General features: G+C 36.7%; 218 protein-coding genes, 2 tRNA genes, 10 pseudogenes, 1 CRISPR repeat array and 1 riboswitch (2 of these 232 cut by a window edge). Of the genes and pseudogenes, 116 read left to right on the top strand and 114 right to left on the bottom strand.

Annotation, left to right across the window (positions count from 1 at the left end):
• The 4 genes and pseudogenes from nifN to nifK form a co-directional block, all read right to left on the bottom strand.
• Positions 1–813: the 5' portion of a nitrogenase iron-molybdenum cofactor biosynthesis protein NifN gene (gene nifN, locus WJM97_RS22185; protein WP_353930916.1), read on the bottom strand. It extends 516 nt beyond the left edge of the window; 813 of the gene's 1,329 nt are visible here — the first part of the coding sequence; the start codon lies at positions 811–813; the stop codon falls past the left edge of the window.
• A 143-nt stretch (positions 814–956) separates the two neighbouring features.
• A complete protein-coding gene (gene nifE, locus WJM97_RS22180; protein ID WP_353930915.1) occupies positions 957–2,327 on the bottom strand; it encodes a nitrogenase iron-molybdenum cofactor biosynthesis protein NifE in 1,371 nt (456 codons plus the stop codon).
• Positions 2,328–2,601: 274 nt separating this feature from the next.
• Positions 2,602–2,919 carry a Mo-dependent nitrogenase C-terminal domain-containing protein gene (locus tag WJM97_RS22175; RefSeq protein WP_353930914.1) on the bottom strand — a complete coding sequence of 106 codons (318 nt, stop codon included), beginning with the start codon at positions 2,917–2,919 and terminating at the stop codon, positions 2,602–2,604.
• Positions 2,920–3,093: 174 nt separating this feature from the next.
• Positions 3,094–4,167, bottom strand: a pseudogene (nifK, locus tag WJM97_RS22170) (nitrogenase molybdenum-iron protein subunit beta); the annotation flags it as partial.
• A 135-nt stretch (positions 4,168–4,302) separates the two neighbouring features.
• Between nifK and WJM97_RS22165 the strand changes: the two are divergent.
• Positions 4,303–5,694: a site-specific integrase gene (locus WJM97_RS22165; RefSeq protein WP_353930913.1), complete on the top strand. Its 1,392-nt coding sequence runs from the start codon at positions 4,303–4,305 to the stop codon at positions 5,692–5,694.
• Positions 5,695–5,965: 271 nt separating this feature from the next.
• Here WJM97_RS22165 and WJM97_RS22160 read toward each other — a convergent pair.
• Positions 5,966–6,445 (bottom strand): annotated as a pseudogene (locus WJM97_RS22160) (DUF3364 domain-containing protein); the annotation flags it as partial.
• 468 nt (positions 6,446–6,913) lie between these two features.
• Here WJM97_RS22160 and WJM97_RS22155 point away from each other — a divergent pair.
• From WJM97_RS22155 to WJM97_RS22140, 4 genes are all read left to right on the top strand, one after another.
• Positions 6,914–8,332 (top strand): site-specific integrase, encoded by a 1,419-nt coding sequence (locus WJM97_RS22155; RefSeq protein WP_353930912.1) that lies wholly within the window; start codon positions 6,914–6,916, stop codon positions 8,330–8,332.
• Positions 8,333–8,407: 75 nt separating this feature from the next.
• Complete coding sequence (locus WJM97_RS22150) at positions 8,408–9,331, top strand: hypothetical protein (protein ID WP_353930911.1); 924 nt, start codon at positions 8,408–8,410, stop codon at positions 9,329–9,331.
• Positions 9,332–9,416: 85 nt separating this feature from the next.
• On the top strand, positions 9,417–10,076 hold the full coding sequence (locus WJM97_RS22145) for a DCL family protein (protein ID WP_353930910.1): 660 nt from the start codon (positions 9,417–9,419) through the stop codon (positions 10,074–10,076).
• 118 nt (positions 10,077–10,194) lie between these two features.
• Positions 10,195–10,407: a hypothetical protein gene (locus WJM97_RS22140; protein WP_353933241.1), complete on the top strand. Its 213-nt coding sequence runs from the start codon at positions 10,195–10,197 to the stop codon at positions 10,405–10,407.
• On the opposite strand, the gene WJM97_RS22135 is transcribed toward WJM97_RS22140, so the two are convergent.
• Together WJM97_RS22135 and WJM97_RS22130 are read right to left on the bottom strand one after the other, a co-directional pair.
• A complete protein-coding gene (locus tag WJM97_RS22135; protein ID WP_353930909.1) occupies positions 10,400–10,741 on the bottom strand; it encodes a DUF5615 family PIN-like protein in 342 nt (113 codons plus the stop codon). The two genes, WJM97_RS22140 and WJM97_RS22135, sit on opposite strands and share 8 nt — an antisense overlap.
• Positions 10,738–10,962: a DUF433 domain-containing protein gene (locus tag WJM97_RS22130; RefSeq protein WP_353930908.1), complete on the bottom strand. Its 225-nt coding sequence runs from the start codon at positions 10,960–10,962 to the stop codon at positions 10,738–10,740. The genes WJM97_RS22135 and WJM97_RS22130 overlap by 4 nt, the downstream gene beginning before the upstream one ends.
• Before the next feature lie 344 nt (positions 10,963–11,306).
• On the opposite strand from WJM97_RS22130, the gene WJM97_RS22125 reads away from it, so the two are divergent.
• The 11 genes and pseudogenes from WJM97_RS22125 to WJM97_RS22075 all read left to right on the top strand — a co-directional run bounded on the left by WJM97_RS22125 (position 11,307) and on the right by WJM97_RS22075 (position 17,003).
• Complete coding sequence (locus WJM97_RS22125; protein WP_353930907.1) at positions 11,307–11,558, top strand: type II toxin-antitoxin system HicA family toxin; 252 nt, start codon at positions 11,307–11,309, stop codon at positions 11,556–11,558.
• The gene (locus tag WJM97_RS22120; RefSeq protein ID WP_353930906.1) at positions 11,548–11,802 is read left to right on the top strand and encodes a type II toxin-antitoxin system HicB family antitoxin; all 255 of its coding nucleotides are present in this window, start codon (positions 11,548–11,550) and stop codon (positions 11,800–11,802) included. Before WJM97_RS22125 ends, WJM97_RS22120 begins: the two co-directional genes overlap by 11 nt.
• A gap of 204 nt (positions 11,803–12,006) precedes the next feature.
• Positions 12,007–12,351: a UPF0175 family protein gene (locus WJM97_RS22115; RefSeq protein ID WP_353930905.1), complete on the top strand. Its 345-nt coding sequence runs from the start codon at positions 12,007–12,009 to the stop codon at positions 12,349–12,351.
• Positions 12,348–12,821, top strand: coding sequence for a DUF3368 domain-containing protein (locus WJM97_RS22110; protein WP_353930904.1), 474 nt, complete (start codon positions 12,348–12,350; stop codon positions 12,819–12,821). The genes WJM97_RS22115 and WJM97_RS22110 overlap by 4 nt, the downstream gene beginning before the upstream one ends.
• Positions 12,822–12,877: 56 nt before the next feature.
• A complete protein-coding gene (locus WJM97_RS22105) occupies positions 12,878–13,096 on the top strand; it encodes a hypothetical protein (RefSeq protein WP_353930903.1) in 219 nt (72 codons plus the stop codon).
• 10 nt (positions 13,097–13,106) lie between these two features.
• Positions 13,107–13,316 (top strand): annotated as a pseudogene (locus WJM97_RS22100) (site-specific integrase); the annotation flags it as partial.
• 72 nt (positions 13,317–13,388) lie between these two features.
• Complete coding sequence (locus WJM97_RS22095; protein WP_353930902.1) at positions 13,389–13,673, top strand: DUF433 domain-containing protein; 285 nt, start codon at positions 13,389–13,391, stop codon at positions 13,671–13,673.
• Positions 13,670–14,038, top strand: coding sequence for a DUF5615 family PIN-like protein (locus tag WJM97_RS22090; RefSeq protein ID WP_353930901.1), 369 nt, complete (start codon positions 13,670–13,672; stop codon positions 14,036–14,038). Before WJM97_RS22095 ends, WJM97_RS22090 begins: the two co-directional genes overlap by 4 nt.
• Positions 14,039–14,096: 58 nt before the next feature.
• On the top strand, positions 14,097–15,044 hold the full coding sequence (locus tag WJM97_RS22085; protein ID WP_353930900.1) for a DUF4238 domain-containing protein: 948 nt from the start codon (positions 14,097–14,099) through the stop codon (positions 15,042–15,044).
• Between the two features lie 74 nt (positions 15,045–15,118).
• Positions 15,119–16,237, top strand: a complete 1,119-nt coding sequence (locus tag WJM97_RS22080; RefSeq protein WP_353930899.1) for an AAA family ATPase — start codon at positions 15,119–15,121, stop codon at positions 16,235–16,237.
• Positions 16,230–17,003, top strand: coding sequence for a hypothetical protein (locus tag WJM97_RS22075; RefSeq protein WP_353930898.1), 774 nt, complete (start codon positions 16,230–16,232; stop codon positions 17,001–17,003). Before WJM97_RS22080 ends, WJM97_RS22075 begins: the two co-directional genes overlap by 8 nt.
• A gap of 91 nt (positions 17,004–17,094) precedes the next feature.
• Here the strand turns inward: WJM97_RS22075 and WJM97_RS22070 are convergent, their stop codons facing one another.
• From WJM97_RS22070 to WJM97_RS22060, 3 genes are all read right to left on the bottom strand, one after another.
• The gene (locus tag WJM97_RS22070) at positions 17,095–17,499 is read right to left on the bottom strand and encodes a type II toxin-antitoxin system VapC family toxin (protein WP_353930897.1); all 405 of its coding nucleotides are present in this window, start codon (positions 17,497–17,499) and stop codon (positions 17,095–17,097) included.
• Between the two features lie 5 nt (positions 17,500–17,504).
• The gene (locus WJM97_RS22065; protein WP_353930896.1) at positions 17,505–17,741 is read right to left on the bottom strand and encodes a type II toxin-antitoxin system Phd/YefM family antitoxin; all 237 of its coding nucleotides are present in this window, start codon (positions 17,739–17,741) and stop codon (positions 17,505–17,507) included.
• A 352-nt stretch (positions 17,742–18,093) separates the two neighbouring features.
• Positions 18,094–19,149: a hypothetical protein gene (locus WJM97_RS22060; protein WP_353930895.1), complete on the bottom strand. Its 1,056-nt coding sequence runs from the start codon at positions 19,147–19,149 to the stop codon at positions 18,094–18,096.
• A gap of 269 nt (positions 19,150–19,418) precedes the next feature.
• Between WJM97_RS22060 and WJM97_RS22055 the strand changes: the two are divergent.
• Together WJM97_RS22055 and WJM97_RS22050 are read left to right on the top strand one after the other, a co-directional pair.
• Positions 19,419–19,740: pseudogene (locus tag WJM97_RS22055) on the top strand (Uma2 family endonuclease); the annotation flags it as partial.
• Between the two features lie 38 nt (positions 19,741–19,778).
• Positions 19,779–21,059, top strand: a complete 1,281-nt coding sequence (locus WJM97_RS22050) for an ATP-binding protein (protein ID WP_353930894.1) — start codon at positions 19,779–19,781, stop codon at positions 21,057–21,059.
• A 321-nt stretch (positions 21,060–21,380) separates the two neighbouring features.
• Here WJM97_RS22050 and WJM97_RS22045 read toward each other — a convergent pair.
• Positions 21,381–21,848, bottom strand: a pseudogene (locus WJM97_RS22045) (nitrogenase component 1); the annotation flags it as partial.
• 147 nt (positions 21,849–21,995) lie between these two features.
• Here WJM97_RS22045 and WJM97_RS22040 point away from each other — a divergent pair.
• From WJM97_RS22040 to WJM97_RS22010, 7 genes are read left to right on the top strand one after another with little or no spacing between them, the layout of a single operon-like run.
• Positions 21,996–22,319, top strand: a complete 324-nt coding sequence (locus WJM97_RS22040; RefSeq protein WP_353930893.1) for a hypothetical protein — start codon at positions 21,996–21,998, stop codon at positions 22,317–22,319.
• 38 nt (positions 22,320–22,357) lie between these two features.
• A complete protein-coding gene (locus WJM97_RS22035) occupies positions 22,358–23,020 on the top strand; it encodes a hypothetical protein (RefSeq protein ID WP_353930892.1) in 663 nt (220 codons plus the stop codon).
• Between the two features lie 14 nt (positions 23,021–23,034).
• On the top strand, positions 23,035–25,644 hold the full coding sequence (locus WJM97_RS22030) for a hypothetical protein (protein WP_353930891.1): 2,610 nt from the start codon (positions 23,035–23,037) through the stop codon (positions 25,642–25,644).
• A 3-nt stretch (positions 25,645–25,647) separates the two neighbouring features.
• On the top strand, positions 25,648–26,667 hold the full coding sequence (locus tag WJM97_RS22025) for a hypothetical protein (protein ID WP_353930890.1): 1,020 nt from the start codon (positions 25,648–25,650) through the stop codon (positions 26,665–26,667).
• Positions 26,668–26,686: 19 nt separating this feature from the next.
• Positions 26,687–27,070 carry a hypothetical protein gene (locus WJM97_RS22020; RefSeq protein ID WP_353930889.1) on the top strand — a complete coding sequence of 128 codons (384 nt, stop codon included), beginning with the start codon at positions 26,687–26,689 and terminating at the stop codon, positions 27,068–27,070.
• Positions 27,071–27,073: 3 nt separating this feature from the next.
• Complete coding sequence (locus tag WJM97_RS22015) at positions 27,074–27,427, top strand: hypothetical protein (protein WP_353930888.1); 354 nt, start codon at positions 27,074–27,076, stop codon at positions 27,425–27,427.
• Between the two features lie 2 nt (positions 27,428–27,429).
• A complete protein-coding gene (locus WJM97_RS22010) occupies positions 27,430–27,840 on the top strand; it encodes a hypothetical protein (protein ID WP_353930887.1) in 411 nt (136 codons plus the stop codon).
• Between the two features lie 1,132 nt (positions 27,841–28,972).
• On the opposite strand, the gene WJM97_RS22005 is transcribed toward WJM97_RS22010, so the two are convergent.
• Complete coding sequence (locus tag WJM97_RS22005) at positions 28,973–29,254, bottom strand: hypothetical protein (protein WP_353930886.1); 282 nt, start codon at positions 29,252–29,254, stop codon at positions 28,973–28,975.
• Positions 29,255–29,658: 404 nt separating this feature from the next.
• Here WJM97_RS22005 and WJM97_RS22000 point away from each other — a divergent pair, with 404 nt between their 5' ends.
• Both WJM97_RS22000 and WJM97_RS21995 read left to right on the top strand, forming a co-directional pair.
• On the top strand, positions 29,659–30,378 hold the full coding sequence (locus tag WJM97_RS22000; RefSeq protein ID WP_353930885.1) for a hypothetical protein: 720 nt from the start codon (positions 29,659–29,661) through the stop codon (positions 30,376–30,378).
• 519 nt (positions 30,379–30,897) lie between these two features.
• Entirely contained in the window at positions 30,898–31,092 is a 195-nt protein-coding gene (locus WJM97_RS21995) for a hypothetical protein (RefSeq protein ID WP_353930884.1), read from the top strand.
• 810 nt (positions 31,093–31,902) lie between these two features.
• Here the strand turns inward: WJM97_RS21995 and WJM97_RS21990 are convergent.
• The 3 genes and pseudogenes from WJM97_RS21990 to nifH form a co-directional block, all read right to left on the bottom strand.
• Positions 31,903–33,303, bottom strand: coding sequence for a site-specific integrase (locus WJM97_RS21990; RefSeq protein ID WP_353930883.1), 1,401 nt, complete (start codon positions 33,301–33,303; stop codon positions 31,903–31,905).
• A gap of 125 nt (positions 33,304–33,428) precedes the next feature.
• Positions 33,429–34,325, bottom strand: a pseudogene (locus tag WJM97_RS21985) (nitrogenase component 1); the annotation flags it as partial.
• 134 nt (positions 34,326–34,459) lie between these two features.
• Positions 34,460–34,918: pseudogene (gene nifH / locus WJM97_RS21980) on the bottom strand (nitrogenase reductase); the annotation flags it as partial.
• Positions 34,919–35,028: 110 nt separating this feature from the next.
• On the opposite strand from nifH, the gene WJM97_RS21975 reads away from it, so the two are divergent.
• The gene (locus tag WJM97_RS21975; RefSeq protein ID WP_353930882.1) at positions 35,029–36,456 is read left to right on the top strand and encodes an integrase; all 1,428 of its coding nucleotides are present in this window, start codon (positions 35,029–35,031) and stop codon (positions 36,454–36,456) included.
• A gap of 150 nt (positions 36,457–36,606) precedes the next feature.
• On the opposite strand, the gene WJM97_RS21970 is transcribed toward WJM97_RS21975, so the two are convergent.
• From WJM97_RS21970 to nifB, 12 genes and pseudogenes are all read right to left on the bottom strand, one after another.
• A complete protein-coding gene (locus tag WJM97_RS21970) occupies positions 36,607–37,269 on the bottom strand; it encodes a class I SAM-dependent methyltransferase (RefSeq protein ID WP_353930881.1) in 663 nt (220 codons plus the stop codon).
• Between the two features lie 74 nt (positions 37,270–37,343).
• Entirely contained in the window at positions 37,344–37,571 is a 228-nt protein-coding gene (locus tag WJM97_RS21965) for a type II toxin-antitoxin system HicB family antitoxin (protein ID WP_353930880.1), read from the bottom strand.
• A 2-nt stretch (positions 37,572–37,573) separates the two neighbouring features.
• A complete protein-coding gene (locus WJM97_RS21960) occupies positions 37,574–37,789 on the bottom strand; it encodes a type II toxin-antitoxin system HicA family toxin (protein WP_353930879.1) in 216 nt (71 codons plus the stop codon).
• 40 nt (positions 37,790–37,829) lie between these two features.
• Entirely contained in the window at positions 37,830–38,027 is a 198-nt protein-coding gene (locus WJM97_RS21955) for a type II toxin-antitoxin system HicB family antitoxin (RefSeq protein ID WP_353930878.1), read from the bottom strand.
• Between the two features lie 50 nt (positions 38,028–38,077).
• Positions 38,078–38,377, bottom strand: a complete 300-nt coding sequence (locus tag WJM97_RS21950) for a hypothetical protein (RefSeq protein ID WP_353930877.1) — start codon at positions 38,375–38,377, stop codon at positions 38,078–38,080.
• Between the two features lie 113 nt (positions 38,378–38,490).
• Positions 38,491–38,964: a restriction endonuclease gene (locus tag WJM97_RS21945; RefSeq protein ID WP_353933240.1), complete on the bottom strand. Its 474-nt coding sequence runs from the start codon at positions 38,962–38,964 to the stop codon at positions 38,491–38,493.
• Between the two features lie 1,152 nt (positions 38,965–40,116).
• Positions 40,117–41,106 (bottom strand): annotated as a pseudogene (locus WJM97_RS21940) (site-specific DNA-methyltransferase); the annotation flags it as partial.
• Between the two features lie 409 nt (positions 41,107–41,515).
• Positions 41,516–41,950 (bottom strand): annotated as a pseudogene (locus tag WJM97_RS21935) (AAA family ATPase); the annotation flags it as partial.
• 225 nt (positions 41,951–42,175) lie between these two features.
• Positions 42,176–43,078, bottom strand: coding sequence for a Fe-S cluster assembly protein NifU (nifU, locus tag WJM97_RS21930; protein WP_353930876.1), 903 nt, complete (start codon positions 43,076–43,078; stop codon positions 42,176–42,178).
• 99 nt (positions 43,079–43,177) lie between these two features.
• Complete coding sequence (nifS, locus tag WJM97_RS21925; RefSeq protein ID WP_353933239.1) at positions 43,178–44,386, bottom strand: cysteine desulfurase NifS; 1,209 nt, start codon at positions 44,384–44,386, stop codon at positions 43,178–43,180.
• A 127-nt stretch (positions 44,387–44,513) separates the two neighbouring features.
• Positions 44,514–44,852: a 4Fe-4S binding protein gene (locus tag WJM97_RS21920; protein ID WP_353930875.1), complete on the bottom strand. Its 339-nt coding sequence runs from the start codon at positions 44,850–44,852 to the stop codon at positions 44,514–44,516.
• 121 nt (positions 44,853–44,973) lie between these two features.
• Positions 44,974–46,410: a nitrogenase cofactor biosynthesis protein NifB gene (gene nifB / locus WJM97_RS21915; protein WP_353930874.1), complete on the bottom strand. Its 1,437-nt coding sequence runs from the start codon at positions 46,408–46,410 to the stop codon at positions 44,974–44,976.
• Positions 46,411–47,454: 1,044 nt separating this feature from the next.
• Here nifB and WJM97_RS21910 point away from each other — a divergent pair.
• Positions 47,455–48,399, top strand: coding sequence for an NAD(P)-dependent alcohol dehydrogenase (locus WJM97_RS21910; RefSeq protein WP_353930873.1), 945 nt, complete (start codon positions 47,455–47,457; stop codon positions 48,397–48,399).
• Positions 48,400–48,572: 173 nt separating this feature from the next.
• On the opposite strand, the gene WJM97_RS21905 is transcribed toward WJM97_RS21910, so the two are convergent.
• A complete protein-coding gene (locus WJM97_RS21905; RefSeq protein ID WP_353930872.1) occupies positions 48,573–48,890 on the bottom strand; it encodes a hypothetical protein in 318 nt (105 codons plus the stop codon).
• Between the two features lie 70 nt (positions 48,891–48,960).
• Between WJM97_RS21905 and WJM97_RS21900 the strand changes: the two genes are divergently transcribed.
• The 3 genes from WJM97_RS21900 to WJM97_RS21890 all read left to right on the top strand — a co-directional run bounded on the left by WJM97_RS21900 (position 48,961) and on the right by WJM97_RS21890 (position 49,782).
• Positions 48,961–49,287, top strand: a complete 327-nt coding sequence (locus WJM97_RS21900; protein WP_353930871.1) for a DUF433 domain-containing protein — start codon at positions 48,961–48,963, stop codon at positions 49,285–49,287.
• Positions 49,271–49,606, top strand: a complete 336-nt coding sequence (locus WJM97_RS21895) for a DUF5615 family PIN-like protein (RefSeq protein WP_353930870.1) — start codon at positions 49,271–49,273, stop codon at positions 49,604–49,606. The genes WJM97_RS21900 and WJM97_RS21895 overlap by 17 nt, the downstream gene beginning before the upstream one ends.
• A gap of 116 nt (positions 49,607–49,722) precedes the next feature.
• Positions 49,723–49,782, top strand: coding sequence for a hypothetical protein (locus tag WJM97_RS21890; RefSeq protein WP_353933238.1), 60 nt, complete (start codon positions 49,723–49,725; stop codon positions 49,780–49,782).
• A 124-nt stretch (positions 49,783–49,906) separates the two neighbouring features.
• Here WJM97_RS21890 and WJM97_RS21885 read toward each other — a convergent pair whose 3' ends face one another.
• From WJM97_RS21885 to WJM97_RS21875, 3 genes are all read right to left on the bottom strand, one after another.
• A complete protein-coding gene (locus WJM97_RS21885) occupies positions 49,907–50,815 on the bottom strand; it encodes a reverse transcriptase family protein (RefSeq protein ID WP_353930869.1) in 909 nt (302 codons plus the stop codon).
• Positions 50,802–51,110, bottom strand: coding sequence for a helix-turn-helix transcriptional regulator (locus tag WJM97_RS21880; RefSeq protein ID WP_353930868.1), 309 nt, complete (start codon positions 51,108–51,110; stop codon positions 50,802–50,804). Before WJM97_RS21880 ends, WJM97_RS21885 begins: the two co-directional genes overlap by 14 nt.
• 63 nt (positions 51,111–51,173) lie before the next feature.
• Positions 51,174–51,332, bottom strand: a complete 159-nt coding sequence (locus WJM97_RS21875) for a hypothetical protein (RefSeq protein ID WP_353930867.1) — start codon at positions 51,330–51,332, stop codon at positions 51,174–51,176.
• A 1,059-nt stretch (positions 51,333–52,391) separates the two neighbouring features.
• Between WJM97_RS21875 and cysE the strand changes: the two genes are divergently transcribed.
• From cysE to WJM97_RS21820, 11 genes are all read left to right on the top strand, one after another.
• Positions 52,392–53,123 carry a serine O-acetyltransferase gene (gene cysE / locus WJM97_RS21870; protein WP_353930866.1) on the top strand — a complete coding sequence of 244 codons (732 nt, stop codon included), beginning with the start codon at positions 52,392–52,394 and terminating at the stop codon, positions 53,121–53,123.
• A 3-nt stretch (positions 53,124–53,126) separates the two neighbouring features.
• Entirely contained in the window at positions 53,127–53,360 is a 234-nt protein-coding gene (locus WJM97_RS21865; protein ID WP_353930865.1) for an Asr1405/Asl0597 family protein, read from the top strand.
• Between the two features lie 283 nt (positions 53,361–53,643).
• Positions 53,644–53,841, top strand: a complete 198-nt coding sequence (locus WJM97_RS21860) for a DUF2949 domain-containing protein (RefSeq protein WP_353930864.1) — start codon at positions 53,644–53,646, stop codon at positions 53,839–53,841.
• A 457-nt stretch (positions 53,842–54,298) separates the two neighbouring features.
• Positions 54,299–55,432, top strand: a complete 1,134-nt coding sequence (gene nifV / locus WJM97_RS21855; protein WP_353930863.1) for a homocitrate synthase — start codon at positions 54,299–54,301, stop codon at positions 55,430–55,432.
• Positions 55,419–55,709 (top strand): nitrogen fixation protein NifZ, encoded by a 291-nt coding sequence (locus WJM97_RS21850; RefSeq protein ID WP_353930862.1) that lies wholly within the window; start codon positions 55,419–55,421, stop codon positions 55,707–55,709. Before nifV ends, WJM97_RS21850 begins: the two co-directional genes overlap by 14 nt.
• Positions 55,684–55,887, top strand: coding sequence for a putative nitrogen fixation protein NifT (gene nifT, locus WJM97_RS21845; RefSeq protein WP_353930861.1), 204 nt, complete (start codon positions 55,684–55,686; stop codon positions 55,885–55,887). Before WJM97_RS21850 ends, nifT begins: the two co-directional genes overlap by 26 nt.
• A 111-nt stretch (positions 55,888–55,998) precedes the next feature.
• Positions 55,999–56,538, top strand: a complete 540-nt coding sequence (locus WJM97_RS21840; RefSeq protein ID WP_353930860.1) for a (2Fe-2S) ferredoxin domain-containing protein — start codon at positions 55,999–56,001, stop codon at positions 56,536–56,538.
• A 398-nt stretch (positions 56,539–56,936) separates the two neighbouring features.
• Positions 56,937–58,043 carry a hypothetical protein gene (locus WJM97_RS21835; protein ID WP_353930859.1) on the top strand — a complete coding sequence of 369 codons (1,107 nt, stop codon included), beginning with the start codon at positions 56,937–56,939 and terminating at the stop codon, positions 58,041–58,043.
• 64 nt (positions 58,044–58,107) lie between these two features.
• A complete protein-coding gene (locus WJM97_RS21830) occupies positions 58,108–58,761 on the top strand; it encodes a hypothetical protein (protein WP_353930858.1) in 654 nt (217 codons plus the stop codon).
• A 610-nt stretch (positions 58,762–59,371) separates the two neighbouring features.
• Positions 59,372–60,505: a hypothetical protein gene (locus WJM97_RS21825; protein ID WP_353930857.1), complete on the top strand. Its 1,134-nt coding sequence runs from the start codon at positions 59,372–59,374 to the stop codon at positions 60,503–60,505.
• Positions 60,506–60,806: 301 nt separating this feature from the next.
• The gene (locus WJM97_RS21820) at positions 60,807–61,550 is read left to right on the top strand and encodes a hypothetical protein (protein WP_353930856.1); all 744 of its coding nucleotides are present in this window, start codon (positions 60,807–60,809) and stop codon (positions 61,548–61,550) included.
• Positions 61,551–61,586: 36 nt separating this feature from the next.
• Here WJM97_RS21820 and cydB read toward each other — a convergent pair whose 3' ends face one another.
• From cydB to WJM97_RS21780, 8 genes are all read right to left on the bottom strand, one after another.
• Positions 61,587–62,600 (bottom strand): cytochrome d ubiquinol oxidase subunit II, encoded by a 1,014-nt coding sequence (gene cydB, locus WJM97_RS21815; RefSeq protein ID WP_353930855.1) that lies wholly within the window; start codon positions 62,598–62,600, stop codon positions 61,587–61,589.
• Positions 62,601–62,626: 26 nt separating this feature from the next.
• Positions 62,627–64,063: a cytochrome ubiquinol oxidase subunit I gene (locus tag WJM97_RS21810; protein ID WP_353930854.1), complete on the bottom strand. Its 1,437-nt coding sequence runs from the start codon at positions 64,061–64,063 to the stop codon at positions 62,627–62,629.
• 124 nt (positions 64,064–64,187) lie between these two features.
• Positions 64,188–65,009 (bottom strand): ABC transporter ATP-binding protein, encoded by an 822-nt coding sequence (locus tag WJM97_RS21805; RefSeq protein WP_353930853.1) that lies wholly within the window; start codon positions 65,007–65,009, stop codon positions 64,188–64,190.
• Positions 64,984–65,796, bottom strand: a complete 813-nt coding sequence (gene cbiQ / locus WJM97_RS21800; protein WP_353930852.1) for a cobalt ECF transporter T component CbiQ — start codon at positions 65,794–65,796, stop codon at positions 64,984–64,986. Before cbiQ ends, WJM97_RS21805 begins: the two co-directional genes overlap by 26 nt.
• Positions 65,793–66,089, bottom strand: coding sequence for an energy-coupling factor ABC transporter substrate-binding protein (locus WJM97_RS21795; protein WP_353930851.1), 297 nt, complete (start codon positions 66,087–66,089; stop codon positions 65,793–65,795). Before WJM97_RS21795 ends, cbiQ begins: the two co-directional genes overlap by 4 nt.
• Entirely contained in the window at positions 66,076–66,816 is a 741-nt protein-coding gene (locus WJM97_RS21790; protein ID WP_353933237.1) for an energy-coupling factor ABC transporter permease, read from the bottom strand. The genes WJM97_RS21795 and WJM97_RS21790 overlap by 14 nt, the downstream gene beginning before the upstream one ends.
• A 64-nt stretch (positions 66,817–66,880) precedes the next feature.
• Positions 66,881–67,021: riboswitch (cobalamin riboswitch) on the bottom strand.
• A gap of 64 nt (positions 67,022–67,085) precedes the next feature.
• Entirely contained in the window at positions 67,086–68,474 is a 1,389-nt protein-coding gene (locus WJM97_RS21785; protein WP_353933236.1) for a 1-acyl-sn-glycerol-3-phosphate acyltransferase, read from the bottom strand.
• 272 nt (positions 68,475–68,746) lie between these two features.
• Positions 68,747–70,018, bottom strand: a complete 1,272-nt coding sequence (locus tag WJM97_RS21780) for a VCBS repeat-containing protein (RefSeq protein WP_353930850.1) — start codon at positions 70,016–70,018, stop codon at positions 68,747–68,749.
• A 384-nt stretch (positions 70,019–70,402) separates the two neighbouring features.
• Between WJM97_RS21780 and WJM97_RS21775 the strand changes: the two genes are divergently transcribed.
• Together WJM97_RS21775 and WJM97_RS21770 are read left to right on the top strand one after the other, a co-directional pair.
• On the top strand, positions 70,403–71,710 hold the full coding sequence (locus WJM97_RS21775) for an aminopeptidase P N-terminal domain-containing protein (protein WP_353930849.1): 1,308 nt from the start codon (positions 70,403–70,405) through the stop codon (positions 71,708–71,710).
• 474 nt (positions 71,711–72,184) lie between these two features.
• Positions 72,185–73,405, top strand: coding sequence for a formylglycine-generating enzyme family protein (locus tag WJM97_RS21770; protein ID WP_353930848.1), 1,221 nt, complete (start codon positions 72,185–72,187; stop codon positions 73,403–73,405).
• Positions 73,406–73,425: 20 nt separating this feature from the next.
• On the opposite strand, the gene WJM97_RS21765 is transcribed toward WJM97_RS21770, so the two are convergent.
• The 4 genes from WJM97_RS21765 to WJM97_RS21750 form a co-directional block, all read right to left on the bottom strand.
• Positions 73,426–76,797, bottom strand: coding sequence for an AAA domain-containing protein (locus WJM97_RS21765; RefSeq protein WP_353930847.1), 3,372 nt, complete (start codon positions 76,795–76,797; stop codon positions 73,426–73,428).
• Between the two features lie 120 nt (positions 76,798–76,917).
• Positions 76,918–77,892 carry a caspase family protein gene (locus tag WJM97_RS21760; protein WP_353930846.1) on the bottom strand — a complete coding sequence of 325 codons (975 nt, stop codon included), beginning with the start codon at positions 77,890–77,892 and terminating at the stop codon, positions 76,918–76,920.
• Between the two features lie 48 nt (positions 77,893–77,940).
• On the bottom strand, positions 77,941–78,861 hold the full coding sequence (locus WJM97_RS21755) for a hypothetical protein (protein WP_353930845.1): 921 nt from the start codon (positions 78,859–78,861) through the stop codon (positions 77,941–77,943).
• A 234-nt stretch (positions 78,862–79,095) separates the two neighbouring features.
• Entirely contained in the window at positions 79,096–79,755 is a 660-nt protein-coding gene (locus tag WJM97_RS21750; RefSeq protein WP_353930844.1) for a nuclease-related domain-containing protein, read from the bottom strand.
• A 180-nt stretch (positions 79,756–79,935) separates the two neighbouring features.
• On the opposite strand from WJM97_RS21750, the gene WJM97_RS21745 reads away from it, so the two are divergent.
• Complete coding sequence (locus WJM97_RS21745; protein WP_353930843.1) at positions 79,936–80,847, top strand: GUN4 domain-containing protein; 912 nt, start codon at positions 79,936–79,938, stop codon at positions 80,845–80,847.
• A 547-nt stretch (positions 80,848–81,394) separates the two neighbouring features.
• Here the strand turns inward: WJM97_RS21745 and WJM97_RS21740 are convergent.
• The 3 genes from WJM97_RS21740 to dhaK all read right to left on the bottom strand — a co-directional run bounded on the left by WJM97_RS21740 (position 81,395) and on the right by dhaK (position 83,241).
• Positions 81,395–81,468, bottom strand: a tRNA-Val gene (locus WJM97_RS21740).
• A gap of 59 nt (positions 81,469–81,527) precedes the next feature.
• Entirely contained in the window at positions 81,528–82,166 is a 639-nt protein-coding gene (dhaL, locus tag WJM97_RS21735; RefSeq protein WP_353930842.1) for a dihydroxyacetone kinase subunit DhaL, read from the bottom strand.
• Position 82,167: 1 nt separating this feature from the next.
• A complete protein-coding gene (gene dhaK, locus WJM97_RS21730; protein ID WP_353930841.1) occupies positions 82,168–83,241 on the bottom strand; it encodes a dihydroxyacetone kinase subunit DhaK in 1,074 nt (357 codons plus the stop codon).
• Positions 83,242–83,585: 344 nt separating this feature from the next.
• Here dhaK and WJM97_RS21725 point away from each other — a divergent pair, with 344 nt between their 5' ends.
• A complete protein-coding gene (locus WJM97_RS21725) occupies positions 83,586–84,689 on the top strand; it encodes a DUF2235 domain-containing protein (RefSeq protein ID WP_353930840.1) in 1,104 nt (367 codons plus the stop codon).
• A gap of 6 nt (positions 84,690–84,695) precedes the next feature.
• On the opposite strand, the gene def is transcribed toward WJM97_RS21725, so the two are convergent.
• Complete coding sequence (gene def, locus WJM97_RS21720; RefSeq protein WP_353930839.1) at positions 84,696–85,229, bottom strand: peptide deformylase; 534 nt, start codon at positions 85,227–85,229, stop codon at positions 84,696–84,698.
• A gap of 101 nt (positions 85,230–85,330) precedes the next feature.
• Positions 85,331–86,383: direct repeats of the CRISPR family, unit length 36 nt; unit sequence GTTTCCATCCCCTTTCGGGGAAATAGGTTTGTAAAG.
• Positions 86,384–86,746: 363 nt separating this feature from the next.
• The gene (locus tag WJM97_RS21715) at positions 86,747–88,003 is read right to left on the bottom strand and encodes an HhoA/HhoB/HtrA family serine endopeptidase (RefSeq protein WP_353930838.1); all 1,257 of its coding nucleotides are present in this window, start codon (positions 88,001–88,003) and stop codon (positions 86,747–86,749) included.
• A 139-nt stretch (positions 88,004–88,142) separates the two neighbouring features.
• On the opposite strand from WJM97_RS21715, the gene dnaA reads away from it, so the two are divergent.
• The 4 genes from dnaA to dnaN all read left to right on the top strand — a co-directional run bounded on the left by dnaA (position 88,143) and on the right by dnaN (position 94,813).
• Positions 88,143–89,513 (top strand): chromosomal replication initiator protein DnaA, encoded by a 1,371-nt coding sequence (gene dnaA, locus WJM97_RS21710; protein WP_353933235.1) that lies wholly within the window; start codon positions 88,143–88,145, stop codon positions 89,511–89,513.
• A 17-nt stretch (positions 89,514–89,530) separates the two neighbouring features.
• Complete coding sequence (locus tag WJM97_RS21705; RefSeq protein ID WP_353930837.1) at positions 89,531–92,026, top strand: GUN4 domain-containing protein; 2,496 nt, start codon at positions 89,531–89,533, stop codon at positions 92,024–92,026.
• 567 nt (positions 92,027–92,593) lie between these two features.
• Positions 92,594–93,526, top strand: a complete 933-nt coding sequence (locus WJM97_RS21700; protein ID WP_353930836.1) for a hypothetical protein — start codon at positions 92,594–92,596, stop codon at positions 93,524–93,526.
• A 138-nt stretch (positions 93,527–93,664) separates the two neighbouring features.
• Complete coding sequence (dnaN, locus tag WJM97_RS21695) at positions 93,665–94,813, top strand: DNA polymerase III subunit beta (protein WP_353930835.1); 1,149 nt, start codon at positions 93,665–93,667, stop codon at positions 94,811–94,813.
• A 103-nt stretch (positions 94,814–94,916) separates the two neighbouring features.
• Here dnaN and WJM97_RS21690 read toward each other — a convergent pair whose 3' ends face one another.
• Positions 94,917–97,679, bottom strand: a complete 2,763-nt coding sequence (locus WJM97_RS21690) for a GAF domain-containing protein (RefSeq protein WP_353930834.1) — start codon at positions 97,677–97,679, stop codon at positions 94,917–94,919.
• A 511-nt stretch (positions 97,680–98,190) separates the two neighbouring features.
• On the bottom strand, positions 98,191–100,716 hold the full coding sequence (locus WJM97_RS21685) for a mannose-1-phosphate guanyltransferase (RefSeq protein WP_353930833.1): 2,526 nt from the start codon (positions 100,714–100,716) through the stop codon (positions 98,191–98,193).
• Between the two features lie 523 nt (positions 100,717–101,239).
• On the opposite strand from WJM97_RS21685, the gene WJM97_RS21680 reads away from it, so the two are divergent.
• Positions 101,240–101,428 (top strand): hypothetical protein, encoded by a 189-nt coding sequence (locus WJM97_RS21680; RefSeq protein WP_353930832.1) that lies wholly within the window; start codon positions 101,240–101,242, stop codon positions 101,426–101,428.
• 113 nt (positions 101,429–101,541) lie between these two features.
• Here WJM97_RS21680 and WJM97_RS21675 read toward each other — a convergent pair whose 3' ends face one another.
• Entirely contained in the window at positions 101,542–101,811 is a 270-nt protein-coding gene (locus WJM97_RS21675; RefSeq protein WP_353930831.1) for a YciI family protein, read from the bottom strand.
• A gap of 99 nt (positions 101,812–101,910) precedes the next feature.
• On the opposite strand from WJM97_RS21675, the gene WJM97_RS21670 reads away from it, so the two are divergent.
• Complete coding sequence (locus tag WJM97_RS21670) at positions 101,911–102,522, top strand: Uma2 family endonuclease (RefSeq protein ID WP_353930830.1); 612 nt, start codon at positions 101,911–101,913, stop codon at positions 102,520–102,522.
• Positions 102,523–102,614: 92 nt separating this feature from the next.
• On the opposite strand, the gene pheT is transcribed toward WJM97_RS21670, so the two are convergent.
• From pheT to WJM97_RS21570, 20 genes are all read right to left on the bottom strand, one after another.
• Positions 102,615–105,062 (bottom strand): phenylalanine--tRNA ligase subunit beta, encoded by a 2,448-nt coding sequence (gene pheT / locus WJM97_RS21665; protein WP_353930829.1) that lies wholly within the window; start codon positions 105,060–105,062, stop codon positions 102,615–102,617.
• Between the two features lie 93 nt (positions 105,063–105,155).
• Positions 105,156–105,599: a PIN domain-containing protein gene (locus WJM97_RS21660; protein WP_353930828.1), complete on the bottom strand. Its 444-nt coding sequence runs from the start codon at positions 105,597–105,599 to the stop codon at positions 105,156–105,158.
• Entirely contained in the window at positions 105,562–105,762 is a 201-nt protein-coding gene (locus WJM97_RS21655; RefSeq protein ID WP_353930827.1) for a type II toxin-antitoxin system VapB family antitoxin, read from the bottom strand. Before WJM97_RS21655 ends, WJM97_RS21660 begins: the two co-directional genes overlap by 38 nt.
• A 25-nt stretch (positions 105,763–105,787) precedes the next feature.
• Positions 105,788–106,363 (bottom strand): Uma2 family endonuclease, encoded by a 576-nt coding sequence (locus WJM97_RS21650; protein ID WP_353930826.1) that lies wholly within the window; start codon positions 106,361–106,363, stop codon positions 105,788–105,790.
• 166 nt (positions 106,364–106,529) lie between these two features.
• A complete protein-coding gene (locus WJM97_RS21645) occupies positions 106,530–107,537 on the bottom strand; it encodes an aspartate carbamoyltransferase catalytic subunit (protein WP_353930825.1) in 1,008 nt (335 codons plus the stop codon).
• Between the two features lie 309 nt (positions 107,538–107,846).
• Positions 107,847–108,794 (bottom strand): F0F1 ATP synthase subunit gamma, encoded by a 948-nt coding sequence (locus WJM97_RS21640; protein WP_353930824.1) that lies wholly within the window; start codon positions 108,792–108,794, stop codon positions 107,847–107,849.
• 135 nt (positions 108,795–108,929) lie between these two features.
• A complete protein-coding gene (gene atpA, locus WJM97_RS21635; RefSeq protein WP_353930823.1) occupies positions 108,930–110,450 on the bottom strand; it encodes a F0F1 ATP synthase subunit alpha in 1,521 nt (506 codons plus the stop codon).
• A gap of 125 nt (positions 110,451–110,575) precedes the next feature.
• The gene (atpH, locus tag WJM97_RS21630; RefSeq protein WP_353930822.1) at positions 110,576–111,130 is read right to left on the bottom strand and encodes an ATP synthase F1 subunit delta; all 555 of its coding nucleotides are present in this window, start codon (positions 111,128–111,130) and stop codon (positions 110,576–110,578) included.
• A 2-nt stretch (positions 111,131–111,132) separates the two neighbouring features.
• A complete protein-coding gene (locus WJM97_RS21625; protein ID WP_353930821.1) occupies positions 111,133–111,690 on the bottom strand; it encodes a F0F1 ATP synthase subunit B in 558 nt (185 codons plus the stop codon).
• A 147-nt stretch (positions 111,691–111,837) separates the two neighbouring features.
• Positions 111,838–112,329: a F0F1 ATP synthase subunit B' gene (locus WJM97_RS21620; protein WP_353930820.1), complete on the bottom strand. Its 492-nt coding sequence runs from the start codon at positions 112,327–112,329 to the stop codon at positions 111,838–111,840.
• 147 nt (positions 112,330–112,476) lie between these two features.
• Complete coding sequence (atpE, locus tag WJM97_RS21615; RefSeq protein WP_010994186.1) at positions 112,477–112,722, bottom strand: ATP synthase F0 subunit C; 246 nt, start codon at positions 112,720–112,722, stop codon at positions 112,477–112,479.
• A 168-nt stretch (positions 112,723–112,890) separates the two neighbouring features.
• Positions 112,891–113,646, bottom strand: a complete 756-nt coding sequence (gene atpB / locus WJM97_RS21610) for a F0F1 ATP synthase subunit A (RefSeq protein ID WP_353930819.1) — start codon at positions 113,644–113,646, stop codon at positions 112,891–112,893.
• Between the two features lie 55 nt (positions 113,647–113,701).
• Positions 113,702–114,163 carry an ATP synthase subunit I gene (locus WJM97_RS21605; protein WP_353930818.1) on the bottom strand — a complete coding sequence of 154 codons (462 nt, stop codon included), beginning with the start codon at positions 114,161–114,163 and terminating at the stop codon, positions 113,702–113,704.
• Between the two features lie 163 nt (positions 114,164–114,326).
• Complete coding sequence (locus tag WJM97_RS21600; RefSeq protein WP_353930817.1) at positions 114,327–115,514, bottom strand: class I SAM-dependent methyltransferase; 1,188 nt, start codon at positions 115,512–115,514, stop codon at positions 114,327–114,329.
• A gap of 227 nt (positions 115,515–115,741) precedes the next feature.
• Positions 115,742–117,820, bottom strand: coding sequence for a pentapeptide repeat-containing protein (locus WJM97_RS21595; protein WP_353930816.1), 2,079 nt, complete (start codon positions 117,818–117,820; stop codon positions 115,742–115,744).
• Between the two features lie 231 nt (positions 117,821–118,051).
• Positions 118,052–118,813: a cobalt-precorrin-6A reductase gene (locus tag WJM97_RS21590; protein ID WP_353930815.1), complete on the bottom strand. Its 762-nt coding sequence runs from the start codon at positions 118,811–118,813 to the stop codon at positions 118,052–118,054.
• Positions 118,814–118,895: 82 nt separating this feature from the next.
• Positions 118,896–119,318, bottom strand: coding sequence for a DUF1636 family protein (locus WJM97_RS21585; protein ID WP_353930814.1), 423 nt, complete (start codon positions 119,316–119,318; stop codon positions 118,896–118,898).
• Positions 119,319–119,382: 64 nt separating this feature from the next.
• Positions 119,383–119,877, bottom strand: coding sequence for a hypothetical protein (locus tag WJM97_RS21580; RefSeq protein WP_353930813.1), 495 nt, complete (start codon positions 119,875–119,877; stop codon positions 119,383–119,385).
• A 104-nt stretch (positions 119,878–119,981) separates the two neighbouring features.
• Positions 119,982–122,099, bottom strand: a complete 2,118-nt coding sequence (locus WJM97_RS21575; protein ID WP_353930812.1) for a pentapeptide repeat-containing protein — start codon at positions 122,097–122,099, stop codon at positions 119,982–119,984.
• A 52-nt stretch (positions 122,100–122,151) separates the two neighbouring features.
• Complete coding sequence (locus tag WJM97_RS21570) at positions 122,152–122,496, bottom strand: hypothetical protein (RefSeq protein WP_353930811.1); 345 nt, start codon at positions 122,494–122,496, stop codon at positions 122,152–122,154.
• Between the two features lie 411 nt (positions 122,497–122,907).
• On the opposite strand from WJM97_RS21570, the gene WJM97_RS21565 reads away from it, so the two are divergent.
• The gene (locus WJM97_RS21565) at positions 122,908–123,339 is read left to right on the top strand and encodes a hypothetical protein (protein ID WP_353930810.1); all 432 of its coding nucleotides are present in this window, start codon (positions 122,908–122,910) and stop codon (positions 123,337–123,339) included.
• A 78-nt stretch (positions 123,340–123,417) separates the two neighbouring features.
• Here WJM97_RS21565 and WJM97_RS21560 read toward each other — a convergent pair whose 3' ends face one another.
• The 3 genes from WJM97_RS21560 to WJM97_RS21550 all read right to left on the bottom strand — a co-directional run bounded on the left by WJM97_RS21560 (position 123,418) and on the right by WJM97_RS21550 (position 126,086).
• A complete protein-coding gene (locus tag WJM97_RS21560) occupies positions 123,418–123,789 on the bottom strand; it encodes a hypothetical protein (RefSeq protein WP_353930809.1) in 372 nt (123 codons plus the stop codon).
• A 97-nt stretch (positions 123,790–123,886) separates the two neighbouring features.
• On the bottom strand, positions 123,887–125,011 hold the full coding sequence (locus WJM97_RS21555) for a glycosyltransferase (protein WP_353930808.1): 1,125 nt from the start codon (positions 125,009–125,011) through the stop codon (positions 123,887–123,889).
• A gap of 88 nt (positions 125,012–125,099) precedes the next feature.
• The gene (locus WJM97_RS21550; RefSeq protein ID WP_353930807.1) at positions 125,100–126,086 is read right to left on the bottom strand and encodes a GDP-mannose 4,6-dehydratase; all 987 of its coding nucleotides are present in this window, start codon (positions 126,084–126,086) and stop codon (positions 125,100–125,102) included.
• A 617-nt stretch (positions 126,087–126,703) separates the two neighbouring features.
• On the opposite strand from WJM97_RS21550, the gene WJM97_RS21545 reads away from it, so the two are divergent.
• Both WJM97_RS21545 and WJM97_RS21540 read left to right on the top strand, forming a co-directional pair.
• Positions 126,704–127,417: a rubrerythrin family protein gene (locus tag WJM97_RS21545; RefSeq protein ID WP_353930806.1), complete on the top strand. Its 714-nt coding sequence runs from the start codon at positions 126,704–126,706 to the stop codon at positions 127,415–127,417.
• A 160-nt stretch (positions 127,418–127,577) separates the two neighbouring features.
• Positions 127,578–128,747 carry a homocysteine biosynthesis protein gene (locus tag WJM97_RS21540; RefSeq protein WP_353930805.1) on the top strand — a complete coding sequence of 390 codons (1,170 nt, stop codon included), beginning with the start codon at positions 127,578–127,580 and terminating at the stop codon, positions 128,745–128,747.
• 58 nt (positions 128,748–128,805) lie between these two features.
• Here WJM97_RS21540 and WJM97_RS21535 read toward each other — a convergent pair whose 3' ends face one another.
• The gene (locus tag WJM97_RS21535; RefSeq protein ID WP_353930804.1) at positions 128,806–129,816 is read right to left on the bottom strand and encodes a hypothetical protein; all 1,011 of its coding nucleotides are present in this window, start codon (positions 129,814–129,816) and stop codon (positions 128,806–128,808) included.
• A gap of 401 nt (positions 129,817–130,217) precedes the next feature.
• Between WJM97_RS21535 and WJM97_RS21530 the strand changes: the two genes are divergently transcribed.
• Positions 130,218–131,099 carry a tetratricopeptide repeat protein gene (locus tag WJM97_RS21530; protein ID WP_353930803.1) on the top strand — a complete coding sequence of 294 codons (882 nt, stop codon included), beginning with the start codon at positions 130,218–130,220 and terminating at the stop codon, positions 131,097–131,099.
• 61 nt (positions 131,100–131,160) lie between these two features.
• Here the strand turns inward: WJM97_RS21530 and WJM97_RS21525 are convergent, their stop codons facing one another.
• Entirely contained in the window at positions 131,161–131,784 is a 624-nt protein-coding gene (locus tag WJM97_RS21525; protein ID WP_353930802.1) for a TMEM165/GDT1 family protein, read from the bottom strand.
• 527 nt (positions 131,785–132,311) lie between these two features.
• On the opposite strand from WJM97_RS21525, the gene WJM97_RS21520 reads away from it, so the two are divergent.
• From WJM97_RS21520 to WJM97_RS21475, 10 genes are all read left to right on the top strand, one after another.
• Positions 132,312–132,611: a type II toxin-antitoxin system HigB family toxin gene (locus WJM97_RS21520; RefSeq protein ID WP_353930801.1), complete on the top strand. Its 300-nt coding sequence runs from the start codon at positions 132,312–132,314 to the stop codon at positions 132,609–132,611.
• A complete protein-coding gene (locus tag WJM97_RS21515) occupies positions 132,595–132,996 on the top strand; it encodes a helix-turn-helix domain-containing protein (protein ID WP_353930800.1) in 402 nt (133 codons plus the stop codon). The genes WJM97_RS21520 and WJM97_RS21515 overlap by 17 nt, the downstream gene beginning before the upstream one ends.
• 282 nt (positions 132,997–133,278) lie before the next feature.
• Positions 133,279–134,238: a hypothetical protein gene (locus tag WJM97_RS21510; protein ID WP_353930799.1), complete on the top strand. Its 960-nt coding sequence runs from the start codon at positions 133,279–133,281 to the stop codon at positions 134,236–134,238.
• A 32-nt stretch (positions 134,239–134,270) separates the two neighbouring features.
• Entirely contained in the window at positions 134,271–135,299 is a 1,029-nt protein-coding gene (locus WJM97_RS21505) for a vWA domain-containing protein (RefSeq protein ID WP_353930798.1), read from the top strand.
• A gap of 85 nt (positions 135,300–135,384) precedes the next feature.
• Positions 135,385–136,440, top strand: coding sequence for a TerY-C metal binding domain-containing protein (locus tag WJM97_RS21500; RefSeq protein ID WP_353930797.1), 1,056 nt, complete (start codon positions 135,385–135,387; stop codon positions 136,438–136,440).
• Between the two features lie 6 nt (positions 136,441–136,446).
• Positions 136,447–136,947, top strand: a complete 501-nt coding sequence (locus WJM97_RS21495; RefSeq protein WP_353930796.1) for a CAP domain-containing protein — start codon at positions 136,447–136,449, stop codon at positions 136,945–136,947.
• A 42-nt stretch (positions 136,948–136,989) separates the two neighbouring features.
• Positions 136,990–137,628: a VWA domain-containing protein gene (locus WJM97_RS21490; protein WP_353930795.1), complete on the top strand. Its 639-nt coding sequence runs from the start codon at positions 136,990–136,992 to the stop codon at positions 137,626–137,628.
• A gap of 128 nt (positions 137,629–137,756) precedes the next feature.
• A complete protein-coding gene (locus WJM97_RS21485) occupies positions 137,757–139,580 on the top strand; it encodes a PP2C family serine/threonine-protein phosphatase (RefSeq protein ID WP_353930794.1) in 1,824 nt (607 codons plus the stop codon).
• 2 nt (positions 139,581–139,582) lie between these two features.
• Positions 139,583–141,016, top strand: coding sequence for a kinase (locus WJM97_RS21480; RefSeq protein ID WP_353930793.1), 1,434 nt, complete (start codon positions 139,583–139,585; stop codon positions 141,014–141,016).
• A gap of 11 nt (positions 141,017–141,027) precedes the next feature.
• A complete protein-coding gene (locus WJM97_RS21475) occupies positions 141,028–142,503 on the top strand; it encodes a hypothetical protein (protein ID WP_353930792.1) in 1,476 nt (491 codons plus the stop codon).
• 144 nt (positions 142,504–142,647) lie between these two features.
• Here the strand turns inward: WJM97_RS21475 and miaA are convergent, their stop codons facing one another.
• Entirely contained in the window at positions 142,648–143,544 is an 897-nt protein-coding gene (gene miaA, locus WJM97_RS21470; RefSeq protein WP_353930791.1) for a tRNA (adenosine(37)-N6)-dimethylallyltransferase MiaA, read from the bottom strand.
• Positions 143,545–143,729: 185 nt separating this feature from the next.
• Between miaA and gyrB the strand changes: the two genes are divergently transcribed.
• Entirely contained in the window at positions 143,730–145,667 is a 1,938-nt protein-coding gene (gene gyrB / locus WJM97_RS21465) for a DNA topoisomerase (ATP-hydrolyzing) subunit B (RefSeq protein WP_353930790.1), read from the top strand.
• A gap of 1,243 nt (positions 145,668–146,910) precedes the next feature.
• Positions 146,911–148,083 carry an RNA polymerase sigma factor RpoD gene (gene rpoD / locus WJM97_RS21460; protein WP_353930789.1) on the top strand — a complete coding sequence of 391 codons (1,173 nt, stop codon included), beginning with the start codon at positions 146,911–146,913 and terminating at the stop codon, positions 148,081–148,083.
• A 145-nt stretch (positions 148,084–148,228) separates the two neighbouring features.
• Here rpoD and WJM97_RS21455 read toward each other — a convergent pair whose 3' ends face one another.
• Entirely contained in the window at positions 148,229–148,408 is a 180-nt protein-coding gene (locus WJM97_RS21455; protein ID WP_353930788.1) for a chlorophyll a/b-binding protein, read from the bottom strand.
• Between the two features lie 285 nt (positions 148,409–148,693).
• Positions 148,694–151,189: a DNA gyrase subunit A gene (gene gyrA / locus WJM97_RS21450; RefSeq protein WP_353930787.1), complete on the bottom strand. Its 2,496-nt coding sequence runs from the start codon at positions 151,187–151,189 to the stop codon at positions 148,694–148,696.
• A 297-nt stretch (positions 151,190–151,486) separates the two neighbouring features.
• On the opposite strand from gyrA, the gene WJM97_RS21445 reads away from it, so the two are divergent.
• Positions 151,487–151,891 carry a response regulator gene (locus WJM97_RS21445; protein WP_353930786.1) on the top strand — a complete coding sequence of 135 codons (405 nt, stop codon included), beginning with the start codon at positions 151,487–151,489 and terminating at the stop codon, positions 151,889–151,891.
• Between the two features lie 699 nt (positions 151,892–152,590).
• On the opposite strand, the gene WJM97_RS21440 is transcribed toward WJM97_RS21445, so the two are convergent.
• A complete protein-coding gene (locus WJM97_RS21440) occupies positions 152,591–153,478 on the bottom strand; it encodes a tetratricopeptide repeat protein (protein WP_353930785.1) in 888 nt (295 codons plus the stop codon).
• Between the two features lie 160 nt (positions 153,479–153,638).
• Here WJM97_RS21440 and WJM97_RS21435 point away from each other — a divergent pair, with 160 nt between their 5' ends.
• The 7 genes from WJM97_RS21435 to WJM97_RS21405 all read left to right on the top strand — a co-directional run bounded on the left by WJM97_RS21435 (position 153,639) and on the right by WJM97_RS21405 (position 160,241).
• Positions 153,639–154,229 carry a TetR/AcrR family transcriptional regulator gene (locus WJM97_RS21435; RefSeq protein WP_353930784.1) on the top strand — a complete coding sequence of 197 codons (591 nt, stop codon included), beginning with the start codon at positions 153,639–153,641 and terminating at the stop codon, positions 154,227–154,229.
• 213 nt (positions 154,230–154,442) lie between these two features.
• Positions 154,443–155,915: an efflux RND transporter periplasmic adaptor subunit gene (locus tag WJM97_RS21430; protein WP_353930783.1), complete on the top strand. Its 1,473-nt coding sequence runs from the start codon at positions 154,443–154,445 to the stop codon at positions 155,913–155,915.
• Positions 155,912–157,129, top strand: a complete 1,218-nt coding sequence (locus WJM97_RS21425; RefSeq protein WP_353930782.1) for an ABC transporter permease — start codon at positions 155,912–155,914, stop codon at positions 157,127–157,129. Before WJM97_RS21430 ends, WJM97_RS21425 begins: the two co-directional genes overlap by 4 nt.
• A gap of 263 nt (positions 157,130–157,392) precedes the next feature.
• Complete coding sequence (locus tag WJM97_RS21420) at positions 157,393–158,157, top strand: ABC transporter ATP-binding protein (protein ID WP_353930781.1); 765 nt, start codon at positions 157,393–157,395, stop codon at positions 158,155–158,157.
• Positions 158,158–158,387: 230 nt separating this feature from the next.
• Complete coding sequence (locus WJM97_RS21415; protein WP_353930780.1) at positions 158,388–159,107, top strand: hypothetical protein; 720 nt, start codon at positions 158,388–158,390, stop codon at positions 159,105–159,107.
• Positions 159,108–159,109: 2 nt separating this feature from the next.
• Positions 159,110–159,832 carry a hypothetical protein gene (locus tag WJM97_RS21410; protein WP_353930779.1) on the top strand — a complete coding sequence of 241 codons (723 nt, stop codon included), beginning with the start codon at positions 159,110–159,112 and terminating at the stop codon, positions 159,830–159,832.
• 4 nt (positions 159,833–159,836) lie between these two features.
• Complete coding sequence (locus WJM97_RS21405) at positions 159,837–160,241, top strand: hypothetical protein (RefSeq protein ID WP_353930778.1); 405 nt, start codon at positions 159,837–159,839, stop codon at positions 160,239–160,241.
• 33 nt (positions 160,242–160,274) lie between these two features.
• Here the strand turns inward: WJM97_RS21405 and WJM97_RS21400 are convergent, their stop codons facing one another.
• Both WJM97_RS21400 and queG read right to left on the bottom strand, forming a co-directional pair.
• Entirely contained in the window at positions 160,275–160,910 is a 636-nt protein-coding gene (locus tag WJM97_RS21400; RefSeq protein WP_353930777.1) for an HAD-IA family hydrolase, read from the bottom strand.
• Entirely contained in the window at positions 160,885–161,856 is a 972-nt protein-coding gene (gene queG, locus WJM97_RS21395; protein WP_353930776.1) for a tRNA epoxyqueuosine(34) reductase QueG, read from the bottom strand. The genes WJM97_RS21400 and queG overlap by 26 nt, the downstream gene beginning before the upstream one ends.
• A gap of 217 nt (positions 161,857–162,073) precedes the next feature.
• Between queG and WJM97_RS21390 the strand changes: the two genes are divergently transcribed.
• Positions 162,074–162,586 carry an orange carotenoid protein N-terminal domain-containing protein gene (locus WJM97_RS21390; RefSeq protein ID WP_353930775.1) on the top strand — a complete coding sequence of 171 codons (513 nt, stop codon included), beginning with the start codon at positions 162,074–162,076 and terminating at the stop codon, positions 162,584–162,586.
• Positions 162,587–162,768: 182 nt separating this feature from the next.
• Positions 162,769–163,194, top strand: coding sequence for a nuclear transport factor 2 family protein (locus WJM97_RS21385; protein ID WP_353930774.1), 426 nt, complete (start codon positions 162,769–162,771; stop codon positions 163,192–163,194).
• 5 nt (positions 163,195–163,199) lie between these two features.
• On the opposite strand, the gene WJM97_RS21380 is transcribed toward WJM97_RS21385, so the two are convergent.
• The 4 genes from WJM97_RS21380 to WJM97_RS21365 form a co-directional block, all read right to left on the bottom strand.
• The gene (locus WJM97_RS21380; protein ID WP_353930773.1) at positions 163,200–163,640 is read right to left on the bottom strand and encodes a hypothetical protein; all 441 of its coding nucleotides are present in this window, start codon (positions 163,638–163,640) and stop codon (positions 163,200–163,202) included.
• 168 nt (positions 163,641–163,808) lie between these two features.
• On the bottom strand, positions 163,809–164,258 hold the full coding sequence (locus WJM97_RS21375) for an anti-sigma regulatory factor (RefSeq protein WP_353930772.1): 450 nt from the start codon (positions 164,256–164,258) through the stop codon (positions 163,809–163,811).
• A 3-nt stretch (positions 164,259–164,261) separates the two neighbouring features.
• Positions 164,262–165,935, bottom strand: coding sequence for a SpoIIE family protein phosphatase (locus WJM97_RS21370; RefSeq protein ID WP_353930771.1), 1,674 nt, complete (start codon positions 165,933–165,935; stop codon positions 164,262–164,264).
• Positions 165,936–166,074: 139 nt separating this feature from the next.
• Positions 166,075–166,764, bottom strand: a complete 690-nt coding sequence (locus tag WJM97_RS21365; protein WP_353930770.1) for a response regulator transcription factor — start codon at positions 166,762–166,764, stop codon at positions 166,075–166,077.
• A 347-nt stretch (positions 166,765–167,111) separates the two neighbouring features.
• Here WJM97_RS21365 and WJM97_RS21360 point away from each other — a divergent pair, with 347 nt between their 5' ends.
• Both WJM97_RS21360 and ftsE read left to right on the top strand, forming a co-directional pair.
• A complete protein-coding gene (locus WJM97_RS21360) occupies positions 167,112–167,876 on the top strand; it encodes a WecB/TagA/CpsF family glycosyltransferase (RefSeq protein WP_353930769.1) in 765 nt (254 codons plus the stop codon).
• Between the two features lie 32 nt (positions 167,877–167,908).
• Positions 167,909–168,631, top strand: a complete 723-nt coding sequence (ftsE, locus tag WJM97_RS21355) for a cell division ATP-binding protein FtsE (RefSeq protein ID WP_353930768.1) — start codon at positions 167,909–167,911, stop codon at positions 168,629–168,631.
• A gap of 41 nt (positions 168,632–168,672) precedes the next feature.
• On the opposite strand, the gene WJM97_RS21350 is transcribed toward ftsE, so the two are convergent.
• From WJM97_RS21350 to WJM97_RS21340, 3 genes are all read right to left on the bottom strand, one after another.
• Complete coding sequence (locus tag WJM97_RS21350; protein WP_353930767.1) at positions 168,673–169,422, bottom strand: armadillo-type fold-containing protein; 750 nt, start codon at positions 169,420–169,422, stop codon at positions 168,673–168,675.
• Positions 169,423–169,560: 138 nt separating this feature from the next.
• Positions 169,561–170,148 carry a hypothetical protein gene (locus WJM97_RS21345; protein WP_353930766.1) on the bottom strand — a complete coding sequence of 196 codons (588 nt, stop codon included), beginning with the start codon at positions 170,146–170,148 and terminating at the stop codon, positions 169,561–169,563.
• 232 nt (positions 170,149–170,380) lie between these two features.
• Positions 170,381–170,914, bottom strand: coding sequence for a DUF4330 domain-containing protein (locus tag WJM97_RS21340; protein ID WP_353930765.1), 534 nt, complete (start codon positions 170,912–170,914; stop codon positions 170,381–170,383).
• A 297-nt stretch (positions 170,915–171,211) separates the two neighbouring features.
• Between WJM97_RS21340 and WJM97_RS21335 the strand changes: the two genes are divergently transcribed.
• Complete coding sequence (locus WJM97_RS21335; RefSeq protein WP_353930764.1) at positions 171,212–172,069, top strand: M48 family metalloprotease; 858 nt, start codon at positions 171,212–171,214, stop codon at positions 172,067–172,069.
• A gap of 62 nt (positions 172,070–172,131) precedes the next feature.
• On the opposite strand, the gene WJM97_RS21330 is transcribed toward WJM97_RS21335, so the two are convergent.
• Positions 172,132–172,893: a metallophosphoesterase family protein gene (locus tag WJM97_RS21330; RefSeq protein ID WP_353930763.1), complete on the bottom strand. Its 762-nt coding sequence runs from the start codon at positions 172,891–172,893 to the stop codon at positions 172,132–172,134.
• 173 nt (positions 172,894–173,066) lie between these two features.
• On the opposite strand from WJM97_RS21330, the gene WJM97_RS21325 reads away from it, so the two are divergent.
• From WJM97_RS21325 to WJM97_RS21315, 3 genes are all read left to right on the top strand, one after another.
• Positions 173,067–173,351: a DUF2470 domain-containing protein gene (locus WJM97_RS21325; RefSeq protein ID WP_353930762.1), complete on the top strand. Its 285-nt coding sequence runs from the start codon at positions 173,067–173,069 to the stop codon at positions 173,349–173,351.
• A gap of 153 nt (positions 173,352–173,504) precedes the next feature.
• A complete protein-coding gene (locus tag WJM97_RS21320; protein ID WP_353930761.1) occupies positions 173,505–173,822 on the top strand; it encodes a hypothetical protein in 318 nt (105 codons plus the stop codon).
• 89 nt (positions 173,823–173,911) lie between these two features.
• Positions 173,912–175,639: a succinate dehydrogenase/fumarate reductase flavoprotein subunit gene (locus WJM97_RS21315; RefSeq protein ID WP_353930760.1), complete on the top strand. Its 1,728-nt coding sequence runs from the start codon at positions 173,912–173,914 to the stop codon at positions 175,637–175,639.
• Positions 175,640–175,880: 241 nt separating this feature from the next.
• Here the strand turns inward: WJM97_RS21315 and WJM97_RS21310 are convergent, their stop codons facing one another.
• The 7 genes from WJM97_RS21310 to WJM97_RS21280 all read right to left on the bottom strand — a co-directional run bounded on the left by WJM97_RS21310 (position 175,881) and on the right by WJM97_RS21280 (position 180,460).
• On the bottom strand, positions 175,881–177,119 hold the full coding sequence (locus tag WJM97_RS21310; protein ID WP_353930759.1) for a transposase: 1,239 nt from the start codon (positions 177,117–177,119) through the stop codon (positions 175,881–175,883).
• Between the two features lie 305 nt (positions 177,120–177,424).
• Complete coding sequence (locus tag WJM97_RS21305) at positions 177,425–177,796, bottom strand: hypothetical protein (protein ID WP_353930758.1); 372 nt, start codon at positions 177,794–177,796, stop codon at positions 177,425–177,427.
• Entirely contained in the window at positions 177,789–178,790 is a 1,002-nt protein-coding gene (locus WJM97_RS21300) for an LLM class flavin-dependent oxidoreductase (protein WP_353930757.1), read from the bottom strand. The genes WJM97_RS21305 and WJM97_RS21300 overlap by 8 nt, the downstream gene beginning before the upstream one ends.
• A gap of 10 nt (positions 178,791–178,800) precedes the next feature.
• The gene (locus tag WJM97_RS21295; RefSeq protein WP_353930756.1) at positions 178,801–179,136 is read right to left on the bottom strand and encodes a hypothetical protein; all 336 of its coding nucleotides are present in this window, start codon (positions 179,134–179,136) and stop codon (positions 178,801–178,803) included.
• A 257-nt stretch (positions 179,137–179,393) separates the two neighbouring features.
• Positions 179,394–179,705: a hypothetical protein gene (locus WJM97_RS21290; protein WP_353930755.1), complete on the bottom strand. Its 312-nt coding sequence runs from the start codon at positions 179,703–179,705 to the stop codon at positions 179,394–179,396.
• Positions 179,706–179,707: 2 nt separating this feature from the next.
• On the bottom strand, positions 179,708–179,971 hold the full coding sequence (locus WJM97_RS21285) for a hypothetical protein (RefSeq protein ID WP_353930754.1): 264 nt from the start codon (positions 179,969–179,971) through the stop codon (positions 179,708–179,710).
• A gap of 60 nt (positions 179,972–180,031) precedes the next feature.
• Complete coding sequence (locus WJM97_RS21280; RefSeq protein ID WP_353930753.1) at positions 180,032–180,460, bottom strand: hypothetical protein; 429 nt, start codon at positions 180,458–180,460, stop codon at positions 180,032–180,034.
• 986 nt (positions 180,461–181,446) lie between these two features.
• Between WJM97_RS21280 and cysK the strand changes: the two genes are divergently transcribed.
• The 7 genes from cysK (at position 181,447) to WJM97_RS21245 (ending at position 187,271) form a co-directional block, all read left to right on the top strand.
• A complete protein-coding gene (cysK, locus tag WJM97_RS21275; protein ID WP_353930752.1) occupies positions 181,447–182,388 on the top strand; it encodes a cysteine synthase A in 942 nt (313 codons plus the stop codon).
• A 1,151-nt stretch (positions 182,389–183,539) separates the two neighbouring features.
• Positions 183,540–183,944, top strand: a complete 405-nt coding sequence (locus WJM97_RS21270; protein WP_353930751.1) for a DUF2267 domain-containing protein — start codon at positions 183,540–183,542, stop codon at positions 183,942–183,944.
• 140 nt (positions 183,945–184,084) lie between these two features.
• Positions 184,085–184,531, top strand: coding sequence for an urease accessory protein UreE (gene ureE / locus WJM97_RS21265; RefSeq protein ID WP_353930750.1), 447 nt, complete (start codon positions 184,085–184,087; stop codon positions 184,529–184,531).
• Entirely contained in the window at positions 184,506–185,195 is a 690-nt protein-coding gene (locus tag WJM97_RS21260; RefSeq protein WP_353930749.1) for an urease accessory protein UreF, read from the top strand. The genes ureE and WJM97_RS21260 overlap by 26 nt, the downstream gene beginning before the upstream one ends.
• 20 nt (positions 185,196–185,215) lie before the next feature.
• Positions 185,216–185,812, top strand: coding sequence for an urease accessory protein UreG (gene ureG, locus WJM97_RS21255; RefSeq protein ID WP_353930748.1), 597 nt, complete (start codon positions 185,216–185,218; stop codon positions 185,810–185,812).
• 9 nt (positions 185,813–185,821) lie between these two features.
• The gene (locus tag WJM97_RS21250) at positions 185,822–186,787 is read left to right on the top strand and encodes an acetamidase/formamidase family protein (RefSeq protein WP_353930747.1); all 966 of its coding nucleotides are present in this window, start codon (positions 185,822–185,824) and stop codon (positions 186,785–186,787) included.
• A gap of 13 nt (positions 186,788–186,800) precedes the next feature.
• Positions 186,801–187,271: a GNAT family N-acetyltransferase gene (locus WJM97_RS21245; protein ID WP_353930746.1), complete on the top strand. Its 471-nt coding sequence runs from the start codon at positions 186,801–186,803 to the stop codon at positions 187,269–187,271.
• On the opposite strand, the gene dnaG is transcribed toward WJM97_RS21245, so the two are convergent.
• Positions 187,268–189,175, bottom strand: a complete 1,908-nt coding sequence (gene dnaG, locus WJM97_RS21240) for a DNA primase (protein WP_353930745.1) — start codon at positions 189,173–189,175, stop codon at positions 187,268–187,270. The two genes, WJM97_RS21245 and dnaG, sit on opposite strands and share 4 nt — an antisense overlap.
• Positions 189,176–189,290: 115 nt before the next feature.
• Between dnaG and WJM97_RS21235 the strand changes: the two genes are divergently transcribed.
• Both WJM97_RS21235 and WJM97_RS21230 read left to right on the top strand, forming a co-directional pair.
• Complete coding sequence (locus tag WJM97_RS21235) at positions 189,291–190,643, top strand: N-acetylmuramoyl-L-alanine amidase (protein ID WP_353930744.1); 1,353 nt, start codon at positions 189,291–189,293, stop codon at positions 190,641–190,643.
• 1,192 nt (positions 190,644–191,835) lie between these two features.
• Positions 191,836–195,045: a DUF4114 domain-containing protein gene (locus tag WJM97_RS21230; RefSeq protein WP_353930743.1), complete on the top strand. Its 3,210-nt coding sequence runs from the start codon at positions 191,836–191,838 to the stop codon at positions 195,043–195,045.
• A 78-nt stretch (positions 195,046–195,123) separates the two neighbouring features.
• On the opposite strand, the gene asnS is transcribed toward WJM97_RS21230, so the two are convergent.
• Positions 195,124–196,515, bottom strand: coding sequence for an asparagine--tRNA ligase (gene asnS, locus WJM97_RS21225; protein WP_353930742.1), 1,392 nt, complete (start codon positions 196,513–196,515; stop codon positions 195,124–195,126).
• Between the two features lie 127 nt (positions 196,516–196,642).
• Complete coding sequence (locus WJM97_RS21220) at positions 196,643–196,987, bottom strand: hypothetical protein (RefSeq protein ID WP_353930741.1); 345 nt, start codon at positions 196,985–196,987, stop codon at positions 196,643–196,645.
• Between the two features lie 66 nt (positions 196,988–197,053).
• Here WJM97_RS21220 and WJM97_RS21215 point away from each other — a divergent pair, with 66 nt between their 5' ends.
• Positions 197,054–197,314: a DUF6439 family protein gene (locus WJM97_RS21215; protein ID WP_353930740.1), complete on the top strand. Its 261-nt coding sequence runs from the start codon at positions 197,054–197,056 to the stop codon at positions 197,312–197,314.
• Between the two features lie 53 nt (positions 197,315–197,367).
• On the opposite strand, the gene WJM97_RS21210 is transcribed toward WJM97_RS21215, so the two are convergent.
• On the bottom strand, positions 197,368–197,817 hold the full coding sequence (locus WJM97_RS21210; protein ID WP_353930739.1) for an anti-sigma regulatory factor: 450 nt from the start codon (positions 197,815–197,817) through the stop codon (positions 197,368–197,370).
• Positions 197,818–198,273: 456 nt separating this feature from the next.
• Positions 198,274–199,635 carry a 23S rRNA (uracil(1939)-C(5))-methyltransferase RlmD gene (gene rlmD, locus WJM97_RS21205; protein ID WP_353930738.1) on the bottom strand — a complete coding sequence of 454 codons (1,362 nt, stop codon included), beginning with the start codon at positions 199,633–199,635 and terminating at the stop codon, positions 198,274–198,276.
• Positions 199,636–199,961: 326 nt separating this feature from the next.
• On the opposite strand from rlmD, the gene apcD reads away from it, so the two are divergent.
• Together apcD and WJM97_RS21195 are read left to right on the top strand one after the other, a co-directional pair.
• The gene (apcD, locus tag WJM97_RS21200) at positions 199,962–200,447 is read left to right on the top strand and encodes an allophycocyanin subunit alpha-B (protein WP_353930737.1); all 486 of its coding nucleotides are present in this window, start codon (positions 199,962–199,964) and stop codon (positions 200,445–200,447) included.
• Positions 200,448–200,980: 533 nt separating this feature from the next.
• Positions 200,981–201,631 carry a hypothetical protein gene (locus WJM97_RS21195; RefSeq protein WP_353930736.1) on the top strand — a complete coding sequence of 217 codons (651 nt, stop codon included), beginning with the start codon at positions 200,981–200,983 and terminating at the stop codon, positions 201,629–201,631.
• Positions 201,632–201,829: 198 nt separating this feature from the next.
• Here the strand turns inward: WJM97_RS21195 and WJM97_RS21190 are convergent, their stop codons facing one another.
• The 4 genes from WJM97_RS21190 to WJM97_RS21175 form a co-directional block, all read right to left on the bottom strand.
• Positions 201,830–203,593 carry an ATP-binding protein gene (locus WJM97_RS21190; RefSeq protein WP_353930735.1) on the bottom strand — a complete coding sequence of 588 codons (1,764 nt, stop codon included), beginning with the start codon at positions 203,591–203,593 and terminating at the stop codon, positions 201,830–201,832.
• Between the two features lie 379 nt (positions 203,594–203,972).
• Positions 203,973–204,572: a hypothetical protein gene (locus WJM97_RS21185; RefSeq protein WP_353930734.1), complete on the bottom strand. Its 600-nt coding sequence runs from the start codon at positions 204,570–204,572 to the stop codon at positions 203,973–203,975.
• Positions 204,538–205,842 (bottom strand): glycoside hydrolase family 10 protein, encoded by a 1,305-nt coding sequence (locus WJM97_RS21180; protein ID WP_353930733.1) that lies wholly within the window; start codon positions 205,840–205,842, stop codon positions 204,538–204,540. The genes WJM97_RS21185 and WJM97_RS21180 overlap by 35 nt, the downstream gene beginning before the upstream one ends.
• A gap of 143 nt (positions 205,843–205,985) precedes the next feature.
• Positions 205,986–208,679 (bottom strand): CBS domain-containing protein, encoded by a 2,694-nt coding sequence (locus tag WJM97_RS21175; protein WP_353930732.1) that lies wholly within the window; start codon positions 208,677–208,679, stop codon positions 205,986–205,988.
• A gap of 248 nt (positions 208,680–208,927) precedes the next feature.
• On the opposite strand from WJM97_RS21175, the gene psbZ reads away from it, so the two are divergent.
• From psbZ to WJM97_RS21145, 6 genes are all read left to right on the top strand, one after another.
• Positions 208,928–209,116, top strand: a complete 189-nt coding sequence (gene psbZ / locus WJM97_RS21170) for a photosystem II reaction center protein PsbZ (RefSeq protein ID WP_353930731.1) — start codon at positions 208,928–208,930, stop codon at positions 209,114–209,116.
• A 183-nt stretch (positions 209,117–209,299) separates the two neighbouring features.
• Complete coding sequence (ribH, locus tag WJM97_RS21165; RefSeq protein WP_353930730.1) at positions 209,300–209,857, top strand: 6,7-dimethyl-8-ribityllumazine synthase; 558 nt, start codon at positions 209,300–209,302, stop codon at positions 209,855–209,857.
• 127 nt (positions 209,858–209,984) lie between these two features.
• Positions 209,985–210,056 (top strand) — tRNA-Gly (locus WJM97_RS21160).
• Between the two features lie 424 nt (positions 210,057–210,480).
• On the top strand, positions 210,481–210,888 hold the full coding sequence (locus WJM97_RS21155) for a hypothetical protein (protein ID WP_353930729.1): 408 nt from the start codon (positions 210,481–210,483) through the stop codon (positions 210,886–210,888).
• A 145-nt stretch (positions 210,889–211,033) separates the two neighbouring features.
• Positions 211,034–212,299 carry a glutamate-5-semialdehyde dehydrogenase gene (locus WJM97_RS21150; RefSeq protein WP_353930728.1) on the top strand — a complete coding sequence of 422 codons (1,266 nt, stop codon included), beginning with the start codon at positions 211,034–211,036 and terminating at the stop codon, positions 212,297–212,299.
• 97 nt (positions 212,300–212,396) lie between these two features.
• Positions 212,397–213,398 carry a hypothetical protein gene (locus tag WJM97_RS21145; protein WP_353930727.1) on the top strand — a complete coding sequence of 334 codons (1,002 nt, stop codon included), beginning with the start codon at positions 212,397–212,399 and terminating at the stop codon, positions 213,396–213,398.
• 92 nt (positions 213,399–213,490) lie between these two features.
• Here the strand turns inward: WJM97_RS21145 and WJM97_RS21140 are convergent, their stop codons facing one another.
• The 3 genes from WJM97_RS21140 to WJM97_RS21130 all read right to left on the bottom strand — a co-directional run bounded on the left by WJM97_RS21140 (position 213,491) and on the right by WJM97_RS21130 (position 217,032).
• Positions 213,491–214,570 (bottom strand): DUF3474 domain-containing protein, encoded by a 1,080-nt coding sequence (locus WJM97_RS21140; RefSeq protein WP_353930726.1) that lies wholly within the window; start codon positions 214,568–214,570, stop codon positions 213,491–213,493.
• Between the two features lie 124 nt (positions 214,571–214,694).
• Positions 214,695–215,753 (bottom strand): fatty acid desaturase, encoded by a 1,059-nt coding sequence (locus tag WJM97_RS21135; protein WP_353930725.1) that lies wholly within the window; start codon positions 215,751–215,753, stop codon positions 214,695–214,697.
• A 460-nt stretch (positions 215,754–216,213) separates the two neighbouring features.
• The gene (locus WJM97_RS21130) at positions 216,214–217,032 is read right to left on the bottom strand and encodes an acyl-CoA desaturase (protein ID WP_353930724.1); all 819 of its coding nucleotides are present in this window, start codon (positions 217,030–217,032) and stop codon (positions 216,214–216,216) included.
• Positions 217,033–217,118: 86 nt separating this feature from the next.
• Between WJM97_RS21130 and WJM97_RS21125 the strand changes: the two genes are divergently transcribed.
• Positions 217,119–218,348, top strand: coding sequence for a methionine gamma-lyase family protein (locus WJM97_RS21125; protein ID WP_353930723.1), 1,230 nt, complete (start codon positions 217,119–217,121; stop codon positions 218,346–218,348).
• Positions 218,349–218,401: 53 nt separating this feature from the next.
• On the opposite strand, the gene WJM97_RS21120 is transcribed toward WJM97_RS21125, so the two are convergent.
• Positions 218,402–218,779 (bottom strand): GxxExxY protein, encoded by a 378-nt coding sequence (locus WJM97_RS21120; protein WP_353930722.1) that lies wholly within the window; start codon positions 218,777–218,779, stop codon positions 218,402–218,404.
• Between the two features lie 81 nt (positions 218,780–218,860).
• Positions 218,861–220,060 carry a Coenzyme F420 hydrogenase/dehydrogenase, beta subunit C-terminal domain gene (locus WJM97_RS21115; protein WP_353930721.1) on the bottom strand — a complete coding sequence of 400 codons (1,200 nt, stop codon included), beginning with the start codon at positions 220,058–220,060 and terminating at the stop codon, positions 218,861–218,863.
• Between the two features lie 232 nt (positions 220,061–220,292).
• On the opposite strand from WJM97_RS21115, the gene tcmP reads away from it, so the two are divergent.
• From tcmP to WJM97_RS21095, 4 genes are all read left to right on the top strand, one after another.
• On the top strand, positions 220,293–221,591 hold the full coding sequence (gene tcmP / locus WJM97_RS21110) for a three-Cys-motif partner protein TcmP (RefSeq protein WP_353930720.1): 1,299 nt from the start codon (positions 220,293–220,295) through the stop codon (positions 221,589–221,591).
• Positions 221,592–221,628: 37 nt separating this feature from the next.
• Positions 221,629–222,573: a radical SAM protein gene (locus WJM97_RS21105; RefSeq protein WP_353930719.1), complete on the top strand. Its 945-nt coding sequence runs from the start codon at positions 221,629–221,631 to the stop codon at positions 222,571–222,573.
• A 237-nt stretch (positions 222,574–222,810) separates the two neighbouring features.
• Complete coding sequence (locus WJM97_RS21100; RefSeq protein ID WP_353930718.1) at positions 222,811–223,032, top strand: hypothetical protein; 222 nt, start codon at positions 222,811–222,813, stop codon at positions 223,030–223,032.
• Complete coding sequence (locus tag WJM97_RS21095) at positions 223,029–223,310, top strand: type II toxin-antitoxin system RelE/ParE family toxin (protein ID WP_353930717.1); 282 nt, start codon at positions 223,029–223,031, stop codon at positions 223,308–223,310. Before WJM97_RS21100 ends, WJM97_RS21095 begins: the two co-directional genes overlap by 4 nt.
• Positions 223,311–223,380: 70 nt before the next feature.
• Here the strand turns inward: WJM97_RS21095 and WJM97_RS21090 are convergent, their stop codons facing one another.
• Positions 223,381–224,364, bottom strand: a complete 984-nt coding sequence (locus tag WJM97_RS21090; protein ID WP_353930716.1) for a sucrase ferredoxin — start codon at positions 224,362–224,364, stop codon at positions 223,381–223,383.
• A 1,248-nt stretch (positions 224,365–225,612) separates the two neighbouring features.
• Between WJM97_RS21090 and WJM97_RS21085 the strand changes: the two are divergent.
• The 7 genes and pseudogenes from WJM97_RS21085 to WJM97_RS21055 all read left to right on the top strand — a co-directional run.
• Positions 225,613–225,723, top strand: a pseudogene (locus WJM97_RS21085) (IS630 family transposase); the annotation flags it as partial.
• A 233-nt stretch (positions 225,724–225,956) separates the two neighbouring features.
• Positions 225,957–226,301, top strand: coding sequence for a rubredoxin (locus WJM97_RS21080; RefSeq protein ID WP_353930715.1), 345 nt, complete (start codon positions 225,957–225,959; stop codon positions 226,299–226,301).
• Between the two features lie 126 nt (positions 226,302–226,427).
• The gene (locus WJM97_RS21075) at positions 226,428–227,450 is read left to right on the top strand and encodes a photosynthesis system II assembly factor Ycf48 (protein WP_353930714.1); all 1,023 of its coding nucleotides are present in this window, start codon (positions 226,428–226,430) and stop codon (positions 227,448–227,450) included.
• A 100-nt stretch (positions 227,451–227,550) separates the two neighbouring features.
• On the top strand, positions 227,551–227,799 hold the full coding sequence (gene psbE, locus WJM97_RS21070) for a cytochrome b559 subunit alpha (protein WP_353930713.1): 249 nt from the start codon (positions 227,551–227,553) through the stop codon (positions 227,797–227,799).
• A 9-nt stretch (positions 227,800–227,808) separates the two neighbouring features.
• On the top strand, positions 227,809–227,946 hold the full coding sequence (gene psbF / locus WJM97_RS21065) for a cytochrome b559 subunit beta (protein ID WP_013190556.1): 138 nt from the start codon (positions 227,809–227,811) through the stop codon (positions 227,944–227,946).
• Positions 227,947–227,955: 9 nt separating this feature from the next.
• On the top strand, positions 227,956–228,075 hold the full coding sequence (locus WJM97_RS21060) for a photosystem II reaction center protein L (RefSeq protein ID WP_353930712.1): 120 nt from the start codon (positions 227,956–227,958) through the stop codon (positions 228,073–228,075).
• A 55-nt stretch (positions 228,076–228,130) separates the two neighbouring features.
• Positions 228,131–228,250, top strand: a complete 120-nt coding sequence (locus WJM97_RS21055) for a photosystem II reaction center protein J (protein ID WP_353930711.1) — start codon at positions 228,131–228,133, stop codon at positions 228,248–228,250.
• A gap of 110 nt (positions 228,251–228,360) precedes the next feature.
• Here the strand turns inward: WJM97_RS21055 and WJM97_RS21050 are convergent, their stop codons facing one another.
• On the bottom strand, positions 228,361–229,290 hold the full coding sequence (locus WJM97_RS21050; protein WP_353930710.1) for an ATP-sensitive inward rectifier potassium channel 10: 930 nt from the start codon (positions 229,288–229,290) through the stop codon (positions 228,361–228,363).
• A gap of 86 nt (positions 229,291–229,376) precedes the next feature.
• Here WJM97_RS21050 and WJM97_RS21045 point away from each other — a divergent pair, with 86 nt between their 5' ends.
• Positions 229,377–230,558 (top strand): MFS transporter, encoded by a 1,182-nt coding sequence (locus WJM97_RS21045; protein ID WP_353930709.1) that lies wholly within the window; start codon positions 229,377–229,379, stop codon positions 230,556–230,558.
• Between the two features lie 51 nt (positions 230,559–230,609).
• Here the strand turns inward: WJM97_RS21045 and WJM97_RS21040 are convergent, their stop codons facing one another.
• Positions 230,610–230,686, bottom strand: partial view of a DUF2382 domain-containing protein gene (locus WJM97_RS21040; RefSeq protein ID WP_353930708.1) — the end only. It continues 394 nt past the right edge of the window; only the last 77 of its 471 coding nucleotides appear in the window; its start codon lies off the right edge, out of view; it ends in the stop codon at positions 230,610–230,612.

Genomic DNA, 230,686 nt, shown 5'->3' with positions numbered 1-230,686 from the left:
CTCATCTACAGCTTCTAAACCAGTTAAATCTCGAAAAACTTCATAATCTGTATTAAACTTTTCTTGGAGAATTTTGGCAGCACCGCGCATACTTTCACCTAATGCAATAGTAAACGCAGAACTACCTAAAGAACGCAGTTGTTTAACAGTTGTACCACTGGCAGTGATGGCACTATATTCATCTTCTAAATGACCATCTAAAGAAGCACCCAAGTTAGGAACAAAAATAGGTTCTAAACCAAAAGATGTCACCATCTCTTCTATTTCCTGAACATCTCCAGGAGTCAAAGCTGAACCTGCCAAAATTGTAATTTGTTCCGGTTTAATGCCTCCATTTTTAGGAACTTCCTTAACTATGCTTTCGACAGCAGCAGCAAAACCATCTTGCAATGCACCTTTAAAATCGGGAGTTGGTGCAAAAATAATGGCTAAATGGTCTAATTCTGGATGACGTTTTCTAATATCTTTTAAAAAACGTTCAATATCATCTCCTCTAGTTTCTGTTAAACCAGTGGAACATAAACCAATAATTTCCGGGTTTAATTTTTCTACTACAGTTAAAATAGCTTGTTCGACATTTTCTTCACCACCCAAAATGGTAGTAACTTCCGTCATTGCTGTAGTAGCTAAAGGAATTGCTTCCCGAAAATGTCGGACTAAAACAACTTTTGCAAAAGCAGTACAACCCTGTGAACCATGAAATAAAGGGATAGTTCCTTTTAATCCTAAAAAAGCCAAAGATGCACCTAAAGCTTGACTTTGTTTGAGAGGATTAACAGAAACAGATTTTTCCGGAAAAGTAACAAGTGCCATAATATAATCTCAATAATCTCAATCTTTTCAAAATGGTTTTTAGGTGTAGGGGCGAACGGCCGTTCGCCCGTACAGAAGTCAGGAGTCAGAATAAATATTCCCTATTCTCTTCTTACTGTCACCTGTCACCTATCACCTGTAACCTAAACTTCCCAAGGTGCAGGTTTACGAATTTGATCCCAAATGGGACTATACAAAGCCTCATACAATTCTCTGGCCATTTCTACCATTCCCATGTAACCTGCATAGGGATGATGACGTTCTTGGTTAATATCTAAAAAGGGAATTCTGGCTTTTAAAGCTGTGTACTGATTTCTACCACCAGCTATTAACATATCGGCGTTTGTATCCTTCACCAATTGGAGTAATTCTTTGGCATTACCTTTTTCTAACATAATGCCATCGTTGCCTAATAATTTTTTGATTTTGGCTTTATCTTCTTCTGTACTTTTGCGGGTACTGGTGGCAACAACTTCAATTCCTAAATCTTTAGCAGCGGAAATAATTGACCAACTTTTTACCCCACCAGTATAGAGTACAACCCTCTTACCTTTTAATCTTTCTCTATAGGGTGCAAGGGCAATATCTAAAGCGGCTGTTTCTTCAGCAATTAACTTTTCTGTTTTTGCTTGTAAGTCAGCATCACCTAATTTTGCAGCAACATTTCTCAGACAACGGTTAATATCATCAATGCCGTAAAATGACTCTTCTAAATAAGGAATATCATAACGTTCCTGCATTTTTCGCGCCATATTTAACAATGCTCGTGAGCAAATCATTACATTTAATTTAGCGCGGTGAGCATAGGTAACTTCTTGATAACGAGCATCACCAGTAATTTTAGATAAAACGCGAATACCTAACTTTTCAAATAAAGGTAAAACGCCCCACATTTCCCCAGCAATATTGTACTCACCAATCAAATTAATATCATAAGGTGTAGTATATTCTGGTTCAGCAGTACCAACTACATAATCTAGTAAAGCTTCACCACCAAAACGATTACCTAGATTTTTACTACCAATAAATCCGGGAGCAATGACAGGAACAACAGGAATACCAATTTTTTCTGCCGCTACTTTACAAACTGCTTCCATATCATCACCAATTAAAGCAGTGACACAGGTAGCATAGACAAAAACTGCGGTTGGTTTGTAACGTTTGTGAATTTCGATAATGCCTTTATAAAGCTTTTTCTCACCACCAAAAATCACATCATTTTCTGTTATATCAGTGGTAAAACCTGTTTTATAAAGCATCGGACCTGATGACAAACTGCCCCGACTTCCCCAAGAGTTACCAGCGCAAGCAATCGGTCCATGTACTAAATGAGCAGCATCGGTAATAGGAACTAAGGCAATCATCGCTCCATCAAAAGCACAACCCCCTTGAGCAGCTCCTGGTTGAGCTTGTTGTGTACAAGATTTATTTTTCTTTTCTCCTTGTTTTTTTTGATTATGTTCGCATCCTGATTCATTCAGAAGTTCGTTAATTTTGCTTTGGGTCATTTTCATATCTATGTCTCGCCTTGGTTGAATTTTATTAATTAAAATGTGAGCAAAACTCTATAGACTTACCGCAAAATTCCTCTTAATATCAGATTTACACAGATAAAGTTTCAGAAAAGATATCTATTTATCTGTAACTGATTTTTAATAACATCAATCCTTGATAATTGTCATTTTCTTAATTTAATACTAATATCTAATGACCAATAACCAATGATTAATGAGCAATGAGCAATGAACAATAACAGAAAAGTAATGGGTAATAAGTAATAACTAATATTTAGCAAATATATTGAGTCACATCTTCGCTACATTCATCAGCAAGATATGACAAAGCCCGAAATCGTAAAGCGACAAATTCATCATAGAGAGGATTGAGTTTGCACAATGCAGGAATATGAAATGTCCGACCAAATAAATTAATATCTTGCTCAAAAGGACAGCAACAGGGAATTAACTGACAGAGCAAATGTGCTAGACGATAATTTCTAACTTGAATTCCATCTAACAAGTGTCTCAGAGGTTTGAGGATACCAGGACTTTTATAGTTAGGTGGATGATAGTTAGGTTGAGTATGAGAATGGTGCATAGATGCCATAATACAAACCTGAGATAACTACAATTCAGAAAATATGGAGTGAGTAATCACTAGGAAATTATTGGAATTGGGAATTGGGAAATAATACCCAACCCCCATTCATTCCGCGCTTTTGTGCTAGTAGTCAGTTGTCAGTTTTGATGAAGTGATACTGACAACTGAACATTGACATTCTTAGCGAATTAAGTCGTAAGAAATATCGGTCTTACCAGCAACATTGGTGCTGCGGTCAATTTCTTCAAAGATTGTGTTAACAATCCAGTTCAACAAGTTGATTACACCTTTGTAACCGATGGTTGCATAACGGTGGTAGTGGTGACGATCCATGATAGGATAACCAATTCTAACTAAAGGTACACCACAATCACGCCATAGGTACTTACCGTAGGAGTTACCGATTAATAGGTCTACGGGTTCGGTGAACAACAAGGAACGTAAGTGCCATAAGTCCTTACCACCCCAGATTTTAGCGTCTTTACCAAATTCGCTAGAATCTAAGAGAGTTTGCAATTCTTTTTCAAAGTCTTTGTTGGTGTTGTGAACCAAGATGTGTACAGGTTCAGCACCTAATTCCAACATGAAGCTAACTACACTGTAAACTAAATCAGGATCACCGTAGATAGCGAAGCGCTTACCGTGTACCCAAGAGTGGGAGTCGGTCATTGCGTCAACTGCACGACCACGTTCGATTTCTAATTCTTCAGGAATTGCTTTACCGGTCAATTCGCTGACTTTCATTAAGAATTCGTCAGTTCCTTTGATACCCCAAGGACGAGCAACACTAACGTCTTGCTTCCATTCCTTAGCAATGTATTCGCAGGTTTTGGTCAAGGAGTAAGATTGCAGAGCAACGGTAGCTTTAGCGTTGATAGAATCTGCTGCATCTTCTAACTTAGTACCACCGGGATACATATTGAATTCACCATCGTTAGGTGAGTCAACGTAGTCGCTGGTGTCAGAAAGAACTGTGTAGTCAATACCCATCAAAGAAGCAATCCGCTTTAATTCGCGGGTGTTTTCTGAGTAGGTATCAAAACCAGGCATGAAGTTGATTTTGCCATTGCTGGAGGATTTCTTTTTACCTTCAGTTAAGGTAGAAAGAATCGCCTTCATCATGTTGTCGTAGCCGGTGATGTGAGAACCAACGAAGCTAGGAGTATGAGCGAAGGGAACTGGGAAATCTTGAGGAACAGAACCAGCATTCTTAGCATTACCGATGAATGAACCTAAGTCATCACCGAAAATATCAGTTATGCGTGGTCATTCATGGTATTGTAAATCCACCGAAATACTGTTGTGATTGCAATGACCTGGAAATAGTTTCTGGTAAACAGCGGTATTTTTGCTTCTAGAGTTTCATAATATTTAAGCAAAAAATAAGCAATGCTAAAAACTAAGCTACACAAGGGTTATCAAGCATCTACCGTCAAAACTGCCACTACAGACGGTACATACATCGGAACTATGAAACATTTAGAAAAGCAAGCTGTTAATACTGAAATTCAATTTGATATTGCACTCAAAGAAGTTAATGCAAGGTTAAAAGCAGCTAATTCACGAGTGGCTATAGTTCAAGTAGCTGGTAGTCTATATCTGCAAGCTACCCTACCTCTCAAACCTCATGATATTAATACTAAAGGAAAAAATACAAAACAATACAAAATATCATTAAATATACCTGCTAATTTTTATGGTTTAAAAACTGCGGAAGAAGAAGCAAATGAATTAGCAAAATTAATTGCTAGACAGCAATTTACGTGGACTTCTAAATATTTAGGTAATAAGCAAGAACAGGGTGAAAAAACTTTTGGCGAGTTATTAGATAATTATGAAAAAATATATTTTAGTTCACGACAGAGAAATATTAAATCTGAAGGAACTTTTTTTAAAAACTATTTAGGGGTACTGAATCAATTTGATAGAAATATGTTGGCAATTCCAGAAAATATTAAAAGACAATTTGATAATATTTCTAATGATACTCCTAGTTGGAAACATCGAACTTCTATAGCCTTAAATTTATTTTGTAAAGAGTTTAATATACCTTTAGTAATTAAATTTAAACGTCCTAAACCAAAGCCTCGCCAAGTTCCTGATGAATCTATGATAGAGGATGGTTTTTATCAATGGGAAAAATATGCTCATAAAAGACGAAATAAAAGACGAGAACAAGCAGATTACTGGATAGTATTTAGATGGTTTTATGGAATGTTAGCCACTTATGGTTGTCGTCCTAGAGAACTGTTTTTATATCCTGATTTTCAGCACTGGTTATCTGAAAATAAAACTTGGAAAGTCCATGAATTATGCAAAACTGGTGAGAGAGAAGCTTTACCATTATATGATTCATGGATAGAATTATTTGATTTAAAAAATCCCCAAGTTGTCAAGCTAGTTCAAGATTATATCAATGGACGTGATGATACAAAAGGTATGCACACATTAAGTGCTGCTTTATCGGACTGGTTTAACAAAGTTGATTTAGGTTTTTCACCTTATGATTTACGTCACGCTTGGGCAATTAGAGCGCATTTAATGGGAATACCAATTAAAGCAGCAGCAGATAATCTTGGACATTCTGTACAACAGCATACAGATACTTATCAAAGATGGTTTGGTTTAGAAAATCGGAAAAAAGCTATTAGTCACGCTGTGAAAAAACAAGATGAGTTACAAGAACTTAGGGAAGAAATAGTAAAATTAAAGGCAGAAAATCAAGAACTTAGAAACCTCTTAGATAAATATCAAATCATACAAACTTTACACAATAATTAATTCAATCCAAAAATTTCTGATATTATGATCACTGAAGTAATTAAATATTCAGTATTTTTTTATAAATTTAATCAATGAAGTTAATGTACTAAACAGCAACACAAGTATTTAAACTTATTAAGAATAAAATAAGCAAAATATCGAGATAGTATTTGAGATTTTTACAGTAAAAGATATATAAAAGTTGGCATTTTAAAAGCAAAATCTAATCAAATAAATTAGAAAAATAATTACAATAGATAGTTGGCAAGGAGTTGATTAAATTCCACTAATCATCACCGATAACTTCAGCCATACAAGTGGTGCAAACAGCAATCATTTTTGGCTTGTAAAGAGTGTAAGAGTTAGCCAAACCATCAATCATGTTTTGCAGACCACCAAACACAGCAGCGTCTTCTGTCATGGAAGAAGAAACACCGGAGAATGGTTCTTTGAAGTGACGGGTTAAGTGTGTACGGAAGTAAGCTACACAACCTTGAGAACCTTGAACGAAGGGAAGAGTGCCTTCAAAACCCACAGCAGCGAGCATAGCACCTAAAGGCTGACAACCTTTAGCGGGGTTAATGGTTAAAGCTTCACGAGCGAAGTTCTTTTCACGATATTCCCAAGTTTTGGTCCATTCTGCTACTCTTTCTACTTCTTGAGCAGAGTGACCATTTTCAAATTCTTTCTTGTTTTGGAATAATTGTTGGTATTCTGGCTGGTGGAATAGCTCAACGTGGTCCTTAATATTTTCTGGATTCTGAGGCATTCTAGTTCTCCAAGCTTGCTGTGTGTTTGTGTTTGGGGGACGGGTTTCCTTACTCCTGGATGGAAGTGGGGAATGTAGCTCAAAATTCAGAATGCAAAATCCAAAACTTAGAATCTTAGATTTTGAAATTTGAATTCCCTACTCCCCCCTGGGGCTTTCCCCCAGGCTATCCTTGAGCAAGGTTACCCGCGTCAGATGGTATTAGACTGCTGCTTTAGCTCTTAATGCTTTCTTTGCAGACTTGTTCCAGGGAGCGCCGATTAATCCCCAGGTTGGACTGTTTAGAGCCAAGTCCATGTCACGAGCGAAGATTGCGAATCCGTCGTAACCGTGGTAAGGACCAGAGTATTCTTTTTATGGTTTAATAGTTTTAAATAGCAAAATGTTTACTAAAAGCAATTTTAAAGTAGATATTGTTTGCTCATAACATATTTATTTTTAGTCTAAATATAGGCTAAACAGACAACTATGTATAACCAGGGTGAAGATAAATATCAGCAAGCTTTTGCGGATTTAGAGCCTATTTCATCTACCGATGGCAGTTTTCTTGGTTCAAGTCTGCAAGCACAACAACAAAGAGAATACATGAAAACAAAGGTACTACTAGAATTAGAGCAGGTAAATCTGCGTTTAAAGTCTGCAAAGACCAGGGTAACAATTCGAGAATCAAATGGATGTCTGCAATTACGGGCAACTTTACCTATTAAACCAGGAGATGAGGATATAAAAGGTACAGGAAGAAAACAATACAATATTACTTTAAATATTCCTGCTAATTTTGATGGGCTGAAAACTGCGGAAGAGGAGGCTTATGAGTTAGGAAAATTAATTGCTAGAAAAAGTTTCGTTTGGAATGATAAATATTTAGGAAATGAAGGAATTAAAAAGGATTTAAAAACTATTGGTGAATTATTAGAAAATTTTGAAGGTGAATATTTTAAAACCCATAAACGCACTACCAAAAGTGAACACACTTTCTTTTATTATTATTCCCGAATTAAGCGTTATACAAATGCTGGTGATTTGGCTAACGGGGAAAATTTTATTAATGCGATTAATCAAGTAGAGAAGGAATGGGCTAGATATAATGCTGTGCGGGCAATTTCTGTATTTTGTCAACTTTTCAAAATTGAAATTAATTTAACTAATTATGCTAAAGTTCCTGAAAGTAATTCTCGTAATGTTCCCACAGATAAGGACATAGTTGCTGGTTTCTATAAATTTCAAGAGTATGAAAATAATCGAGGTAAGCAAGTTAATCAAGATGTCAAAGATAGTTGGCAATTATGGCGTTGGACTTATGGAATGTTAGCGGTTTTTGGTTTACGTCCCCGTGAGCTTTTTGTTAATCCTCATATTGATTGGTGGTTAAGTGATGAGAATACAGATTTAACTTGGCAGGTTGATAAAGATTGTAAAACAGGTGAAAGGGAAGCATTACCTTTATATAAGGAATGGATTGATGAATTTGATTTAAGAAATCCGAAATATTTGGAAATGCTGGTGACAGCAATTAGTAAAAAAGACCAGAATAATTATGCAGAAATCACAGCTTTAATTCAAAGGGTTAGTTGGTGGTTTAGAAAAATTGGTTTAGATTTTAAACCCTATGATTTACGTCATGGTTGGGCAATTCGAGCGCATATTTTGGGAGTTCCTATTAAAGCAGCGGCGGATAATTTGGGTCATAGTGTGCAAATTCATACGAAAACTTATCAACGTTGGTTTTCTTTGGATATGCGGAAGTTGGCAATTAATCAGGCATTGAGTAAACGGAATGAGGTGGAGTTGATTAAGGATGAAAATACGGGGTTGAAAATGGAGAATGAAAGGTTGAAGATTGAAGTGGAGAAGTTGAGGATGGAGATGGTTTATAAACGGAGTTAATTTTGGTTAATCAAGAATATCATTTTTGTGTGATGTGGTATAATCACATTGTCAATGTATATATAAAAATATTCTATGATTACTGATATACCAGCACCAGATGATTTCTTCTGTTCTGGGTGGAGATTTCTTGATTACGGATGGTCACAAGCTATTGAGTTACTTATAGATATTCGGATTCAAGAAGATGAACTCCAGCCTGATTCAACCGACATACATGAATTCTGGGAATTAGGAAGACACAATCTTATAACTTCCTTAGCATTGGTTCAACAGGGCATTGAGTTGTTATTAAAAGGATGTATTGCAGAGGTTAGCCCCTATCTACTAATTACACAACCGCAACAATGGCCAGGTAAGTGTGATAAAAATGATACTTTTTTTTCTCAATTTCGCACTATAGACGCACAGGATTTAATCAAGGTATACGATACTGTAAGAGAAAATCGACTTTCGGAAAATTTTAAGGGAAGAGTTGACGAACTAAGAAAACACAGAAATATGACATTTCACGGCATTAACAAATCTACAATTGTGGAAGCATCTGAAGTATTAAGAGCAGTCTTTGAAGCGGTAGAAAATTTGAATTCCGGAAAAAGATGGTTAGAAGTTCACAAAAATTTTCTAGAAAATACACCTATCTCTCGGATTAATGACATTGATTACAGTGTAAAGTATCGGATGATGAAAGAAATGGAAATTATTGTACAGAATTTAAAACCAGAAGAGGTTGAAAAATATACAGGATTTCGTGTTAAAGAAAAATCTTATAAATGTCCTTGGTGTGGACGTGTAGCAAGGAAATATGGAGGAGAGCCTAAATTTGTACAGGAAAGAGTAGATAAGGATGGAATTACCAAGTCCCTTTATTGCTTCTGCTGTTGTGAAAATATAGAAACTATAAAAGCTGATTGTCAATCCCCCGATTGTGATAGCACTTTTCTTGATGAAGACGGCGTTTGTTTAATCTGTGATCATGAAAATGAACTAGATAATTAAATAATTTAGGTACATTGTTGCAAGACGCAATGTATTTGAATTATGCTACTTTATTTGTATATATAAATAAATGGAAGATTTCACCATGGCTAAACCTGTAACTATTGGAAATATAACTTTTTCTTCACACGAATCTGCAAAAAAATATATTCAAGCGATTGTATCTCATTATGATCAAGGAAGTAGACTAGAAAATAATGATTTTATATTTGTTTCAGATTTGCTACTCCTACATCCAGAAAGTGATCAAAAGATTGCTTCTGGTATCAAGGCTATATTCGTCGATCTGGATGCACAATATCATAAAAACAAATGTTTTTATATAGAAAGAATGGATGGAAGTATTACAGATTTTAGTTGGATTTCATGTATCAAAGGAAGAAATATAAGAAAAGAAATATTTGACGCATTTAGAAATGCTGTCACTGACCAAATTAAAGAGTTTAGGATTTCTATCCTCAAAAATGATGTGATCTGCCCATACAGTAATGAAAAATTGAATCACAAAAATAGTCATGTTGATCATGTTCAACCTCTTACATTTTATACTCTTGTTCTAAAGTTTCTTGAATCTGAGTCAATCAGTCTTGTTGATGTCAAAATATCTGAACCAGAAGATAATCAATTTACTGCTGTTTTAATAGACCTGGAATTTAAGAAAAAATGGCAGAATTATCATAAAGAAAATGCACAGCTTAGATTAATTAGCCAATCTGCTAATCTATCAGAAGCCAAGAAATTATAATTATTTATAGATATCGCTTCTGGAGTTTGTTTAATACAAAGTTTAAACTAAGAGCGATCGCACAATCATGAAACTTGTGGAAAAATAGAAATATGAAATTCTCTCTACCATGACAATTATGAACGCCATAGAACTATTTCCTACCCTGCGAAATCTAAATCGTGCCGACAAACTAAAAGTAATGCAGTTTCTAGTTTCCGAATTATCTAGGGATGAAGAACCATCATTAGAACATGGAGCAACCTATTCTATTTTATCACCGCTTAATTCCCATGCAGCCGCACATCAACTTGCCCAACTACTAAAAATGGAAAACCATAAAACTATTTGAATGCTTCGATTTGATCGGAATAAACATTAATTAGCTTGTGATCAATAACTAACATTTCAATCTCCGGCCAAACTCTAGCTAGAAATGAGTGAAATTCACGTTTTCGCATATTTCCAAAACGTAGATGCACTATTTTAGGTGGATAAGAATCAAGCATCAACCGATCCGAAAAATCTGCATCTTTAGTAACAATCACCAGTTCTTTTTCCTTTGCATACTCCCAGATTTGGCTATCACTCGGACTATTCCCTAACATAGAAACATGAATGATGGGTAAAGATGGAGTAAATTGGATTTTAGTGGGGAGATTTTCATCAAATAAAAACCCATTCATGCAATTTTTCTCACTTCGTAATGATTCGCCATCAATTTTGCCGCGAATTGGATGCAAGCATAAATATCTTCTCGTTCTAAAGATGGGTATTCTTCTAGAACTTCCTCGATAGAATCACCTGCACCTAAAAATTCTATAATTGTTTGTACAGAAATTCGAGTGTTAGTAATAACAGGTCTGCCGTTGCAAATATCTGGATGAATAGTTATTCGCTTTTCCATAACGGTTTTTCCTTTTTATAAACCTAGTGTTAAGTAGCTAAGAATAATATTATTTTACATGATTGTTAGTAAATTGTCACTATTTGCGAATAGAATTTAATTTTTTTGGATTAAGTTTAGTTAGTGAAAAATAGAAATTAACTTATATTAATAAAAATGAGAATAATGGGTTGAAAATGGAGAATGAAAGGTTGAAAATTGAGGTGGAGAAGTTGAGGATGGAAATGGTTTATAAACGGAATTAAGTTTGGTTGATCAAGAATATGATTTTTTTGATGTGTGGTATAATTAGGGAGTGAACAATGATCTCAACTACTTAGGCTAAAAAATGCTATGACCAGTCAATGGGTAAACTAAGTAAATTAATTAAATATCTTCTCTCTCGTCCTCCTGAAGCCAGATTTGAAGAAATTAGTTATGTTTTAGAAGCATTTGGATATCAGGAAATTAGAGCTAAGGGAAGTCACCATGCTTTTGAGAATGATCAAGGAGAAGTCATTATTATTCCCAAAAAAGGAGGCAAAAAAGTTAAGCGAACGTATATTGAAGAAACAATTAGATTATTAGATTTGGAAAACTGGAAAGATGAAAACTAATTCTCAACTTGAGCATCAATCTTTAGAATATTATCTATCCTTAAAATATCCCATGTCTATTTATCCAGAAGAGGACGGAGGATATACAGTAATTATTCCTGATTTACCTGGTTGCATAAGTCAGGGGGAAAGTTTAGAAGAAGCGATAGAAAATATTAATCAAGCGAGAGAGTTATGGATAGAAACTGTTTATTGTAGTGGTAAAAAACAAATTCCTTTACCTTCTAAACTGATTTCTATTTAATTTCTAAGAGGATGTTTTAAACGTTTTGAATATATAAATAAATCACTCTCTAAACCTCTCACCGCGTCGGGGAGAGGCTTTGAGTAAACGGAATGAAGTTGAGTTGATTAAAGATGAAAATACTGGCTTGGAAATAGAGAATGAAAGGTTGAAGATTGAGGTTGAGAAGTTGAGGATGGAAATGGTTTATAAACGGAGCTAAGTTTGGTTAATCAAGAATATGATTTTTTTGATGTGTGGTATAATTTAAAAGTTACAGTTAAGCAAGGAGTAGAAATTATGCAAATAATGATTGAAATTCCTGATCATCTGGCCAATCAATTACAACTACAACCGAGTCAAATTTCCCAAAAGGTGTTGGAGCTTATTGTAGCTGATAATTATCGTCAAGGTCTGATTGGAGCGGGAGAAGTTCACAAAATGTTGAATTTTTCTTCTCGATGGGAAACATATCAATTTCTCAAAGATCAAAAGGCTTACTTACCCTACACTGAAGAAGACTTAGAAGAAGATGTCCAAGCAATTCGTAATTTGTTAGGTAATAAATGATTATTGTTTCCGATACTTCTCCTATTAACTACCTCATTTTGATTGATCAAATTGATCTTTTACCTCAACTGTTTGAGCAAATTATCATTCCTCAAGCAGTTTATAATGAGTTATCTGATTCACTTGCTCCACTACCTGTTCAATCTTGGACTGTTGATACTCCTAGTTGGCTAAAAATTCAACCCGTTAGCCAACCTACTGATGAGATTAAAAATTTACTTGATCCTGGAGAATCTGAAGCTATTATTTTAGCTCAAGAATTGAATGCAGATTTACTTCTATTAGACGATATGAAAGCAAGACGTATTGCCAAAGAAAGAGGTTTAGTAATCACTGGTATTTTGGGAATTTTAGATCAAGCCACAAGTATGAAGCTGATTAATTTACCTAATGCTGTTCAAAGTCTTAAAAACACATCTTTTTGGGCATCTGATAGTTTATTTCAAAAGTTGTTAGATAAGCATTGTTAAAATATATTTAGTTAAATGACAACATAATCAATCAGGGGGGTGAAGTTATGGAAATCATGAAAATTACAACACATATTGGTAATGATGGTATTCTCAAAGTTGAACTTCCGGCTGAATTTGCTAATCAAGAATTAGAAATAGTGATTGTATTTCAACCTGTTATAGAAAAATCGGCACTGTCGAAGTTTGTAGGTATTTTGAGTGATTCTGAAGCTGGGGAATTACAACAAGTGATTAAAGATGAATTTGAGCAGGTAGACACAAATGAATGGTGAATAGGCTAAAAATTTGGGTCATAGTGTGCAGATTTATACGAAAACTTATCAACGTTGGTTTTCTTTGGATATGCGGAAGTTGGCAATAAATCAGGCTTTGAGTAAACGGAATGAGGTTGAGTTGATTAAGGATGAAAATACAGGGTTGAAAATGGAGAATGAACGGTTGAAGATTGAGGTGGAGAAGTTGAGGATGGAAGTGGTTTATAAACGGGGTTGATTTTGGTTAATTAAGAATATGATTTTTGTGTACTGTGGTATAATTAGACTGTCAACAATAATCAAAATCTTTATGCAAGCTACTGATATTGGGACACTTATTATTAAATCATCAGACACTTTAGGGGATCGTCCTCGCATTGCTGGTACTAGAGTTTCTGTGCAACGAATTACAGCTTGGTACAAAATGGGATTAAATGCGGAAGAAATCGCTGAACGCATGGGGAATGTAACTCTTGTTCAAGTTTATGCTGCATTAACTTATTATCATGCTAATCGAGAAGAAATTGAGGGTTATATTGCTGCTGAAAAAGCTGATTATCAACGGTTAGCAACAGAAATGGGGCAAGCAATATGAGTTCAATTAGATTATTCATTGATGAAGATTCAATGGATCAAAGATTTATTAAAGCCTTAAGAGCTAGGGGTGTAGATGTTATTACTGTTGCCGAGGTTGAAACTATCAGTTCTAGTGATAAGGAACAACTGATTTTAGCGACTGAACTGCAAAGAGTTTTTTACACCTTTAATGTTGGTGACTTTTGCCAGTTACATAGTATTTATATAGAAGAAAAACGAATTCATGCCGGAATTATAATTTCATCTCAAGATTACTCTATTGGTGAACAAATGCGAAGAGTCCTCAATTTGATGGCAAATAAGTCAGCAGAAAATATGGTAAATCAGTTGATATTTCTTAGTGCTTATGCTGATGAAATATAAAGACATTCATCAATCATTAAACTATTATCTCTCTTTAAAATATCCCAGGTCAATTTAAATGATAGTTAAGCAGCAACACTTCGTACCTCAGTGCTATTTAAAAAACTTTGCTAATGAAGAACACAGATTATTTGTGTGGGATAAGATAAAAAAGGTTTCTTATCCATCTCATGTGAAAAATATTGCCCAAGAGAGATATTTTAATGACTTTCCTGATTCATTGTTACCTGATGAATTGAGGGATAAAACAAAATCTCAAGTCATAGAAAATGACCTCTCTAAGGTAGAATCAAGATTTGGAGAATTTCTGGCACAGATCATAGATTGTCTTGAAGAAATAGAAAAAAAGAACTTATTTGATTCTCTTGGAGTTCTTGACAAAGAGGCAAAGAAAAATTTCTCTCCTTTCTTAACACTTCAGATAGTTAGAACAAATATGTTTAGGCAAAAAATTAAAGGATTATTTCAATCCGCATATAATCTTAAAACAAGACTTGATGAAGCACTATTAAGAAATAAAAATAATATTGAAGAAATAATTTTTCCTGATATAGAAAATTCAACAAATTCAATTGAATTAGATGATCTAATTAACGTAGGAATCGAAGACTATTCAATAATGCAGCACCTACTTCATATATCTAATGTTCTTGATCAAGGCTTAGATTCTGAAATATCAACAATTTTATCAGGTCATATATGGTTATTTGGTATTAACTCAACTTCTATTCCACTATGGACTTCAGATAATCCTATAGTAATTAAACAGCATCAGAATTTTGGAACTGGTTTGACTTCACACGGTGTCCAAATAGCTTATCCAATCAGTTCTAAACATATTTTAATTATGTTTGAATCCGACTGTTGGTATAAACTTAAAACTTATGATGGAATGAGTGCTTCTCTATCAGAAAACTATGTAAAAGAGTATAACAAACTACAAATGATTCAATGTTGTAGACAAGCTTACTCTAGTGAAAAAAATTTCGATCTTTTGCGAACCTGAATTTAAAGTTTTAGTGCAGATTAGATCGCACTTCCGATGATTCACAAGAATTATGAAAAAATAGAGATGAGAATATGCTAGAAAAACTAATACTTCATAATTTTAAAAGCCATAAATCAACAGAACTCAATTTCGATAATTCCCGATTACATGGAATCGTAGGAAAAAACAGTGCTGGTAAAACATCAATATTACAAGCATTGCATAGTCTAGGTATGCTTACTCATTTATCATCCACACAAGTCTTTAGAAATGAAAAGTCACCTGAATTTCTGACAACAATTGGTGAAAAAAGAATGTTCATCAAAGTCAGTGGTTATTTGCAAGATAATATTAGGAAAAAATGGGAGTTTTACTGCAACTATAAACAGGACGGTTATAGCCCTACAATTATATTAGATATAGATGGACATCAATATAATTGGGATCAAGATCCACGTTTTAGAGATATATCCAAGATTCCTCAATCTTTAAAAAATACTATCTATTTAAAATTAATAGCCTCCAATCTTGCCAAAGCAGCTTACAGTGAAGAAATTACACCGAAAATTGAATTTGATGGATCAGGATTAGCACCCACTTTAGATTCTCTCCGTGATGAAACTCCAGATAAATTTCAATTAATAGAAAAAAAGCTGAGTCGAATTGTCCCAAATGTACGCAAAGTAGGCATCAAGCGAGCAAAAGTTCCAGTCACTCGTGAACGCTTAATCGAAGTTGACGGTAAACCTATTTCCTATGAAGAAACTCAGGAAATGACAGGTCAAGAAGTTGTACTAGACATGAATACAGGTGAACGTATTCCAGCCCATGCAATTAGCGAAGGAACAATGTTAACTTTAGGATTATTAACTGTATTAATGAATCCTAATCAACCTAATTTAGTTTTATTAGATGATGTGGAACAGGGACTTCATCCTCAAGCACAACGCGAGTTAATGACAGTTTTTAAAGAAATCATTGCCGAAAATCCTAACCTGCAAATTATTTTTTCTACTCATTCCCCTTATATTATTGATGCACTTACTCCTTCTCAAGTCCATATATTAAATAACAGTAAATCAGGGTTCACAATGTCGAAACGTTTGGATGAACATCCTGATGTAGAATGGGCAAAAGAAACCTTGACAACAGGTGAATTTTGGGATGCTGAAGGTGAAGATTGGATAACAGAAGGAGAAGTCAGTGATTGAGTTTATTGTTATAGTTGAAAGTGGTGCAGATGCTAGAACTGCTACTCAATTAGCCGAGCGAGTTTTGCAGGAAAAATTCGATTGGTTAGATGATGATATTCTGCAACATTGTTTTGATTGGACTGGTTTAGAGTCAGGAACAGAATTTTCCTGTTGGAGAGACATTCACAAAATTATTGAAGATGCAAAAGAGAAATTAAAATATAAACCTTCCAGATTTTTAGGTCATGATAGTGATGGTGTACGTTTAAAAGCTGATGGAGCAAGAGCTATTAAAGTTCTGAATTTAGTCCGTTTTCTGCAAAGAATACGACATATTAAAGCTGTTATTTTTATCCGTGATTTAGATAATCAACCAGAACGTAAAGAAGGAATTGAACAAGCACGTTCAGAACATATTAATAAAACACCAAAATTAGAAATTATAATTGGTGCTGCTAATCCAAAACGTGAAGCATGGGTTTTAAATGGGTTTATTCCATCTAATCAACAAGAGGAACACATTCTCGAAGAAATCAAAAATAAATTGAGTTTTGATCCTTCCATAGAGTCACACAGATTACGTGCTACTTCTGAGAAAGAATCTGAACGAATGAGAAATGTAAAAGTAGTAGTTGAACAACTTACAGGAAATATGGAACGGGAAAAGCAGTGTTGGGAAGAGACAAATTTAAAACATCTACGAGAAAGAGGAGTTGATACGGGTTTGACAGATTATCTCTGTAAAATTGAGGAACGATTAGCTGCCATTATTGTGTCTGAGTAAACTGAGTAAAAGCTATTGTGAAATGATACAAGATATCAAAATCCTCAAATCTCCATAAATAAAATAGTAGGTTACTAATTTTTAATTGGTATTAACCTTTATTCCCAGCCCAAAGAATAGTAGTATCTTGATAATCTTTAAACATTGAATCCGCAGTCACAACCATCATACTTTCCATCTGTGCTTGTGCAATGATCATTCTATCAAAAGGATCTCGATGATGCAAAGGTAAAACCACCGTTCTGAGTGCATGAGAAGTTGTAATTTCCAAAGATTTAACCCCCAATTTGGTCATGCGGCTAGAAACGTAACTATCCAGTGGTTCTGGTAACGGTAACTTACCAATTGCCACTTTTATCCCCATTTCCCACACACTAGCAACAGAAAACCATAGTTCATTGCTTTCATCAGCTATATGTGAAATGACCTCTTCATTCAACCGCTCAGGTTCAGCAAACCACCATAAAAAACACTGTGTATCTAGTAGTAGTTTCACTCCTCCTATCCCTCAAACGCTGCCAAAATGTCCTCTGGTAAAGGAGCATTAAAGTCTTCTGGAATTACGAATTTTCCTCGATCTTGTCCTAAACTATCTCTGCGGTGAGACGAGACACTAAAGGGAACTAACTTTGCGACGGGAACACCCCGGTTAGAAATAATGATCTCTTCACCATGTTCTACACGAGATAATAGACGTGAGAGGTTGGTTTTAGCTTGATGGATATTTACACTTTCCACAGGTTTCTAGCTAAGTCTACAAACTAAGTTTACTTTGATTATTTGATTTTGGCAAGAATTACAGCACTTTCCGATGTCATAAGGTACAAGAACCCCACCCCCAACCCCCTCCCCGCAAGCGATGAGGGGGCTATGATGTACTTCATAATAAAGGAATATGCTGTAAAAAGAAAACTTATAAGCTATAAATCTACAGAACTCAATTTCGATAATTCCCGATTACATGGAATTGTAGGAAAAAACAGTGCTGGTAAAACAACAGTCTTACCAACATTGCATCATCTAAAGTGAAAACTATTATAGACCTGAGTGCGATCGCTACGCTGACCGAAGCCACAGCATCATCAATGAATTATCTACTATAATCGCAGACTTGAGGAGGTGCTTGACCTGATAAAAGTCCAGTCACTTGAAAAGGTTTTGCAGAACTGGTTGGATCAAATGATATCAAAGCAGCATCAATTACCTTATAATCTCCTGGTGCATTTAAACGCCATAATTTTGGAGTTTCTGAAACAGGAAAAGGTTGATCAAAACAGTAAGCATTAGTATCACCATGCAACAATAACACTGGTTTATCTAAATTTGCTGCCAATGTCTGCAATTGTTGACAAAATCCTTTATAAGCAGGATTATTGATACATCTGCTAAAAACATCTCCTGTACTACCATCAGGAGTAAATGGATCTAACTGAGTCGCTACAACGACAGCTGATGTATCATCATTTTTGGCCAGATCAAAAGCATAATCAAGCCACATTGCATTCTCTTTATCTCTTTGGTCTACCAGTTGATTAACTTTTTCAGGATCATCGAGAAGTATCTCTGACCGACCATTATCTGTACTCACAATATGTTGTGTGACAAACCGAATATCTTCATACCACCAAGTCTCATTTTCTGGTAAGGTACTTTGTTGTTCATATTGCCATTCAGCATTAACAGTTTTAGGCTTGTTGAATAATACCCGTCGAATAGCGTCCAGTCTTTCTAACTCTGATTGTGGCACATTCAGGCTCTCGCGATCGCAATCAGTCCAATCATTATCCCCTGGTGTATAGAATACCGGTTTAACTATTTCATCTTTCCAAAACTTCTGATTCTTCTCCAACCAAGCATCAGAACAAGCATCTTGTGGACGACCAAGATCACCAAGATGGAAGACAAAAGGTATATGATCATTTTCCCGAATTTTCGGTGCAATATCTTCTCTTAATACCTGTTCATCAGTCCTACCATCTGCCAATTTAACCATATAAGGTATGTCACCATAGGCTGCAAAAGTGACTGGTGCTTTAGAACTCAAAGTTTCAGCTTTTACCCCAGTTGTGAAAATGAAAAGAAATAATAGAAAACTCACAACTAACTGAAAAAGTTGAGGATGCTTAGAAGTCAATTTGTTTTTCATTGAAAAAATGTGTTCAAAATAACTGCCGTTAATATTCTACGATGTCTTCTCATCAATAATCTGGCTGCATATTAAATCTTTCTAAAGATATTGTACACACAATTTTTGTTGTTGCTGAATTCTTTGCAGATACACTTTAAGCATGATTGAGCAATCGAAATTTCTTAATCTTAATATGCTCTCATGTTTTGCTGTTATAAGAAAAGCTATTTTTTGATGATCATTATTGTCAGTTGCTATAATCAGAACAAACTTACAAAAATCCTGATATGATCACCATTCCCCAAAAACCACCGAAAATGAATGACCTTTGAGGAATATCTCCCATGGGAACTTGACCAAGATATTCGCTATGAATATATCAATGGTGAAGTTTTTGCCATGACAGGTGTTACAATTCCCCATAATGATATTGCTCTCAATCTTTACAGACCTTTATATTCTCATCTCTGTCCTAGAGATTGTCGAGTAAATGTATCAGATGTAAAAGTACAAGTTAGTCCTAACAGCGTCTACTTCTATCCTGATTTGATTGTTAGTTGTCACCATGATGATATCAATGCTCGTAAGTTTATTAAACATCCTAACTTGTGATTCAATTTCCAATTTGTAAATAAAGGCGAAAAATCATGAATTTGAAAACTGAGGATCTGGAAAATCCAGAAGGACAACAAGCAGCACTAAAAACTTCTCAAACAGAATTATTAGCATTGTTTAATGCGATTCAAGATGTAATTCTCGTTTTAAGTGCAGAGGGAAAATATTTAAAAATTGCCCCTAGTAGCGCTCCTTCATTATATAAACCTCCTGCGGAAATGTTGGGTAAAACCTTGCACGATGTTTTACCTAAAGATTTTGCTGATCGTATTATGGGTTGTATTCGAGAAACACTAAATACTAAGAAAACTGTCAAAATAGAGTATAGCTTACCAATTGCTGATCAAGAAGTTTGGTTTGAAGCTAGTATTGCCGCTATGGATGAAAATAGTGTGGTTGTAGTGGCTAGAGATATCAACAATCGCAAACAATTAGAAGAAAAATTACGTCAACAAGCACAAGATTTAGAACAGACTCTTCAAGAACTAAAACTCACCCAAACTCAGATGATTCATTCCGAAAAAATGTCAAGTTTGGGACAATTAGTAGCAGGAGTAGCCCACGAAATTAATAACCCTGTGAATTTTATTCATGGTAATATTGAACCTCTCCAGGATTATACTCAAGACTTATTAAGCCTGGTTGAATTATACCAAAAATATAACTTTGATCATCATCCAGAAATTCAGGAATTTATAGACAAAATTGATTTGGAGTATATCAAAGAAGATTTACCAAAAATGATTAATTCCATGATAGTTGGTACGCAACGTATCCGTAAAATTGTCTTATCTTTACGGAATTTTTCGCGGATGGATGAAGCAGAATCTAAAGTAGTAAATATTCACGAAGGCATTAACAGTACATTGATGATTTTAAAACATCGTCTTTTGGATATTCAAGTAATTAAAGACTATGAAAAATTACCATTATTAGAATGTTATGCTGGGGAAATTAATCAGGTATTTATGAATATATTAGTTAATGCTATTGATGCTATAGAACAACAGTTTTATCAAAATAAATTAGCAGAAATACCAGAAGAATATTCCGGTAAAATCAACATCAAAAGTAGAGTTATAGATTCTCAGTGGATAGAAATTAGCATCACAGATAATGGTATAGGGATGAGTGAGGAGATTAGAAAAAAAATAATGAACCCATTTTTTACAACTAAACCTGTAGGTAAAGGAACAGGCATAGGAATGTCTATAAGTTATCAAATTATCACTGAAAGACATGGTGGTAAATTACATTGTCAATCAACTATTGGTAAAGGTACAGAATTTATAATTCAAATCCCTATTCATTAATAAAAAACAAGAATATCATCATATCTCTACGTTTTATTTCCGTCACCACAGCTTCACCTCACTAAAGACTAAATTTAGTCTAAAAACTCAAGTTCAAAAAAGTTATCTCATATAACAAAATAACCAATATTAAAAATTAAGTATCGGCTCAAACCCAGATAAAATAAGATTTTTATTACTTGCAGTTATCAATAAACAATGTTATTATAGAACATGATTAATCTAAATATAAATTCAATTTAGGCTAAAAACTAAATTTCTAAAATTCTAATTTTCAAAACCCTTAAAATCGTGAATATTTCAACCTCAATTACTAGGTTCGGAGTAATCCCAAGAGTGCATTTGACGGAAAGGAAGACCCATTTTTTGGAATACATACTTCTCTTTCACACCAGAAGCAACTAAGTCTGGTTTCAATGCTTTGATGAATTCTTCAAATTCGTAAGCGGTAACGTCGTCATAAACGATAGTTCCGTTTTCGATGTAGTTAGTAGTACGTTTATAGTCATCATTATGAGCGAACTCATAACCAGTACCTACCATCTTCATACCCAAATCTTGGAAAGCAGGTACAACGTGACGGGGACGTAAACCACCAACCATCATTGCAACTGTCTTACCTTCCAAACGGGGACGATACTTAGCAGTAATCGCATCCATTGTGGGTTGGTATTTAGCAATTACTTTCTCAGCGTTTTCTTGAATTTTAGAATCAAACTTAGAAGCAATTTCGCGTAAAGATGCAGCAATCTTGGTAGGACCGAAGAAGTTATATTCCATCCAGGGAAGATAATTTTACGTATCCTGAAACCACTACCGGGCAAGCGTTTCATCTCTCTATCAATTTTTGGGATTATTTTTAGCTTAAAAATCATAAATATATTGCTTGTATTCTTCCACGAATATATAGTTGTATTAGTATATTTGTTTGTAATCATGGCTGAAAGAACCTTACAAGAAGTCCTCGGTAGTGGCGCGTCTCAGACCGCCTCTACGATAGGTCTAAGCAAGTCCGATCTGGGACTGACGGATGCAAACTGCACGGCCGACAAAGTAATCGCTGCGATTGTTATTAAAGCATTGGCAACTTTAGATAGAACATACTTCGACGCTGATTTAACTCAGACCGTTTTCGTGGAAAAAGGATTTGATCAATTTCTCCCCAGGGGAACAAATAATGATAATTATGTTGTGCGCCAAATCACAGTTAACTTGGCGAAACTAGATGCTGATGCAACTTTGAATCCTGAAGATTATTAATTTATTTAGGGGGGGAATCCCCCCATTTTTATACTCACATGACGCAATGCAAACGAATTGTTTGGGATTTAGGAACACATGAAATCCAGAATACAGCCAATTATTCATACCAAATAATTGACCCTTATCTAGAAGGGTGCAAAAGATATGATCTTTATGGATTATCTAGCTATTACTCCTTAAAATATAATTCAAGCACTAGAGAGTGTGAGCCTGGAACAAGTTACACCAGCACACGTTTTTTGGTAAACGGTTCTTATTACCAAAGAGCGAATATAAATAGAGGGTTTAATCCTAGAGCTATATTTCTTCCTCAAGGAAAAACCGGGAATACTTTTTGCGGCGAAACAACAAGTTATGGATGGCAGATTGTTGACTATAATTCTGATTGTAGCCAAGAGTTTCACTCTCCAATTACAGCATTTAATACAGATGGTCAAGCTTTTTTTTTAGATTTAATTTATTTAGATGTAATCTCAGGAAATCCACCGCCAATCAAATTAAAGATAATTGATGGCGGGATTGAATCATTACACTCAATTAATAACAAAAATTCTGTATATGTAGAAGATTATGAATGTCAGCCAGAATGCCCACCAAATACAATAGACTGCGGCGATTGCTGCCTAGATTGTAATATGGTTTTTAATTCCATCTCTGCAATGAGGCAGACATTATTATCAAGATTTAATATTAAATAAAATAGGAGAAATGAATGTCATCTTGTTCTGGAATTTCTAGCCAATTATCAGGATTGTCCTCTCAAATTTCGGGACTTGGGGGGAATTTTGCAACTAAAGCCGATATCGCAAATCTACAAGCACAAATTAATAGTTTAAAAAAAAATAATACAGATGAATATGCCAGGAGAATTGCTAAACAAGCCCTGGCACAAGCTTATCGAGCGGACGCTAATGCAGATGTAGCTAAAGGAATTGCCTATGGAGTGCAAGCCGATCTAGCAACATTAAAAGCCATTCTTGCCGGACTCGGTGCAGCAATCGCCGCAGCCCTAGCATTAGCCCCTTTGATTGCATACTTGCGGGCTTCTATCGCTGGTCTTGCCCAAGGCATTCAAGGTGCTTTGTCCGCAGCTGATGCAGCATTGTCTTTAGCTCAAAGTTTGCTTTACCTGAAAAATGTGGCCGCCGAACTCCAGCGAGGGGAATTAAGTTTAGAATCTGCCGTGGGATTAGCTCAAATGGCTGTCTCAGGTTTGAGGGGGCAGGTTAACAACATTCAACAACGTCCAGGAAAACCAGGTGCCAGGGGTCCTGCGGGACCACGGGGCAACAATGGAGTAAGAGGACTTATAGGAGGGCGTGGAAGCACAGGTCGGACTGGTAATACAGGTCGGACTGGTAATACAGGTCGGACTGGTAATACAGGTCGGACTGGTAATACAGGTCGGACTGGTAATACAGGTCGGACTGGTAATACAGGTCGGACTGGTAATACAGGTCGGACTGGTAATACAGGTCGGACTGGTTCTAATGGCAGAAATGGTAGAGATGGCAGGAACGCACCAAATTGGAATATTCCCTACAGACCTACAGGTCGGAATGGTTCTAATGGCAGAAATGGTAGAGATGGCAGAAATGGTAGAGATGGCAGGAACGCACCAAATTGGAATATTCCCTACAGACCTACTACACCATCTCCAACACAACCAGCACCGATTGTAGTTAGAGCGACTCCAGTAATTCAACCGATTAGGACTCAACCAGTGCAACCCGCAAAGCCCCAGATTGTAGTTCAACCGATTAGGACTCAACCAGTGCAACCCGCAAAGCCCCAGATTGTAGTTCAACCTGTTAGGAATCAGCCAGTAAAATCTCAGCCACAAGTAATAGTGCAACCTGTTAGGAATCAGCCAGTAAAATCTCAGCCACAAGTAATAGTTCAACCTGTTAGGAATCAGCCAGTAAAATCTCAGCCACCAGTAATAATGCAACCTGTTAGGAATCAGCCAGTAAAATCTCAGCCACCAGTAATAATGCAACCTCAACAAATTACCCAAATAGCTGAAAGGGTAAAAGTTCAAATTATCCCACAGATTCAACAGCGTACAGACGCGCCTATTGTTCCCTATACGTCCAATCCTCAATTAGTGAGGCAACAATCACAGCAGATTACCCAGCAAGTTAGACAGCAAGTGGTAGGAGATGTACAGCGCATTTACCCAAGACCAATTCAAAATATTCCTCAACTTTCCAACCAGGTCAGACAACAGCAGCAACAAATTATTCAAATTCAACAAAAGATAGGGACACCGCAAACACAAATTATCAATAAGACCACCAATCAAATTATTGATAAAACTCAAACACAAATTATCAATAAAACCACCAATCAAATTATTGATAAAACTCAAACACAAATTATTAATAAAACCACCAATCAAATTATTGATAAAACTCAAACACAAATTATCAATAAAACCACCAATCAAATTATTGATAAAACTCAAACACAAATTATCAATAAAACCACCAATCAAATTATTGATAAAACCCAAACTATCAACAAGACTCAAACACAAATTATTGATAAGACCCAAACCATCAATAATACAATTATTCAACCAACAAAAGAGACTAAAATAATTCAGCAAGTACCCATCGCTGGAAGAAATGGAATTGATGGAAACCCTGGTAGAAATGGAAAGGATGGAGAAGACGCAGACATGAGATTTATAACAATTCAAATTCCTACTTGTGATTGCGAAAATCAAGGCGGTGTATATGTTCCAGTCAAGGTGTTGGCAAGTGTGAAAGCTATTACCAATAAGGCAGGAAGTGACTCCAATGCCTCTACAATTATTAAGGAAGCGGAGGAATTATTTAATGTGAATGCTGCCATTTGTTTAGCTAAGAATAATAAGCCGGAAGCATACGCAGTAGTACCTGAGTGGTGGCAAGTTCGCAGCTTCCAAAAACCACAGTTAGTAGTGCAATTCGCAGAAGATTTAGGAGGTGGAAAAGTAGGCAAAAGTAGGTGGACGTTAACTATCCCTCATTACAACAAACCAAAAGAATATAAGTTGAGTTTGCCACGATACACCAAAGGTTCAACGGAAGCGATCAAGGTTCTGAATGACAACACAAAAATCATTGTTAACGCTTCTAATGAATCCGAATGTTTGAAGATAATAAATTCGTGTCTGGTTCATGTCCCAGAAAGTTTAAAAGTAGATACCAAACCTCCAAAAATCGGACAAAGACCAAAAACTTATTCAAATGTTACCGTCAAACCTGTTTACTGTCACTTTTTCAGTAAAGGTCAAAAAGACATGATTCCTGATTGGTCGAAGGAGCTTGATTAATTAATGGAAGCTGCAAAAATTTATGTCATTGATGGAAAGTTTGCAATTGAATTAAAGGCTTTTGCAAAGATAATCAATTATTCTCCTACCGCACTCTTAGATATAGTGCGGAGACTTTTATCTAAAAGAATTAGGATAGGGATTAAATGGAAAAAGAAATGGTATATTCTTCTGCCAGATATGCGTAGATTTTTACAGCTTTTAGACGGGAAGGAAGTACCGGATCAAATCATCACTACACCATCCAATCATGATATTGATCTTGAGAAAAACTGGGTGGAAGTTGTCAAAAGATACCCAGCACTTTTACCAAAAAGAGACAATGAGGAACTAGCACGCCCCAGGTACAACCTACCCCCAGTTTCTCCCAATCCAGCAACGGGGCAATTATTTATGGTTCAGTCTTCGACCTTAAACTCAAAGACTGACCTTTTGATAACCAATGTAAAAAACAATAACTACCGTGCTACAACTGCATACAGTTACGGTTATCAAATCAGTTACGACCCAAAACTTATGTCTACATTTGATCCAGGTACTGCTGGAAGCCTGAATTCCACTCAGTTACCCCAAGCCTTTTTTGAAGTTTGCCGCGCTCTTGATGCTGCCGAAAATTTAAGGAATGGAGCAAACCCGGGTGTGGCACCAAGGAACAATATCAGCACAACCGTTAGCTTCGATACAGGCACGATAGCAGTTGCTGCTACATTGCCTGTAGTGGTTTCGGTTGGTGGAGATGGATCAGCCACTATTAGTATTTCAGATTACCTGACTGGCTATTCCACCTTTGATGGTGGTGGTGGAGATTTGAAATCCACTCATCTGGCAGCGGCTCTTTACGAAATTTCTAATATTTTAGCTAATGCTGAAAAAGCGGTTACACCAGCTACTGATCAGCCCAATAATATTCAGATTGTGGTGGATAAAGAGGCTGGGAATGCTCAGGTAAATGCAAACATTCCATTTACCACATCAGCCGCTGCAAACGGTGATGTTGTCATTTCTGCTATTGATTACTTGTAATTTCAAGGAGGATTTTTGAATGGCTAAGGTTGGGCCTCCCGCAACGGTTCTGTTTGGAGAGAAAGAAGTTCAGACAACATCAGGGAAGAAAAAAAGAAAGCTTTTTGTACGGCTGCCTAGAAAGACTGCTGAGTTTTTTGGGCTACCAATAGAAAAGGATGCCTCTGTTGAAGTTACCCGGAAAGGAAAAAAATTTAAACTCCCAATTCGAGGTAGTAATAGCGTATCCATTAAGGTTCGCGCCGGTGGATCCGACGACAAACCGAAATATAAAAATATTCCCGTTCCTGCTGGGTCAAACATTGAAGAAATCAGGGAATTTATTCTCACCAAGATTACCAAGAATAAGCCTGACCGCTTTGCGACCCCAAATGGAATTACATGGGACGTGAATGAGAAATAGTTAATGTTTGAAACTAAACTAATTTTCAAGCAAGAGTACAGATTTGATTTAAGAAAAGTTAAGTCTGTACTCATTCCTTTAGTTTTCAATGATTCCACGCTGATTATTTCAGCTATCCCCAAGACTAAAGGGCAAGATAAATTTTCGACTTGCGGGAAGATTGAAGAACAATTAATTGAATTTCCAAACAAGTTAGTTGCCTCTGAGCATAAAATTAAGTTATTGAAAAATGTTCAATATAATTTTTCGGGGCAAGGACTATTCCAAATAGTTTTTTATCCCTATCAATCAATTGGGAAAATGGAATTTTCGATAACTAGAATCCTGGGAACAACCGCTAACGATATATTGGAGTAACAATGGATGTTGAACAATTTCTAAACATTTTCCTTCCAGTAGGCGGTGTTATAGCTGCCTATTTTAAAATAAATAATGACATTCAAGCCAAAATCGCTGACAAGAATTCAGAACAAGATAATTCTATTGAAGCTTTAGAAAAAAGGCTTGATCAACAAGCAACGGCACTTACATATGAAAGAAGACTGACTAATGAACAGCAAAAAAACATCTTAAAACGAGTCAAATATAAGCTTTTGTCCCAGGACGAAAAGATTGCAGATATGACCGATTACCTGAAGGTGTTTTCTGAACAGACTGGATCACCTCAATTCAGGAATCGAGATAGCAAATTAGACATTGAATTTACTCGTTCGTTAATGAATGACGATGAACCACTTGGCGGTGATTTAAATTCGGAGACTTTAAGCTAATAATGGAAACTAATCCTTATAGTTACGACGAATGCTTGGCAATACTTTACGCTTGTTCAGTCCTGGAATTACACATACAAATAATCCCAGATGACAAAACATCCAGGATTCTTGGGCAAGGGATATTACAGCGGATTTTAGAAATGAGTCACTATGACCGGATAGAGTTCATGAAAGAAGTCACTCAGTATCTGTAAGTTGTTTGAACTGAGAATAAGCCTCTTTCCATGCGGCTGAACCGCCCTTACTGCAACCCCAGAGACGCTCAATAATCTCTGTCTGGTTCAGTTCAGAGTTCAGAGAATTAATTAACCCTAAAGATTGTTCTTTGGTTAAATCGAACCGTGTGAACCGGGGGTATTATCGCTGAAAGCATTGGTATTGTGTTGGTTCAGCGGTTCAGATGACGGTTCAGATGGTTCAGGGAAATCAAAAATTAGAATCTTTGTAGTAACTGTATACAGTCGCCTGTAGACGGGGCGAGCAGGGAAGTATGCAAGAAAAATACAAAAATAAAAATAAAACTGTCACTTTAACCGTCACTTCCGTCACTTTCCTTATACAGCAAGGATTCTGAACCGTCACTCAAACCGTCACCAAGTCGTCACCGATCCGTCACTCCGTCACTTCTGCTTTTCATTCTTTGTGGCAAAATTTCTAATATAAAAAGTCACTTTTGCCCGTCACCTTGACACTTTCCTTACCAGGTAAGGATTCCAGCCCGTCACTAGGGTCGTCACTGGGTCGTCACTCCCGTCACTTTCTTAAAAAACGGATTCATCTCTAAAAAAATAATGTTTTGGAACTTCAACCTCCACAACCTCCACTTTCCTTTGTGTAGCAAGGATTCGAACCTCCACTTGAACCTCCACTGAACCTCTACTTGTGGATTGACACTCAATCCACTTAAAATGAAAGGACTGAGGTTAGCCGGTTTAAAGTACCTTTAACATCAGTCCTTATGCTCCTATTTATGTAAACTATCCGACGTTGATTTTCTTTTCTAGGGGTTTACCGCCTCTTGACCCGCGATTAACCCTTTCCATTAGAGATTGACGTTCTCACATGAAAACCTCTGGTTACTGTCCAGAGGTTTTTATGTTTTCAGGTATCAGTTTTTAGGCATCAGTTTCTAGATCAACATCAATTCTTCCTCTGAAATGCAGTCAATATGAGGCAGAGGTAGATGAGCATCCATGCCTAATCTTTCCCACCTTACATAATAATCCCATGAATCTCTATATACCATCCCCACGACTACACCATAGTCGCGGATAGTCAGTCCATATTTCCCGTCTAGTTCATCATCACAAATCCATTCATTGCAAACTCGTTGGTTAAACCAGAATTTTGGTTGAGGTATAGACGGATGCGTGAGAGACAACAGATGCTTTTGTGTGGGGATAGAGGACACACATGATATACCAAGCAGAACAGATAAAAATTTTCTCCTAGACAAGAGAAAACGTTGCCATAAATAGCTATGACTCGATAACATAATAAGACTCCTAATTGTCCGACTTAAATTAGGTGGAGTCGCACCAAAGAGGGAGGGTCACTGACTCTCTCTTTGGGGCGCATGACCCCAGCGGTTTTGTTGCAAAAGATTCACAATTCATTAAAAGCAACTCAGATAAAGCGACAGAAAACGAGCGACGCTACGACTTACCGTTATTTTGTCAACACTTCTGTTTTTTGCTCTGTATACACAGTCTAAGTCATTGTTTTTGTATTGTCAACACCTGTGTTTTGATGTTGTAGACATTTTCCCTCGACGCAGCTAATATGTAAACAGTAATGTTTACACTATAGTCAACAATGGCAAGTAAAGTAATTTCATTTAGATTAAGTGATTCCGAAATTGAAATACTAGAATCACTGAGATCGCCTAGTGACGAACAATCGTTAAATGTAACCGCTGCACGATTATTAAGGAATATACTGGGTACGTCTACACAAGAAAACAAGCCTGTAGACAGTATAGGTATCCAGGAAATAATCAAGAGAGAAATAAAAAACCTCTCTACTGAAGATACAAAAACTGAAGCTGTAGACAGCATAGTGATAAAAAGCCTGGTATCTCAGGAAGTGCAAAAAGCAATAACTGAGTTGATATGTCAGACAAAAGAGTCTACAGGATCTTTAATCACCACAGACACAGAAAAAGATATAGGCGATCGCCTAACCAAATTAGAGGAATCGCGGGACAAGATAGAAGGGTTCGAGGCTGATTTTAATGTGTGGGTAGACGACTTAAAGGATGTAAGTATGCTTTCCTCTCAAGTCAAACATTTGTCCTCAAGAGTAGAAAATGTCGAAAAAAGCCTGAATGATTGGGTTTTGCGCTTGTGCGAGATGATGAATTATTGGGACAGTAAGATGCAGCAAGTCGTGGATAAACTGCGCGCTCGATTGGTAAGGTATTACGGAGATATCAAAGAAGATACCCTGATAAAACTGAAAGTAGGTAAACAATCATCGCACTCCAAATCCATTGACGAATTTATTAAACAGCTAGAAAAGTACGGGGAAGAATAAAGTCATCCGATTAAACCGTCACAGATCCGTCTCTTGATCATCAACTATCTACTTCAAGCATGAAAGGCGATTACTTCCCTAGTGGTAATCGCCTTTTTAGTGTGAATTATAAAAAGTGGAGGCTGAAGTTCCAAAACATTATTTTTTTTAGAGATGAATCCGTTTTTTAAGAAAGTGACGGGAGTGACGACCCAGTGACGACCCTAGTGACGGGCTGGAATCCTTACCTGGCAAGGAAAGTGTCAAGGTGACGGGCAAAAGTGACTTTTTATATTAGAAATTTTGCCACAAAGAATGAAAAGCAGAAGTGACGGAGTGACGGATCGGTGACGACTTGGTGACGGTTTGAGTGACGGTTCAGAATCCTTGCTGTATAAGGAAAGTGACGGAAGTGACGGTTAAAGTGACAATTTTATTTTTATTTTTTGTATTTTGAGCCAGGACAATCGAATTTACTAGATCATTGATGAGTGATGATGAACCATTATCAGGTGATTTAAATTCGGAGACTTTAAGTTAATGGAAACTAATCCTTGTAGTTACGACGAATCCTTGGCAATACTTTATGCTTGTTCAGTCCTGGAATTACATATACAAATAATCCCAGATGATAAAACATCTAGGATTTTGGGTAAAGGGATATTACAGCGGATTTTAGAAATGAGTCACTATGACCGGATAGAGTTCATGAAAGAAGTCACTCAGTATCTGTAAGTTTCTTGAATTCCGAAACGGCATTTCGGTACGCGTCATTCTCTCCAGGCTTCGCCCCCCAAAGGATTCCAATGATTTGAGTTTGAGATAATTTCATTTCGTTTCGCAATCTTCCAATTTCCTCTATAACCTCATTTCGTGCCATCCCGAAACGCCCGAAATGAGATTTTTTATTCTCTGAAAGTGCTACTGTGTCGTCGTTTCGCTCATTTCGGAATAGGGGTAAATCCGTTTCGCCGAAATCAAAAATAGTTTCCCAACTGGGAACAGGCACAGGCGAAAACTCACCACGGTGAGGGGTCCACTCAATGGAGAAATTACTGCCTGTATGACACGGTTGGGATAGAGGAAGACATCTAAGGCACAAAAAATTGACGGGAAGACAGCTAGACAGTGTTGGGAAAAGATAGCTAATTCTGAAAATATTTTTGATGGGAAATTGGGTGTAACCGAAGACGAAAGTGTAACCGCCTTGATACACAAGGATTCCAGCGGTTACACTTCGGTTACACCTGGTTACGTTTCACCCAAAGTGTAACCGGAGAAAATTTAGAGTCGGTTACATTTTCCCAAAACGTAACCGAGTGTAACCAGAGTGTAACCGAGTGTAACCACCTGAAACCCTTACACAGCAAGGCGGTTACATTTGACCCTCCGGTTACACCTGTTTTTCCTGAAAATAAAAATTTAGAAATTAGTAGCAACAATCAACCAAATAGTACAGAAGCAGTACAACCCCTCAATATATTTGGGTATTAATTGAGGGTAAAAAATACGCTCAAAGATTCTACTCTCATCTTTTAAGGAAGCTCAATTGATAATTTCTGATATTTGTCTTCTAGCCAAAGCTGATTTTAGTAGTTCAATTTCAGCCTTCAACCTTGCGTTTTCTTCCTTCAGTGCCTCAATATCATCTTGCCGATTAACAGCTAAATTGATAACTTTTTTGCGGTTATCGAGGCTAAACCACCTCTGATAAATTTCTGTATGAATCTCAACCGAGTGACCCAAATTATCAGCAGCGGCTTTAATTGGTACACCCATAATATGCGCTCGAATTGCCCAAGCGTGGCGTAAATCGTAAGGGGTAAATGGAATGCTTACCCGTCTAAACCATGATGAACAATTAATCCTAATAGTGTTGATATCAGTGAAACTGGTTTTACCCTCAATCTGAATTTTCAGCAGTTCCAAAAACCCAGGATTCTTTAAATCAAACAACTCAACCCAGTCAGGATGTAGGGGTAATGCTTCTCTGTATCCCGTCTTTGTTTCCGGTGAAACCTTCCAAGTATTATCAGTATTATCAGGTGATAACCACCAATCAATATCAGGATTTACAAATACCTCGCGTGGACGCAAGCCATAGGTAGCAAGCATTCCATAGACCCACTGCCACAATTTCCAAGTTTCTAAAAATTGTTTTTTAATAGTTGACTTTCTGTTAATTGAATACAGATAAAAATTCTGGTAAATCTTAACCACATCCTCATCACTGGGAATATCCCTGATTCGAGGTTGTGGTTTTTTGACTTTGATATTATCCAGAGTAAATGCGGTTAAGTTTAGAGTTGACTTGAGAACATTTAAAGTTTTAATTGCGCTTTGTTTAGCGTGATCATTACGTAAATTACTCAGTTGTAAATCTATAGCATCTTGAGTAAGTAAAGTATCTACACCTACGTATCTTTTGAGGTAATCAATGTAATAGTGAAAAGTGTGCTTACTTTTCTCCGTTAACTTGTGAGTTTTAAAATATTCAGTTTCAAATAACTTGAGTGATTCCCCCACAGTGAGAATTGATTTTTTCTTAGCTAATTTACCTAAGTATTTTTCATTCCATTCAAATTGTTTCCTAGCGATTAACTTACCCAATTCGTGAGCTTCTTCTTCTGCTGTTTTTAAACCATCCAAATTAGCGGGAATATTCAGAGAAATTTTGTATTGCTTGTGTCCCGTTCCCTTCCGGTCAATATCACCCGGTTTGATTGGGAGTGAGGCATATAACTGGATAGTTCCGTTGGCTGCAATCAGTCCAACTTTGACCTTGCCGTCCTTGAGTCTGGATTTAACTTTTTCTAGCTCTGATTGAAATTTCTTCTCTAGATGTGATTGTGTTGCCTTCATCTGACGTTGAGTTCCTTGGTAACTTCCATCGGTAGATGCTGGTGGATTGTAGTCGTCAAAAATTCCCTGATCTGAGTTATTCATTAGTGGAATAATTTTGGAATAAATTTTTTACCATTTTCTGACCACTGCAAACATTGTTTAATTTGAGCAAAGTTATGACTGGACAGAATCACGGTATCAAGTCCAAATATCTCATATTTCAGTCAGGGAATACCATAAGCTTCTTCCATGTGACGGCTGATGTAGTTCATCGAGCGGTAACAGTGGATGAGGTTCATCTTCACATTGGGGGTCATCAACATTTCGTTGATAGTACCGTCACCAGACCACTGAGCAACTACACGTAAACCGATTTCTTCTAATAAGATCCGGCTGGCCCAAGCGTCACCACCGATGTTATAGTCACCGATAATTGCTACGTCGTAAGGAGTACCTTCAAACTTCAATGTACCGTCTTTCTTACCTTGATCTGCTTTGGGGAATACCCAGTCACGAATCATGTCGTTAGCGATGTGGTGTCCTAATGACTGAGACACACCACGGAAACCTTCGCAACGTACAGGAATAACAGGCTTACCGATTGTTTTGGATGTCTTTCTAGCTACTGCTTCGATGTCATCCCCAATTAGACCGATGGGACATTCAGATTGAATAGAAACCCCACGATTTAAGGGGAATAGTTCATCTAATTCTTCAATTAATTTGGTCAGTTTCTTGTCTCCACCAAACACGATGTCGCGTTCTTGGAAGTCAGAGGTGAAGTGCATAGTACCAAAGGTATCTACACCAGTAGTACCTAAGTAGTAGTTACGACGACCAGACCAAGACCAGTAACCGCAACCTACGGGACCGTGGCTGATGTGGATCATGTCCTTAATAGGACCCCAAACCACACCCTTAGAACCTGCATAAGCACAACCACGAGCGGTCATTACACCAGGTAAGGATTTGATGTTAGATTTAACACCACAATCAGATTTACCTTCTTCGTGTACATTTAAGTGTTTTGCACGCTTTTTAGCAGCTTTTTCGGGATAAGCTTTAAGAACGTCTTGAATGAGTTCTTTTCTTTCTTCAACAATCTTCTTGTCTGGAGGAGTCATGTCTGGCCTCTCTTAAATATTCTGGATATTTGGATGGATAGGGATGGGGAAATTAATCCCCAAGGGGAGGGAAGGGAAGGTAAAAAGGAAATTATGTAGAGTTTTCCTTTTTCCTGTTCCTTAATTACTGAATACTACTTAGCAGCAGCAGCCTTACCAATTACGTCAGCGTTCTTGGTATCATCGTCTAATAGACCGTATTCGATCAATAGAGCTTCTAATTCATCCATTTCCATTGGTGTAGGAATGGTGAGTTTTTTGTTTTCGATGATCTTCTTAGCTAATGCGCGGTACTCTTGACCTTGGTTGCTGTCAGGAGCGTACTCGTTAACGGTCATACGACGCAATTCCGCGTGTTGAACGATATTGTCACGAGGTACGAAGTGAATCATTTGGGTGTTAAGACGTTTAGCCAAGTTTTCGATTAACTCGTCTTCACGGTCAACTTTACGGCTGTTACAGATCAAACCACCTAAACGTACACCACCGGAGTGAGCGTATTTCAAAATACCACGAGCGATGTTGTTTGCAGCGTACATCGCCATCATTTCACCGGAGGTAACGATGTAGATTTCTTGTGCTTTACCTTCACGGAAAAGATTATTGATATGATCCTAATAGCCGTAAAATGTTCATTTTAGACTATGTTTGCAGTAATCATTGTCTGGAATAAACAGTTTTTTTATTAGGGTAAATCTAGGGTATGAACAGAACTCAGGAAGCATTTGCCGATTTTCACCAAACAGCTATTACAGATGGGGGATATTTAGGCAGAATGCAAGCAGTAAATGAACAGGAAAATCATCTCACGGCAAAATTAATCACAGAATTAAAAGCAATTAATGGTAGACTCAGAGCCGCTAATGTTTGTGTTTCTATCAGAAAATCCGGTAATTCTTTACAGTTGAGATGCACTTTACCTATTAAACCAGGGGATTTTGATAAAAACGGTAGCAGTACAAAACAATATGATATTTCTTTGGGGATTCCTTTTAATTTTGATGGTTTAAATACAGCAGAAGAAGAAGCAAATGAACTAGGAACATTGATTGCTAGAAAACAATTTCAATGGACAGATAAATATTTAGGCAAAAGTCATAATAAAATCAAAGCAAAAATCATTGGTGATTTAGTTGCAGAATTTGAACAAAACTATTTTCAAACTCGAAAACGAACTTTAAAAAGTGAAAATACTTTTAGTAGTTATTTCTATATTGCCCAAAAACATCTACCAAAAGATAAACCTGCGATAAATGCTAGTTTTATTGAAGCTGTCCAAACTTGTTCATCTTCTGATAGCGTTAAAAATGAATTAATTAAAGTCATTCGAGTTTTATGTAAATGTTCTGGTTTAGAAGTTCCGGAATTAAGTAACTTAAAAATTAAAACTACTGCAAAACGTAAGCGGGATATACCTACTGATACAGAAATAGAAACAGAATTTCTGAAGTTTGAAAATTACTCTATTAACCGTCCTAGTAAATTAACAAATAGGGAAGATAGAAACAATTGGAAATTGTGGAGATGGGTTTATGGAATGTTAGCAACCTATGGTTTAAGACCAATTGAAATTTTTGTAAAACCGGATTTAGATTGGTGGTTATCATCAGAAAATACCATGAATACATGGCGAGTTAATGAAGAATGTAAAACCGGAGCAAGGGACGCTTTACCATTATATCCCCGTTGGGTAGAAGAGTTCAATTTAAAAACTGATCTAGAAGCAATTGAATTATTAAAAGCCAAAATTAAAGATAAGATTACAAGTAGAGAAATTAATTCTGCACGACATGGAACAGATAGATGGTTTAGATTTGTGGGTGTGAATTTTCAACCCTATGATTTACGTCACGCTTGGGCAATTCGAGCGCATTTAATGGGAATTCCTATTAAAGCTGCGGCTGATAATTTGGGTCATTCTGTGAATATGCACACATCCATTTATCAAAAGTGGTTTAGTTTGGAAAATCGTAAGGTTGCAATTGAGGAAGCAATTAAGAAAAAATCGAAAGTGGAAGATTTACAAGATATGTTGATTAAGTTGGAAAAAGAAAATGAGCGGTTGAGAATTGAAAATGAAAGATTAAGATTACAGATGGGAAACCAAAATTGTGTAAACCTTAGTTATTAATTAGTAATTAAACTAACTTGCAGTTCCTAACATCAAATATGAGAAAAATCAAAACTCTAACTCTCTACTAGCTCCCGCTTATCTTGTTTCTTTTGTCAAGTTCATACTACACCAAATTAGATAGCTTACCCTGACGCTGTATGGTGCATTTTATTTTTTAAAAGTTACTCTAAATCTCCTCCCTGGTGGTGAGTCTTGCTGATCAAAATAATCCTCAAATTGTTGAAGAGATAAACCTACATCTACAAATTGCATCAGGTAATTTTTAGTTAATGGATAGGGGACTTTTTCTAGTTTTTCTTCTGGATTTCTACCCCGACAAATTATCAATAATATTCCTTCAGGAGCGAGAAAATTCGCTATTAAAGGCATAGATTGTGAACTTAATGATGTTGGTAATGATTGCAGTGTATAGGATTCTAAAATAAAATCAAAAGTTTGATTCCACTCAGCAAGAGGATGGAATAAATCAGCTACTAGATAATTAACTAAAGAATTAGGAAATCTATTTTTACACCATTTTATAGCTGAGGGAGAAATATCAAAAGCTGTGACTTGAAAACCACGTTTTGCTAATTCTTCTGCGTCATCTCCTAAACCACAACCAATTACTAATGCTGTTTTTTCTTGACCTTGAATCTGATGATCATCTAACCATTGTAGTAGGTTATGATTAGGTTGCATATTTGCCCAAGGAACAAGTTTTTCATCGTTATTAGCTTGGGAGTAAAGGATTTCAAACCACTCTTTTGGTTTTCCCGCTTCGATATATTGCTGGGCTAGATTTTGGACGGAGGTGCGATTTTCAGTCATGGATATTAGTCTTAAATATTGTGATTTACTCTATAGATAGATTAGTTTAGATGATGAAAAATGGGAAATAAAAACTACTGACCAATTATCATAGTAGAGCCTACCATTAAAGGTTGTGGTAATGTTCTTCCTTGTAATTGATATTCCTCAATCAAAAGTTCTAATACTTCTTCTCCATGCTTTAAGGCTTCGGCATAAGTGTCTCCGTGAGTATGGGCATAAGGACCGAACTCTGGAAAACTGACTACATATTTCTGATCTTCGTTTGACCATTGAATTAATATACTGTAATGGTGATTCATAATTATTCTTCCTTTTGATTTAAATTTTCTAAGTCTCTGAGGGCATTTCTTACATCACGTTCCTGATATCGATCTGCATCTGCTCCGTCTTTCCCTGATAATATCAAACTATAGGATAAACTGGCATGACTCCAAACTGTATGACTTCCTTTACCTGGTCTGTAAGTAAAGCCAGCTTTTAATAGTTTAGCTTTTAGTTCTCGAATCTTTTTAGGCACAAATAAAAAAACCCTGTATTTTATAAATGTGAAACTTATTTTATTTTAAACAAATTTCCCCATGTTCGAGTTTATCAGCAATTACTCGCAAAGCTAAAGCTTGCACATTAGAGATTACTTGTTGTTGAGTTGAACCATAAGCTAAAACACCAGGTATTTCTAAAATTTCTGCTATCCAACGTCCATCTTCTTCTTGTTCAATTTCAATAGTGAAGTGATTAGAAATTGAGTTTTTCATTATATTAACTCCACAGGATTCAACTTTTATTGTAATTGTTGAACAACTAATTAACCTTCAACAATTTTAGCATCTCTCAAACCACAACACCAAAAAAGCTCTTTTTCCTTTGCTGCTGTTAGCATATCAGATAATGTTTGGGCAGCTTCGTGAGCATCATAAGGAGACCAAACAATTGCTTCAGTAGATGCTAGTTGCTCTAGTAATAATTTTTCCTGTGATTGATAATCTGGAGATTCTAAATTACATCCTTCTTCTTTTGCTACGGCTAATAATAGAAAATGAATAAGACGCAATTTGTCTTCGTGAGATAGTTGACTAACTTGAGGTAGTAATTCATTTAATGGCATATTGTAAAATGGATAGGATAATATTAAGATAACATCGCTATCAAACTACAACACCAGAAAAGCGATCGCACCTCACAACCCACAACACCGAAAATGCGATCGCCTATAGCATTTTAATCTTCATTAAATTCAGCATCGAAATCAGTCAGCGATGCTTCTTCTTCTTCAATTTCATCAATTTCCTGATCTATCATTCCTAATTCTTTTTTAGCAAATACACGCCGCGCCCGCTTATCTAAAATTTTAATGATGTTGGTTTTATCTTCCTTAATTGCCTCAATATCTTCTTTTTGAATCAATACCATATAGTAACGAGAAACTTCCATCATTCTATAAGCATATTGAAAAGCATCTCTAGTAAATTCTCCAGTAGTTACAATCATCACTACATCAGCACCAGTTACAAAAGTCATCCCGACTTCTTTAGCTAATACTTCCACATCTACCCGTTTGGTATTTTTACATTGAATTTGCCAACGGTGATAAACAAAGCGATCTGAAGCTGCTAATACATCTACTTCACCTTGGCCTGTCTCATAATCTCGTTTACGCCATTTTGTAAACCGTAAGCTAGTTAAACGAATCATCCAAATTGCCAGCAATTCTAGGGCTTTACCCTTAATATGCTTATCAGGATGATCTAGGTCTTGGACAACATTATCAAAACTACGATTTAGTTCAGTTTGGGATATTTCTGTTATATCTGCAATAGATTCTACCAGTTTAGACAGCAATTCTTTCTGTGCTTTCTCAGTAAGTTTGACAAGATTGGGTTTAGCACCCCGTCCACCTGTAGTTTTCTCAGTTTCAATTAGCCCTGTATTTACCAAGGGTTGAATAATATCTTTAACAAATGATTTGGATGGAAATCTTACTTTATAAACGCTGATGGCATATTTAACAATATCATTCCATTTTGTTAATTCTGTAATGCTCATCTGAAGCATTGCCAACAAGAAATATTTTTGTTCTGAAGTGAGTGTGTACAGTTCATCAATATAATCCTTGTCAAGTTCCAAGATATCATATACTTGATCCCAGTTAATTTGATATTGTTTTTCAAATACTCCAGCTTCTTGTAGCCATTGCCGCATAGTGCTAACATATATGGCATTGGGAGATATAGAATAACCCATTTCCTGTAATTCATAACCAATTAAATCTAGTTTTGGTTGATCACCTCTGCTATTTATTGCTTCTATTGCTTTTAAAAGTGACATTCCTGTTAAGTTTGTCAGGATATGACGGGCAAAAATGATAGCTACTTCTTGGGGATCATTTTTATGTTCTAAAAGCTCATTACCAAGGGTAGATACTTGATACTGCCAATCATCATTTTCTGTAGATTCAACTAATTTATAAGCACGCAAAGAAAGAAATGTATTCATAGCCAATTTACTACGATTATCTTCTTTCTGTGAAGTATTTTGTGTTGAGTGCTGGGAATAATATTTTTTGGCAATAGCATTTTGTAAAGCTCGACGATCTGGTTGATAAGATATACATAGTTCTACCAAATCAGTTAATTTCATGGTTTTTGGTTCAAACTGATGCCCATAGGTAAACTTTAATTTCTGCTCTGTCATGTTATTATTATGTGATTGAAATAGGTCTAGTTGATAGGGTGTATTTTGATCAATTTTTTGGGAAACTTTATTAAATTCAGGAGCTAAATTTAAAGCTTTTGTTTTGAGTGCTTCTCTATCTCTCAGGGGATTAACAACTAATGGAGCATCATTTTCAAATCTAAATTTTGATGATTGAATGTAATTTTCATCTAATTCAAATGCTAACCAACGTCGCTCTAGTGTTTCCGCAACGCGCCCTGTAGTATTTGAGCCAGCAAATGGGTCTAAAACTAAATCACCTGGTTCTGTACAAAGTCCAATGACAAATTCAGGTAATGCTTGAGGAAAGCGAGCAGGATGAGGTTTAATTCCTTCTTCTTTACAGCGTCTTTGATAATAATCATTAGAGGCAGTATTAGAAGCAGAAATGACATTTACAGGTTGTCCCATATCATTTTCTAAAATCCAATTAAATTCAGCTAATATTGGTTTACCAATTAATGTAGATAGACCAAATTCAGAATCAGAAATAATATTTGGAGGAATTGCACCACCGCGATCATTTTTAAATTTAGTAGAAATATCATGGCCAGATGGACGCAGTTTTGCTTCATACCCATTTTTTAACAGGTTTTTCATTGCATCACTATAAGGGCGTAAAACTCGCTTATTACTTGCTTTTGGATGGGGATCTTTCGATAACCACCAAACAGTATTTACAGCATCTTTTACCCGTTCTCTACGCACTGTCACCCATTCAGCAGGGGTAGGAAGTTTTGCTGGGTTATACCAAAAAAGCTCTTGTGCAAGATAAAAACCCAGTCCTCCTTTTAACTTGGGTTTGCATAGTTCTATAACTAGCTCAAAATGATAGAGCGATCGCACTGGAACCCCTTTTTGCCAAGTACCACCAATATCTATTACTAATGATCCTTGAGGTTTCAGAATCCGGTAGAATTGACGAGCAAAGGTTTCAAACCATTCAATATATTCATGAGCATCTACGTTACCGTATTCTTTTTTACGCACTAGCGCAAATGGTGGAGATGTGCAAATTAAATCAATACTCTCATCAGGTAGTTCTGCCATCAGTTCTAGGCTATTTCCTAAGTAAGCAGCACCTAAATTAGTGGTATAGTATGGTTGAGTACCAATATTTATGGAATTATCAACGGTTGACAGGGTTGGCACGATGGTTTTGTCCTAGATTTTTTCTTATAGCAATTTAAGTTCAGATATACAGATTAACAAATTATATGTAAAATTTGAACATAAATACTTTTGTTAAAAATAAGAAGTAGTCAATTTAGAGAACATCTACTAATAAAATAGGGTAAATATGTAATGAACTTATTTAACCTATCAATCAATTATAAACCACCAATCAGTAACCCATTTATCAAAAACCAAGTATTCCCCTTGACACAAGGTAAAAAATAGGGTAAACAAAACAATAAAACCCCAACAAAAACCCCATTTACCCAACAATTCCCAGGGCAAAAATAGGGCATAAAAAAATCAAAATTTCCAACCAATTGCACCAACAAAAACCCTAAATAACCCCCCCTTAACCTTCACGGATAGGCATAGCAAAACCACCACATACAACGTCACCTAATACGTCGTAGGATACGAAATCTAAATCTGTGTAAGCACCGTTTTCTTCTAAGAAGTTAATAGCGGTGATAATACCACGACCAGCACAACCTACACCGGGTTCTGGACCACCAGATTCAACACACTTAACACCACGGAAACCAGTCAACATTACTTCATGGAGTTCGAGGTCTTCAACAGCACCTCTTTCAGCAGCCAAGTGTAATACTGTGGTTTGAGCCTTAGAGTGAAGCATCAAACGGGTAGAGTCAGCTTTAGGGTCACAACCTACGATCATGATGCGTTGACCCATTTCAGCCATAGCTGCAAGGGTGTTTTGAGAAGTGGTGGACTTACCGATACCGCCCTTGCCGTAGAATGCTATCTGTCTAATTTTTTCGTCGCTCATTGTTCTTTCCTAGTATTAGTTTGGTTTACTGGTCTTTTGTTTGTGGATTTCTCACGCCTTGTATCTACGGCAGTGAGCGTGTATAGAACGTCGCTATGGTGGCGAGCGCTCTACCAAACATAGAATTAATGTTGTGTACATAGTGTTTATGGAGTTGTAAAGAATTTTCTTTTGTCAGGTGTAGGGGTTTAGAATTGCTAAACCCTTACTATTAGAGTTTGTTTACTAAACTGCTTCAACAATGATGTCTTTGCTGATGCGATCGCGTAATCTTGATTCAATCGCAACTTTCAAAGTTGCAGTGCTGCTAGAACATGAACCGCAAGCACCTTTCAGAATTACTTTGATTTTATCGCCTTCAATATCATAAAGTTCCACATCTCCCCCATCGGCGATTAAAACGGGTCGGACTTCTTCATCTAATACCTTCTGAATTAGGGCGATTCTTTGGACATTAGTTAATGGCTTTTGTTGTCCTAATGTTGAATCTTTCGTGTTAGCTGGTACGCTATTTGTACTTGCGATTTCTTTCTCGTACTCTTGCTTAACTTCCTTTATTATATCATCAATCTTCGCTAAACAAGAACCGCATCCGCCACCAGCTTTTACATAATTTGTTACCTGTTCTGCACTGAAGAGATTATTATGTCTGACTGCTTTCTTTATCTTAGCATCAGTTATTCCAAAACAGCTACAGATTAGGACACCTTCATCATCGTCATCATGTGCCTCTAAAGGAATGCCTCTGTAATTATAGATCGCAGCTTCTAAAGCTTCCTGACCCATAACAGAACAGTGCATTTTCGCTTCAGGTAGACCACCTAAATAATCAGCAATTTCCTTATTTGTCACCTTCAAAGCTTCATCTAAAGTTAGACCTTTAACCATTTCAGTTAAAGCACTAGAAGAAGCGATCGCACTGGTGCAACCAAAGGTTTGAAAGCGAGCATCAAGAATTTTATCGGTTGCTTCTTCAACTTTCAAATGTAATCTTAAAGCATCACCACAAGAGATACTGCCTACGTCCCCAACAGAAACCTTAACACCAGGTTCATGATTATCTTCAATTGTACCTTGGTTTTTAGGATCGTAAAACAATTCTAATACTTTATCAGTGTAGTCCCACATAGTTGCTAATTGGTAATTGCTAATTGGCGATTGGTAACTGGTGATTGGTAATTGGTAATTGAAATCAGATATTTCCTATTACCCATTACCTATTACACATTACCTATTTACTAAAGTTTGCTCTTGCTGTTTTAACCAACCGGCATCATCATTTTTGAAGGGAGATAAAGCCCGGAGTTTTTCCACAATTTCTGGCATTACAGCTATTACTTGATCAACTTCTTCCTCAGTGGTGTAGCGACAAAGACTGAAGCGAATTGAACCATGTAAAGTAGTGTAAGGTAAACCCATTGCTCGTAAAACATGAGACGGTTCTAAAGAACCAGAAGTACAAGCAGAACCGGAAGAAGCACAAATACCATGCTTATTCAAAAGTAACAGAATTGCTTCACCTTCAATGTACTTGAAACCAATGTTAGAAGTATTAGGTAATCTATTCTTGACATCACCATTTACTTCACAGTCGGGAATCTTTTCAAGTAAGGCTTTTTCCAAGCGATCGCGCAACTTTATTTCTCTCTTAGTTGCCTCTTGCAAGTTTAACAGTTCCAGTTCCGCAGCCTTACCTAAAGCAATAATACCGGGAACATTTTCTGTACCTCCCCTGCGACCTCTTTCTTGGTGTCCACCTATTAAGAAAGGACGGAATCTCACACCACGTCTCACATACAAAGCACCAATACCTTTAGGAGCATGAATTTTATGACCAGATATTGTTAACATATCAATTGTACTGGTCTTCATATTCAAGGGTACTTTACCTACCGCTTGTACTGCATCAACGTGAAAGATTGCTCCATATTCTTTAACTCTAGCACCAATTTCTTCAATGGGAAAAATTGTGCCGGTCTCATTATTGGCATACATTACTGTTACTAAAGCAGTGTTGCCAGTCAGAGCAGCTTCTAACTCATTCAGATCAATTTGTCCCTTACTATTAACAGACAAATAAGTAACTTGATAACCTTGGGTTTCTAATAGTTTGCAGACATTTAAAACCGCTGGATGTTCTACTTGGGAAGTGATGATGTGACGTTTTTCTGGTTGAGCTAATAACGCAGCTTTAATAGCAGCATTATCACCTTCAGTTCCACAACTTGTAAAGATAATTTCCGACTCTTCTGCACCTAGTAAAGCTGCAACATTTTCCCTAGCTTTTTTCACATCTTTGGCAAGTTGACCGCCAAAAGTGTGCATACTAGAAGGATTAGCATAGTAGTCACTCAAGTAAGGTAACATAGCCTCGATCACTTGAGGATCTACTTTAGTAGTTGCATTATTATCTAGATAGATGCAATTCTTTAACATTGCGCTCATTAGTTATTAGTTATGATTTATTACTTATTGGATTTAGGTAATTGGTAATAGGTAATTGGTGATTGGTAAGAATAAACTCTTGCCTTTTTACTGTCACCTGTCACCTGTCACCTATTAACTAAGCCACTACTTGTTGTTTTTTCAATTGTTCAGATAACTTCTGGGAATAAGTGTTATACCAGCGTTCCCAATAATCTTGTTTATTGGTTAACTTCGCCATAACACGATTGTATGTAGCAAACCAATTTTCCCAGTAATCACTTAGTTGTTCTACACAACCATTAGCAGTAGGACAAACTGCTTTACATTGGGGTACTGTGTAAATACTATCAGCGCAGTTTGTACAACGTTCCGAGTCTATTATGTGTCTACCTTCAACTTCTTGAATTGCACCATTAGGACATACAGACACACAAAGGTTGCAGGAAATACATTGGCCAGTAATTGTGTAAGCCATGATTATTTCTCCTTTAGGGGTTTTGGGCTGTAGTAATGGGTGAAGAGAGATGCCAATTCGTAATTCGTAATTCGTAATTCGTAATTCGTAATTCGTAATTCGTAATTGGCATTAATATCTATTACTGATTAGCCTTTACATACTGCTCGTAAAACTCTAAAGCAACTTTTTCAATTACGTCATAAGCTTCAACAGTCTGTATGCCGGCTGCGTTTAATTTCTCTTTGGGACAGTTACCTATTTTAGAAACTAAAACCGCTTGGCAATCTGCAATTTCTTTCATTATATTGTCTGCGGTAGCTTCTTCACCGTATCCACCTTGACAATATTGATCAATTCGACGATGACCAACATAACGTACTTCATTTCCATCTACTTCGTAGACTTGAAATTCTTTAGCATGACCAAAGTGTTGGTTAACTAATCCACCACCTTTAGTAGCCACTGCCACGAGAATTTTTTGATTAGTAGTAGTTGGTTTGTCAGCCTGAACTTTTGCTTTTGCTAGTTTGATTTCTTCTCTGAATTTTTCAATTCCTTCGTGTACTTCTTGGCGAGTTTCTAGGTTATATTCTGGGGACATTTCCAAGAATTTATCTTTAGTAAATTCCTGGCTGCGGTCTTCTCCTAATAATCCTACCGCATCGGCTCGACACTGACGACAGTGACGCATCATTTTCATGTTACCAGCACAGTTATCTTGAACTTCTTTGAGTTCTTTTCCTGTTGGTCCACGTTGACCGGTTAACCCGAAATGTGTACCATGTTCTGGTGCAGAAATTAGCGGCATGATATTGTGCAGGAATGCACCTTTTTCACGAATTGCTTTGTTAACTTCCACTAAATGTTTATCATTAACTCCGGGAATCATCACAGAATTAACTTTACACAAAATATCAGCTTCTTTTAAAGCCTGTAATCCTTCCATCTGCTTTTCTAGCAGAATTTTAGCACCTTCTACACCTTTATAACGTTTGCGTTTATAGTGAACCCAAGAATAGATTTGCGCGCCTATTTCTGGATCAATGGTGTTAAGGGTGATGGTAACGTGATCTATATTTAATTGTTTGATACGGTCTATATATTCAGGTAGCATCAAACCATTTGTTGATAAGCAAAGCTTAATATCTGGGGCTTTATCTGCGATCAACTCAAAGGTACGAAATGTTTTTTCTGGATTTGCTAAAGGATCTCCAGGTCCAGCAATTCCCAAAACTGTCATTTGAGGAATTTTACCTGCTATCACCAATACTTTGTGTGCAGCTTCTTCTGGTGTGAGTAATTCGCTTACTACTCCAGGACGGCTTTCGTTAGCACAGTCATACTTGCGGTTACAATAGTTACATTGTATGTTGCAAGCTGGGGCAACAGCAACGTGCATCCTTGCATAATGGTGATGGGCTTCTTCGCTATAACAGGGGTGGTTAGCGATGCGTTCTTTGAGTTTTTCATCCATTTCTGGGACTGTGCTGCTGTCGCAACCACAACCACCAGATTTGGCGTTGATATTAGCTTCCTGTTCGGAGGAGGTGAGGAGTCCTGTAGCCGGTTGTGTCATTGATTTCGCAAGGGTTCGGTGGACTAAATAGCCACTGTGGGAGATGCCGTTGCTACTTCCAATGCCTATGAACTGAAAGTCGCGTCTGTTACTTATTCTGCCCCATGGCTTAATTTGGCTATTCTAGATTGAAAATTTTAGGGAATTTTTCTCCAAAATCTGCAAATCTAAGATCCCAAATTAATACAGTAGTGGGCGGATAATCGCTTCGGCTGGTGTGTATAAACTTTGGGTCTAGGGTAGACTTGGTTGGTACAGCCGCGACTTCCATTCACTTCAGGCATGGTGCTATCTCATCCCTCCACTCACTTTTTGCCTCTCTTTTGTTAAGGAGCGTTAAGTGATTGGCGATAAATGATTTATAGCAGCACTGTTTAAATAGGTTTTTGCTACCTTGAGGATAGAATTTATTGGATATATTACCTGTGTACTCAGATTTATTCATCCCAGTATTTATCAGGATTACAAAGATTAAATAATTTTTTTTCGGGTAGGGGTACAAGTATTTTTATGTGAGGGTACGAGTATTTATGAAGCGGGGTTGAGGATTTCTTTGTACTCATTCACAACCCAAGTCCTATCAAGGATTGGGAGAATTTCTGATGAATTTGCAGTTATATTTACAAGGTACTCAAATAACTATCTCATACTACTAAAAGTCTTTATTTTCAGTCAATTTGAGGCCAATTAATGGAGTGAGGTTAGCCGAACTGCTTCAGATAATTATTAAAAAGGTTTCTGTATATAACATAGCATTTTTTTTTTGTTAAAAATGCAGTTAATCTTCTTTTAACTTTTCGTCTTCCTAAATACCTGTGGATGATTCAGGCTTTAATAAAAGCATAACTCTTAATGCAGATAATTTGCAAGTAATATCATTTATTTTATGCAGGAAATAGGTAATTGGGTAGAGGTAAAGGAGGATAGGGAATGAGAAATAATATCAAATCCGTTGATAGAAAATAGGTAAAAATTAATCACCATGAACTTTTGGCGATCGCTACAATATATTTATGATAAACAGATATAAAAAGGATAAATGTAATGAAAGCTATTGTTATCCGTGGTTATGGTTCTCCTGAAGTCCTTAAATATGAAGAGGTGGCAAAACCGCCAATTAAACCAGATCAATTACTTGTCAAGGTTCATGCTAGTAGTGTTAACCCCATTGACTGGAAAACCCGCAAGGGAATGTTGAGTATTTTGACTGGAAACAAATTTCCTTTAATTCTCGGTTTTGATGTTGCTGGAGAGGTAGTGGAAGTTGGTTCACAGGTGACGGGCTTTCAAGTAGGAGATCCTATTTATGGTAGTACCAGCTTTCCTGGTGGCGCTTATGCGGAATTTGCTGCTATCCCCGAAAATTTAGCAGCTACCAAACCTATAAATATGAGTTACCAAGAAGCAGCCACCGTACCTTTAGCGGCGTTAACGTCTCTCCAAGCATTGCGAGACTTAGGAAATATCAAATCAGGTCAAAATGTCTTGATTAATGGTGCATCTGGCGGTGTGGGCATCTTTGCAGTACAGATTGCTAAGGCGTTAGGAGCTAATGTAACTGGTGTTTGCAGTACCAGAAATTTGGATTTGGTCAAGTCTTTAAATGCAGATTTAGTGATTGACTATACCCAAGAGGATTTTACCAAGGGTAATTTACAGTACGATATTATTTTTGATGCTGTTGCTAAAAAAACATTTGCTGATTGTAGAAAGGTCTTAAAGCCAAATGGGGTTTATATTTCAACATTGCCGATTCCCGAAGTAATTTTGCAGAGTGTGTTAACTGCGTTTCTTCCTGGTCAAAAGGCGAAAATTGTGTTAGAAAAACCCAATAGTAAAGATTTAATTTATTTAAAAGATTTAATAGAAACTGGGAAATTACGGACTGTGATTGATTGCATATATCCGTTACAAGAATTAACTGAAGCTCATCGTTATAGTGAGGGGGAAAGGACAGTGGGGAAAATTGCTATTGCAATTGTTAGTTAATTACAGAAATAAGTTTCGCGCAATCTCCGTCAGGAGATCCCGGAGGGTAGAGGCAAAGGAGCGAAGATGGTTGAGGAAATTATTTAATTCCTTACTTGTTGAAAAGTTTTATAATTTTTACAAACAACCTCTAAACAAATATCACCTTGTAAATGAAAATAAATTAGAGATTTTCAATTGGTGTTATCTACTTGATTTTGATTTACAAATGGATAGGATTTAGATAAATATTCCTGGATATTATTTTCAATTTCTTTGAGTTCAACTTCTCCTACCCAAAAACAAATATCCTCATCTTCTGTATTTAGAGGTTGAGAAAAAACCAGGTGAATAATGTGGTAAAATTCAATGGCTACATCATCCGCTTCAAGACCAAAAGTAAAATCAAGACGTAATCCCAGGTTTTGAGGATTTAAGGAAATACCAACTAAATCAGCACTTTTTAAATCATCGAGAAAATCTGATAACATAAAATCATTGTTTATAAACATCTTTACGGTTCAGGTTGAATAAATAATTTAATGTGATATAATATGAGGTGATTTATAAAAATCACAGATTATGACTACTTTATCTGTTAGCAAAGAACATATAGTTATTACTCCGGGAGTATGTGGAGGAAAACCACGTATTGCGGGACATCGGATCAAAGTTCAGGATATTATTATTTGGCATGACAGAATGGGAATGTCACCTGATGAGATTATTTATCAATATCCTAGTATTACTTTAGCAGATGTTTATGCAGCTTTGACTTATTACCATGATCACAGAGAAGAAATCAGACAGCAAATTGAAGAAGGGGAAAATTTTGCTAAACAATTGCAAGGGGATAAACCATCTTTAGTGGAAAAGATTTTAAAGGGTGAAAATGTCAAACAAGATTAAGTTTCACCTTGATGAAAATGTTGGTAATGCTATAGCGATCGGTTTGAGAATGAGAGGAATTGATGTTACAACTTCTCCAGAAAAAGGGTTAATTGGTACATTTGATGAACAACAATTAGCTTTTGCTGTTTCTCAACAACGAGTTATTTTTACCTTTGATGATGATTTTCTGAGTTTAGCTGCTACAGGAATTGAACATTGTGGTATTATCTATGCTCGCCAAAAACGTCAGTCAATTGGAAAAGTCATCAGTGATTTAGTTTTAGTATGGGAATGTTTAGAACCTGAATATATGTTCAATAATATTGAATTTTTGTAGTTCATTTTATCTTTTATACATAGAGAAACCGTTTGTATGGTTCTCCACCTAAAGTTATATGGTTACGCTGTGGAAATGCACCAACAAAAGAGGTTGAATCTCTACTGCGTTCTGGGGTGGAGGTAATTCAAACATTGCCTGATAATCCAAATCTGGATTGTTTAGAATTGTATTAATAAAAATTTGGGATTGGTGGTAAATGGTGGGTTACGGTGCAGAAAGATTATTTTCTTTTAATTCTGATTTACTCACGTATCTAACTTACCGTACAATTAATACAGCATATTTCATTCCATGTATTCAAGTTTTATCTGCCTGAATATCATTAGCATTCTTGATTTGCCTTTCGTTTGATCTCAATCCCTTCAACTGTTCCTGCAATTTATTACGCTTATGAATATCTGGCTCTGCACAAATTTCTTTCCTAATCTCATACATTTTTTTATGTTGTCGGTTAGGTAGCTTTAAAATACCTTTTTTAATAATGACCCCGGTTACTTCAGATGATTTTTTGCCTCTGTAGTCTTTTTCTTTTGTATCGTTACTGAGTAATCCGTAACCATGAAACTTCTTTTTAATTTGCCAAATTAGTTTATCGCTTACATGAGTTCCAGAGATTGTAACATCATCCACATAAACAGTGAGAGTGCAACCTGCTAGTTCAACAATCTCATTGATCTCTTCCCACATATCTATATGGGCAAAGTAAGACAAGAGCGGACTTAACGGACTTCCAGTGGGCAAATGCTCTTTGTAGCTTGAAAGTTTTGTTAAAATCCCAGCGACATCCGAAGAACATTTCATCCGTTTATGGAAAAACCAATAAATGCGTTTTGATGCTGTAGATGGAAAATACTTCTTGATGTCAAGACTTCTTACTTCAAGACTGTTTATGTGAGCCTTTGCATTACTAACATAAGAACATCCCTTCGCTGGTCCATGAATGTAGTTCGGGATTTCTATGCGCTTCAAAAGTTCTTCAATACATTTCTGAACCTGCTTTAGTTCAGGTTTTGGTTTTTCCACAAGACGAGGTTTATTTCTCTGTGGGTCAAAAAATTCTTTCTCTGTATATAAATCCTTAGACAGAGTAAGTTGTTTGAGATTGGTGAGTTTTAAGTTCAGGAGGTTTGCAAGCTTTTTCTTGGTTTGCAAATAATAGAAAGGTGATTGGTCTAATTTATACTTTGTTTTTTTACTCTTCGGCATAAGCATGACCAGACCTTTCAGCAATGAAATTGAGGATTGCAATAATTTTAGAAGATACAAACGTCCTCAATTTTTCTGTTTTCACATCTTTATTTAAGCTCTCGGAAAAGAACATAATCGATGAAACAGGTATATCAAAAAACTCCGAATAACGATTGAGTAAATCAAGCGTTGGAATCTTTTTCCCTGATTCAATCTCGGAAATATATGACTTAGATATTCCTAGTTTCCCCGCTAACTCCTTTTGTCGCAAATCATAAAATACCCTCATCAACCTTAAAGCCTCATTTAACATAATCAGTCTTCCTTAGCTGTAGGGTTTGCTCAAAAGTAGTATAGAAGAGTTAGCAGTCTAGTCCTAAAACCAATCGAATAGCCACTTCAGTAGTTTGAAAATGACTTGACCGATTTGAAACAACAGACGAAGCGTTTTAGGTTTACGGAGCCACTTCAGCCACCGCTTGCTTTTACGCTTTTTCAACTGCTCCTGCCGTTTGTCGGGAAGTTGATTGTTCATATTGAACCTCTTTACCTATGGGTTTGATTACACTTATGCGCTGAACGCGAATAAGCTTTGCCTTAAACAAACCCGGAGAACGGCAGTTTTAATCCTCCTTATACTTGGCGCAGCCGCTTTGCCTTGGCTGCGATTGTACACTGCTCCTTCAGTAGTCTTGCTTCATTGCTTATCTCAGTTGAGTTTACGCCCTTAAGTCGTTTACCGTTGAGTAGCTGACGAAGTATGTTCACTGACTGTTAGTGACAAAATACGGTAGAAGATTATAAATCTTCCTCAGATCGTAGTGAGCGATCCAGTGAGTGACAAATATCTCCTTTAACCCGACCAAAGTTACTATAACATAGTCTTGTAAAATAGTTTCGCCAACAGCGAACTTTTTTTTGAAATATTAGATACGGAGGATTTACAACCCTCACATCACGATAAAACATAGATCGAGTCTTATCTTATACTCAATATTCTAATTAAAAAATGTCTCCCGCCAGCTACAGACGTGCAGATATGCAATCAATTCCCCATACGCGAAAGTAAAAAATCCTGTTTTACCTTAGAGGATGTTTGAAAAGCCTCTCATTATGTATCAAATATTTTCTAATCCCCCGATATCCCCCTTCCCACCTACAAACAAAAAATCCTAAAACAAAATAAAGAAACCAAGATTTTAACTACCAAAACTCTAAACTAATAATAGTAATAGCAAATACACAAAGCCCATATTTACTGTCATCAACATGACTTTTCTGGGTCAATGAGTACAACTTAATATAGCTAAAAATATCTTGCCTAAACTGCTGCAAATATCCCAGGCAAACAGATTTATCTTGAGTACAAAAAAGCTGCGACCCTACCCCCAGAAATACCAATACCCCTGTGATAAAAATCTAGTACCCCTATCCTCATAAAAAATGTAAAGTTATATTAAATAGGATATTCAACCTTTGAGTGCAAACATAATAAATTCAATAAATCTAATCCATATGTGCATTTTCCTTTGCTTTTGAGTCATCTGGTATAAGCATAAAAATACAACTTGGCTCTTTAAACCAGACAGTAACGATGCAACAGTCTCTAGACAGTCTCAAAACCCAAACTGCAAATACAGACTCGCAGAAAAATATACTCTCTGGCGATTTATTTGAGCCATTAATGAGTGATTTTCGGATTATTTTTGAGCGTGATCCGGCCGCACGCAATTGGTTAGAAATAATCTTTTGTTATCCTGGCTTTCATGCTTTATGTTGCCACCGTTTTGCACATTGGTTACACATCCGCAAAGTGGGTTTTATTCCCCGTTTAATTTCTCATTTGGGAAGATTTTTTACAGGTATTGAAATTCACCCAGGGGCAAAAATTGGTAAAGGTGTATTTATTGATCACGGTATGGGAGTTGTCATTGGAGAAACTGCCATTGTCGGTGATTATACACTGATTTATCAAGGTGTAACTCTCGGTGGAACAGGGAAAGAAAGCGGTAAACGTCATCCTACTGTGGGAAATCATGTAGTTGTGGGTGCGGGTGCGAAAGTATTAGGAAATATTCAAATTAGCGATCGCGTGCGAATTGGTGCAGGTTCAATAGTTTTACGGGATGTTCCTCCAGATTCTACCGTAGTTGGTATTCCTGGACGGATTATTTCCCAAAAACAAAATAAACGTATTTCTCCTTTGGAACATGGCAAATTACCGGATGTAGAAGCAGGTATCATTCGTTCTTTGCTTTCGAGAATTGAAAAACTAGAACAACAACTGCAAACCATAAATAATCATCAGCAACATGAGGATCATTAAACTATGTTCTCAAATGAACAAATTTTAGATATTCCTCTCAGCGATAGATGGCAAGTTTATCACCGTTTGCAAGATTTAATGATTACTTGTTCCTGTCCTGCGGATGGTTCTTTACGAGTACAAGTAAATACTTTACAAGAAGCAATGCTTGTTCACAGTACAGTCATGCAATTTATAGCTTCCCGTTGTGAATTGCTGGCATGGTTAGAAGTTTGTTGGAGTCAAACTATTGAGTAAATGATAACAATTTGCAAATTATCAAATGTCTAATCAATACAATAACAGATGTAAATTCATGATCCAATCTGTATTTGTCCTCTGCAAAATCTAAGTTATTGTTTACTCACAAAAAACCTTGCAGACTGAAGGATTTTAACCTAAGCTTAGGTTTCACTCACTCTGCTAAATCTCAAATTCTCTGACATTTTCTCTGCCTATACAGAGTGAAATTACCTGTTAAATATAGGAATATTAGTTTTTCATTTAATCTGATCTACTGTCACATTTTCAAAGTCAAATTATGGTAAACCGTAGCAGCGATAATAAATTACTCCACTTTCTACACAATGAATTGGAACTTCCTCAAGCAGATATTGCTGTTGCCTTGCGACATCGTGAATTTGATCAAGGCCCCATACCAATGTTGCTTTGGCAGTATGGTTTCATTGATTTAGAGCAGTTAGAAAAGATTTTTGATTGGTTAGTAGAACACTCTTGAATTTTTAACCATTAGGTAAATACTATGATTGCTAGTTTAATTGCCGGATTAAGTATCCTATTACTTACAGGAATTACTAATAGCTATATTAGCTACTGGCTATTTGTTGAGACTCCTAATCAAAAGAAGAAAAAACATTCTTAAACGATACTAAATTTTAGTCTCCTATCATACAGATGTGGTGTGAGTTATTGATCAATAATTAAATATTATAAACATCCTCTAATAACTGGTGGCATTTTTAGCTGTTATCTAGAAAAGTTTAATATTTATTTAATCTCTATGAATTCTAGAAATTATAGCCTTAAAGGGTATTAGTAATTAGTAATAATTCATGGTTAAAAAGATTTGATCAATCAATAGATGATCAATTAATGCTTTTTAGATTCACAGTTAAAAAGCTAGATATTAACCGCTGAATACTTACAGTAAAAACTCTGCTAGAGGTATGTTTGAGATGAGCAAAATCATTATTAATGATACTACATTGCGGGATGGAGAACAGGCAGCAGGAGTTGCCTTTAACTTACAAGAAAAAGTGGCGATCGCTAAATTTCTTGATGCCATTGGTGTACCTGAATTAGAAGTAGGTATTCCTGCTATGGGGCAAGAAGAAATTAATGCCATTACAACCATTAACAATTTAGATTTAGATGCTAAATTACTAGGTTGGAATCGCGCTGTAATCTCTGATATAAAAGCCTCTATTGCTTGTGGATTAAAAAGAGTACATATTGCTATTCCCGTTTCTGGTATTCAAATTGCTGCTAAATTTCATAGTCAATGGCGAGTCAGTTTGCAACGATTAAAAGACTGTATTAACTTTGCTCTTGATCATGGTCTTTGGGTTGCAGTGGGAGGAGAAGATTCTTCTAGAGCAGATCCTAGTTTTCTCGAAGATGTAGCTTTATATTCCCAAGAATGGGGTGCATCTAGATTTCGTTTTTGTGATACCGTTGGCGTTCTTGATCCCTTCGGAACTCACCTGAAAGTTAAACAATTAGTATCTATTTTATCAATTCCTGTAGAGATTCACACTCATAATGATTTTGGACTGGCAACAGCTAACGCAATTGCCGGTCTTAAAGCTGGTGCTGTTTCTGTAAATACCACCGTCAATGGTTTAGGTGAAAGAGCAGGAAACGCCGCTTTAGAAGAAGTTATCATGGCTCTCAAATGTATCTACAAAATTGATTTGGACATTGATACTCAACATTTGTTGAAACTGTCTAAATTAGTCGCTCATGCTGCCGGTGCAAATGTTCCTCCCTGGAAAGCAATTGTCGGTGAAAATACCTTTACTCACGAGTCTGGAATTCATACTCATGGGGTGATGAAAAACCCAGAAACCTATGAACCTTATTTACCAGAAGCAGTAGGTTGGGAACGTCGTTTAGTAATAGGTAAACATTCTGGAAGGCATTTATTGTCTAATTTATTAGCACAGAATGGTATCTTTTTGAATCCAGAAGCAACCCAATCTGTGTTAAATGCAGTCCGTCATGAATCAACACTAAAAAAACGTAATCTCACCACAGAAGAACTTGTGAATTTAGTCCGTGAACAGAGGTATTCCCATGCAACGCGATGAAATAGAAATAGATTCTCCGCCAATTTTTGAAATTGGTGAAAAAGTCCGAATCAAGAAACTTATCAAAAATGATGGTACTTTTCCTGGTCGAGAAATTGGAGAAGTTTTAGCAAAAATTGGCGATGTTGGTTATGTAGCAAGTATAGGAACTTTTTTACAAGCCTACTATATCTATGCTGTGCATTTTTTAGATACAGGGTACATTATCGGTTGCCGGAAAAGAGAACTAGAATCTGCTGAGGAAAAACTAAATGAAAGTAATGTTACGGATGAATGATGCGGGAACTTTGGTAGCTTATGTCCCTAAAAAAGACTTAGAAGAAGAAGTTGTGAAACAGGTAGATGGTGATGCAGGTAAAGTTCTTACTCTTGCTAATGGTTGGGAATTAGAATTTAGCGAAATCCCACCCAAGGAAAAATTACCTCTAACGGTGGAAGCTAAACGTCTTTCCTAACTTTATCTCAGTAATTTATCTCAGTATTCGTTGATCGGCACTGAGTAATCAGTAGGGGTTTAGCAATGCTAAACCCTTATCGCTTTCTATCTTCTGTTTAGGGTGAATATAATGGGTGAAAAATATCTGGTGTTATCAGAATTAAATATTGAAGGTCAGTTTTTAGGTTTTGTTGGGAAAAAAGCTCGAAAACCTAAACATTTACGTTTAAGTATTCCTTCAGGAAAATTGAAAATTAAAATCCCTAAAGATTTACGTTTATCTTTGGCTAATTCTCTATTTCCTGGTGAACAAATTCATGTTGGTGGTATTAGTCAATTAAATCTTCGTAAGCATAAACTTAAACTCACTGCTTATCATGTTCAACCTATCGGTTTTTGTCCTGTACATTTTGAAATACAGCAAACAAAAGCTAAAATCATGGTTTGTCACAAATCTGGTTGTGCAAAACGAGGTGGTAAAAGTTTATTATCAGAGTTAGAAAAAACTTTGTGCGATCGCGGATTATTACACAAGGTAGAAATTGAACACACTGGTTGTCAAAACACCTGTGGCAGCGCACCTAACTGTGTTGTGAAGCTAGGTAAAAAACAATATACAAAAGTTCATCCAGATGCGATCGCCTCTTTGTTAGAAAACTACTTCATCTAAAACAACATAAATAGTAAAACTCTTATTGTAGAGATTGCACGGGTATCTTACCCGTGTGTGTTAGATTACGGACAAAAAGTTAATTTTTTATTAAACAAATTATTAGTCTTAACAACAATTTGTTTTAGCTTATACTACATATACCAACGTATTTATACTGAAAAATCTCAAATCCAAAATAGACAAGACATTATTTTCCATACTGGTCAAAATTAAATTTTTACCATATAACAGATATCAAAACCACTTGGTTGCAATCCAGTTCTAAATCAGTATTTGTACTTAGAATGTTCTGGTGCATTAGTAAAAGTTGCATTTTCCTTCCCCTATCACCAAGAAGTCTAGTAACTTGTATTATTGAACTATTGAATGGTAAAAAAAGTGTGAGGATCAAAGCATTGAATACCAACAACATTTCTCCAATTACGCCTAATAGGATCAAGACTTTAAGTGCTAATACACTAAAACTCTTAATTTTATCTACACTCATTGGCATTAATCCAGCATTCGCGGGTAATAATCCTACTGCTGCTGATCTAACCAACGAATTAACAAGCGATTCAGAAGCCAAACTATCCGAAGCTATCAACCAAGCACCTCAAACTGCATCTTTTCAAATTCACCCATCCTTGAAATTATCCCCAGCACCGGAAACTATTTCGGAAATAGAATTATCCTCAAAGGTAGTTGAAACCCTCAAAAAATCCACTCAAACATCTGCCAAGCAAATTAAAAAACCTCAAGAAATTGCCCAAGTAGATCCATCCACTGGTGTCGGTGACTCCTTTGACGAAACCAACAGACTACGGGAAGAACTATTAATAGAACCCATCGTAGAAACTGGTACAACCCGCATTATTGGCGCTCCTGCTTCCAGCGCAGGTACTCCCACTGCTTATGGTGCCAGTTGGCGACAAGCATTTATTGGTGGTGGTTTATACTTTCCCTTTGATGGTGATGTGGATGGTTCTTTCTCCGTAGGTTTTGGTTTAGGAGATGCAGTCAAAGCAGCAGGTTTAGAAGTTTCCGTCAATATCCTTAGTGTTGGTGGCCAAGAACCAAATTTTGGCGACTTTGCAGAAAGCGGAACAGTAGGATTAAAACTACACAGATACCTCACCAGCAATACAGCAGTAGCCGTAGGTTGGTCAAACGCAATTAAATGGGGAGAAGCAGACAATAACCTAGAAACAATTTATGGTGTAGTCACTCAAAGACTAGATAAACTTACCGTTTCTCTGGGTTTGGGTAGCGGTAGTTATAGATCCAAAGGTGCAAGAGCAGCACAAGAAAACGACCCCAACTTCTTTGGTAGTGTAGGTTATAGATTCATTCCCCAGGCTTCTTTTATTAGCAGTTGGACAGGCCGCGCTCTCAACGTTGGTGCTTCCTTTGCTCCTTTTGAAAATACACCTATAGTCATCAATACTATCTTTACCGATGTCACCGATAACATGGATGAATCTGGGTTTAGTTTGACAGCAGGTTACAGCATCAACTTTTAATATCTTTTCCAAGACTAGGGTTTTTTAACATTTCCACTTCCCCAGAATCAATTAAGGAAAAATCATGATTAACCAAAAAACTGCTATCCGTTTGGGTATAGCATCAATAATACTAAGCTCCTTGGTAGGTTTCCCTCTCACAGCACAAGCTGGTAAAGATGTAATTCCCGGAACAACTTCCGAATCATCTGGTACTCTTGGAGACACCTTTGATACTACTGTGATTACCCCTAATGTCACCACCAGAGTTGAAGGTGTAAGAGTTTCTGCTGACTCTAGAAATGGTGAAATAATCCTGACAGTCACAAGAACAATTCAAGTAGCATTAAATAAATTTGCCACATCTTTATTTGATGAATCTTCTACTGCTTCCTCTCAGAGAATTCAAGTCCGTGAACTCTTTACCAGAAGAGGAAAAAATGTTGTCAGTTTTACTGAAAAAACCAAACAAGATTGGGTGAGTTACGGTGTACAAGAAACACGCATAGAGGTTTTCCTCGTCAAATTATCCGAGTGTGTTACAGTAGTTGGAAAATCTGACACTGAGGATCCATTATTTGTAGACGTGAATAAATTGAGTGCAGCTATTGACGAATATAATCTACTCGTTAAAGAAAACAATGGCGGTACACTGCAAAAACTATCTCAAGATGAGACTTTCATGGAAATTAGTTCAATCCTCAAAGAATTGAGATCAGCATTAGAAACTACCATTTAATATTGATAGGATTTACACAATGTGACATCCCCGATTTCTTAAAGAAGTCGGGGATTTTAGTATTAATTAGAGTTGACTGGGAATGTTTTTTCCTTAGAGTCAAGAAACTCTTCACGTTTTAGCTATTAGGTATGGGTAATTTTGTTGATTTGTAAACAGCAAAATTTAGCCTTGTGAAACTACTTTTCAAAATAAAAATGTCATGTTTTTTACCAAAATATAAAATAAAAAGTTCAATAAATAACAATTTGCAATTATATAAAATTTCGCTGATTTTTCTGTACATTATATACAAAAACAATTATTTTTTTATCGAATTTTTATGTTAGCAACAAGGTTATATACATTTTTTAAAGAGATTTTGTGTTTTAAAAACATTTCCGGAAAACTCTAATGTATGTCTGTAAAAATCTCATATTAGAGGATATATCTAAAGGGCATTTACTATAAAAATTAGCACAATCAACCATTACTGTATCTTGTAGACAATGATACATTGATTTTCCATTGCATCTAATTGTTTAACTAAAGTAAAAATCTACTTTTTGGTAGGTTGCAAATATCCTCTTGTGAAATAAATAAATTATATAATAGTGTGAGGTATATAGCTTTGAATAAATGCCAGAATGCCAAGACAAGTTACCGAAATTGGCTGTTGTTAGTTACCATAAATCTAATAGGGCTATTCTCCCTCGCTACATTTGTATCTATTAAATCAGCATCTGCGGCTGATGGAGAAATTACTGATGTAGCAAAAAAGGAATTATCAACAGCTAAAAAATTACTATCTAATCAAGAGAAAAGCGAAATCAGCCAGCGGATAAATTTAGCAATTAATCGCTCTAAAATTGATACAAAAAAAACCAAAATTATCACCCCTAAAATAGATTCATTAGGTGATTTAGGCAATGTATCTACAGAAGCAAAAAAGCTTTTCCCCCTTGACTCCCAAAGTATCACTCAAAAGGTAGATTCATCTAATAATTCTAGTGATAACTTAAAAGATGTTGAGGAATTACGTCAAAATTTATTAATTGAACCCCTTGTCAAAACAACTCCTCAACCTAAACGTACCTATCAACCGGGACTGAGTTTTGGTACTCCCAGTGCTTTTGGTGCGGCCTGGGGTGACTTATTTATAGGAGCATCAGCCGCTACAGCAGGTAAAGCCAGGGACGGCAATCCAGACGGAAGTATGAGCGCGGGTTTTGGGATAGGAAATAGCTACGAACTGGTGGGGATAGAATTGGCTTTCAATAACGGTAGTATCAAAAACTTCGGTTATAACGGTACTTTTGACCTCAAAGCTCATCGGGTTGTCTATGTTAAACCCAACCATCAAATTGCTGTAGCTGGTGGCTGGAATACCTTTGCTCAGTATGGCAATGAAGGTATTAGACCTTCTGGTGCTTATGGTGTCATCACTTCATACTCTTTTTTACAGCCTGAAAATCCCGTTAATCCAATGGCTATGTCCTTTTCGCTAGGAGCAGGTGGTGGCGACTTCCGACAAGGGGATGCTAGTACAGGTATATTTGGTGGGGTAGGTGTGCAAGTTCATCCGCAGATAGGTATGGGTGTAGGTTGGAGTGGTGTGGGTTTAAATGCTGGTGTCTCCGTTGTTCCTATACCTACCATTCCTTTTACAATCACTGCTCAAGGTGCTGATCTCACAGATAACAGTCCAGGGGGTACAGTATTTGTTCTTACTGTGGGTTATGGTTTCAATTTCTTGCCGAGATAGAACCAATATCATGTCCGGTTGTTCGCGTAGCATCTCGTCAGAGATACACTTATCATCTCTGTTTAGGCTGGTAATTGGCAATTGGTAATTGCTAAGTAAGTTGGTGCGAAAAAAACGAGGTATGTTACAAAATGTAAAATTGCCTAAAAACCTCTTCCCTCCTGCCTCTTCATTCATAAATAGTTTTGCAACTATTCAACCCATCAACCTGGAATAGCATCAAAACTCAAACATTTTTGACAACTTTTTCAGCTAACTGAAAAAAATAAGCACTTCCAAATTTACTATCTAGAGAATCATCATGTTAAAAATCAGAACTTTGATTATTGCTCTCGCTTTTTCACCTTTAATTGCAATTAGTTGGCAATTAACAAATCAAGCTGAGGCAAATTCACCGAGTAAAGGACAAGCGGGATCTGGTAGTGGTGGTGGAACTCCACCTACAAACTATCATCCATCACCCAGTAAAGGTCAAGCTGGATCTGGTAGTGGTGGTGCAAACAATGGTGGAAACTCCAATTCTTCACCAAGTAAAGGTCAAGCCGGATCTGGTAGTGGATCTCAATCAGATGATTTCACTGTGGAAAAAAAATCTGATGGCATTGAAATCCGACTTTCACCAGAAGCTAGAGATAGGCTTAAAACCGCTTTACCTATCAATAACAATCTCCTCTCACCGTCTGCTACTGAGAGACTTCTTCATTCATTAAAACTCGGCGGACTTTCTCAACACACAGCCAAAAATTTAATCCGCGCCATCAAACAAATCTTCAAAACTACACCTGCTACAACAACAAATTCTTCTTTACTGGAGTTAAAAAAAGGACAGCTAGTAGCCAGCACAAAAGCGATCAAACCAGATGCAACTATCGCTGAAAAAAATACAGTTGTCACTGTTAATCCTAACAAGTTGAATGAAGCTATTAATCTCTACAATGAAATTGTGATGGAAAGCGATTCAGAAACTTTGAAAAAGCTGTCACAAAACTCTGAGTTTGTAGAAATTGGTCAGGCTCTGAAAGAATTAAGGTCTGTGATGAAATAGTGGGTTTTGTGCGACTCTCTATTGCTAATTCGTTATTTATTCTCCCTCTTCCATTGTTATCACCTTACCCCTAAACACAAAGTAATTGTAGATGTTGTAAAACAACATAATCGGAATTAAAACCCCAATAAAGGTAATCATGAATACCATTGCACTAGGGGAAGATGCCGCTTGATAAATGGTGATGGTGGGGGGAATAATGTAAGGGAAGGCAATAAATCCTAAGCCAAGAAACGTGAGTAGAAATACCAAGGCTGTATAAACAAATGCAGCCACTTCCTGTTTACGATTCAGGCTTTGTAACAACAACCAAATCAACAACATACCCAAAATGGGAATTAGTGCAAAAATATAAACCTCTGGTTGATGAAATAATCTAGCTCTGGCATTTTCATAAACAATTGGTGTAGTAATTGTAATTAGAATCGCACCAATTAAAGTAGTCCAAGCTGCTAATTTAGCAGTTTTAAAATGAGTTTCTTGTAATTTACCTCCGGTTTTCAAAATTAGGTAGGTTGAACCAATCAATACATAACCTTGTACCAGCGTTAATGCTGTTAATAATGATTGCCAACTTAACCAGTCCCACATCCCACCAATAAAATGTCCGGCTGGATCAACTTTAATTCCTGCTAATACACCACCTAAAGCAAATCCTTGAAATAAAGAAGCGATAAAACTACCAATTCCAAAGGCGAAATTCCAGAACTTTTTGTTATCAGAATGTTCCCGAAATTCAAAGGCTACAGCCCTGAGAATTAACCCTACAACCATCACCATTAATGGTAAATAAAGGGCGTTTAAAATTGTGCCATAGGCAAGGGGAAAAGCACCAAATAATGCTCCTGCCATTAATACTAACCAAGTTTCATTAGCATCCCAAACGTTACCTAAACTGGTCATTAATAAGCTGCGGCGTTGTTCATCGGAGGATGTTAGGGAAAGGATACCAACCCCTAAATCAAACCCATCTAAAAGGACATACAGAAAGAGAAATAAACCGAGAATTACAAACCAAACTTGTGGTAAAAAGTGTAATAAAGCATCCATGTAAGTTTTTCCTATTCTTCCTATTTTTATGTTTCTAACGGACGACTATCGGGAATATGACTGACAGATTCAGTAGCAATTACTGTGCTGATATCACTGCCTGGAATTGGTAAATTTAAATCTGGCCCTTTGCGAATAATTTTGCTACCAAAATACATGGCAGAGACAAACAAAACACTGTAAAGTACGGTGATGACTGTGAGGGAAAATAACACTTCACCTGGTGGTAAATGGGAAGCTGCATCTGTGGTGCGAATTTGTCCGTAAACTGTCCAAGGTTGTCTACCTACACAGCGAACAATCCAACCTGATTCTATGGCTAAATAACCTAAAGGTGCTGACAAAACCCAAGTTCTTAATAACCATTTTTGTTGATGAATATTTTCAGCTTTGAGTTTACCTCTCAACCATTGCAATGTAGTCCAAAGCATTAAACCAACTAGGAAAAACCCAATCCCTGCCATAATGCGGAAAGAATAGAATATTAAACCTACCATTGGAGGGCGGTTTTCTGGTTGCCATTCTTTGAGTCCTAAAACTGGTTCAGATAGCTTAGATTTGAATTCTAAAATGTATCCTAAACCCTGGGGAATAGCGATTTCTAAATCATTTTTTTCGGCTTTTTCATTGGGAATAGCGATGATATTCCATTTGGCTGATTCTCCTGCGGGGACTGTTTCCCATTGCGCTTCTATTGCTGCTAATTTTGTGGGTTGATATTTATAAACTTGGTCGCCACTCGCATGACCAATTAATACTTGTGCAGGGGCAATAAAAATGGCGATTGCTAAAATTATTTTCAATGATTTACTAAAAAACTCTTGATGGCGATTGTTAAGAATATACCAGGCACTAATAGCACCAATTACAAACAATGAAGTTTCCAATGTTGCCAAGAACATATGTAGGAAACTATTCACCATGAAGGGATTTAAAATTGCCTGGAAATAGTCACTAACAACGAATTTACCATCTACCATTTCTCCACCGCTAGGAGTCTGAAACCAGGAATTGGCCACTAAAATCCAAAATGTGGAAAGGTTCGCACCAAAAGCTACACAAATAGTTGCTAAGTAGTGAATGACTGGGTTAACTCGCTCCCAACCAAACATCATAATTCCTAAAAAAGAAGCCTCTAGCATAAATGCCATAGAACCTTCAAAACCAAGAATACTACCTAAAAAATCCCCTACAGATTCTGATAATGGGGCCCAGTTTGTACCAAATTGAAAACCCATTGGTAAACCTGATGCAACCCCAATCCCAAAGTTGAGTAAATATAGTTTTGACCAAAACCGGGCATGATGATAATAGGTGGGATTTTTGGTTTTTAACCACAGTCCTTCGACAACTATTAAGTAAATTGACATTCCTGTAGTCAGAACAGGCCAAATCATGTGAAAAATTGCTGTAAATGCAAATTGAATCCTTGATAATGCTACGGTATTTGATAAAATATCCATTGTTTTGCCGGAATTTACGCCAGATTGCTAAGTACATATTTATGTGTATATGATATACAGTCATATTTACTTGTACTGTGATAATTCCATAAGTTTTAAGATTTGTAATCACTAGATATTGATTTTAGCTATCTTTTAATATCCGTTGCCTGACTCTCTCTATAATTATCTCCTCTTCAGGAGATAGTCCATCAAATAACATTTCATATATTAATGGTACACCTAATTCTAACTCTTCTAAAAGTGTCTGCTGGCAAAATACATCTTCTGGTGTTCCCTCTAGCATCAATTGTCCTTTATCCATGACAAAAACCCAATCTGCCCAACGATAGACTAAATCTAAATCATGGGTAGCCATTAATAAAGTATTGCCGTCTTGATGAATTTGTTTGAGTGTTTTCATCAAGTTTCTAGTGTGTTTTACATCTAAATATGCGGTTGGTTCATCTAATATTAAAAGCTGCGGTTTTAGTACCATAACATCAGCTATAGAAACTCGCTTTTTCTGTCCTAAACTAAGATGATGTACAGGTTTGTCTGCTAACTTGGTAAGTCCAAATTCAATTAATACTTGTTCTACTCGGTATTTAATTTCTGCTGTTGGTAAACCTAAATTACATAAACCATAGGAAATATCTTCTTCAACGGTAGAAGCTACTATTTGTTGTTCTGGATCTTGAAATACTAAACCGACTTTTTGACGGATTTTACTGAGGTCTTGACGATTATAAATTAATGGTTTACCACACCAACTAACAATGCCAGAATTAGGTTTATATAAACCATTTGCTAATAAAAAAAGTGTGGTTTTACCACAACCATTTTGACCAATTAATGCACATTTTTTCCCGGCAGGAATCTTGATACTTAAACCATTTAAAGTAGATTGTTGTGAACCTGGATAGGTGTAATATACTTGCTCAAATTCGAGTAAATATTCCTGCATTTTGGCAAATTTCTAATCCTATTAATAATACACAGCCACAAGTTGCTTCAATTATATAACGTGGAGATGGACGATAACGGCGGGGATGCCAAACTCGAAGTTCACCGGCAAAACCTCGCGCTTTTAATCCTAAAGAAAATTGACTATATTGTTGTAGAGTTCGCTGTAATAATTTTCCAATTAATAAGGCTAAACTTTTCATGCTAGTATGCCAATTACGGTAGCCACCACGAGAATTTTGTGCTGTCCATAATTCATCTGCTGTTTTTAGCAAAATGAAGATAAACCGATACATTAGTAATAATAAATCGGTTAACAGCACTGGAAATTTCCAATCTCGCAGGGTTTGTAATATCTCTGTGAAAGGAACGGTAAACATGAGAAAATATAAGCAGGAAACAGAAGCTAAGGCTCTAGTTAAAATTTCCCATGCTTGAATGCTGCCACTATAACTGATGTAAATATAGAAGTTGCCAAAATTAAACCCATACAATGAGTCTAATTGTGCAGTTTGCAAATTAGCAATTGATACTCCATTTATCATCAGTGCTGGTAAACTTGTTAAACAGAAAATTAGGGTGAATAGTAATAACCGCAAATAAATACCAGCCGGAATTCTGGCGTAAATTAAGATCCAAATTCCTATCCAAAGTGCTGTACAAATTTGCACTAAGGGATGGGTAAATAGGGAAATAGTCAAGGTTGTCAAGGCAAAAATTATTTTATGTTCCGGCGGTAATCCTCGCAGTTGATTTGTATAAGCTAAAGTATCTAATTTTAAACTCATTCTTTAGGTTGTTGGGAACGTCCTTTATATAAACCAATTGCGTAACCAACTACTCCCGCACCGACAGCAGCTTGAGAAGCAAATAATAGACTTTCTACTTCTTTACTAGCTGGTGTCATAATTGATGTAAACCAGGGTTTATATTCAGGTTGTATTTCATTAATAACTGTTTCTGCTTCGCCGTCTGCACCACCAAATTCTGCACCACGGACAAATATTAAAGGTGCGATTGCTAAACCTAACACTGCTAAGATTAAAAACCAGTTATTCAAGCTTTTACTAGATTGATTCATTGCTGTGATTTCTTCCCTTGATTAATTGCAACAGTTCCAATTCTTGAGGATTATAAGATTGTAGCCAGTTCCATACTAATACAGTTAATAATCCTTCACTGATTGCTAAGGGTATTTGAGTAACAGCAAAAATTGCCGCGAATTTTGTAAATGAAGCGATAAATCCACCCACCGGTGCAGGAAAAGCCAAGGCGAGTTGGATAGAAGTGATAACGTAGGTGAGTAAATTTGCTAAAGCTGCGGCTAAGAATATGGCAGTTTTTTGTTTACCACTTGCACCCATGATGAGATTATAAATCCAATAAGCTGCAAAGGGTCCGGCGATCGCCATTGAAAAAGCATTTGCTCCCAAAGTCGTCAAACCACCATGTGCCAATAATAAAGCCTGAAATAACAATACCAAGCTACCTAAAACTGTCATTGTCAGCGGTCCAAACAGTACCGCACCTAAACCTGTGCCGGTGGGATGAGAACAACTACCAGTCACGGAAGGAATTTTTAACGCTGACAGCACAAAAGCAAAAGCACCGGCTAATCCCAACAACAGTTTCAACTCTGGGTTAGCTTTGGTAATACGATTCAGACGTAGCAATCCTAAAACAAAAAATGGTAACGCTACAACCCACCAAAAAATTGCCCATTCTATCGGTAAAAAACCTTCCATAATGTGCATAGCATAGGCGGGTTTGGGGAAACCAACTACTAAGTAAAAACTAACAACAGCCATGAGGATTAGACTAACTAACCCCTGTTTTTTTCTAGACAAAATCTGTACCTCGCAGATATATGTATATAAACGTCCTTTTTTCGGCGGGCATCCTGACTTACCATATTGTGGCTTACAGTTGCGGGACAGCGCCGGATTTGCACCAGACTTTCCCCCTCACGTCCAATGGCTGCTCCCCATTAGAACCGATGCTGGTAACTATATCACTATTCTTCTTGTATCTGAAAGATTTATGAATAGCTAACAGGTGATAGAGTTAAAAATCTTGACTAAACAACTAACTTTTCTAACACCTGCTGCAAGTCACTGGTTAAGTCTGTTACCGCTTTTCTAGCAGCTACCCGATTAGTTTTATAACTAGGATAACGTTCAGAAACAGAAATAGGTTCACCCACAGTAATTTTCGCTTTTTGTTTACCTAATTCGGGACGTTTTGCCGGATAAGAACCCTTAATTTTATTCACCATATCCCATAACAATAAAGTCATTTCTGCGAATCTTTCTACGGTGGGTCTTGCCTGGATATACGTACCAGAAACAGCCACAAAACTCTCTACTAATCTCATATGCCACATCCGAAAATAAGCTTCCTCCGCAATTCTATCTCCTAGATGTTTTTCAATCATTGAAATTGATTTAATTTCCTTGAAATCTTCCCTAAAAATATAATTCCATCCCGCTTGTTCTACTCTTCTACATCTATCATTCCAATTACCTCTAGATGATAAATCAAAATATTGTTCAGCAATGAATAAGGCAATATTCATTACAGATTGTAAGCGATAGGCTAAGGCTTCATTTCTATCACTTATTTCACCATTGGTAATTTTTTTATCTGGTAAAGTCTGGTGATAGAATTTTGTATAAAACTGCTCCATTATAGATAACAAATTTTCAGCTAAACTCAATAACCGTGAATATAATACTTCAAAAGAATTTGGATTATTTGTTGATGCAATATTTAACCCACTAGCAGTTTCTAACTCAGTTAATAAATTAGAAATTTCCGCCCAAGGTTCATTTATATAACTATATTTAATACCGATGGGGAGAATAAAAACCTGCTCTTTTCTCCCAGCTTTTTGTAAATCTTCCGCACACCAAAAACCCATTTGGGCAATGCCAGGTTCTAGAGGACTAATAATTTCTGATAAACCATTTGTAGCACCTTCTGGCGCAGCAGCCATAGGAAATTTACCATTAATATATAAATCCCGTGCAGAACGTAAACCAGTCCAGTCAGCTTTACCCCTTTGAATAGGAGTTGCACCTAAATTTGCTGCTAACCAACCAATATGTTTACCTGCCCATAAAGGAATACCCCGATCATAGATAAAATGGGTATGAATGGGATATTCTAAATTTATATTTTGCTGTTGAGCTAGTTTAGGTAAAAGTTGAGAAAATAAATAAGTTAAACAAAATGGATCATCTATTTTGGGATGACGAAAAGCCAGCATAAAGCGAATTTTACGATCTTGAAATTGATGATAAAGATTTGCTAATATTTCTACATTTTCCGCTTCAATTGTGTTAATAGAAGTTTTCCATTGTAACCAGGCTGGTAATAGTAGATGCACAAATTTTAACAACAACGGGTTAAAAGCTGGGGGAATGAATTCTAGGGGTGGTTGCGCTTGATACATAAAAAAGGAGATCGAGAAGTTCTAGGAGTTTTCAGAGTTAGGCGGATTGTTTGTTTAAATTTAACACCGCATCGCTAAACCCGCATAAAATTTTAGGGCTTAATGATAGTGTCAGTAAGCCCTAAATAATTTAAACTGTACTATTACCCTATTAGCTTACCCCGTAAAAAAACGATCGCCTTACTTTGACATTAAATCAAAAGTGCGATCGCTGTTTATGTTTATTTATTCCGGGTAAGATTCAATATTTCAGCTAATGGATATACCAATTACCCATTACCAATTTAAGCTGTGTACCATTCTGGAGTGAGTTTATCTTCTTCAGCTATGAGATTTTCAGTTGCTAAAGTTCCATCCATATTCCAGATTTTATCTGCACCTGTTTGTTGATCTCTCCAGTAAACATCGGTCTTTCCATCACCGTTATAATCACCAAGAGATGCTGTATAACCAGGACTATTGCTGGGTAGGAAGGCTTCAGAACTGATGCTTGTACCATCCATTAACCAAGCTGTATTTTCACCAGTTGTCGCATTGTGCCAGAAGATATCGGTTTTACCGTCAGAGTTAAAATCACCAATGTTAGCTGTCCAATCTAAGCCTAGTGTATTTACTACACCTTCGGTAACAAATACGCCACTCATTGTCCAGATTTTGTTTTCACCGGTGGAGGTGTTACGCCATAATAAATCGGTTCTGAAATCGCCGTTAAAATCACCCAGGGTAGCAACCCAAGAAGCATCTTGAGATTGTAAATCATATGTGGTAGCGTTGCTACCATCCATAAACCAAGCGCTGTTTTCACCGGTGGTATTATTACGCCAGAAAATGTCACTCTTACCGTTACCATCAAAGTCAACAATGGTTGCAGTTAAGGCTAAATCCGTGGTTTCTAGACGGGTAGCATTAGTAACTGTAGTACCATTCATTTCCCAAATGGCATTTTCACCAGTTTGATTATTACGCCAGAAAATATCGGTTTTGCGATCGCCATTAAAATCGCCAATTTGAGCATTCCAACCTGGATCAACTCGATCTAAAGCCACAAAATTAGCAACTCTTGTTCCATCCATTAAGACAACAAGATTCTCACCAGTTTGTTGATTTCTTAACAAGAAATCTGTCTTATTATCACTGTTAAAATCAGCTATTTTATAATCCCAGGTTGTTAAGTCATATTGACCTAAAGAAGCCTGTTCAATGACTCTTGTACCGTCCATGAGGCGAACTAAAATTTCACCAGTTTGGACATTTACCCACATTTTATCTGTTTTACCATCGCCATTAAAATCTGGAACAACTGCTGCGCTGGTTAAGTAAGGATTGGGATTAGGATTATTACTGCCTACAGGTGGTAAAGTTGGAAATTCTAATGATGGTGAGATTGGGAATACTAATGGGTTATCTTCCAATGATCCAGGTGCGGAACTGCCAGGAAGTGAATTATCAAGAGATGTTGTCAAACCTGCGGATTTTTCAAGAGAAAGTAAACCTGCATTTTTTAGTTCTGCTTGTTCTAATCCTGATGCTGAACGACTGTTGTTATTAGTAGGCATAGTCAGTTTTTATGGGTAATTAATATTAAGTTTTAAGGGATTAAAAATAAAGATTCTGTAAATTACAAACATTTGCCAAATTTATTCTAGTCAATGTCACTATTTCCAGATATTTTATTGATGTCTTTGATAACTATTTTGAAAAACTAAAAGTTATCTGTGAGCAATCAAAAATAATTTTATTTTTTGTTTATCCATGTCAGAATTTAATTATTAAATCCTAATTTGTTGACAATCACATTTTTGGGAAATGACAACTGATAATTCAGATAAATTCAAAATTGGCTAAAATGATCAAGATTAGCAATTACAAATACACAAACTTATGTATTTATGTTATTGCTAAAGTTAAAACAATACTATAATTTTCCAGGTCAATCAGCTATGCAATCAGAATATCGGCAACGTCGTGAGCAGTTAATGGCAAAAATAGGCAGTGGTACAGCGATTTTTCGTAGCGCACCTACAGCAGTGATGCACAACGATGTTGAGTATATTTATCGTCAAGATAGTAGTTTTTATTACTTAACTGGTTTTAATGAAGCGTCAGCGGTAGCGGTGTTAGCACCCCATCATGAAGAACATCGGTTTATTTTGTTTGTCCAACCCAAGGATAGGGAAAAAGAAGTGTGGAGTGGTTATCGCTGCGGGGTGGATGCTGCAAAGGAAATTTATGGTGCTGATGAAGCTTACCCTATTGCAGAGTTAGAGGAGAAGTTACCGCAATATTTAGAAAAAGCAGACCGGATATATTATCATATCGGACGCGATCGCCATTTTAATGATATCGTTATCAAACATTACCAAAGGTTACTGCGTACCTATCCCAAACGGGGAATCGGCCCGACAGCAATAGAAGATCCCAGCACAGTTTTACATAGTTTGAGATTACATAAAAGTAATGCTGAATTAGACTTAATGCGAAAAGCGGCTGATATTGCAGTGGAAGCACATAACCACGCTTTAAATATTACCAAACCCGGACGTTTTGAATATGAAATACAAGCAGAAATAGAACATCTTTTCCGTTTGCGGGGTGGAATGGGGCCTGCTTATCCTTCTATTGTTGCTGCGGGGAGAAATGCTTGCGTTTTGCACTACATCGAAAATAATTGTCAGATGCAAGAAAAGGACTTGTTATTAATTGATGCTGGTTGTGCTTACGGTTATTACAATTCTGATATTACCAGAACATTTCCGGTGAGTGGGAAATTTACAGGGGAACAAAAAGCATTATATGAAATTGTTTTAGAAGCACAAAAACAAGCGATATCAGAAGTAAAACCCGGAAATGCTTTTGATGCACCCCATAAAAAAGCTGTGGGGATTTTAACAGAAGGTTTAGTAGAATTGGGTTTATTGAAAGGGGAAATTGACAAATTAATAGAAGAGGAAAAATATAAACCATTTTATATGCACGGTACTAGTCATTGGTTAGGATTAGATGTTCATGATGTGGGAATTTATAAACATGGAGAAAACCCGCAACTTTTACAACCAGGACAGGTTTTGACTATAGAACCGGGATTATATATTGTACCTGATACCCAACCCGCAGAAGATCAACCAGCAATAGATCCGCGTTGGGTGGGAATTGGGATTAGAATTGAGGATGATGTGTTAGTTACCCCAGGGGGAAATGAGGTTTTAACTGCGGGAGTTCCTAAAGAAATTGAGGATGTAGAAAGATAACTTGTAAATAATTTGTAGGGTGCGTTAGAGAAACATAACGCACCGATAATATCGCCTGAGAATGAATTCCCAGTCTCATAATAAAAGTCATTTAAAGATGACTAAACAACAGAAAATTTTTAAAATTTGGTAGGGGTTTAGCACTGCTAAACCCTTAATTATTGAGCCAATACCTTTATTTAAATCACAACCTCTATGACTTCAAGCATAAGTTTGCCGCCCTTTCAACCATAACCTTGCCGCAATTTAAAATTTAAAGCATAAGCTTGCCGAAATTTGAAGGTGTTGGATAAAGGCAATACTGTCAAAGGTAATCGCACTGCTAAGAGTATATTGTGCCGATTATACAACAGTGGTTAATATCTTGTATTCTAAGTTATGGGACTGGTGGTGTTACGAATCACAAGATCAAAAGTCTCCTCACTAATGAGAAATCCAGCTTTCAGCAAGTATGCCAGATGAGCAACAGCAGCAATGGGAGAATCAGAATCTAAAACGGATCAGCAAAAAAACTTTCATTATTCTGTAGCTCAAACAGATAGTCATACATATATTGAAGGGACTCCTGCACCTGATGAGTTAGTCAAGATATGCGATCGCATTCCTGAAGGTAATGTAGATCAAAAGGATATTATCCTACAGAAGAAATCTCTTGTAACAGCTAATAGTCAATATCCTGTACAACAGTCAGCGAATTCTATTATTAATGTAAATGAAATAGGTAAATTTCATAATGGCGATTATATTAATAATATTAGTATTATTAATATTATAACCATTCATCAAGACCAAGTTAGAGACGAAAAAATAAGTGAAAAAGTTTTAGATCCAACTAATTCACAAAAACAACTAAGTCTAACACTTCCAGAGCTTAATAGTTTTGAATTTGAAGTAGTCAATTTAGATGATCAAGGACGAGAAACAAAGCGAGAACGCAAACAAGCACAGTATTTTCCAGAAGATTTAGGAAATGGTATTTTACTGGAAATGGTTTCTATTCAAGCAGGGCGTTTTCAAATGGGTGCATCACGAGAGGAAGATGGATCACCAGAAGATGAACGTCCTCAACATTTAGTTAATATAAAACCCTTCTTTATGGGTAGATATCCCATTACTCAAGCGCAGTGGAAGGCTATTGCAAACCTACCAAAAATAAATCGCCACCTCAACCCTGAACCATCCTATTTTAAGGGAGATAATTTACCTGTAGAGAGAGTTTCTTGGTACGAAGCACAAGAATTTTGCGCTCGAATTTCACAAAAAACAGGACGAATTTACCGTTTACCAAGTGAAGCTGAATGGGAATATGCTTGTCGTGCGAGAACTTCAACGCCATTCTATTTTGGTAAAATAATCACAACTAATTTAGCCAATTATTGCTGTGAAAATGAAAATATTAATAGCATTAATCACCAATGTACAACACAAGTTGGTAAATTTCCAGCTAATGAATTTGGGTTATATGATATACACGGTAATGTCTGGGAGTGGTGTGCTGATTATGAACATGATGATTATCAAGGCGCACCCTCAGATGGTAGTGCATGGGTAGATGATGGTGAGGAATATCGTATTTTGCGTGGTGGTTCTTGGGTTTCTCGTTCAAATTTATGTCGTTCTGCCTCTCGCTTTTCCGACAGTGAAACATCTAAAGACAAAGAATTTGGTTTTCGGGTTGTTTGTGATTTGATTTAAACCGATTTAAAACACTGTAATTATTGTGTAATTAGTTGATAAATTCCTGCTTTTACATTCTCAATAGAGGATAATTCGGAGAATTTTATACTTGTATCTCGGCGAATTTGAGGCTTAATATCTAATGATGACGATTTAATGCACTTATTTCTATAAGGATGAGAAAGCCAATTCCAACTTCCTATAACGGCAAACTTGGTATCGCAAATCAAAATCCTTTCATTCGTTCCTCTACTTTCTGTATATTTTCCTTCACCTAAACGATGTAATTGTGAACCTGAATATTGAGATATTAGATATCTCAAATTATTCTCAGTTTTGGCATCGTTATCATCATTTTCTTCGTTGCCTTTATGTCCATAAATTACTGTTAATTTCACTCCTCTTTCTAAAACTGAAACAACATTATTAACAAATAGCTTTGATTCAGTTCCTCGAATCCAAGGAGTGACAATGATTAATTCTTCTTGTGCCTGCTCTATAGCTTCTTTGAAGACTTTTAAATGATCACAGTCATAAACTGGAATAGTTCCTGGCTCAATTTCAGGAATTTCTGCTTCTGATTTATATTCTAAGACATCTCCATTTTCTCGAATGTGTTGCACAAGCTGACGAGTCAGATTACCTTTTTCGAGTCTATAAAGATTACCAACCAAAATAAATAGTTCTTTGGCTCTTGATACAGCAACATTCAAAAGATTTGGACGTTTGTTGATCCAGGAAATATTATCTTGTGGTCGGCAAACTTTTGTAGATAGTATAATAACTTTCTTTTCAGAACCTTGAAAAGTATGAATTGTACCAACATACTCTTTCTTAAATTGAGGAAATTTTTTGCGTATAGCTTCTTTGAGAGCATTGGCTTGAGCGCGAAATGCTGATATGACACCGATATCTTCTAATGAATAACCTTGTTTCTGTAAATGCTCAATTATCTCACATACAGCACTTACTTCTTCTTGATTAACATTATTGACAATATTACCATCAACATCGTAAGCAATTAAGTGTGAGTCTAATAAAGAATTTACTGGTGCTGTTTTTATTTCCAAACCGTAGTTAGCAATTTGATTACAAAATTGAATAATACTAGGTTGACAACGGAAATGTTCCTTCAAAATAATTCCTTGTCCATTATCTTCACCTTCTCCACTTGCACCAGCAGCACGATGATAGGTGGTAGCACTATATTCTTCTTCTGGACTAAAACGATGGTAATCTTTATCAGTCAATCCTCTGTTAATAAATGCTGTTTGACGATAACTTTCACGTCTCTGGTCACTGAGATTAATAATTGGCTCAATTTGTAGAGGATCTCCAACAATAATAGCTTTGTGCGATCGCACCAATAAAGGAAAAGCTTTATGTTGGTCAATCATTCCTGCTTCGTCTATAATCGTGCGGTCAACACATTCCTCAATCCACGGAATCATTTTGCGGATGGAAAGCAATGTACAGGTGATTACTGGGAAAAATAAGCTGAGATTTTTTATATGTTTATCTAAATTTTTGGCTATCTCAGATTTAGGTTTATAGTTGTATTTTTCTGAAAGAAGAGTAGAATAAAGTTCTAAAGTTTGTTTGATATTGTGTTTGTTGTAGAGTGCTTGCTGAATCAAAAATTCATAAGATAGCTTAAATAACTCTTGTTGCTTGTCATGGAGTTTCTGATGAAAGGAGGCATAAAAATCATCTAGTGGATTTGCCAACCTAATTTCTAGTAACTGTAATTCCCTATGAACATCATCCTTCTGCTTATTGGTATTGTCTCTATCGTTATACTTTTCTGCTAATCTTTGTTGCAAACTTTTTAACTCATTTGCCTTATCTATTATTTTTATAACTAGGGTTGCTTGTTGAATTATATCAAGACGACTTGTAGGTGGTTTGATTGGAAAAATAGTTGCAGATGTTTGTAATATAGCTGATTGACAAACTGAATTTAGGTGATGTATGATTTTTTCTTCTGTGTTACCAGTTAGCCAATACAAAAGGCGAAACAACCAATTTCGCTTTCTTTGTGACAATTTCAATAGTTGTGATTCAGCTTGATCAAAATGTTTATTGATAAAACTATAAGATTGTATTGGTAACTGATTATAATCTGCTAAATCTCTAGCTCGTTGCTGTAAAGGAATTAAATCGGCGACAATTTCATCTAAATGATGTTGCAAGGTTTGAAATTTATCTAACAGATGTTTATGTCGTTCTGTATCTAAATGTCGTTGATGACTTAACTCCAAATATCTAGATTCTTCTGCTAATAATTCATCTTTAATTTGTGTAATTTTTTGTTTTAGTGAATGATTTAATTCTTCATCGAAATCATTTGTTTGTAAAAAATTGATTGCTTTTTGTAATTGTATAATAGCTCCATTAGGCGATTCTATATTATCTTTACTACCTCCTTTGAGATAAAATAAGTTACCTTGAAAAAATTCATCTAGTTTTTCAATTACATTATCAACTGCTTTCTTATTAGCACTGCTAACTACTGTTAAATTATTAATGTCTTTACCAGTTTCAATTAGATTGAGTGCGCGTTTAACTACCTGTTGAGCAATAACATGAAGAATGAGAGTAGTTTTACCAGAACCAGGTGGACCTTGTACTGCTGTTATAGGTTCACTTTGGGCGTGTTTCAGTGCTGTTGATTGTGAATTAGTGGGTGGCTTATTTGTTGGGAAAGCTCCCATATACATAACTTCTTCTTTTGCTGGCTTAGGCTCACCAAATAAATATTCAAATGCCGGATGTCCTGTTGACCAATTTTTCGCACCTGATTTGATCTCTTTCAAGTCTTGCCGGAGATTATAATGATATGGCAATCCTGTAAACTCGAATAAATAGGGTTGACGTTGAATTGTTTCACGATAGCGTGGAGGTATATTAACTCTCTCCATCCAATTCTGATAGCTATCAAATGTTAATTCAAAAGTTGTTTCTAGAAACCTTCTAAGGCCATCTTTAGTAATTAATTTTTCGCGCTGTTCATCATCCATTCTCAGATACGTGGCTAGATTATCTCCAGCTTCTGTGAGTGTCAAGCTATCTAAATTCCATCCCTGTTCTTGATAATCTCCTTTGAGAATAGAAGTCAAATCTAAACTAAACAGAGGATACAAATAAGATTTTTTATTGTCTACATCTATAATTTGCGGAAAAGATAAAACCCAAACAGTTTCCTGTTTACCCTTTTGGACTTGCTTAACTTTCTGTTGCAGTTTTGAAAAAATATCCGCGTCAATTAACAGATTATCATTTACTAAATTGATACCACGCAGTTGAACTTTATCACTACTAGCTTCTTCTCTAGCTTTACTATAATCATCTAAATGAACATATTCTAACCATGCGTCAAGAATAGCATTTATCTTACTAACTCCGTTCAAAACTACCTCCACTTCTCTGTACTTGATTTATTGTTATATTTTGCCTTATTCAATATAAAAACCAAGGTATTTTACTAATAAATAAGTATTATTAATTCATCCTTGGTTTCAAATCAGAATTTAACTTTTATGAATTACATCACCAAAATGAAAACTATCAACGCTATCAAGATTGATAATTTTTTCTGCTTCCTGCTTACCTATGATTTGCCCAATTTTGTTAATAGTCTGTGTCGCTTCAGGCTTAACTTCTTCCCATCCTTTATCAGGTAAACCCTTACCACCTCGAAGCTTGGCAATTTTAAAATCTCCTTTTGTATCTAAATTAAAACAAGGAATTTGTTCTACGTTGTACAACTGAAGCGCAGTTTTGCTAACTGAGTTGTCAAGATGGTTCATTATATGGGAAACTTTAACATCTGTATCTCCTGGTTTGTTTCCCGCACCTTGCAAAGCTTCCAAAAAATGATAAGTATAAATACTAATTTTTTCATCTTTTATCCAAGATTTTTGCTCACCTTCAGAGGATGTAAAAATAGCCCATCCTTTGCTTTGTTTCCATTCATCAGTTACACCTTTGGATGGAGCAACTCGGATAAAATCATCAAATTCTTCATCAAGTTCTAAATCAGCATCTTTAGAATTTGTCATTCCTGCTGCATGACAACTATCAATAACGACAAACAAACGTTCAGCCTGTATTTGTCGCAAGACAGATGTGAAATCCTCAGCCGGTAATGCAGAACTAGCTAGTTTAGTAGGCTTTATATCATGTTGTAGGAAATAATAACGATTTGTTGTTTTATGTAACCAGCCATGTCCGGAATAGTAAACAAATACATTAGCATCAGGATCAGATTCTGCTTTTTCTTTTAACCAATTTAATCCATCTAAAATACCAGCTTTGGTTGCATCTTTGTCATTGAGTATCCGAATATGATCCTTGTCATCAGGATAAGCACACAATTCAGGATCAATTAATGCAGCGTAAATTGCCTGGGTATCTTTAACAGTTACAGGCAAAGACAATTTACTATAAGCAGATTCTCCAACACCTATTAGTAAGGCGTAACCGTGAATAAATTTCTCTGTCATGTCAATTTCTTCCTATGAGATAAAAAAATTAATTGCCAAGTAAATTGGTTATTCCTCATACCGACTGATGCGGAATATTACATAGTTATAAGGTAGTTTGGAACTGTCTGCCTTATGTACAATTGCACCTATTTCTGGTTTGTAAATCCATTTGTTCCAGTCAATTACTGTTTCATCTGCAACTTGCACAGCAATATAATTACCCTCTGCTAGACGACAACCCATTGCTGAATCTTCAAAATCTAGTCCCAGGTAAAATTTCTGTACAGCAACGTTTTCATGGCGTTGAGCTAGTAGTTTGACAACTCCCAAGGTGATTTCTGTGAAAAGTGCGATAGCTGGTTGGGTAGTTTTTAAAAGTTTGAGTCCACTTTGAAAAGGTGAAGTTTCTAATGCTGCTAATATTGCTTTGTCTTGCTCATTTTTAACGTTCACTGTCGAGCATTCAAAGGCTATTCCCTGTGAACCTACATTCAAACCAATAAAAATAGGGTAGCCAGAAATACCAGCAGATTGTCCTTCTTGTACCCGATAGGTTTGACTAAAGCTGACAGATTCTTGAGTATCAGCTACTTGGTTTGTCCCTGCAAAAGTAATCAGGACATTGTGTGTCCCACCACCGGGATACTTTTCAATATGCAAGCGATCTAAACGAATATTTACACGGTTGTTTTTGAGAGTATCGTCAGCTTGAATTGCACTGGGATGTTGGATAGGTTGAGTCTGTATTGAACCTGAATGATGAGGCGCGATGTAACCAAACTGGTGTGTTGCATACATCCAAGGTTGGTCTTGGACTAGGTTTAAAAACTCTAAAATTCCTTTATCAAACCCTTTTGACTGAGAATCCCCCACAACATTGCTTTCAAAATCCGGGTCTTTCATCTGTTGCAATTTTGCAGCTATCCATTCAGGATCTTCTGATTCACCAATAACCTGAATTTCTTCAAATACACTACTCAGCACCATACTCTCCTATTGAGAAAGATATATTCTGACCAGCACAAAATTTTGTACTAGCTTTTTTATACAGTAAGCTAAATGCTTAATTATATAAAAATTAATAGATGATACAGATTATAGTGGTATTTTTCCAGATTTTGCTTGAAATAGATGCTTGACTGTCAGAAATTGGGACTTCGTACTAGGAAAGCAAAATTATTATTGGTGTGAGTAAATGCAGTTCATAAATACTACTTATAATTAGCTATCCAACTGTAACAAAGTGTTAACCAAATTATTGGCAGTGACAACATAAACGCCACCAGCATTATTACCAGGAATATCAACATCACCCCGTGTAAAACATAGCATTCCTGTCACCCATCGGGCATTTTTTAAAGATTTGACTTCTGAAGCTTGACCTTTGACTTTGCTAATCAAATCACCTTCTTGAAAATCATAAGTATTTCTACCGTAGCACTTTCGCAGACGACCACTTTCATAAACTTTAGTTCCACTGTGAGACTTGACATCAATCACGAACCAATTACCTTTGGGAGAGTATAAAACTACATCTGCATCTCCCCATTTCCTAATTCGCAGGTTGTATTCTACTTGCCATCCTTGACGTTGCAACGGGAGCAATAATGCAGCTACTTGGGTTTCGGCTTTAGCACCGTTTTGAGCGTCACCAGCACGTTTCATGAGGTATTGCCCATTGGAGTATAGGTAGTAAGAGGTTGTTAATCCCCCTAAAAACAGGACTATTCCCACGGAAGAATTACTGAAGATACTGACTAAAAATAGTGTGCCAACAAAAACACCTCCTGCCAGAGCATAGCGTAAGATGGCAGACTGCTGTCTCTGCTCACCCAATTTACGGATATATTCTCCTGGCTGTCTTTTTTTTGGTGGCAACATCTGGAAGATTACTTAGGGGATTTATGCCTATTTTTTGCCAATATGCCATAATAATCAACAATAAGAGAAGCTAAGGGGGTCATAATTGGGTTAATCGCGTTAGCTAGTAGGATATTGATGGATAAGCCAAAATTTAAAAATATTCCTTGGTGTTTATAGTCCAGAGGTCTTTGAGAAAATATGAATAAAGATGATCTAGAAACTCTTGTTGACAGAATTGCTAATGAGCAATACACGGCAGAGGATATAAAATTATTACAACAACTGCTTACTGATAATCCCCAAATAGCATCACAAATAGGTAAGAATATTGTCAATATTGGGGAAGGTAAAGAAATTCATATAGGCGATCGCATTTACCAACAGTGGGATGAACAGGTGATCCAAACTTTAATTGAATTTATCAAAAATCAATCTGATTCTATACCTCTGCTTCCTAAAGAACTACCGCAGGAAGAGTACATTCGCTTGAAAAATCTGCTAGCATCAGGAGGGTGGAGAAAAGCCAATGAGACGACTAAATCTATTCTCCTGAAAGCAGCCAAGAGAGAAAAGGAAGGCTGGCTTACCGACGAAAACATCCAAAACTTCCCTTGTCAAGTTCTCCAAGTTATTGATCGCCTGTGGGTGAGGTACAGCAATCAGCGTTTTGGGTTCAGTGTACACAAGCAAATATTCAATGAATGCGAAAAAGATCCACAAGCATTTGGCAATCGCGTTGGCTGGTGCATACAAGAAACTTGGATTTCCTCTAGCCAAATTATTTTCGACCCTAGCCATGCACCAGAAGGTCATCTCCCTTGGGGAGTTATGCAGGTTGTGACAATGGATAATGCAGCTTTAAATGCTTTTGTTCATGGACTGCGAAACACCACAAAAAAAATTGTACAACAGGATTGGCAAAAACAACTTCTGGCTGATTTTATGGCATTTGGTGGATTTGTGACAGGTGACAATGTTGATAAAGAGGAGTTTAGGAGAAATTTGGAGTACGAACTCTCTCATGATCAAGCATGGTGGGAAGGAGAAAGGCTAGAAGAGTTGAAAGTCCGCAAACTTTTTTCATTACTGGCTGCTTGTCCAAATCTATAAGTACCTGAGCAAAATTAATTTAACATTTTTGGAACAAACAAAAATCTCTGTATTCCTTACCTGTTCCCTGTTCCCTGTTCCCTGTTCCCTGTTCCCTGTTCCCTCTCCAAAATATAAAATTTATTTTGCACGACTACTTAAAAGCGCTAAATTTTTCTTTTTCCATTAAGGCTTTAATTCTCCTTCGGATCTCAAAATGAGAGATCGCCTAACCAAATTAGTAAAATAAAATTAATTCCCATATATAAAATTACTACGAATGCAACTTATCTTAAACTTACCCTATCGCCTTGCATAAGCTCTTGATCGCGCAGTTACAGTATAAAAGTTAAATACAAATTTACTGCTTGAACCACAATCAAAATGACCACTAAGAAAAATTTAGGAGTTTATAGCAATTTTTGTCTAAAATAGAACTGAAAAATTTTGAAATCAATGATAGATCCCAGTAAACTTAATGACATTACAGACGTAAGTGCTGTAAGGCTTTGCGGCAATATTATGCTTGAAATCACAATTAAGCAAACCAAACTTAATAAATAAAAAATGGACGGTATTGGATTCGAACCAACGACCCCATCGATGTCAACGATGTACTCTAACCAACTGAGCTAACCGTCCTTATCCAAAGCAGTTACTATTCTAGCACATATATTTTAGAAGTCAAGGACAAAATTTTTCTAAACCCCAGAACCTTCTAACACCTCAAACAAACTCCGCAACATCCAATAGGCAGAAGTACCCCCCGGATCTTGATGTCCGATACTGCGATCGCCTAAATAACTCGCTCTACCCTTTTTCGCTATCATAGGTATAGTTGCCTGTAATCCTTGTTCGGCAGCGGTTACAGCTATCCTCAAAGCTGCCACTGTATCCTTTCCTTCATTGGCAGCTTGTTCAAAAGCCACTACAGCCGGAGATAGCACATCAACCATAGTCTTATCTCCTAACTGCGCTTTACCACGCTCAGTCATCCCATTTAATCCAGCTTTCAGTACCTCTGATAAATCCGTTGCTGTTAATTCTTGCTTACCCGCAGTTGCAGAACTAGCCCTCAAAAACCATGTCCCATACAAAGGACCACTTGCACCACCCACACTCGATATCAAAGCCATACTCACAGTTTTGAAAATACTGCTAATATCCTTCCCTTCCACACTGGGTAAAATATTGCTGACCTTTTTCAAACCCCTATCCATATTGATGCCATGATCAGCATCGCCAATGGCAGCATCTAATTCTGTCAACTCTTCCTTATGATGCCTAATAACAGAAGCAAATACTTGTAACCATTCAATAATCTGCACCTGAGTAACCATATTAAACTCCCCAGCGTAAACTAGCGGTTTTTACTGGTGCATCCCATAACCGTAACATTTCCTCATCTAACTTGAGCAGAGTAATAGAACAACCTTGCATTTCTAAGGATGTCATGTAGGGCCCAATCAGATTTCTGACGATTTGTAACCCTTCCTGTTCACAGAGTTGTGCTAGTTTGCGGTAGACAAGGTAAAGTTCAGAAACGGGAGTCCCACCCATACTGTTAACAAAAGCTAAGAAGCGATCGCCTTTTTCCCAGGGTTTATTTAACAGTTGTATATCTACCCATCCTGTTTGATTTTCGTCCCACTCCCTAACTGTGCGATTATAGCCACTATCATCAATTAGGGTTCTCCACAAAATTTCCGTAATTTCATCCCCCGATCTCATAGAAACCCTTTCCCTTCCCGGTTCTCCATGAATTCCTATCCCCAATTCGATTTCATTATCCCCTAAAGCAAAGGTCGGTGTACCCTTAGCAGGAACAGTACAAGAACTTAAAGCCACTCCCACACTACGACCATGCAGATTTACCTTTTTGCACAAATCCGCAATTTGTTGTAAATCATAACCTTGGGCTGCTGCCGCGCCACAGATTTTTTCTGCCAGTACCGTTGTCCCTACCCCTCTTCTACCTTGGGTAAATAAACTATCTTTGACAGCCACATCATCGTCAATAATTATATTTAAGGTGCGGATATCTTCACTTCTAGCTAATTCCGTGGCCATTTCAAAATTCATCACATCGCCACTATAATTTTTAACGATATAAAGAATACCAGCACCTCCATTGACCTGCTGTGCTGCCGCTAACATTTGATCAGGAGTAGGTGAAGTAAAAACCTCCCCTGGACAAGCAGCATCAAGCATTCCCATTCCTACAAAACCCGCGTGCATTGGTTCATGACCACTGCCACCACCAGAAATAATTGCTACTTTACCCTGTACAGGTGCATCCGCACGATAGACAAAAGTCGGCTCAAAATTTACCTTAATTAAACCAGCATGAGCCGCAGCCATTCCTGCTAGACTTTCCTTAACAAAGTCTTCTGGGCGATTAATTAGCTTTTTCATGATTCCCGTCGGCAAAGGAGCTTAAATTCAGGATAAGCTTTTACTGCACCAAATTTCAGCATTTTTGCTGGTGACTGCTTTTAAGTTTCGTTAAATTTCTTAGTTTTATAAAACTATCAAAAGCATCCCAAGCTAAAACATACGAGGGAATTAGTTCTAATTGCAGACCTTTAATCATTAACTGTCTCACAGATAAGATAGTAAGTCCAAAGGGGTAGTAACGGAAACAGAAAACATAAGTTAACATTACTTCCGTAGCACGTTCAACTTGTTGGTTCAAGTTTGTCCATGAAAATACATACAAAAATGTTATATTACTACGTAATCCTATTACTTCAATAAATATGAAACGTCTTGTTTTAGTCTGTGATGGAACATGGCAAAAAGCGACTGTAAATTGTCCAACAAATGTCATGAAAATGGCTCAATCTATTAGGCCATTTGATGATGACAACATTTCCCAGATTGTATACTATAGCGATGGAATTGGTACTGACTATTTAATTAGTGAACCAACAAACACATCATTAAATATAGATATTGTCCAATTATCTAGCAAGTATCTGGGAGGTTCTTTTGGTTGGGGAATTGATAATAGGATACTAGAGGCTTACCAGTTTTTGTGTCTAAATTATCAAAAAGGAGACCAAATATATCTATTTGGTTTTAGTCGTGGTGCATATACAGTGCGTTCTTTAGCAGGATTGATCTACTGTTCAGGATTATTAAAAAAGGAATTTATCAATAAAATCACAGATGCTTATAATCTTTACCGAGATCCAGAGAAGAAACCTCAAGATGAACAATGCATAGAGTTTCGTAATAACTATGGGACTGTAGACTATAAAAATAGAGAGACAGTACCTATTAAAGTTTTAGGGTGCTGGGATACTGTTGGTTCATTAGGTTTTCCAAATCTAATTGAGGATGTAGGTTTGGATAAATTATTAAATAAGAAATATGGGTTTCACGACCGGAGAATTAATCGTGACATAGAAAACGCCTTTCATGCAGTAGCAATTGATGAAAAGCGTCTAGCATTTGATGTCACCCGAATGGAACTACCTAATAATGGTAGCAATGTAAACATAGAACAAGTGTGGTTTCCTGGTAATCATGGTTGCGTTGGTGGAGGAACTCAAGAGACTCAAGGTTTAGCTAATTGTGCTTTGCTTTGGATGATTCGACGAGTTGAATCATTAACAAATTCTCTATCTCTGGATCAGGATTATATCAGCAAAATAATACCAGATCATAGCATCTATTTTGATAATACTCCTAGAAGTTTTTTCTTTATTCTAGACCAAAACTTCCGTATCATAGATGATTTTTCCAACTTGCATCACAGTGTCAAGAAGCGATGGTGTGATGATCAAGATTATCGTCCTCAAAATCTAGAAAAATTTCAAGATCAATTAAATGATTGGTGTCAGTCAAATCGTAGTTAGTCTCATTTAAGTTTTATTAACTATCCGCTGTTGATATTCAGCTTCTGTCATTAAATCATTAACAGATTCTACCCGATCTAAAAATACCATTCCTTGTAAATGATCATATTCATGCTGAAAAATCCGAGCGATAAAATCAGTTAATTCTTGTTTTTTAAAATCGCCATTTCTATCAGAATATTCAACTTCAATTTTTTGAAATCTAGGAACTAAACCCCTAATTCCTGGCACACTTAAACAACCTTCCCAACCTTTGACAATTTCAGGAGAATGGCTGATAATTTTGGGATTAATCATTGCAGTAGGCTGCATTTCCGGTGCATTTGGATATCTAGAATTAGGACGAGAAGCAACAATAAATAAGCGATAAGATTCTCCTACTTGGGGTGCAGCAATTCCCACACCATTAGCTTGATTTACAGTAGCAATTAAATTATCAATTAGTGATTGGATATTTTTATCCTCAATATTTTCCACCCACAGGGATTTTTGGCGTAATTTAGGATTACCTAATTGAATAACTGGTAAGTTTTGATTCATATTCAAATATAGGACTCGGAGGAGATTTCATGGCGTTATGATTCCTATATTAACGAAATATGAAACTACAATCATTAAGTGAGAGAGGAAGGATTAGTAGTGTTTCCATCCCCTTTCGGGGAAATAGGTTTGTAAAGAAAACAGCAATAGTAGCAACGTTGACAACAGAAACGTTTCCATCCCCTTTCGGGGAAATAGGTTTGTAAAGTCAGCCTTATTCACCTAATGCTAATAAAGCAACAGTTTGTTTCCATCCCCTTTCGGAGAAATAGGTTTGTAAAGCTGTTTCTGTATGTCCCACACCAACGCTCTGCACAAAGTTTCCATCCCCTTTCGGGGAAATAGGTTTGTAAAGCTGATACTTATTCTCACCACGCATGGGGATCCCCATGCTACGTTTCCATCCCCTTTCGGGGAAATAGGTTTGTAAAGACAAGCAAAAAAAGGAAGATACATCTGGTGTAAATACTAGATGTTTCCATCCCCTTTCGGGGAAATAGGTTTGTAAAGAATGCAGTTTTAGATGGTAGAAAAGAAGTTCAACAGGTTTCCATCCCCTTTCGGGGAAATAGGTTTGTAAAGAAGGGAGAAAGCTGGGAAGTCAGGTCTAGTTACGGTTTCCATCCCCTTTCGGGGAAATAGGTTTGTAAAGTAGTCGGGGAGGGTCAAACCCTACCCCAAAGATAAATGTTTCCATCCCCTTTCGGGGAAATAGGTTTGTAAAGCCAAAAGCAAGATCAAAAAAACGAAAACCTCAAGTTTCCATCCCCTTTCGGGGAAATAGGTTTGTAAAGGAGATCTCTCCAAGTTCGACAAGGGCATACAAATAACGTTTCCATCCCCTTTCGGGGAAATAGGTTTGTAAAGGAACAAAACAAAATATGCAACATTAGATTTGTTTTGTGTTTCCATCCCCTTTCGGGGAAATAGGTTTGTAAAGATGGGCAAAGGATTTTTATGAAATCATTTACATTAAATGTTTCCATCCCCTTTCGGGGAAATAGGTTTGTAAAGGTAAAAATTAATTAAGCCCACGGAGGCTTTTTATCAGTTTCCATCCCCTTTCGGGGAAATAGGTTTGTAAAGTAATTAGAGCAAGGCTAAATTATGTTGTTAAAGTTTCCATCCCCTTTCGGGGAAATAGGTTTGTAAAGAGTTCACTTTTGGAAGCCTTACAGAGCAAGGGTTTGAGACCCCCATTTCGACACCACATTTTTTATTCTCAATAAGTGCGAAGAAATTCTCAATAAGCAAGGCTTTGGAAACCTGGAAACGCTTACCCTGTAAGCATTCGACACCAGTCAACGAAGTTATGCGGTTTTCAAGGTTCGGGCTTGTGGTGTCGAAAGACTTTTACCACTTTTGAAAGTGTATCCTATCTGACCTGGAAAAAACAATAGTTACTTATCATTTCTTAAAAATTGGCTTTTTCAGGCTTTTTCAGCCAGGGAATTAATTCCCTGTCTAATAGCAGAAGTCGGTTAAAACCGACTAGGAGAATTAGAAACTGCAATTAATTAATTTTGCGATCGCACTGGTAAAGGTGCAGGACTCACTGTTAATTTCAAAGGTTGTCCATTTCGTTCTACTTCCATGACTAAAGGAGTACCAATTTGACTATTTTCAACAATTTTTTGTATTTCTTCCACATTGGTAATCGTTTGATTATTGATACTTGTCACCACATCACCTCCTCTGAGTCCACCACGTGCTGCTGGTGATTGGGGAATAATTCTTACTAATAAAACACCTTGATTAGAAACTATGTTAACTCTACCACCAGTTCTATTAATTATTCTTTCTTTAATTTCCGGCGTAAGCGTTATCATTTGTACACCCAAATAAGGATGATCTACCCTACCTTTACTAATTAATTCCTGGGCAATTTTCTGTACTGTATTCATAGGAATTGCAAAACCCAAACCTTGCGCTCCTTGGATAATTGCGGTATTCATACCAATTACTTCACCACGAGAGTTAAGCAAAGGCCCACCAGAATTACCAGGATTAATTGCTGCATCAGTTTGTAAATAATCTACCCGTTTATCACTAGCACCAATATCACTACTAGAGCGATCTGTAGCACTAATAATTCCCGAAGTCACAGTATTATTTAAACCTAAAGGATTACCAATCGCAATTACAGGTTCTCCTGGTTGTAAAGTATTAGAATCACCTACAGCTAAAGTGGGTAAATTATTAGCCTTAATTTGAATCACGGCCACATCCGTAACCGGATCTTCTCCTAATACTTCACCATCAAATCTTCTCCCATCTTTTAAGGTTACAGTCACCTTATCTGCACCATCTACAACATGAGAATTAGTTAAAATTTGCCCAGAGGAATTAATAATAAATCCGGAACCGCTACCCCTTTCCACTCTTTCTGTGGGTTGGGGAATTCTATTCCCAAAAAAGCGCTGGAAAAATGGATCAGAAAATTCATTAGGTACTTGGGATGTAACAGTTCTCGCTGCATCAATCCGGACAACCGCACCACCTACCTTTTGTACTACTGCCACTACAAAGTTAGGATCACCAGTAGATGCGATAATAGGTGGGGGAGCTACTGAAGTGGATGAAGTATTTCTTTGTATCTGAGAATTACTCCTTTCTGCTTCTAAAGTCCTGCTATTGAAGTTAGAACAACCACTCACAACTAATGTTGCTAACCCAGTTATTAATAACCCAAATCTGATTTTAGCCCTTTTCGGATTTAAATTAGCACTGGAATCAAAATTGTGGCCTTCTGGATCATGATATTTTTTATTCATTGATTTTTTCTCCGTGTTCGTCACTAGATGTTAGGATATTGGCTACTTGGTTTGTACCAGAATGATTACAGTTTCAGATTAAATTATGACTGTTCATTCATATCCATATTGTGACGATTAGCAGCAAAGGTAGTAGATGATGGAAACTCCCATAGACAATCTGTGGTATCGGGTGTTAGAGAGGTTACAACTCAAGCTATCTCGTCCCACCTTTGAAACTTGGATTAAAACTGCTAATGCCGAGGAATTAGAAAATAATTGCTTAGTTATATCTACTCCTAACTTATTTGCTCGCAATTGGCTTCAGAAGTATTACATTAATACAATTGCCAGTGTGGTAGAAGATATTTTAGGCTATCCTGTAGAAATTTATCTTACTGTTGTTCAAGATAATGAAGTTTCTGCACTAGATAAACAAGAGATTGTGTGGGAATTACCAGCAGTTAATGCTATTAACTCCAATGTAACTACAAATCAACAAAAAAGTACAGACTTAAATTCTAAGTATGTTTTTTCTAGGTTTGTGGTTGGTGCTAATAATAGAATGGCTCATGCTGCTGCTTTAGCTGTGGCTGAATATCCAGGGAGGGAATTTAATCCTTTATTTTTATGTGGTGGTGTGGGTTTAGGAAAAACCCATTTAATGCAAGCTATTGGTAATTATCGCTGGGAAATTTATCCCGATTCTAAAATATTTTATGTTTCGACTGAACAGTTTACTAATGATTTAATTACTGCTATTCGTAATGATAGTATGCAGGGTTTTCGGGAGCATTACCGGGCTGCTGATATTTTATTAGTGGATGATATTCAATTTTTGGAAGGGAAAGAATACACTCAAGAAGAATTTTTTCATACTTTTAATACTTTACATGAGGCAGGAAAGCAAGTTGTGATTGCCTCTGACCGTCCACCTAATCAAATTCCTAGTTTGCAAGAACGGCTTTGTTCGCGGTTTTCTATGGGTTTAATTGCCGATATTCAAGCACCGGATTTAGAAACGCGGATGGCGATTTTACAAACAAAAGCTGAATATGAAAACATCCGTTTACCCAGAAATGTAATTGAATATATTGCGGCTACTTATACTTCTAATATTCGGGAATTGGAAGGGGCATTAATTCGGGCTTTAGCTTATATTTCTATTTGGGGTTTACCAATGACGGTGGAAAATATCAGTCCAATTTTAGGTAATTCTCACCAAAAAGTAGACGTTACGCCGGAAGTGATTTTAAATGTTATATCTGACTTTTTTAAGTTACCAATTGCAGATTTAAAAAGTAATTCTCGTCGTCGGGAAATTAGTTGGGCTAGACAAATTGGGATGTATTTAATGCGGCAAAATACGGGGTTGAGTCTGCCGAGAATTGGTGAGGAATTTGGGGGGAAAGATCATACAACGGTGATGTATAGTTGTGATAAAATTACTCAGTTACAAGAAAAAGATCCGACTTTAGTTCAAACTTTACAACAATTGAGCGATCGCATTCACATGAATAGTCGTTTTTAAAAACAGCAGGTGAGGAAATGTCTAAGGAAGCATCACAGCAAAATAACGAAAATAATAATATTACCATTAGTGATCAACCAGCATCTCAAGATTATCTTGGTTTAACACCTTATGTCATTGCTATGACTAAGTTTTTAACTAATTCTGATACAAAACCACCATTAAGTATTTCCATTGAAGGTGAATGGGGTAGTGGTAAATCTTCCTTTATGAAGCAACTGGAAACTGAGATAATTTCCGAGTCTGAAGAAATTAAAAAACGAAAGTTACAGAAACTCTGGGATAAGATCAAAAAAGAACATATAACCAGCGATTTATCAGATATATGTCAACTTTTAGAAATAAAGTTCAGTCAAAAAACCCAAACAGTTTGGTTTAATGCTTGGAGACATGAAAAAGCTGAATCACTTTGGGCTACTTTTGCTATCTCTTTTTTAGAACAAATATCTAGTAATCGTGATTTATCCGATTGGATACCTAATTTATTAAGTTCCTTATTTTTGTTTATTAACCGTTTAGACTTTAAAGAAAAACCGCTCAAGTCTCTCAACTCAATAATTTACATTAGTTTGGTTTCTAGTATTATTGTCACTTTTATCTATGTTGGAGTTTTTAAAGTAGGTGTTTCTGGTATTTCTCAGTTTTCGGAACAGATAGTAGAACTGCTAGAAACCAAGGAAGAGGAGAAAGAAGAAGAGAAAAAAGAAAAAAAAGCACAGCAACCAAAGCCGAAACCAGAATCAAAAGAACAGGAACAACGCAATGATGAAAATTCAGATAATGTCTTAACTATATTATTATTAATTGGTGGGATTGGTGGTTCATCTGCTGGAATTGGTAAACTGCTGGGAAAATTAAAAGAAATCATTGGTGATCCAAAAATGGATTTGACTCAATATCTGGAATCACCAGACTATAAAAGTCAAGTTGCTTTTGTGGAAAAGTTCCATGAAGACTTTAGAAAAATTGTGGAAGCTTATATCGGCAAAGATGAAAAAGTTTATGTTTTTATTGATGATTTAGACCGTTGTGAACTTGACAAAGCCGCTGATTTACTACAAGCTTTAAATATGATGATTTCCAATGATCCACAGATTATTTTTATCTTGGGTATGGATCGGGAAAAGGTAGCAGCAGCAATCACCTACAAGCAGAAAAATGTACTTCCTTATCTAGCTTCTTTGAATGGAAATAATCAAGATCAAACAACAAATAATACAAATAATGGTTTAACGAAAAAGTTGGATTATGGTTTTAGTTATTTAGAGAAGTTTGTACAATTATCTTTTACAATTCCTAAACCTTCAGAAAATAGTCTCCAAGGTTTTTTTACAGGAATATATCTCAGAGATAATCAAGATAAAGTTTCAAGGAGAAAACGATTTTTTGGTATTCCTTATGAATCAATTATTAAAACTTTTAACAAGAGAAAATCATCATCCAATAATACAACCATAAAAGTTGAACCAGAAACAATTCCTCCGCGTCGAGAACTAGCAATTTTTCCAATCATTAAAAAAGATTTAGAATATAATGAACAAGAAGAACTGGTGAAAATGGTTGCACCTTTCTTTGATAATAATCCACGTCGTTTAAAACAATATCTGAATGGATTAGGATTAAAAAGATATATTTATTATTATGCAGTTGGAACTACCTGGAAAGAAAGAGAGGTAATAACTCAACAGCAATTAGGTAAGTTTGTAGCAATTACCCTGAAATATCCCCGTCTTTTATATGAATTGGAAAAAGAGCCTTCCCTACTTTCTACATTAGAAAAATGTGCTGTTGATAAAGATAATAGCTCTGATGAAAAATACAGTCAAGTAGCTTACTGGATAAATACATATCCTAAATTGGCAGATTTACTTTGCTATTTACCTAACAAGAATAATGATCAACCTGATGATAAATATAGTCTGAAAAATCAAGGAATTAAAAAACTCCTCCAAGTTTTACCTCAACAAGAAGATTTACCCCCTCAATATTTCCAACTGCGGGAGTTTCTAGAAGAGAACAATTGGAAAGAAGCTGATCAGGAAACACTAAATGTTATGCTCAAAGTAGCTAACCGAGAAAAAGAAGGCTATTTAGAGATTGAAGATATTGAGAATTTCCCCTGTCAAGACCTCTACATTATTGACCAACTTTGGGTAAAATACAGTGAAGGACATTTTGGCTTTTCTGTGCAAAAGAAGATTTATCAAGAATTAGGTGGCACAATAGCTTATGATCAGAATATATGGATACAGTTCTGCGATCGCGTAGGATGGAGAAAGGAGGGAGAATCGCTGGACTATGAACAACTTACTTTTACCTTGACACCAAGAAATTCGAGAAGCACCAACCAAAACCAAGAACCTCCCCAGGGACATCTCCCATACCAAGTAAACATCTGGAAACTAACGCCATATCCAACGACGGGCCAACTATTTCCACCAACCCCAGAAACACGCAGAAAACTCGCAGTAGTCGCTAGTCTCTTCTCTCGCATCGAGACTTGTAAACTTTAACCTGTAAGCATTACATAAAATTATTAAGAATTTTAAACAACCTATTTTCCACGAAGTCATGCGGTGTCTGGTTTGACCTGACCTAGCACTGCGTCCCAATTCATTAACAACGGGTTTTCCTGATTTTCTTGTAGTACGATGCTTGCGAATTGGGGGTAATAGTAACGTAAATAAGAGTTACCCATTCACAATCAACGTTAAAGTAGATCCACCTAAATCCCCCTTCAAAAGGGGGACTTTGATTGATTAATTCCCCCCTTATCAAGGGAGGTTAGGGGGGATCTGAGAGCTTTTGATACACCACGAGGGACTTTTCAAACATCCTCGTTAAGCAAAGCATAACAAAGTATTAAATTTCCCTAAGATTGTGGAAAATATATATCCTTTTGGGGATAAATCTGTGGAAAACTTCATAATTTTGTAAAAAAATACATTGAGTATAATTACCCTGTGGATAACTAGCCAGGTTTTTCCACATATTTTCCACAGCCATCGGACTTATATTTTCATCAGCAAGAGTTTGAGATCAGGTTATAATTTGTAAAAATATTTGTAAAATGTATAAAAATGACACGATTTATCCATGACCAATTTTCAAAACAATATCTAACAGAACTATTTACACCCTATGGTCAAGTAGAAATCAGTAAAGATATCACTTCAGAAGTGAGACAAATTGATGTATTCTTTACTCCTACATCTCCAGACAAGATAGAACAATTAGGAATTTTAGGTAGAATGGGAATTTATACCCCATCGGTAATATTTGAACCATTCCGTAACCCAGTGAGCAAAAGTGAAATTCGCAGTTGTATGGGTAAACTATTTGATATTCATGCAGAAATAGAAAGACAAACTAAACGCAATGATAAGCGAATTAATGAAACCGAATTACCCCATTTATGGATATTTACACCCACAGCATCAGAAGAAACCTTAACAGGTTGTAATGCTACGGGAGAAGAAATATGGGGTCAAGGAGTTTATTTACTGGGAAAAGTCTTAAAAACTGGCATTGTAGTCATACATCAATTACCAAATACACCAGAGACACTGTTTTTAAGAGTATTAGGTAGAGGAAAAGTACAAAGACAAGCAGTGGAAGAATTAGAAGCACTAGCTAAGAATAATCCACACTTGGAAAATGTTATAAAATTAGTAAATGACCTCATTGCTATGTTATCTGCACGTCAACAAAAAGAAAAAGATATTGATCAAGATGATCAGGAGTTGATTATGAAATTATCAGAAATGTATCAACAACTATTAGAAGAACTTAAAGAAGAACAACGACAACAAGGACGACAAGAAGGAAGAGAAGAAGGAGAATTAAGAGAACGTCGCGCTATGGTGGAAAGTATTTTACAAGTACGCTTTGGAGAAATTGATCCACAATTAGCACAAATTATTGATCAAGTAATTACTATGTCTAGGGAAGAATTTACTCCTTTGCTGTTAAATTTATCTCGCATAGATTTATTAGCAAGGTTTGGAAAATAGAACTCCTGTAGCGGAAAACTGTGGAAAACTGTAAGATTGTGTAAATAAACTACATGAAATTTTTCACAGTTACTAATTCCCAGTTATCCAATCCCAAAATTTGTTACTATGATTTCTCATCAATAAGAATCCATATTTATGAAATTAGTTTGTTCTCAAAGTGACCTCAGCACCAACCTTTCACTTGTCAGTCGTGCAGTACCTTCTCGGCCTAGTCATCCTATTCTTGCTAACGTCCTCTTACAAGCAGATGCGGAAACCAACCAAGTCAGTTTAACAGCTTTTGATTTGAGCTTAGGTATCCGTACCAGTTTTAGTGCTGAAGTCATTGAAGGAGGGGAAATTGCTCTTCCCGCTAAACTACTTTTAGATATCACTTCCCGTCTCCCAGAAGGGGAAATTACCCTAGATGACCAATCAGAAGACAATGCCGGAGAAGGTATAATTGTTACACTTAAACCCAAAAGTGGTAAGTACCAAGTCCGAGCGATGGGAGCAGAAGAATTCCCAGAATTACCAATTGTTGAGAGTTCAGATGCAATTCAACTCACTACCGCTGCATTAATTGAAGGATTAAAAGGTTCATTATTTGCTACCAGTACAGATGAAACTAAACAAGTTCTGACTGGGTTACATTTAACAGTTAAACAAGACACCTTAGAATTTGCAGCTACCGATGGACACCGTTTAGCAGTGCTAGAAACTACTAACGAGCGCCCCTTAGAAGGTAGTGAACAACTAGAAGTTACAGTCCCAGCCAGGGCTTTAAGAGAATTACAACGGATGCTGGCTCATAGTTCCTCCGAAGAAGCGATATCTTTATATTTAGACCAAGGTCAGATAGTTTTTGCTTGGCAAAATCAACGTTTAACCAGCCGAACTTTAGAAGGACAATATCCCGCCTATCAACAATTAATTCCCCGGCAATTTGAGCGTCAGGTGGTATTAGAAAGGAAGCAATTTATCAGCACTTTAGAACGAATTGCGGTGTTAGCTGATCAGAAAAATAATATTGTCAAAGTCAGCATTAATAATGCTAATCAAGAAATTACTTTATCCTGTGAAGCGCAAGATGTGGGTAATGGTACAGAGTCAATGCCGGCGCAAATTTCTGGGGAAGATATAGACATTGCTTTTAATGTTAAATATCTAATGGAAGGTTTGAAGGAATTACCTTCTACAGAAATTCAAATGCACTTAAATCAAAGTTTAACCCCGGTAATTTTTACACCTTTGGGTGGTTTAAAAATGACTTATTTAGCTATGCCTGTACAGTTGAGAAATTAGAATTTTGAAGTGATGGGGTGATGGGGAGAAAAATAAATAAAATAAATAAAATAAATAAAATAAATAAATTATTTATAATTATTTATACTGACTCCTATAACTCCTAACTGCTGCAAATATGTTTAAGAGGAATTTCAATCCAGAATTCTGTACCTACATCTCGTTGGGAATCACATTTTAAAGTTCCCCCATGTTTTTGAACAATTATTTGATAACTAATTGATAAACCTAAACCTGTACCTTTTCCTATTGGTTTGGTAGTAAAAAATGGATCAAAAATTTTGGATTTAATTGCTGCTGGCATTCCTAAACCATTGTCGCTAATATGAATGACTGCGCTTTTGAGATCATTCATATTTCCCAATCTTGTAGAAATTGTAATTTGTGGTGTCTTGGGATTTGATGTTGTATTTTTTCTATAAATTTCTAAAGCATCAATGGCATTACTAAATAAATTCATAAATACTTGATTGAGTTGTCCTGCATAACATTCTACTAGAGGTAAATTACCATATTCTTTAATGATTTGAATTGCCGGAAATTCAGGTCTAGCTTTTAAACGGTGCTGTAAAATTAATAAGGTGCTATCAATGCCTTCATGAATATTTACTTCTTTCATTTCCGCCTCATCTAGACGAGAGAAGTTCCGCAAAGATAGGACAATTTGCCGAATTCTATCTACTCCTATTTTCATGGAGTTTAATATTTTTGGTAAGTCTTCTAGGAGAAATTCAAAATCCAGTTCTTCTGCTAACTCTAATATTTCTTCGTAGGGGTTTGGGTATTTCTGCTGATAGATATCAACCATAGCTAGTAAGTCTTCAGCATATTCATTAATATGGATAAGATTACCAGAAATAAAGTTAACTGGATTATTTATTTCATGGGCAATACCAGCCACAAGTTGCCCTAAAGAAGACATTTTTTCCGTTTGAATTAATTGAGTTTGTGTATTTTTTAATTCGTTGAGAGTATCGGTTAGTTGTTTCGTTTGTTGCTGGGTTTTTACTAACAATTCTGCTTGTTGAATTGCTACTCCTAGTTGAGCCGCAATTTGACTGATAAAGTTCACTTCTGAGGGTTTCCATTGTCTCGGTCCAGTATGCTGGTAGACACAGAGTAAACCCCACAGTCTTTTGCTAATAAATATGGGAGCTAAGATAAATGCGTGAATTTGAAATTGTTCTAAATTATCAATATGACAGGGAGTAAATCCCATGTTATAAATGTCATCTACGGCGAAGGTTTCATTATGTCTATATCTGCCACCTTCTGTATCTTGTAAATAAGTGTCATTCCAAATTGTATTAATTCCTATTTTTGATTCATTAAACCAGTTGGGGCTAGTAGCTTCAAAATTACCAACAAATTCTCCACCCCAATCTGCACTAAATTTATAAATAGAAACTCGATCAGATTTGATTAGTTGACAAACTTCTTGTGTGGTGGTTCTAAAAATAGAATCAATATCAAGAGATTTACGAATTTTATTAATAACTCTAAATACAGCTTCTTGTTGTTCTGCTGTTCTTTGCATTTCTAGAGTCCGTTTATGGATTTGTTTCTCTAGGTTATGATTAAAATTTTGTACTTGTTGATAAAGTTCATATTGCTGAATTGCTGAAGCAAAGTGTTTGCTAATTTCTCCTGCTAGTTCAATTTCTTCTTTTGTCCATATTTGAGCTTGTCCTTGTTTAGATTCACACCACAATTCAAAGGACATTCGCGGATACATTTGTCTATTATCTGAATCAAATTTACCGGCCCATAAAGTTTCTGTTTCTATTTCATTACGGAAGATACTTAAATATCCCACTAATTCTTGACGATAGTGGAGAGGAATCATTAAGATACTGCGAATTTTTGTTGGTTTAAAGGCAAGTTGAATAATTCGCAAATTAGCATCTTTGTAAATATCATTAATTGCCCAAATTTCATAGTTACCAGATTTATAATGTTCTTGCCAGACGCTATATTGCTCTAAAAGGGGATATATATTGTTTTCAGGAATAACTGGTTGTTCTCCACATATATAGAGTCTCAGGCGGTTACTTCCAGGGATTAAACATTCTGGCAAAGGTTTAAATTTATTATATTGAAAGTTGAAGGCATTGTGTCTAATACATAATCTACCCCCAACACCATTAAATGCTGCGACTGTGGCTTCTAATGCAGGTTGTAAAACTATTGTTGGTAGTGAATGTAAGAGGGTAGCAATACTATTAATAATACTTTCTCTTTTGGCTTGAGCGCGGGTTTGGTTGAGGAGATTACTGTGGGCGATCGCTACAGATAGTTGCTCTACTACCATCTGCATAGCTTTTAATTCGTATTCTGCTACTTCCCGACTTTGGGAATGATGGGAAACTAATAAACCCCAAAGTTGATCTTGATGAATAATTGGGGCAACTACAGAAGATTTTACTCCCATAGCTGTCAAATATTCGATATGACATGGATCTACAGGACGATAAAGTAGATCCTCACAAATAGTTTCCCCTGTTTTTATGTCAAACGCCGGACTTTGACCAATTTGTCCAGCATCAATATTAACAACAGAACGTACCCGCGATTTTACAAATAGCTCTCTTGCATGGTGAGGAATATCATCTGCGGGGAAATTTAAACCCAATAATGAAGGTAAACGATTTTCATAAATTGCCTCAGCAATAACTTGTCCACTACCATCTTCATGAAACTGATAAATCATGACTCGATCAGTTCCTAGTAAGGAACGAACTTCGGTAGTGGTTACGGTGATAATATCTTCTAATTCCAGGGATTTGCGAATACTGTTAGTAATCCGACTTAATAGCTGTTCTTGTACTAGACCTGGTTGCCTATCTAGTGGAAGTGTATCTTTCATTTTTTTATACAATTAATTATTATTTTACAACAGTCTATTATTAAGCTTAATAATATTTAAAGATTTCTCGGCAAGCATTGTCTTCCGTAGGACTACGGCTAAAGATTGAATGTAATAATTATTAATTATGGACAATCTTTACGCAAATATATCAATATTTTGCGATCAAAAAGTGAAATTGTAATTATGCAGGGATTTCAACATACAAAGATACAAAAAATTGATGCTCTCAGAATCAAGGATTGATAAGATTGGAAAAAGAACATGACAAATCCTAAAAATCTTGATTCTGAGTTTATAAGTACCTGGGCAAAATTAATTGCACATTTGGGAAAACAATAGAAATCTCTGTATCTCTTGTCTGTCACCTGTCACCTGTCACCTGTCACCTTCCCTAAATATGAAATTTATTTTGCACGACTACTTACAGCCGCAGACAAGAAAGTTAGGACATCAAAAGGTGATGGAACTCAGACATAAAAAAATTTTCAACTCTGTCACCTGCTGTACCTTAAACTTCGGCAAAGTGTTCCTGTTCTCGTTCTACAAAAGTTTGCACGCGCTGACGATAACTCCTCAAACTATCATCAACCCAATCGCGATCGCTACTGTTGGCAAACAAATGTACTAAAGGTTCACTAGCATCAGGTAAAACTAATACCCAATTATCATCATAGGGTTGACAAATTTTTACCCCATCAATCAGTTCTAAGTTTTGGGCTGGGTGAGTTTCCACCAAATAACGCATTAACGCACCCTTGGCAGTCCAAGGACAACGGACAGTATAACTTTTGTGAATGACACGGGGTAATTCTGCCCGCACAGAAGCAAGCGATCGCTCTTGAATAGTTAGCATTTCAATTAACTTGGCAATGCAAAACATAGAATCAAAACCCGGATGTAGATGGGGAAAAATAAACCCTGTTTCCCCGCTACCACCTAAAACTACATTGGGATTTTTCTGGGAAGCCTCCATTAAAGCTGTCGGGTTAGCCTTAGTGCGAATTACCCTACCATCATGACGACGGGCGACCTGTTCCACCGCACTAGAAGCATGAACAGGCACAACTACCGAACCTCTAGGATTAGCAGTTAACAACATTTCTGCCATCAACGCTGTCAGCATTTCCCCCCGCACTGGGTAGCCAGACTCATCCACTAAAATCAACTGTTCTCCGTTTGCTGATACCTGCACGCCAAAATTAGCTTTTACTGCTTCGACTACATGACCTAACTGAGTAAGTAACCCTTCCTTGGTGGTAGTATTCATGGTGGTTTTATTAACACTGGCATTTAACACCACCGCATCAGCCCCAAACTTATCTAACATCTGCGGTAACACAGCCCCAGATACTGCATACACATAGTCAATTACAACCTTAGCCCGACTATTACGCAAGGTTTCCACATTCAACAGTTTTTCAAAAGCCGTACAATAACGCTCAATTACCTGGCTAGGATATGCTACATCCCCAATTTCATGACTTTGGGCCCGCCGCATATCTTCCTTAAAATAAGCACCCTCAATTTTCTTTTCCTGGGCTTTAGAAATATTAATTCCTTTCCCATCCATAAATTCAATCAGGATATAATCAGCCCTGTCTGGATGTACCCGGACATGAATACCCCCCGCTACACCCAAGGTAGGAATTACGGTTCTGGTAATGGGAATAGCTGTAGAGTCAAGATTTTGAATATCTACACCCACAGACATTAACCCAGCAATTAAGGATCTAGTTACCATCCGTGACACATTGCGTTGATCACGGGAAACACTCACCTGGGAACCGGGTTTTAAGGTTGAACCGTAAGCAGCACCTAACTTCACCGCAAATTCTGGGCTAATGTCAATATTCGCTAACCCTTGTACTCCCCGTTGACCAAATAAGTTTCTTTGGGCAGTATTGCCCCAAATCAGATTAATGTTTAAAACAGCACCTGATTCTATTTTTTTACTAGGCCAAACTCTCACACTGGGGCTAATTTGCGCTTCTTCTCCCACGGTAGATAACGAACCCACTACAGCAGCTTCTAATACATGGGCGCGACGATCAACACGAGTTCCACGGGAAATCACACAAGCAGATAATTGGGCTTCATCGCCGATAATTGCCCCATTCCAAACTATCGGCCGTTTTAAATTCGCATCTGCCCCGATGGTGACATTATCACCAATAATTGTACCGTCTTCTATTTGTACCCTTGCCCCAATCCGGCAATTATCACCAATTATGGCCGGACTTTCAATTCTCGCGGTTGGATCAATATACGTATTTTGCCCGATCCATATTCCAGGGGAAGTTTCTTTATATGCACACTCTAGTTTGACTTTTCTTTCTAAAGCATCATATTGTGCTTCTCGGTAAGCGTCTAAATGACCTACATCACACCAGTAACCTTGGGCAACATAACCATAGATCGGTTCATTTCTGGCCAATAGTAAAGGAAATAAATCTTTGGAAAAATCCGACTCGGTGTTTTCTGGTAAATATTCTAAAACTTCTGGTTCTAAAATATATGTTCCTGTATTAACGGTATCAGAAAAAATTTCGCTGGTGGAAGGTTTTTCTAAAAATCTTTTGATGTGTCCTTCTTTGTCTGTGATCACTACTCCAAATTCTATCGGGTTGGGAACACGAGTTAATATTAATGTGGCTTTTGATTTTTTTTGTTTATGAAATGCGATCGCCGCTGTAAGGTCAAAATCTGTGATACTATCGCCGCTAATTACTAAAAAGGTTTCATCTAAAAGTTCAGCAATATTTTTTACGCAACCTGCTGTTCCTAAAGGTTGATCTTCTTCAATCGCATAAGTCATCTGTACGCCAAAATCGCTACCATCCTGGAAATAATCCCGCAGGACATCAGGTAAATAGTGTAATGTAGCAATGACTTCTGTGATGTCATGTTCTTTGAGAAGATTGATAATATGTTCGGCAATGGGTCTGTTTAATATCGGTACCATTGGTTTTGGTAGATCGCAAGTTAAAGGACGTAATCTTGTCCCTGAACCACCTGCCATTAATACTGCACGCATAAATCCTCCTATTTGCAGCTATAGCTACATTTAGATTGGTTATAAAATTTGATTGTTCTTCTTTTAGTTTCATACAAATTTTGATCTTTGAGAAACTTCCACAAAAGACATCTATAAGCAATTGTGTAAATTTACTTATCTATGTAAGTATTTTGTGGGTATGATTATAGGTCTTTACTTTGATCATATTGATCGTTGCATGGAACTTGCAATATAGGCGTAATTTTTGTTAAAAAGCAATTAATAACTACAATAAACTTATTTTTAGTGATTCGTGGGATTTAATATGTTACAACCAAAGAACAACAAAAAATTCAGGCGATTTTATCTTTTCATGACAAAGTGATCTACCAATGACTATCCGTAACCTAGAATACCCATCTCAACTAAAATCAAGTGACTACAACCCCATAAGCTAAGAATTTGATTTGTTTGATGTGTATTTTTGTGCTGAAGTTTGTTTAAAATAAATGTCTGTAATTTTAATTAAACTTCTCTGATTTCACTAAGGGATTTAATAACAATGGAAGTAATTATTTTTGGTTCGTTAGTAGGTTATGTAGTTGGTGCTTGGAAGTTTTGGAGTGGTTATAACAAAACTCATTTTACCCAAACTTTGCCTAATCGTATTGGTTTTAGTTTGTTGTGGCCAGTTTTGTTTGTTGCTAATCCATCCTATCGCCGTAATTTTAAAAGGGCGCTAAAAGGGTAATTCGTAATCAAGTCTACGGCACGCTACACTAACGTAATTCGTAATTCGTAATCAAGCCTACGGCGCGCTGCGCGGACGTAATTAGTTACAAATTATGAATTACGAAGAATGGACTAGAAAGCTTGAATCCACTCTTTAATAGCATACTCTGTCCAAATACCGTTTTGCCAGTAAGGATCAGCTTCCACTAATTGACTAACTGTTGTTTCATCTTCTGCTTCATAAATACCAAAAACTTGGGTAACATCTTTGGTAGGTCCAAGGGTAATTAAAACCCCACTTTCTTTTTGTTTTGCTAATCCTTCTAAATGGGCTTGACGATAGGGTTCACGTTTGCTTAAAACGTCTTTGCAATAGCTACCCCACATTATATATTTTGGCATATTCTTGTTACTCCTGTGTTAATAGGTTGATGATTTTCAATTTATAAAGTTTACAGTATAATTAAAATCAAAACATCATTATTATTCAAGAGGTAAATCATGGTTCAAAGTTTAACTAAACCAGTAACCTTTGCAGAATTTATCCAATCCTACCCAGACACAGGGTTACGCTATGAATTATATGATGGAGTAATTATTGAAATGAACCCACCAGTAGGTGATCATGAGGAAATTATCGGATATTTAGTAGAAGAAATAGTTACTGAATATAAAAAACTCAAACTTCCTTATTTTATCCCCAAAACAGCTTTGATTAAAACACCTAATAGTTTATCAGCCTATTCACCTGATATTTTACTATTAAATAGAAACAATTTAGTTAATGAACCTTTATGGAAAAAGGAATCAACTATTACCCAAGCTGCTTCAGTTTCTTTAGTAATAGAAATTGTTAGCAGTAATTGGCAAACAGATTATGGTAACAAAACCAATGATTATGAATCAATGGGTATTCCTGAATATTGGATAGTTGATTATGCGGCTTTCGGTAGTAAAAGATTTATTGGTAATCCTAAACAACCAACAATTTCTATTTATTCTTTAGTTGATGATGAATATATTGTTAATCAATTTCGGGGTGATGATTTAATTATATCTCCATTATTTCCAGAACTTAAATTAACACTTTCACAAATTTTACAAACAATCTAAACTAGAAAGAATATGCAGCAGTTTTGAGAATTCAATCAGTAAGGATTTAGCAATGCTAAACCCCTACCCAAATATTAGCAATTACCTAAGAATTAACTTCTCAAACTCACACCAAATTTTTCTACTAAAGCTTCCCGCACTTTATTATGTACAGGTTCAACTTCATTTTCAGTGAGAGTGCGATCGCTAGCACGATAAACTAACCGAAAAGCTAAACTTCTTTGACCAGCAGGGACATTTTCACCCCGATATTCATCAAACACTTCCACAGATTCTAATAACCCTTTACCAGTTTTAGTAATCACCTTTTCGAGTTCTGAAACTGTCAAATTCACAGGTGCAAAAAAAGCAATATCTCGATCACTAGCAGGATAGGTAGAATAAGCTTTGAATTTGGGAATGAGTAAATCATCATTATCCAAAGCATTTAACAAAGTATCCAAACTGATTTGGAATACATAAACCGCATCTGGTAAATCTTTTTCCTTCCTAATTTGGGGGTGAACTTGTCCAAAAGTTCCCAGTCTATTACCACCTAACCACAAAGAAGCAGTCCGGCCTGGATGTAAACGCGAGTCTCGATTTTCTGGTTGAAATTCTACCTGTAAACCAAACCTACCCAGGACATTTTCTAAAATACCTTTAGCTTCAAACCATGTCATCGGTTGTTCCCGTCCACCCCGTGACCACTTACCCAAAGTAGTATCACCACCCATGATACCAGCTAACATTTCCGCCTCGTCTAAACCCTCTTCTTCTTGCCAAAAAATCCGTCCGATTTCAAACCCATTTAATGCCCCATTTCCCTGTTCTAAATTATATTGAAAAGCATCAATTAATCCGGCAATTAAATCTGTTCTCAAGGCTGAATATTCCGCAAACAAGGGATTATTTAAAACAATTTGTCTATCTTCACCCGGTTTCACCAAAGAATATTGAATTAATTCTGTTAAACCTTCAGCCCGCAAATATGCCCGGATTTTTCTTAGCAGTTCTTGATCTAAAGATAAATACCCAGCTTCGGTTTTTTCGGGTAAAGTATCAACGAAGTTATCATAACCATAAAGACGGGCTATTTCTTCAATTAAATCTATTTCCCGTTCTAAATCACGATAACGATAAGGTGGCACTTTAACTGTCCAAGTGCGATCATTCTGATCAGTTAATTCACATCCTAAAGCTGTGAGAATTCTTTCTACATCTGCTGCTTGCAGTTCTCCTGTTTCTATTCCCAAATCAACAGGACCCAACAGTTCATTGATTTTATCTAATCGCAAAACGATAGAGTGTGTCCAAGTTGCAGGATCAGGACGAGTATCAGCAATTTCCTGTTGAACAATTACCCCATTTGCTAATTCTTGAAAAAGGGATAAAGCCCGGTGACAAGCTATTTCTAATTCTGCCTTATTCACGCCTCTTTCATATCTACCTGAAGCTTCACTTCTTAAACCCACACCACGGGAAGAACGACGAATAGCCACAGAATCAAATAAAGCAGCTTCTAAAACTAAGCTAGTTGTAGTTTGATCAACTTCTGTTTCTTCACCACCCATGACTCCTGCTAAAGCTACAGGTTTATTGTTAGCAGTAATTAATAAATTCTGAGTAGATAAATTCCGGGTTTGTCCATCTAAAGTTTTGAGGGTTTCTCCGGTTTCTGCAAAGCGGACACCAACAATTAATTTATCACCACCAGCGACAGATTTTAACTTTTCTTGATCAAATGCGTGTAAAGGTTGTCCCCATTCTAATAATACATAGTTGGTGATATCTACGACATTATTAATAGGACGTATTCCCGCAGCATTTAATTTTTGTTGCAACCATTCAGGAGAAAGGGCAATTTTAATCTGTTCAACAACAGTTCCAATATAAGCAGGACAAGCTTTATTTTCAGAAATTTTTAGGTCAATTTTTTTGGGTAAATTACCTGTACCATTGTCAATTTTGACTGCTTCAGTTTGGGGAATTGATAACTTTCCGCCGGTTAAAGCTGCAACTTCCCGCGCAATACCTACCATAGATAAAGCATCCGCACGGTTAGCGGTAGCGGTGACATCTAAAATGACATCTTCTAAACCCAAGAATGGACGGACATCACTACCCACGGTGAGATTTTCTTGGGTGAAAATATGAATACCATCAATATCAGTTGGTAAACCCAGTTCTTTTAAAGAACAGATCATCCCATTGGATGGTACACCTCTGAGTTTGGTGGGTTTAATTTTTAAGTCAATATTGGGTAAGTAAGTACCTTTGGTTGCTACTGGTACATAAATATCTGCGCGGACATTGGATGCACCACAAACAATATTTAAAGTTTCCTCTCCACCCACATCTACTGTACAGACGCTGAGTTTATCTGCGTTGGGGTGTTGTTCACGTTGTAGAACTTTAGCAATCACAACGCCATCGGCCCAAGTGCGGCGATCTTCTATATCTTCGACTTCAAACCCTGCCATTGTCAAGGTGTGGGCTAGTTCTTCTGGAGTTTGTTTAATTTCTACGAGTTCCCGTAACCAATTGAAAGAGATACGCATTTGGTGTGGTTGTGTTTGGATTTGTGTTTTAATTTTATAATTTTATATGGTAGGTGAAAATTATTGGGTTTTGTCAATAAAAATGGTTTGCTACTAAGATGTAATTTCTACCAATGTGATGGGAATATACAGACTAAAGTTATTAAAATCTTTATCTGTTGTCAGAATGCTATAACTCCTCCGCACTGCTACTGCACAAATAAGAAAATCAGTATTTGCTCCTTGAATACCTTTATTGCGACAGATATTATAAAATTCAGCCGCCATTTCATAGTCTTCAATATCTAATTGAAAATTAGGAAATACACGCAGGGAATTTTTCAAATGATTATATTGATTTTTATGACGAATATCAGTAAGTATTTCTTGTCTTACAGCACCCAATAAAACAATTTGATTATTAGTTATTAAGTCTTGTAAAAGGTCTACATAGATTGAATTGTCTAACTTTTTATCATGCCTCAATGCTAAAGACCAAATAGATGTATCAACTATAACTTTATTTTCTATATCTTTGTTGTTTGTAGTTATAATCATCTTCATATTCAATTGTACCAAATAGTTCTATAATTTCTTGGTGTTTTCGATTTTTTATATACTGTTTTAAAGCTTCTGCAATGAGAGCATTTTGATCACTATAACCACTCAGTTCTAGTGCTTCTTTGATTAATTTTTCGTCTATTTCTAAATTGGTGATCATGTTGTATATTCCCGTTATTTTTCATTTACCAAACTACGGACATATTTAAAACAAATCCTGGTAAAACATCTTCTCCTGATAATTCTATGGGTGCGGTTAATATTTCTACTGTTTTACCTAAACGATAAATTTCTACTTGTCGTATTTTCGGATTAATTAACCAACCTAATTTTACGCCATTGGCGATATATTCTTGCATTTTCTTTTGAGTTTCTGGCCAGCTGTCTGTAGGTGACATTAATTCTAAAACAAAATCAGGTGCAATGGGTGGAAATTTGGTTTTTTCTTCTGTTGTTAAACTATCCCATCTTTCTTTTTTTATCCAAGAAAAATCAGGAGAACGATTTGCACCATTAGGTAATTTAAAACAGGTAGAAGAATCAAAACAAACTCCTAGTTTATTTTTACGATTCCAGATTACAAAATCAGCATTAATTTCTGAATTACGTTTTCCAGTTTCTCCTCCTGTGGGTGACATGATTAATAGTTCTCCCTTTGTATTCCTTTCAAATTTCACATCAGGATTTTCCCGGCATAGTTGATAAAATTGATCGTCGGTAAATCTGACAATAGGGTTTAAGTTAATGGTGATAGCTGTCATTGTGAATATTAGATAACTTAACTAACTAATATTTATATTTTACAACATTTTTTATGTAATAAAACTAACTCTTTATTACTCTCTGCGCCTCTGGGTGACATAAAAAATATGATATAGTTTCAAAGGTGCGTTACGGCTGCGCCTAACACACCCTACAGAATATTAATTAACCTTTTCCACCACCAATAAAATATAATAATGCCATCCGTACTGCTACACCGCTAGTCACTTGATCTTGAATTAAACTAAATTCAGGATCATCCATTAAGTCAGAACTAATTTCTACACCTCTGTTAACTGGACCTGGATGCAAAACTTTAACATTAGGTTTACACAGTTTGAGTTTATCTCTGGTAATGCCAAATAGTTGATGATATTCCCTTAAACTGGGTAACAAATGGGCTGTCATGCGTTCTTTTTGTAAACGCAATGTCATGACAAAATCGGCATTTATTAACGCTGGTTCTAGTCGCCAATGGGTAAATAATTTTTGGTCTTGAAAGTTTTCTGGTGTGGTTAATCCTAAATATTCAGCAAAAAATTTAGGTAGTAATGTAGGGGGTGCTGCTAGATGAACTTCTGCACCACTAGCGATTAAACTCCAAATATTAGAACGGGCGACACGGGAATGTAAAATATCACCAACAATAGCTATTTTTTTACCTTGTAATAATTCAATTTTGGGTTTTAGAGGATCAATTAAACTGCAAATTGTGAATAAATCTAATAGTCCTTGAGATGGGTGTTCATGTTGTCCATCACCGGCATTTAAGACGCTGACTTTTTCCCCTAAACGATCCATTTCTTGGGCGATCGCCTGGGGTACTCCTGCTTCTTTATGACGAATGACCATAATATCTGTACCCATTGCTAAATAGGTTTTAGCAGTGTCTAAAATTGTCTCTCCTTTGGTCATGGAAGATGTGGAAGCTGCAAAATTCAATGTATCTGCACTTAATCTTTTTGCAGCTATTTCAAAACTACTGCGGGTACGGGTAGAAGGTTCAAAAAATAAATTTGCTACTACCTGTCCTTGCAATGTGGGTACTTTCTTAGTTCTCCGAGATAGCACCTCTTGAAATGATGCTGCTGTTTGCAACACTGCATTATATTCAGTGTTGGTAAAGTCAGCTAAGGAAAGGATATGATGACGATTCCAAGTATTAGTAGGCATTTAGATTATTAGATTATAGTTATTGAGTAATCATAACTGTTTGATGATGTATCTCCTCAATAATGAAAGCTGGCTGAATAACTTCCAGTAATAATTTATGAGCAGGACTATTATTTAACACGAAAATAAAAATAAAAAACTTAAATAAAAATCATAAAAACTAACTCAAAATATCTCTCAAACTCTATCTTTCTCTGCGTCCTCTGCGCCTCTGCGGTTCATTCCTTCTTAAACCCCATCAAGTAATCGGCAATAAGTGATAAGTAATAATATTAACAATTACCCATCACCCATTACCCATTACCAAAATTAAGTAAGCGCTTCCGCACCACCAACAACTTCCAGAAGTTCCTGAGTAATTGCAGCTTGACGAGCTTTGTTGTAAGACAATGACAGAGTTTTAATCAACTCACCAGCATTCTCACTGGCATTACTCATTGCTGTCATCCGTGCTGCTAGTTCACTAGCTGCTGATTCTTGTAATGCTCTTAATAACTGATTACTCAGATATAAAGGCAACAAAGAATCTAAAATTTGTACAGGATCTTGTTCAAAGATCATGTCACGGGGTAAAGGCTGAACTGTACTACTTACCTTTTCCCGTTCCACTTGGAACTGACCACCACGGCTAGTTAAGCGGAAAATTTCATCATCTGCGGCTTCCAAACCTTGGGTATCCAAAGGTAGCAAGGTTTGTACCACTGGACGAGAACTAACCAAGGACACGAAGCGAGTATAAACTAACTCAATCCGGTCTACCTTTTCAGATAAAAACAAGGATAGTAGTTCATCTGCAACATCAGTAGCTTCCGCAGCGGTAGGAATTTGTTCTAAACCAGTGTAGCTTTTATCAATTTTGTAACCACGACGTTGGAAGTATTGGTTAGCTTTACGACCAACTACTACTAAGGTGACATCTAAACCTTCGGCTTGGAGTTCCTTGGCGCGGTTTTCTGCACGACGGATGACGTTAGAATTGTAACCGCCACACAGTCCTCTATCACCGGAAACTACCAATAAACCGACAGATTTAACTTCCCGTTTTTTCAGTAATGGTAGGTCTACATCTTCAAACCGTAAACGAGTTTGTAGACCAAATAATACTTGAGCTAAACGGTCAGCAAAGGGACGGGTAGCAATTACCTGTTCTTGGGCGCGGCGTACTCGTGCTGCTGCCACTAACCGCATAGCTTCAGTAATTTTTTTGGTATTTTTGACCGACTGAATGCGATCGCGTATTGCTTTGAGATTAGGCATAGTTTAGTCCTTAGTCATTAGTCATTGGTTAGGTGACAGGTGACAGGTGACAGGTGACAAAAAGAGATGAGAGTTGAATAACCTCATCACTAATTACCAATTACCAATCACCAATTACCAATCACCAATTACCAATTACGCTGTAGCTAAAAAGGTCTTTTTGTACTCAGCTAAAGTTTCTTTGAGGGCTGTTTCTTCTGCTTCTCCCAAAACTTTGCTGCTGGTTACTGCTTGGAAGTATGAGTTACTGCCACTCTTGAGTTCATCACGTAAGCCTCTCACAAAGCTTGTGACTTGGTTCACAGCTAAATCATCTAAATAACCGTTAATACCAGCGTAGAGAATAGCTACTTGTTCAGCTACAGACAAAGGATCGTTTTGGGGCTGTTTCAACAGTTCCCGTAGACGTACACCCCTTGCCAATTGGTCTTGGGTAGCCTTATCTAAGTCAGAAGCAAATTGAGCGAAAGCTTGTAAGTCGTCAAACTGAGCCAATTCTAGTTTAATCTTACCGGCAACTTTCTTCATTGCCTTGGTTTGAGCCGCAGAACCTACACGGGATACGGAGATACCGGGGTTTACAGCGGGACGGATACCAGAGTTAAACAAGTCAGAAGACAAGAAAATCTGACCGTCGGTAATGGAAATTACGTTGGTAGGAATGTATGCGGATACGTCACCAGCTTGGGTTTCAATGATAGGTAGGGCAGTCATACTACCTTTACCTAGTTCATCGCTGAGTTTAGCAGCACGTTCTAACAAGCGGGAGTGGATGTAGAATACGTCTCCAGGGTAAGCTTCCCGACCGGGTGGACGACGTAGGAGCAAGGACATTTGGCGATAAGCCTGAGCTTGCTTAGAAAGGTCATCATAAATGATTAAGGTCGCTTTGCCTTTGTACATGAAATACTCAGCAATACTAGCGCCTGTGTAGGGAGCGAGGAATTGTAAGGTGGCAGGGTCACTGGCGTTAGCGGCTACAACTACGGTGTAGTCCATCGCGCCTTTTTCTTGTAAAGTTTGGACTACGTTAGCAACGGTGGAAGCTTTTTGACCGATAGCAACGTAAACGCAAACTACATCTTCACCTTTTTGGTTGATGATGGTATCAATTGCGATCGCGGTTTTACCAGTTTGACGGTCACCAATAATCAACTCCCGCTGACCCCGACCAACGGGAATCATGGAGTCAATCGCGGTGATACCGGTTTGCATTGGTTCGTGTACAGAACGACGCGCAATGATACCAGGTGCTGAGGATTCAATCAAACGACTCTCGGTACTTTTGATTTCACCCTTACCATCAATGGCACGACCTAAAGCGTCCACAACCCGACCAACTAAAGCATCACCTACAGCTACTTGAGCAATTTTGCCAGTTGCTGTAACGGTGCTACCTTCTTGAATATCGCGGCCTTGACCCATCAATACCACACCAACGTTGTCTTCTTCTAAGTTTTGGGCGATACCAACAGTGCCATCTTCAAACTCTACAAGTTCCCCAGCCATGACTTTTTCTAAGCCATAAATCCGGGCAATACCATCACCAACTTGTAGTACAGTACCAACATTAGCAACTTTGACATCTTGGTCGTATTGCTCGATTTGTTGTTGGATAATGCTGCTGATTTCGTCAGGTCTAATTGAAATGCTCATTATGCCTATGTTTCAGTTTGCTTTCGAGACGGAAGAAGTTTCTGGTCTAGAGGTAATTGGTAATTAGTAGTTGGTAAAAATATTTACCCAATGCCCAATGCCCAATGCCCAATGCCCAAAAAAATTTAATTACTGGTTAAGCGCAAAGAAAGGCGACGCAGTTGACCTCGTAAGCTTGCGTCAATTACTTGAGAACCTACTTTGATCACTACACCACCAATTAGATCAGTGTCTATTTTAGTTTCTATTTCTACTTCCCGTGCTTTGGTGATAGCAAGTACCTTCTCTTTAACTGTTTGCACTTGTGCTTCTGTTAAAGCAACCGCAGAAGTAACTTCAGCTAATACGGTCTGATTGAGTTGCCGTAATAAAGCTAAATACTGCTTTAAAATTGGCTCTAGGAAAGAAATCCTTTTTCTATCCACCAAAAGCAGTAAAAAGTTGCGTAAATAGGGGTTAACACCTTCACCTAGTAACTGCTTGAGCAGATTCTTTTTGTTTTCAGGCAAAATGAAAGGGTTATCCAAAAAGCTTTGGAGTTCCCCAGAACCTGAAATCAAATTAGTTAAAGTTCTGGCATCTGCCCCAAATTCTTCTGTCAAGTTATTTGACTGGGCGATGGATAATAAAGCCTGTGCATAAGGCTGGGCTACTTCAGCGGTAGCTGCATTGTTTTTCATGCTTAACCTCCCAATTGCGCGATGCTGCGGTCAATAATAGTTTTTTGAACATCCTCAGCAATACCAGCTTTGAGTTGAGTCTCAGCTTTTGCTAATGCTTGAGCTACTACTCTCTGCTTCAATTGAGCGATCGCTTTATCTAGTTCTGCATTCAAATCAGCCGCACCAGCTGCTTGCATTCTCTCAACATCAGCAGCAGCTTGATCTAAAATTGCCTTTTGAGCCGTTTTAGCACTTTCTGCCGCTTTAGCTGTGATTGAGCTTGCTTCAGTTTGAGCTTGTGTTAGCTTTTGTTGAGCTACTTGCAATTTACTAGCAGCTTCTGCTGCTCTTTGCTCTGCACTCTTAATTGCTGTTTCAATATTTTCTCGACGGGCTTTGAGATTACCACCCAAAACTTTACGTCCAAAAACAAACAGCACAGTAATAATAATGGCAAGGTTAATTAGGTTGGTCTCTAAAATATTAGTATTTAGACCAAAACCACTATGTTCTGCTCCCTCTGCCAGTTCACCTCCGACGGCGGCTGCTTCCGCCATCAATAGTACAAAAGTCCCCATGATTTTCTATCCACAACTGCGCTGCCAAATTCAAAATTCTTTGTCATTGGTCAGTTATTCAGTTACCAGTTATCAGTTATCAGTTATTACTCTGTTCACTGTCACCTGTAACCTGTCACCTGTTACCTACCATGACAATTCTGCGAGTTAGCGTTGGCTTACTAAGTCAGCACCTAACAGTTTCTCTAGTATTTGGCGACTGAGGGCATCTACCTGTGCTTCTAGTGAAGCTAAGGCTTGTTGCTTTTGCTGCTCAATTTCACCAGATGCCTTTTCTCTTTGTGCCTGAGCTTCTTGTTGCGCGGCAGCTATTTTCTGGGCTGCCATTTTTTGCGCTTCTGCTTGAGCTTCGGCAATAATTGTTTGAGCTTGTCTTCTTGCACCGGCTAGTTCTTGCTCATACTGCTCGGCTAATTTTTCCGCCTTTGACAAGCGTTCTTGGGCATCCAATTGATTGTTACGAACGTATTCATTCCGTCCATCAATGGCTTTACCCAGGGGCTTATAGAGAGTTGCGTTCAATATCAGGGCTAAAACTAGAAACTGAATTGCCATCAAAGGCAAAGTCGCATCTAAGTCAAACAAGCCCCCTTCCTTGGCAACTTCTTCTACTGCCAATAAGGTGATCCAGTGTGTCATGGTTGCTTGTTCCTATCTATGATTGTAGTCCTGAGTTATCATGTGTAGATGTTACGAGTTATGAGTTAGTGAGTTGTCAATCAAACTCCTAACTCTTAACTCCTAACTCTTAATTTTTTTCACTCAGCACTCAAATTGTGTACTGAATTATGCGAAGGGGTTAGCAAACAACAGTACGAGCGCAACTACTAGACCGTAGATGGTTAACGCTTCCATGAACGCCAAACTGAGTAGCAATGTACCACGAATTTTGCCTTCAGCTTCAGGTTGACGAGCAATACCTTCTACAGCTTGTCCTGCTGCGTTACCTTGACCAATACCAGGGCCGATTGCAGCCAAACCAACAGCGAGAGCAGCAGCTAATACGGAAGCAGCAGAAACTAATGGATCCATGATATTTTTTCCTTACTTTACAGATACGGTTGTTTGTTGAACTTGTAGAGTTGTCAGTAGTTAGTTATTGGTTGACTGTTGACGGCTACTGGCTAACTCATTTCTGTCACCTGTCACCTGCCACCTGTCACCTGTCACCTCATGACTGACTTCTTTCATCTGAGGGGTTTAATGAGAACCCTCATGCTCTTCGCCATGATGATCTTCCATCGCTTCCCCAATGTAGGCAGCCGCGAGGGTGGCAAAAATTAAGGCTTGAATGGCGCTCGTAAATAAGCCCAATGCCATTACTGGCAGTGGTACGAACAGAGGCACTAGTAAGACTAGCACGCCTACAACCAGTTCATCAGCTAAGATGTTACCGAATAAACGGAAGCTTAAGGAAAGGGGTTTAGTGAAATCTTCAATAATCTTGAAGGGCAACATGAAGGAAACTGGTTGCACGTAGTTGCCGAAGTACCCCAAGCCTTTTTTGCTGAAGCCAGCATAAAAATAAGCTAAAGATGTTAACAGTGCTAAGGCAACTGTTGTGTTAATGTCACTTGTTGGTGCGGTTAGTTCACCTTCTGGCAGATGAATTAGCTTAAAAGGAACTAATGCCCCTGACCAATTTGACACGAAAATGAACAAAAACAAAGTACCAATGAAGGGGACCCAGGGGCGATATTCTTTCTCGCCGATCTGGTTTTTTGCCAAATCCCTGATGAATTCTAAGGCAAACTCCATTAGGTTTTGAATGCCGCTAGGAATGCGTTTGATGTTGCTGCTTGCCAATACGGAAACAAGTGTCAACACGCCAATTACAAACCAGGAGGTGAGAAACACCTGTCCATGTAGCTTTAAGTTACCTATTTGCCAGTACAGATGCTTCCCTACTTCCAATTCGGCAAGTGGAAGAGAGTAGAAGTTGGGAAAACTCAGCATTTTCTTTCCAAATCAATCGCTTCTCCAATATTACTGGAGAATAGGAGTCTTTCTTTTAAGGTTGCCGGAGCTTTGTGGAGTCAGAAATGAACGCCACTCTAACTACATAAATGATGAGTGTGGCTTTATAGGTGAGAAATCCCAAAAAGATGGGAAGTATATGCAGTTGAGTCAGGCGTGATGCCAGCAAAATCAGCACTACTAATAAGGCTAACCGAGTTTTACTCAGAGCTTGTTTTTCCCTTCCTAACCGCTCAACATCTTTTGCCAACATTCTCAAGTAAAGCACACCTGCACACGCCCCTAATAAATAATTTAGAGCAATGTTTAGTGAGTAAGCAATCCAGACAGAGATAAAAACTATCGCTGTTAAAACAAGTGTTGTTACTAACAACTCCTGATAGAGTTGATAGAAGTCTTGCATGGAAGAGTCCACTGGTTTTGTGTCTTCAAAACCAGGTTTCGCATCTTGTTCTGTTGTTTGAGTGGGCGTAATTGATTTGTCTGACAAGCTCACGGCACTTGAAACCAGTACAGTTAAATAACAGTGACTGTACATTCAGTCAGCTGAATCATATCACGTTCTGGTAACAGAACTTTAGAAAAAAACAATTATCTTATGTTTTGGGCATTGGGCATTGGGCATTGGGCATTAGTTTCTCAATCTTCCCCTACCTCTTTTACACTCTCTCGCTGGGTGTTAATAATAGTAATTGCTGTTTTATTAGTTTTCTGACTCCGTTTAAGTCTAACTCAGTTTGGCCGATGATATCGGCTATTTTGGCATCACCATCACAGCTTTTCATAAACTCAAATTCGGCATCTGATAAATTAATGATTTGGTAATCGTAATTAAATAAACATTTACTGGGAAACCCATCTATACAGGGGTTGAGTTCAGGAATGGCTGCTAATAATGTGTTATCTGCTGACCAGTCGGTTTTGGGTAGGGGGGGACGACTGAGGAAAAATTCATAATGTGTTACTTCTGGATTCAGTAATTCTATCAATCTGTAACGTTGACGTTCTGTTAATTCTGCGGCTCTTTCTATTAACTCTGGTGCTTTTTCTAGAAGCTTTTCTAACTGCCAAAATCCAGGATTGGAAAAACCTACAAAGTCTAATTCTGAAGCGTCTATTAATTTGAACAATGTATCAATATTATAATCTGTTTCCTGGGGATGTACGTACATATCCGCAAAACATTCATCCCGCTGGTTTTCCATTGCCCATCTTTCTTTTTCTCTCTTGACAAGACGGTTATTTTCTGATAAAGAAGCAAATATTTTTCTGCCGACTTGCACACCATCCCGATAGTCACCGCGTTTATCACCTTGAATAAGTGCAATCGCTTTTTGCATTAGTTGTATTTCCCATCTTCCCAATTCTCCATACACAAAAATGTGCATTAACCCACCTGGGGCGAGTTTTTTCGCTAATGCTTGGATACCACGAATGGGATCTGGTAGATGATGAAGCACACCAACGCAATTAATTAAATCAAATTGTCCTGGTATTTGTTCCACATCGTAAATACTCAGGTGATGAAATTCTACACCTTCAGCACCGGAACTTTGACAGCGTTTTTTGGCTACTTCTAAAGTACCAGCACTTAAATCAATTCCTACTACGTGAGCTTGTGGGTTGAGATGTACTAAATATTCTGTACCGACTCCTGAACCACAACCAGCATCTAAAATGCGGATATCTTGCTTTTGTGGTTTTCTACCTGTGCAGAAGTTGTAAGCAGCTAACCAATTCCAACGCCAATTATATCCTGGTGGTGGTTCGTCGAGGATGGGTTCGGGGGGGAATGGATAGGTGTCGTAGAGTTTCGCAACAGCAGCACTTACTTGAGAGTCGGACATAATCGGGATTTACGGAGTTAACGCAGCATTTCTGAGTTTAGCTGATGAGGGGATTTTGGGGAAGGTGATTCAATTTGGGGTTTGAGATTGGAAGTTTGTATATTTTCATCATCAAACATCAAAAGACAAAGATGTTCTTTCTTTAAAAACAATCAATAAATTAGGTAAAATCATATTATTTAATTTTTTCAATCAGGGAGGTTTAAACTCCCATCACATCTGCAAATTTAACCCAAACCCAAAAAACTGGAAATTGCAGGTAATAACTCACTAAATTCTTTCACTAATTTTGTTGCAGTTGGTAAACCGGCAAGAGTTCCTTTTAAAATTTTGATTGCGGTTTTCGCTGTTTTTTGCATTCCTGCTGCTTGGGGACTTTTCCCAGCATCTGCTAAATTTTTGATTTGTTCTAAAGCATCAGCTTTATCTTCTGCTTCTAAATTATCATCTTCTTCAATTGCTGTTTGCAGTTGGGTTAATAATTCCTTAATTCCTGGTTTATCAGATTCAGGTGCAGATGGTAATTCATTAATAGTATTTGTGACTGTACCACTGATTTCACCTAAATTTAAAGCTTGACCACTGGCGGTAAAATCTCCACCAACACTACCAATTTCAACTTTACGGCTAGAATCATTACTGTTAGTCATATTTTTATTTTCCACTTTGTTATCAAATTGAACATTTATAGGTTTATTGGCTAATAAGCTAGTAATTTCTTTCATGTCAGCACTTTGTTGACGATAGATAACTATTTCATTATCCTTTGCTTCTAAAAGTGCTTTATATTTTTCTTCTACTGCTGCTAATGCTAATTGATAATTTTGATTAAAATCGCTGTGAATCTTTTCTTTGTCAGCACCTTCAGGAGCATTCACTTTAACGACAACTACCCCATCCCCTTTATTTTCAATACTCTGGATAGATAGTTCAGTATCTTGATTTTCATTCTGCACTTTGCCAAAAGCATTAACAAAAGCTTTCCAGTCAATCCCATTCTGGAAAATTAAATCAACAGTATTTAAAACCTCCTCAAATAATTTAGTAAATTCTCCTGGTTGAAATTCCCCACTACTGGGACGACGTTCACGGTCATCTGTTTCCGGTTTGGGAAATTCTAAAAGATAGACAAAGCGACAATCTACATTTTCTAATATAGTTGTACTTTCAATATTCCAAGCTTCCACACAAGCACCTGTCATTTGAGCCTTGGTGAAATTAGTACCGACTGCTTGAGTAAGAGTCAGATTTGCCCATTCTAAATTAGCACCTTGAAAAGTGGCTTCGATAATATCAGCATCTTTTAAATTAGCCTCTTTCAAATCCGCACCTATCAGGTTTGCACCTTTGAGGTTTGCACCAGCATAAGATTTCTTTCGACCATTGAGACTAACGAGCAAATTCAGAACAGCCTGGTTACTTAATATAGTATTACCTGGTCTGGCAAAATCAAGTTTTTTGACTTCATAAAAACGAGTCCCCGTTAAGTTTGCTGTTCGGAAATCTGTGTTTTTCAGGGTTGCACCTGTGAAATCAGCATCAGTTAAGTCAGCACCATAAAAACTTGTCCCACCTGTAGCTGCAAAAGCAACAGCAAATACACGAATCCAAGCATCTCTCTTATCTCCCTGAAAACTACGCCAGCCTATATAAGCACTAAAAAGTACAAAAACTCCGGCTCCGGCGAAGGCTCCGGCTCCGGCTCCGGCTCTGGCTCCGGCTACGGCTACGGCTCCGGCTCCGGCTCCGGCTCCGGCTACGGCTCCGGCTCCGGCTACGGCTACGGCTCCGGCGAAGGCTCCGGCTCCGGCTCCGGCGAAGGCTCCGGCTCCGGCTACGGCTCCGGCTCCGGCTACGGCTCCGGCTCCGGCTCCGGCTCCGGCGAAGGCTCCGGCTCCGGCTACGGCTCCGGCTCCGGCTACGGCTCCGGCTCCGGCTACGGCTCCGGCGAAGGCCATTAAACCTTTGCGAATAGTGACAATACAAAAGACTGTCGCAATAACTAGACTCACTATTCCTGCAATCAAGTTTTCAGAACTTTGGGTATCAAAAATCAATACTATTAATACACCCAAGAAAATTGAGAAAAACCCTGCTATTGCTGAAATTAGAAACGCAGCTATTAGTAAACTAATTACCCAACGCCGCTGTAGTCCAGCCGTAGCACCAGTAAAGTTAGCACCTTTAAGAATAGCATTGGTAAAATTAGCTCCTCTAATATCAGCATTACTAAAATTAGCTCTTTCTAAGTTTTGACCTTTAAAAGAGCGTCCTCGGAGATTTTGACGGTCATAGTCTGGCGGCATAATCGCGTCAGCAAGAGATTATCTATTAGATTCTATACATAACTTGCTCGCTTTTGTTGCTAGTTTTCAGGAAATTTACTTAAGAGGGTGTTTGAAAACTTTTTTCGTGTGGTATTCAGCACTTGTAGATCCCCCCTAACCCCCCTTAATAAGGGGGGAACTAGAGTCAAAGTCTTTAATAAGGGGGATATAGGGGGATCTGAAAATATTTGATACACCATGACAGACTTTTCAAACATCCTCTAAATTCATCACCTTTAATTTTTCCCGCAACCACTTCACCGCACCTTCAACATCTGCAACTTGTTCCCCCTCCGGTACAGGTGGACGTTTTACCATTACTACCTTTATCCCTAATTCCCGTGCAGCAATAATTTTAGAATAAGTGGCATTTCCACCACTATTTTTACTGACAATTGTATCTATAGAATATTGAATTAAAATATCTCTTTCCTTTTCTAAATTAAAAGGACCTTTATCATATAAAATCAAACCATTGGGGATGATAGAATCTGCTTTTGGGGGATCTATCATTCGCATTAAAAACCAGATATTCTGTAAATGTGCAAAGGTGGAAATTTCCTGTCTCCCAATAGTTAAAAATACTCTTTGATTTTGATTTTCTAAAGTTGCTGCTGCATCAATATTATTGTTTACTTCTAACCAATTATCACCAGGTAATTTTTCCCACGGGGGACGATTTAATAATAACCGAGAAATACCTACTTCCTGTGCTGCTTTGGTGGCATTTTCAGAAATTTGATTAGCAAAGGGATGAGTGGCATCAATTAACACATCAATTTGCATCTCTCTGAGGTAATTAACTAAACCTGCCACACCACCAAAACCGCCAACACGAACATTACCAACAGGTGTAACAGGTTCACGGGTAGCACCGGACAAAGATGCGATCGCTTGAATCTCAGTAATATTTGCTACTCTTGCAGCCAATTCCCTCGCATCACCAGTACCACCCAAAATTAAAACACGCATGATTCGGTTTAATTAATTACATTTTTTTGTTTCACGCAAAGGCGCAAAGAGAACGCAGAGAAGGGAGGAAGGTATATCACAATTAAGATAAGGTGGGAATTCTGGCTAAAATACCATTTTTCAAAGGTTCGGGACGTTCTGACCAAGGTAAAACACCATCAGTACGAGAGTAGTATTTACTTGCACATTCGAGGATGGCTTCCGCGCAATTTTCTGTTGGTAAATCACCAAATAAGTAAGTTAATTTACCTGCACTGGCAAAGGCTACCACACAAGAACGACTACAAGCACTCATACATTCAACTTCTTGGATGGGAAAATCATCTTTTAATTCCCAACTTTCAGCAGTTTCTTGGATTTCTCGGAGTAATTTTTGACCACCACTTTCACCTACGCGTTTACCATCTTGCCAAACACTAGCGCAGGTTTTACACACAAACAAAGTGTGAGCAGCAACAGTATTATTACTACTAGGAGAAGTTAGAGAAATATTAGCAGCAGTCATCTGTATCCTCATAAATTCGCACAATTTCCAATTATAAATACCCAATCACCTATTACCAAATAGTTTAAAATCTCAAACCCACACCACCCTGCAAGGAGAAAGCTGTACTACTACTATTACGATAGGCATCAAAGGCAATAATAGCGTTACCAAAAATTACTGTATTACTGTTAGGGACAACATAATCAATTCCCGGCTGCAAAGCAAAGGTAATTTTATTACCTACAGGGGAAGGAGAATCACCACTAGCTAAAACTAAACCAGCACCTAAGTAAACATCTGTTTGCCAATTCAGAGGCAAATCGTAGGAAACTGTAGGAACTACTGCTGTACTCTCCCCAATTAAAGCTTGAGCGCGGAAAGAAACAGGAGTTTCTAGTAACTTGTAACGCAAAGCCAATACCCCACCCAATTGACTACCTTCGCTCAATCCAAATGTAGGGCCAATACCCACATAACTACCGTAGGCTACTTGAGCTTGTGCTGGTTGAGTATTTGTAGTCAGACTAAAAACCGCACCAGTTGCCAGAAATGAAAGTAAATATTTGATTTTTTTCATTGTCCTACTCCTCTCACCATCTTAATAGATATGTTACTTATATTACTCCAGGGCATTGGTAATTGGTAATTTAAAAGTTCTTACCTATCACCTATCACCTGTCATTATGGACAACGGGAATGGATACCACCTTTTGTACAAATAAATGCTAGTTGTTGCGAATTTAAATTTTTAGCTCGGCTAAAATCAACACCCTCAACTATGGCAGCTTTTGAACCCAAATCGGAAGTTTCTACAAAACTATCTTCAGGATTGTGTTTACCAGGAGAGAGTATAGTACCTTGAAAATCGGCACCATCTAAATTTGCACCTCGTAAGTCTGCACGACTTAAATCTGCATTTTGTAAGTTAGCATTTTGTAAGTTGGCAGAGCGTAAAACAGCACCGCTTAACCGAGTGGTACTCAAGTTAGCATTACTGAGATTTGCATAATCTAAATAAGCTTCTGATAAGTCTGCACCTTGCCAATCAGTGTTAGTTAAATTGGCATAAGATAATTGTGTACCAATGGCAGAAACACGGACTAAATGGGCGGCATATAAATCTGCTTCTATTAATTTTGCATTACTAATATCTGCCCCTGTTAAAATTCCATCTTCTAAAATTACCTTTCGCAAATCACTACCAATCATTTGGGTGCTACTGAGATTTGCACCTACTAACCGAGCATTGGATAGGTTAGATTTGTTGAGAGTGGAACGACTTAAATCACTGCGGTTCATCAATACGCGACTAAGGTTAGTTTCTGTCAAATCAGCTTGCTGTAGTTGGGTTTTACTCAAATCAGCAACAATATCATCATAGGTATCCCAGCGTCCATCTTCACCAGGACTACGGAAACGACTACCTTTTAAGTTAGCTTGATTCAGGTTGGCAGATTTGAAAACAACTCCTGATAAGTCAGTATTTTTTAACACTAATTTAAACGAAGAATTGTCTTGGGAACTATTTGTACCCAATTGGGCGTTACTTAAATCAAGGTTATTAATTTTGCCACTGTAAACGGAGATAATTTTGTTAATGGCCTGTTGGTTGAGACTTAGTTGTTGTTCCCGAATATTACGGAAATTCCCTCCAGATTCTAGTTCTCCCATTAAAAACAGATTCATCCGTTTTAATTCTGGTATTGCTCCAGGTCCAATGTTTGTCAGTGCTTGTTGGATAGTATCTATAGTGCTGAGGTTGGTTTCTTTTACCAGTAAATCTACTAAGAATTTGATAGACTGCGTATCATTAATTCCACCCAAGGCTAATATTGCTTGTTGACGTTCAGCATTGGTAGCACCAGAGTCAGGGTTAACTATTTTGATCAGTTCCAGAAACTTTTGACTATTAATTTGCTGAGTTTTGCGTAAACTTTCTTGGGTTTGGATGTAGACTTGTGTGCCTACTAAAGTAGATAACACTGTTACCATACTGATAACCCCTACTACCAACAATGTTAAGTTAGGACTCAGAGGTTTTTTATTTATGGCTGAAGGTGGCTGACTGGGTTTTATATCTTGTTTATTTTCTGACTGTGTGACTTCGTTTATCTTTTCTTCTGGTGGTTTTACTGGCTGGATTTTTTCGTTGATACCTACTGTATATGTACCTGCTAATTGATCATGGAAGGCTCGACGACGTTTTTGGGAAGGCCAGCCCGTGCTTTCACCGAGTATGATAAAAATCGTTAAAAATGTGAATAAACCCAAGTTGGGGAAAGCGAAGCTGTAACGCCACAGTAAGTAAGCAATGGAAACTGGAGCAGCCCAACGCCCTACTCCTTCTCTAACAATTGCCACTCCTAAACCTGGGGCTTTACCTTGTTCGTTGATTACCCGGACACCAAACCAACGTTTGGGAATGGTGCTGCCTGTTTTACCAAGTAGGTACAGTTGCCACCCAGAAAGTGTTAAGGGAGCTAATAAGGCTACAGTCCATAAGAAATTAGTGGGAGTAGCAACATTACGAATACCGTAACTTATGGGTAGTGCCAAAGGTCTGGCGATCGCTCTTTCTGTGACTACTAAAATCGGTGACAAGGGTACTCGTTTCACATCGCTGCGGGAGTTGGCGTACACACCCATTCCAAAGGGTACTAAGCCACTGGCAACTACTAAGGTAATTTCTACCGCCCAAGCGGCTAAACGTCTTGTTGATAGAGGTAGAAAATGGGCTTTATCTGGTTTTTGAGATTGGCTAGATTTATGAGAGTTTCTCCTCACACTGGGGGTTGTCATTATATAATTCCTTTGAGTTTATGTTTCCCCACTATGGGGGCGTTTAAATAGTCTATTGCTTACGTTGAAAGCTATTAGAAATAAAGAATTTGTATCCGAGATACACTAATCCTGACAACAGTGCCAGACTGATCACAGATGTTACAAGTTTAAAAACTGTTTGCAGTACCCATAAGGCTAAGAGTATTACTACACCAGTCGCTACCAGCTTTTTGACTCCTGACAAACCTTGAAACCAAGTTTTTGATCGCTCTAACAGTGAGTTGAACTTGGCAAACTTAAATTCTTTTGGTTGTTGTTGCGCTCCATTTTCGTTTGATTTTGATGAAAATGAGTTCATATCAGCCTCTAACTCTTGAAGGCGACGTTTTAATTCTTCTTCAGGTTGATAATTCATGATTTTTTACCTCAGCTAGAACGTTATTTCTAAAACTACTTACCAAATTCATCATTTGGTGGTTTTGTTAGTGATTTTAGCTAAAAAGGTTATGAAAGCTTGGGTATCAGTAAAATTTTTCTATTTCTTACCAGTAAATTCAGGATATTTTCATGTCTAGTCACAAATTTATGCAGCTTGATTGGAAAAATTTATACTTTATTCTCTGGGAACAAAAAACCATTAACTTCTGTCTTTTACTTATATACCTCTAAGAATCCCAGGTGACAAGTAACAATGATATAAAATATAGAAACGGTAATATTTAGTTTTGTTTCTTTCTATCTGAAATAAATCCTCAGTAAAATTAACCAGTTATATTTTTTGTCAATGCAATTGATACATTAGTAGCAGGGAGTATTTTTTCCAATTATGAAGACTTTAAAAATATTAACTTTTGTTCCCATAACTTTAATCATGAGTTTGGCATTTAATCAACCCGGTTTTTCCCAAACTCCAGTTATTTCTATTGATAGTCAAATGAAAAAAGATCCCCTGGTAATTAATCGCACATTAGAGGGGAAGGTGCAAAGTGATTGTGGAAATATTACTAACCAACCTAATCAAATTATCCAGATTAAGGAATCTCTTCCCTATTTGCGGTTAACGGTTGAGGGGGAAGGAAAACCGACAATGGTGATTGATGGGCCTGGGGGACGTTTTTGTGTATTAGCAGATAACTATTCCCAAAATAAACCAGAACTTGCGGGTTTTTGGCAAGCTGGAAATTATCTACTCAAAATAGGTAATTTATCCCCAGGACAGCATAATTATACAATCTCTATTTCCCAAAAGAATAAATAGGTTGGTTTTGGTGATTAGTAATCAGAAAAGTTCTCTAACCGACTAATGACCAATAACTCATAAAATGACTAATAACAATTACTCTTCGAGTGATTTGGCTGAGACTTCCACTGCTGTAACATCAATTGTTCCTGCTGGTGCGAAGCGGCTAAATTTATTGTCTTTTACTGATAGTTGTTCTCCACAGTTTGGACATTGCAATTGACTGTTATTTAAGCCTGTGATTTCAAACCCACAAACTGGACACTTATCAGTAACTAAATTACGTTGTAGCCACCAGCGAAAGCCAACAAAGGCAATAATTGGTGTAATTAACAACAGCCCCACAATAATCAGGATGGAATTAACTAACCAGCCTAAGCCTATGGATGCTAATAACCAACCTATTGCTAATAAGGTCAACCAAGGGCGAATTCTATCAAAATTTTGTTGTAAATTGTTAAAATTCATTGTGCAATCTTCTTTATACTCTCACTCTATATTAATCATCTAATTTCAGATTTTGGATTTCACTATCAATCTGAAGTTTGTTTTGACCATCTGGGAATTATTGACAATTTGATGGAGTCAGTAACTGTTGGAGACGTTGTTGAAAAGCTTCTATACCAAAGATAGAGATCGCCTGTGATCTCAACCATTTGCCATCACAGCGTTGATCGTTACCTTGGAGAATTTCTACACAAGCTGCTGCTACGGCATCGGGGTCACGGTGTGGTACTCTCCATCCTAGTTTACCATCTTGTAGTGGGTCTGCTGAACCATCATCATCACCGGATAAAACAGGAATACCACAAGCCATTGCTTCTAAATAGACAATACCAAAACCTTCTTGAGAAGGCATGACATAAGCATCTGCTAGGCGATAGTGTAACATTAATGCTTCTGTGGCAACAAATCCAGCAAAAACTACGCGATCGCTCACTCCTAAATCTGTTGCTAATTGTGCTAGTCTTGGTTGATCATCACCACGGCCAATTACTAAATATTTGACCTCTGGAAATACCTGAATAATTTTTGGTAAGGCTCTAATTGTTACATCTACACCTTTATAAATATCTCCAGACCATAACCTGGCAACAGTCATTAATACTTTGCCATCATTTAAACCATATTTTTCAACCAGTTCCCCTGATTTTTCTCCAGGAGTAAATTTATCACCATCAATAGCGCAAGGTAGCATTTCTACTTTTTTTGGATCAATTCCATTAGCAGCACAGGCTTGATCTCGACTATAACGGCTAATTGTCCAAATTGCAGCAGCATTATTTAAAGCCTGTTTTTCTTGATTTTTCAGAGTTCCCCAAACTTCTTTGCCATAGGTAAGTACAGTATAGGGAATTCCTAAAGGCTGACAAAGAGTTTGTATTAATCCTGCTAATTTGATATGACCACAAAAAACCTGTTGGGGTCGTTTTTGCAGCAGATATTTAAGTAAAGCTAAAGCCATTTTTATTCTCCCAACTTTAGCAGAATTACTTTGAAAATAATGGAATTCTAAATTTTCTGATCTAAAAGGATTCACACAATCAGAACCATCCCGCAATAGAAATACATCCGCTTTACAAGTTTGGTTTAATCCTGAATAGGCGCGAAAAATATCTTTGACGTAGGATTGAATTCCACCTTCACGGGTGAAGATTTCCAAGAATACAAATAAATGATTATCTACCACTTTATTTTATGTTTGAGTAAGTATGTAACGTTAGTTTTTATTTAAAAAAATGAATGGGAAAGAATAGAAAATAAAAATTATCCATTCTCTATTTTCCCAATGGGGCAATTTTACCACTTTGTAAATTTTCCAAATCTGTTTTTACCATGTTTTCTAAAAGTTGTGCAAAACTAACTTGAGGTCGCCAACCCAATTTATTTTTAGCTTTACTAGGGTTAGCTACCAATTGGAAATGTTCATCTGCTCTCAAGAGGTTAGTATTAACAACTACATATTTTTCCCAATCCAAGCCTACACAATCAAAAGCTGTAGCGATTAATTCCCGGACGCTGTGGAGTTGTCCAGTCCCAATTACGTATTCTTCAGGTTGATCAGCTTGCAACATTCGCCACATTGCATCAACGTGATCACCTGCAAACCCCCAATCCCGTTTAGCGTCTAAATTACCCATTTCTAGAGTTTGGGCTAAACCTAACTTAATGGATGCTGCGGCTAAAGAAACCTTCCTGGTCACAAACTGAGGGGGACGTAAGGGAGATTCATGGTTATATAAAATACCACTACAAGCAAATAAACCATAACGTTGTCGGTGGTGAACCATTGTCCAATGAGCGTGTAATTTAGCTGCTGCGTAGGGATTTTTAGGACGGAAGGGGGTTTCTTCGTCTTGGGGAGAAGTGGTTACGTCTCCGAACATTTCTGAACTGCTGGCTTGATAAAACCTTGTAGATAAACCAACTTGCCGAACTGCATCTAATAATCTCGTCGCTGTACCTGTGATTAAGTCTAAAGTTCCCAGGGGATCTTGCCAAGAATCTGGGACAAAACTAGGGGCGGCTAAATTGTAAATTTCCTGGGGTTGTAATTGTTCGACGGCAGTTAGTAAATCAGTAGTATTCCGTAGATTAACAGTGTATATTTCAACTTTGTCTAATAGACTTCCTAATTTTGATAAATTTGGTTGGCGGTGAGGAGATACCAGTCCGACAACTTGGTAGTTGTTGTTCAGGAGTAAATTACTGAGATAGTAGCCATCTTGACCTGTAACACCTGTGATTAGCGCAGTTTTTTTCATTATTTATTACTGATGTTTGTATTTTGGATATTTTTAGGAATTTTTAGGAATTTTCTGAGAATTTATGAGAAATTTGACAATTTTGCTTTTGAGTTAAGAACTATAGTTTTAAATTATACTAAGTTAACTTAGGTTTGTACATGGTTGGTATTTATTTGTAACTTGATTATTACGTATAATGGTTCATTGCAGAATTATTTTTACTTAATTTTTACTTATGTGTAAACTACAAAAATAACATCTTATAAATTATATCCATTGTCAAATTTCGTAACCAGTGGATTTACTGTAAGACGGTGATGTTGCACTAGCAGATGATATGACTCGTAAAACGCCTTTTTTCGAACAAGAATTTTTACAGTTGAAACTCCATGATTTTGTCAATCTCAGCAAAAAATTTACATAAACAAGATTAACTAATTAACATTTCAGTTTTATAATTATTCTGGAGCAGCTAACAACAAGGGTAATTAAAGATGGGATAATACAGGTTTGAAAAAAATCTGTACAAATTGTGCAAATATTTAATTCTGTAAATATTTTCCTATTACCTGATCTGACCAAGTTTAAAAGTCTGTTTTTCCCATTCAACATCACTTCATAGACACCTACAAATTATGGATTTGTCAAATTTTACTACACTAAACAACTTAGAGTCAGCCTTCGGTGGTGAGTCGATGGCAAATCGTAAGTATCTGTTTTTTGCAAATGTAGCGCGTAAACTGGGTTTTTCAGACTTAGCAAAACTTTTTAAGGAAACAGCAGATCAAGAAACTGAACACGCTTTTGCTCATTTTGAACTACTACATCCAGAATTAGCTGTCAAAGATGCAGCTAGTTTAACTGATGAACAGAAAAGGGAAATTATATCTCGCTGTTTGTCTTTGGCCATTGAAGGCGAAACCTATGAATACACTACCATGTATCCTGAATTTGCTGCCGCTGCCCAAAGTGACAGAGATAATCCCGCAGCGGAAGAATTTCTCAAACAAGCACAAGAATCTGGCGAACACGCTGATACATTTCGTTCAGCTGCACATCGGTTTGGGTTGTTAAAATTCATCGAAAATTATCACGCAGATCGCTACACTGAAGCTTTAGAAGTGTTAAATGGAGGACAACCTGTAACTAGAGTCGCAGGTGAAGATCCCGCAACTCAAAAATGGATTTGCAGACAATGCAGTATGATTTATGATCCTGTGGTTGGTGATCCTGATTCTGGTATTGCACCTGGTACAACGTTTGCAGACATTCCCGAAGATTGGAGTTGTCCTATTTGTGGTGCTACCAAAAAGACTTTTAAACCTCTTGAGGAAAAAGCTGCTGCTTAAAACCACAAGCAAATATTTAATTATCTAATTTTTATCCCTCTTCCCTAATTATTTGTTCAACTACGGAAGGGGGATATTATATTTATATAATTATATAATTAAAATATTTATAATTTATTTGTTGCGAGATAACAAAAAAATCAAATTAATTACCATAAAAATGCGAACTATTACCGAAATTAACGAAAAAATTATCAATAAACGCGCTGTAGTCTGGACAGTTGAAGAATTAAAAAAACAAGTTGCAGAAATTGGTATTACTAAAGCAACAAAAGAAGTTGATGTTATTGCTACTGGCACATTTGAACCGATGGAGTCTAGTGGGGCAATAATTAATTTGGGACATACTGATCCACCTATAAAAATTCGCCGTTGTTGGTTAGATGGAGTCCCAGCATATTCTGGTTTTGGGGCTGTAGATTTATACTTAGGTGCTAGTTGTGCCGCAGAAACAATGGAAGGGGAAGAAATTCGAGAACGGGGTGGTGGTCATGTGATTGAAGACTTGATTGCAGGTAAACCTGTACAAGTAAGAGCATTAGGACAAGTTACAGACTGTTATCCCAGGGCAACTTTTGAAACCAGTGTTACCCGTGAAACCATCAATCAGTTTTATTTATTTAATCCTCGTAACCTTTATCAAAATTTTATTATTGGTGTAAACGGTGGCGATCGCCTACTTCATACTTATTTAGGCCCTTTACAACCACGTTTAGGTAATGCAGTTTATTCTAACCCTGGGGCAATTTCTCCCCTGTTCAATGATCCCGATTTACAACTTGTGGGAATTGGTACAAAAATATTTTTAGGTGGTGGAATCGGTTATGTTGCTTGGGAAGGTACACAGCACTTCCCCCTCCAAAAACGGTTAGCTAATCGTACACCCATCGGACCATCAGCCACCTTAGCTTTAATTGGTGATGCCAAACAAATGGATAGTCGTTGGGTAAGGGGTTGCTACTTCAAAAGTTCTGGACCGTCTTTAATGTTGGGTGTGGGTGTGCCACTGCCTGTTTTAAACGAAACTGTAATTGAACGTTGTGCGGTACAAGATCAAGACTTAGTAGCACCAATAGTAGATTTTTCTATTCCGCGTCGGGTTCGTCCCACCTTTGGTTTAGTCACTTATGCTCAACTTAAATCAGGACGTATTCCCATAGAGGGTAAAGCGGTGCGAGTTGCTCCTTTAGCTAGTTTATTTCTCTCCAGACAAGTTGCCCAAGAGTTAAAACAGTGGATACAAGCTGGCACATTTACCCTCACAGAACCAGTCGCTCCGATACCAATGGACAGAGTATTTTTACCCCAAGACCGTTGGACAGACTTTTAAATAATTACTAATTCTTAATTCGTAATTGAATGATTAATTACGAATTACGAATTATCAATTACGAATTATCTTGTGGTTTTGGCCTTTTGACTGGTTTAGGAGCAGGGGTTTTTGGTATGGGTTTAGAACCTGCGGAGATATCTCCATTTTTCCTAACAGGACGTGAGGGCGCATCTCCAGTTCGTCTGGGGGGAAATGGTCGTCTTCCTACACCGGCGCGTGGCCCACCTTTAAATGGTGGTTTACGTTTTTTCGGTAAATCAGCGATCGCCTCTGCACTTTCTACCATCAATACATCAGCTTCTCGCTTGACTTGGAAATCCCAAAACTTGCCTACAGCTTTCGTAGCCAGCACACCCCGCATTTTCAACTTAAAATATTTAGGTTTATCAGTTGGTTTCCGGGGGGCTTGCTTGATTTTAACTACTAAACTTTTAGCATCAAAGGATTGGTAAACCACCTCGCCACGGACAGAAAAATTCCCATCCGGTATGTCTGAGGACACTTTTGGGTTTTGGGGAATTTCTTCTTTAGCAGATTTTTGACGAGTAGATTTTTTAGTACCACCATTTTCTGATTTCTCTAAAACTTGAGAACCAGAATTTTTACCATCCTCCTCTGGAGAGTGTTTAGCCAAATTTTCTGGCTCCCAAACTCCGACAATTTGGATGTGCAGTGAATCATTTTCTTGTCTGGTACGGGGATAAACTACCCACAGATGTTGTTGTTCTAAATCTAGGTGATTTTTCACTAAACTCATAATCCGACCTAAAAGGACGGCATTGAGTTCTACACCATCAGCTGTAACCAGTGTTCCTTGGGTAAATTGTTCACTGCTGGCACGGTAGCACCCCCGAACCAAGCCAATTGCTCGATATTGCAATGGTTCACTCGGAGGTGGAATAGGTTGTTGTCGTTGGGCAAAATTCCCGTTATTATCTGTCTCGCTAGAGTGAGCGAGTGAATTTTCCGGTTTAGGTGACTTAGCGGTTAAGTCAATTTTATTTGTAGCCTGCTTAGGGGCTGTAGAATTGGAGGATTCAGAAGATGGCATCAGGTCGGAATTCATAAAAACTCCTTCAGGCGGAGACATATCCCATTATGGGATTTGACAAAAGCAGATAGAAACAAAGTTTCTAGGGCTGATTAAAGTATATTTCCTTTCAATCTAGCCATTCTAGAGTCACTGTGCAAACACAAAGGCGCGAAATTTCGCATTTAGAGACTAAATGTTTGATTTAGCGCCTTAACTCTAGTTTTCGGAAGCATAGCATAGCTACAATTCTGAATGATCCTCCTAAAGTCATCACTTACTTTAGCAGTCTAGATAATTATTTTGTTATAAAGTTCACAGTCAAACTACCGTATTCCGCAAAGTTTTGCAAAATCTTCATCTTGTGATTTATGTAAATATGAATCTGCTCATCAATTTCAATTTATTTTGTTTAAATTTCTGAAAAGGAAAAAATTGTGACTCAAACGCGTAATAAGTGGATAATTCGGGTTGTATTACTTTTAGCAGTTACTGCTTTTCTAGGTGTTTCTCTGATCCCGATTTTGGGAGCTTTAAATGATTCTTCATCAGTAGTACAAAATACTACTAATACGTCTACGGGTGTTTCCTCTTCTGAACAAAAGTCAAAACTAGCAGATGAAATTCGCGGTTATGAGCTAGTTTTACAACGAGAACCAGAAAATCAAACTGCGCTCAAAGGTCTGGTAGAAGCTAGGTTACAGTTACTAGCTCAAAAGGAAAATGGCCAAGTTCAAATGGCTGATATTCAAGGTGTGATTGAACCTTTGGAGAAGTTGTCTAAGTTAAACCCTCAGCAGACAGAATACGGGGTGTTATTGGCACAAGCAAAGCAACAAATCGGTGATAAGGAAGGGGCAGCCCAAACCTATCGCTCTATTTTAGCTACACAACCAGGGGATCTCAAGGCTTTACAAGGCATGGTAAATTTACAACTCAGTCAGGAACGTCCAGAAGCAGCTATCGGTTTATTAAAGGATACTCTATCTACCGCAGATCAAGCTAATTCTATTCAAGCAGGAACTGTTGATGTGGTTGCAGTACAGGTACTTTTGGGGAGTGTTTACGCTTTACAGAAAAACAATACTCAAGCTATTTCTTTATACGAGCAAGCTATTAAGAAAGATCCTCAAGATTTTCGTCCTGTTTTGGCTAAGGCTATGTTACTTAAAGAACAGGGTAAGGTTGATGAGTCCAAACCTTTATTTGATACTGCTAGGGCTTTAGCTCCTGCTCAGTATAAGGATGAAATTAATAAGGCCGCTGCTATACCTACTCCTGCCCCCACTGCATCACCGGAAAGTACATCTAGTCCATGAGGATGGGGTGATGGGGTGATGGGGTGAATAAATAATTAACTGTCACCTGTCACCTGTCACCTCAACTTCCTTCTAGTGTGGCAAAGATACCGAAGATAATAAATAAAATGCCGCCCAGAAAGGTGATTTGTTTTTCGGAAATTTTACCTGCAATTAATTTACCACCAATGACGGCGATCGCTGCACAAATTGCGTGTCCTAATATTGCTCCTAATGTCACACCAATGGGGTTGTTACTCGCTGCTAAAGCTATGGTGGCTATTTGGGTGCGATCGCCCCATTCTGCTATAAATGTCAATACAAAGGATTTCAGTAAAATTGACATGATACTTTGTTTCTGACTGTCTATTTCTGCTTTTTCTACTGCTTCTTGAGCTTCTTCTATAACTTCTTCTTCGGCGTGAATGGGCATTTTCCAAGCATCGTATAGCAGTTTTAAGCCAAAGGCTATAAATAATACTATTTCTGCATAGTGTACATATTTTTCTGAACCCTGTGTCAAAACTGACAGTATTTGCCCAAAGATTACTGATAATACTGTCATCGCCGCTAAGGCTGCCGTTACCCCTACAAACACTAACTTTCTTGAGTGTCGCATGGATAAAATGACGGCGATAAAGAAGGTTTTATCACCTAATTCGGAAATTGTAATTAATAATAAACCTGCGGTAAAGGCTGATAACACTCTTTGATGCTCCTGTAGGATTTTTTACCTGTGTGGAGCTTCTAATGGGTGTTTAATGACCTCACTGAAGCTCACACAATGTTAAATGTGAACTCAGTGAAGGTCTCGCTTTCAAATACTTTTTATTTGCCATCTGAACCAGGTTCATCACCAGTATGTTGATTCAGATGTACTGGCTTTTTGCCAGCAGCTACTCCCCTTCAATTTGATATGAATTATACATTTATGTTGGTTGGGAGTCAAGGGTTTTAAGAAGGAATGAACCGCAGAGGCGCAGAGGACGCAGAGGTAAGAGGGGTTTTCGATTTTTTTGGCGTTTTTAGAGATTTAACCACGTTCGCGTAGCGTCCCGAAGGGATAGAAGCGAAGGAAGCGAAGGGAAGAGGTTTTTGAGGGATTTTGCATAATTCCTGAATTTACCATTGACATATCCCTCTCATTTCGAGAGAATAAACATAACACAAATAAGTAAACACGAAGGACTAAGAACATGAAAATACCAATTTTATTTAAAACAAGGAAAATTTATGAAATTAATTTCCATTGGAAACCTCCGCAATGATGCAGCAAAATATCCAGATATCAAAAAACAAATTGAAGATTGGAATACAACTGTTAAGAAATCTGAATGGCAAAATTTAGAGGATGTGCGTAAAGTTTACCGTGATGCTGAAGGGGTTGGTAATTTTACTGTTTTCAATATCAAAGGTAATAATTACCGTTTAATTGTTGGGATTAATTATGAAACACAGAAGGTTTTCTACAAATACTTGCTAACTCACGCCGAATACAATAAAGAGAAATGGAAAAATGACGATTACTTTTGACGATAAAACCTATAGTCAATTACTAGCAGAAATCGCTCCTCAAGTAATTGAAACAGAAGAAGAGTATGAACGTCTTTTAAAAGTTGCTGAATTTCTAACTTTTAAAAAAAATCTGACTCCAGATGAGCGAAAGTTAGATAAATTGCTTGTGAAACTAATTGAAGATTATGAGGAAGAACATTATCCAATGGATAAATCTACTCCTCATGAAATTTTACAACACATCATGGAATCTAGTGGCCTTCGTCAAGCTGACTTAGTGCGTATTCTTGGTTCTAGTAGCGGTGTGGTTTCAGAGGTTGTAAATGGTAAACGTTCAATTAGTAAAGCACAAGCTAAAGCTTTGGGAGAATATTTTAAGGTTTCTCCTAGTTTGTTTATTTGAATTTCGGTTTTTTAGGATTTACGGATTTTCAGGATATGAACTTTTTTTGCTTAATGCAAATTTAGTTTAACTTATATGAATGAAATATTGCTGACGACTGATAGCAATCGCAGTTATAACTGACAAGGATGTTAATAGCGACACACTGTTGTTTCACCCCGACTTACTTAATTCAGTTGTTAGGTTTGTAAAAAAATATAACGGATTTAGTCCAGTTAAACGTAATATTACTGCTTTGTTTTTATAATAGACTCAATTAATTTTACATAGAGGAATTATATAATGCAATTATCCGGCGCGCAGGTGGTTGAGCCTTTTGGTGAGGTTAATGTTTACAAGCAAAAAAATGGTAATCTTGAAATTTCTGCTACCATCCTGACTGTTCCTGACTTGGAAGGGGTAAGGATGGGTTTAGCTCTTGATGGTTCTGCATCCATGAAAAAGATGTATGGAGTTAGTGGTATTGTTGGTGGTGCTTTTGCCATGGCAGCTGGTACTCCTAATGTAGTCGAACCAGTAGCTCGAACCATGGTTAGTTTTTTATCTAACTTTTCTTCTAATGGTAAAGTAGATTTAATTTATTGGGCTTGTAGTCCTGATGGTTCAAAAGTAGAAAATGTTGGTGAATTCGACGAGGAAAGTATACAAAATACAGCTATTACAGGTCCTAAAAAGTTACCTTGGGGAAGAGGTACAAAATTATTACCACCTCTAAAAGATTTAGTAGAAAAATATAAAAATGCTCCAGCCATGGGAGTTAAAAAACCTGCTGCTTTTTGTGTATTTGTCACCGATGGCATTATCGAAGATTTAGTAGAAGTTAAGCAATATAGTGTTCAGTTTGCCCAAGAAATAGCTAGTGGTGCGAGACCCTTTATGAAGCTGTTTCTGATTGGAGTTGGAGAAGATGTAGACGCAGCACAAATGGATGAATTAGATGATATGTTTGAAGATCATCCCATTAAAGATGCTTCAGGACAAGAAATAGACCTTTGGGATCATCAATTAGCTAGTGATATGAATAAGTTAGAACAAGTATTTAAAGAACTTGTTTCTGAAGACATGATTGTAATGGGTTCTGGCAGAATTTTAAATCAAACTGGTCAAGTTTGTCGTGAATATTCTGATGGTGTTCCAGCATTACTTAAATTCAAATTACCATCAGGTTCAAATTCCTTTACTTTAGAATTTCCTGGAGGAAGTGTAACTCAAGATATTTCTGAAGCATTGGCAAAATTATAAAGTGCTGAAGATTTTGATAAGGAATTAAAAATATGGAACATCGCCAACTTCCTAGTAACATTATTGCCAAAGAATTTGGAGAAGTAAATGTTAGTAATAATGGTCAAGATTTAGAAGTTTTATTCACTATTTTGATGGAACCCCAAGGAGAAGAAGCAGAAGGTTGGCAAACTGGTGTGGCTTTAGATGCTAGTGCATCTATGAAAGATTTGTATGGACGCAAATTACAGGGAAAAATTCCCCCGGATATAGTTGTTGATTATGAGGCAAAAGGATGGGTAGAATCTAAGGTTGAAGAAGGTAGAAAAGTTAACGTATTTCAGAAACAAGCATACGAAGATGCCATAGAAAAAGGATATGTTAAAACTACTCCTAACATTGTCCAACCTTTAGCTCAACAATTCACATCTTATTTAGCAGAAAATCTCGATGCTAATGGTGGTACAACTGTGATTTATTGGGCTTCTGGTTCAGGCTCTGATCTTGAAGTTTTAGGTGATTTTACAGCTAGTGAATGTTCTACTTTGGATGTCACCGGTCCTAAAACTGTGAACTTTGGGATGAGTACCATACTTGCACCTGCTGTCAAATATTTTGTAGAGAGATTTGTAGATGCAAAACGGGGAATGTTTATTTTTATCACCGATGGACGCATTTATGATTTAGATAGAGTCAAAAAATACACTATACAGTTAGCTCAAGATATCACATCTGGTCAGCATAACCCTGTAAAATGCGTTTTGATTGGAGTAGGAGACGCAATAGATCAAAAACAATTAGAAGAATTAGACGACTTAGATACAGGTACTGATGTTGATATTTGGGATTATAAAATTGCCCAAGAAATGGCTTCTTTAGTGCAAATCTTTGCTGAAGTTGTTGATGAGAATCAGATAGTAGCACCTACAGGTACTATTTATGATTCATCTGGTAATATCATCAAAAAATATACAGATGGAATGCCAGCTAAAGTATCTATTTCTTTACCTCTAAGTTGTGAATGGTTTGAACTAGAAGTTTATGGGCAAAGAATTCGCCAACCTGTGATTTTTAAAAAATAAATAGAAAGCATCTTCACTGTGTAAAAGCTAAAGTAATGATGCTGAAAAATATTTAATTCTTATTTCCTTGAATGGAGAAAAATGGATGTCAAATTATTGGCGACGCTTACCCATTTATTTATTGTTAGATTGTTCGGAATCTATGGCTGGTGATGCTTTTTTTTCTCTAGGAAATGGTTTAAATGCCATGATTGGGGAATTAAAAACAAATCCCACAGCATTAGAAACTGTGACTATTAGCATCATTACATTTTCTAGTAAAGCCAAACAAATCATACCACTGACAGACTTGTTAAAGTTGCAAATTCCTGAATTAGTTTTAGGTTCTGGTACAGCAATGGGGTCTGCTTTAGAACTGTGGACACAATGTATGGAAAGGGAGGTAATGAAAAGTTCAGCAACACAAAAAGGAGACTATAAACCTATTTGTTTTATTCTCACAGATGGAGAACCTACCGATAGATGGGAAGACATTGCTGATCACGTCAGAAATAATATTGTTGGTAAACAAGCCAATGTGATTGGTGTCGCTTGTGGACCCGATGCAGACACCAATAAACTATGTCGAATTACCGAAACAGTTATTGTTTTAAAGCAAGCAACATCTAGCAGTTTTTCTAGATTTTTTAAATGGATTTCTGCTTCTATTTCTACCACCAGTGAAAGACTGGAAAGTTCAGGAAATAAAGGAATTTCTTTACCCGCCCTGCCTGAAGAAATTGAAATCCAGCAAACTGGAAAACAACAGCAATTTACCACATCAGATCGTCATGTTTTCCTTCACTCTAAATGTATTCAAAATCGTGCTTTTTATCTATTGAGATATACCAAAATTATTGATCAAATAGATTTATTGGGCAGCAGTAATAAACCAGTTTATCAAGCTGTTGCTGCCCATCCTTTAGAAAACTTTGAATTTGCAGAAGGAGAAAAAACACCAGGATTACAAGTTTCGACCAGTCAATTACTAGGTTTTCAACCTTGTCCTTATTGTGGTAATTCACTCTGGGGAATGTGTTCTAATGGTCATGTTCATTGTTGTCCTGAATATCAAAACTCTATTAATATCACTTGTCCTTGGTGCAAGGTGACAGATACATATTTACCCCAAAGTTTTGATGTTGGTAGTGGTGTGGGATAGTTGAAAGTGAATCAAAATAATCAAGTAGTCATATCTATTTCTACTCTAGAGCAGGAAATTCATCAACTAATTAATCAAGAGAGACAAAAATATGGACTGATTTTACTATCATTTGATTTTGACTTAGCAAATATCGCTAGAAAACATAGTCAAGATATGCTCAATAGAAATTTTTTCAGTCATCAAAATCCAGAAGGGCAAAGTCCCACAGATAGGGGTAAAATAGTGGGATTTAATTGTCATAAAAACTATGGCAGTTATTACACAGAAGGTATTGCGGAAAATATCTTTAAAAGCCATTTATACAACTCTATCACTTACTATAATGGTGTCCCTGATTATAATTGGATGAGTCAAAAAGAAATCGCTCAATCTGCTGTTAATGGTTGGATGAATAGCCCAGGACACAGAAAAAATATCCTCACCAAAACCTATGATATTGAAGGCATAGGTGTGGCTGCTTCTTTAGAAAGTCAGGAGATTTATATAACTCAAAATTTTTGTTGATTTCGCCAAAATTAAACGATTTAATTCAGGAGTTAAAAAATTATGTCTCGTCGTTTACCTGTTTATCTAGTTTTGGATTGTTCTGGTTCAATGTCTGGAGACCCTATTCAAGCAGTGAACCAAGGAGTAAAGGCACTTGTAGCCGAACTCAGAAGCGAACCCTACGCCATAGAAACAGCCTATTTATCAGTAATTACTTTTGAAAGTACCGCTCAACAAGTTTCTCCATTAACAGAATTATTGACTTTTAAAGAACCGACTTTAGTTGCTGGTGGTTCTACTTCAATGGGTGCTGCACTCAAACTTTTATCAAAGTGTTTTGATCAAGAAGTGAAAAAAGCCAGCGATACACAAAAAGGAGATTGGAAACCTTTAGTATTTTTAATGACAGATGGAATGCCTACAGATACTTGGGAAAAAGCGGCTGAAGAATTGAAAAAGAAAAAACCAGCTAATATCATCGCTTGTGCTGCGGGTGCAGGTGCTGACGAGTATAGTTTGAAAAAAATAACGGAGATAGTTGTGAAATTAAATAATTTACAACCAGATGATCTCAAGGCTTATTTTAAATGGGTTTCACAGTCTATTAAACAAACATCTCAAAGTGTGGCTCAAGTCATGGCAGATGATCAACCTATTACCTTACCTCCACCACCTCCAGGAATTACGATTATTCCTTAATATAGGGCTAATATTTGATTTTTGGAATAATATGTAGGGTGCGTTAGCGATAGCGTAACGCACCAAAGCTTAAAATTTGATTGAAAATTCGATATAGAAAATTTGAATAGGGAAGGTGGTTAATTAATATGTCAGAATCAGAAAAAAAGTTACGAGAATTAATTAAACTGTTTGGCTGGAAACTTTACCTTGAACCACCATCGGATGAATTAAAAAGTAAATGGGAAAATTTTATTCAAGATCAAAAAAGCCAAGATTTAGTTTCAAAAATATGTGATTCTCTTGGTGATTTAGCCAAACAATCTCTTCTTAATAGATTTGGTGTTAATGCTCAAAAATTATCAACAGATGATCAACTAGAAATATCAGAAATCAATAAGCTATGGACTCAAATTTTAGATCGGTTAACCAATGATACAATTAAAGAAGATGATATCCAATTTTGGAAACTTATTATACAAAATAAATTAAAACCAAAGGTATCCGCAGCTATTGCTGAAGTTTTAAAAAGTCATTTAGAAAATGAAAATCAAAAAACAGAATTACCACAAAGTTTAGAAAATACTCCACAAATTAAACCTACAATTGGACCTATTGCTCCGTGGAAACCTGAACAGGAACAAACTGTAACATCTACAATTGAAACTCCCAAAAATGATGTAAAAGTCACCGAGAACAAAATTCCCGAAAAAACCATACAAGAAGTTAACCCATCAATAGGAATATGGAAATACCTTCCTATCCCAGAAAATGAACCAGATAAGTATGATGAATATATTTCTAAACAAGAAAAATCCCCAGAAGGATTAAATTTGATTGGTGCGAGAGTGCGAGGAAAAATGCACAAACATAATGGCACTAATTGCGATGATTGGTTTGAATTTACAGTGAAAGATAAGTGGACAATTATTGCAGTATCCGATGGTGCTGGGTCTAAAAAATTATCTCGTATTGGTGCAAAAGAATCCTGTCAAGCAGCAGTAAAATATCTGACTGATACTCTTGAAAATCACCAAATTCAAGAACGCATGACAAAAGAGCAGTTATCTACTGATCTTCAGAGAAATTCATCTTGGAAGTTCCCAGGAGCAGACATAGAATTTGTGCAAAAAACCTTACATGAAGCTATGCAGAAAGCTTATGATGCTGTAGAAAATAAGGCTAAAGAAGGTAAAAATTTTGTACCTTATTATAAAGTTCTCGATAATAGAGAAGCGGAAATTAAAGACTTTTCTGCTACATTACTCCTAGCAATACATACAACTATTAAAGTCGGAGAAGAAAGTTACAATTTTGTTCTCACTTGTCAAGTTGGTGATGGAATGTTAGCGGCTATTTCTCAAGAAGGAAGACTAAAGTTATTAGGTAAAGCAGACAGTGGAGATTATGGAGGACAAACTGAGTTTTTGACATCTAAAAGTAAACTAGAAAAAAATAATCTCATTCAAAAAACATTTTTCTTTCCTGGAAATCTTAAATGTTTAATGGTGATGACTGATGGTGTAGCTGATGATTATTTTCCTAACGATCCGGCAATGTTAGAACTCTATGGAGATTTAGTTTTAAATCAAATTATCAATATTTCTAAACCTGATGAATCTGAAATTGTTGAACAATTGAGAATAACTCCTTTAGGAAGTCTCAGCGGTATTAGAGATGTAAAAAACAATTTCCAATCAATAGTAGAAAGAATTATTGATCCTCATCAACATAATGAACCTCAAAAAATATCAATTTCTTCTGTGGCTGATTATGCCAAAGAATTAAATAAATCTGTTGCTGAAGTTGTCGCTTCACCACCACTGTTAGCTGCTGGGATTATGGATGAACCAATGTGTCAACAATGTCAGAATATGTCAACAGCAGAAAAGTTATTAATTTGGCTGGATTCTTATTATCAAAAAGGTTCTTTTGACGACCGCACATTAGTAGTTCTTTATCAGGATGTATAATTATGGAAATAGCAACTCTCGCAGATGGTAGCACTATTGAATACCTGCCAGATATGATCGGTGAAGGAGCAATGAAACAAGTTTACTTTACCGCTGATAAATCATCAGTAATTTGTTTCTACAAAGATCAAGATGCTGGTTCAGATGTGAATCGGATGCAACGATTAGAGAAAATTTTAGGTGCTTTTAATCCCACAATTGATAAAACTGGTGAATACTTTAAACAATTATTTTGCTGGCCGACAGCCATAGTTGTTAAACCACAATTAGGAATTATCACCCCTACTTACCCAGCTAATTACTTTTTTGAAACAGGTTTTTTAACAGGTAAAGAAAAAGAAAGTACCTGGTTTGTTAGACCAAAACCACGTTCTATGTTACCTCCGGAAGAACAAGGTAATTGGATTAACTATTTACCAATTTGTATTCGTTTAGCACGTTCTGTCAGACGTTTACATCAAGCAGGTTTAGCACACTCTGATTTATCAAACAAAAATGTATTAATTGACCCTATTTCTGGACAATGTATAGTAATTGATATTGATTCTTTAGTTGTTCCTGGTTTATTCCCACCCGATGTTTTAGGGACAAGAGGATACATTGCACCAGAAGTTTTAGCTACTATTCATTTACCACTTAAAGACCCTAAACGTCAAAGTCCTTCCGCAACTACAGATCAACACGCCTTAGCTGTTTTGATTTATCAATATTTATTAGGAAGACATCCCCTAGACGGACCAAAAACCTATCCCGCAGCTTCCGCAGAAGAGCAAGAACGTTTAGAAATGGGATTGAAAGCATTATTTATTGAAAATCCCCACGACTCATCTAATAAACCTCCAGATTTAAAAATCCCATTTACCGCTTTGGGTCCTCATTTGAGTAATCTATTTCAAAAGGCATTTATTAAAGGTTTACACTCAGTAAATGAACGTCCAGCGGCTATTGAATGGGAACGCGCCCTAATTAAAACCTGTGATTTACTTCACCCATGCCACAATTCTTATTGTTCCAGTCATTGGTTTATTCTACATGACACATCTAATGTAAAGTGTCCATTTTGTAGCTCTAAACCTAAAGGAACTATACCTATTTTAAGATTACGTTCAGAACGTCGTCCTGGTCAATGGACATTAGATACACAGTTGGTTATTTACCATGAAATTAATCTATTTAAGTGGCACGCCTTTAGTAATATTTTTCCTGGTGAAGAAGTTGATAAAACTCCTCAAGCCCATTGTATTTTTCATGAAGGAAAATGGTTATTAATCAATCAAAATTTAACTTCTCTTACTTCTCCTGGTGGTAGTCAAGTTGCACCTGCTCCCCAACCAGGACAAGCAGGACAAGCTATTGAGTTAAAGGATGGAATTTCATTCCGACTTTCTCAAGATCCTCATGGCAGAATGGTAGAAGTACAAATACTAAAACTATAACTAAAAAACTCATGTTTAGCATCCTAGAACAATTAAAACAATGGCTAAGTCAGTCTAATCAGACTAATGAGAATCAAAATATTAATCAAAAGCAAAAACAGGTTATTGAATCTCCAAGTCCAAAAATAGAAACTCATCACATTCAACCAGAAAACCTAGAAGAATCAATTTTAGAAACTTCTAATTCTACTAGCATTGAAAAATTTGAAAAAATAGAAACTCCGATTAACACACCTACTTATAAATCTGTACCAAAGACTTTACAAGATCAACTAAATGAACTACAAGCAAATGCCACATTATCACTATGGCCTCCTAATGGCGAATACACCGGACCAATTATCATTAATCATCCTGTAGTCTTAGATGGAAAAGGAGCGACTATTTGGGCTACTAAAGGGCCTGTTTTATCTATTAGTTCCGAACAAGTAACTATTCGTAACCTGAAAATTGAAGTAACAGGAGAAACGGAAATTGATAATTCTGAAAATAATTGTGCAATTTTGGTTAAGTCTGTCAAAAACTTAAACTTTGAAAATATTGAAGTCAGAGGTTCAGTCATGGGTTTATCTGAAGAAGAAGGTGAATGGCAATATCCATCTGTTCTAAATATAGGAAGAATTGCTTATGGAAAAGAATATAACTTTATCTGCCGTGTTATTGTTCCTGTTCAATGTCAAATTATCTCAGAAATATCAGGAATTGATTTTAATAATCTTCAGCTAATTCCTGGCAAAAATGAAATTAACATTCATATAGAAAAACTGCCACAGGATACTTTAATTAATGGTAGTATTTATTTGGTTTCTGCTAATCTAAAACGAAGAATTTCTCTAACTGCTCACATTGTCTCTTTACTAGAACCAAATACTTCAGCAATTGATAATGATGTGATTTGGGAAGCAGAATCTTGGTCAAGTTTTGTAGAGGAAATCACATCACAGAATATAAATATAATTGATGTTTCTGAAAAAGAATCGGTATCAGAACCGAAATTAATAATTAATCAACCTACTGAAAAAGCTGAAACTTTACTACAAAATAATTCTGTAAAAATAGAAAAAAATAATGAATCTATAACTACACATAGAACTTATATAGAAGTTAAACCAAATCCAATTTTCTCGTTAAAAATAGATAATACTAATCAACAAAAAAATCAAACATCACAAATTGAAACTACTAATAATTCTCAACAGCAATCATCTATTAATCCTATTTTTGAGCAGTTTAATTCTAGTCAAATAGAAAGTAAACAGCAGAATATTCCTCCTGTATCTGAAGTTAATAATTCACCTACTATCAATCCGTTATTTCAACACAGTTCCCCTGTTAATAACTCGATAAATTCCGATCAAGTTAATCAAAAAGATTCATCTCAACAGAGTAATTCAAAAACTAATCCTCAAGCGAGAAAAAGAACACAAGCTAAACCTAATAATATTTTTATGGGAGATATGACGAAGAAAGAAGAACCTAACAAATAGTATAAATTAATTTTTTGTAACCATAGCATTAGAAAAAAAATACCAATGCCTACAAAACATAAACCACCTAACAAAAAGATGCTTCTGTAAAATATATCCATTGTTATTGATGGTTAAATCAATATCTGATTTTTTTGCTGGTCGTTAATCTACCATAAAGTTTTGTATTCTCTGCCAAATATTCTCTAATAAATCTAAATCATTAACATTGAAAGATTCAATTCCTGGAGTTTGCCTAAACCAAGTACGTTGACGTTTGGCAAATTGTCTAGTATGTAAAGCAATTAAATCAGTAGCTGCTTCTAAAGAAGTTTCACCTGCTAAATATTGCTTGATTTCTTGATAGCCTAAAGTATTTAATAACGGTAAATCAACACCATATTTCTTAGACAAATATTCAACTTCTGCTACTAAACCATTTGCTATCATTTGTTCTGTCCGTCTGCGAATCCTCATATCTAAAATTTCCGATTCACAATCTAAATAAATCTGTAAAATTGGATAATTGGGTGGGTTTTCTCCCTGTTGTGCAGACATTGGATATCCCGTAACATAGTAAACTTCTAATGCTCTTAAAGTCCGCACTAAGTCGTGAGCATGAATTTTCTCAGCAGAAATCGGATCAACTTGTTGCAACATCGGGTAAAGTTGATGTTGTCCTAAAGATTCTAATTGCGATCGCAATTCTGGTTGTGGTGAAACTCTAGGAATTTTCATCCCTTTGACAATAGAACGTATATATAAACCAGTACCACCAACTAACAACACAGGAGAAACTCCCAAATTACCAATTAACTTTTGTGTTTGTTCCTGATAATCTGCTACTGTCATTATCTCTGTTGGTTCACAAACATCTATCAAATAATGGGGAACTAACTTCTGTTCTGCTAACGTCGGTTTAGCAGTACCAATGTCAAATTCACGGTACACTTGGCGAGAATCAGCACTCAAAATTACAGAACCTAGTTTTTGCGCTAAACTCAAAGCTAATCCAGATTTACCCGTCGCTGTCGCTCCACAAATTACAATTAATTTAGTCATTACGAATATGTAGAAGTTCTGTAGAAGTTCTTTAATTTTAACTTTTGACTTGACTCCATCCCTTATATAAATTTGTTCTTAAATTGTGCTAGGGACGGCATCAAGGCTTTTGTGTTATAATCTTGGGGTGATTTTGACTTTTTAGCCATTTGGCTATTTTAACCCCAAATATCAGGAGAATTTTCATGACGAGCAGTTACAGCGCCGATCAGATTCAAGTTCTGGAAGGTCTGGAAGCCGTCCGCAAACGCCCAGGGATGTACATTGGTACTACTGGCCCGCGAGGACTTCATCATTTAGTTTACGAGGTAGTGGACAATTCTGTTGATGAAGCTTTAGCAGGTCACTGTACTCATGTTGAAGTGGATATTAATGCAGATGGTTCTGTGACGGTAACAGATGATGGTCGGGGTATTCCTACGGATATACACCCGAAAACCGGCAAGTCAGCTTTGGAAACGGTGTTAACTGTTCTCCATGCTGGTGGTAAGTTCGGTGGTGGTGGCTACAAGGTCTCTGGTGGTTTACACGGTGTGGGTATTTCTGTTGTTAATGCCCTGTCTGAGTTTGTAGAAGTTACGGTTTGGCGTGATAAAAAGGTACATAAACAGAGATATGAACGGAGTTTCCCCGTTACAGAATTGGTAGCAACACCTTCCGAAGAAGATAGAACTGGTACATCTATTACCTTTAAGCCAGATACACAAATTTTTACCACCAGCATAGAATTTGATTACATTACTTTATCCGGTCGTTTACGAGAGTTGGCTTATCTGAATGCAGGTGTCAAAATTACCTTCACGGATCATCGCTTAGAAATTCTCAAAAGTGATACACCCAAAATAGAAACCTACGAATATAAAGGTGGTATTAAAGAATATATCGCCTACATGAATCGGGAAAAACAGCCTTTACATGAAGAAATTATTTATGTACAAGGAGAACGGAATAATGTGCAGGTGGAAGTTTCTCTGCAATGGTGTACTGATGCTTATACTGATAATGTACTAGGTTTTGCTAATAATATTCGTACAATTGACGGTGGTACTCACTTAGAAGGCTTAAAAGCAGTTTTAACTCGGACTTTAAATGCGATCGCTCGCAAACGAAATAAAATTAAAGATGGTGAATCTAACCTCAGTGGTGAACACGTTCGGGAAGGATTAACTGCTGTTATTTCTGTGAAAGTTCCCGATCCTGAATTTGAGGGACAAACCAAAACTAAACTGGGAAATACAGAAGTTCGCGGTATTGTTGATTCTTTTGTTGGGGAAGTTCTCACGGAATATCTAGAATTTCACCCAGCTATAGCTGATTCGATTTTAGATAAAGCTATTCAAGCTTTTAAAGCCGCTGAAGCTGCCCGTCATGCGCGGGAGTTAGTCAGACGGAAATCAGTCTTAGAATCTTCTCCTTTACCCGGTAAATTAGCTGATTGTAGCTCCCGTGATCCGGCTGAATCTGAAATATACATTGTGGAAGGCGATTCAGCGGGTGGAAGTGCCAAACAAGGAAGAAATCGCCGTACCCAAGCAATTCTGCCTCTGCGGGGTAAAATTCTCAACATTGAAAAAACCGACGATGCCAAAATCTATAAAAATAACGAAATTCAATCGTTAATTACAGCACTCGGTTTAGGTGTCAAAGGTGAAGAATTCAACTCTTCGCAATTACGATATCATCACATCATATTAATGACTGATGCTGACGTAGATGGAGCGCACATCCGCACTCTGTTATTAACTTTCTTTTACCGTTATCAAAGGGCATTAATTGAGCAAGGATTTATTTATATTGCTTGTCCTCCACTTTACAAAGTAGAACGGGGAAAAAATTACCAGTATTGTTACAGCGAACGGGAATTACAACAGCACATAGGTACTCTTCCCAGCAACGCTAACTATACAATCCAGCGTTTTAAAGGTTTAGGGGAAATGATGCCTGAACAACTGTGGACAACTACCATGAACCCAGAAACTCGTACCCTGAAACAGGTAGAAATTGAAGACGCAGCCGAAGCAGATCGGATATTTACCATTTTAATGGGCGATCGCGTTGCACCTAGAAGGGAATTTATCGAAACTTACGGTTCTAAACTCAACTTTACTGACTTAGACATTTAAAGGAGGGAGGAGAAAGGTTTAGGCAGGAATGTAAACCCGATCAAGCAAAGCAAAAAGGCTTTATTTTTCACTAAAAATCTTTCCTCCTGCCCCTGTCTTCGGAAACCTTTTGCAGATACAAGTCATATATGATACAAACTACAGTATGAAAACTTCTAAATTTGTATAATTTATATAAAATCAACCTTGAACAATTATCAGTATAAAATTATTCATGTAATAAACACAGAAATATTTGCTAATATTTTCATATACCGTTATGGTAAAAATATTAGAATATATGTATTCAATGCACTTTTTTCATCAGTAAGTAAATAGTTCAGCATAACCAATGACAAATTATTTATCGAATGATTAAAATAGCGTTGTATACAGTAAGAACAGTTTGTCAAGTTGCATAGGGTTGAAATCTTCGCAGTGCGCTAATGTGTTAATAAGGTCGAAAAGAATTGGCAATCAATTCATCTATCAATCGGCTAATTTCGCTAAAACCTTAACTCCTAGTTCGGGTAATTGGCATAGCATATAAAAAGCTTAGTGCCAGAAAATAAGATCCATTAACGTTGCACTATTACCCTATGTACCCACAGACCAACACAGCTTTTCTCTCTGAAATCAAAAATTTACGAAGGAATGCTAAATATGGGTGCATCAAGACTGCTAACTTGAGTGGGACTTTAATTTTCTGTCCCTATGGGAAAATAGTTAAATCTCAAATCTTCCAGGAGCAAGTCTGCCTACCTTTCAATTTAATGAGAAAGCTACTGCCAAACCAAAAAGTTTTTGACAAGATTTAATGGTTTGACTGTTGGTTTTAATGTCTTTTTGATAAAAGTGGCTGCATCTTGGTAAATGGACTGGTGATTAAATCACAAAAAGAGTGCAATTTCTGTGAAACAGGCTACAATCGGAAAAGTCTTGACAAGTAAATAAACCAATATACATAACACATATGTTGAGAATGGTTAATTTATTGATGAAGATACATCTGGTTGCATTCCTAATCAATCAGAAATTGTGTAAAACGGCAACAGCGGCCAATTTTACTTCCCCACAGTCAGTCACCATTCAGTGATACTGATCAAGAAAGTAAAAGACTCTACATTTTTGTAGAGGCCAAAAAACTTAAATTGTCATAGGCAAATTAACCAAAAGCCTATGTTAGTTGAAAAAATAGCTCGATCAAAAGAGCAGTAACCACATCTTGAGTAATTGATTCTGCAAGGAGCATGAGGAACGCGGCATGAACCAGGCTAACAACGTACTCGATAATATTTATCGGCCTGACCTAGAAATGATAAATCCGCCTGATATCGAAGAAGAACTCTTATTAGTCGAGGATGAAGAGGATTTAATACTTACCGATGACGGCGAAATTGATGATTTTTTAGAGCCTCAGACTGATGAGGACGACGCAAAGTCTGGAAAAGCCGCTAAATCGCGTCGTCGGACACAAAGTAAGAAAAAGCACTATACAGAAGATTCGATTCGTCTTTATCTACAAGAAATCGGTCGGATTCGCTTGTTACGCGCCGATGAAGAAATTGAACTAGCTAGGAAAATCGCTGATTTACTCCAGCTAGAGCGAGTTTATGAAGACTTGTATGATCAACTAGAACGTGAACCGGAAATGAAGGAATGGGCAGCAGCGGTAGAACTGCCATTACCCACTTTCCGTTATCGTCTACACGTTGGCCGCAGGGCTAAGGATAAAATGGTGCAATCCAACCTGCGGCTTGTGGTTTCGATTGCCAAAAAATATATGAATCGTGGTTTATCCTTCCAAGACCTCATTCAAGAAGGTAGCCTTGGATTGATTCGCGCAGCAGAAAAATTTGACCACGAAAAAGGTTATAAGTTTTCTACCTACGCTACATGGTGGATTCGTCAAGCTATTACAAGAGCGATCGCTGATCAATCTCGTACTATCCGTCTACCAGTTCACCTCTACGAAACAATATCACGAATTAAGAAAACTACCAAACTTCTCTCCCAAGAAATGGGTCGCAAACCCACAGAAGAAGAAATTGCGACTCGGATGGAAATGACCATTGAGAAGCTACGTTTTATTGCTAAATCAGCCCAGCTACCAATTTCTTTAGAAACACCTATTGGTAAAGAAGAAGATTCCCGGTTAGGAGATTTTATTGAATCCGACGGAGAAACACCAGAAGACCAAGTTTCTAAAAATTTACTGAGAGAAGACCTAGAAAAAGTGCTTGATAGCCTCAGTCCGCGTGAAAGAGATGTGTTAAGACTGCGCTACGGTTTGGATGATGGACGCATGAAAACCTTGGAAGAAATTGGTCAGATTTTCAACGTCACCCGTGAGAGAATTCGCCAAATAGAAGCCAAAGCACTCCGTAAATTACGTCATCCCAATCGTAATAGTGTTCTCAAGGAATATATTCGGTAGAATTGGGCATTGGGCATTGGTAAAAATATTTTTCACCCCATCACCCCACCTTCCCATCTCCTAACTCCATTAATAAATAAAAAACCTGGTAGTTAATTACAATTACCAGGTTTTTTGATTTACAAAAAATGTTGTAGCTCAAAATTTACAGAATACCCCAAAAGTGTAGGAAGCCTTGACCAGAAAACAACTCAATTAAAGTAGCTGCTAAAAAACCGATCATTGCTAGGCGACCATTCCATATTTCTGCTTGGGGAGTGAAGCCCCAACGCCAAGCATTGCGATCTTCGGGTATGGAAGTCATAGTTTTTGTTGCATTAGTCATGGTTCGCACTCCAAACTATATTTACTAAACCTTGTTACTTTATGTAAACTAATATAACAATTTTTTTCAAAAATGCAATGATCATTAATATTAGGGTGGCGATTTATGAAAATATTTTCACAAATCTAAAAAATCACCCCAGAGGAAGAAGACAAACAGGAAAAGGTAAGCTTTATTCCTTACATCTTTTCCTGTTTTCTGTTCTTACAACAGTTGACAAAGTAGTTAAGACATAATTTCAGCTAAAACTTATTGATGGCAAGGGTTTTCACGCGTTAAGTTCATTTATTCTTGCACCTCAATAACACTGATAATTTGCTCATCACGGTTTACTTGTAAGATATTCTCACCTTTGGAATCTCTTTCTAAAACTGGAACTGTATCTACAGAAACTTTGATTACTCGCTCCCTATTGGTAATTAGCGCAACTTCTGAGCCTGGGTTGACACGCACCATGGCCGCTAGATGATCGGTTTTGTTATAAAACTTCAACATTTGAATCCCCAAATCTCCACGATTTGCTGCCCTTAAATTACTCGCAGGTACACGCTTGGCATATCCTTCTTGAGTAACTAACAACAATTGATCATCTTTATCAACAGTTACACAGCCAACCATTTGTTGATTTTTTACCAGACGGAATGCTTGTAAACCCATAGCAGCACGTCCCATCATCGGTAACTGGTCATCATTAACCACAAACCGCAACAAACGACCACCAGAACTAGCTAAAATCAAATGCTGACCTGTAGTAGTAAACTCGCAAAAAGACAACTCATCATCATCTTTGAGTTTTAAAATGGTGATTCCGCGCCGACTAAGATTATTTAATTCCTCCATAGCCAACCGTTTGATCCGCCCCTGCTTGGTCAAAAGCACCATTTGGGTAGTTTCATAAAATTCTGGCAGAACAAAACGGTTCACAATACCTTCTACATTAGCTTGAGCCGTACTGGTCAGCATGGTAATTAATGGTGTTCCCCTGGGAGAACGTCCTGTTGTCAGGGGAATTTCTCCCACTTTCAACGGGTAAACTTTACCCCCTGTGTTGAGAATGAATAAATCTTCTTCAGTGTTAGTTAACTCAGATTTGAGGATAAAGTCATTTTCGTGCAAACTGTTCTCAGCTTTTGGTTTTTTCCCATTGGGGGACAGACGACGCACATAACCACGGTGGCTAAATTCTAAAATGGCTGCTTCTGGTTCAGATACAGGAGTTTTAGATTTTTGATTTCCGTCTGTTTGTATTTTGCCCTTTTCTGCTTTGATGACAGTCTCACTCATGGCGGAAATTTTTGTGCGCCTGGTATCACCATATTTACGCTTGAGACTTCGCAAATCTTTTTTCAAAGACTTGAGTAATTCCCTTCTGTCTTCCAGTAATCTCCGCAATGAGATAATTTGCCCGTTGAGTTCGTTAAATTCTTGCTGTAGATTCTGCTGTTCTAAACTGGTTAGACGGCGTAATGGCATAGCCAAAATAGCGTCTGCCTGAATTTCATTCAATTCTAATTCCTTACAAAGAGTCATTTTGGCTGTACTACCATCCGCAGCTTGCCGTAAAATCCTGATGACTTGATCCACCTGAGATAAAGCGGCTAATAAACCAGTGACGATATTTAATCTGTTTTCAGCTTTCCCTAATTCGTAACTGTAACGTCGGTTGAGAGTATATTCTCGGAAATTGAGAAATTCCAGTAATATTTGTCGCAAGCTTAACTGGCGGGGTTGTCCATCCACCAATGCTAAAAGAATTGCGCCAAAGGTAGTTTGTAAAGCTGTTTGATGATACAGGTGCTGAAGAACATCCTGGGGTTGGGCATCACGTTTAAGTTCAATAACTACTCGCATTCCGTCCCGGTCACTCTCATCCCGTAAGTCAGAAATACCTTGTAAACGCCCTTGATTCACTAAATCTGCGACTTTTTCAATCCAGCCAGCCTTATTAACTTGATAAGGTAATTCTGTGACAATAATTGCTGTTTTTCGTTTCGTACCCCTTGCTGGTGGTATTTCTTCTACTGTCGCTACACCTCGTAATAAGATCCCTCCCTTACCACTGGTGTATGCATCCTGAATTCCTCCATGACCAATAATTTCACCCCCTGTAGGAAAATCAGGCCCGGGTATTAACTCAAATAATTTTTTATCTGTTAAATCTGGGTTGTCAATTAAGGCAATTAAACCATCCACTATTTCCCCTAAGTTGTGGGGTGGAATATTAGTAGCCATCCCCACTGCAATACCAGCGCAGCCATTAAGTAGGAGAAAGGGTAACTGAGCAGGTAATACTGTTGGTTCTTGCTGGGAATTATCGAAGTTACCGATAAATTCCACCGTTTCTTCGCCAATTTCTGCCAGCATTCCCTCGTGACTGACTGGGGACAGGCGTGTTTCTGTATAACGCATGGCGGCTGGTGGATCGTTATCCACGCTGCCAAAGTTACCATGTCCACCTAGTAAGGGGTAACGGCTGGAAAATTCCTGCACTAACCTAACTAGGGCATCATAAACAGCTTGATCACCGTGAGGATGGTATTTACCTAAGACATCACCAACTACGCGAGCGCATTTCCGGTATGGTCTATCTGGTGTTAATCCCAGTTCGTGCATAGCATATAAAATTCGCCTATGCACTGGTTTTAAGCCATCACGGACATCCGGTAATGCCCGCCCGACTATCACACTCATGGCATATTCTAGGTAAGACCGTTGCATCTCGGTGTGCAGGGGTGTTGTGATGACCTGTCCCTTTGAGAGAAGGTTTAACTGTTGTGCCATGAGTTTTTTCCCTGAATTCTAACTATACGAATGTCTTTGAGACTTATTACTGTAGTAACCACTGCATCATCAATAAAATAGTGTTCCTCACACAATTTTGATCTTCAGAGGATAAAAAACCATAGTATTATCCTTAGTATTATCCTTGATATTGGGGATACACATGAGATTATTAAAAAGTTAGCAGGTACTATTTGCTGCATAACTTATCTATACCAAATTGGGAGAGGTTTTATTGTTTCTTCCCAATACCTCATCTAAAATGAATTTTTTTCCCCTTTATAAGTTGAATTTGCCATGAAGACAGTTTTAATTGTCGAAGATGATCCGATTAATGCTCGTGTTTTTTCCAAAATTTTAACCAAGCGGGGTGGCATGGATGTAAAACACACTGAAGACGTGGAAGAGGTAATTAAAATTGCCCAGTCTGGAGAAGCTGACTTGATTTTAATGGATGTTTCTCTTGCACGCAGTATGTATCAAGGTAAATCTGTCGATGGTATCAAAATTACTCAAATGTTAAAGTCTGATCCGCAAACGGCAAAGTTACCTGTAATTTTAGTGACTGCACACGCTATGGAAGGCGATCGCGAAAACTTTCTCAAACAAAGTGGTGCTAATGGTTACATATCGAAGCCCGTTGTTGATCATCAACAATTTGTTGATCAAATTATTACACTTATATCTAATAATGATGTGTAGTTTTTTATTCCTAGTGTCAGCGATATTAAACCATAATTTACCCCATTATCGGCAGTTAGCAGTCAAATTTGTTTACTGCCTCCGTTGATTTTGTTTTATACCTCCTGCAATTGGCTATTTATTTTTTGTTTGTCACTAGGGCTGACTGATAGCCAGCTTGGGGTTCTAATTTTTCTTCCACAGGCAAATGTGAAGTAGGGAGAAATAGAGATAATTCTTGATGTTTCCTGTGATGATTTTTGTCTTTTAAGGTTGTTTTACTTGCCTATTGAGAATATTATGTACTTATGTACTAAAAAAAAGTCAAGTTAGGCCAGGAGGAATTGCTAAATTAGCCTAAAACAGTGATAAATTAATGGACTTTGAACTATAGAAGTTAAATTAATATGCAAGGAATAGCCTTTGATACCATCAAAAATCAATGATTTTTCAGGCTTCGAGAAATTTTTGGCTAATTTTTCAATGGCTCTGTTGATATGTAGATGATGCAATGCTACGTTACCACGAAAAAAATCTACTGGTAAACCCCAGCTATAAAATGGAAAACTGGTAATGGTAAGTTTGATTACCAATTACCAATCAATATTATTACATAGGTAACAGGTTTCAGGTTTTTAGTGGCTGAGACTGACTACTAGGATCATTCTGTGATCTCAAAATTGTGATTCCATTGTCACCAATGTGTTGTAACAGACATTTTTACTGTGCTGGCAGTGAGTTAGGTATAACTACACCTTCTTCCTGGGGTTCTAACACTGATTGCATTTGTGGTAATTCTAAGAACCTTCTTGTGTCTAGCAATAGACGTTCCCCCCAGAGGTTTTCTTTGAGAAAGTTGATGTCAGCATAGCGTTGATCTATTCGCAGTGCTGCCTCTCCCATTCTTAAACCTTGTTGTTGATCGCCTTTTGTGTACATTGCTACTGCTAGGGCTAATAAAGGTTCTGCTGCCTGTTTATCAACTGCTATGGCTGCTTGCCATTGCTTAACTGCACCTTGAATATCCCCCTGTTCATATTTAATTAAACCAATGTTGTTAATTGCTGGCCAAAATTTCTGATCTTGGGAAACTGCTTGATCAAATTTGGCGATCGCCTCTGGTAAACGGCCTAGCATATAATAAGCATTACCCAGGTCAAACAGCCCTTCTGCATCTTTGGGTGTCAGTTTTAATCCATTTTGGTAATATTCAGCTGCTGCTTGATATTTCTTTTGCTGAAAACTGGCTGAACCCAATGCAAAGAGGATATCCGCATTTTTGGGATTGAGAGTTTGTGCTGTCTGTAAAGCGGCGATCGCCTGATCAAACTCTTTAGCTTGCAGATGTAGTCCACCCAACAATAACCATACCTTATCATTTTTCGGAGCTAATTGAGTAGCCAGCCTAGCTCTTGGCAAAGCCATGTCAATCTCCCGAAACCGCGCTAATTGAGCCGCTTCTTGAGCTAAACTCAAACCTTGTGTCTCTAACTTATCTCTATCAATCTGTACTGTATGAGGTATTAGCGCCTGGGCATGAACTGCTTGAGGCATATTCCACAAACTACAGGCTACTAAAAATGAAATCACATGAAGGTGTTTTGGCACACTACCGCCTCTTAACCATAATTAAAATCTTCTTTTCGATAGCTTAGACGATTTCTACGGTAGACGACAGGTTTCCTTGAGGGGAATTAACATACTCCAGTTAGAAAGTTGACATCTATGTTAACTTTTGTTAAATTAATAAGTAATAACATACTTATTTATGGCACGAATAGCAAAAATTACCAATCAGCAAATTTTAGATGCAGCCCGTGAAATCTTCCTTGAACAAGGTTTTGGAGCTTCCACCTTAGAAATAGCTCAAAACGCAGGAATTTCAGAAGCGTCAATTTTCAAACGTTTCTCCACCAAAGAAGAACTTTTTTTTGCATCAATGGGAATTCCCGAAAAATCACCTTGGGGACAAGAACTTGATGCTTTAGTAGGGAAAGGAAACCTGAAACAAAATCTTGTCAAATTGTGTCTTCAAATTTTAGAGTTTAATCGTCAAGTCATGCCACGATTAATGATGTTACGTTCCCGTGGTAATGCTATCCCAGAAATGCTCAATAGAGTAGATTCTAGACCTAGTAGAGATTTGAAAACATTTACTAATTTTTTAGAGAAAGAAATAGAACAAGGAAGACTACGCACCAGTAATCCAAAAACTATTGCCATGATATTGCTGGGATCACTGATGAATTATGTTTTTTTAGAGCAGATGCACCCGACAGGAGATGCACCGATAGATGAACAAATGTTTGTCCATAATTTAGTTGATATTGTTTGGGAAGGAATAGCACCTATTGAATAGTAAAGTCACCCGATCAGGTGATAGCTGATGTGAAATTAAAAGCATAAGATTAATGAATAACAACTAATAAACAGACATTTCTGGATTTGATGTTTTTACCTTTATAAATTGCATAATTACATCTTTATACAGACTTGAGAAGTCATGATATTTTCATCAAAAATTGTCATTAATTAGATCATCAAATATCCTAAATACAAACTCTAAAATCCCATGAATACTCACACAGAAATTCCCCTCATAGGCAAAAAAATCAAATATCCATTACGTTGGTTAATGGGATTAACAGCATCTGGTCTTTTAATCATTGGTACAACCACAGCGATCAAAATAGCAAACGTAGAAAACCGTAAACAAGATATTAGTAAACTCACAGTTCCCGTAGCAGCAAAAACCGTCACCGTAAGAATTACAGCCAGTGGTAAAGTACAGCCAGTCCAAAACGTGAATATTAGTCCCAAAAATCCAGGAATTATCACAGATTTAGATGTTGAACAGGGGCAAAAAGTTGAGAAAGGACAAATAATAGCTCGCATGGATAATTCCGATATTAAAATGCGAATTCTCCAATATCAAGCCAACTTAGAACAAGCAAAAGCACAACTAGCAGAAAGTCAAGCAGGAAGCCGTTCTGAAGACATTTCCCAAGCTAGAGCAAGATTAGCTCAAGCTCAGGCACAATTAGCAATAATTAGGGCAGGAAATCGTGATCAAGAAATTGGTCAAGCTAGGGCGGCAGTAGACTCAGCCAAAGCTCAATTAGAACTAACTCAAGCCAGAGTCAATCGTTATCAAACATTGGCTAAACAAGGGGCTGTTTCTCAAGATTCTTTAGATCAATATATTAGTGAAAATAGGAGAGCCAAAGCTAGTTTAGAAGAAGCCCAAAGAAGATTATCATTACAAAAAGCTGGTAATCGTAATGAAGATATTAAAAGACAAGCAGCCGTAGTTGCCCAAGAAAGAGAAGCATTAAGAAAACTAGAAAATGGCAATCGTCCAGAAGAAATTGCTAGATTCAAAGCTGGTGTAGCGGCTGCAAATGCCCAATTAAAACAACAACAAGTTCAATTAGAAGATACCATTATTCGCGCTCCTTTTGCGGGAATTATTACCCAAAAATATGCGAATATAGGAGCTTTTGTGACACCGACAACCTCAGCTTCTAGTAGTACATCAGCAACTTCTAGTTCTATAGTTGCTTTAGCAAAAGGTTTAGAAGTTTTAGCGCAAGTTCCCGAAACAGATATTGGCAGAATTAAACAGGGACAGCAGGTAGAAATAGTAGCTGATGCTTACCCAGATCAAGTATTTAAAGGACGCGTGCGTTTAATTGCTCCTGAAGCAGTAATAGAGCAAGGAGTGACATCTTTTCAGGTGCGTTTAGATATTGATAGTGGTGTGGATAAACTGCGTTCTGGTTTAAATGTGGATGTTACCTTTTTAGGAGATCGCATTAACAATGCTTTAACTTTACCAACAGTAGCAATTCTCACAGAAAACGGTAAAACCGGCATATTAATCCCTGATGAAAATAATCAACCTCAGTTTAGAGAAATTACAATTGGCACCCAAATAAACAACGAAACTCAAGTTTTAGAAGGAGTAAAAGAGGGTGATTTAATATTTATTAATCCGCCCAAAGAGTACAAAATCAACAAAGAGAAAGAGGAGAAAAAATCATGAATTTCCTAGAAAGTATAGAAATGGCAGGTAAAACCCTGCTATCTAATAAATTAAGAAGTGCTTTAACAATGCTAGGGATTATTATTGGTAATGGCTCAGTCATTGCCATGATTGGTATTGGTGAAGGTGGACAAAAATTTGTCGCTAATCAGTTAAATTCCCTAGGACCAAATGTTTTATTTGTGATTCCCGGTAATGAAGAAACACAACGAGTTTCTAGAGATGTAGTCAGAACTTTAGTATTAGAAGATGCCACAGCAATTGCAACTCAAGTACCAACAGTAGCAGCAACCGCAGCGGAATTAAATAGTAGACAAGTAGTTACTTATCAAAATAGAAATACCAATGTAAACATTATTGGTACAACTCCCAGTTTTTTACAAGTACGTGATTTTGAAGTAGCAACAGGCAGATTTTTCAGTGATATAGATATGAAGCGTAGTAACCAAGTTGTGGTTTTAGGTGCGAAATTAAAAGAAAAACTTTTTGGTAATACTAATCCTATTGGTGAACAAATTAGAATCAAAAATGCCAGCTTTCAAATAATTGGGATATTAACAGATAAAGGTTCAAATTTAGGTGTAGATTATGATGAATCGGCATTAGTGCCAATTATCACCACAGCAAATCGTCTAGTTGGTAGAACTTCTCCCTACGGGTTAGAAGTAACTTATATAGTTGCTTCTGCTCAAGATGCTGATAGTGTAGATGCAGCAGAATTTCAAATTACTAATTTACTCCGACAAAGACATAAATTAGTGGGAGAAAATGACTTTACTATTCGTACCCAAAAAGATGCTTTGCAAACAGTAGGTCAAATTTCCGGTGCTTTGACAGTTATGTTAACTGGAATTGCTGCTATTTCTTTACTTGTTGGTGGTATTGGAATTATGAATATTATGCTAGTTTCTGTGACTGAACGTACCCAGGAAATTGGTTTGAGAAAAGCCATAGGTGCTACCCAACAAGATATTTTAATTCAGTTTATGATTGAAGCAGTTATTGTTTCTATAATTGGTGGTTTAGTGGGTACTACTATGGGAGTTGGTGGCATATTTTTAGTCTCAGCTATCAGTCCTTTAGAGGCGAGTATTTCTCTAGTTTCGATTACAATGGCTGTGGGTATTTCTGGGGGAATTGGTTTATTTTTTGGTGTTGTTCCAGCGCGGAGAGCAGCAAAACTTGATCCGATTGTGGCGTTGAGGAGTGCGTAAATAATTCGTAATTTGTAATTATCTATAGGAGGATATAGCTTGATAAATATTTTTAGTTAGACTTTAATCGTGACAAATTATGAACTAAAGCCTAACTATTTTTCCTACTTTTACCCTTTTTATACCCAATTCCATACAATCTAATTAGCAATTTCTCAAATCAATAATTGTCATTTGTGTTTATTTATAATACAATATCATGTATTATCTGCGGTTACTAAATAATAGTTTTAAACAAGCATTAAATACAGGATTTATCTATCATGTCTAATACTCTCACTATTACCGATTCAATATCTCCTAATTCTGACCCCAAACTAGAAATTATTCGGTTAGAAAATATCTCTAAAGTTTATGGAATGGGAGAAACGGAAGTCAAAGCACTTAATGATATTAACCTAGCTATTAATGAAGGTGAATATTGTGCAATTATGGGGCCTTCTGGTTCGGGAAAATCAACTGCTATGAATATTATTGGTTGTTTAGATCGTCCAAGTTCAGGTAATTATTATTTAGATAATCTTAATGTGGCCAAAATGAATGATGAAGATTTGGCGCATATTCGTAATAAAAAGTTGGGGTTTGTATTTCAACAATTCCATTTATTAAGCCAATTAACAGCTTTAGAAAATGTGATGTTACCGATGGTTTATGCAGGTGTTAAACCAAGTGAAAGAAAAGAACGTGCTACGGAAGCATTAATAAAAGTTGGTTTAGAAAAACGTTTAAATAATAAACCTACCCAACTATCAGGAGGACAACAACAAAGGGTAGCGATCGCCCGTGCAATTGTCAACCGTCCTGTGGTATTATTAGCAGATGAACCTACCGGTGCTTTAGACTCTCGCACTACTCAAGAAGTTTTAGATATTTTTGGTGAATTAAATAGTACAGGAATTACTGTTGTTATGGTGACTCATGAAACAGAAGTAGCAAGTCAAACTAAACGCATTGTTTGGTTTCGTGATGGTCAAGTGGTACACTCTCACCTCACACCAGAGGAATTACATCAATTAGTAGTTGTGTAAATACTTTAATGTTCACAAAGTCATTAACTTGTTGATGGAAAAAGTTTAGATAAATCTATTATGAAGTTTAAGTTAATGCTAGTCTAGCAATAGACTATTTATTGTTAAACTAAATGTGTGAACCGAGTATGTAAATGATAATTTACATCATTTCATAGCTGAGGAGTCATACAATCTGGTTTTTAGTTTAAACCAAACAAAATATAGTACAAAGGTTCTGCAAAAATACTATGCTAAAGGCTACAGATTTCCATCTAGCCATCGTTCAATTAGTGATTTTTACACCAGAGGTATCAACTTTTTCAACTCCCAAAGCATTAGCAACTATTTTGGGTGAATTTTCTCATATATATGATGGAGATGTTCAAACAACACCTTCAAGCGATCAAATTCAAATACCCCCTGATTTTCCTAAAGTAATACTTCAAAGCAAAGATCAATCTCTCAGATTAGAGATAGCACCTCTAAGGATAACTTCTCAATGGGCAAAATTAGAACAACAAGAAACAGAACTACAAAATATTATTAGTCAGTCTCTGGAAGTATTAGAACATTATATTCATAATTTAGAAGTGAAAGTAGGTCGTTTAGGATTAGTTTTAATACGAATACATCAATCAGAAAATCCTTCTCAATTAATTATTGAAAGGCTTTGTAAACCTGAACTACAAAATACCATTTTCAAAAATACAAAAAACCTTGATTTTAGAAACCATCAAAGGATAATACTTGATAACTGTGATGTAAACTCGGTGATGACTTGTAAAACCGGATTAATGAAAATAAATGATATTGAATCTCAAGGAGTGATTGTAGAACAAGATTTGAACACCTTAGCAGAAGAAATGGAACAACGTTCCTTTAAAATAGAAGATCTAAAAAAATATTTTCAATTAGCAGCAGAAGAAGCTGAATTAAACCTGAAAATACATTTTCCAGAGGAGGTTTAGCCATGCTTACAATTTCTACTTCAGAAAAATTTACTTCCACCACTATAACTAAAACAGATATAACAGAATCCAGTAGCTTTAGTTACCCAATAGAAGATATAAATTCCGTTTTTTTGTTTGATTATACTCATCAATGGTCTAACAAAAATAAATCAATTCAATTTAATTCTAGAGAACTTACTAGGTTACGTCAGTATATTGATAGATTAAAACAACAAACTGATTCTATAAATACAATCACAAATATAATTCAACAATTTTATACTCTTTATACTCAAAACAGAACACTAACTATTCCATCTACAGAAGTTAGCACTGAAATTACAATTCCAGATACTATTGCTGAAAAAAGCAATGAATCTAATTTTCAAATTACTCAAAATCGTCTAATAAAAATGCTAAAAAAAGATGAAGAAGATGATTATGGTTTATTAAGACCTACTAATTACTCTTTTGATAAAGCATGGAATTTGTTACAAAACGTATATGAAATCATGAAGGACAATTTTCCTAAAGCATGGGTTTCTACAGATGATGAAGGTAGCATTACACTCACATGGAGTAGATTAGATATAGATGCAGAAATTAGCCTAACCTGTGGATGTGATGCAAATAAAGAAACATATATTTATTATGAACATGGGGAAAAATACGGTGTAGAAAATGAATTCTCACCACAAAGTTTAGCAAAGTGGCTGAAATGGGAATGGCTTAATCAGGTGTGAGTTAATGAGTGAAGAATCAGCCATTATACAGATAAAACCAGAACCTTTACCTTGTGATACCATTGTTTACAGAGCTTTACTTAGACCAGAATGGATTAATGAAGATACTAAGAAAGTATCAGATCAAGCATATTATTTGCGTAAGCTTGAACAAGGAATAGAGAATGGAATCTCTGTGAACATTGCAAAACTCTGTTCACCTGAAATATGTGCTAGAAGATTTAACAAATGTATTGGAGTTGCTAGTCTTCACGTTGGAAAAATTCGTGATATCGATCTCGATGTGATAGTAGATCAGGGTGACCACGCTTTGATTATAGGTTTACCCTTCAAAGATAATGCTTTAAAGCAAGCTAAAAGACTAGCACATTTACTAGCTAAACAGTCACGTATTATCTTGCGATTTTAAAGGCAATGCACAACCTTTAATCAGGTTTGGATTTCAACAATTTGTCACCACATCTAATAATTCACTAGGATCATGAATTAAAAAATCTGGCTTTTCCTTAGCTAAAGCTTCAGCAGAGTTAAAACCCCAAGTTACCCCAACCACTTGAATATTAGCTTTTTTCGCAGCTTCTATATCTCTGGTTTCATCACCTACATAAATAACTGTTTGTGGTTTAATCTGCCTTTGTCGTAATACGTTATTAATGATCGTTGTCTTGCCAAAAATAGTTACTCCTGAGTGAATAAATTCAAATAAATAATCTAAATGATGACATTTGAGAAATTCATTCACATTTTCTTGAGAATTAGAAGTAATAATTCCTAGTCTATATCCTTTCTCGGTTAGTTCTGTGAGTGCTTCTGGTATCCCAGATATAGGTTCTAAATCTTTGATTTTATTTTTTAATTCTCCTTTAACTTTTTTAACTAGGAAAGGTATTTTAAACAACGAGACACCAGAATATTTAATTATTTCCCTGGCAGTTAAATTCCTTAAAAGTTTGAGTTCATTTGCAGAAATTTGTATATAACCAAACTCTACAGCTAAACGATTAGCAATAGTGACAAGAGCATCTACTGTATCTGCAATTGTGCCATCAAAATCAAATATTATTACTTTCTGGGTCATTCTTTAACCTAGATGCGTCAAGATTAGCACGAGCGTTTCTGCGTAACATTTCTGGTTTAATTCGCCGCAAGGCTGATGCTGGAAATCGTTGATCCCACTCCTCATCTGTGATTTGCGCTAATTCTAGCAGCTTGGGTGTTAAATTCCCAGGATAGGGCTGAAAATCTTTGACATCAGTTACTTGAGCAAAACGCTGATTCCAAGGGCAGACATCTTGACAAATATCACAACCTGCTACCCATCCTTGCAAGTTTGCTGTAATACTTTCCGGTAATGTTTCTGCTCTGTTTTCAATAGTATGATAAGCAATACATTTATTAGCATCTAATACAAATGGTTCAGTAATTGCATCCGTGGGACAAGCTTCGATACATCTTGTGCAAGTTCCACAATGTTGGGTAGCTGGGCGATCGCTCTCTAACTCGACATTAGTTAATACTTCTCCCAAAAATACCCAAGAACCATACTCCCTAGTAATCACATTACCATTTTTAGCAATCCAACCAATCCCAGCTTTTTGCGCCCACACTTTATCTTGTATTGGGCCTGTGTCTGCATAATATCTGGTTTTTATCTCTTCATCCTGTGATTCTAACCACATAGCCAGTTGTTTTAATTTTTTATGCAGTACCTTATGATAATCCCTGCCCCAACCATAGCGGGAAATTTTCCCATATTCTTTACTTTCTAGGTGTTGGTGAGGAGTGTAATAATTTATTGCCACACACACAAGCGATCGCACCTCTGGCATCACTAACCGCACATCCTGACGTTTTGGGTTTCCCATCCACTCCATCCCTGCGTGATAACCCATCTTCATCCATGTTTGCAATCTTTGAGATTCTTTAGTTTCTAACTCTCCTAAACTAGCAATCCCAATTTTATGAAAACCCAACTCCCTGGCTTTCTCTTTTAATATGTCGCTGGTAATTGGATACTGATTCATTTTTTATTGATGTAATACTTTACTAATCAGTGATCGAGGGATTATAGCTTACTTCCAGAAGATTACCATTTGATCCCCTTACCTTACCTATATGTAAACTTTATTTGCAATTTGTAAAGAAATAATACATAATAGTTGACAAGAGGAAAAAACATCCCATCTGATGCCAGCCTCCCACTGACAAAAAACTTATTTAATAAACTAAGGCGAATATATTATGACTTTCACTTCTGACTCCCGCTTTACTCAGGCTTTCAACTACAGCAACCAAACAGTTGATGCTGTAGCCTCAACAACTGCTGTATTTAAAGCTTTAAGCATAGATGATCAACTAGCAGTTCTGTGGTATGCTTACACAGAAATGGGTAAGTCAATCACCCCAGCAGCTACAGGTGCGGCTAGGTTACAATTGGCAGAAGGTTTGTTGAATCAAATTAAACAAATGTCTCATGCAGAGCAGTTGGAAGCAATGCGTGATTTAGCTGCTCAGAAAAATACTCAAGTTTCTCGTGCTTACGGAATTCTCAGTGCTAACACCAAATTAGCTTTTTGGTACGAGTTAGCAGTATTGATGGCAAAAGGTTTTGTAGTACCCGTACCCGCAGGTTATCAAATTTCTCGTGATGGGGCCCAGGTTTTAGCCACACTGCAAGAACTAGATTTTGGTCAACAAATAACTGTTTTCCGCAAAGTAGTTACAGAAATGGGTGTAGATCCCCTTGCTGACTAACTTTTGATATTCTCACAACCTCAATGTCTGTTTAAGTTGTTGTTCCCAAGTCCGTACTTGGGAATAATTTATTTAAAGTTTACTGACAGCATAGCGTGGTGAAATCCTTTTGCTTCAATGTGGTGTAAATTTTATACTATCAGCAAAAAACTTTTATCAATGTATACTTCCTATTTAAGAATATGAATATCACTTTGGAAAAAATTACACAACCAACTATTTTAAATTACTTTCAAAAACTAAACGCAGGAGATTTTACAGCTACGGCTAACTTATTTGCAGAAGATGGTGTCATGTATCCACCTTTAGATCCTGCTGTAATTGGATCAGAAGAAATAGCCACTTACTTGCAAAAAGAAGCACAAGACATCAAAGCCGAACCACAGCAAATAGATAGTGAAAATTTAGCGGATAACCACATCCAGATCAAAATTACAGGTAAAGCTCACACATCTTGGTGTGCTGTGAATGTGATGTGGTTATTTATTCTCAACCCAAAACGGGAAATTCTGGAAGCAAAAATCAAACTTCTAGCTTCACCCCAAGATTTAGTAGCTTTACGTCCACCGCACAAGGAATATACAGAACTACCTTCAATGAATAATTAACTTAATTAACTTTGGCTAATAGTTGCTTGTTCTAAAGAACGGAGTAGTATTTTTCTGCCTAACTCAATATCTGAGGGTGAACATTGCCAATCTGGGTGTGCTGTCATTAACAGACTTTCTAACGCTTCCCGATCAAAAAGATGGCACACAGGCGCATCATTGATTCTAGCTTCCACTGCATAACAATTATCGGTGATGCAGCGAATCATACAACGGCTAGAAATTCTCGCCAAGCTCATCACTTCCCCTGGTTGCAGAGAACGAAATTTACGAACTACTTGTTTAAAATCATCAATAGAAGAAACTATTAACCCTGGCAAAGCCAATGTTACCTTTTTGTCTCCGTTGACCGCAATCCAGTAATGACGACTAGGATCAATTCCTTCTAACCAAGGTGATTCATCATCCAGACGATAACGGGGGGATAAACAAAATAGAGGTTTCATAAGCAAATTTATTAATTTGGTATTTTATGTGTGATTGTTAAATATCAGTTTCTGTCATCAGACAAAACTCGATACCACAAAAAGTTGCCTTTCTGTATTAAGTATTCGATAACTATCACTCATAAATCAAATAAATTTAGTAAAAGTTATCATTTTATTTACATTTCTTTATAAAGAACCTGTTTTATCCGTCTGTTGCATCAGTTCTGGAATAGTTGTTTCTAATTTTAAGCAATTACCACCATCTATTTGTAAGCGATACTCTACCTTATCCATCAAACTATTCATAATTAGCCATCCATAACCCCCTTCTTGTTTCTGTGTAGGATGAGGAGGAAAATAGCTAGACATATCAAAGCCTTGACCATAGTCCCAAACTTCAATGATCAAATTGCGGTCTTTAATTTCTAACCGTAGTAATATTGGTAAACCAGGCTGATCTTTATGAGCATGACGCACAGCATTAGAGTAGGCTTCAATCAACACTAGGCGCAAACGGCTGGATAGTTCTGACCAATCTAAAGAGTCTCCCAGTTGAATTTTCAAGCATCCCAACAACCAATTTTCTACGATTGTTACAAAACTTAAATTACTTGGTACATGAAGCTCACTTTTCATGAGTTACATAACCTCCAGGGAAAGGATAGTTTGATCATCTTCTTGGATAGGGTTGTCTTTACGTAGAAAAGTTAATAAATTTTCCAGAGAAAATGGGATGGGCTGCTCTTTAATTAGCTGCCAAAGACCTTCTTGATAAAGCATGGGCTGATTTGTTTGCTGACTGTTGCTATCTATGTTCGTTGATAAATCTACATTGCTTGATACTTTTGCCTCTGTAATTCCATCACTAGCTAATAACAAGACATCACCAGATTTAAGCGTCAATTTACCGGAGTCTGACTGCCACTGAGACATAATACCCAAAGGAACACTACGAACTTTTAAGTAATTTGGCTGAGTCTCTTGAGTTACAGGATGTGACCACAAAAGCGGGTAGATATGACCAGCATTAGCATAGACAAGTTCCTGAGTAGTTCTGTGATAAGATGCAATCACTAAAGTAATAAAATAATTGTTACTAATTAATTCATCAGCTAAGGCATGATTAAGATTTTGCATAACAATATTTGGCTCGGCTGGAGATTCTTGGGATAATTCCCGACGCAGTAGAGAAATTGCACTAGCCATAAATAAAGCCGCTGGTACACCTTTACCAGAAACATCACCAACCGCTAACCATAAGTCACCATTGGGATGGACAAAGACTTCAAAAAAATCTCCTCCTACTTCCCGTGCAGGATAACAACAAGCTTGTATTTTTAGTCCATCAATTTCTGGTAAGGTTTGACGCAGGAGATTATTTTGAATTTGACGGGCTACTTGCAACTCAACCCTAAGTTGTTGTTGTTTTTCTTGCAGACTTTGGTAGAGTTTAGCTTGAGAAAGAGCTAAGGCTGCCTGTTCTGCTACCCCTGTAATTAGTTGAATATCTTGCTCTGTCCAAGGAATTTCACTTCCGCGTTGATCAATACTCATTACAGCTAGAAGATGTTTCTGGTAAGTGAAGGGGACAACTAAATATTGATCAGAAATTCCACTAGTTATATCTGCAACTAACTGATATTTTTGTGTCTTGATTACCTCTTCCATCTGGGGAATAGAGTCTAGATACGAAATAGTTGCGGAAGATTGAGGATTTTGATAGCAAAACTCAGTTTTAGTCAAGCGATCGCCTTCTACCAATCTCAACACACAATTAGTAGCTGCAAAGGTTTCGCCAATTGTGACCACAATCTTTTGCAAAATACTGTCATAATCTAAAGATTCCCTAATTGCGGATGTCACCGCATTAAATAAAGATTCTCTGCGGAGGGAATTCCGTAATTCATTTGTACGTTTTTTGACAATTCTATAAGTATCTAATCCTTGTTCAACTAATGTTTTCAGTTGTTCTGGTTTCCACGGTTTAGTAATGTATTTGAATACTTGACCGGAATTAATCGCATCTACTAAATCTTCAACATCAGTAAAACCAGTTAATAAGATCCGAATTGTATCAGGGAAACGATCTACCGTCTGACTGAACAATTCCGTACCGTTCATATCTGGCATTCTTTGATCGGAGATAATTACGGCCATCTCTCCCTCTTGGTCTAAGATTGCTAAAGCATCATGGGCATTAATTGCTTTGTATACTTTAAACTCTCGCCAAAAAGTGCGGTATAGTAACTGTAAATTGTCTGGCTCATCATCTACCACCATGAGTTTAGGCTTCTCTACCTCTATTTCCGTCATATTTGACTACTATTTTTAGATATTTTCTTATTAGCAAGATATACCAAGTTTATACTAATCATTGTTAATTAATGATTCATTTTGGATAGTAATCATATCTGTGGGGTAGTCCAGAGATCAGGGATGATCAAATCATTAATTAGCGGACTATCCCATTCCGTAAAGCTATGACTGCGGCTTGAGTGCGATCATCTGCACCCAGCTTATTAAGAATATTACGAACATGAGTTTTTACTGTGCCAGTGGTGATAAACAACCGTTGAGAAATAATTAAATTACTACACCCGTCAGCTATTAACTGTAATACCTCTAATTCCCTAGTTGTCAAATCTGATTCTAAGTTATTGCTAATACTTTGACGATTTGATGATTTGCCATCTGCTAGATGGCGATTTTGTTGTACTTGTTGGAGGATAATCCTGGCGATCGCTGGGTCAATCCAGGCATAGCCATGATGAGTTACCCGTATAGCTTCCAATAAGTTATTAAAATTAATGTCTTTCATACAATAGGAGTCTGCACCTGCGGCAAAAGCGGCTAGTACAGAATCCCTAGAATCTTCTAAAGTTAAAATTAATACTTTTGTCTTTAAGTTTTCAGTGGCGGTGATACGTTTTACTTCTTTCGTTAGCTCAATACCATCTTTACCTGGTAAAACAATATCCACAATGGCAATATCTGGGCGTAGATTTTTGAGTATTTTTAGCCCTTGAGTGGCATTGGCAGATTCCCCAACTATTTCAATTTCTTGTGTTTGTAACAGTGCAGTCCGAATACCCAAACGGGTGAGATCATGATCTTCAATCAAGACAACGCGAATTTTACTCATATTTAAAAGGTTTCTTGAATAAAAAAGATTACAAGTGAGAAAGTAGATGCAAAAATATATTTGACAGGTAAAAATTTTTCTAAATTACCCATTACCAGCCTAAACCAAATAATTCGAAACTTGGAGTATTTTCAGAAAAGTAGAATTCATGTATTTATACTAACTGTAGTGATAATTTTTACTATTGATATCACTTAGGTATAGTTTGGTTGTGATGACGGGAACAGATTTTTGGTAGCGGACAAAAATACCGTGGGAAGTAAGCTGATATAGACAATCCGTCTGGGAAAAAATTTGATAGACTAAGCTTCTATAGAATTCCGTGTGAGGTAAATCAAGAACATACTATGTATAAATCAGATGTAAAAATTTCCGTATTGGGTTTACCTGTTCATCTGATGGCTAACTACTCTCAATGGTTGCTAGAATGCCTCCAGCATAATAGAGGAACTCATGTAGTCACTCTGAATGCAGAAATGACCATGCAAGCAGAAAGAAATGAATCCTTAGCCGCAGTTATTCAAAAAGCCGATTTAGTGATTCCAGATGGTGCAGGGGTGGTTCTGTACTTGAGATATCTATTAAGACAAGCAGTAAAACGTTGTCCAGGAATTGAATTAGCAGAAAACTTCTTAGCAGAAATTGGTCAACATCAACTTGATACTAAAATATTTTTCTATGGAGGAGCGACAGAAGTAGCTGCAACAGCAGCAGCTTTTTGGGAACAGCAAATACCAGACTTAAATATAGTAGGTACTCACTCCGGATATCATTCCCCAGAAGAAGAACAATTACTACAGCAAACTTTAGCTCAGTTGCAACCACAAGTGATTTTTGTTGGTTTAGGAGTTCCCCGTCAAGAATTGTGGATTGCTAAAAATCGTCATCTTTGTCCCCAAGCAATTTGGGTAGGGGTTGGTGGTAGTTTTGATATTTGGTCAGGACGTAAAAATCGCGCCCCCAGTTGGTTAGCAAATAACAATTTAGAATGGCTATACCGTTTATACCAAGAACCTTGGCGTTGGCGACGAATGTTGGCTTTACCGGAGTTTGTCCTCAAGGCCTTTATTTATCGTTTGACTACTAGAAGTATTAATAGTGCTGGTTGCTGAAATGGATGCTTGGAAACTAGGAATGTCTGTAGATGTCAACAGTTAACATCATAAAAGATCCGGATAGTCAAAAAGAAGATATTCCTGTAGGCTCAAGGGTAGAATTACGTTCTGTCACTAAAGCTTATGCAAATAATTCTTACACCCTACTCAATGTCAGTTTAAATATTAAAAAAGGAGAATTTGTATTTGTTACAGGATCTAGTGGTTCTGGAAAATCAACTTTTTTAAAATTATTATATGGTCAAGAATTACCAACCCAAGGAGAGGTAATTGTTGATGATTTGAATGTGGAAAAATTACGGGGCGATCGCCTATCGCTCTTGCGTCGGCGAATAGGAATTGTCTTTCAGGACTATAAATTAATTCCCCAGCGCACAGTAGCAGAAAATATCACTTTTGTATTGCAAGCACAAGGTTACACCCGGAAGGAAATTCAACGCCGTTTAGAACCAACTTTGAAATTAGTAGGTTTATTGTCGAAAGCAGATCGTTTCCCTGATCAACTTTCTGGGGGTGAACAACAGCGGGTGAGTATTGCGCGAGCAATTATTGCTACCCCACCCCTAATATTAGCAGATGAACCAACAGGAAATCTTGATCCAGATAACTCTTGGCAAGTGATCCAAATTCTGCAAAAATTAAATTCCTTTGGTGCAACGGTAATTGTCACTACCCATGATGAACAATTGGTAAGAAAGTGTAATCATCCAGTAATTCAAGTTAAAAATGGCAAATTATCTAGGAGTTATTAGTCATTGGTTATTGGTTTTCTTACCAATAACTGATCAGTGAATTAATAAACTTCTTGTTTAACTTTTTGGGGTATGGTTGCAAGTGGTTTAGCATGACTAGACACTAGATTTTGTAAGCTATCTAAGCCTTGCAAACTGGTCAATACTGCTTCACGAATTACTGTTTCTTCTTCTCTAACCAAAAGAATTTTTAAACAATTTACCACATCTTGTTGGACTGAATCATCAACATTTTTACGACTAATCAATTTATTCAGTTGACGCACTGCCAATAATCTTTTTAAAGGATCTGTTTCTGTTAAGTTGTTCAGCAATTGTTGCAAATTATCTTCTTCTTTATGTTCTTGAAAATTAAATATTTGCCATACTAACAATATCAAGGTTAGGATTGTTCCCAATCCTTGTACCATAGCACCAATAGCTATCCAAATAGTCGGAGAATCAAGCCAAATGGCGATGGCCATATAAGTCATGAAAGTAGTAATACCACCACTTATAACTGCTAAAGCTAACCGAATCTTGGGACTATTCAATAATTTACGAGTTTCTGACCAGCTTATTTGCCAGTTCCATTTGGGTATTGAATAAGCTATTAACATTACACCAATACCAACAATAAGAGCTAATAGCAACTTCCAGTTCCAAAGCAGCATAGCAACAATTACTGTTAATACTCCCAGCATATTTCCGGGTTCATAAAAACGGTTGAATTTTTGCTGTTTTGGGCTTTCTACCTTGATTTCTGGAAGTTGCTTAATGAATTTATGCCAATAAGAAGAAGCCTGACTCACAGTTTTTACCTAACTAATGTTATGACAAGATTAATTGATTGAGAATACATTAAGCATTTAGCAATTAATTTTTAACTAACACAGGATATTTTTTGATTATTTTTAGTTCTTTTCTGTTTTACTCGGTTTGTGATTTGGCTAGTTAGAAATACAAAATCTAAATTCATCTAAGGTAAAGTTGCCATCAAAGCAGAAAAATTTCACTTTACTGATGTTTTCTGCACTGACTGATAGCATGGTATTGGGTGGTATATCTGAGTCAGAATTGGCAAGATTTGCTTTTGGTAGAACTGATTCATCTAGCAATTCACCATTTTGATCATAGGCAGAAATAACTAACCGTTGTGAGCTAGTTACTAAACCACTAACCCAATTAACAGGACGTAAAAAATTTATTTCTAGCAGTCCACTTTTAGGAGATGCCATGACTACTTTTGATCCTGATTCACTGGGAAATGCTGGGTTTGATGGTTGTATGACTAGGCAATTATCAAAAATTATGCCCCAATTTTTAAATTGATCGTGTAGTGTTTCAAATGCTTTTAATTCATCAAAATTTAATCTAATACATTCAGGTAAAAACCGTTGTTCGGTGTAGGTATCTTTATCAACTGCATTTGGGCCATTGGAGATGTTAATGGATTTTTTGGTAACAGAACTTTCAGTCCGTTCTTGAGTTTCTGCAAGTGTTTGTAATTGGTCTAATTTATGAGCCTGATTTAGCATGACACCCCGCTTTTATATTATTATTAAAATCAAGATACTTAAAGTTGTTTTTAATGACACAGCAGTTTAGATAAAAAAACTTACTTATACACACCTGATAATTTTTTCTACATTCAGGGTGAATTTTAATTTTCTTGTTTATATTAACACAAAAACTCAGATTAATACTTATTTCCATGGGTAAGGGCTAAAGGCCAGAAAATCAGATCACCGATAACCCACACCCAAAATACTATTTTTCTAGTAAACGAACATCAATCACAGAAGAGTTGAAGTTGTAGTTAAAACCTTCTAATTCAAAAGGCATTCCGATTTTAACTTTGCTATTACCTAAAACAGGCCCAGTTTTAGTGACTTTAGCTTCACCTTCTAGGGTCAAAATAAAATCTGTACTAAAGTTATTTGATCTGGGATCTGGTAATTCTTTAACTGAACCATCGGGTTGGGGAACGGTGATAGTCCTTTCTAGTTCTTGAATGGATTTAATGGCAATTTGTCCGTAGGGTTGATTACGGATAATTACATTTGTTTTGCCACCTTTGGTAAATCCTTGTGCAGATAACCGCTCAGGATCACGAACATTTAGTCCACGTACTACTAAATCTACTTCTATGGGTACAGTTTTTATGCCAACTTCAGCTACAGAACCGGAAGTTCCCGGAAATATAAAGATGCCAACTATAACCATGAGGATGACTAGCGCAGCACCCAAATCAAGTATGTTAATTTTACCGAATAAACGACCTTTAGAATCTAAAATTGGCATAATTTAGTTTGTTTACGATAGAGGTTTTCTAATAAACTAAAGTGATTGATGTTAGAATTTGGCTACAGCTTATCACAGGTTAAAGTTTCTAGAGTAGTGGTTTGAGGCAGCTAAGTTCTGTGAGGGGAATGATTTCCGATTTTTTATCATAGCGTAGAGTGGGAAGGTTTCTGATCTGGCAATTTTTGGATCTGTAGAGTCTGGAAAATCCAAGATATTGAGTTGTAAATGAAACTTAGTAAGCTGTAAATACGTCGCTGATTTTAAGTTCTCACACTCATTTGTTTTAACTAGATTATGATTAACTGGAATGGATTGTTAAAAAGTTATCGTTTATGGCGACGACGTTTAGTTTATCCTGTTATTTCTCTACTCGTCGCTGTGAGTTTATGTTTAACTACTCCTGTGCAAACTCAGGCCATAGAGTTATTACCTTTTTTATTGAGAGGTGTACAAGTATTTCAATTGTCCAATCTCTCTCCCCGTCAAGAATTTGATCTTGGGACACAGATGAATGATCAGCTGCGTCAAGAGGTAAGAATTTCTAGAAATCAGCAGTTAACTAGCTATATACAGAGTATAGGCAGAAGATTGGTAGAAAATAGTAGCGATCGCCGTGATATTCCCTACACTTTCCAGGTTGTTGAAGACAAATCTGTCAATGCGTTTGCAACTACTGGTGGTTATGTTTATATAAATACAGGTTTAATAGAAACTGCGGAAAATGAGGCAGAATTAGCCAGTGTGATGGGACATGAAATAGGTCACATCAAGGGAAGACATTTAGTTAACCAAATGCGACAAAGTGCGATCGCCTCTGGTGTTGCTACTGCTGCGGGCTTAGACAGAAACAAAGCCGTAGGTATTGGTGTAGATTTAGCTCTGAATCGTCCCCGTAGTCGTAAGGATGAATACGATGCAGACAATATAGGTTTAAGACTGTTAACTGATGCTGGTTATGCTCAGTCAGGGATAGTTTCTTTTATGAAAAAATTAGAGGGAAGAAGTTCAGTTCCGACGTTTTTAAGTACCCATCCAGGAGCGAGCGATCGCGTTAAGTCCTTAGAAAGACAAATCCAACTTCAACCCAGTAATAACAACTATGGTTTAGATAAGGCCGCTTATAAAGCTAGGGTTCGTTCCATGTTGTATTAGAAATTTAGTGTTTTAGTTTTGGCTGGTTAAATTTCCAGCCTTTAGTGATCTTAACTCGTCTATTAAACTCTTTGTCGGCGACGACTACCAACTCTAATTTTTGTAGGATCAACTTTACTCACAGCTTTTTCCAGCGGTAAAGTCCGTACTTGATTATTAAAAACATTGACTTGATAAACCAATTGATTGTTAATATCTAATCCCGTTAACCAACCACTGCGGGGATGATAAGCACCAGTATCAATATCTAACCAACCTTCCCCTTGTGCTAACTCCCCAGGTGAAACTCCAGGTAGGGTAAAAGTAATAGTATGACCGACAATAATTAACTTATTGGTAAAATATGGCAATTCCATACTATGAAATTCATCACGTATCCAGCACAATTCCTCAGCGGTTTGCTCGGAAACCGTTTTGTTAGGATCTACACCTGCATGAGTTAACCACACATCTCCTAAATCTAAGTATGTTGGTAGATTTTTTAACCATTCTATATGGTCTTGAGGTATTTGGGATGTCTTATAACTGGTAATGGTTGCTTGTCCACCACTAAACAGCCATGATTGAATTGTTTGGTTAGAACTAAAACCACCACTTAACGCACTTAAAAGCATCTGCTCATGATTACCGAGCAAACAAGGATAGTTATTTTGTTTGACAAAATCTACTACCTGTGCGCTTTCTGGACCGCGATCTATCAAATCTCCGAGAAAATACACTTGATCTTCTGATGTGGGTGCAATTTCTTGGAAAAGTTTCATTAAACCTTGATAGTAACCATGTACGTCACCTATAATAATCCTGCGTGGGTTAGTGTCGCTCATCCGTTCTTGCCTTAACTTGAATAAATTTGCTAATAGAGAATATTATTAGTTGGATGCTTCCCTAAAATGAAAACTCAATATCTATCTAAACTACCTCAATATCTTATTATACTTAAAAAAATATTAAGTGACTGAGTTGAAAACACATTTAGGCAGAATACATATCATAATTTATGTCTGATCAATTTTCTCCAGAAATTAGCTCTCGTATCTGTAAACACATGAACGAAGATCATGTAGATGCGGTGATGATATACGCACAGGCTTTTGGAAATGTCGAAAATGCCACAAAAGCTGAGATGCTATCAATTGATGCTCAAGGAATGAATTTAACTGTACAGGTGAATGGAAAAATAGTACCTGTCCGTATTCAATTTGACCATACCTTAGCTGATGCTGAAGATGCTCACCAAACTTTAATTGCGATGGTGAAACAAGGAAGGACAAAATCTCAGTAAACACTGTTACTAACCATTGACTACCAGGGAAGAGAATCAATGACTAAATTGTTAAGTGATATTACAAACCTTGGAAAAATATTGAGAAATTGTCAGTCTGCCAAACATAGTTTTAAGGTAGAACCAATAGGATAAACTTGAGGCAAATTTAAGATGAATAAAAATAATATTCAAAACTATCGGTTTGTCTGTACCTTAACTTTTGGTGATATCTACGGTCAAATCATTGCTTGGTTAATCACAATTACTCTTAGTTTGGCTTCGGCTTTGGCATTGATGGGTGCGAGAAGACCAGTATACGCTTTAGCTACAGTAGCACTTGTAATTGTTCTGACTCTACCTTTCTTGTTATTTGCCTTTGTTACCACGTTGTTAAATCACATTGAATTAACGGCTGTAGAAGCGAACACAAAAACTCAATCTATTCCTGGTAATATTTCTCAGCAACAGCCAGTTGAAGCTACCAGTTGATAAATTGGTAATTGGTAATGGGAATAGACTAAATAAAGATAGTATCCCTGTTTTCACACAGGGTATTTTTTTGTAATTGGGGATTGAAAATGTTAGAGCATGATGTAATTATTGTTGGTGGTGGTTTAGCTGGATGCCAGGCGGCGTTAGAAATTGCTAGGACTGATCCGAGTTTAAAGGTGGCAGTAGTTGCTAAAACCCATCCGATTCGTTCCCACTCTGTGGCTGCCCAAGGGGGGATGGCGGCATCTTTGAAAAATGTTGATCCTGAAGATAGTTGGGAAGCACACGCTTTTGATACTGTGAAGGGTTCTGATTATTTGGCAGATCAAGACGCTGTAGCTATTCTCACCCAAGAAGCGCCAGATGTGGTGATTGATTTAGAACATTTGGGAGTTTTATTTTCCCGTTTACCTGATGGCAGAATTGCCCAACGGGCTTTTGGTGGCCATTCCCACAACCGCACCTGTTACGCAGCAGATAAAACTGGTCATGCTATTTTACATGAATTGGTAAATAACTTACGACATCATGGTGTGCAAATTTACCAAGAGTGGTATGTAATGCGCCTGATATTAGAAGATGGCCAGGCTAAAGGTTTGGTAATGTTTCACTTGTTAGATGGACATATTGAAGTGGTGCGGGCTAAAGCCGTGATGTTTGCAACGGGGGGATATGGTCGCGTTTATAACACTACATCTAATGATTATGCTTGCACTGGTGACGGTTTGGCGATGACAGCGATGGCTGGTTTACCGTTGGAAGATATGGAATTTGTCCAGTTTCATCCCACTGGGTTGTATCCGGTGGGGGTATTGATTTCCGAAGCTGTGCGGGGGGAAGGTGCTTATTTAATCAATGCTGATGGCGATCGCTTCATGGCTAATTATGCCCCCAGCCGGATGGAATTAGCACCTCGTGATATTACTTCCAGGGCAATCACTTACGAAATTCGCGCAGGTAGAGGTATAAATGCTGATGGTAGTCCTGGAGGTCAGTTTGTATACTTGGATCTGCGCCACATGGGTAAAGAAAAAATCATGAGTCGTGTTCCTTTTTGTTGGGAAGAAGCACACCGTTTGGTAGGTGTGGATGCTGTCACCCAACCTATGCCAGTACGTCCTACCATTCATTATTGTATGGGTGGTATACCAGTGAATACTGATGGACAAGTCCGCAGCAGTGCAGATAATTTAGTGGAAGGCTTTTTTGCAGCTGGAGAAAGTGCCTGTGTTTCCGTTCATGGTGCAAATCGTCTCGGTAGTAATTCGCTGTTGGAATGTGTTGTTTACGGCAAGCGAACTGGGGCAAGTATAGCCAGATATGTGCAAAACCGCAAATTACCATCTGTGGATGAGCAGAGTTATATTACCGAAGCAAAACAAGAAGTTCAAAGTTTATTAGATCAAAGTGGAAAATATCGAATTAATCAAATTCGCCAACAATTTCAAGACACAATGACACAATTTTGTGGAGTATTTAGAACATCAGAATTAATGGGTGAAGGGTTGGAGAAAATAGGAGAAATAGAAAAACAATATTCACAGATTTATTTAGATGATAAAGGCAGTTGTTGGAATACAGAATTAGTAGAAGCTTTAGAATTAAGAAGTTTAATGGTGGTAGGACAGACAATTTTAACATCTGCTTTAAATCGTCAAGAAAGTAGAGGCGCACATTTTCGGGAAGATTTTGCAAATCGGGATGATGGTAATTTCTTGAAACATACAATGGCTTATTATTCACCTGGGGGAATTGATATTCAATATATGCCGGTGGTGGTGAATATGTTTGAGCCGAAGGAGAGGAAGTATTAAAATTACTGTGTGATGTAAATAAAGCATATTTTCTCACGCAAAGGCGCAAAGGAGCAAAGGAAGAAAAGAAGATAAAATTTTTTTCTCTACGTTCTCTGCGTCTCTGCGGTATGCTTAATGGTACGCTAAGAATGTTGATCCAAGTTCTTAGGAATGAACCACGAAGACACGAAGGATACGGTAGAGTTTTATTTTCTAATTCTTTTATTCATTATAGTTCCAAAAAACATAGACAAATATCTCATGCCTTTCGTTTGCCGGGAATAACCCCGACAGGGCGAACTACAACGCCCTCTATCCCTAGACTAAATGCTGTCGGGACTACTTTACGTAAAATATTCAAACTACCATTGACATCAGCATGAATCAATAAACCATTACCTGCTCTATAAAGTTTACTTTTGATTCTGCGACCACTAAATTTAACTTCTTTCGAGTCAACTTTGCCATAAGTAGGAATCACATCTTGGTCTAAAAAAGAAGCTACAGAAGTGTAAGACTCCTCAGAAACCAATACATTTATCCCCACTAATTTCGCTTTATAACTCAACTGCTGTACAAATCGAGTATGGGGAATACAAACAAAGTTTTGATTATTTCTACTGCCCAAATTCCCATTCTGTTTCCACAAGGGATTTTGACCTATTACTAAAGTCCCAATCCCACACTTGACTAAATGGTTAATAATTAACCGACTGGCTTTATGCAGATAATCATCTACTCGAAAATTCCGTTTTTTAGTTAAACTTTGTAGTCGTTTAGATGTCTTTTGATGTGCAGGTAGTAAAGATTGTAAATTGGCTTTTCTTTGATTATAATAACGATTAATTGATTTGATAATCCGCCCGGAAACCAGAACTGGTATAAATCCCGGCTGGTTTGATGTTAAGGTTGCTAGATTATCTATTCCTAAATCAATCGCTGCTATGGAATTAGGGTCTAAACCATAATCTGTTTCCTCTTTTTCATAGACAACTTCTACTACATAATGGTCAATCTTGGGAACAATTCTTACCTGATTGAGATAACAATAGTCTACTTTTGTAGGAATGTGAATCTGTGTTTGTGACAGATGAATCAACCCAGATTTCATTTTGGGTTTACTCACTGCTTGGGCTGTGTAAACTAATAAATGTCTGCCTTTTTCTTTGTGTTTATATTTGGGTAATTTCGGTCTACCTAAAAATTTAGATTTATCTTCTGCATAAGCTTTAATTGCTGCAAAAAAACTTAACCAGTTGCGATGTAATCCTAATAATACTTGTTGGGCAACTTTCGCTGGTAAGACTCGGTATGATTCTGTCGCTTTTAATTGTTTTGCTAAACAATTGTAGTCAAGATATTTTTGAGTAAAGATAAAACTTTGGCGAATGTGAAAGTTAGCATAATTGTAGAGGTTTTTGGCAGCAAAACACAATTTATCAATCTCCTGATAATGGGGATGATTTCTTTGAATGATATGCCGCTCGACTACTTGCATACACTAACTGGTTTCTGGAAATATTCGCCCATATATACTAACATATCTTAGATCTGATAATGCACAAAATTCTTGCTCAGTTCTCTTTGCACAAGAAAAGCTGTATAAGTGATTTTAGCTGACTTCTGTGTGATTAATGACTAGAGATGACTATATTTGTCTATAAATTCGGCGAAGTTTACCAATACTCGGAAAGTGACAGAATAGGGATGATAAAGGACAGGCAGGATGCCCATCCCACAAAATAGGATAATAGGATAAGTTTGGATTTGTGAATGGATGTTTACCAATTACCCATTACTAAACTACATCCAATCTCGATAAGCAGAGATTTCATTTACACCTATTTCAAAAGGCTTTCCTTTACCAAAGGGTGGATAAGCTCTAATTCTGGAATCTGCGGTAAACCGTTCTAAACTTTTACCTAATTGGGGAATATTGCTAACTATATGCCAGTAAGATACTATGTCAGGAGCGTCAATAATTAACATTAAGGCATTACCGTTTTTGGTAACATACCAATGACAGTTAGATAATAGAGTTTGGGTAATGCGATCGCAACCGTAATAGAAGCATCTACCAATAGATTGCTCAAATTCCATCTGTAACATTCCGTCCTGTTTTGTCACCTCTGCTGGAGGTAAATCATCAGGAGGAAGTAATGGAAGTTTAGACATAATTTCTTACCTCTTGGTTGTAGCACTGCAAACTCTCAATATTTTTTTGCAGAGATAAGGATGAGGGTTTGAGTGCTATTGTGCCTAGATTTAATTCGTCTTGAAATTTTTTGATTCTGTCGCGGCAGGTTTGAACATCCCCAATAATCGAATTCTCTAACAAATAGTCTACTTCATAACAGATATTTGTTGGATCATAGGATTTTTGGGGATGGGGACTATTCTGCATGATTTGAGTGGAATTGGCGATCATTTTTTGGCTAAATTTCTGAATGAATGGTAAGGCTTCACTCACCGCTTCATCATAGGTTTTAGCTACAAAAAAGAACCTTGCTAACAGAAATTTATCTGCACCACTATGATTGATTTCTCGATATTTGCTGATTGTATTTCTCAATCTGGTTAGTGCAAAAGGTGGACCCCCCATTAAACCAAAAGAGTTTTCCGCAGCATATCGAATTACTTCATCATCACCACTGGCAATATACACAGGAATGGGTTTTTGTAGTGGTTGAGGATGAACTGTTAAATTATCACATTGATAGAATTGTCCATTAAATGATACATCAGTTTCATATAATAGCTTTTGAATCAATGCGATCGCTTCCAGCATTCTCCCACGGGAGTCTTTTATTGATACCCCAAAATGTTGATTTTGTTGAGGAAAAGGACCCCCTTTCGCTACCCCAAAAGCTAATCTACCACTACAAAGATTATCCAATGTCGCAATATCTTCCGCCACCCGAATGGGGTTATAAAACGGTAATAAAACCGCTCCTGTTCCTAAACGAATAGTGGAAGTAACACCTGCCAAATGTGCCATTAACAGCAACATGGACGGGCTAAGATTGGATGGATTAAAATGATGTTCACTCACCCAAGCTTCTTCAAAACCCAAGTTTTCCGCCTGTTTTACCAGTAAAACTTGTTCAAAGATGGCGCGACGAGCATCTTGGTGATGATTTTCGTAATTGCAGAAAAGTCCTGTTTTCATTTGCTATATTTTATGCCGAAACTAACTGCAACTCTAACCAAAGACGGGGTTCAGACTGTCTAAGTTTGGAGAGTGGATCACGCAGCAATTTGTTAGCATTCAAGCAAACTACCTGAATAAGTCCCATATTGTCTGCCACTTCCCTCAATATTTGTTTGTGTGCTTGTACTAATGGCATGATGTCATCAGTACAATAAATTCCTATATATTGAAATCTTCTAGCAGGTCGCCCCCAAAAGGAGGTGATAACTTTCACATGACAGTTGGCCAATATTTCCCCCAGGTGAGGATAATAATGGGCTACAATTTTTGTGAATTCTTGCGCTAGGATATCTTCAGCAATCATTTGACTGATCTTTATGTAGCGTCCATAACTACCATTTAGTATAACATAATCTTGTCATTTAAACCTGACAAATTGACATTTATTCTAAATAAAATATTAACTTTTTAGGAGATTAAGGACTGAGAATCTCAAGAAGTTCATAATTGAAAATCTTTAATTACGAATTGTGACTTACAGATAAAAAGAGGTGTACTTTTATCAAGTCTCACCTCTAAATAATGACCATCTATAATTATTTCAAAAAAGCTGAGTGCTACTTATCGGGAATTACGTTCAGCAACTAAAACATCAGCCAGAATACCCGGCAAATATTTTAAATCCAGATATCCTTCAGAACCAGAGATAGGAGACATAAATGTATAGTTGGGGTCACAAGATCCTGTATCATAAACTTGGATAAACCACTTATCAGGGAAACCTTCAATACCCAATTCTACAATATACCAATACTCACCCACTAACTGTGAGTTAATGATAGTAAACCAATCTCTGTAATGTTCAGAAATGTTCCAGTCAGCTAAGAGGAACTCTACAGCTATTTGTCCAGCATCAGTAGAAGTCAATAGCATTATTACTCCTGAGTTGCAACCTCATTGGAAAGGTCAGGATATAAACCCAATTGTTTAGCTAATTCCCGCGCTATAAAAAATAAAAACTGAGCGCCATCTTGATTTCCTTCATGAGCAAACATAGTAGCAACTTGTAGCATGGTATGTATTAACCCGGAATCAATTAATTCTGGTTGAGATTCTAAAACTTCTGGTTCTTGACCATTAGCACATCTCAACAATTCATCAATTAAATTAAAATACTGATTTTGGCGTTCGTCTGACATGGTAATTTAGTTTATGGTGAATAAGAAAACTGAAAATTATTGCTTTATTTCTTGCTTGATTTATTGCTCAATACTGTGTTCCCAAAGCCTTTCTAACATTTCCACCTGTGCTTTAAAAACAGCAGCACGATAAATAAGATACCTATCGTAAGCAATCACCCCAAAACCAATTAAAATAGGTATAGATAAAACTATCCACTGTAAAATTGCCACAATTTTATATTGTTGGACAATTATTTTTAGTGTGACAAAAAAATTATGTGGTGATAATTTCTTGTAGACTGGAGACTGAAGAGTATTTATACTCTTTGGTTGAAGAGATAAAGGTTCAGAACCTTGATTGATATTAGTAACTTGACAGGATAAATTCTGTGTCTTAACTAACTCTATATGTCGTCCCCAAACTAAATTAAAGACAATTATTCCCGGAGCAAGTATAGCTAAAGTAACCATACTAACTGTTAGGACATTTAAAATTTTTAATTTCATTTTTGCTCTCCCTTGCTAGGTAGAAATCACCCAGTAAGAAAATGTACTTTATGGTTTATTACTGCACCTGCGCTATTACCAATACTCAAACAGCTATCAAATTTTAGATTGGCTTTGGTAATTTTAGATTCTCAATATATATTTGGTAGAGCATACCTAATATTTTAAGTTTTTCTATGAATCTAAAAATTTACATCTAAAATTTACAGGTTGATGAGTTACAATCGTATGTGCAAAATACTCATCTCATAAATTTTGACCAAGCAATAGGAAATTAAAAATCCCAAATACACTCCTTAAAAATGCTAGATTTAGTGTTCCGTAATACGGACAGGATTTATCTAATAATGAATAGAGATTAACCTTTGATGAGGTTTAAGAAGTCCCCCCTAGTTAACTAGACTTGCATCTAGAGAATTTCGGGGGGTAGAGGGGAATCTCTGCGTAAATCCTATAAATGTTTATATCAGCCACCCACCCACAAGCAATTTACTCCACTCGAATTATTGTTATTAAAATCATTACAATAGCACTCAAAGCCTGAAAGACTTATCTGTTAAGAGTTATAAAAGTTTTTTGGGGTAGAGGTACGAGAATTTTTAATAGGGGGTACTAGCATTTATCAACTAGAGTCCGGGGATTTTTGTACTCAACTTTAATCCTTTGTTTACAAGGGATTGAAGAGATTTTAAGTTGAGTATTCAGGATAAAAATTGTACTCAAATAATAGTATATCATGACAAAGTGGAACTAAATTAAAAATAAATCAAAGTCATCAAAAAATCAATTAAAATTTAGAGAATATGTTTATTTATATTGATAAATTGCGAAGTTTCAATAAATTGAATTTGACGAGAAAGCTTTGTAGAACATAGGCAGGGCTTTTTATTTAAACAAATGTTAATAAGCTATACAAAAAATTACTAAAAATTGAATATAATGAATCAAGACTTACAATAAATATTTATAATTTTAGGGGTTAAAAAATGCGAATTGCTAACGACGTAACAGAACTTATTGGACGTACTCCATTAGTAAGACTGAATAAAATTCCTCAATCTGAGGGAGTAGTAGCCAGAATAGTTGCAAAATTAGAAGGCATGAATCCAGCGGCTTCGGTTAAAGACCGCATCGGTTTAAATATGATAGTTGCCGCCGAAAAAGAGGGGAAAATTACACCAGGAAAAACTGTTTTAGTTGAACCAACTTCAGGAAATACAGGTATAGGTTTAGCAATGGTAGCCGCTGCACGGGGTTACAAATTAATCTTAACTATGCCAGAAACTATGAGCCAAGAAAGACGCGCTATGTTGAAGGCTTATGGTGCTAGTTTAGAATTAACACCAGGTGCGGAAGGAATGAAAGGTGCAATTAGTAAAGCTGAAGAAATTGCAGCTAATACACCTGATGCTTTGATGTTGCAACAATTCCGTAACCCAGCTAACCCACAAATTCACAAAGAAACTACCGCTGAGGAAATTTGGACGGATACAGATGGGGAAGTTGATATCTTAATTTCTGGGGTAGGAACTGGGGGAACTATTACCGGTATAGCGGAAGTTATTAAACAGAAAAAACCAAGTTTCCAAGTGATTGCAGTTGAACCTAGTAATAGTCCAATCCTTTCTGGTGGTAAACCAGGCCCCCATAAAATCCAAGGTATAGGTGCGGGTTTTATCCCTGATGTTTTGCGTCAAGATTTAATTGATGAAGTAGTGCAAGTTAATGATGATGATGCCATGGAATATGGCCGCAGGTTAGCAAGAGAAGAAGGTTTATTGTCAGGGATATCTTCTGGTGCAGCTTTGTGTGCTGCTATAGAAGTCGGTAAACGTCCAGAAAATGCAGGTAAATTAATTGTGATGATTCAACCTTCTTTTGGGGAACGTTATTTAAGTACGGCTATGTTTCAAGATTTGATGAGTTAATTGTCTGGTATTTGTCAGTTGGGTTGATACAAAAAACCTAACATCATTATCTGTAATTGACATTGAATAAATACCCAAAAAAAGAGAGTGGGAGGAGGCATTATCAAGCGCCTTTCACTCCCACTCTACTATTTGCTGCTGAAGCGATTCGGGAATAAACTCAAGACACAATCGTTAAATTAGGGGGGTAATTTGCAGTTTAACGGTTATGCTTCTACTCAGTGAGTATTCCTATTGCAGCAAATGATCATTTTATTTAGTTGTCCAACAAACTCCACAAGAATCAGCAGCTAATTTGTTTTATTTCTCAGCAACTGCCTTGCTTTCGTTTGTCTAATTTAATTTAACTTGCTTACCTAGCTTGTGGTTGCCAAATTGGCATTTTTCTGAAATTTTTTGCTTGTCCATTGTTTACATTGATAGATAAGGCTTTCTGCTAATACAACTGATAAAAATTGCTGCCAACTACAAACAAACTGTTATTAGGCAAGTGATGGGTGTCACCCCTCACTATTGCTATTCATTGGTTTCATTGACTTTTAAGGTTAGGTATCTATAGATTAAGAACCTATTTCTAAGTTTACCATGCAACATGAATATTTATAGGATGGGGGGTTTCACCCTTCATTTATCAACTAATACTATTTCATCAAAATCCTGAGATTAATTTGTTATTAAAACCACCTGAAAACCGAATTTAAAGTGATCCAGCTATAGTGGAGAGAGGTAACAAAACATATAAGTATTCACTAGCAAGCTAAAAAAACTAAATTCTAGTATGTAATTTCCTGGGCTTTATATCTTGTAATTTCTTAATTAGGTTAAGTGGTAATTGCCCAAACTCAGCAATAGTAATAGTTCTGTAATTTAATTCTAGTAAGCCTTAATTAGTATCAATAAATAGGCAATTACTAAAGACAGAGGAAAATCAATATACCTATTAAAAAATAAGGAATATCAAACCAGTCGTCAGACAGATGAGTGGTGATATCAAGAAATATAAATTAAGTAATGAGAGGCAAAGGGCGTAAGGATGTGGGGGCGCAGATGCGCCAGTTTCCAAACCAAAAAGCGCAGAGTAACAGGCATAGTGTTTACTCTGTGTTTATCTATATTATTAATTTTTGAAGTATAATTAGGGAGGTTTAAAATTGAAATATACAGAGTTTATTACCCATGTAGAAAGTTTAGCGCAATCAAATTCCCGCGAAGAAGCTGAAAATGCAACTCGTGCGACATTAGCAACTCTTAAAGAACTTATTCCTGGGGATGAATTACAAGAATTAGTAAAAGAAATTCCCCCTGAACTCGGTGAGTGTTTGCTAAAACAAGATACAGCAACCCATGAATCTTTTCATCTGCAAGAATTTATTGAACGTACCAGTCAAAAGGAAAATATCGCACCAACTATAACTGCAATGCACGTTAGGGCTGTTTTTGCTGTTTTACAAAATGCTGTTACTCCTGAGAAGTTTAAAAAATTTCATGGCTACTTTACTCATGATTATGAAGAGTTATTTATCACTTCTTCAACTGGTGAAATATTAGCTTCATAGTTAATTAATGCCTGTATGAGCCGTTGTTTTAAATAACAATTATACATCCTCTATTTTTTAATGGGGGATTTTTTATTTATGGGTGTTTTTCTTGTCCCGTTATGACTTAAAATTTACTAAGATAGCTATGATTTTTTTTAATGCTAACTTTCACAAAATTCAAGCCTCCTGATATTGATTATGTGGTAAATTCAACTCTACCACTCACCGCTGAAGAACGCACTCGCAGCCGTTACAAATTTACCTTGGATAATAATCAGGATGTATTTTTGCGTTTACCTAGAGGTACAGTTTTACATGATGGTGATATTTTGATAGATGAAAATCAAGACATTTCTGTCAAAATTATTGCTAAACCTGAACCTGTTTTAACTGCGATCGCCCAAACACCTTTACTGTTATTAAAAGCAGCTTACCATTTGGGAAATCGTCATGTACCTGTGGAAATTACACCGAATTATTTACGCTTGTCTCCCGATGCAGTTTTACAAAAAATGTTAGAAAATTTGGGTTTAGAAATACAAGCGGAGGTTTTACCTTTTCAGCCAGAATTAGGAGCTTATGGAAACCATCACTCTCACCAATAATCATTTTTTATCTATTTTACAATTAGCTAGTTCAGCTTTACCTGTGGGTGCTTACAGCTATTCTGAAGGTTTAGAAACGTTAGTAGAAAGCGGTAGAATTAATAATGTTATTAGTCTACAAGAATGGTTAGAATCTGAGTTGAAATATGGCTCAATTCGGATAGATGGAGCAGTAATGATGAGAAGTTTAGAAGCTGCTAAAATTGGTGATTTAGAAAGGTTAAAAAAATGGAATTTATGGTTGTCTGCGGCGAGAGATACAGAGGAATTACGCGCTGCTAGTTGGCAAATGGGGCGATCGCTAATTCAATTATTAACCAAACTTGCACCAGAAACTTTACCATTAGCTACTGCTGTAGGTTATCCCTGTAATTATGCGATCGCCTTTGGAATTGCTTGCGCTCATTGGCAAATTAATCATCATGCAGCACTATTAGCTTATCTTCATAGTTGGACAAATAATTTAATTACTGCTGGTGTTAAACTTATTCCCCTTGGTCAAACCGCCGGACAAAAATTATTATTAAATTTACAAACATTATTAAATGTAACAATGTCAGAAATTCTCACCCTAGAAGATGATAATCTAGCTTGTTGTAGCTGGGGATTATCCTTAGCAAGTATGCAGCATGAAACCCAATATACAAGATTATTTAGAAGTTAAAATAACTAACTAATAATATTATGAATGCTTATCGAGTAGGAGTAGCTGGCCCCGTAGGTTCAGGAAAAACCGCATTAGTTGATGCTTTATGTAAAGCACTGCGAGAAAAATATAAATTAGCAGTTGTTACCAATGATATTTACACTCAAGAAGATGCACAATTTTTAGTCCGTTCTCAAGCTTTGGATAGCGATCGCATTTTAGGAGTAGAAACAGGAGGATGTCCCCATACAGCTATCAGAGAAGATGCTTCTATAAATTTAGCAGCAATTGAACAATTAGAAGAAAAATTCACAGATTTAGATTTAGTTTTTTTAGAAAGTGGTGGAGATAACTTAGCTGCTACTTTTAGTCCTGAATTAGTAGATTTAACCATCTATGTGATAGATGTAGCTGCTGGGGATAAAATTCCCCGCAAAGGTGGACCAGGTATTACTAAATCTGATTTATTAGTAATTAATAAAACTGACCTTGCTCCCCATGTTGGTGCAGATTTACAAGTGATGGAAAGAGATGCAAAAAAAATGCGTGGTCATAAACCCTTTGTATTTACAAATTTAAAAACTAAAACTGGTTTAACAGAAGTAATTGATTTTGTCACTACACAAATATGCTAAATCCCCATAATGACTCATCACATTTTAAAAGCTACCAAAGAAACTGTACATTTAGGTGGGTTTTCTGATTTACTGAAACCAGCACTATTTATAGATTCTTATGACACCATAGATATAGAAACATACACTGGTTATTACGTTTATGACAAAGCACCAGCAGCATTTTTAACACCAGAATTTATTGATATCTGTCAAAATTTGCCACCGGAACGGAAAGTATCTACAGGGCCTCATTTACTGACTGGGCCAATTTATATTAGAGATGCTCAACCAGGGGATGTTTTAGAAGTACAATTAGAGTCAATTTCTCCCCGTTTACCTATTGGTTTTAATGCTATTCGTCCAGGTTGGGGAGCATTACCACAGCAGTTTACTCAACCTGCATTAAGATTTATTTATCTCGACTTAGAAAATAATTTTGCAGCATTTCCTCTAGGTACTAATATCAAAATTCCCCTCACACCTTTTTTTGGTATTTTAGGAGTTGCTACCCCAGAAAATGCCCGTAATTCTATTCCCCCTGGTGCTTATGGAGGTAATATTGATAATCGGCAATTACAAGCCGGTTCAAAGTTATTTTTACCAGTATTTGTCCCTGGAGGATTATTTTCAATTGGTGATGGCCATTCTGCACAGGGAGATGGAGAAGTTAATGTCACTGCAATTGAAACATCAATGAATGGCAGAATCAAACTTATCCTGCATAAAGATTTACAACTAAAAAATCCTATAGCAGAAACTCCTACAGATTTTATGACAATGGGTTTTGCAGAAACTTTAGATGAAGCTTTAGAATTGGCTTTAAAAAATATGATTTATTTTCTACAAAGTTTTGCTAAATTATCCCCAGAAGACGCTTATGTTTTATGTAGTTTAGCAGTTAATTTCCACATTACCCAAGTTGTAAATAGTCCCCATAAAGGAGTACATGGAATGTTATCTAAATCAATTTTACCCAATATTAATTTAGGCTAGAAAATTTAAATTTATGAATCTAAATATTCGTATTGCTGAAGCATCTGATGTTCCTGCACTAGCAGAACTTTATCAAACTACTGTTTTAGAAATTGCCCCTCAAAAATATTCCCCAGAACAAACCCAAATGTGGGCTAGTTTTGCGGTGGATACTGCTATTTTTCAAGAATTTATCTTGAAAGCTACCACATTTATCGCTACCGATGAAACCGAAATTGTAGGTTTTGCGGGTATTGCTGAAAATGGAAGAGTAACAGCAACTTATGTGAGAAAAGATAGAATTCGTCAAGGTATTGGTACGATTTTAATGGAGGAAATTATAAAATATGCTTACAATCAAAAAATGCCCCATTTATATGCAGAAGCTAGTGAATTTAGTTTAGGTTTATTTCAGAAATTTGGTTTTTATATCTATGACACGGAAATTGTATCTCGTCACGGAGTAGAGTTTCAACGTTATTTAGTAGAATTAATCTGGCATTAAAATAGTTCTGTAATTGCAAATTGTCTCTGTCTTTCTAATTCCTGTATTCTCCTTTTCTCATTCATAGCATTTTCATAATATAATCTTTCCTTTTCTGGTTCTATTTTCGGATCTAAATTTTCCCATAGTTCCATAAAATAACGCTGGCGTTTTTCTCTGAATACTTTTTCCATACAAGCTAAGGTTGCTTGCACAACTTGGGGAGTTCTAATGATTTCCAATTGATTTTTTTCATTCAAATGAAATACATGAGAAATTATTGTTAAATCTTCTTCTAATTCTAAATAACGATTTTGTAATTTAGAAATTAAATCAGTTTCTTCTAAGGAAAATGCTAAACTTTGTTGCCATAAAAACCGATGATGGGAAAGACTAAATTCCAAATTTCTCTCTTCTAATTCTGCAAATATTCCCTGACGTTGTTCAGGACAATGTAAAAATATCCGTAATAATAAAGCCTCAGCTTGTTCTAATAAACTTCTTTCAGTTGTAACTAAAGATAATTGGGGTTTTTTTGACTCCTGTTTCCGTGGACGTACTGGGGTTGGTACACGAGGAGGTGATATTTGAGTTAATAGATTTTCTACTCTCAATGGTATTAATCTCGTATCCCCTAAACTCAAGATTTCTGCACAGTAGGAAATATAATAATTGAGTGTATCACTGTTAGCTATATTTTGCAAAAGTTTGACTATTTCTTTGGTGACAATTTGAAAATCAGTAGCTTGTTTTAAATCTCGATCTTTGATAATTTCTTCTATTTGCCAATTTAACCAAAGCGGTGCGTTTGCTAATAGTTGTTGATAATCTTTTACTGTGTGAGTTTGTAAGTATTCATCAGCATCTTTTCCATTAGGTAAATTGAGAATTTTTAATTGTACTTCTCCTTTATATGCTAAGGTAGCAATTTCCCCAATTGCTCTTTCTGCGGCGTTTACACCAGCTTTATCAGCATCAAAATTAAGGATTAATTGTTTGGAATCGGAATAACGTAATAATAACCTGACTTGTTCTATACTTAATGCTGTACCTAAAGAAGCAACAGCATTATTTATTCCCGCTGCATGGAGGGTAATTACATCAAAATATCCCTCCACAACCACAGCTTGATCTAATTTAGAAATACCATCTTTTGCTTGATCTAAAGCAAATAAAGTCTTACCTTTAATAAATAATTCTGTTTCCGGTGAATTTAAATATTTTGGTTGTTCTTCGGTTAATGTTCTTCCCCCAAAAGCAATAACTCTACCTTGTACATCACGGATGGGAATCATTAACCGATCTCTAAATACATCATAATATCCATTACCTTCTTTTCTCGGTTTAATTAAACCAGCTTTTTCTACTAAATGCACTGGATAATGTCTATCTTCTACTAAATAACGATGCAAAGTTTCCCAACCAGCGGGTGCATAACCTAAACCAAATTGTTGAATTATTTCTGTTGTTAATTTACGCTCTTGTTGTAAATATTTCATCGCTTTTTGACCTAAACTTTGTCTTAAAGCGTGTTGGTAAAATTGGGCTGTGGAAGCTAAAACTTCATATAATTGATCTCGTAAAGAAATCTGACGTTGTAATTCTTGTCTTTGTTCAGGTTCTAAAGTTTGAATAGGTACTTGATAACGTTTAGCTAAATCTAAAACAACTTCTGTAAAATGCCGTTTATCCAATTCCATGACAAACTTAATGGCATTTCCTCCAGCTTGACAACCGAAGCAATAATATATTTGTTTGCTAGGACTAACTGTAAAACTGGGTGTTTTTTCACTATGGAAAGGACATAAACCCAGAAAATCTTTACCTCGTTTTTTTAAAACTACATAATCTGAGACAACATCAACAATATCGGCTCGGTTTTTTACTTCTTCAATTGTGTCTGGATGTATACGGGGGATTTGCATTTTTTAAGGAATAGTAAGTGCTGCTAACTATTATAATTATTGTCTCTAAACTTTATTTATCCAAAAATACCGCTAAAATTGCTCATGCTAGAGCTTAACAAGGGAAATTAAGAACATGGGAAGAATTTTTATTTCAGCCGCACATGGTGGTAGGGAAGTAGGCGGAATTGACCCTGGTGCGATCGCCGGTGGAACAACTGAAGCCAAAGAAATGATTTCATTACGGGATGTAATTGTGACAGAACTCAGGGCGCGTAGCATAGAAGTTTTAGCCGTTCCTGATGATTTAAGTGCAGCCGAAACCATTAACTGGATTAACTCTCGCGCTCGTTCCATAGATGTTGGTCTGGAAATTTCTGCTGATGCAGCCAGTAATCCTACGGTCAGGGGTGCTAGTGCTTTCTACATTGCCAACAACGATCAACGTAAACAAAACGCAGAAATGTTATTGATGGGATTGTTACGCCGTGTACCTCAATTACCTAATCGGGGAGCTAAACCAGATACAGATAGTGGTTTAGGTAGTTTACAATTTTGTCGTCGTACAAGCCTTCCTGCATTATTACTACAAGTTGGTTTTCTCAGTAGTCCCGATGATCGTAATTTATTACAAACCCGTCGCCGTGATTTTGCATTAGGAATTGTTGACGGATTAATAGCATGGAGTCGAGTAGTTGATCCTAATTCTGGAACTCCTGTAGAACAAAATTATCCACCAATTAATATTAACATCAATGGGCAAAATTATCCAGAACAAGGTGTATTAATTAACGGTAATTCTTACATTCCCATTGACTTAGTAGATCGATTGCGGATTGATTTATCAAAAGCGCCTAATGTCAACCGTGTCACCTATCGTCGTATAGTTTATATAAAAGCTGTTGAACTACGAGATTTTAATATTTCCATTGGTTGGGAAAGTGCCACACGTACCCTCAAACTCCGTTCAATTTTAACCATTTGTCCTGGACATATTGAGCAAATAATTTCCAATGGCAGTACCACAGAAGTGCAACTACAACTATTTTTGCGAAACAACAATGAAAATGCCCTCAACCAGTTTCCTGATATTCCCAAACTTTATCGAGAAGAAGCCAATTTTGAAGGAGTAAATTATGACCTTGCCTTTTCGCAAATGTGTATAGAAACTGGATTTTTACGTTTTGGTGGAGATATTAGACCACAACAAAATAACTTTGCAGGTTTAGGAGCAATAGGTGGTGGTGCAGAAGCAGCATCTTTTCCTAGTGCCAGAATTGGAGTCAGAGCGCATATTCAACATTTAAAAGCCTACGCTAGTTTAGAACCATTAGTACAACAAGAAGTAGATCCGCGATTTAGATTTGTTACCAGAGGAGTTGCTCCCACAGTTGATCAATTATCAGGAAGATGGTCAGCAGATTTAGATTATGGTACAAAAATTAAAGCCATGTTTAAAAGACTATATGAATCAGCCGGACTGATTTAATAGCTATCAGCTATACTAAACATGGTTGGGACATAGACTTTTGCATGATTACGAAAAACCTAGATTTGTAGGGGTTTAGCAGTGCTAAACCCTTACCTATAGAATCAAATAATTAAACCGTGTTGAGTATAACAACAGTCAGCTTTTTAAAGTTTACGTGAACATCATATCATTTCAAACATTGTTTCAGGAGGCAGAAGGCAGGAAGAATCCACCTTTAAAAAAGTGGGATTGAAACAAGGACGTTTTATACTTTGCTGCAAGCAGTCTCTGTATAATTATCAGTTTTTACTCAGCTTTAGACACAGAACTAAACTTTTAATTGATACTAATGACCTCCTGCCCCCTGCCTCCGCACTCCTGCCTTCTTTGTAATATTCATGAATTGCGGATGTTAGCATTATTAAAAATGCAAAAAATTCCTTTTCTAAATAAAATTTTTATATTTATCACTCCCAAACAAATCACTTGTATTATTTAAACAAGTCACTTGTTATACCTTAATTAAAGTGATGCTTTTTCAATTAGCATATTATCTAGAAAACAGATAAAATGTGATAAATTATCGTAATTTTACCATCTTGTTTCCACTCAAGCCATGAAATTTGTGGAAATCAACGACCTTGGTCATAAAAAGTAAACTCAGCATTTTCTGTATTTGTTGCATAACCTAGATCAAGCCTTGACAATTAAAATTACAGAAGATAGTCTATATTTATTCCGGGTGTTTAATAAAAACCTTGTAAATAAATGAAAGATTAGACCCCTGAATATAAGTAAAAACTTCAAAATCTTGGTAATTTCCAGCGGGTGTAATCGGCAAAATCTCAAGTCTAAACAGACATGGATTTTAGTGATCTATAGTCTTAGTTAGGGTGACTGAATAAAATCTAGGTTGCAATTTGCATATAAATTAACCTTGATTTTTTCTGATGATCGCTGACAACTATATCAACTCTGGCTACTCAACTACAGACCAGAGCCATTTTTTCACGCAGATTCACAGAGTAATGACATTAAATTACTTCTGTCAACCATTTCTATAAACTCTGGTTAATTACCTACATACCAGAGCAATTTCTGAAGCAGATTCATTTTCAAAATCAACAAACCACTGAATAGAAACTACATCAAATTGGTAGTTTTTAAGTCAAAACAAAACCATTAAACCAATAAAAAATACAACAAAACTATGGCTGATAAATTTTTTAACACCTCTACATTGAATGGCGAAAACGGCTTTATTATTGTTAATGGAAATACCAATGATGACAATTTAGGTTACTCAGTTCATAATGCCGGAGATATTAACGGTGACGGTATTGATGATCTAATAATTGGCGCTCCCCAAACAAATCCCAATGGCATAAATAATGCTGGAGCTAGTTACATAATATTTGGTAGTAACCAAGGTTTTCCTACAACCATTGAAGTTTCTACCTTGAATGGAATTAATGGTTTTACCATTATTGGTAGTACAGAAAGTGAAGCATTAGGCCGTGCTGTAAGTGCAGCAGGAGACGTTAACGGCGATGGTATTGAAGACTTAATTGTTGGCGCTCCTTTTGCTGATAGAAATAACAAAGAAAATATTGGATCTAGCTATATCATCTTTGGTAAAAGAAGTTTTAGTTCCACACCCATCATAGATCCATCTACTCTTAATGGTAATAATGGTTTTACCATCAGAGGTTTAACAACACAAGACCTATTAGGTTACTCTGTCAGCAATGCAGGAGACATTAATAATGATGGTTTTGATGATCTAGTTATTGGCGCTCCTAATGCCTATACAACTAATAATGGTAAACCCGGACAGACCTATATAGTATTTGGTAGCAGTAACTTTAATGCCAACTTTAACCTCAACAATTTAGATGGTAGCAACGGCTTTGTTATCAACGGTAACAGGATAGAAGACTATTCAGGTTTATCCGTTAGTAGTGCAGGAGATATCAATAATGATGGTATTGATGATTTAATTATTGGCGCTCCTCAAGCTACTCCCAATGGCACAAATTCTGGTCAAGCATACATAATTTATGGGAAAGAAGGAAGTTTTAGCCCTAGTCTTGATATTGATAACCTCAATATTAATGACGGTTTCATTATTAACGGTGTAGGAGATTCTAAATTCGGCTTCTCAGTTAGCAGCGCTGGAGATATCAATAACGATGGTATTGATGATTTAATTATTGGCGCTCATGACGATGATGCTAATGGTGTAATTAATTCAGGTATTACTTATGTCATTTTTGGCAAAAATGGTAACTTCAATACTAATTTAGACCTGACCCAAATTGCACTTGATGGTAATAACGGTTTTATCATCAATGGTATTAACGAATTTGATAATTCTGGATTTTCTGTTAGCGGTATCGGAGATGTCAGTGGTGATGGTATTGACGACTTATTAATAAGTGCCAATAATGCCGATCCAAATGGTCAAAGTTCCGGTCAAAGTTACGTGGTATTTGGTAACAGTAACTTGACTGCTTCTATCAATCTCGCTGATATTGATGGTACTAACGGCTTTGTCATCAATGGTAAATTAGCTGGTGATAATTTAGGTATTTCTGTCGGCGGTGGAGGAGATGTAAATGGTGATGGAATTTCTGATCTAATTATTAGCGCTCCCTTTGCTTCCTCTGGTGCTGGTGAAAGCTATGTAATTTTTGGTGTCAATAATGCACCTACAGATTTAACTTTAAGCAACAATACTGTTGATGAAAATGTAGGAAATAATGCAGTTATTGGTCAATTCACTACAGTTGATCCAAATGTAAAAGTTCAGGATTTTACCTATACCTTAGATGCTGGTTTTGGTGATAATGATGCTTTTATCATTGAAGGTGAAAGTTTAAAAATTAAACAATCTCCTGATTTTGAAACTAAGTCCAGTTACACTATCCGAGTCACAACCACAGATCAAGGTGGACTTTCCTATCAGAAGGAATTTACCATCAATATCAATGATGTAGATGAAAATAGTGGTAATGAAAATACAGCACCTACCGATTTAACTTTAAGTATCACTGCTGTTGATGAAAATGCAGGAGATAATGCAGTCATTGGTACATTAACAACCACCGATGCAAATGCCGATGATAGCTTTACCTATAGCTTAGATAATGATGAAAATTATCCTGATAATGATGCTTTTGTTATTGATGGTGAAAGTTTAAAAATTAAACAATCTCCCGATTTTGAAACTAAGTCCAGTTACAACATTAGTGTTGTTACCACAGATGCAGGTGGACTTTCTTTGGTTAAACAATTCACTATTAATGTGAATGATATTAACGAAGATGATCAAAATAATAATAGTGGTAGTGGTAGCGAAAATAATGGAGGTGGAGAATCTCTAGCCACCAGATTAGTCCAAGTTAGTGATGATGTCTTCAGAATTGAAAGCCAAAATACTACAGCTAGACTGGAAGTAAAACTAACAGGAAAAGATTCTAATGATGTTAATGAAATAGCAGTATTTACCGTTGATAATGAACAGGGTGCAATTGATGGTATTAACCCTGGACAAGCTGGATATACTGAAGCCGCATTAACCAGAAGTAAAATCATTTTCTCAACAATTTCTAAAATTCCCAACGAATTTGATATTAGCGAAGTTAACAAGTTATTAGGATTTAATAACAATGATAACTTGAGATTCTATCTTGTTAGAAATGGTTCAACTGATTCTCTCCAAGCGGGAACTACTCCTCTTAATAATGTGATTTTCCCAGATTCATCAACCCTAAGAATTACAGAATTAAGTGAGGATAATTTTTCTCTTGCTTGGGAATATGATGCCGATAATGCTCAGAATTTTAATGATTTAGTAGTCAACATTAAAGCCACAGATAATCCTTTACCTTTAGGTACTGCGTTACAAGACCGTCCCCAAGGTGAAAATATTGATTTACGTGACTTAGTTGGTGCAGTAAATGCTGAATTTACAGTCTATCGAGAAGCAGCATTTGATAACTATGTCGGTTTCTATAAAGTCACTGATGCAAACGGTGGAATTGATGTTGATGGTGATGGTGCAGCTGATCTTTTACCAGGACAAGCAGGTTATACCCAAGCCGCTGTTAATCAACATTTAAGTAATTTTGGATTGAGTGTTGCTAATGGAGGAACAGCAACTTTCACTGGCACTTTAGAAGGTGGTGCAATTTATGTACCATTCTTAATTGTAGATGGTAGACCCGATGCTATTCTTGATGGTAATGCAAGTAATGACCCAGCAGTTTACTTTACATATTTAGGTGCTAATTCTGATGGGATAGATCATGTTCGTCTTTTAGGAGATAATACCTTTGGTTTTGAAGATATCAGAGGTGGTGGTGATGAAGATTTTAACGATATGATTGTTCAATTCAATTTACAATCCATAGCTTAAAACTTCTCCACAAAAAATACCCAACTATTTCCATGTTGGGTATCTGAAATCAAAAATAATCTGAAATACAACTAACTATTAAAACTCCGCATTTTGGGGTGTACGAGGGAAAGGAATTACATCCCGAATATTCCCCATACCTGTCATAAACTGTACCAATCTTTCAAACCCCAAACCAAAACCAGCATGGGGAACTGTACCATAACGACGTAAATCCAAATACCACCATAAGTCTTCTAATTTCATCCCTTGGGCTAATATCCGTTTTTCTAAGATATCTAATCTTTCTTCCCGTTGCGAACCACCAATGATTTCGCCTATTTTTGGGGCAAGAATATCCATTGCTCGGACGGTTTTTTCATCATCGTTCAACCGCATATAAAAGGCTTTAATTTGGGTAGGATAATCTGTAACAATGACAGGTTTTTTAAACAATTGTTCGGCTAAATAACGTTCATGTTCTGATTGTAAATCTGCACCCCAACTTACGGGATAATCAAATTTCACATCTGCTTTTTCTAACAGTTTGACTGCATCGGTATAAGTTAAACGTTCAAATTGATTATTAATAATATTATCTGCGGTTTCTAAGACGGTTTTATCAATTCTTTGATTGAAAAATTCCATGTCTTCTGGGCAGGTTTCCATCACATATTTAAAGATATGTTTGAGAAACTCTTCTGCTAAGTCCATATCTCCTTCTAAGTCACAGAAGGCCATCTCTGGTTCAACCATCCAAAATTCGGCTAAATGACGTGAAGTGTTAGAATTTTCAGCCCGAAAAGTAGGCCCAAAGGTGTAAACGTTACTAAATGCCATCGCCATAATTTCGGCTTCTAGTTGTCCACTTACTGTTAAATAAGCAGGTTTACTAAAGAAGTCTTGACTATAATCAATTTCTTGATTTTCTGTACGCGGAACTTTTTTTAAATCTAAATTGGTAACACTAAATAATTCTCCTGCACCTTCACAGTCACTGGCGGTAATTATGGGAGTATGTACCCACATAAAACCCCGTTGTTGGAAAAATTGATGAATGGCAGTAGCGCAAGCATTTCTCACCCGAAATACTGCACCAAAGGAGTTAGTTCTACCTCGTAAATGGGCAATGGTTCTTAAAAACTCAAAGGAATGACGTTTCTTTTGCAGAGGATAGGTTTCAGGATTAGCGTCTCCGTAAACTTTTACTGCTTCTGCTTTTAGTTCTACTCTTTGTCCTTTTCCTTGAGATGCAACTAATGTTCCATTTACTTCTACGGAAGCGCCTGTATTTATCTGTTTTAATATTGCTTCGTAATCTGGTAAATCTTGATTAATAACTATCTGTAAGTTAGCTAAACTAGAACCATCGTTAATTTCTAAAAACGCAAATCCTTTTAATTCACGTTTTGTTCTGACCCAACCTTTAACTGTTAAGCTTTCTTCCGGTTGACCTGTTTTTAATATTTCGGCAATGCGGTTTTTAATCATTTTCTACAATTTTGATTTTTTTAACTATACATAACACTAATTCTAACAAAATAGGTGATAGAAGTTGGAGAGTTGGGGAGTTAGAGAAATTAATCAAATCACTCCATCACCAACCACCAATTATCAATTACCCAATTGAAGATTTTAATAACCAACCCATCAGAATGCCCAAGCCACCGAAGCGGACAGCTTGCCAAAAGGGTCTGTTCAGACTTTTCCAAGAAAATAACTGACTTTCTAGATTAATCTCTAACAATTCTAATTCTTTTTCTAGCCGTTCTAATTCAGTTTTTATTTCTGGTGTCTTATACTTATTTTGTTGAATATTTTTGATTTCTTGTTGCCATTGTGCCTTTTGCTTTTGATCTCGCTGCACTTGGGCATATCTTTCTTTTAACAGTCCCAGGGAAGTTTCTACTTCTTCCAGTTCCTGTTCAAATTCTGACTGCTGCTTTTCTTCTGGTTGGGTCATTGGTTACTGCTAATTGGTTATGATGATTAAATCATAACTGTTACTTTGAATTCTCTACTTAGTCTTATGTCTCAAATCAGCCCCTTACATGATGTCACTACTTTAGAACTTGCCCAAGCCTTGATGGAAAGATTAACAATTTCTTCCTGTGATTGGCATCGTCTCAAGTCTAACCGCAATGCCCGCGCTAGTGAGCTTGTGGCGGCTGCGATGGTGTTTTTGGCTAAAAATGAACCTCAAGAGGCTCAAGTCAGGTTAGAACAGGCTGTGGGCTGGTTAAATAAGTCTGTTTCTGCCCCTCCCTGTCCTACTCACGGTAAAAGTTAAGAGATGGGGAGATGGGGAAAATATTCTTCCACTACGCCCTGCATCTTATTCCTTTATCTCAGTAAAGATAGTAACCGCCTAGTTTCTAGTTGTTTACAAAGTCTTAATTCTGTGCCTTTGCGATTCCACTCTACTTGATCAAATATTTGATGTAGTAGAGTCATACCTCTACCATTTTCTGATTCATCTGGTGGTAAGTAGTCTGTGGGGTCATTCTCAGAGTCACAATAGGGAGTAAAACCACTACCTTGATCTGAAATAACCCACCAATATTGATTATCTATAAGGGAAAAACGAACTACTACTAATTTACTTGGATCAAGATTATTACCGTGTTTAGCTGCGTTAACTAGGGCTTCTTGAAGTCCTAACCGCAGTTCTGCTTGTAATTTGGCAGGAACTTCTGCCAATAATAAGTCTAATATTGGACACAAATAAAGAGTCGAGGCAAAACTAATAGTACCCCAAGAGCGTCCGACTGGACGTAGAGAAATGGTAATCACAAGAGAAACCCCGTAGCTTTTAGTTAGCTAGACATTTGTTCGCTGTTACAAACACCTTAATAATCTGATGAAAATTTAGGTGGTCATTTTGTCTTAAAACTTGCGTCTGTAAAACTAATTTTTGAAAATGCTGGGGAGCATTGACTTGAGTGTAAGTGACATTTGCTTAGTTATAATTTGGCTTTAGTAATTTTTTTGCTAATTTACAGTTAACAAGTTATCTATTACTATTTACTACTTTGATTCAGTAGATCAGCATTTATTTTTTCAGCCTCTTAATAATTTACGCCATTTGATTCACCTTTTTGGATTCAAAGTCCATGCTGATTTAATCGCTTTAAAAGAATTTTTAATTTCTATGCTATTCCGATAGTAGCATTATTACTATTCACTAGACTACTAAATTTTTGATGATTTAATCTTTTGATGAGAATTCATGAGTATCTAGTGATTTGGTCATCTTTCTAAAAATGCCACGGTTTCAACGTGAGATGTTTGGGGGAAAAAGTCTGCTGGTTGTACTTTTGTCAACTGGTATGACCCTTGTTCACACAGCATTTTTAAGTCACGGGCTAGGGTGGCTACTTTACAGCTGACGTAAACGATGCGGTGAGGTTTCCGGTCAAGTAAGGATTTGATGACATTAGTGTCACATCCTTTCCTGGGCGGATCAAGTAATACAATATCTGGTACAATGTCTAGACTGGGAAGAATTTTTTCTACTGCTCCTACAAGAAACTTAACATTGTTGATTCCGTTATTCTGGGCGTTTAAAATAGCTTGTTCTACTGCGGCTGATTGAACTTCTAAGCCGACTATTTTTTGGGATTGTTTGGCTAGGGGTAAGGTTAAAGTGCCAATGCCACAATAGGCATCAAGTATGGTTTCATTACCTTGTAAATTGAGTTCTGTCTGAATGACTTGTAAAAGTGCTTCAGCCGTTTCTGTATACACTTGAAAAAATGTATCTGGACGGATTTGAAATTCTAGTCCTGCAAATTGTTCTGTCAGGTAAGGAATTCCAGTGATACAGGTTGTTTCTTTCCCAAATATAGCATTTGTGCGATCGCTATTGCGATTTAGGCAAACTCCTACTAGCTGGGGATAACGCTGTAACCACTGTTGTGCCTGGTTTTCAATTCCTGGCAATTTTCCGTTTTTGACTACTAAGGTGAGGAGAATTTGTCCTGTACGGCGGCCAATACGTAAACTCAGATGGCGAATTTCTCCTTGGTGGCGGTTTTCATCATAAATTGACCAACCTTGCTGTTTAATATCCTGTTTAATTTCAGCTAATAAAGGGTTTAAGCGTTGATCTTGAATAGGACATTGATTGAGGTTAATGATGTGATGACTACCTTTTTGGTAGTAACCAGCTTGAATCTGTCCTGTAGCTGAGATTCCTAGAGGATAGGTGACTTTATTGCGATAACCCAAGGATGAAGTGGTTGTTAAGACTGGATCTACTGGTGGATGATTAAAACCGCCAATTCTTTCTAAAGCTTGAATTACTTGATTCTGTTTAGCTTGGAGTTGATAATTATAATTTATGTGCTGCCACTGACAACCACCACATTTATCAGCGACTATGCAGCTAGGGCGGATGCGTTGGGGCGATTCTATGAGAATTTGTTTAAGGGTGGCATGAGCATATTTGGGTTTAACGTGTAGAAGTCTAACCAGGATGCGATCGCCAGGAACTGTATCAGGAACAAAAACCACACGCTGATCAAAGCGTCCTACACCATCCCCAGTGTCGCTTAAATCGGAAATCTCTACTTCTATTGTTTCACCCTGTCGCCAAGCTGTGTTAGTCATTAGTTATACTGAAAACGGCTTAATAGTTTGATTTTGCAGGTAGGGGTTTAGCAGTGATAAACCCTTACACATCTGGGTTTTTCGTAATTTAACAAAAGTGTATTTCCCACCCGCACTTAGTATATTAGTCATTAGTCATTAGTAACGGAAAAGCTCGAATGGAGAATTGATAAAAGTTAAAAAATATTAATTTTTACTAACTACCAATCACCAATCACCTATTACCAATCACCTATTACCAACTCCCATTTTCCCATACCCTTCACTTCTGTACCGCGAAATAGGTAAACTAGCAAATAATAATATTTCATTTGACTGCCATAATCATGACTGTAATTAGCCAAGTTATTCTCCAAGCTGATGACGAACTGCGTTACCCTAGCAGTGGTGAACTCAAAAGTATCAAAGAATTTCTGAAAACTGGTGAACAGCGGACTAGAATCGCTGCTACCCTATCCGAAAATGAAAAAAAGATTGTTCAGGAAGCAACCAAAAAACTGTGGCAAAAGCGCCCTGATTTTATTGCCCCTGGCGGTAATGCTTACGGAGATAAACAACGTGCTTTATGTATCCGTGACTTTGGCTGGTACCTGCGCCTGATTACCTATGGCGTACTTGCTGGTGACAAAGGCCCTATCGAAAAAATCGGTTTGATAGGTGTGCGGGAAATGTACAACTCCCTGGGTGTTCCTGTTCCTGGTATGGTTGAAGCTATCAACTGTCTCAAACAAGCATCTTTGGATTTACTAGGTGCAGAAGATGCAGCAGCAGCAGCACCTTACTTTAATTACATCATTCAAGCGATGTCTTAATCTGAGATTTGTGGTAATTCGATTAGTAGAATTACAGCAAACTAAAGTGAAAAATTAGCGATCGCCCTAGAGGCAGATAATTCACTTAATACTACCGATAAGATTCTTCATTTGATCATAATTTCCCCACGCTTAGTAGTGGCTATGGCAAAATATATGTCAAGTTATTAATAAGTTGTGGGGATATCTTATGTGTAGATACTAATTGTGAATTGAATAATTTTTTAAATAACAAAAAACCGACAGTAGGCTGTCGGCCGTTAGTTGTGTTCCCTATTAATGACTCGGCTAGAGTTTAGATATTCCTAATTATGCCAATATGCCAATTATTGTAGGAGGATCTTAATCATAGAAAATTGTGATTATAATCATATTTATCAGGGAGTTTAATCACTTTTTTTGTCATAAATTAGTGTAGAGAATGTTCACTTTATAAAATCAGTAAAAGTAAATCATCTTGATGGTTAATCGCATAACACTTTTGTGTTAAACAGAGAAAAATTGTAGTAAAAAAATAATACGTCTACCAAAACATGAATATTCAATTTATCAAATTAATATCAGTTGTCACTTTACTAATTTCTGTTACTGCTTGTAATTCTGAATCTCAACAAAAAGCTACGTCAGACAATAGAGTAATTACTGAAGATAAAACAGTAGTTATTGATAGCAAATCATCACAAAAACCTCCTAGTAAAACAGCTACAATCCTTGTGGAAGGGGAAAAAAATTCTATTGACTTGAAATTATACGAAGACAAAAATTTATTCAGTACCTACTTTCCCCCAGAAGATTTTGTAGTAGCAACTGAAACTTCAGCACAGCAAAAAGAAGTGAAATTTATTGTTAACTTTGGGGGGGTGAAAAATGAAGATGCTTATCTTAAAATCGTCTTTCCAGAGCAATTACAAAATATAGAAGCAGTCAAAAATTTTATTAATGGTGAGAATGGTTTAATTGCTAGTAATAAATGGAAAATAGTAAATCGTAATAATAAATTAACCTATCCCTGGGTAAAAGAAAAGATTGCTTTTAGTAAAGGTAAAGATATTGTTGGTGATATTTATATTGGAGCAGAAAAGGGTAAAGTATTTTATGTAATTACCCATTTACCAATAGAATATGTAGATGGATTTTCAGCAAGAGAAGATTTAATTTTCAGAAATTTAGAAATAGGTGGATAACATTAAAAGTAGTTGTGAGATTGTCGTTGCTTGGTTTTTTGTCTCTACTAAACTCAGTATACTTCTGAAGATTAGCACCATTTAATTGCTTTTCTAATTGACTGTAAAACTGGGGTGATGCTTCTGCTGGAGTTGAAAATTAGCAACAAAATATTTCCACCTCAAATCCAAACCTATCACTTTATATAGCTACGGTTTTTAAACATCTTTTGGGAATGTAATAGTAAAAGTGATTTTTTGATCAATACATTGAACCACAATTTTCCCATTTAATCTGTTTACCATTTCCTTAACCAAAGCTAACTCTAATCCAGAATCGCTATTTTTCCAAGGTTCGTTTTTAGTAAAGCGGTAAAATGGTTGAAAAACTTGTCCTAGTTCATGGTGGGGAATTTCTACACCTGTGTAACTGAGTTGTAACTTCACCTCTTTTTCAACTGATGTAACAGACAAAGTAATTGATTTACCAGGGGGAGTACACTGACAAGCATGATTAATTAATTCACTGAAAATGCGCTCAAAATCAGTAATATCAGTTTCTAAATCTGGTAGTTTTGTAGGAATATTTAAACTTAAATTTTGCTTTTGAAAATATGCTACATCCCGAAAAGACTCGACAATAGAAGTTAGCCAATTTTTTAAGTCAATTGGGATTAATGTTGGTGGTTCTGGTTCAATTTTTAAATATGTCAATGTCAGCAAATCATTAATTAATTTACTTTCTCTTCCACATTCGTTCTGTAAAATCTGTAAAAGTTGGGGTACTAATTCTAGATCCAGAATACCTGATGATGTGAGTAGGTTTTCTAGCGTTTGAGCAGCAAGATTAATATTAGTAACTGGAGTTCGCAGTTCTTGAGAAAGGGTTTTTAAAAACTCATTTTTCCGTCTTTCTCTTTTTTCTAATTCTTTGAGTTGTGATTTGGTTTTTTCCTGAAGTTGGGACTGTCTAATGGCGATCGCAAATTCATTAGCTACTTCCTGAACTAAAGAAACTTCTAAATCATTAAACTTTTCCTCTGTAGATTTAATTAACCAAATATTACCTAAACTTCCCTGTGCATCAAAAATGGGATAACCTAGTTGGGAAATAATTTGTATTTGTAAATTATTTCTAGGTACAATTTCCACTGATTGTAATGGCTGTTTTTGTAATAGTGCTTGATAAATTTCTGGAAATTCTGCAACCTGTCTAGTGGATTCCTGGGAATAAAATAATTGAGGATTATATTCATAGCTAACTGTAGCTAAAGTTTGATTATGATTATAAAGTTCGATTTGACATCGTTCTAGATTTAATAAATTTGATAATTCATCAACAGTTGTTTGCAACAATTGATTAATATCTACCTGATCACGAATTTGTTCTGTAATTCTTCTGACTAAATCATGAGATTGTTTTATTTGCTGTAACTGTAATGTATAATGTTGCTTTTGTAGTTCTATTTGTTCTTTTAAATATTGAACCTGCTTTTGTAATTCTACTGGTTCTGCTAACTTCGAGTGTGTGATATTAGTGCTAGTACCAATTAATCTGTAAATTCTAAATTCTGTATTTTTTAATGGTGTTAAAGTTGTACTCCAGCAAGTATTTACACCTTGGAATTGCAAACATTGTTTATAGGAAATTGTTTTCCCAAACTGCACACATTCACTGTAATGGTGACGCACTTTTGCCGCATCTACAGGGGGAAGTATATCTTCTGGTTTTTTACCTCGCAATTCTTCTGAAGAAATACCTAACCATCTTTCATGGGTAGGGTTAATAGCTAAATAACAAAAATCACCATCTTCTAAAACATCCACAATAAATATTGATGTCTGCACAGAATCATACATACTCAGGAGAAATTGCTCACTACTGCTGTTTTCATCTGGTTCTGTACCGAAAAAAAATTGTGGTATTTTCTGTATTTTTGGGGATACTGATTTTGATAATTTGGATAATTTAACTGGATTCATTTTCATGCTTTTCATGAGATATAATTTGTATATTGATGATTTTTATTGCTGGTTTAATCCAACTCTCTCGATATTAATTGTGGTGACAAATTTTTCTTAGCTTTGGAAGCTAAGTTTTGCTCAGATTTAACACACATATATATCTATTTTTTCGCCGCAATTTCGGCTAGTTTATGAGAGTAAATTTAGCTTTTATGTTGGTTGCAAGTAAAAATAATATATCTCGCTTTTGTAGTAAAATACTGAAGTTCTTATCAAGAATGTTTTAAGATTTTTGCATATTCTGAATTATAAACTGAAAATCTTTTCATAATTATTACAATTCTTAATATATTTTACCAACAATCAATTATTATTTTCATTCGGTGAACAATTTATATTACTTAAATAATTTGTAAGCACTGATGCCTGTGAGGATGCTAAATACCAGCCATGTAAAAGCTAAACCAATAATTTCGCCTAAAAACAAGTTTGTTGAATTGTAAAAAATCACACCTATAACCGAGCCAAAACTGAGTGCGATCGCCCAAATTGCGGAACTCAAGAACATCCAACACCATCCCCAGCAAACTGAAGGGGGAATTGCTAACCACCATTGTGTCATGCCAATGACTAAGCCGCCAATACCTCCAGAAATAATTCCATAAAAAATGCGGAAGGATAAAAATTTTGTGGATAAGACAAACCAACCAACTGCACCTACACCCATAACGGTGATGAGTACCCAACCTAGCATAGTGGAGACGATCCAACTTAAAGGTAAAATTTTACCTCTGAGAAGATAAGATTGAGGAAGAGCAATCACTAATGCACCGATAGCAGCTTCTAAAACTTCCACATCAGGTTTTTCACCAATTTCCACTACTACTAAACTGACAATAAAAGCACCTAAAATAGAAACACTCCAAAGTGATGTAAAAATTAAAAGCTTAATTTTAATCAAGTTATTTTTTTGAGCTTTTTTTGTTACTAATTGCATTATATTTTCTTGCTTTTACAGATTCAGATTGTATGAGTTTCAACTTCACAGGTTTCACAGCTTTATTAGCAAACATCTCTAAAAAAGCATTGCGTCTTTTTTGTGGTGATTCGGGAGAAATATAACCCCACAAACTTTCCCAATAGAAAAAAGAAACTCCCAAAAACTTATGTTTTCTGACAAGTTGCACCTTTTCTTGAATACTTGCAATATCTACAGGACTAACTAAAGTTCCCGTAGAAATACCAATACTCACAGGAATTTTAGACATAGCTAATTTTACCGCAGGTTTTTCAATCTCTGCAATAAATGATCTTTTATCATCTCGATAAACCTGTAAAATCAATTCATCTATTAACTCTTTATTTACCCAATTTTCCCAATCTTGTAAATAGTATTTATAGGAAAAATACTGAGAATTAGGAGAAAGAGAAATTTTAGCATCAGGCTTAATTTTTTTTACAGTTTGATTAATTCTCACCATAAAATCAGTCAGTTTATTTGCCCGCCATCGCATCCATTCCACGTTAAAATTATCAGCTGGTGGATTTTTACCTAAATGTTCTTTTTGATATAGATTAACCGTAAAAGTATCATAACCAAATTGTACAGGCATTCCAAAATGATCATCAACTTGAATACCATCCACATCATAATTTTTTACCACCTCTAAAATTAACCCCAAAATAAATTCTTGTACTTGGGGATGCAAAGGATTTAACCATAACTGCTTATGAAAAACACCATTATTATTAATTTCTTCAGGTAGATTTTCATTAACAGAATTTATCCCTTTTTGTCCACTGGTTAACCATTCAGGATGTAACTTTGCCAATGCAGAATTAGGAGGAGTCATAAATCCATACTCAAACCAAGGAATTACACTCATCTCATGATTTTTAGCTAACCTAACTATCCTATTTAAAACATCATTTCCTCCATTCATAAAATCTAGAAAAGGCTGAGTTTTAATACCAGTTACCCTTTTGGCAAAATTACTTTTATAAAAGGTAAAACCTCTATTCCACACCACCGGATAAATAGTATTAAAATTCAAAGCAGCTAATTGACTAATTGCTCGTTCAACTCCCCATGGTACAAACAGCACACCACTAGCTACATTAGTTAGCCAAACACCACGAACTTCTGTAGTTAAAGAACTTGTTTTTGGAGAATAAACAGAAGTCGAATAAATGGGAAATATCGTCAGGCTAAATACAAAAGCTACCCATATTAATAATGAAAAGTAACGGTTTATCACCCTATTCATTTGCAAAGAGAAAATAATTATTCATATATATAACTACAAAAGTAACATATAATTATCAGGATTATGTAATGATATGATGATATTTTGGATAAGCACATAAAGAATTAACTAATTTCAGAATTAAAGGGTTAGAGGGTATTTGACTACTGAGGATAATTGTTAGCTAAAAACTCCCTTGCTTCATCCTTATCCTTAATCGTCCCATCCAAAGTAGCCTTTAATAAATCATCTAATATCTGCTTGAAAATAGGACTAGGTTTATAACCCAACTGTTTTAAATCATTACCATTTAACAAAGGTTGTACATTTGCTAACCTAGTTAAATAAACCCAAATTTTATTTCTCACTTCCCTCTGACTTTGTAAAGCAATTAAAATCAAAGTTTGTAAATCATATTTTTTCAAAAAATGTACAACCTGACTAGATAAATCACAATTTGGCAATGATGTAATTACCTCATTTTGCCGATCAGCTAATTTCTTTAATCTCATAATACTATCATCAGCTAATTGCAAATTCTTAGCTACCTTAGCGCGATATTGTGGTGCTAAATGAGCAATTAATAACTCTAACCGCATTTGCCAATGATTTAAACTTTGTTGTTTGTCAAATCTGCGTAAACATATATCTAATAAACGTAATTTTCGCAAAATATCCTTATTTAACTTTAAACTATAATGAATACATTGCAAAGCATCTAATTCATCTAATAACTGTAAAGCAGATTGCCAATATGGTGCTTCTAAAATATATTTTAATTCCGTTTTTAACCGAGTTTGTAAAGCCGGAGTCCTGATATTTTCCTGAGTTGTTCGTTCATAAACTCCGCTATTAATAGCATAACTAATAGATTCTGCTGTTTCCTCCTCAAAAGTAAATCCAAACCGCACAGCAAACCTGACACCGCGATAAATTCTCGTCGGATCTTCAATAAAACTATTAGCGTGTAAAACTCTAATTTGCTTGGCTTGTAAATCTAAAAAACCACCAAAAAAATCTAACAATTCACCACTTCTCGGAACAGTTAACCTTAACGCCATTGCATTAATAGTAAAATCTCTCCTATATAAATCTTGGCGAATAGAACTAGCTTCCACTTCTGGGTTAGCTGCGGGATAAGGATAAAATTCAGTTCTCGAAGTGGCAATATCTACCCACAAAGAATCTAATTCTGAATCTTTATGCCACAATAAAGCCGCAGTTTGAAATGCACCATGAATTTCCAACCTAGCATTTTTATAAATTTCTTGTAATGCTTTCGCTAATTCCACACCTGCACCCACATCTGCTGCTCGATGAAAACCATCAACAACTAAATCAATATCATTAATCATTAAAGTTCCATTTTCAGCTTCTGATAAGATTAAATCCCGCACTGCACCACCAACTAAATAAAGATGCCAACCTCGTTTTTCCGCTTCCTGAGATGCAATTTTTAATAACTGCCAAAGTTGGGGAGTTAATTTATTTTGTAATTGCGGTAAATTAATTCTATTTTCACCTTTCTTGTCTCCTTTTTTATTTGCTACATCAGCTTGATATAATTCCCTTAAAACATCTGTTCTTGTTACAATACCAACTAAATTATCATTTTCTAAAACTGGTAAACGTCCAATGTCATAGGTAACTATTAAAGATTCGATTTGTGGTAAAGTAGTATCTGGTGTAATCGTCTTTAAATTAGTTTTCATATACCCTTTAACTGGGGCATGATTAAAACCATGATGAAAAGCAATATCTAAATCACGTCGAGAAATGATCCCTACTAATTTTCCTTGATCATTAACCACGGATAAACCAGAATGTCCATACCGTAATAAAATTCTCTGCGCTTCAGAAATAGTTGTTTCTGGGCGAATAGTTCGCACAGGAGATGACATGATATCTCTAGCTGTGGGAGGATGGGGAATTTGTGATTTTAATCCTGATAAAAGTTCTTGTAAAACTGATTGTGGTTCAGAAGTACGAATATTCAAAGATGCAGCTTGGGAATGTCCACCACCACCAAAAGCTTGGAATAAAAGATTCAGATTTGTCTGAGGAATTTGGGTTCTGCCAATTACAGTTAACTTTAATTCTCCATTTTCTAAACAGTATTTATGACCTAATAAAATTGCGTCAATTTCTGTTAACTCAACCAACTCTGAAACTAAATGTGATAAACCAGGGACAAATTCATCCGTTCTCAAAGTCACCCAAGCAATTGTATATCCCCGCAGACATACATATTCTAAACTGTCCAATGCCTTAGTTAATAATTGTTGCAATTGGGGCGATAAACCAGGATCACGGTAAGTTGAAATTACAGATAAACTTGCCCCTTGCTGCATTAACCAAGCCAAAGCTAAAGCATCTCTAGGAGTAGATTGGTTGTAAGTTAAAGAACCAGTATCAACATGAATTCCCAAAGCCATTACTGTTGCTTGAGCAGAAGTCAAAGAAATACCAAGTTTTTGTAGTTCTTCTACCATTAAAGTTGTAGTAGCACCTACCTGATCAATATATAAATTTGTGGTAGGAATATCACTATTTTGCTGTAAATGATGGTCATAAACTATGATTTCCTCCACATTGGGTAAATTAAACCATTCAGCTGCTTTACCCAGGCGATCGCGCTGTTGAGTATCTACAACCATTAAAGAGCGAATAGTTTGAGGACTGACAGAGCGCCTTTCAATTAAAGGAAACTCATCCCGATACAAAGCCAAAAAATCCCGTACTGGTGGATGCGCTCCCCCAGTTAAAACAATCTTACTCCCTGGCTTGAGGCAACTTAACCCCACAGCAGCACCGAGAGCATCAAAATCAGCAGTTGTGTGACAAAGAATTAAATCCATAGGTTAGGTAATAGGTAATTAGTAATTGGTCATCGGTCATCAGTAATTGGTAATTAGTTTATTAACCTCCCACTCTCCCCTGACTTCTGATCACTGAAATTGAGCAACTGTTACAAACCAGACGTAAAATATTAATTGATCAAGAGAACCTGTGAGTTTACATAGGTTAATGATCAATCCAGTCTGTTGATCATAATATTGACAGCCTTGGGTAAAGTAACGATTTCGCCGTGTTGGGAAAAGTAAAAATGAGTATAGTATTTCAAGCTGCTTTAGTATCTCTAGTTCTAATGTCCTTTGTTCTAGTTGTGGGTGTTCCTGTTGCTTATGCAACTCCTCAAAACTGGGGTGAATCCAAAAAATTGCTTTGGGTTGGTTCTGGAGTTTGGATTGTCCTAGTGCTTTTAGTTGGTGTATTAAACTTTTTTGTGGTTTAGAGTACGGCTGTAATCAGGCACTAACACATAACATAAAAACCAGAGGAGCAGGATAATCAAGTTAACAGGACTCAGAAGCAAAAATATCCTTGTGATTGTTTCCGTCCTGATAATTGCTTTCCTGCTCTTCCATATTGCATCCAGAAAAGATTAGCTAAGAAGTTATAGTGAAAAGAGGCAGTTATGGCAGTTTTTGAGGGAACTTTTACCCAAACAGAGCCTTTGCGGTTTGCTTTGGTGATTGGTAGATTTAATGATTTAGTTACCATGAAGCTGGTAGCAGGATGTCAAGATTGCCTAAAACGTCACGGTATAGATCCTGATCCCCAAGGGGATCAAGTAGATTATGTTTGGGTTCCCGGTAGTTTTGAAGTTCCTACAGTAGCTCGTCAATTGGCACTCTCCCATCGTTATGATGCCATAATTTGTTTAGGTGCGGTCATCAAGGGACAGACACCCCATTTTGATTATGTTTCCGCTGAAGTTGCCAAAGGTATTGCAGCGGCCAGTTTCCAAACAGGTGTACCCGTAATTTTTGGAATTTTGACCACAGATACCATGCAGCAAGCGCTGGAAAGAGCCGGAATCAAGAGTAACCACGGCTGGGATTATGCGATGAACGCCATAGAAATGGCCAGCCTCATGCGTCAATTAAATTCTAACCTGGCAGAATCTTATCCTAGTAATGCTCAGTCTCTACCAGCATCAATCAAGAGTTCTGTGCAGTCAGAAGTAGTTTAGAAATTGGGTATTGGGCATTGGGAATTGGGTTATTCATCCTCCCCATTACCCCCTGCCTTCAAAAAAATTTCCAATAGGGGTTGACAAACCTAAAGAAATCTGAGATATTGAATATTGTGTTGAGTTTGCGGGTGTAGCTCAGTGGTAGAGCGCAACCTTGCCAAGGTTGATGTCGTGGGTTCGAATCCCATCACCCGCTCTGAGGATAAGAAGAATATTAAGTTTCAGGTCTGTGAAGAAAAAGTATTTTCACAGACCTGAAGTTTTTATTAACTGAAATTAATTCTTACCATTCAGAAGCAATATTACAGCAGCAGTCAGCATTCAGCCCTAAAATGCTTACTAGCAAGGACTTTTAGATTAATGTTTGTACCTCATTTACCTCGAATCTGCTGTAACATTGCCAATGACTAATGACCAATTAAAAATAGCGGCTACAATGCTTGCAGAAATATACTAGAGATAATGCTAAGTGTGGTGAGATTCAACATAAATGAGATGAGAAGGAAAATTAACCAACTCAGCGAACTTGTTGAAATAGGTAATCCCAAGAGTAATTTTTGGTATTTCCGCTCACACCCACAACTGTTAACAAAAACTTGCTCAAGTTATTTAGATTGCTTGTGCCATCTCAAAAACCCGAAAAAATAGACTTAAATATTGACTATATCTGTCCTTGTCGTCGTCGGGGACGGTTAGTTCCCATAACCCTGACAGAAGCATTTGGTTGCGATCTCTGTCAGCAGATTTTCGTCGTCGAAGATGATGGTTATGCACTGGAACAGTTGTCTACCACCTATCCTTATAAACGGGCTTGGCGTTGGACAGGAAAAAATTGGAACTTGATCCAGCCACGCTTGGCAGAAAGTTATTTACCGATAGCTTTAGGGATCATTTTCGTGCTAGTGATTATATGGTTGCCATTAGCCTTACGCTTGGCAAATGGTTCGAGTATAATTGCTTGGGCGTTAGTAGCGGTAGTGTTAGCTATTTTGCCAGCAATTATGGTTTGGTTAACCTATAGACGTTAACTAAATAAACCTTAGTTCCCAGATGGTACAAGACCCTGGATTTATCAGTGGAATCAATTGCCAATGATGCCAATGAAAAATCCAAAATCCTCAAACCCCCAGATTTATCTGTGGGGTAAAACCAAAATTTAAAATCTAAAATCGGATGACTGTTGAAGCTTTTGATGATTGTCCCGAACCAATGAACAGTGCCAAACGCGCTTATCAAGCTTCCCTGAAGTTAGGAACTACTAAAGGGGCAGATAGAAGTCGTGCTGTGCTGGCAATGGCGGAAGCACTTAACAATTCTCTTGACGATATTCTCGAAGCCAATACCTTGGATCTGGAAGCTAGTCGAGAAATGGCAGTACCAGAATTAATTTTAGATTGGTTAAAGCTAACACCTTCTAGGTTAGAAAATACTGTGGAGATTCTCCAACGCTTGGGAGAATTATCAGATCCCTTGCGAAAGGTGAGAATTGCTGATTATCAACAGGAAGATTCTCAAAGTTATCTCCAGTTAATGCCTTTGGGTGTAATTGGATTTATTTATGAGGCGTTTCCGGAGTTAGGGGCGATCGCTGCGGGTTTTTGTTTGAAAACTGGTAACAGTGTCATCCTCAAAGGTAGTGCAGAAGCGAGTCATTCCAATGCTATCATTGCCGAAGTTTTACAAACTGCTATTAATGAAGTAGGTTTACCAACAGGTTGTATAGAATTAGTCACCACTGAACATGGTACTTCTTTACGGGATTTAGTCACCCAAGATCAATATTTAAGTTTAGTTATACCCTATGGACGTTCTAGCTTAATTCAGCAGGTAGTTAGACAGGCTACCTGTCCCGTGTTAAAGTCTGCAATGGGAAATTGTTATCTTTATTGGTCGCTCAATGGTAGTTTAGAGATGGTTAGGTGGATGATTTTGGATAGCCACGAAAGTGAACCAGATCCGGTAAATGCCATTGAAAAAGTTTTAATCCATCGTCAAGCTTTACCATCTTCCTTGTCTGTGTTGTGGAATAGTTTAACAGAGAAGGGTTTTGAACTCAAAGGAGATGCGGAACTAGTAGAAGCCTTTCCCCAACTGCAATTAGCAAAAGAAGGAGAATGGGAAACACCATACTTAAACAAAACTATAGCTTTTAAATTAGTAGATAGTTTAGATAATGCGATCGCCTGGATTAATCAATATAGTAGCGGTCATGCTGATTCTATTGTTACAGATTCCTATCAAGAAAGTCGGCAATTTGCATTAGGGGTAAATAGCGCATCTACTTATATTAATGCTTCTCCCCGATTTGCCCGTAATTCCTCACGGGGTGATGCGGTATTTTTAGGAATGTCTAATCAAAAAGGACACCGCAGAGGGTTTATTAGTTTGGAAACCTTAACCACTGTGAAGCATATTATTCAGGGGAATGGAAGGTTTTAAATAGGTGAGATTTTTGTAAATAGTTTAAATCACTGTCAACTACATTGCATCTTGTATAAACTATGTTAGTCTTGGTATGGTGTCTTTAGTGCTATATATGACTAAACTGAATACTACTAAAGTGGGTAACCAAACTCCAAAAAAATACAGATGGCCTATCTGGTTTCCATATCCTAATTCTTGGTTAAAAGCCTTATTTATAGCGTTATTTTTAAGAGTTATTGCATTTGTATTTACAAATACTGGGGAGTTAGGCTTTAAAATCGCGTCTTTTACAAATAGTCCAGAATTATTGATCATATTTTCAATCTTGGCAGTTATATCTCCTATTTTTGTGATCACTTTTACCCATCACATCTTTCATGTAATCATTGGTAAATTTTTCCCTAGTATTCAAGCCCCAGAAATAGGAAAGACCCAGGTATTCATGCCAGGAATAGTTAGTATATGGGAAGGTTTGTATGGTTGGATGGCCATTGTTTTATCAACACTCATATCTTTTTTATTTATAATAATCTTCTTTCCTATTTCTAATCTAAACCTTTATCAATCAGTTGAGTTTTATACGGAATTTCAAGAGACCATCACAGTAATATTTGGAAGTATTTGGATTATCACTGTAGCTTTACTTTACCAAATTGATTTCTTATTTAAAAGAAGGCTATTATTTGTATCATTAGAAAATTCCAACAAAGAACAAAATTCACCCTCACTAAATAACACACAAACTAACCTAACAAATGATAATAATAATTCTGTAGATGTAGAGATGGATAGATTGCGCGGTAGTATGGGATTAACAGAAATGAAAGGTACGAAAAAACCATCTACTCATTCCCAATCATCTCATAATACAACAGACGATAACTTTCAAAAAGCCCTTAAATTAGCGAAAAATGCTGCCCAACTAACGAGAACTGCAAACACAAAATCAGAATGGTATCAGGTAGGTAAAGAATGGCAAAAAACCATAGAAATGTTGAAAACAGTACCAATATCTCATCCTAATTATGCCGCAGCACAAGAAAAGATAATTGATTATCAAAAATATATTAACTACGCTCAAAAAATAATTAATAGTAAACACATAAATAACTAAAATAAGCCATGAATTGCTTCTATCTGCGTCTCTGCGTGAAACAAAAAAAAGCCCGCACTTGCGGACTTAATCAACATCAAACAATCGAGAAATTATTTCACAGTCTCATGCTCATAAGTGTGATAAACCTTTGCACCTTCATCTGGAACAAAACGACAAACCTTTGCAGAATGCAATAATGCCTTCCAAATAGGAACATCAGACTTATAGTAATAATCACCCATCACAGGTTTAATTGCCTCCGTCGCCTTCAACAAATTATAGTGAGGCATATTCAAAAAGATATGATGGGCAACATGAGTACCGATATCATGATGGATATGGTTAAAAATCCCATAATCTCTATCAATAGTAGAAATTGCACCTTTCAAAAAAGTCCAATTATCACCACGATACCAAGGTAATTCCTGTTCAGTGTGATGTAAATAAGTCACCAAATCCAACCAAATCACAAACACAATGTAAGGCCCAGCGTAGTATTTAATTAACCACATCCAACCCCATTGGTAAGTAAGAAAACCTAACAAACCTACCATACAAATCCATAGGGTAGTGCTAGTGATAATATCCCACTTTTCAGAAGGTTTAAACAGCGAACTTCTGGGGTCAAAATGTGAACCACTTTTACCAGGAGTGCGTTGAAACAAATAGATGGGATAAGCTAGTGGCAAAAACAGATAATAGCGAATTACTTTTTGTAACCAAGGTAATTCTTGATATTGAGATTCGCTTAGAGGATACCAGCTTTCATCATTTTCTATACTGCCAGTATTTTTGTGGTGAGTTCTGTGGCTAATTCTCCAACCGTGATAAGGCACAAGAATGGGAATATGGGAAAGATGACCAACCAAATCATTTAACCATTTATGCTTAGAAAAAGATTGGTGTCCGCAGTCATGGCCAACCACAAACAAAGCCCAAAACATAGTTCCTTGCATTACCCAGAAAATTGGCCAGAAATACCAAGAATCTAAATAATTTGCTAGTGCATATAAACCAGCAACAATAGCAACATCACGGAAAAAGTAATAGAGAGATTTAGCTACATTAGGCTGAAAACATTCAGCGGGAATAGCAGCTTTTAAATCTGCGAGAGTAAACGGAAGTTTTTCTTCATCCTGAGCAGATTTAAGCACAGAATTTTGATTGAATTGAACTGAATCTAATTGCACTGGAATTTGTAATTTTGGGAAAGAATAAAATTGTCAGGTGGGTAATTCCCACCAAATGATGCAGACATTAATAAAAATGATTTAAAAAGAGATTTGATTAAATCATTTTTTATAAATCAGAAAATTATTTCTGAGAGTAATATTCATCAAAAGTTGTATAACCAATGTCAGTTTGATAAAGTTGACATTCGTTAGTAATTTGCTTCATCAAACCCCAAGAAAATTTTAGTTCATCATGAAGATGCTCACCCCAATTTTTCTTGATGCTGTCGTAAGCTAACCGCAAATTATAAGAAGGTATTGCAGTAGAAATATGGTGGGGAACGTGAACATTAATATCGTGACAAAGCACTTCTACCCAGCGGGGATAATCACAGTGGATAGTTCCAAATAACTGTGCCATAGCTTCATTCCACTTATCAGCAGTTTTGAAAGGAACATCTGCAATTGTGTGGTGAACAATGGTAAAGGTACTCATCCAGAAATGGTAAACCATCCAAGGAATAAACCAGAATTTAATAAAGCCCCAAACACCAGTTGTAATAATTAAAGTTGGGAAAACAATAGCTGCAAAAGCGATAACTACAGCCACAGATAATTTAACACTAGCTCGGTCTTTTTCTTGGAACTTGCGAGCATCAAAATGGACAACAGCCCAATGTCCAATAGAACCTACCCACCACAAACGCTTCTGCATAAATAATTGAAAAGCAGACTGTCTGGTTGTGTCCCAACCTTCAAAAACTTCTGGTCTGATGGGATGCCAGGCGTTATCCTCATCAAGTTTATTGGTATGTTTATGGTGATGATTATGTTTAATTCTCCAACTGTGAAAAGGGTAAATTAAAAACATCATGAAAAAATGACCAACAACATCATTTACCCAACGACTATTGGAAAAAGAACGATGTCCGCAGTCATGACCAATAACAAAAAATCCTGTTAAAGCAGTTCCTGTAAAAATCCATGCTAGGGGGAGAAGAAACCAGGGCGAAATTGCCAAAAAATAATAGCCTAGTGCGGCCATAGACAAACTTAAAAATACTGTTGTCCATGCCTTGCGGCTATTTTTCTGAAAACACTCCTTGGGTAAACTTTTGATGATATGTTTTAGTTTGATTTCGTCTTTACTAAGGTCTGCATAGACGAAATTCTCCTGGTCTTTGATCAGTGATGTAGTCATGAATACCTAAAAAACAACAGACTGGGCTGCAAATTCAATATAAAAATGAGTTTACAGCAAAGTTTTGTAACATTAATTTCTGAGATTATAGCAACCTAAGAGCAACTTAGGGTAGATAAAAATTCAAAATTCAAGATAACAAAGATTCGAATTTTGAATTGCTGTAGTTAGGGTTTGCTGATAAAGTCTTGTCGTGGAGACAGGTGACAGGTGACAGGTGACAGGTGACAGTTTCAAGAGTTGGATGGGAACTATTTTTCCTTGAAGCAGGAATTAAATGCAAGGTTTTTCAGTTCTCACCTCATCAAAGCTTGCATTTTTTGAAAGTCAAAATCGCTAAAATCGTTTACCTGTAATGTTTTGAGATTTATTCAGCAAGCCCTAGTTACACACAAAAAGCCAACAGTTTTATAACCGAAATTAAGTCATAAAACTATTGACTTTCGACATAAATTATGCGTTATGCTTTTTTCTCTGCCAGTTTAATATTGGTAGCTAAACCGAACAGTTGGAGTAATTGAATAGTTATCCAAGTTACATCAATTTCCCACCATTCCAAACCATGACGAGCAGAGTATTGATAAGCATGGTGATTGTTATGCCAACCTTCACCAAATACTAACAGAGCAACCCACCAACAATTAGTGGATCTGTCTCCAGATTCATGACTGCGATAGCCAAATTTATGGGTAGCGCTGTTAACCAACCAAGTGCAGTGGTAAACCCAAACGATGCGGGCAAAAATACCCCAAATAACAAAAGACCAACCACCCAAGAGTAGTAAAACTACACCCAAAGCAGCCTGGATGAGAATGAAATATTTTTGTAAAAACTGATAAACTGGGTCTTCCGCAATATCTTTTGTAAAGCGAGGAATTTGAGCGTGTGAGGGAGAATGAAAAATTAACCAACCGATGTGACTCCACCAAAAACCCTTATTAGAATCATGGGGATCTTGCTCGGTATCAGAATGTAAATGGTGAATGCGGTGTGTTCCTATCCACTCAATTGGTCCACCTTGACAAGCAAGAGTACCACAGAAAACTAAAAAATACTCCAACCATCTAGGAGTTTGAAAACTGCGATGGGTAACGAGACGGTGAAAACCCAGAGTCACACCTAGACCACCACTCACCCAGTAGAGGAATAGTGCAACACCAACGGCTTTCCAGCTAAAGTTACCAGGAACAAAGGCAAATAAAGCACCGATGTGCAGAACGATGAAGAATAGGGTATTTACCCAGTTAATTTGAGGTTTAGTTGAGGTAGCAATTGTCATGCAGTAACCTTTATAGGAATTGTCCAGCCTAATCTGCGTGATTTGAGAATCCGCATATTTAGATTATTTTTTTAAATGAGGAAACAATGAACAGCATAGATCAGCTGCGGGAAGCAGAACAGGCACTATTAGAATTTTTTTATGTTATTGACACTCAGGTCAAGCAAAATCTTCAAAGAGTTCTGAATGCTTTTCGTCATCATCGTGTGGGAGCGCACCATTTTGCAGGTGTTAGCGGCTATGGACATGATGACTTAGGGAGAGAAACCTTAGACCAGGTTTTTGCCGAAGTGATGGGAGCAGAAGCCGCCATAGTGAGAGTACAGATTGTTTCAGGAACTCATGCGATCGCCTGTGCGCTATATGGCGTACTCCGTCCTGGGGATGAAATGTTAGCAGTTGTCGGTTCTCCCTACGATACTCTGGAAGAGGTCATTGGCTTGCGTGGTCAAAACCAAGGCTCTCTTATTGATTTTGGCATAAAATACCGCCAACTAGAACTAACCCCAGAAGGAAAAATAGATTGGGCAGCTTTAAGTACCGCAATTAAAGATAATACACGCCTAGTTTTAATTCAAAGATCCTGCGGCTACTCATGGCGACCTAGCCTTTCCATAGCTGACATTGAAAAAATTGTCAAAATCGTCAAACAGCAAAACCCCAACACCGTATGTTTCGTTGACAACTGCTACGGAGAATTTATAGACACCAAAGAACCAACCCACGTAGGTGCAGACCTGATGGCCGGGTCATTAATCAAAAACCCTGGTGGGACATTAGTCACAGCCGGAGGATACATAGCCGGAAAAGCCGACCTAGTAGAAGCAGCAGCTTGTAGACTCACAGCCCCAGGAATAGGTAGTGAAGGAGGGGCAACCTTTGATCAAAACCGCCTCCTCTTCCAAGGATTATTTTTAGCCCCCCAAATGGTAGGGGAAGCAATGAAAGGAACATATTTAACAGGATATGTATTTGATAAACTTGGCTATCCTGTCAACCCTGCACCCTTAGCACCAAGGGGAGATGTGATCCAAGCTATTAAACTAGGTTCAGCGGAAAAACTGATTGCCTTTTGTAAAGCGATTCAACAGTATTCGCCCATTGGTTCTTATTTAGACCCTGTTCCTGATGCGATGCCGGGATATGAAAGTAAGGTAGTGATGGCTGGGGGGACTTTTATTGAGGGTAGTACCTTGGAGTTATCAGCAGATGGCCCTTTGCGAGAACCTTATATTGTTTATTGCCAAGGTGGTACACATTGGAGTCATGTATCTTTGGCGTTACAGGCTGCTATTGAGGCTGTGGGAGAAAGTTAAGAAGAGTTTCGCGCAGAGACGCTAAGGAGCAAAGGCGCGAAGGAAGAGAAGGGTTAAAGTTTGTTGGCTATGCGTTTGATGCCGTCTTTGATGAGGACTTCACCGAAGTTGATGAGTAAGCCAAGGCGTTTATTGGCAAGGGTGAGATAGGTGGTGAGTTGTTTTTTGTGGACGGGGTGAAGGGTGTCTAGGGATTTGATTTCAATGATGACTTTGTTTTCAACTATTATGTCTGCCCGAAACCCTTCCTGCAAATGAACACTTTCATAAACTACAGGTATTGCTTGTTGTCTTGCTACCTGTAAACCTCTACTTTCCAACTCATAAGCCAAAACAGTCTCATACACAGATTCAAACAACCCAGGACCCAACTTAGTATGAATCTTATACGCAGCATCAACAACCTGAGTCGCTATTTCATTCTCCGTCATCTTCTGCTCCTTCTTCTTAACTTTGTATCTTCTTATTATCTTTGCGCCTTTGCTCCTCTGCGTCTTTGCGCGAAATATTTCTTAATCCGGTAATTTATACTGCGCTACGATCCGCTTCGCAAACTCCGGTACATGATCTTCTAATTTCTCTGGATGATTCCGCATAACATATAAGTAGTTTCTTGTAAAGTGGGAATCCATCGAAAATTTCCCATATTCCAATCCTTGGGGTCCGATTTTGTCTATCACGACTCCCATTAATTTCGCTACCCACATGGGTAAGGTAACTGCATCATCGTAGGCTTTGATACCTTGTTGGACGGCGGCTTTTCTGTCTCCTTTGGAGGTGACTGGCTGGGTGTAAAGTTGATCTTTGACGAGTTCTAACATTTCTTTCCCTGTATCATTTCTGACTACTATCCATTGCCAGTTGAAGGGTGCGCCCATGTATCCCACTACTATGTCTGCTAGGGAGTTGACGTAATCGAAGCAACTCATACATGATGGGGCGAAGATATCTTTTAATACGTTGGTTTTTAAGCCGAAGAAGGGGACTTTTTCTACTGAACCATCTTCGTGTTTAAAATGTACCCGGAAGTCTTGCATAAATTCGTAGCTAACCACGGTTTCGGGGGAACTGCTGGTGGTTTCTAGGAATTTTTGCAGTCCGGCGCGGGTAACGTTATCTACGCATGGTGTACCCAGGACATAGAGTTTTTCTAGTCCGAGTTTTTTCTCGACGGCTCGTAATGCTTGGATTTGACAACCTACTCCGATGACTAATAGGCGTTTCATTCCTGATTTTTCGATTTCTTCTAATACGGAGAGGTTGGGGGATAGGGTAGGTTTATTTACTTTGGCTGCTAGTATTTCTTCGGGGGTGCGGGCGATGATGGGCATGGGTTGAAAGCGGTCTTCTTTGGTGTTTTGGACACAGACTACGCCTTCGACTAAGCCCCGGTTAAGCATTTCTATGGCGATGGTGCTAACTATTCCTGTCCATTGCGCGCCTTCGATGGGTTGTTGTTTGCGGGCGGCTATCATTTCTTGATGTACGCCAAAATATAGTTCGTTTTCGTTTTCCAGGTTGCGGGGGCGGTTATGGGTGGTGGTTTCTAGTTCGTCTATTCTTTGGGTAATGAAGGCGCACGCTTCTTTAACGTAGTGGATATAGTAGGTATCGCATAGTCCGCATTCGCTACAGAGTTCTTTGGCGGGGCGGACGCTTCCGGGTTTGAGGGCTTTGGCTTTTTTGTGTTTGTTGGTGTCTATGGATGTCATTTATTTTGTTTATTTTTCTTGAATATCGCTTTTATTACCTTACCGTTTGGGGTTGTGATGTGGGTGGTTTGATTTGGGTAAGAGGTTTGATATACAAAAGTACAAGTGTACAAAGAATATTAAAAAAACTAATACTTGTACCTTTTATACACACTAAGTATTTAAATTTGTATAATCTTAGATTAGTTACACAATCATCTTGAGCCTAAGTGTAAAACAAGGATAATCAATTGTGAATAATTCTGATACCAAGTGGTCTGCTGATGGTAAAACAATTCCTGAGATTGAACAGCATACAAAAACTAAACATCTACTAACAGAACAATATGTAACGGATTTAATTTATACACTTCACCGTACAGGTCGTCGTGGCGTTACAAATTTTACTATCATTGATGGTTTTTCTGGTGGTGGTATTTACAATGATAGAGAGTCGAATAGTATTTGGTTTGGTTCACCTATTCGTTTAATTAATGCTGTCCGAAAAGGTTATTTAAAATCAGAAAGAACTTATCCTTTAAATGTTAAATTTATTTTTATAGATAAGAGAAAAGAACATTTAGAATGTTTAAAAAATGCTGCGATGTCTCAAGCGGGATTAGAGCAATTATCTGATGAACAACAACACACTTTTAAAAGTGAATTTGGAGAAAGAACAGAACAGTGTGAGTTTATTACTGATGAGTTTGAAAATAAAGTGAATTACTGTATTTTTCAAGCTGACAATAGAAAGGGACATTCATTATTTTTTCTAGACCCCTTTGGTTGGTCTGATGTTTCTATGGAGAGTTTTAGAAAAATAAATAATCTCAATAAATCAGAAATTATTTATACATTTATGATTGATTTCATTAAAAGATTTATTTATGATCCAAAATGGCAAGCAAGAGACACTTTCGCAAAAGTATTGGAAACAGATGGCTATTTCGATTTAAATCATTTTCAAACATTAGATACTTTTGGAGAACAAGCAGAATTTAGGAATGAATTCATGAGATTATTTAGAAGTAGAGGTAATGCGAAAAAAATAATTACTTTTGCGATGATGCCTAAAAATAATGATAGAGTTTTATACTATTTATTTCATATCTGTAATCATTTAAGGGCGTTAGAAGTAATGAAAGATGGTAGTTGGAAATTTAATAATTTAAATTATCAATATCACTATGATATTTATGGATTTGGATTTAAAGCAGCACTATTTTATGAAGATAATCAGTTAGATTTAAAATTAGATATTAATCAAGATAGTCAAACGGCTTGCATCCATAGATTAAGTAAAGATTTAGATAAAATTATACATAATAGTCCAAATGGAATTTCGTTTCAAGACTTATGCAATAAAACAATGGAAAGGAATCCAGCAACTAGACAACAATATTTTGAATATCTTAGTTTCTTGAGAGAAGCTAAAGAGATAGAAGTCATTAGGAAAGGTAAAAAAACAAATAGTAAAAAATTAGAAAATGGGGATATAATTAAAGTATCACCACAACCAATTTTATTTAATATGCGTGGTTATATATCCTAAATAATTTCTAAGATACAAATAAACATATAATAAAATCATGATTACTGGAACTGAAACAATAATCAATCCACTACAAAAAAGTGCATTAAACAAGAAGAGTTTATGTGATTATGTAGTTAATATCGCTTCTGGTTGTTTACATGGATGTACATTTTGCTACGTTCCTTCAACACCAAGTATTAGAACTCAACAAAAAAAATTACATCACAAAGGTGTAGAAAATCCTCAGTTAGACTGGGGTAAGTATCTATTCATTAGGGAAGAAGTTCCTGAAAAATTAGATCAAATATTAAAAAGAAAAAGAAAGTGGGAAGAAACACCTTCTGGTAAAGGAGTTATTTTGCTTTGCTCTGGAACAGATCCATATCAAAACAAAAAAACAGCAGAAATTACTCGTAAAACATTAGAAGTTCTAATTAAACACAATAAAAATGTAAGAGTTTTAACTCGTGGATTGTTATGGCAAAATGATCTGGATATCTTGATTAATCCAAACATATCTCTAGGAATGAGTATTCCTTGCATAGATGATGAATTACTAAAAAAAATTGAACCACAAGCACCTTTATCATCTGATAGATACAAAGCATTGCAAAAAGGATATGAAGCCAAATGTCGTTTATATGTAGCTATGGCTCCAACCCCTCCTATGATGACTTTAGAAAATTTTAAGTTTAATTTAGATCAATTTATGAAAATTAACCCAGAAGTAATTTTTTGGGAACCAATTAACGCTAGAGGAACAAATGGAAAAAGAATGTTAGCGGCTGGTCTAGATTTTGCAAAATCAATTATGAGTAGGCAATCTTGGGCAGAAAATTTTGTTAAGCAATGGAACGATATTGAAATAGCTGCTCAACAAGTTGGTTGCTTGGATAGACTACACATTTGGCCAGATCCTTCTTTAAAAGGTTTTGTGAGTGAAGAAAAAATTGATAATTGGTTATATAGACCAACCATAGAGCAATGGGATAGCAAATAGAGACTTGTAGAAAAATATCCTTATGAATAATATTTTAGTAATTAATTTATGTAGCAATTTTATATCTTAAAATAGACTCAATAAATATCAATCTTTATTCAGCTTTAGCTGAGTTTCGCTATTAGCCATGAAATATAGCTTACGCCACGCTTCGCTATCATTTCTTGACGGTAGTGATATCATGATGATGGTAAAAAATGGATTATGCTACAATATCAAAAGTAATATATTAACTCTATGAATAATACAGACCAAATACAAACTAATAAATATCCCTTTGCTGAGGAATTAATTACTGATATTGAAGGTAATATCAAAAAAGTAGTCATGGATTTTCAAGAATACTTACGCTTGCTAGAAGCACTAGAAGACGAAGGACTTATTTTAGCAATGAAAGAAGTAGAAAGTGAAACTCCTTTAAATTTTGATCAAGCATTAGCAGAATTAGAAAAAGAGTGAAGACCCAGTATCTACCCAGTTTTATTAAAGACCTTAAAGCACTCAAAAGTACACCTTACTATGAGTCTATTAAAAAGTTTGCTTTTGAAGAAATCATCGAAATATCAAGTTTTTTAGAAATAACGAATATTAAAAAACTTCAAGGATATGATAATGCTTATCGTATTAGTATAGGTGATTATCGTCTGGGAATTATTTTTGATGGTGAAACATTAATTTTTGAAAGAGTTTTACACCGTAAAGAAATTTATCGCTATTTTCCTAAACAGATGATTTAAAATGTTGTTTTAATTGTCATAAATTTTTGTAGGGGTTTAGCATTGATAAACCCTCCATAATTATTTTCTACTAATGACTATTTGCATAACTAGGAATTCTTCTCTCAACTAAACCCAAACTAGCTACTGCATATTTAACAACTACACATTCTTGGGTTGCATGACAAGAACTCTTTAAAACTTGGGTTTTCACTGCGTCTTTTACCAGTTTAGCTTCATAAGCATAGAAAGCACCAGCAGGAGTTTCAAAACTCAATTCTGCTAAAATTGTATTGTTATCTAAACTTTGCTGTAATATCTTACCTGCTACTTTGTTCTCAAACCATTTCCATCCTTGACTAAATATTATTTCTCTTTCTAAAACCTGTAATGCAGGGGGTAAAATTCCCCAACCACGATACACTTTTTCTAAAAATTGAATATCACCAGTTTTAGTTAAAATAGATTTAAAAGAATCTTGATCTAATTTTCCATAATATCTTGCTTCCGGTAAGTCTATTGCTGTGGGTGCAAAACGATGTCCACCAAAATGACTGGATCTCCAAATTCTTATATGATTAAATTGTAAGTCAGAAATAGTATTTTTAGCCTGAAAATAAAATGGATTTCCGTATCTAGCACAACATTGATCATAACTACCATGTGTACAAATTAAAATGTCTCTGTTGATATTATTTTCTATTTGATAATCGGGTGGTTCTCCTGATAACCATTTCTCCACAACTTCTGCTACTTTTTCTATATTGGGTACTTTAAATTCTTGCTTTTGATAGCTATTACTTAAACCTTCTGGTTTGTGATAAATCAATACTGTTGTTTCTTGGACTTTGTGTGATTCATCGTTAGCTATTAATAAAAATCTAATTGGTTGTTTACTACGATGTACTTCTTTCGCTAACTTTTGTAAGTTCTTGGGAACCCATTTGGAATTAAATGCTTCTGTCATCCAAGGGGTGGGACATTCTACTAATATGTAGGTTTGGTAGTTGGTAGCACTACCTATAATTTCTTCTCCTACTTGTCGGGAATAATCGGAACAGAAAAAATTCTTCATATATCTTTGCTCAAGTTTTGATTTGATTGTCAAAGGTGATGAAAATGTGAAATGGTGTTTCTAGTTACTAATTTTGATGTTAATAAACTTTAGTAGCTAAATACATTTCTCTCTTCTATAAGCTTCTACTTTTTGAAAGTTTTTCCGGTTAATAATTCATCTCTTTATAAATCTCAGCATTTAGTGAATTGTTTTTAATTAATGAATCCGCAATGAAAATGTTAGCCATGTAATTGATTTTATTGATTTTTTGAGTTAATTTTACATACTTAATGCCGATCAACATTGTTTATTTTTCACTAATTAAATCTTCTTATTTTGTATTTGATTTATACTGATAATACTGGTATTTACTGAGTTTATGAATATCGGTAAAATCCAAGTAGTAATATTAGTAACCATCTGATTTATTTGTTAAGTTTTTCTTAAATCTAAATTATAAATATCCTCATTAATTACTTTTGTCTGTCTATCCAAGGGTTGACTTTCACAGGCAGAAAATCTCTCAAATCTTACAAGCATATTAAAAATTATTCTCAACTAGCTATAAAAAAACACAGTAGATGTAATTTTATTCAAAAAAATTAGAGGGGAGTTAAAAGCAGTAAATTTTGATTCCGGTGAAAATAAAAACCAACTAAAATGAATGATACAAGAGATAAAAACTCTGTTTTTCTCCATTTGTACCCTGTTTGAGTTTAATTAGCTGTTAAAACCCTGAAAGTGTGTAGTTATGCTAAAAATTAGCAGATTTGTATCAACTGTAACTGAATTTGATCAAAAAAGCAAGTAAGTAGAGAAAATTTAGCTTCTTGCAAATTTTTCTCATATTTACCAGATTACATGAGTTTATCCATTATTGAATAAAATAATCATTAGATATTCCAATCTCATAAATAACCCATCAGCTATGAACAGGTGAGTTTAGCTAGATTTCAGATTGTGAATTTGGGATTGATAAAGTGGATAAATTGAGGAATTTGTCAACAATTAAGAAGTTATTGATCAAAAGTTTCCAGTCATTGACCAGATAATGAAAATAGTTAATCGGTAATGGGTCATTCGATTACGGATAATTTTAAGGACTTGTAATATTAAGGAATTATTGGTCAGGCTGGTTTTCTTTCATCAATTACTAATTACCAACTAGGGATTATGGCGTTAATTTTAAGTACCCATGCAAAATTAATTATACATTATAAAAATAAATTGATAAGATAAATTATTAATAGTAATAAAGAGAAAAAGATGCGATTTATTAGAGATTTGAACTTTGATGGAGCCAAATTACTAGAAAGAATATATCAAGAAAGTTTACATTCTCAAGTTAGACACAGAGCGCATTGTATTTTATTAAGCTAGAAACGGTTCTAAATCTGAAATATTGAGCGATCGCAACAATTCCATTATCCCACCCCAAGTCCTCATTGAAGGCCAATATCATTTTATGCTGTGTGTTGTCGCTTTAGGTACTGCATTAATTCAATCATCAATGAGAGTACACATATAAAATTACTGTTATAGAAAAGTCTGACAATTATGTCATAATTTGTAACGTATCTTTAAGATTTTCTCTCTAGGAGAACCCAGCCATGAGTGAACAAGCTGAAGAAGCTCTTGAGACTCAGGAGCTAGACCGTTATGAGTGTCGCGCCTGCGGTTATGTTTATGAACCTGAGAAGGGGGACGACAAATATGATATTGCCGCTGGAACACCTTTTCCTGAATTACCGCTCAATTGGAAGTGTCCAGTTTGCACGGCCAAAAAAGTAGCTTTTGCTAACATCGGTCCTGCGGGTACAGCATCTGGTTTCAAGGAAAATTTAAGCTACGGCTTAGGTGTAAACAAACTCACACCAGGGCAAAAGAACATCTTAATATTTGGCGCATTAGCCCTGGGATTCTTGTTTTTTATCAGTCTTTACGGCTTACAGTAATATCTCCTTTGGGGTGACGGGGAGATGGGGTGAGTGGGTGAGTGGGTGAGGGGGAGAATAAAAAATTATCTGTTCCCTGTTCCCTGTTTCTTAATTCAATTTTCAATAAATACTAACAAAATACTGATGCGTTCAATTGTTAAAAAATGGCAAGGAATATTTGCCGCGTTAATAGTCGTCTTAGCCTGTATTGGCTGTAGTAAAGTTCCCTCAACAACGTTTAATCCTTGGGAAGTTATTAATGTAGCTACAGAGGAAAAACTGTTTGACATTGCTTTTACTGGTGATCCTCAACATGGTTATATCGTCGGTGGTAATGCGACTCTGTTGGAAACCAATGATGGTGGTGAAACTTGGCATCCTCTGGAATTAGCAGTTGATGATCCAAAATCTCGGTTTGATTCTGTCAGTTTTGCAGGTAAAGAAGGTTGGATAGTTGGTGAACCTTCTGTATTACTACACACCACCGATGAGGGTAAATCTTGGTCTAACTTACCTCTAAGTGCTAAATTGCCTGGTAGCCCAATTATGGTGACAGCATTGGGTGAAAACGAGGCAGAGATGGTGACTGATGTAGGAGCTATTTATAAAACTACAGATGGTGGTTTAAACTGGAAGGCGCAGGTAGAGGCTGCTGTGGGTGTGATGCGGAACTTAGAGCGATCGCCTGATGGTAAATATATTGCTGTTTCCGCCAAAGGTAGTTTTTACTCCTTTTGGAAACCAGGTATGGAAGCTTGGGAACCCCATAACCGTAACAGTTCTAGACGTTTAGAAAATATGGGTTTTGCTGATAACGGCCAGCTGTGGTTATTAGCAAGAGGTGGTCAAGTGCAATTTAGTGATCCCGAATCACCCGAAGAATGGCTAGATGTAGAATACCCAGAACTAGCAACTAGCTGGGGTTTACTAGACTTAGCCTATCGGACACCAGAGGAAATCTGGATTGGTGGTGGTAGTGGTAACTTACTCCGCAGTAGTGATGGTGGCCAAACTTGGGAAAAAGATCGTGATGTAGAAGAAGTAGCCGCTAATTTGTACAAGATTGTATTTTTTAGCCCTGATCAAGGTTTTATCATCGGTGATCATGGGGTTTTGCTTAAATATAATCCAAATGCAGAAGTAACCTCTCAATCAGAGGCCGCTTAGGTGATAACCTTTTCTGAGAAGAACGTTGCAACTTGTAACTCTTTCTAAACTTTGTAGGATAATAAACTCAATAGTAGTTTTTGCGAAGGTAGTAATTTAAATGTCAGGTACCACTGGAGAACGTCCATTTTCCGATATTGTTACCAGTATCCGTTACTGGGTAATTCACAGTATCACCATTCCAGCTTTATTTATCGCTGGTTGGTTATTTGTCAGCACTGGACTGGCTTATGATGTATTTGGTACACCCCGTCCTAACGAGTATTTTACTCAAGTACGTCAAGAAGTACCCATTGTAAGCAACAGATACGAAGCTAAGAAGCAAGTAGAAACATTTATCAATAAGTAGTTTGATATCATGGCAAGCGGCAATAACATCAATCAACCAGTTACCTATCCAATTTTTACCGTCCGATGGCTTGCGGTTCACACTTTAGGTGTACCTACAGTCTTCTTTTTGGGTGCGATCGCAGCAATGCAGTTTATTCAACGCTAGGAGAAAATCATGGAAAGAAATCCTAATCCTAATCAACAACCGGTTGAGTTAAACCGTACTTCTTTGTACCTGGGACTTTTATTGATTTTTGTTCTAGGGATTCTATTCTCCAGTTACTTCTTTAACTAACTGGAATCGTCATCATTAACTTTCTGTTGATTTTTTTTTAAGGGAGAAGAGAACAATGTCTGGAGGTGGAAGAATTCCCCTGTGGGTTGTCGCTACAATCGCAGGTTTAGGTGTAATTACAGTTGTAGGTATCTTTTTCTATGGTGCTTACGCTGGTGTTGGTTCTTCATTGTAATACCAACTTAATCGGCATTTTTGTTTAAGAACCAAAATAAAAAACCGCCTGTCTTCCCAGATAGGCGGTTAATTTTTTAATGCTAATTGGTACTTAAAATATTTTTGGTTTTACTGTTCTTTCTCTGACATTGACAGAGGTAAAACATCATGAAAATATTCATAATCAATATAGCGATGTCCGTCTGGAGTTTGGTGGATAATATCAACAAATTTACTATTCCAAATAATATCTTTAGCCGTATAATTATGGCGTGCATGGACTACTTGCGCCACAGTTTCATCAATGCCACTCAAGGAAATTATTAGTGAAGAATGGGTTTGAAAAAGTGAATCTGGTGTCATTCCATGTAAAGGACTAGAAGTATCAATAGTGTGCATAAGTGACCATGATAAAGAAAAATTAGGTGTTTGATGTCTCACTAATGGTAAATCATAAATACGTCGGGTAAATTCACCTTCTGCTGTAATCTCATCACGCATAAAATACACCCGAATTTTTGCTTCTAAAATCATGTTGCGACGCTGATTTGCAGTCCGAAACATCAGAGTTGGTAGTCCCTCACAGGGAGTAATTACAGCCACATTACTAAAGATTACACGGACAGTTGGGCGGGAAAAACGAGCAAAGGCTAAACCTGTCATTACCGCCAGCCCCATCAAGCCAATTATCGCTTCAATAGTAACTACAATATGTCCATAGGTGGTTTGAGTGTACATAGTGCCACCAATAGAAGCTAAAGTTTGTACACTAAAGAAAAAAGCATCAGGAAAAGAACCAGGTCTAGCATTAGCAATACAATCTCCTCCCAACAAATAAGCTAATGCAAACAGCATATTAATAGCTATATAAAAAATAAATGTCAATGCCAAGAAACCAGACCAGGGAATTGTTAATAATAAATGGTAGGGATCACGCCAGTATGAATGCCACGCACCCATACCCATAACCTCAAATTTACCATTGTTATTTTTAATATGAACTCTAGGAATAATCTGCGATTTTTGTTTTTTTAAAATTTTCTTTAATCTCAGTTTCATGGCTGGTAAATAAAAGCCTAATAAGTGATAAAATACCTAAAGTTAAATTTAGACCTACAGCTAAAGCTATTGATGATTAATCATTTATGAATCGTACTTTTTGGATTACTTCTTTAATTGTCTTTGTTAACTCCCTCAGTTTCACAATTTTAATTCCTATTATCTACCTTTATGGCAAACAATTTGAATTGAGTGATTTTCACACCAGTTTACTATTTTCGACTTACTCTGTCGCTCAGTTTTTTGCTACTCCTGTAATTGGGAAACTATCAGACAGATTTGGACGTAAACCTTTACTGATAATTAGTTTAGCTGGTACTGTAATTGCTAACCTCATTGCAGGAACAGCTACAGCCGCTTGGGTGCTATTTTTTGCCAGATTCCTAGATGGTATCACAGGTGGTAATATGTCTGTCACTCAAGCTGTGATGTCTGATATCACAAGCCCAAAAAACCGCGCCCAAGCATTTGGTATTTATGGGGCGGCGATGGGTTTAGGTTTTGTATTAGGTCCTGCTTTGAGTTTATTTGCACAGCAGATTTCTATTGGTGCGGCTTTTTTGGCCGCAGGGTTAGTGGCTTTTGTGGCTTTGTTAATGACTATTTTATTTTTACCAGAAACTTTAGACAAGCAAATTCAAAAACCGGGTAATATATTTGATTTGGGTTTAGGCAATTTAATTAAAGGTTTAGCAATGCCAGGAATTGGTATTCTCCTATTAATAAACTTCTTAATTGGCACAACTTTTACAATGTTTACCTATGCCTTTCAACCCTATTTTTTAAAAGTGTTAGACCAAAATAACCAAGGATTAACACTTTTATTTTTAACCTTTGGTACATTAGGAGTAATTATGCAAACTTGGGGAATTTCTATTCTTAAAAATAAATTTGATGTTGTGAAAATATTATTTTTGGGGTTATTTTTTAGAAGTTCAGCATTTATGTTAATGCCTGTTTGGGCTAACATTAATTATTTTGTTGTAGTTAGTATTATGTTTTCTCTGTTTAATGCTTTAGTCCAACCGATGATTAGCACCTTAATTTCTCTCAATGCTAAACCCGAAGAACAGGGAACTGTACTAGGTTTGAATGCTTCTTATTTAAGTATTTCTAATGGTGTAGGTCCTGTAATTGCTGGTGTGATTGTGAATCAATCTCAGCCAATAACATACAGCTATCCTTTATATTTAGCTGGTTTTCTAACATTTTTAGTTTTAGGTTTTGCTATCTATAGTCGTCGGCAATATACACCTAGTAATTTTTAATTAAACCCAATTAAAACCCAATTAAAAAAGTGGGCATTGCCCACTATTGAATTAAGAGGAAGAAGTAGAAGCAGAATTAGAGCAGTGATTAAACCATTCTTGATACTTTTGCTGCTGGTACTCATTCT

Source organism: Okeanomitos corallinicola TIOX110, assembly GCF_038050375.1.
GTDB lineage: Bacteria > Cyanobacteriota > Cyanobacteriia > Cyanobacteriales > Nostocaceae > Okeanomitos > Okeanomitos corallinicola.
Note: the sequence above shows the minus strand (reverse complement) of the source record. Positions and strands in the feature narration are given on the sequence as shown.

Bases quoted from the DNA above. Each gene is read 5' to 3' on its own strand.
- nifE (WP_353930915.1), bottom strand. From the start codon at position 2,327: ATGAAAATGACCCAAAGCAAAATTAACGAACTTCTGAATGAATCAGGA.
- WJM97_RS22175 (WP_353930914.1), bottom strand. From the start codon at position 2,919: ATGGCATCTATGCACCATTCTCATACTCAACCTAACTATCATCCACCT.
- WJM97_RS22165 (WP_353930913.1), top strand. From the start codon at position 4,303: ATGCTAAAAACTAAGCTACACAAGGGTTATCAAGCATCTACCGTCAAA.
- WJM97_RS22155 (WP_353930912.1), top strand. From the start codon at position 6,914: ATGTATAACCAGGGTGAAGATAAATATCAGCAAGCTTTTGCGGATTTA.
- WJM97_RS22150 (WP_353930911.1), top strand. From the start codon at position 8,408: ATGATTACTGATATACCAGCACCAGATGATTTCTTCTGTTCTGGGTGG.
- WJM97_RS22145 (WP_353930910.1), top strand. From the start codon at position 9,417: ATGGCTAAACCTGTAACTATTGGAAATATAACTTTTTCTTCACACGAA.
- WJM97_RS22140 (WP_353933241.1), top strand. From the start codon at position 10,195: ATGAACGCCATAGAACTATTTCCTACCCTGCGAAATCTAAATCGTGCC.
- WJM97_RS22135 (WP_353930909.1), bottom strand. From the start codon at position 10,741: ATGAATGGGTTTTTATTTGATGAAAATCTCCCCACTAAAATCCAATTT.
- WJM97_RS22130 (WP_353930908.1), bottom strand. From the start codon at position 10,962: ATGGAAAAGCGAATAACTATTCATCCAGATATTTGCAACGGCAGACCT.
- WJM97_RS22125 (WP_353930907.1), top strand. From the start codon at position 11,307: ATGGGTAAACTAAGTAAATTAATTAAATATCTTCTCTCTCGTCCTCCT.
- WJM97_RS22120 (WP_353930906.1), top strand. From the start codon at position 11,548: ATGAAAACTAATTCTCAACTTGAGCATCAATCTTTAGAATATTATCTA.
- WJM97_RS22110 (WP_353930904.1), top strand. From the start codon at position 12,348: ATGATTATTGTTTCCGATACTTCTCCTATTAACTACCTCATTTTGATT.
- WJM97_RS22105 (WP_353930903.1), top strand. From the start codon at position 12,878: ATGAAAATTACAACACATATTGGTAATGATGGTATTCTCAAAGTTGAA.
- WJM97_RS22095 (WP_353930902.1), top strand. From the start codon at position 13,389: ATGCAAGCTACTGATATTGGGACACTTATTATTAAATCATCAGACACT.
- WJM97_RS22090 (WP_353930901.1), top strand. From the start codon at position 13,670: ATGAGTTCAATTAGATTATTCATTGATGAAGATTCAATGGATCAAAGA.
- WJM97_RS22085 (WP_353930900.1), top strand. From the start codon at position 14,097: ATGATAGTTAAGCAGCAACACTTCGTACCTCAGTGCTATTTAAAAAAC.
- WJM97_RS22080 (WP_353930899.1), top strand. From the start codon at position 15,119: ATGCTAGAAAAACTAATACTTCATAATTTTAAAAGCCATAAATCAACA.
- WJM97_RS22060 (WP_353930895.1), bottom strand. From the start codon at position 19,149: ATGAAAAACAAATTGACTTCTAAGCATCCTCAACTTTTTCAGTTAGTT.
- WJM97_RS22050 (WP_353930894.1), top strand. From the start codon at position 19,779: ATGAATTTGAAAACTGAGGATCTGGAAAATCCAGAAGGACAACAAGCA.
- WJM97_RS22040 (WP_353930893.1), top strand. From the start codon at position 21,996: ATGGCTGAAAGAACCTTACAAGAAGTCCTCGGTAGTGGCGCGTCTCAG.
- WJM97_RS22035 (WP_353930892.1), top strand. From the start codon at position 22,358: ATGACGCAATGCAAACGAATTGTTTGGGATTTAGGAACACATGAAATC.
- WJM97_RS22030 (WP_353930891.1), top strand. From the start codon at position 23,035: ATGTCATCTTGTTCTGGAATTTCTAGCCAATTATCAGGATTGTCCTCT.
- WJM97_RS22025 (WP_353930890.1), top strand. From the start codon at position 25,648: ATGGAAGCTGCAAAAATTTATGTCATTGATGGAAAGTTTGCAATTGAA.
- WJM97_RS22020 (WP_353930889.1), top strand. From the start codon at position 26,687: ATGGCTAAGGTTGGGCCTCCCGCAACGGTTCTGTTTGGAGAGAAAGAA.
- WJM97_RS22015 (WP_353930888.1), top strand. From the start codon at position 27,074: ATGTTTGAAACTAAACTAATTTTCAAGCAAGAGTACAGATTTGATTTA.
- WJM97_RS22010 (WP_353930887.1), top strand. From the start codon at position 27,430: ATGGATGTTGAACAATTTCTAAACATTTTCCTTCCAGTAGGCGGTGTT.
- WJM97_RS22000 (WP_353930885.1), top strand. From the start codon at position 29,659: ATGGCAAGTAAAGTAATTTCATTTAGATTAAGTGATTCCGAAATTGAA.
- WJM97_RS21995 (WP_353930884.1), top strand. From the start codon at position 30,898: ATGGAAACTAATCCTTGTAGTTACGACGAATCCTTGGCAATACTTTAT.
- WJM97_RS21990 (WP_353930883.1), bottom strand. From the start codon at position 33,303: ATGAATAACTCAGATCAGGGAATTTTTGACGACTACAATCCACCAGCA.
- WJM97_RS21975 (WP_353930882.1), top strand. From the start codon at position 35,029: ATGAACAGAACTCAGGAAGCATTTGCCGATTTTCACCAAACAGCTATT.
- WJM97_RS21970 (WP_353930881.1), bottom strand. From the start codon at position 37,269: ATGACTGAAAATCGCACCTCCGTCCAAAATCTAGCCCAGCAATATATC.
- WJM97_RS21965 (WP_353930880.1), bottom strand. From the start codon at position 37,571: ATGAATCACCATTACAGTATATTAATTCAATGGTCAAACGAAGATCAG.
- WJM97_RS21955 (WP_353930878.1), bottom strand. From the start codon at position 38,027: ATGAAAAACTCAATTTCTAATCACTTCACTATTGAAATTGAACAAGAA.
- WJM97_RS21950 (WP_353930877.1), bottom strand. From the start codon at position 38,377: ATGCCATTAAATGAATTACTACCTCAAGTTAGTCAACTATCTCACGAA.
- WJM97_RS21945 (WP_353933240.1), bottom strand. From the start codon at position 38,964: ATGATTCGTTTAACTAGCTTACGGTTTACAAAATGGCGTAAACGAGAT.
- nifU (WP_353930876.1), bottom strand. From the start codon at position 43,078: ATGTGGGACTACACTGATAAAGTATTAGAATTGTTTTACGATCCTAAA.
- nifS (WP_353933239.1), bottom strand. From the start codon at position 44,386: ATGTTAAAGAATTGCATCTATCTAGATAATAATGCAACTACTAAAGTA.
- WJM97_RS21920 (WP_353930875.1), bottom strand. From the start codon at position 44,852: ATGGCTTACACAATTACTGGCCAATGTATTTCCTGCAACCTTTGTGTG.
- nifB (WP_353930874.1), bottom strand. From the start codon at position 46,410: ATGACACAACCGGCTACAGGACTCCTCACCTCCTCCGAACAGGAAGCT.
- WJM97_RS21910 (WP_353930873.1), top strand. From the start codon at position 47,455: ATGAAAGCTATTGTTATCCGTGGTTATGGTTCTCCTGAAGTCCTTAAA.
- WJM97_RS21905 (WP_353930872.1), bottom strand. From the start codon at position 48,890: ATGTTTATAAACAATGATTTTATGTTATCAGATTTTCTCGATGATTTA.
- WJM97_RS21900 (WP_353930871.1), top strand. From the start codon at position 48,961: ATGACTACTTTATCTGTTAGCAAAGAACATATAGTTATTACTCCGGGA.
- WJM97_RS21895 (WP_353930870.1), top strand. From the start codon at position 49,271: ATGTCAAACAAGATTAAGTTTCACCTTGATGAAAATGTTGGTAATGCT.
- WJM97_RS21885 (WP_353930869.1), bottom strand. From the start codon at position 50,815: ATGCCGAAGAGTAAAAAAACAAAGTATAAATTAGACCAATCACCTTTC.
- WJM97_RS21880 (WP_353930868.1), bottom strand. From the start codon at position 51,110: ATGTTAAATGAGGCTTTAAGGTTGATGAGGGTATTTTATGATTTGCGA.
- WJM97_RS21875 (WP_353930867.1), bottom strand. From the start codon at position 51,332: ATGAACAATCAACTTCCCGACAAACGGCAGGAGCAGTTGAAAAAGCGT.
- cysE (WP_353930866.1), top strand. From the start codon at position 52,392: ATGCAACAGTCTCTAGACAGTCTCAAAACCCAAACTGCAAATACAGAC.
- WJM97_RS21865 (WP_353930865.1), top strand. From the start codon at position 53,127: ATGTTCTCAAATGAACAAATTTTAGATATTCCTCTCAGCGATAGATGG.
- WJM97_RS21860 (WP_353930864.1), top strand. From the start codon at position 53,644: ATGGTAAACCGTAGCAGCGATAATAAATTACTCCACTTTCTACACAAT.
- nifV (WP_353930863.1), top strand. From the start codon at position 54,299: ATGAGCAAAATCATTATTAATGATACTACATTGCGGGATGGAGAACAG.
- WJM97_RS21850 (WP_353930862.1), top strand. From the start codon at position 55,419: ATGCAACGCGATGAAATAGAAATAGATTCTCCGCCAATTTTTGAAATT.
- nifT (WP_353930861.1), top strand. From the start codon at position 55,684: ATGAAAGTAATGTTACGGATGAATGATGCGGGAACTTTGGTAGCTTAT.
- WJM97_RS21840 (WP_353930860.1), top strand. From the start codon at position 55,999: ATGGGTGAAAAATATCTGGTGTTATCAGAATTAAATATTGAAGGTCAG.
- WJM97_RS21830 (WP_353930858.1), top strand. From the start codon at position 58,108: ATGATTAACCAAAAAACTGCTATCCGTTTGGGTATAGCATCAATAATA.
- WJM97_RS21820 (WP_353930856.1), top strand. From the start codon at position 60,807: ATGTTAAAAATCAGAACTTTGATTATTGCTCTCGCTTTTTCACCTTTA.
- cydB (WP_353930855.1), bottom strand. From the start codon at position 62,600: ATGGATGCTTTATTACACTTTTTACCACAAGTTTGGTTTGTAATTCTC.
- WJM97_RS21810 (WP_353930854.1), bottom strand. From the start codon at position 64,063: ATGGATATTTTATCAAATACCGTAGCATTATCAAGGATTCAATTTGCA.
- WJM97_RS21805 (WP_353930853.1), bottom strand. From the start codon at position 65,009: ATGCAGGAATATTTACTCGAATTTGAGCAAGTATATTACACCTATCCA.
- cbiQ (WP_353930852.1), bottom strand. From the start codon at position 65,796: ATGAGTTTAAAATTAGATACTTTAGCTTATACAAATCAACTGCGAGGA.
- WJM97_RS21795 (WP_353930851.1), bottom strand. From the start codon at position 66,089: ATGAATCAATCTAGTAAAAGCTTGAATAACTGGTTTTTAATCTTAGCA.
- WJM97_RS21790 (WP_353933237.1), bottom strand. From the start codon at position 66,816: ATGGCTGTTGTTAGTTTTTACTTAGTAGTTGGTTTCCCCAAACCCGCC.
- WJM97_RS21780 (WP_353930850.1), bottom strand. From the start codon at position 70,018: ATGCCTACTAATAACAACAGTCGTTCAGCATCAGGATTAGAACAAGCA.
- WJM97_RS21775 (WP_353930849.1), top strand. From the start codon at position 70,403: ATGCAATCAGAATATCGGCAACGTCGTGAGCAGTTAATGGCAAAAATA.
- WJM97_RS21770 (WP_353930848.1), top strand. From the start codon at position 72,185: ATGGGAGAATCAGAATCTAAAACGGATCAGCAAAAAAACTTTCATTAT.
- WJM97_RS21760 (WP_353930846.1), bottom strand. From the start codon at position 77,892: ATGACAGAGAAATTTATTCACGGTTACGCCTTACTAATAGGTGTTGGA.
- WJM97_RS21755 (WP_353930845.1), bottom strand. From the start codon at position 78,861: ATGGTGCTGAGTAGTGTATTTGAAGAAATTCAGGTTATTGGTGAATCA.
- WJM97_RS21750 (WP_353930844.1), bottom strand. From the start codon at position 79,755: ATGTTGCCACCAAAAAAAAGACAGCCAGGAGAATATATCCGTAAATTG.
- WJM97_RS21745 (WP_353930843.1), top strand. From the start codon at position 79,936: ATGAATAAAGATGATCTAGAAACTCTTGTTGACAGAATTGCTAATGAG.
- dhaL (WP_353930842.1), bottom strand. From the start codon at position 82,166: ATGGTTACTCAGGTGCAGATTATTGAATGGTTACAAGTATTTGCTTCT.
- dhaK (WP_353930841.1), bottom strand. From the start codon at position 83,241: ATGAAAAAGCTAATTAATCGCCCAGAAGACTTTGTTAAGGAAAGTCTA.
- WJM97_RS21725 (WP_353930840.1), top strand. From the start codon at position 83,586: ATGAAACGTCTTGTTTTAGTCTGTGATGGAACATGGCAAAAAGCGACT.
- def (WP_353930839.1), bottom strand. From the start codon at position 85,229: ATGAATCAAAACTTACCAGTTATTCAATTAGGTAATCCTAAATTACGC.
- WJM97_RS21715 (WP_353930838.1), bottom strand. From the start codon at position 88,003: ATGAATAAAAAATATCATGATCCAGAAGGCCACAATTTTGATTCCAGT.
- dnaA (WP_353933235.1), top strand. From the start codon at position 88,143: ATGGAAACTCCCATAGACAATCTGTGGTATCGGGTGTTAGAGAGGTTA.
- WJM97_RS21705 (WP_353930837.1), top strand. From the start codon at position 89,531: ATGTCTAAGGAAGCATCACAGCAAAATAACGAAAATAATAATATTACC.
- WJM97_RS21700 (WP_353930836.1), top strand. From the start codon at position 92,594: ATGACACGATTTATCCATGACCAATTTTCAAAACAATATCTAACAGAA.
- dnaN (WP_353930835.1), top strand. From the start codon at position 93,665: ATGAAATTAGTTTGTTCTCAAAGTGACCTCAGCACCAACCTTTCACTT.
- WJM97_RS21690 (WP_353930834.1), bottom strand. From the start codon at position 97,679: ATGAAAGATACACTTCCACTAGATAGGCAACCAGGTCTAGTACAAGAA.
- WJM97_RS21685 (WP_353930833.1), bottom strand. From the start codon at position 100,716: ATGCGTGCAGTATTAATGGCAGGTGGTTCAGGGACAAGATTACGTCCT.
- WJM97_RS21680 (WP_353930832.1), top strand. From the start codon at position 101,240: ATGGAAGTAATTATTTTTGGTTCGTTAGTAGGTTATGTAGTTGGTGCT.
- WJM97_RS21675 (WP_353930831.1), bottom strand. From the start codon at position 101,811: ATGCCAAAATATATAATGTGGGGTAGCTATTGCAAAGACGTTTTAAGC.
- WJM97_RS21670 (WP_353930830.1), top strand. From the start codon at position 101,911: ATGGTTCAAAGTTTAACTAAACCAGTAACCTTTGCAGAATTTATCCAA.
- pheT (WP_353930829.1), bottom strand. From the start codon at position 105,062: ATGCGTATCTCTTTCAATTGGTTACGGGAACTCGTAGAAATTAAACAA.
- WJM97_RS21660 (WP_353930828.1), bottom strand. From the start codon at position 105,599: ATGATTATAACTACAAACAACAAAGATATAGAAAATAAAGTTATAGTT.
- WJM97_RS21655 (WP_353930827.1), bottom strand. From the start codon at position 105,762: ATGATCACCAATTTAGAAATAGACGAAAAATTAATCAAAGAAGCACTA.
- WJM97_RS21650 (WP_353930826.1), bottom strand. From the start codon at position 106,363: ATGACAGCTATCACCATTAACTTAAACCCTATTGTCAGATTTACCGAC.
- WJM97_RS21645 (WP_353930825.1), bottom strand. From the start codon at position 107,537: ATGCCTACTAATACTTGGAATCGTCATCATATCCTTTCCTTAGCTGAC.
- WJM97_RS21640 (WP_353930824.1), bottom strand. From the start codon at position 108,794: ATGCCTAATCTCAAAGCAATACGCGATCGCATTCAGTCGGTCAAAAAT.
- atpA (WP_353930823.1), bottom strand. From the start codon at position 110,450: ATGAGCATTTCAATTAGACCTGACGAAATCAGCAGCATTATCCAACAA.
- atpH (WP_353930822.1), bottom strand. From the start codon at position 111,130: ATGAAAAACAATGCAGCTACCGCTGAAGTAGCCCAGCCTTATGCACAG.
- WJM97_RS21625 (WP_353930821.1), bottom strand. From the start codon at position 111,690: ATGGGGACTTTTGTACTATTGATGGCGGAAGCAGCCGCCGTCGGAGGT.
- WJM97_RS21620 (WP_353930820.1), bottom strand. From the start codon at position 112,329: ATGACACACTGGATCACCTTATTGGCAGTAGAAGAAGTTGCCAAGGAA.
- atpE (WP_010994186.1), bottom strand. From the start codon at position 112,722: ATGGATCCATTAGTTTCTGCTGCTTCCGTATTAGCTGCTGCTCTCGCT.
- atpB (WP_353930819.1), bottom strand. From the start codon at position 113,646: ATGCTGAGTTTTCCCAACTTCTACTCTCTTCCACTTGCCGAATTGGAA.
- WJM97_RS21600 (WP_353930817.1), bottom strand. From the start codon at position 115,514: ATGTCCGACTCTCAAGTAAGTGCTGCTGTTGCGAAACTCTACGACACC.
- WJM97_RS21595 (WP_353930816.1), bottom strand. From the start codon at position 117,820: ATGCCGCCAGACTATGACCGTCAAAATCTCCGAGGACGCTCTTTTAAA.
- WJM97_RS21590 (WP_353930815.1), bottom strand. From the start codon at position 118,813: ATGCGTGTTTTAATTTTGGGTGGTACTGGTGATGCGAGGGAATTGGCT.
- WJM97_RS21585 (WP_353930814.1), bottom strand. From the start codon at position 119,318: ATGACTGCTGCTAATATTTCTCTAACTTCTCCTAGTAGTAATAATACT.
- WJM97_RS21580 (WP_353930813.1), bottom strand. From the start codon at position 119,877: ATGAAAAAAATCAAATATTTACTTTCATTTCTGGCAACTGGTGCGGTT.
- WJM97_RS21575 (WP_353930812.1), bottom strand. From the start codon at position 122,099: ATGACAACCCCCAGTGTGAGGAGAAACTCTCATAAATCTAGCCAATCT.
- WJM97_RS21570 (WP_353930811.1), bottom strand. From the start codon at position 122,496: ATGAATTATCAACCTGAAGAAGAATTAAAACGTCGCCTTCAAGAGTTA.
- WJM97_RS21565 (WP_353930810.1), top strand. From the start codon at position 122,908: ATGAAGACTTTAAAAATATTAACTTTTGTTCCCATAACTTTAATCATG.
- WJM97_RS21560 (WP_353930809.1), bottom strand. From the start codon at position 123,789: ATGAATTTTAACAATTTACAACAAAATTTTGATAGAATTCGCCCTTGG.
- WJM97_RS21550 (WP_353930807.1), bottom strand. From the start codon at position 126,086: ATGAAAAAAACTGCGCTAATCACAGGTGTTACAGGTCAAGATGGCTAC.
- WJM97_RS21545 (WP_353930806.1), top strand. From the start codon at position 126,704: ATGGATTTGTCAAATTTTACTACACTAAACAACTTAGAGTCAGCCTTC.
- WJM97_RS21540 (WP_353930805.1), top strand. From the start codon at position 127,578: ATGCGAACTATTACCGAAATTAACGAAAAAATTATCAATAAACGCGCT.
- WJM97_RS21535 (WP_353930804.1), bottom strand. From the start codon at position 129,816: ATGAATTCCGACCTGATGCCATCTTCTGAATCCTCCAATTCTACAGCC.
- WJM97_RS21520 (WP_353930801.1), top strand. From the start codon at position 132,312: ATGAAATTAATTTCCATTGGAAACCTCCGCAATGATGCAGCAAAATAT.
- WJM97_RS21515 (WP_353930800.1), top strand. From the start codon at position 132,595: ATGACGATTACTTTTGACGATAAAACCTATAGTCAATTACTAGCAGAA.
- WJM97_RS21510 (WP_353930799.1), top strand. From the start codon at position 133,279: ATGCAATTATCCGGCGCGCAGGTGGTTGAGCCTTTTGGTGAGGTTAAT.
- WJM97_RS21505 (WP_353930798.1), top strand. From the start codon at position 134,271: ATGGAACATCGCCAACTTCCTAGTAACATTATTGCCAAAGAATTTGGA.
- WJM97_RS21500 (WP_353930797.1), top strand. From the start codon at position 135,385: ATGTCAAATTATTGGCGACGCTTACCCATTTATTTATTGTTAGATTGT.
- WJM97_RS21490 (WP_353930795.1), top strand. From the start codon at position 136,990: ATGTCTCGTCGTTTACCTGTTTATCTAGTTTTGGATTGTTCTGGTTCA.
- WJM97_RS21485 (WP_353930794.1), top strand. From the start codon at position 137,757: ATGTCAGAATCAGAAAAAAAGTTACGAGAATTAATTAAACTGTTTGGC.
- WJM97_RS21480 (WP_353930793.1), top strand. From the start codon at position 139,583: ATGGAAATAGCAACTCTCGCAGATGGTAGCACTATTGAATACCTGCCA.
- WJM97_RS21475 (WP_353930792.1), top strand. From the start codon at position 141,028: ATGTTTAGCATCCTAGAACAATTAAAACAATGGCTAAGTCAGTCTAAT.
- miaA (WP_353930791.1), bottom strand. From the start codon at position 143,544: ATGACTAAATTAATTGTAATTTGTGGAGCGACAGCGACGGGTAAATCT.
- gyrB (WP_353930790.1), top strand. From the start codon at position 143,730: ATGACGAGCAGTTACAGCGCCGATCAGATTCAAGTTCTGGAAGGTCTG.
- rpoD (WP_353930789.1), top strand. From the start codon at position 146,911: ATGAACCAGGCTAACAACGTACTCGATAATATTTATCGGCCTGACCTA.
- WJM97_RS21455 (WP_353930788.1), bottom strand. From the start codon at position 148,408: ATGACTAATGCAACAAAAACTATGACTTCCATACCCGAAGATCGCAAT.
- gyrA (WP_353930787.1), bottom strand. From the start codon at position 151,189: ATGGCACAACAGTTAAACCTTCTCTCAAAGGGACAGGTCATCACAACA.
- WJM97_RS21445 (WP_353930786.1), top strand. From the start codon at position 151,487: ATGAAGACAGTTTTAATTGTCGAAGATGATCCGATTAATGCTCGTGTT.
- WJM97_RS21435 (WP_353930784.1), top strand. From the start codon at position 153,639: ATGGCACGAATAGCAAAAATTACCAATCAGCAAATTTTAGATGCAGCC.
- WJM97_RS21430 (WP_353930783.1), top strand. From the start codon at position 154,443: ATGAATACTCACACAGAAATTCCCCTCATAGGCAAAAAAATCAAATAT.
- WJM97_RS21425 (WP_353930782.1), top strand. From the start codon at position 155,912: ATGAATTTCCTAGAAAGTATAGAAATGGCAGGTAAAACCCTGCTATCT.
- WJM97_RS21420 (WP_353930781.1), top strand. From the start codon at position 157,393: ATGTCTAATACTCTCACTATTACCGATTCAATATCTCCTAATTCTGAC.
- WJM97_RS21415 (WP_353930780.1), top strand. From the start codon at position 158,388: ATGCTAAAGGCTACAGATTTCCATCTAGCCATCGTTCAATTAGTGATT.
- WJM97_RS21410 (WP_353930779.1), top strand. From the start codon at position 159,110: ATGCTTACAATTTCTACTTCAGAAAAATTTACTTCCACCACTATAACT.
- WJM97_RS21405 (WP_353930778.1), top strand. From the start codon at position 159,837: ATGAGTGAAGAATCAGCCATTATACAGATAAAACCAGAACCTTTACCT.
- WJM97_RS21400 (WP_353930777.1), bottom strand. From the start codon at position 160,910: ATGACCCAGAAAGTAATAATATTTGATTTTGATGGCACAATTGCAGAT.
- queG (WP_353930776.1), bottom strand. From the start codon at position 161,856: ATGAATCAGTATCCAATTACCAGCGACATATTAAAAGAGAAAGCCAGG.
- WJM97_RS21390 (WP_353930775.1), top strand. From the start codon at position 162,074: ATGACTTTCACTTCTGACTCCCGCTTTACTCAGGCTTTCAACTACAGC.
- WJM97_RS21385 (WP_353930774.1), top strand. From the start codon at position 162,769: ATGAATATCACTTTGGAAAAAATTACACAACCAACTATTTTAAATTAC.
- WJM97_RS21380 (WP_353930773.1), bottom strand. From the start codon at position 163,640: ATGAAACCTCTATTTTGTTTATCCCCCCGTTATCGTCTGGATGATGAA.
- WJM97_RS21375 (WP_353930772.1), bottom strand. From the start codon at position 164,258: ATGAAAAGTGAGCTTCATGTACCAAGTAATTTAAGTTTTGTAACAATC.
- WJM97_RS21370 (WP_353930771.1), bottom strand. From the start codon at position 165,935: ATGACGGAAATAGAGGTAGAGAAGCCTAAACTCATGGTGGTAGATGAT.
- WJM97_RS21365 (WP_353930770.1), bottom strand. From the start codon at position 166,764: ATGAGTAAAATTCGCGTTGTCTTGATTGAAGATCATGATCTCACCCGT.
- WJM97_RS21360 (WP_353930769.1), top strand. From the start codon at position 167,112: ATGTATAAATCAGATGTAAAAATTTCCGTATTGGGTTTACCTGTTCAT.
- ftsE (WP_353930768.1), top strand. From the start codon at position 167,909: ATGTCAACAGTTAACATCATAAAAGATCCGGATAGTCAAAAAGAAGAT.
- WJM97_RS21345 (WP_353930766.1), bottom strand. From the start codon at position 170,148: ATGCTAAATCAGGCTCATAAATTAGACCAATTACAAACACTTGCAGAA.
- WJM97_RS21340 (WP_353930765.1), bottom strand. From the start codon at position 170,914: ATGCCAATTTTAGATTCTAAAGGTCGTTTATTCGGTAAAATTAACATA.
- WJM97_RS21335 (WP_353930764.1), top strand. From the start codon at position 171,212: ATGATTAACTGGAATGGATTGTTAAAAAGTTATCGTTTATGGCGACGA.
- WJM97_RS21330 (WP_353930763.1), bottom strand. From the start codon at position 172,893: ATGAGCGACACTAACCCACGCAGGATTATTATAGGTGACGTACATGGT.
- WJM97_RS21325 (WP_353930762.1), top strand. From the start codon at position 173,067: ATGTCTGATCAATTTTCTCCAGAAATTAGCTCTCGTATCTGTAAACAC.
- WJM97_RS21320 (WP_353930761.1), top strand. From the start codon at position 173,505: ATGAATAAAAATAATATTCAAAACTATCGGTTTGTCTGTACCTTAACT.
- WJM97_RS21315 (WP_353930760.1), top strand. From the start codon at position 173,912: ATGTTAGAGCATGATGTAATTATTGTTGGTGGTGGTTTAGCTGGATGC.
- WJM97_RS21310 (WP_353930759.1), bottom strand. From the start codon at position 177,119: ATGCAAGTAGTCGAGCGGCATATCATTCAAAGAAATCATCCCCATTAT.
- WJM97_RS21305 (WP_353930758.1), bottom strand. From the start codon at position 177,796: ATGTCTAAACTTCCATTACTTCCTCCTGATGATTTACCTCCAGCAGAG.
- WJM97_RS21300 (WP_353930757.1), bottom strand. From the start codon at position 178,790: ATGAAAACAGGACTTTTCTGCAATTACGAAAATCATCACCAAGATGCT.
- WJM97_RS21295 (WP_353930756.1), bottom strand. From the start codon at position 179,136: ATGATTGCTGAAGATATCCTAGCGCAAGAATTCACAAAAATTGTAGCC.
- WJM97_RS21290 (WP_353930755.1), bottom strand. From the start codon at position 179,705: ATGCTATTGACTTCTACTGATGCTGGACAAATAGCTGTAGAGTTCCTC.
- WJM97_RS21285 (WP_353930754.1), bottom strand. From the start codon at position 179,971: ATGTCAGACGAACGCCAAAATCAGTATTTTAATTTAATTGATGAATTG.
- WJM97_RS21280 (WP_353930753.1), bottom strand. From the start codon at position 180,460: ATGAAATTAAAAATTTTAAATGTCCTAACAGTTAGTATGGTTACTTTA.
- cysK (WP_353930752.1), top strand. From the start codon at position 181,447: ATGCGAATTGCTAACGACGTAACAGAACTTATTGGACGTACTCCATTA.
- ureE (WP_353930750.1), top strand. From the start codon at position 184,085: ATGCTAACTTTCACAAAATTCAAGCCTCCTGATATTGATTATGTGGTA.
- WJM97_RS21260 (WP_353930749.1), top strand. From the start codon at position 184,506: ATGGAAACCATCACTCTCACCAATAATCATTTTTTATCTATTTTACAA.
- ureG (WP_353930748.1), top strand. From the start codon at position 185,216: ATGAATGCTTATCGAGTAGGAGTAGCTGGCCCCGTAGGTTCAGGAAAA.
- WJM97_RS21250 (WP_353930747.1), top strand. From the start codon at position 185,822: ATGACTCATCACATTTTAAAAGCTACCAAAGAAACTGTACATTTAGGT.
- WJM97_RS21245 (WP_353930746.1), top strand. From the start codon at position 186,801: ATGAATCTAAATATTCGTATTGCTGAAGCATCTGATGTTCCTGCACTA.
- dnaG (WP_353930745.1), bottom strand. From the start codon at position 189,175: ATGCAAATCCCCCGTATACATCCAGACACAATTGAAGAAGTAAAAAAC.
- WJM97_RS21235 (WP_353930744.1), top strand. From the start codon at position 189,291: ATGGGAAGAATTTTTATTTCAGCCGCACATGGTGGTAGGGAAGTAGGC.
- WJM97_RS21230 (WP_353930743.1), top strand. From the start codon at position 191,836: ATGGCTGATAAATTTTTTAACACCTCTACATTGAATGGCGAAAACGGC.
- asnS (WP_353930742.1), bottom strand. From the start codon at position 196,515: ATGATTAAAAACCGCATTGCCGAAATATTAAAAACAGGTCAACCGGAA.
- WJM97_RS21220 (WP_353930741.1), bottom strand. From the start codon at position 196,987: ATGACCCAACCAGAAGAAAAGCAGCAGTCAGAATTTGAACAGGAACTG.
- WJM97_RS21215 (WP_353930740.1), top strand. From the start codon at position 197,054: ATGTCTCAAATCAGCCCCTTACATGATGTCACTACTTTAGAACTTGCC.
- rlmD (WP_353930738.1), bottom strand. From the start codon at position 199,635: ATGACTAACACAGCTTGGCGACAGGGTGAAACAATAGAAGTAGAGATT.
- apcD (WP_353930737.1), top strand. From the start codon at position 199,962: ATGACTGTAATTAGCCAAGTTATTCTCCAAGCTGATGACGAACTGCGT.
- WJM97_RS21195 (WP_353930736.1), top strand. From the start codon at position 200,981: ATGAATATTCAATTTATCAAATTAATATCAGTTGTCACTTTACTAATT.
- WJM97_RS21190 (WP_353930735.1), bottom strand. From the start codon at position 203,593: ATGAATCCAGTTAAATTATCCAAATTATCAAAATCAGTATCCCCAAAA.
- WJM97_RS21185 (WP_353930734.1), bottom strand. From the start codon at position 204,572: ATGCAATTAGTAACAAAAAAAGCTCAAAAAAATAACTTGATTAAAATT.
- WJM97_RS21180 (WP_353930733.1), bottom strand. From the start codon at position 205,842: ATGAATAGGGTGATAAACCGTTACTTTTCATTATTAATATGGGTAGCT.
- WJM97_RS21175 (WP_353930732.1), bottom strand. From the start codon at position 208,679: ATGGATTTAATTCTTTGTCACACAACTGCTGATTTTGATGCTCTCGGT.
- psbZ (WP_353930731.1), top strand. From the start codon at position 208,928: ATGAGTATAGTATTTCAAGCTGCTTTAGTATCTCTAGTTCTAATGTCC.
- ribH (WP_353930730.1), top strand. From the start codon at position 209,300: ATGGCAGTTTTTGAGGGAACTTTTACCCAAACAGAGCCTTTGCGGTTT.
- WJM97_RS21150 (WP_353930728.1), top strand. From the start codon at position 211,034: ATGACTGTTGAAGCTTTTGATGATTGTCCCGAACCAATGAACAGTGCC.
- WJM97_RS21145 (WP_353930727.1), top strand. From the start codon at position 212,397: ATGACTAAACTGAATACTACTAAAGTGGGTAACCAAACTCCAAAAAAA.
- WJM97_RS21135 (WP_353930725.1), bottom strand. From the start codon at position 215,753: ATGACTACATCACTGATCAAAGACCAGGAGAATTTCGTCTATGCAGAC.
- WJM97_RS21130 (WP_353930724.1), bottom strand. From the start codon at position 217,032: ATGACAATTGCTACCTCAACTAAACCTCAAATTAACTGGGTAAATACC.
- WJM97_RS21125 (WP_353930723.1), top strand. From the start codon at position 217,119: ATGAACAGCATAGATCAGCTGCGGGAAGCAGAACAGGCACTATTAGAA.
- WJM97_RS21120 (WP_353930722.1), bottom strand. From the start codon at position 218,779: ATGACGGAGAATGAAATAGCGACTCAGGTTGTTGATGCTGCGTATAAG.
- WJM97_RS21115 (WP_353930721.1), bottom strand. From the start codon at position 220,060: ATGACATCCATAGACACCAACAAACACAAAAAAGCCAAAGCCCTCAAA.
- WJM97_RS21105 (WP_353930719.1), top strand. From the start codon at position 221,629: ATGATTACTGGAACTGAAACAATAATCAATCCACTACAAAAAAGTGCA.
- WJM97_RS21100 (WP_353930718.1), top strand. From the start codon at position 222,811: ATGAATAATACAGACCAAATACAAACTAATAAATATCCCTTTGCTGAG.
- WJM97_RS21090 (WP_353930716.1), bottom strand. From the start codon at position 224,364: ATGAAGAATTTTTTCTGTTCCGATTATTCCCGACAAGTAGGAGAAGAA.
- WJM97_RS21080 (WP_353930715.1), top strand. From the start codon at position 225,957: ATGAGTGAACAAGCTGAAGAAGCTCTTGAGACTCAGGAGCTAGACCGT.
- WJM97_RS21075 (WP_353930714.1), top strand. From the start codon at position 226,428: ATGCGTTCAATTGTTAAAAAATGGCAAGGAATATTTGCCGCGTTAATA.
- psbE (WP_353930713.1), top strand. From the start codon at position 227,551: ATGTCAGGTACCACTGGAGAACGTCCATTTTCCGATATTGTTACCAGT.
- psbF (WP_013190556.1), top strand. From the start codon at position 227,809: ATGGCAAGCGGCAATAACATCAATCAACCAGTTACCTATCCAATTTTT.
- WJM97_RS21060 (WP_353930712.1), top strand. From the start codon at position 227,956: ATGGAAAGAAATCCTAATCCTAATCAACAACCGGTTGAGTTAAACCGT.
- WJM97_RS21055 (WP_353930711.1), top strand. From the start codon at position 228,131: ATGTCTGGAGGTGGAAGAATTCCCCTGTGGGTTGTCGCTACAATCGCA.
- WJM97_RS21050 (WP_353930710.1), bottom strand. From the start codon at position 229,290: ATGAAACTGAGATTAAAGAAAATTTTAAAAAAACAAAAATCGCAGATT.
- WJM97_RS21045 (WP_353930709.1), top strand. From the start codon at position 229,377: ATGAATCGTACTTTTTGGATTACTTCTTTAATTGTCTTTGTTAACTCC.